Origin of the sequence: Spiractinospora alimapuensis (assembly GCF_018437505.1) — a bacterium.
GTDB classification, from domain to species: Bacteria; Actinomycetota; Actinomycetes; order Streptosporangiales; family Streptosporangiaceae; genus Spiractinospora; species Spiractinospora alimapuensis.
The window spans coordinates 4,274,016-4,504,701 of the sequence record NZ_CP072467.1; the positions used below are offsets into that span (position 1 = coordinate 4,274,016).

At 69.0% G+C, this 230,686-nt stretch carries 202 protein-coding genes, 3 rRNA genes, 7 pseudogenes and 1 riboswitch (2 of these 213 only partly in view); of the genes and pseudogenes, 108 read left to right on the top strand and 104 right to left on the bottom strand.

The genetic code is table 11. The annotated features are described in order from the left end of the window. Positions 1-888 carry the 5' portion of a class I SAM-dependent methyltransferase gene (locus J4H86_RS20005; protein ID WP_236539430.1) on the bottom strand. Its footprint begins 456 nt before the window's first position, so the window shows 888 of its 1,344 coding nt (coding positions 1-888); the start codon lies at positions 886-888; its stop codon lies beyond the left edge, outside the window. Between the two features lie 226 nt (positions 889-1,114). On the opposite strand from J4H86_RS20005, the gene groES reads away from it, so the two are divergent. The 13 genes from groES (at position 1,115) to J4H86_RS20070 (ending at position 18,248) form a co-directional block, all read left to right on the top strand. Next, positions 1,115-1,429: a co-chaperone GroES gene (gene groES, locus J4H86_RS20010; RefSeq protein ID WP_236539431.1), complete on the top strand. Its 315-nt coding sequence runs from the start codon at positions 1,115-1,117 to the stop codon at positions 1,427-1,429. Positions 1,430-1,594: 165 nt separating this feature from the next. Beyond that, complete coding sequence (gene groL / locus J4H86_RS20015; RefSeq protein ID WP_236539433.1) at positions 1,595-3,214, top strand: chaperonin GroEL; 1,620 nt, start codon at positions 1,595-1,597, stop codon at positions 3,212-3,214. A 227-nt stretch (positions 3,215-3,441) separates the two neighbouring features. Continuing rightward, positions 3,442-4,179 (top strand): RNA polymerase sigma factor ShbA, encoded by a 738-nt coding sequence (shbA, locus tag J4H86_RS20020; RefSeq protein ID WP_330932436.1) that lies wholly within the window; start codon positions 3,442-3,444, stop codon positions 4,177-4,179. 145 nt (positions 4,180-4,324) lie between these two features. Next, positions 4,325-5,815, top strand: a complete 1,491-nt coding sequence (guaB, locus tag J4H86_RS20025) for an IMP dehydrogenase (RefSeq protein ID WP_236539434.1) — start codon at positions 4,325-4,327, stop codon at positions 5,813-5,815. Positions 5,816-5,894: 79 nt separating this feature from the next. Then, complete coding sequence (locus J4H86_RS20030) at positions 5,895-6,995, top strand: GuaB3 family IMP dehydrogenase-related protein (protein ID WP_236544105.1); 1,101 nt, start codon at positions 5,895-5,897, stop codon at positions 6,993-6,995. Positions 6,996-7,186: 191 nt separating this feature from the next. Beyond that, on the top strand, positions 7,187-8,098 hold the full coding sequence (locus tag J4H86_RS20035; RefSeq protein ID WP_236539436.1) for a lytic transglycosylase domain-containing protein: 912 nt from the start codon (positions 7,187-7,189) through the stop codon (positions 8,096-8,098). Positions 8,099-8,221: 123 nt separating this feature from the next. Next, positions 8,222-9,892: a glycerol-3-phosphate dehydrogenase/oxidase gene (locus tag J4H86_RS20040; protein WP_236544106.1), complete on the top strand. Its 1,671-nt coding sequence runs from the start codon at positions 8,222-8,224 to the stop codon at positions 9,890-9,892. A 396-nt stretch (positions 9,893-10,288) separates the two neighbouring features. Beyond that, the gene (gene galE, locus J4H86_RS20045) at positions 10,289-11,305 is read left to right on the top strand and encodes a UDP-glucose 4-epimerase GalE (RefSeq protein ID WP_236539437.1); all 1,017 of its coding nucleotides are present in this window, start codon (positions 10,289-10,291) and stop codon (positions 11,303-11,305) included. Positions 11,306-11,502: 197 nt separating this feature from the next. Beyond that, the gene (gene guaA / locus J4H86_RS20050; protein ID WP_236544107.1) at positions 11,503-13,077 is read left to right on the top strand and encodes a glutamine-hydrolyzing GMP synthase; all 1,575 of its coding nucleotides are present in this window, start codon (positions 11,503-11,505) and stop codon (positions 13,075-13,077) included. A gap of 508 nt (positions 13,078-13,585) precedes the next feature. Beyond that, positions 13,586-14,824: a hypothetical protein gene (locus J4H86_RS20055; RefSeq protein WP_236539439.1), complete on the top strand. Its 1,239-nt coding sequence runs from the start codon at positions 13,586-13,588 to the stop codon at positions 14,822-14,824. 12 nt (positions 14,825-14,836) lie between these two features. Next, complete coding sequence (locus J4H86_RS20060) at positions 14,837-15,718, top strand: phosphotransferase family protein (RefSeq protein WP_236539440.1); 882 nt, start codon at positions 14,837-14,839, stop codon at positions 15,716-15,718. A gap of 180 nt (positions 15,719-15,898) precedes the next feature. Next, entirely contained in the window at positions 15,899-16,618 is a 720-nt protein-coding gene (locus J4H86_RS20065) for a hypothetical protein (RefSeq protein WP_236539442.1), read from the top strand. 112 nt (positions 16,619-16,730) lie between these two features. After that, positions 16,731-18,248 (top strand): methionine--tRNA ligase, encoded by a 1,518-nt coding sequence (locus J4H86_RS20070; RefSeq protein ID WP_236539444.1) that lies wholly within the window; start codon positions 16,731-16,733, stop codon positions 18,246-18,248. 134 nt (positions 18,249-18,382) lie between these two features. Here J4H86_RS20070 and J4H86_RS20075 read toward each other — a convergent pair whose 3' ends face one another. The 7 genes and pseudogenes from J4H86_RS20075 to J4H86_RS20110 form a co-directional block, all read right to left on the bottom strand. Further along, positions 18,383-19,267, bottom strand: coding sequence for a 1-aminocyclopropane-1-carboxylate deaminase/D-cysteine desulfhydrase (locus J4H86_RS20075; protein ID WP_236539446.1), 885 nt, complete (start codon positions 19,265-19,267; stop codon positions 18,383-18,385). Positions 19,268-19,319: 52 nt separating this feature from the next. Next, complete coding sequence (locus J4H86_RS20080) at positions 19,320-20,045, bottom strand: SRPBCC family protein (protein ID WP_236539447.1); 726 nt, start codon at positions 20,043-20,045, stop codon at positions 19,320-19,322. Between the two features lie 115 nt (positions 20,046-20,160). After that, positions 20,161-21,015 carry an FAD binding domain-containing protein gene (locus J4H86_RS20085; protein WP_236539449.1) on the bottom strand — a complete coding sequence of 285 codons (855 nt, stop codon included), beginning with the start codon at positions 21,013-21,015 and terminating at the stop codon, positions 20,161-20,163. After that, positions 21,012-23,367, bottom strand: a pseudogene (locus J4H86_RS20095) (xanthine dehydrogenase family protein molybdopterin-binding subunit). Before J4H86_RS20095 ends, J4H86_RS20085 begins: the two are co-directional and overlap by 4 nt. Then, positions 23,364-23,918, bottom strand: a complete 555-nt coding sequence (locus J4H86_RS20100; protein ID WP_236539451.1) for a (2Fe-2S)-binding protein — start codon at positions 23,916-23,918, stop codon at positions 23,364-23,366. Before J4H86_RS20100 ends, J4H86_RS20095 begins: the two are co-directional and overlap by 4 nt. 192 nt (positions 23,919-24,110) lie before the next feature. After that, the gene (locus tag J4H86_RS20105) at positions 24,111-24,308 is read right to left on the bottom strand and encodes a hypothetical protein (RefSeq protein ID WP_236539453.1); all 198 of its coding nucleotides are present in this window, start codon (positions 24,306-24,308) and stop codon (positions 24,111-24,113) included. Next, entirely contained in the window at positions 24,301-25,617 is a 1,317-nt protein-coding gene (locus J4H86_RS20110; protein ID WP_236539455.1) for a PspC domain-containing protein, read from the bottom strand. The genes J4H86_RS20105 and J4H86_RS20110 overlap by 8 nt, the downstream gene beginning before the upstream one ends. Positions 25,618-25,774: 157 nt before the next feature. Here J4H86_RS20110 and J4H86_RS20115 point away from each other — a divergent pair, with 157 nt between their 5' ends. Both J4H86_RS20115 and J4H86_RS20120 read left to right on the top strand, forming a co-directional pair. Beyond that, complete coding sequence (locus J4H86_RS20115) at positions 25,775-27,013, top strand: ATP-binding protein (RefSeq protein WP_236539458.1); 1,239 nt, start codon at positions 25,775-25,777, stop codon at positions 27,011-27,013. 531 nt (positions 27,014-27,544) lie between these two features. Beyond that, entirely contained in the window at positions 27,545-28,207 is a 663-nt protein-coding gene (locus J4H86_RS20120; RefSeq protein ID WP_269134487.1) for a response regulator, read from the top strand. Between the two features lie 4 nt (positions 28,208-28,211). Here J4H86_RS20120 and J4H86_RS20125 read toward each other — a convergent pair whose 3' ends face one another. The 3 genes from J4H86_RS20125 to J4H86_RS20135 form a co-directional block, all read right to left on the bottom strand. Further along, on the bottom strand, positions 28,212-28,730 hold the full coding sequence (locus J4H86_RS20125) for a MaoC family dehydratase (protein ID WP_236539459.1): 519 nt from the start codon (positions 28,728-28,730) through the stop codon (positions 28,212-28,214). Between the two features lie 111 nt (positions 28,731-28,841). After that, positions 28,842-29,786, bottom strand: coding sequence for a nucleoside hydrolase (locus J4H86_RS20130; RefSeq protein ID WP_236539461.1), 945 nt, complete (start codon positions 29,784-29,786; stop codon positions 28,842-28,844). A 181-nt stretch (positions 29,787-29,967) separates the two neighbouring features. Further along, the gene (locus J4H86_RS20135) at positions 29,968-31,254 is read right to left on the bottom strand and encodes a DUF418 domain-containing protein (protein ID WP_236539463.1); all 1,287 of its coding nucleotides are present in this window, start codon (positions 31,252-31,254) and stop codon (positions 29,968-29,970) included. Positions 31,255-31,513: 259 nt separating this feature from the next. Between J4H86_RS20135 and J4H86_RS20140 the strand changes: the two genes are divergently transcribed. From J4H86_RS20140 to rrf, 4 genes are all read left to right on the top strand, one after another. Continuing rightward, positions 31,514-33,847, top strand: a complete 2,334-nt coding sequence (locus J4H86_RS20140; protein ID WP_236539464.1) for a UvrD-helicase domain-containing protein — start codon at positions 31,514-31,516, stop codon at positions 33,845-33,847. A 666-nt stretch (positions 33,848-34,513) separates the two neighbouring features. Beyond that, positions 34,514-36,052, top strand: a 16S ribosomal RNA gene (locus J4H86_RS20145). A 327-nt stretch (positions 36,053-36,379) separates the two neighbouring features. Then, positions 36,380-39,471: ribosomal RNA gene (locus J4H86_RS20150) — 23S ribosomal RNA — on the top strand. Positions 39,472-39,583: 112 nt separating this feature from the next. Further along, a 5S ribosomal RNA gene (gene rrf / locus J4H86_RS20155) occupies positions 39,584-39,700 on the top strand. The 16S, 23S and 5S rRNA genes sit together here, the layout of an rRNA operon. A gap of 114 nt (positions 39,701-39,814) precedes the next feature. Here rrf and J4H86_RS20160 read toward each other — a convergent pair. Together J4H86_RS20160 and J4H86_RS20165 are read right to left on the bottom strand one after the other, a co-directional pair. Next, complete coding sequence (locus tag J4H86_RS20160) at positions 39,815-39,949, bottom strand: methionine/alanine import family NSS transporter small subunit (protein ID WP_236539465.1); 135 nt, start codon at positions 39,947-39,949, stop codon at positions 39,815-39,817. A 47-nt stretch (positions 39,950-39,996) separates the two neighbouring features. Then, complete coding sequence (locus J4H86_RS20165; RefSeq protein WP_236539467.1) at positions 39,997-41,514, bottom strand: sodium-dependent transporter; 1,518 nt, start codon at positions 41,512-41,514, stop codon at positions 39,997-39,999. Between the two features lie 156 nt (positions 41,515-41,670). Here J4H86_RS20165 and J4H86_RS20170 point away from each other — a divergent pair, with 156 nt between their 5' ends. Then, entirely contained in the window at positions 41,671-42,621 is a 951-nt protein-coding gene (locus tag J4H86_RS20170) for an ornithine cyclodeaminase family protein (protein WP_236539468.1), read from the top strand. Between the two features lie 32 nt (positions 42,622-42,653). Here J4H86_RS20170 and J4H86_RS20175 read toward each other — a convergent pair whose 3' ends face one another. Beyond that, entirely contained in the window at positions 42,654-43,271 is a 618-nt protein-coding gene (locus J4H86_RS20175; RefSeq protein WP_236539469.1) for a cysteine hydrolase family protein, read from the bottom strand. 138 nt (positions 43,272-43,409) lie between these two features. Here J4H86_RS20175 and J4H86_RS20180 point away from each other — a divergent pair, with 138 nt between their 5' ends. Then, positions 43,410-44,933 (top strand): serine/threonine-protein kinase, encoded by a 1,524-nt coding sequence (locus J4H86_RS20180; protein ID WP_236539470.1) that lies wholly within the window; start codon positions 43,410-43,412, stop codon positions 44,931-44,933. 15 nt (positions 44,934-44,948) lie between these two features. On the opposite strand, the gene J4H86_RS20185 is transcribed toward J4H86_RS20180, so the two are convergent. The 3 genes from J4H86_RS20185 to J4H86_RS20195 all read right to left on the bottom strand — a co-directional run bounded on the left by J4H86_RS20185 (position 44,949) and on the right by J4H86_RS20195 (position 47,381). Further along, on the bottom strand, positions 44,949-45,524 hold the full coding sequence (locus J4H86_RS20185) for a methylated-DNA--[protein]-cysteine S-methyltransferase (RefSeq protein ID WP_330932437.1): 576 nt from the start codon (positions 45,522-45,524) through the stop codon (positions 44,949-44,951). Between the two features lie 10 nt (positions 45,525-45,534). Further along, positions 45,535-46,971 (bottom strand): DNA-3-methyladenine glycosylase 2, encoded by a 1,437-nt coding sequence (locus tag J4H86_RS20190; RefSeq protein ID WP_236539471.1) that lies wholly within the window; start codon positions 46,969-46,971, stop codon positions 45,535-45,537. A 125-nt stretch (positions 46,972-47,096) separates the two neighbouring features. Beyond that, on the bottom strand, positions 47,097-47,381 hold the full coding sequence (locus J4H86_RS20195) for a hypothetical protein (RefSeq protein ID WP_236539472.1): 285 nt from the start codon (positions 47,379-47,381) through the stop codon (positions 47,097-47,099). 50 nt (positions 47,382-47,431) lie between these two features. Between J4H86_RS20195 and J4H86_RS20200 the strand changes: the two genes are divergently transcribed. The 4 genes from J4H86_RS20200 (at position 47,432) to J4H86_RS27495 (ending at position 52,380) form a co-directional block, all read left to right on the top strand. Further along, a complete protein-coding gene (locus J4H86_RS20200) occupies positions 47,432-47,851 on the top strand; it encodes a cobalamin B12-binding domain-containing protein (RefSeq protein ID WP_236539473.1) in 420 nt (139 codons plus the stop codon). 337 nt (positions 47,852-48,188) lie between these two features. Next, positions 48,189-49,370, top strand: coding sequence for an ADP-forming succinate--CoA ligase subunit beta (gene sucC / locus J4H86_RS20205; protein WP_236539474.1), 1,182 nt, complete (start codon positions 48,189-48,191; stop codon positions 49,368-49,370). Between the two features lie 18 nt (positions 49,371-49,388). Then, positions 49,389-50,267 carry a succinate--CoA ligase subunit alpha gene (gene sucD, locus J4H86_RS20210; RefSeq protein ID WP_236539475.1) on the top strand — a complete coding sequence of 293 codons (879 nt, stop codon included), beginning with the start codon at positions 49,389-49,391 and terminating at the stop codon, positions 50,265-50,267. A 259-nt stretch (positions 50,268-50,526) separates the two neighbouring features. Continuing rightward, entirely contained in the window at positions 50,527-52,380 is a 1,854-nt protein-coding gene (locus J4H86_RS27495) for a cell division protein PerM (protein ID WP_330932438.1), read from the top strand. 100 nt (positions 52,381-52,480) lie between these two features. Here J4H86_RS27495 and J4H86_RS20220 read toward each other — a convergent pair whose 3' ends face one another. Next, entirely contained in the window at positions 52,481-52,900 is a 420-nt protein-coding gene (locus tag J4H86_RS20220; protein WP_236539476.1) for a DUF4190 domain-containing protein, read from the bottom strand. Between the two features lie 314 nt (positions 52,901-53,214). Between J4H86_RS20220 and purN the strand changes: the two genes are divergently transcribed. From purN to J4H86_RS20235, 3 genes are all read left to right on the top strand, one after another. Continuing rightward, on the top strand, positions 53,215-53,829 hold the full coding sequence (gene purN / locus J4H86_RS20225) for a phosphoribosylglycinamide formyltransferase (RefSeq protein WP_394356400.1): 615 nt from the start codon (positions 53,215-53,217) through the stop codon (positions 53,827-53,829). A gap of 83 nt (positions 53,830-53,912) precedes the next feature. Next, the gene (purH, locus tag J4H86_RS20230; RefSeq protein WP_236539477.1) at positions 53,913-55,475 is read left to right on the top strand and encodes a bifunctional phosphoribosylaminoimidazolecarboxamide formyltransferase/IMP cyclohydrolase; all 1,563 of its coding nucleotides are present in this window, start codon (positions 53,913-53,915) and stop codon (positions 55,473-55,475) included. A 176-nt stretch (positions 55,476-55,651) separates the two neighbouring features. Then, on the top strand, positions 55,652-56,506 hold the full coding sequence (locus J4H86_RS20235; RefSeq protein WP_236539479.1) for a bifunctional methylenetetrahydrofolate dehydrogenase/methenyltetrahydrofolate cyclohydrolase: 855 nt from the start codon (positions 55,652-55,654) through the stop codon (positions 56,504-56,506). On the opposite strand, the gene J4H86_RS20240 is transcribed toward J4H86_RS20235, so the two are convergent. Beyond that, positions 56,503-57,495, bottom strand: coding sequence for an IS481 family transposase (locus J4H86_RS20240; protein ID WP_236539480.1), 993 nt, complete (start codon positions 57,493-57,495; stop codon positions 56,503-56,505). The two genes, J4H86_RS20235 and J4H86_RS20240, sit on opposite strands and share 4 nt — an antisense overlap. 419 nt (positions 57,496-57,914) lie before the next feature. On the opposite strand from J4H86_RS20240, the gene J4H86_RS20245 reads away from it, so the two are divergent. Together J4H86_RS20245 and J4H86_RS20250 are read left to right on the top strand one after the other, a co-directional pair. Then, positions 57,915-58,241, top strand: a complete 327-nt coding sequence (locus J4H86_RS20245) for an ArsR/SmtB family transcription factor (RefSeq protein ID WP_236539481.1) — start codon at positions 57,915-57,917, stop codon at positions 58,239-58,241. Beyond that, positions 58,238-58,723, top strand: coding sequence for an SRPBCC family protein (locus tag J4H86_RS20250; RefSeq protein ID WP_236539482.1), 486 nt, complete (start codon positions 58,238-58,240; stop codon positions 58,721-58,723). Before J4H86_RS20245 ends, J4H86_RS20250 begins: the two co-directional genes overlap by 4 nt. Positions 58,724-58,761: 38 nt before the next feature. Here the strand turns inward: J4H86_RS20250 and J4H86_RS20255 are convergent, their stop codons facing one another. Beyond that, complete coding sequence (locus J4H86_RS20255; protein WP_236539483.1) at positions 58,762-59,367, bottom strand: FHA domain-containing protein; 606 nt, start codon at positions 59,365-59,367, stop codon at positions 58,762-58,764. Positions 59,368-59,751: 384 nt separating this feature from the next. Between J4H86_RS20255 and J4H86_RS20260 the strand changes: the two genes are divergently transcribed. The 3 genes from J4H86_RS20260 to mdh all read left to right on the top strand — a co-directional run bounded on the left by J4H86_RS20260 (position 59,752) and on the right by mdh (position 62,832). Further along, positions 59,752-60,108 carry a DUF3017 domain-containing protein gene (locus J4H86_RS20260; protein ID WP_236539484.1) on the top strand — a complete coding sequence of 119 codons (357 nt, stop codon included), beginning with the start codon at positions 59,752-59,754 and terminating at the stop codon, positions 60,106-60,108. Between the two features lie 186 nt (positions 60,109-60,294). Further along, positions 60,295-61,512: an NADP-dependent isocitrate dehydrogenase gene (locus J4H86_RS20265; protein WP_236539485.1), complete on the top strand. Its 1,218-nt coding sequence runs from the start codon at positions 60,295-60,297 to the stop codon at positions 61,510-61,512. Positions 61,513-61,875: 363 nt separating this feature from the next. Continuing rightward, positions 61,876-62,832, top strand: coding sequence for a malate dehydrogenase (mdh, locus tag J4H86_RS20270; RefSeq protein ID WP_236539486.1), 957 nt, complete (start codon positions 61,876-61,878; stop codon positions 62,830-62,832). Between the two features lie 266 nt (positions 62,833-63,098). Here the strand turns inward: mdh and J4H86_RS20275 are convergent, their stop codons facing one another. Continuing rightward, entirely contained in the window at positions 63,099-63,515 is a 417-nt protein-coding gene (locus J4H86_RS20275) for an ATP-binding protein (RefSeq protein ID WP_236539488.1), read from the bottom strand. A 359-nt stretch (positions 63,516-63,874) separates the two neighbouring features. On the opposite strand from J4H86_RS20275, the gene J4H86_RS20280 reads away from it, so the two are divergent. From J4H86_RS20280 to J4H86_RS20295, 4 genes are all read left to right on the top strand, one after another. After that, complete coding sequence (locus J4H86_RS20280) at positions 63,875-64,699, top strand: helix-turn-helix domain-containing protein (RefSeq protein ID WP_236539490.1); 825 nt, start codon at positions 63,875-63,877, stop codon at positions 64,697-64,699. Continuing rightward, positions 64,674-64,856 carry a DUF397 domain-containing protein gene (locus J4H86_RS20285; RefSeq protein ID WP_236539492.1) on the top strand — a complete coding sequence of 61 codons (183 nt, stop codon included), beginning with the start codon at positions 64,674-64,676 and terminating at the stop codon, positions 64,854-64,856. The genes J4H86_RS20280 and J4H86_RS20285 overlap by 26 nt, the downstream gene beginning before the upstream one ends. Positions 64,857-65,074: 218 nt before the next feature. Further along, the gene (locus J4H86_RS20290) at positions 65,075-65,254 is read left to right on the top strand and encodes a DUF397 domain-containing protein (protein ID WP_236539493.1); all 180 of its coding nucleotides are present in this window, start codon (positions 65,075-65,077) and stop codon (positions 65,252-65,254) included. Between the two features lie 658 nt (positions 65,255-65,912). Beyond that, positions 65,913-68,357: a M14 family metallopeptidase gene (locus tag J4H86_RS20295; protein ID WP_236539494.1), complete on the top strand. Its 2,445-nt coding sequence runs from the start codon at positions 65,913-65,915 to the stop codon at positions 68,355-68,357. A 146-nt stretch (positions 68,358-68,503) separates the two neighbouring features. Here J4H86_RS20295 and J4H86_RS20300 read toward each other — a convergent pair whose 3' ends face one another. Then, on the bottom strand, positions 68,504-69,679 hold the full coding sequence (locus J4H86_RS20300) for an LCP family protein (protein WP_236539495.1): 1,176 nt from the start codon (positions 69,677-69,679) through the stop codon (positions 68,504-68,506). Positions 69,680-69,969: 290 nt separating this feature from the next. On the opposite strand from J4H86_RS20300, the gene J4H86_RS20305 reads away from it, so the two are divergent. The 5 genes and pseudogenes from J4H86_RS20305 (at position 69,970) to J4H86_RS20325 (ending at position 76,162) form a co-directional block, all read left to right on the top strand. After that, positions 69,970-71,016, top strand: coding sequence for a YihY/virulence factor BrkB family protein (locus J4H86_RS20305; RefSeq protein ID WP_236539496.1), 1,047 nt, complete (start codon positions 69,970-69,972; stop codon positions 71,014-71,016). Positions 71,017-71,311: 295 nt separating this feature from the next. After that, positions 71,312-72,567, top strand: a pseudogene (locus J4H86_RS20310) (glutamate--cysteine ligase). Further along, positions 72,554-73,795, top strand: a complete 1,242-nt coding sequence (locus J4H86_RS20315) for a M20 family metallopeptidase (RefSeq protein ID WP_236539497.1) — start codon at positions 72,554-72,556, stop codon at positions 73,793-73,795. The pseudogene J4H86_RS20310 and the gene J4H86_RS20315 overlap by 14 nt, the downstream one beginning before the upstream one ends. A 697-nt stretch (positions 73,796-74,492) precedes the next feature. Next, positions 74,493-75,590: an adenosine deaminase gene (locus tag J4H86_RS20320; RefSeq protein ID WP_236539498.1), complete on the top strand. Its 1,098-nt coding sequence runs from the start codon at positions 74,493-74,495 to the stop codon at positions 75,588-75,590. A 14-nt stretch (positions 75,591-75,604) separates the two neighbouring features. Then, positions 75,605-76,162, top strand: coding sequence for a PH domain-containing protein (locus J4H86_RS20325; protein ID WP_236539499.1), 558 nt, complete (start codon positions 75,605-75,607; stop codon positions 76,160-76,162). A 914-nt stretch (positions 76,163-77,076) separates the two neighbouring features. Here the strand turns inward: J4H86_RS20325 and J4H86_RS20330 are convergent. After that, positions 77,077-77,904, bottom strand: a complete 828-nt coding sequence (locus J4H86_RS20330) for a purine-nucleoside phosphorylase (protein ID WP_236539500.1) — start codon at positions 77,902-77,904, stop codon at positions 77,077-77,079. A gap of 128 nt (positions 77,905-78,032) precedes the next feature. On the opposite strand from J4H86_RS20330, the gene J4H86_RS20335 reads away from it, so the two are divergent. Next, entirely contained in the window at positions 78,033-79,424 is a 1,392-nt protein-coding gene (locus J4H86_RS20335; RefSeq protein ID WP_236539501.1) for an NAD(P)H-quinone dehydrogenase, read from the top strand. Between the two features lie 187 nt (positions 79,425-79,611). On the opposite strand, the gene J4H86_RS20340 is transcribed toward J4H86_RS20335, so the two are convergent. The 4 genes and pseudogenes from J4H86_RS20340 to J4H86_RS20355 all read right to left on the bottom strand — a co-directional run bounded on the left by J4H86_RS20340 (position 79,612) and on the right by J4H86_RS20355 (position 84,742). Then, positions 79,612-80,883: a chemotaxis protein CheA gene (locus J4H86_RS20340; protein ID WP_236539503.1), complete on the bottom strand. Its 1,272-nt coding sequence runs from the start codon at positions 80,881-80,883 to the stop codon at positions 79,612-79,614. 181 nt (positions 80,884-81,064) lie between these two features. Further along, positions 81,065-82,823, bottom strand: a pseudogene (locus J4H86_RS20345) (acetyl/propionyl/methylcrotonyl-CoA carboxylase subunit alpha). An 84-nt stretch (positions 82,824-82,907) separates the two neighbouring features. Further along, entirely contained in the window at positions 82,908-83,144 is a 237-nt protein-coding gene (locus tag J4H86_RS20350) for an acyl-CoA carboxylase subunit epsilon (protein ID WP_236539505.1), read from the bottom strand. After that, positions 83,141-84,742, bottom strand: coding sequence for an acyl-CoA carboxylase subunit beta (locus J4H86_RS20355; protein WP_236539507.1), 1,602 nt, complete (start codon positions 84,740-84,742; stop codon positions 83,141-83,143). Before J4H86_RS20355 ends, J4H86_RS20350 begins: the two co-directional genes overlap by 4 nt. Before the next feature lie 814 nt (positions 84,743-85,556). Between J4H86_RS20355 and J4H86_RS20360 the strand changes: the two genes are divergently transcribed. The 5 genes from J4H86_RS20360 (at position 85,557) to J4H86_RS20380 (ending at position 92,583) form a co-directional block, all read left to right on the top strand. Further along, entirely contained in the window at positions 85,557-88,151 is a 2,595-nt protein-coding gene (locus J4H86_RS20360; RefSeq protein WP_269134593.1) for a phosphoenolpyruvate carboxylase, read from the top strand. Between the two features lie 107 nt (positions 88,152-88,258). Then, positions 88,259-89,125, top strand: coding sequence for a biotin--[acetyl-CoA-carboxylase] ligase (locus tag J4H86_RS20365; protein ID WP_236539509.1), 867 nt, complete (start codon positions 88,259-88,261; stop codon positions 89,123-89,125). Positions 89,126-90,139: 1,014 nt separating this feature from the next. Further along, positions 90,140-90,655, top strand: coding sequence for a PH domain-containing protein (locus J4H86_RS20370; protein WP_236539510.1), 516 nt, complete (start codon positions 90,140-90,142; stop codon positions 90,653-90,655). A 137-nt stretch (positions 90,656-90,792) separates the two neighbouring features. Next, positions 90,793-91,791, top strand: coding sequence for an adenylate/guanylate cyclase domain-containing protein (locus J4H86_RS20375; protein WP_236539512.1), 999 nt, complete (start codon positions 90,793-90,795; stop codon positions 91,789-91,791). A 156-nt stretch (positions 91,792-91,947) separates the two neighbouring features. Next, positions 91,948-92,583, top strand: a complete 636-nt coding sequence (locus tag J4H86_RS20380; protein ID WP_236539514.1) for an MBL fold metallo-hydrolase — start codon at positions 91,948-91,950, stop codon at positions 92,581-92,583. A 553-nt stretch (positions 92,584-93,136) separates the two neighbouring features. Here J4H86_RS20380 and J4H86_RS20385 read toward each other — a convergent pair. From J4H86_RS20385 to J4H86_RS20400, 4 genes and pseudogenes are all read right to left on the bottom strand, one after another. Next, positions 93,137-94,129, bottom strand: a complete 993-nt coding sequence (locus tag J4H86_RS20385) for an IS481 family transposase (RefSeq protein WP_236539480.1) — start codon at positions 94,127-94,129, stop codon at positions 93,137-93,139. 108 nt (positions 94,130-94,237) lie between these two features. Continuing rightward, the gene (locus J4H86_RS20390; RefSeq protein WP_236544113.1) at positions 94,238-95,521 is read right to left on the bottom strand and encodes a sensor histidine kinase; all 1,284 of its coding nucleotides are present in this window, start codon (positions 95,519-95,521) and stop codon (positions 94,238-94,240) included. A 33-nt stretch (positions 95,522-95,554) separates the two neighbouring features. Then, positions 95,555-96,223, bottom strand: coding sequence for a response regulator transcription factor (locus tag J4H86_RS20395; protein WP_236539515.1), 669 nt, complete (start codon positions 96,221-96,223; stop codon positions 95,555-95,557). Between the two features lie 279 nt (positions 96,224-96,502). Then, positions 96,503-96,970: pseudogene (locus tag J4H86_RS20400) on the bottom strand (GtrA family protein); the annotation flags it as partial. Between the two features lie 290 nt (positions 96,971-97,260). Between J4H86_RS20400 and J4H86_RS20405 the strand changes: the two are divergent. Further along, complete coding sequence (locus tag J4H86_RS20405) at positions 97,261-98,418, top strand: 5-(carboxyamino)imidazole ribonucleotide synthase (RefSeq protein WP_269134594.1); 1,158 nt, start codon at positions 97,261-97,263, stop codon at positions 98,416-98,418. Positions 98,419-98,487: 69 nt separating this feature from the next. Next, positions 98,488-99,021: a 5-(carboxyamino)imidazole ribonucleotide mutase gene (purE, locus tag J4H86_RS20410; RefSeq protein WP_236539516.1), complete on the top strand. Its 534-nt coding sequence runs from the start codon at positions 98,488-98,490 to the stop codon at positions 99,019-99,021. Here the strand turns inward: purE and J4H86_RS27675 are convergent. Further along, complete coding sequence (locus tag J4H86_RS27675) at positions 98,939-99,193, bottom strand: MerR family transcriptional regulator (RefSeq protein ID WP_394356401.1); 255 nt, start codon at positions 99,191-99,193, stop codon at positions 98,939-98,941. The genes purE and J4H86_RS27675 overlap by 83 nt on opposite strands. Positions 99,194-99,210: 17 nt before the next feature. On the opposite strand from J4H86_RS27675, the gene J4H86_RS20415 reads away from it, so the two are divergent. Continuing rightward, positions 99,211-99,363 carry a hypothetical protein gene (locus tag J4H86_RS20415; protein WP_236539517.1) on the top strand — a complete coding sequence of 51 codons (153 nt, stop codon included), beginning with the start codon at positions 99,211-99,213 and terminating at the stop codon, positions 99,361-99,363. A 296-nt stretch (positions 99,364-99,659) separates the two neighbouring features. Here the strand turns inward: J4H86_RS20415 and J4H86_RS20420 are convergent, their stop codons facing one another. The 3 genes from J4H86_RS20420 to J4H86_RS20430 form a co-directional block, all read right to left on the bottom strand. Next, positions 99,660-100,991: a UDP-glucose dehydrogenase family protein gene (locus tag J4H86_RS20420; RefSeq protein WP_236539518.1), complete on the bottom strand. Its 1,332-nt coding sequence runs from the start codon at positions 100,989-100,991 to the stop codon at positions 99,660-99,662. 174 nt (positions 100,992-101,165) lie between these two features. Then, positions 101,166-101,720, bottom strand: a complete 555-nt coding sequence (locus J4H86_RS20425; RefSeq protein WP_236539519.1) for a hypothetical protein — start codon at positions 101,718-101,720, stop codon at positions 101,166-101,168. A gap of 129 nt (positions 101,721-101,849) precedes the next feature. Then, positions 101,850-103,250, bottom strand: coding sequence for an LCP family protein (locus tag J4H86_RS20430; protein ID WP_236539520.1), 1,401 nt, complete (start codon positions 103,248-103,250; stop codon positions 101,850-101,852). 435 nt (positions 103,251-103,685) lie between these two features. Between J4H86_RS20430 and J4H86_RS20435 the strand changes: the two genes are divergently transcribed. Both J4H86_RS20435 and J4H86_RS20440 read left to right on the top strand, forming a co-directional pair. Then, a complete protein-coding gene (locus tag J4H86_RS20435) occupies positions 103,686-104,705 on the top strand; it encodes a glycosyltransferase (RefSeq protein WP_269134488.1) in 1,020 nt (339 codons plus the stop codon). Between the two features lie 118 nt (positions 104,706-104,823). Continuing rightward, positions 104,824-106,449 (top strand): peptide chain release factor 3, encoded by a 1,626-nt coding sequence (locus J4H86_RS20440; RefSeq protein ID WP_236539521.1) that lies wholly within the window; start codon positions 104,824-104,826, stop codon positions 106,447-106,449. A gap of 337 nt (positions 106,450-106,786) precedes the next feature. Here the strand turns inward: J4H86_RS20440 and rpmG are convergent, their stop codons facing one another. From rpmG to J4H86_RS20485, 9 genes are all read right to left on the bottom strand, one after another. After that, positions 106,787-106,951, bottom strand: coding sequence for a 50S ribosomal protein L33 (gene rpmG / locus J4H86_RS20445; protein WP_236539522.1), 165 nt, complete (start codon positions 106,949-106,951; stop codon positions 106,787-106,789). An 81-nt stretch (positions 106,952-107,032) separates the two neighbouring features. Then, positions 107,033-107,890 (bottom strand): ABC transporter ATP-binding protein, encoded by an 858-nt coding sequence (locus tag J4H86_RS20450; RefSeq protein ID WP_236539523.1) that lies wholly within the window; start codon positions 107,888-107,890, stop codon positions 107,033-107,035. Then, positions 107,887-108,942 (bottom strand): FecCD family ABC transporter permease, encoded by a 1,056-nt coding sequence (locus tag J4H86_RS20455; protein WP_236539524.1) that lies wholly within the window; start codon positions 108,940-108,942, stop codon positions 107,887-107,889. The genes J4H86_RS20450 and J4H86_RS20455 overlap by 4 nt, the downstream gene beginning before the upstream one ends. Then, complete coding sequence (locus J4H86_RS20460) at positions 108,939-110,030, bottom strand: FecCD family ABC transporter permease (protein ID WP_236539525.1); 1,092 nt, start codon at positions 110,028-110,030, stop codon at positions 108,939-108,941. Before J4H86_RS20460 ends, J4H86_RS20455 begins: the two co-directional genes overlap by 4 nt. A gap of 11 nt (positions 110,031-110,041) precedes the next feature. Beyond that, a complete protein-coding gene (locus J4H86_RS20465; RefSeq protein WP_236539526.1) occupies positions 110,042-111,100 on the bottom strand; it encodes an ABC transporter substrate-binding protein in 1,059 nt (352 codons plus the stop codon). Positions 111,101-111,110: 10 nt separating this feature from the next. Then, a riboswitch (cobalamin riboswitch) is annotated at positions 111,111-111,284 on the bottom strand. Between the two features lie 641 nt (positions 111,285-111,925). Further along, positions 111,926-113,068, bottom strand: coding sequence for a MalY/PatB family protein (locus tag J4H86_RS20470; RefSeq protein ID WP_236539527.1), 1,143 nt, complete (start codon positions 113,066-113,068; stop codon positions 111,926-111,928). Positions 113,069-113,096: 28 nt separating this feature from the next. Beyond that, positions 113,097-115,766 carry an ABC transporter permease gene (locus J4H86_RS20475; RefSeq protein ID WP_236539528.1) on the bottom strand — a complete coding sequence of 890 codons (2,670 nt, stop codon included), beginning with the start codon at positions 115,764-115,766 and terminating at the stop codon, positions 113,097-113,099. A gap of 1 nt (position 115,767) precedes the next feature. Next, positions 115,768-116,592, bottom strand: a complete 825-nt coding sequence (locus J4H86_RS20480; protein WP_236539529.1) for an ABC transporter ATP-binding protein — start codon at positions 116,590-116,592, stop codon at positions 115,768-115,770. Next, positions 116,589-116,789: a hypothetical protein gene (locus J4H86_RS20485; RefSeq protein WP_236539530.1), complete on the bottom strand. Its 201-nt coding sequence runs from the start codon at positions 116,787-116,789 to the stop codon at positions 116,589-116,591. Before J4H86_RS20485 ends, J4H86_RS20480 begins: the two co-directional genes overlap by 4 nt. A 183-nt stretch (positions 116,790-116,972) precedes the next feature. On the opposite strand from J4H86_RS20485, the gene J4H86_RS20490 reads away from it, so the two are divergent. Together J4H86_RS20490 and J4H86_RS20495 are read left to right on the top strand one after the other, a co-directional pair. Further along, positions 116,973-118,235, top strand: coding sequence for a sensor histidine kinase (locus tag J4H86_RS20490; protein WP_236539531.1), 1,263 nt, complete (start codon positions 116,973-116,975; stop codon positions 118,233-118,235). Next, positions 118,223-118,861, top strand: a complete 639-nt coding sequence (locus tag J4H86_RS20495) for a response regulator (protein WP_236539532.1) — start codon at positions 118,223-118,225, stop codon at positions 118,859-118,861. Before J4H86_RS20490 ends, J4H86_RS20495 begins: the two co-directional genes overlap by 13 nt. Positions 118,862-119,021: 160 nt before the next feature. Here the strand turns inward: J4H86_RS20495 and J4H86_RS20500 are convergent, their stop codons facing one another. The 4 genes and pseudogenes from J4H86_RS20500 to J4H86_RS27500 form a co-directional block, all read right to left on the bottom strand. After that, on the bottom strand, positions 119,022-120,053 hold the full coding sequence (locus J4H86_RS20500; protein WP_236539533.1) for a hypothetical protein: 1,032 nt from the start codon (positions 120,051-120,053) through the stop codon (positions 119,022-119,024). After that, complete coding sequence (locus tag J4H86_RS20505) at positions 120,050-120,313, bottom strand: hypothetical protein (RefSeq protein ID WP_236539534.1); 264 nt, start codon at positions 120,311-120,313, stop codon at positions 120,050-120,052. Before J4H86_RS20505 ends, J4H86_RS20500 begins: the two co-directional genes overlap by 4 nt. A gap of 232 nt (positions 120,314-120,545) precedes the next feature. Further along, on the bottom strand, positions 120,546-121,088 hold the full coding sequence (locus tag J4H86_RS20510; RefSeq protein WP_330932539.1) for an aldo/keto reductase: 543 nt from the start codon (positions 121,086-121,088) through the stop codon (positions 120,546-120,548). Between the two features lie 70 nt (positions 121,089-121,158). Continuing rightward, positions 121,159-121,386 (bottom strand): annotated as a pseudogene (locus J4H86_RS27500) (aldo/keto reductase); the annotation flags it as partial. 368 nt (positions 121,387-121,754) lie between these two features. Between J4H86_RS27500 and J4H86_RS20520 the strand changes: the two are divergent. The 5 genes from J4H86_RS20520 (at position 121,755) to fahA (ending at position 128,953) form a co-directional block, all read left to right on the top strand. Further along, positions 121,755-123,212 (top strand): catalase, encoded by a 1,458-nt coding sequence (locus J4H86_RS20520; RefSeq protein ID WP_236539535.1) that lies wholly within the window; start codon positions 121,755-121,757, stop codon positions 123,210-123,212. Between the two features lie 159 nt (positions 123,213-123,371). Next, complete coding sequence (locus tag J4H86_RS20525; protein ID WP_236544117.1) at positions 123,372-124,334, top strand: MBL fold metallo-hydrolase; 963 nt, start codon at positions 123,372-123,374, stop codon at positions 124,332-124,334. Between the two features lie 405 nt (positions 124,335-124,739). After that, entirely contained in the window at positions 124,740-126,407 is a 1,668-nt protein-coding gene (locus tag J4H86_RS20530) for an FAD-dependent monooxygenase (RefSeq protein WP_236539536.1), read from the top strand. Continuing rightward, positions 126,382-127,575, top strand: coding sequence for a homogentisate 1,2-dioxygenase (locus J4H86_RS20535; RefSeq protein ID WP_236539537.1), 1,194 nt, complete (start codon positions 126,382-126,384; stop codon positions 127,573-127,575). The genes J4H86_RS20530 and J4H86_RS20535 overlap by 26 nt, the downstream gene beginning before the upstream one ends. A gap of 184 nt (positions 127,576-127,759) precedes the next feature. Further along, positions 127,760-128,953: a fumarylacetoacetase gene (fahA, locus tag J4H86_RS20540; RefSeq protein WP_236539538.1), complete on the top strand. Its 1,194-nt coding sequence runs from the start codon at positions 127,760-127,762 to the stop codon at positions 128,951-128,953. Positions 128,954-129,370: 417 nt separating this feature from the next. Here the strand turns inward: fahA and dacB are convergent, their stop codons facing one another. Continuing rightward, positions 129,371-130,942 (bottom strand): D-alanyl-D-alanine carboxypeptidase/D-alanyl-D-alanine endopeptidase, encoded by a 1,572-nt coding sequence (gene dacB / locus J4H86_RS20545; protein WP_236539539.1) that lies wholly within the window; start codon positions 130,940-130,942, stop codon positions 129,371-129,373. A 355-nt stretch (positions 130,943-131,297) separates the two neighbouring features. On the opposite strand from dacB, the gene J4H86_RS20550 reads away from it, so the two are divergent. Both J4H86_RS20550 and J4H86_RS20555 read left to right on the top strand, forming a co-directional pair. Beyond that, positions 131,298-131,675, top strand: coding sequence for a cupin domain-containing protein (locus J4H86_RS20550; protein ID WP_236539541.1), 378 nt, complete (start codon positions 131,298-131,300; stop codon positions 131,673-131,675). 51 nt (positions 131,676-131,726) lie between these two features. After that, a complete protein-coding gene (locus J4H86_RS20555) occupies positions 131,727-132,029 on the top strand; it encodes a putative quinol monooxygenase (RefSeq protein WP_236539543.1) in 303 nt (100 codons plus the stop codon). A gap of 73 nt (positions 132,030-132,102) precedes the next feature. On the opposite strand, the gene J4H86_RS20560 is transcribed toward J4H86_RS20555, so the two are convergent. From J4H86_RS20560 to J4H86_RS20575, 4 genes are all read right to left on the bottom strand, one after another. After that, positions 132,103-132,804, bottom strand: a complete 702-nt coding sequence (locus tag J4H86_RS20560; protein WP_236539544.1) for a PadR family transcriptional regulator — start codon at positions 132,802-132,804, stop codon at positions 132,103-132,105. A gap of 350 nt (positions 132,805-133,154) precedes the next feature. Next, on the bottom strand, positions 133,155-134,024 hold the full coding sequence (locus J4H86_RS20565) for an NAD(P)-dependent oxidoreductase (RefSeq protein ID WP_269134489.1): 870 nt from the start codon (positions 134,022-134,024) through the stop codon (positions 133,155-133,157). Between the two features lie 671 nt (positions 134,025-134,695). Continuing rightward, positions 134,696-134,923: a ferredoxin gene (locus J4H86_RS20570; protein WP_236539547.1), complete on the bottom strand. Its 228-nt coding sequence runs from the start codon at positions 134,921-134,923 to the stop codon at positions 134,696-134,698. Beyond that, a complete protein-coding gene (locus J4H86_RS20575; RefSeq protein ID WP_236539549.1) occupies positions 134,920-136,170 on the bottom strand; it encodes a cytochrome P450 in 1,251 nt (416 codons plus the stop codon). Before J4H86_RS20575 ends, J4H86_RS20570 begins: the two co-directional genes overlap by 4 nt. 80 nt (positions 136,171-136,250) lie before the next feature. Here J4H86_RS20575 and J4H86_RS20580 point away from each other — a divergent pair, with 80 nt between their 5' ends. Next, on the top strand, positions 136,251-136,910 hold the full coding sequence (locus J4H86_RS20580; protein WP_236539550.1) for a TetR/AcrR family transcriptional regulator: 660 nt from the start codon (positions 136,251-136,253) through the stop codon (positions 136,908-136,910). 30 nt (positions 136,911-136,940) lie between these two features. Here the strand turns inward: J4H86_RS20580 and J4H86_RS20585 are convergent, their stop codons facing one another. After that, the gene (locus J4H86_RS20585; RefSeq protein ID WP_330932439.1) at positions 136,941-137,201 is read right to left on the bottom strand and encodes a winged helix-turn-helix transcriptional regulator; all 261 of its coding nucleotides are present in this window, start codon (positions 137,199-137,201) and stop codon (positions 136,941-136,943) included. A 379-nt stretch (positions 137,202-137,580) separates the two neighbouring features. Between J4H86_RS20585 and J4H86_RS20590 the strand changes: the two genes are divergently transcribed. The 4 genes from J4H86_RS20590 to J4H86_RS20605 all read left to right on the top strand — a co-directional run bounded on the left by J4H86_RS20590 (position 137,581) and on the right by J4H86_RS20605 (position 141,959). Continuing rightward, positions 137,581-138,879, top strand: a complete 1,299-nt coding sequence (locus tag J4H86_RS20590) for an RCC1 domain-containing protein (RefSeq protein ID WP_236539551.1) — start codon at positions 137,581-137,583, stop codon at positions 138,877-138,879. 562 nt (positions 138,880-139,441) lie between these two features. Continuing rightward, complete coding sequence (locus J4H86_RS20595; RefSeq protein ID WP_236539552.1) at positions 139,442-139,990, top strand: dihydrofolate reductase family protein; 549 nt, start codon at positions 139,442-139,444, stop codon at positions 139,988-139,990. A gap of 240 nt (positions 139,991-140,230) precedes the next feature. Next, positions 140,231-141,448, top strand: coding sequence for a winged helix DNA-binding domain-containing protein (locus J4H86_RS20600; RefSeq protein ID WP_236539553.1), 1,218 nt, complete (start codon positions 140,231-140,233; stop codon positions 141,446-141,448). Positions 141,449-141,458: 10 nt separating this feature from the next. After that, a complete protein-coding gene (locus J4H86_RS20605) occupies positions 141,459-141,959 on the top strand; it encodes a GNAT family N-acetyltransferase (RefSeq protein ID WP_236539554.1) in 501 nt (166 codons plus the stop codon). On the opposite strand, the gene J4H86_RS20610 is transcribed toward J4H86_RS20605, so the two are convergent. From J4H86_RS20610 to J4H86_RS20625, 4 genes are all read right to left on the bottom strand, one after another. Further along, positions 141,933-142,343 carry an arsenate reductase ArsC gene (locus J4H86_RS20610; RefSeq protein WP_236539555.1) on the bottom strand — a complete coding sequence of 137 codons (411 nt, stop codon included), beginning with the start codon at positions 142,341-142,343 and terminating at the stop codon, positions 141,933-141,935. The genes J4H86_RS20605 and J4H86_RS20610 overlap by 27 nt on opposite strands. Before the next feature lie 67 nt (positions 142,344-142,410). After that, positions 142,411-142,938 carry a GNAT family N-acetyltransferase gene (locus J4H86_RS20615; protein ID WP_236539556.1) on the bottom strand — a complete coding sequence of 176 codons (528 nt, stop codon included), beginning with the start codon at positions 142,936-142,938 and terminating at the stop codon, positions 142,411-142,413. A 93-nt stretch (positions 142,939-143,031) separates the two neighbouring features. Next, complete coding sequence (locus J4H86_RS20620) at positions 143,032-143,577, bottom strand: dihydrofolate reductase family protein (RefSeq protein WP_236539557.1); 546 nt, start codon at positions 143,575-143,577, stop codon at positions 143,032-143,034. Beyond that, the gene (locus J4H86_RS20625) at positions 143,567-144,184 is read right to left on the bottom strand and encodes a TetR/AcrR family transcriptional regulator (protein WP_236539558.1); all 618 of its coding nucleotides are present in this window, start codon (positions 144,182-144,184) and stop codon (positions 143,567-143,569) included. The genes J4H86_RS20620 and J4H86_RS20625 overlap by 11 nt, the downstream gene beginning before the upstream one ends. 151 nt (positions 144,185-144,335) lie before the next feature. On the opposite strand from J4H86_RS20625, the gene J4H86_RS20630 reads away from it, so the two are divergent. Further along, complete coding sequence (locus J4H86_RS20630) at positions 144,336-144,866, top strand: hypothetical protein (protein ID WP_236539559.1); 531 nt, start codon at positions 144,336-144,338, stop codon at positions 144,864-144,866. Between the two features lie 31 nt (positions 144,867-144,897). On the opposite strand, the gene J4H86_RS20635 is transcribed toward J4H86_RS20630, so the two are convergent. Beyond that, complete coding sequence (locus J4H86_RS20635) at positions 144,898-145,425, bottom strand: peroxiredoxin-like family protein (protein ID WP_236539560.1); 528 nt, start codon at positions 145,423-145,425, stop codon at positions 144,898-144,900. Positions 145,426-145,494: 69 nt separating this feature from the next. On the opposite strand from J4H86_RS20635, the gene J4H86_RS20640 reads away from it, so the two are divergent. Then, complete coding sequence (locus J4H86_RS20640; protein ID WP_236539561.1) at positions 145,495-146,103, top strand: TetR/AcrR family transcriptional regulator; 609 nt, start codon at positions 145,495-145,497, stop codon at positions 146,101-146,103. Positions 146,104-146,263: 160 nt separating this feature from the next. On the opposite strand, the gene J4H86_RS20645 is transcribed toward J4H86_RS20640, so the two are convergent. Continuing rightward, the gene (locus tag J4H86_RS20645; protein WP_236539562.1) at positions 146,264-147,541 is read right to left on the bottom strand and encodes an NAD(P)/FAD-dependent oxidoreductase; all 1,278 of its coding nucleotides are present in this window, start codon (positions 147,539-147,541) and stop codon (positions 146,264-146,266) included. Positions 147,542-148,795: 1,254 nt separating this feature from the next. On the opposite strand from J4H86_RS20645, the gene J4H86_RS20650 reads away from it, so the two are divergent. Together J4H86_RS20650 and J4H86_RS20655 are read left to right on the top strand one after the other, a co-directional pair. Beyond that, entirely contained in the window at positions 148,796-149,053 is a 258-nt protein-coding gene (locus J4H86_RS20650; protein ID WP_236539563.1) for a hypothetical protein, read from the top strand. Positions 149,054-149,463: 410 nt separating this feature from the next. Continuing rightward, positions 149,464-149,718: a hypothetical protein gene (locus J4H86_RS20655; RefSeq protein ID WP_236539564.1), complete on the top strand. Its 255-nt coding sequence runs from the start codon at positions 149,464-149,466 to the stop codon at positions 149,716-149,718. 231 nt (positions 149,719-149,949) lie between these two features. On the opposite strand, the gene J4H86_RS20660 is transcribed toward J4H86_RS20655, so the two are convergent. Further along, positions 149,950-150,510, bottom strand: a complete 561-nt coding sequence (locus J4H86_RS20660) for a DJ-1/PfpI/YhbO family deglycase/protease (protein ID WP_236539565.1) — start codon at positions 150,508-150,510, stop codon at positions 149,950-149,952. A 133-nt stretch (positions 150,511-150,643) separates the two neighbouring features. Here J4H86_RS20660 and J4H86_RS20665 point away from each other — a divergent pair, with 133 nt between their 5' ends. Together J4H86_RS20665 and J4H86_RS20670 are read left to right on the top strand one after the other, a co-directional pair. After that, positions 150,644-151,201, top strand: coding sequence for a DinB family protein (locus J4H86_RS20665; RefSeq protein WP_236539566.1), 558 nt, complete (start codon positions 150,644-150,646; stop codon positions 151,199-151,201). A gap of 209 nt (positions 151,202-151,410) precedes the next feature. Beyond that, a pseudogene (locus J4H86_RS20670) lies at positions 151,411-151,503 on the top strand (VOC family protein); the annotation flags it as partial. Between the two features lie 145 nt (positions 151,504-151,648). Here the strand turns inward: J4H86_RS20670 and J4H86_RS20675 are convergent. Continuing rightward, positions 151,649-152,143 carry an IclR family transcriptional regulator domain-containing protein gene (locus J4H86_RS20675; protein ID WP_236539568.1) on the bottom strand — a complete coding sequence of 165 codons (495 nt, stop codon included), beginning with the start codon at positions 152,141-152,143 and terminating at the stop codon, positions 151,649-151,651. Between the two features lies 1 nt (position 152,144). Here J4H86_RS20675 and J4H86_RS20680 point away from each other — a divergent pair, with 1 nt between their 5' ends. Further along, on the top strand, positions 152,145-152,525 hold the full coding sequence (locus tag J4H86_RS20680) for a TRAP transporter large permease subunit (protein WP_236539570.1): 381 nt from the start codon (positions 152,145-152,147) through the stop codon (positions 152,523-152,525). 73 nt (positions 152,526-152,598) lie between these two features. On the opposite strand, the gene J4H86_RS20685 is transcribed toward J4H86_RS20680, so the two are convergent. After that, positions 152,599-153,276: a hypothetical protein gene (locus tag J4H86_RS20685; RefSeq protein ID WP_236539572.1), complete on the bottom strand. Its 678-nt coding sequence runs from the start codon at positions 153,274-153,276 to the stop codon at positions 152,599-152,601. A gap of 151 nt (positions 153,277-153,427) precedes the next feature. On the opposite strand from J4H86_RS20685, the gene J4H86_RS20690 reads away from it, so the two are divergent. Then, entirely contained in the window at positions 153,428-154,300 is an 873-nt protein-coding gene (locus tag J4H86_RS20690; protein WP_236539574.1) for a hypothetical protein, read from the top strand. Between the two features lie 11 nt (positions 154,301-154,311). Here the strand turns inward: J4H86_RS20690 and sigJ are convergent, their stop codons facing one another. The 3 genes from sigJ to J4H86_RS20705 form a co-directional block, all read right to left on the bottom strand. Further along, the gene (gene sigJ / locus J4H86_RS20695) at positions 154,312-155,187 is read right to left on the bottom strand and encodes an RNA polymerase sigma factor SigJ (RefSeq protein ID WP_236539575.1); all 876 of its coding nucleotides are present in this window, start codon (positions 155,185-155,187) and stop codon (positions 154,312-154,314) included. Further along, positions 155,184-156,347, bottom strand: coding sequence for an NAD(P)-binding protein (locus J4H86_RS20700; RefSeq protein ID WP_236539576.1), 1,164 nt, complete (start codon positions 156,345-156,347; stop codon positions 155,184-155,186). Before J4H86_RS20700 ends, sigJ begins: the two co-directional genes overlap by 4 nt. 149 nt (positions 156,348-156,496) lie before the next feature. After that, the gene (locus J4H86_RS20705) at positions 156,497-158,065 is read right to left on the bottom strand and encodes a Na+/H+ antiporter NhaC family protein (RefSeq protein WP_236539578.1); all 1,569 of its coding nucleotides are present in this window, start codon (positions 158,063-158,065) and stop codon (positions 156,497-156,499) included. Positions 158,066-158,306: 241 nt separating this feature from the next. On the opposite strand from J4H86_RS20705, the gene chrA reads away from it, so the two are divergent. Further along, complete coding sequence (chrA, locus tag J4H86_RS20710; protein WP_236539580.1) at positions 158,307-159,530, top strand: chromate efflux transporter; 1,224 nt, start codon at positions 158,307-158,309, stop codon at positions 159,528-159,530. A gap of 376 nt (positions 159,531-159,906) precedes the next feature. On the opposite strand, the gene J4H86_RS20715 is transcribed toward chrA, so the two are convergent. Further along, complete coding sequence (locus tag J4H86_RS20715) at positions 159,907-160,767, bottom strand: cytochrome P450 (protein WP_236539582.1); 861 nt, start codon at positions 160,765-160,767, stop codon at positions 159,907-159,909. A gap of 65 nt (positions 160,768-160,832) precedes the next feature. On the opposite strand from J4H86_RS20715, the gene J4H86_RS20720 reads away from it, so the two are divergent. Further along, entirely contained in the window at positions 160,833-161,666 is an 834-nt protein-coding gene (locus J4H86_RS20720) for an ArsR/SmtB family transcription factor (RefSeq protein WP_236539584.1), read from the top strand. Here the strand turns inward: J4H86_RS20720 and J4H86_RS20725 are convergent. The 4 genes from J4H86_RS20725 to J4H86_RS20740 all read right to left on the bottom strand — a co-directional run bounded on the left by J4H86_RS20725 (position 161,610) and on the right by J4H86_RS20740 (position 164,970). Then, positions 161,610-162,416 (bottom strand): ABC transporter ATP-binding protein, encoded by an 807-nt coding sequence (locus tag J4H86_RS20725; protein WP_236539586.1) that lies wholly within the window; start codon positions 162,414-162,416, stop codon positions 161,610-161,612. The genes J4H86_RS20720 and J4H86_RS20725 overlap by 57 nt on opposite strands. A 1-nt stretch (position 162,417) precedes the next feature. Next, a complete protein-coding gene (locus J4H86_RS20730; RefSeq protein ID WP_236539587.1) occupies positions 162,418-163,125 on the bottom strand; it encodes an ABC transporter permease in 708 nt (235 codons plus the stop codon). A gap of 77 nt (positions 163,126-163,202) precedes the next feature. Further along, a complete protein-coding gene (locus J4H86_RS20735; RefSeq protein ID WP_236539589.1) occupies positions 163,203-164,030 on the bottom strand; it encodes an ABC transporter permease in 828 nt (275 codons plus the stop codon). Then, the gene (locus tag J4H86_RS20740) at positions 164,023-164,970 is read right to left on the bottom strand and encodes an ABC transporter substrate-binding protein (protein ID WP_236539590.1); all 948 of its coding nucleotides are present in this window, start codon (positions 164,968-164,970) and stop codon (positions 164,023-164,025) included. The genes J4H86_RS20735 and J4H86_RS20740 overlap by 8 nt, the downstream gene beginning before the upstream one ends. 386 nt (positions 164,971-165,356) lie before the next feature. Between J4H86_RS20740 and J4H86_RS20745 the strand changes: the two genes are divergently transcribed. Further along, entirely contained in the window at positions 165,357-166,247 is an 891-nt protein-coding gene (locus J4H86_RS20745; protein ID WP_236539591.1) for an MBL fold metallo-hydrolase, read from the top strand. On the opposite strand, the gene J4H86_RS20750 is transcribed toward J4H86_RS20745, so the two are convergent. Further along, positions 166,228-167,034, bottom strand: coding sequence for an IclR family transcriptional regulator (locus J4H86_RS20750; RefSeq protein WP_236539592.1), 807 nt, complete (start codon positions 167,032-167,034; stop codon positions 166,228-166,230). The genes J4H86_RS20745 and J4H86_RS20750 overlap by 20 nt on opposite strands. A 138-nt stretch (positions 167,035-167,172) precedes the next feature. Here J4H86_RS20750 and J4H86_RS20755 point away from each other — a divergent pair, with 138 nt between their 5' ends. Together J4H86_RS20755 and J4H86_RS20760 are read left to right on the top strand one after the other, a co-directional pair. Beyond that, positions 167,173-168,072 (top strand): hypothetical protein, encoded by a 900-nt coding sequence (locus J4H86_RS20755; RefSeq protein WP_236539593.1) that lies wholly within the window; start codon positions 167,173-167,175, stop codon positions 168,070-168,072. 233 nt (positions 168,073-168,305) lie between these two features. Then, the gene (locus J4H86_RS20760; RefSeq protein WP_236539594.1) at positions 168,306-169,610 is read left to right on the top strand and encodes an outer membrane protein assembly factor BamB family protein; all 1,305 of its coding nucleotides are present in this window, start codon (positions 168,306-168,308) and stop codon (positions 169,608-169,610) included. 5 nt (positions 169,611-169,615) lie between these two features. Here the strand turns inward: J4H86_RS20760 and J4H86_RS20765 are convergent, their stop codons facing one another. Further along, positions 169,616-171,970, bottom strand: coding sequence for a hypothetical protein (locus J4H86_RS20765; RefSeq protein WP_236539595.1), 2,355 nt, complete (start codon positions 171,968-171,970; stop codon positions 169,616-169,618). Between the two features lie 200 nt (positions 171,971-172,170). Beyond that, positions 172,171-172,836, bottom strand: a complete 666-nt coding sequence (locus J4H86_RS20770) for a TetR/AcrR family transcriptional regulator (RefSeq protein ID WP_236539596.1) — start codon at positions 172,834-172,836, stop codon at positions 172,171-172,173. A gap of 100 nt (positions 172,837-172,936) precedes the next feature. On the opposite strand from J4H86_RS20770, the gene J4H86_RS20775 reads away from it, so the two are divergent. The 3 genes from J4H86_RS20775 (at position 172,937) to J4H86_RS20785 (ending at position 175,399) form a co-directional block, all read left to right on the top strand. Further along, positions 172,937-173,302 carry a VOC family protein gene (locus J4H86_RS20775; RefSeq protein ID WP_236539597.1) on the top strand — a complete coding sequence of 122 codons (366 nt, stop codon included), beginning with the start codon at positions 172,937-172,939 and terminating at the stop codon, positions 173,300-173,302. Between the two features lie 45 nt (positions 173,303-173,347). Continuing rightward, a complete protein-coding gene (locus J4H86_RS20780) occupies positions 173,348-174,253 on the top strand; it encodes an alpha/beta fold hydrolase (RefSeq protein ID WP_236539598.1) in 906 nt (301 codons plus the stop codon). A 201-nt stretch (positions 174,254-174,454) separates the two neighbouring features. Further along, positions 174,455-175,399, top strand: a complete 945-nt coding sequence (locus J4H86_RS20785; protein WP_236539599.1) for a class I SAM-dependent methyltransferase — start codon at positions 174,455-174,457, stop codon at positions 175,397-175,399. A gap of 115 nt (positions 175,400-175,514) precedes the next feature. On the opposite strand, the gene J4H86_RS20790 is transcribed toward J4H86_RS20785, so the two are convergent. Further along, positions 175,515-175,703, bottom strand: a complete 189-nt coding sequence (locus J4H86_RS20790; RefSeq protein WP_236539601.1) for a hypothetical protein — start codon at positions 175,701-175,703, stop codon at positions 175,515-175,517. A 283-nt stretch (positions 175,704-175,986) separates the two neighbouring features. Between J4H86_RS20790 and manA the strand changes: the two genes are divergently transcribed. The 3 genes from manA to J4H86_RS20805 all read left to right on the top strand — a co-directional run bounded on the left by manA (position 175,987) and on the right by J4H86_RS20805 (position 180,078). Next, positions 175,987-177,237, top strand: coding sequence for a mannose-6-phosphate isomerase, class I (gene manA, locus J4H86_RS20795; protein ID WP_236539603.1), 1,251 nt, complete (start codon positions 175,987-175,989; stop codon positions 177,235-177,237). Between the two features lie 396 nt (positions 177,238-177,633). Beyond that, positions 177,634-178,701: a hypothetical protein gene (locus J4H86_RS20800; RefSeq protein ID WP_236539605.1), complete on the top strand. Its 1,068-nt coding sequence runs from the start codon at positions 177,634-177,636 to the stop codon at positions 178,699-178,701. A 120-nt stretch (positions 178,702-178,821) separates the two neighbouring features. Continuing rightward, positions 178,822-180,078, top strand: coding sequence for a DUF6716 putative glycosyltransferase (locus tag J4H86_RS20805; RefSeq protein ID WP_236539606.1), 1,257 nt, complete (start codon positions 178,822-178,824; stop codon positions 180,076-180,078). A 170-nt stretch (positions 180,079-180,248) separates the two neighbouring features. On the opposite strand, the gene J4H86_RS20810 is transcribed toward J4H86_RS20805, so the two are convergent. The 5 genes from J4H86_RS20810 to J4H86_RS20830 form a co-directional block, all read right to left on the bottom strand. Continuing rightward, entirely contained in the window at positions 180,249-180,728 is a 480-nt protein-coding gene (locus J4H86_RS20810) for a hypothetical protein (protein WP_236539607.1), read from the bottom strand. Positions 180,729-180,967: 239 nt separating this feature from the next. Beyond that, entirely contained in the window at positions 180,968-181,177 is a 210-nt protein-coding gene (locus tag J4H86_RS20815) for a DUF397 domain-containing protein (RefSeq protein WP_236539608.1), read from the bottom strand. 96 nt (positions 181,178-181,273) lie between these two features. Next, positions 181,274-181,465, bottom strand: coding sequence for a DUF397 domain-containing protein (locus tag J4H86_RS20820; RefSeq protein WP_236539609.1), 192 nt, complete (start codon positions 181,463-181,465; stop codon positions 181,274-181,276). A gap of 118 nt (positions 181,466-181,583) precedes the next feature. Then, positions 181,584-181,763 carry a DUF397 domain-containing protein gene (locus tag J4H86_RS20825; RefSeq protein WP_236539610.1) on the bottom strand — a complete coding sequence of 60 codons (180 nt, stop codon included), beginning with the start codon at positions 181,761-181,763 and terminating at the stop codon, positions 181,584-181,586. A gap of 5 nt (positions 181,764-181,768) precedes the next feature. Further along, complete coding sequence (locus J4H86_RS20830) at positions 181,769-182,563, bottom strand: helix-turn-helix domain-containing protein (protein WP_236539611.1); 795 nt, start codon at positions 182,561-182,563, stop codon at positions 181,769-181,771. A 186-nt stretch (positions 182,564-182,749) separates the two neighbouring features. Between J4H86_RS20830 and J4H86_RS20835 the strand changes: the two genes are divergently transcribed. The 4 genes and pseudogenes from J4H86_RS20835 to J4H86_RS20850 all read left to right on the top strand — a co-directional run bounded on the left by J4H86_RS20835 (position 182,750) and on the right by J4H86_RS20850 (position 183,852). Beyond that, the gene (locus J4H86_RS20835; protein WP_236539612.1) at positions 182,750-183,028 is read left to right on the top strand and encodes a hypothetical protein; all 279 of its coding nucleotides are present in this window, start codon (positions 182,750-182,752) and stop codon (positions 183,026-183,028) included. A gap of 62 nt (positions 183,029-183,090) precedes the next feature. Next, positions 183,091-183,438: pseudogene (locus tag J4H86_RS20840) on the top strand (ATP-binding protein); the annotation flags it as partial. Beyond that, positions 183,435-183,677 carry a hypothetical protein gene (locus J4H86_RS20845; protein WP_236539613.1) on the top strand — a complete coding sequence of 81 codons (243 nt, stop codon included), beginning with the start codon at positions 183,435-183,437 and terminating at the stop codon, positions 183,675-183,677. The pseudogene J4H86_RS20840 and the gene J4H86_RS20845, both read left to right, overlap by 4 nt. Beyond that, positions 183,661-183,852: a BldC family transcriptional regulator gene (locus J4H86_RS20850; protein ID WP_236539614.1), complete on the top strand. Its 192-nt coding sequence runs from the start codon at positions 183,661-183,663 to the stop codon at positions 183,850-183,852. The genes J4H86_RS20845 and J4H86_RS20850 overlap by 17 nt, the downstream gene beginning before the upstream one ends. 165 nt (positions 183,853-184,017) lie before the next feature. On the opposite strand, the gene J4H86_RS20855 is transcribed toward J4H86_RS20850, so the two are convergent. The 7 genes from J4H86_RS20855 to J4H86_RS20885 form a co-directional block, all read right to left on the bottom strand. Continuing rightward, positions 184,018-186,108: an acyltransferase family protein gene (locus tag J4H86_RS20855; RefSeq protein WP_236539616.1), complete on the bottom strand. Its 2,091-nt coding sequence runs from the start codon at positions 186,106-186,108 to the stop codon at positions 184,018-184,020. Positions 186,109-186,306: 198 nt separating this feature from the next. Beyond that, on the bottom strand, positions 186,307-187,644 hold the full coding sequence (locus J4H86_RS20860; protein WP_236539617.1) for an alpha-2,8-polysialyltransferase family protein: 1,338 nt from the start codon (positions 187,642-187,644) through the stop codon (positions 186,307-186,309). Further along, on the bottom strand, positions 187,641-188,612 hold the full coding sequence (locus J4H86_RS20865) for a glycosyltransferase family 2 protein (protein ID WP_236539618.1): 972 nt from the start codon (positions 188,610-188,612) through the stop codon (positions 187,641-187,643). Before J4H86_RS20865 ends, J4H86_RS20860 begins: the two co-directional genes overlap by 4 nt. Positions 188,613-188,687: 75 nt before the next feature. Next, positions 188,688-189,593 carry an N-acetylneuraminate synthase family protein gene (locus J4H86_RS20870; protein ID WP_236539619.1) on the bottom strand — a complete coding sequence of 302 codons (906 nt, stop codon included), beginning with the start codon at positions 189,591-189,593 and terminating at the stop codon, positions 188,688-188,690. 6 nt (positions 189,594-189,599) lie between these two features. After that, complete coding sequence (locus J4H86_RS20875; RefSeq protein WP_236539620.1) at positions 189,600-190,751, bottom strand: acylneuraminate cytidylyltransferase; 1,152 nt, start codon at positions 190,749-190,751, stop codon at positions 189,600-189,602. A 276-nt stretch (positions 190,752-191,027) separates the two neighbouring features. Beyond that, positions 191,028-191,567 (bottom strand): hypothetical protein, encoded by a 540-nt coding sequence (locus tag J4H86_RS20880; RefSeq protein ID WP_236539621.1) that lies wholly within the window; start codon positions 191,565-191,567, stop codon positions 191,028-191,030. A gap of 95 nt (positions 191,568-191,662) precedes the next feature. Then, complete coding sequence (locus tag J4H86_RS20885; RefSeq protein WP_236539622.1) at positions 191,663-192,718, bottom strand: DUF559 domain-containing protein; 1,056 nt, start codon at positions 192,716-192,718, stop codon at positions 191,663-191,665. A gap of 243 nt (positions 192,719-192,961) precedes the next feature. Here J4H86_RS20885 and J4H86_RS20890 point away from each other — a divergent pair, with 243 nt between their 5' ends. Together J4H86_RS20890 and J4H86_RS20895 are read left to right on the top strand one after the other, a co-directional pair. Then, a complete protein-coding gene (locus J4H86_RS20890; protein WP_236539623.1) occupies positions 192,962-193,417 on the top strand; it encodes an Rrf2 family transcriptional regulator in 456 nt (151 codons plus the stop codon). A 96-nt stretch (positions 193,418-193,513) separates the two neighbouring features. Then, positions 193,514-194,965: an MFS transporter gene (locus tag J4H86_RS20895; protein ID WP_236539624.1), complete on the top strand. Its 1,452-nt coding sequence runs from the start codon at positions 193,514-193,516 to the stop codon at positions 194,963-194,965. A gap of 20 nt (positions 194,966-194,985) precedes the next feature. On the opposite strand, the gene J4H86_RS20900 is transcribed toward J4H86_RS20895, so the two are convergent. Then, the gene (locus tag J4H86_RS20900) at positions 194,986-195,204 is read right to left on the bottom strand and encodes a hypothetical protein (protein ID WP_236539625.1); all 219 of its coding nucleotides are present in this window, start codon (positions 195,202-195,204) and stop codon (positions 194,986-194,988) included. A 138-nt stretch (positions 195,205-195,342) separates the two neighbouring features. Continuing rightward, complete coding sequence (locus J4H86_RS20905; protein ID WP_236539626.1) at positions 195,343-196,284, bottom strand: CPBP family intramembrane glutamic endopeptidase; 942 nt, start codon at positions 196,282-196,284, stop codon at positions 195,343-195,345. 248 nt (positions 196,285-196,532) lie between these two features. Between J4H86_RS20905 and J4H86_RS20910 the strand changes: the two genes are divergently transcribed. The 4 genes from J4H86_RS20910 (at position 196,533) to J4H86_RS20925 (ending at position 202,966) form a co-directional block, all read left to right on the top strand. Next, positions 196,533-199,853: an AfsR/SARP family transcriptional regulator gene (locus J4H86_RS20910; protein WP_236539627.1), complete on the top strand. Its 3,321-nt coding sequence runs from the start codon at positions 196,533-196,535 to the stop codon at positions 199,851-199,853. Positions 199,854-199,972: 119 nt separating this feature from the next. Next, positions 199,973-201,100 carry a flavin-containing monooxygenase gene (locus tag J4H86_RS20915; RefSeq protein WP_236539628.1) on the top strand — a complete coding sequence of 376 codons (1,128 nt, stop codon included), beginning with the start codon at positions 199,973-199,975 and terminating at the stop codon, positions 201,098-201,100. A gap of 25 nt (positions 201,101-201,125) precedes the next feature. After that, a complete protein-coding gene (locus J4H86_RS20920; RefSeq protein WP_394356402.1) occupies positions 201,126-202,142 on the top strand; it encodes an ATP-binding cassette domain-containing protein in 1,017 nt (338 codons plus the stop codon). Further along, positions 202,139-202,966, top strand: coding sequence for an ABC transporter permease (locus tag J4H86_RS20925; RefSeq protein WP_236539630.1), 828 nt, complete (start codon positions 202,139-202,141; stop codon positions 202,964-202,966). The genes J4H86_RS20920 and J4H86_RS20925 overlap by 4 nt, the downstream gene beginning before the upstream one ends. 42 nt (positions 202,967-203,008) lie before the next feature. Here J4H86_RS20925 and J4H86_RS20930 read toward each other — a convergent pair whose 3' ends face one another. Further along, the gene (locus tag J4H86_RS20930; protein WP_236539632.1) at positions 203,009-203,836 is read right to left on the bottom strand and encodes a siderophore-interacting protein; all 828 of its coding nucleotides are present in this window, start codon (positions 203,834-203,836) and stop codon (positions 203,009-203,011) included. Positions 203,837-204,407: 571 nt separating this feature from the next. On the opposite strand from J4H86_RS20930, the gene J4H86_RS20935 reads away from it, so the two are divergent. The 6 genes from J4H86_RS20935 to J4H86_RS27505 all read left to right on the top strand — a co-directional run bounded on the left by J4H86_RS20935 (position 204,408) and on the right by J4H86_RS27505 (position 210,716). Then, positions 204,408-205,433: an iron-siderophore ABC transporter substrate-binding protein gene (locus J4H86_RS20935; protein WP_236539633.1), complete on the top strand. Its 1,026-nt coding sequence runs from the start codon at positions 204,408-204,410 to the stop codon at positions 205,431-205,433. Beyond that, positions 205,430-206,488 (top strand): FecCD family ABC transporter permease, encoded by a 1,059-nt coding sequence (locus J4H86_RS20940; protein WP_236539634.1) that lies wholly within the window; start codon positions 205,430-205,432, stop codon positions 206,486-206,488. Before J4H86_RS20935 ends, J4H86_RS20940 begins: the two co-directional genes overlap by 4 nt. Next, entirely contained in the window at positions 206,485-207,519 is a 1,035-nt protein-coding gene (locus J4H86_RS20945) for a FecCD family ABC transporter permease (protein WP_236539635.1), read from the top strand. The genes J4H86_RS20940 and J4H86_RS20945 overlap by 4 nt, the downstream gene beginning before the upstream one ends. Further along, complete coding sequence (locus J4H86_RS20950) at positions 207,516-208,337, top strand: ABC transporter ATP-binding protein (protein WP_236539636.1); 822 nt, start codon at positions 207,516-207,518, stop codon at positions 208,335-208,337. The genes J4H86_RS20945 and J4H86_RS20950 overlap by 4 nt, the downstream gene beginning before the upstream one ends. Positions 208,338-208,801: 464 nt before the next feature. Then, the gene (locus tag J4H86_RS20955) at positions 208,802-210,004 is read left to right on the top strand and encodes an acyltransferase family protein (protein ID WP_236539637.1); all 1,203 of its coding nucleotides are present in this window, start codon (positions 208,802-208,804) and stop codon (positions 210,002-210,004) included. A gap of 40 nt (positions 210,005-210,044) precedes the next feature. After that, the gene (locus tag J4H86_RS27505) at positions 210,045-210,716 is read left to right on the top strand and encodes a TetR/AcrR family transcriptional regulator (RefSeq protein ID WP_330932440.1); all 672 of its coding nucleotides are present in this window, start codon (positions 210,045-210,047) and stop codon (positions 210,714-210,716) included. A 24-nt stretch (positions 210,717-210,740) separates the two neighbouring features. On the opposite strand, the gene J4H86_RS20965 is transcribed toward J4H86_RS27505, so the two are convergent. Then, positions 210,741-211,259: a DUF418 domain-containing protein gene (locus tag J4H86_RS20965; RefSeq protein ID WP_236539638.1), complete on the bottom strand. Its 519-nt coding sequence runs from the start codon at positions 211,257-211,259 to the stop codon at positions 210,741-210,743. Next, positions 211,160-211,921 (bottom strand): DUF418 domain-containing protein, encoded by a 762-nt coding sequence (locus tag J4H86_RS20970; protein ID WP_236539639.1) that lies wholly within the window; start codon positions 211,919-211,921, stop codon positions 211,160-211,162. Before J4H86_RS20970 ends, J4H86_RS20965 begins: the two co-directional genes overlap by 100 nt. A gap of 314 nt (positions 211,922-212,235) precedes the next feature. On the opposite strand from J4H86_RS20970, the gene J4H86_RS20975 reads away from it, so the two are divergent. Beyond that, positions 212,236-213,504, top strand: coding sequence for a sensor histidine kinase (locus tag J4H86_RS20975; protein ID WP_236539640.1), 1,269 nt, complete (start codon positions 212,236-212,238; stop codon positions 213,502-213,504). Beyond that, positions 213,501-214,151: a response regulator gene (locus tag J4H86_RS20980; protein WP_236539641.1), complete on the top strand. Its 651-nt coding sequence runs from the start codon at positions 213,501-213,503 to the stop codon at positions 214,149-214,151. The genes J4H86_RS20975 and J4H86_RS20980 overlap by 4 nt, the downstream gene beginning before the upstream one ends. 276 nt (positions 214,152-214,427) lie before the next feature. Here J4H86_RS20980 and J4H86_RS20985 read toward each other — a convergent pair whose 3' ends face one another. The 6 genes from J4H86_RS20985 to J4H86_RS21010 form a co-directional block, all read right to left on the bottom strand. Next, positions 214,428-215,108 (bottom strand): class II aldolase/adducin family protein, encoded by a 681-nt coding sequence (locus J4H86_RS20985; RefSeq protein ID WP_236539642.1) that lies wholly within the window; start codon positions 215,106-215,108, stop codon positions 214,428-214,430. Then, positions 215,090-216,316 carry a 3-oxo-tetronate kinase gene (otnK, locus tag J4H86_RS20990; protein WP_236539644.1) on the bottom strand — a complete coding sequence of 409 codons (1,227 nt, stop codon included), beginning with the start codon at positions 216,314-216,316 and terminating at the stop codon, positions 215,090-215,092. Before otnK ends, J4H86_RS20985 begins: the two co-directional genes overlap by 19 nt. A gap of 35 nt (positions 216,317-216,351) precedes the next feature. Further along, entirely contained in the window at positions 216,352-217,344 is a 993-nt protein-coding gene (locus J4H86_RS20995; RefSeq protein ID WP_236539646.1) for a TRAP transporter substrate-binding protein, read from the bottom strand. A 68-nt stretch (positions 217,345-217,412) separates the two neighbouring features. After that, positions 217,413-218,672 carry a TRAP transporter large permease gene (locus J4H86_RS21000; RefSeq protein ID WP_236539648.1) on the bottom strand — a complete coding sequence of 420 codons (1,260 nt, stop codon included), beginning with the start codon at positions 218,670-218,672 and terminating at the stop codon, positions 217,413-217,415. Continuing rightward, a complete protein-coding gene (locus J4H86_RS21005; RefSeq protein WP_236539649.1) occupies positions 218,672-219,208 on the bottom strand; it encodes a TRAP transporter small permease in 537 nt (178 codons plus the stop codon). Before J4H86_RS21005 ends, J4H86_RS21000 begins: the two co-directional genes overlap by 1 nt. After that, positions 219,205-220,215, bottom strand: coding sequence for a zinc-dependent alcohol dehydrogenase (locus tag J4H86_RS21010; RefSeq protein WP_236539650.1), 1,011 nt, complete (start codon positions 220,213-220,215; stop codon positions 219,205-219,207). The genes J4H86_RS21005 and J4H86_RS21010 overlap by 4 nt, the downstream gene beginning before the upstream one ends. Before the next feature lie 346 nt (positions 220,216-220,561). Here J4H86_RS21010 and J4H86_RS21015 point away from each other — a divergent pair, with 346 nt between their 5' ends. Then, positions 220,562-221,335, top strand: a complete 774-nt coding sequence (locus tag J4H86_RS21015) for a DeoR/GlpR family DNA-binding transcription regulator (RefSeq protein ID WP_236539653.1) — start codon at positions 220,562-220,564, stop codon at positions 221,333-221,335. Between the two features lie 9 nt (positions 221,336-221,344). On the opposite strand, the gene J4H86_RS21020 is transcribed toward J4H86_RS21015, so the two are convergent. Beyond that, positions 221,345-222,223, bottom strand: a complete 879-nt coding sequence (locus J4H86_RS21020) for an SDR family NAD(P)-dependent oxidoreductase (RefSeq protein WP_236539654.1) — start codon at positions 222,221-222,223, stop codon at positions 221,345-221,347. 107 nt (positions 222,224-222,330) lie between these two features. Here J4H86_RS21020 and J4H86_RS21025 point away from each other — a divergent pair, with 107 nt between their 5' ends. From J4H86_RS21025 to J4H86_RS21035, 3 genes are all read left to right on the top strand, one after another. Continuing rightward, the gene (locus J4H86_RS21025) at positions 222,331-222,717 is read left to right on the top strand and encodes a winged helix-turn-helix transcriptional regulator (protein WP_236544119.1); all 387 of its coding nucleotides are present in this window, start codon (positions 222,331-222,333) and stop codon (positions 222,715-222,717) included. Between the two features lie 37 nt (positions 222,718-222,754). Continuing rightward, the gene (locus J4H86_RS21030) at positions 222,755-223,375 is read left to right on the top strand and encodes a DUF4291 domain-containing protein (RefSeq protein WP_236539655.1); all 621 of its coding nucleotides are present in this window, start codon (positions 222,755-222,757) and stop codon (positions 223,373-223,375) included. Between the two features lie 168 nt (positions 223,376-223,543). Continuing rightward, positions 223,544-224,584: an acyl-CoA dehydrogenase family protein gene (locus J4H86_RS21035; protein WP_236539656.1), complete on the top strand. Its 1,041-nt coding sequence runs from the start codon at positions 223,544-223,546 to the stop codon at positions 224,582-224,584. A gap of 63 nt (positions 224,585-224,647) precedes the next feature. Here J4H86_RS21035 and J4H86_RS21040 read toward each other — a convergent pair whose 3' ends face one another. The 5 genes in view from J4H86_RS21040 to J4H86_RS21060 are tightly spaced (at most 12 nt apart) and all read right to left on the bottom strand, a layout consistent with a single transcriptional unit that may run on beyond the window. After that, a complete protein-coding gene (locus J4H86_RS21040) occupies positions 224,648-224,983 on the bottom strand; it encodes a hypothetical protein (RefSeq protein WP_236539657.1) in 336 nt (111 codons plus the stop codon). Positions 224,984-224,994: 11 nt separating this feature from the next. Continuing rightward, complete coding sequence (locus tag J4H86_RS21045; RefSeq protein WP_236539658.1) at positions 224,995-226,992, bottom strand: TOMM precursor leader peptide-binding protein; 1,998 nt, start codon at positions 226,990-226,992, stop codon at positions 224,995-224,997. Then, on the bottom strand, positions 226,985-229,051 hold the full coding sequence (locus J4H86_RS21050) for a YcaO-like family protein (RefSeq protein WP_236539659.1): 2,067 nt from the start codon (positions 229,049-229,051) through the stop codon (positions 226,985-226,987). Before J4H86_RS21050 ends, J4H86_RS21045 begins: the two co-directional genes overlap by 8 nt. A gap of 12 nt (positions 229,052-229,063) precedes the next feature. Beyond that, positions 229,064-230,479 carry a SagB family peptide dehydrogenase gene (locus J4H86_RS21055; protein ID WP_236539660.1) on the bottom strand — a complete coding sequence of 472 codons (1,416 nt, stop codon included), beginning with the start codon at positions 230,477-230,479 and terminating at the stop codon, positions 229,064-229,066. Beyond that, positions 230,476-230,686, bottom strand: the 3' end of a protein-coding gene (locus J4H86_RS21060) for a thiopeptide maturation pyridine synthase (protein WP_236539661.1). Its footprint extends 899 nt past the window's final position; the window shows 211 of its 1,110 coding nt (coding positions 900-1,110); its start codon lies off the right edge, out of view; its stop codon occupies positions 230,476-230,478. The genes J4H86_RS21055 and J4H86_RS21060 overlap by 4 nt, the downstream gene beginning before the upstream one ends.

Consider the following 230,686-nt stretch of genomic DNA (forward strand, 5'->3'; position numbering starts at 1 on the left):
GAGGGGGGCGGAGAGATCGAGGGCGTCCGCCGATCCCCTCTCGGAGAGGAGGGTCGCCCTTCGCGTGCCGTCGCTGAGCGAGCCGAACCACAACGCCGCCTCCTTGAGGTCGCCGTCGACCGAAATCCATTCGGCCCCAGTACCGGGTGGAACCAGGTCGTGCGCGATCCCGGGGGCGACCTTCACACAGGCGCCGGGTGCCGCGTGGGCGAGCGTGAGCACCGTGTCCCACGGTGGGGAGTAGGAACGGGGGTCGAAGACGCGTCCTCGAGCCGCGCGTCGGGCGGGGTCACAGAACACGGCCGCGTAGCGCTCGGCCAGTTCCTCGGGGCGTCGCGCCAACGCCGTCACGTCCCCGAGCTCCACCGCGCCCCGGGCGTCGAGCTCCAGCGCGTCCACGTTGGCCCGGGCGACCTCCACCGTCAGCGCGTCACGGTCCACGCCCCGCACGGTCACGCCGGCCGAGGCGAGCGCGAGCAGGTCGGCGCCGATCCCACAGGCGAGATCCGCCACCGGGCGGGAGGGGTCGCCGAGCAGCGCCGCGACGCGTCGGGCCCGGTAGCGCGCCACCGACCCCCGGGTGGCCTGCTCCAGACCGTTCGGGGTGAAGTACAGGCGGCGGGCCAGCGGTCCCCACTTGCGTTCCCCGCGGCGCCGGAGCTCGTCCTGGGTCAGCGCCGCACCCACGAGGTCGGTGACGGGGACGGGCAGGGGCGTGGCCCACGTCTCGACGGCGCGACGCGCCCGCGCCGCACGACGCAACGGATCGTCGGAGTCCCGACCGTGCTGGTCGTCGAGCCAGGTGAGGAGCTCCTGCCCAACCGGTGTACGCAGTGCGCGGAACGCGTCGATGGCCTCGCGCTCCGCCTCATCAGTTCCCGCTTCCACCTGCGTGTTTCCTTCTCTGCTCGTTCGTCTTGGCCGTTTGACTGAGGCTTTGGGCCCGGCTACTGTTCCGTATTGGCACTCTCGGGTGTTGAGTGCTAATAGCGACGAGGCTGGTCTGGCACCCGCGACGACAGGCCGCCGTGGTCGCCCCTTTTGTGCATGCCTTTCGTGAATGTGCATCGTGAGAACAGCAACGTGTGATTAGCAACTGAAGGGGGAGGTCACCGTGTCGACCGCCACCGCTAACAAGACCGTACTGAGGCCACTGGACGACCGCGTCGTCGTCAAGACCCTGGAGGCCGAGCAGAAGACCGCTTCCGGCCTGGTCATCCCGGACACCGCCAAGGAGAAGCCGCAGGAGGGCGAGGTCCTGGCCGTGGGCCCGGGTCGCCTGGACGACAGCGGCAAGCGCGCCGAGATGGACGTCAAGGTCGGCGACGTCGTCCTGTACAGCAAGTACGGCGGCACCGAGGTCAAGTACAACAACGAGGACTACCTCGTGCTCTCTGCCCGTGACCTGCTCGCGGTTGTCGAGAAGTAGTAACAGGGACCCACGGTTCTTGTAGGGCGTCCGTCCCGGCCGGCAGCGTGCCGGGCGGGACGGACGTGTTTGTGACCGCTTTCTGACCGCCTCCCGGCGCACGGTCCGCACAGGGCCGGACCGCGCCGAGGCGCCCCGAGCCGCATTGAGAACACGAGGACGACAATGCCGAAGATCCTGGAATTCGACGAGGGAGCCCGCCGGTCGTTGGAGCGAGGGGTGGACCGCCTCGCCGACACCGTGAAGGTCACGCTCGGCCCGCGCGGCCGCAACGTGGTGATCGACAAGAAGTTCGGCGCGCCCACGATCACCAACGACGGTGTGACCGTGGCGCGGGAGGTCGAACTCGACGACCCCTACGAGAACCTGGGCGCCCAGCTCGTCAAGGAGGTCGCGACCAAGACCAACGACGCGGCCGGCGACGGGACCACCACCGCCACGGTGCTGGCCCAGGCCCTGGTCCGCGAGGGCCTGCGCAGTGTCGCGGCCGGCGCGTCGCCGATGTCGCTGAAGGCGGGGATCGACGCCGCGAGCGCCGCGGTCTCCGAGCACCTGCTGAACCAGGCGCGCGAGGTCGGCGAGCGGGCGGACATCGCCTACGTGGCGACGAACTCCGCCCAGGACCCGCAGATCGGTGACCTCATCGCCGAGGCGTTCGACAAGGTGGGCAAGGACGGTGTCATCACCGTCGAGGAGTCCCCCACCTTCGGTCTCGAGCTGGACTTCACCGAGGGCCTGCAGTTCGACAAGGGCTACATCTCGCCCTACTTCGTGACCGACTCCGAGCGCCAGGAAGCGGTGCTGGAGGACGCGCTGGTGCTGCTGGTGCAGAGCAAGATCTCCAACCTGCAGGACCTGCTTCCCCTCCTGGAGAAGGTCGTCCAGAGCAAGAAGCCGCTGCTGATCGTCGCCGAGGACGTCGAGGGTGAAGCCCTGGGTGCCCTGGCGCTGAACAAGATCCGCGGCGCGCTCAACGTCGCCGCGGTGAAGGCGCCCGGGTTCGGCGAGCGTCGCAAGGCGATGCTGCAGGACATGGCGGTCCTCACCGGCGGCCAGGTCATCGCCGAGGAGGTTGGCCTCACCCTGGAGAACGCCGACCTCACCACACTGGGCCAGGCCCGGCGCATCACCATCACCAAGGACACCACCACCATCGTCGACGGTGGCGGTTCGGAGTCCGAGGTGGAGGACCGCGTCCGCCAGATCCGCAAGGAGATCGAGGCGACCGACTCCGACTGGGACCGTGAGAAGCTCCAGGAGCGGCTCGCGAAGCTGTCCGGCGGCGTGAGCGTCCTGCGGGTCGGCGCGGCCACCGAGGTGGAGCTCAAGGAGAAGAAGCACCGCCTGGAGGACGCGATCTCCGCCACCCGCGCGGCGATCGAGGAGGGCATCATCGCCGGCGGTGGCAGCGCGCTGGTGCACGCGGCCAAGACCCTGGATGGGCTCGCCGTCGACGGTGACGACGCCGCCACCGGTGTGCGGATCGTGCGTCGGGCGCTGTCGGAGCCGGCGCGGTGGATCGCCGCGAACGCCGGCGCCGAGGGCTACGTCGTCGTCTCCAAGATCGCCGAGAGTGACGGTCAGGGGTACAACGCGGCCACCGGCCAGTACGTGGACATGCTGAGCCAGGGCATCACCGACCCGGTCAAGGTGACCCGCTCCGCCGTCCAGAACGCCGCGTCCATCGCGGGCATGCTGCTCACGACCGAGGCGCTCGTCGTCGACAAGCCCGAGGACGAGGACGACGCCGCTGGTCACGGCCACGGGCACGGCCACGGCCACTGACAGTCGTCCGGGGAATCCGCGTGTCGTGCAACGCGGGATGCGGGGTTCCCGGGTATGACAGGAAGAGCCGCGTTTCTCCCCGGAAACGGGGAGAGGCGCGGCTTTTGTGTGATCTGGTCCTGGAATGTGATCATTCTGTTGTCCGAATTCGTGCCAGTCCGGTCCGTTCGGCAGGGCACACTGCGTGATGTGACGGATCGTCGAGGCGCTGCATCCGTGGCCTGGGATTGAGCCTGCGAACGGCGCCTACCGGACCGAACACCGCCGAGGCGGAGACCGCGGCGGCGTTCCCGCATGGCCATCGTGGCCAGGGCGGGGACCCCGGTCCACCCCGGCACCGTGGCCGAGACCGCTCCCGTGGCCCCGCCGAACCGGCGGACGGCGCCGCGACGTCGACCGGCCCGTTCGGCGACGAACTCACCCACCTCTCCACCCGGGCCCTCCAAGGGGACCTGAGCGCGGTGGAGCCCCTGATCCGTCTCGTGCGGCCGATGGTGTTGCGCTACTGCCAGGCGCGGCTCTCCCGAGCCGCGGGCGCCCCCCACATCTCCGACGACGTCGCCCAGGAAGTCTGTGTGGCCCTGGTCTCCGCGTTGCCCCGCTACCGCGACATGGGGCGGCCGTTCGCGTCGTTCGTGTTCGGCATCGCCGCGCACAAGGTGGCCGACGCCCTGCGTCGCCGGGACCGGGCTGACTGTCGGGGGCTGGCCGACTCGTTGCCCGAGATGGCCGACGTCGGGCCCAGCCCCGAGGAGGCGGCCGTACGCGGCGACGAGGGGGAGCGAGTCCTCAGCCTGTTGCGGGCCCTGCCCGACGTGCAGCGCCGCCTGGTCGTGCTGCGCGTCATGGTGGGATTGTCCGCCGACGAGACCGGTAGCGCCCTGGGAATGTCGGCCGGCGCGGTGCGGGTCGCGCAGCACCGTGCGCTGGGCCGGTTGCGTGAGATGGCCCGCACTGCGGTCTAGAGGGCCCCAGGTCCGTACTTTTCACCACGTCAGGCCCGCGCGTCCCCCTAGACTGAAACACACAGCGCCCGTTCGTGGCCCATCCGCGGTTGGAAGGAGGAACGGCGCCAGGACCGCCCTCTCGTGGGTCGGCGCCGAGGACCCAATGACCCAGCACATCGACAGCGACGCGAAGTTGCTTCCGCCCGGTCTCACCTATGACGATGTCCTGCTGGTCCCCGGGTACTCCGATCTCGCCCCCGGTGAGGCGGACACCACCACGCACCTGACGCGCAACATCACCCTGCGGATGCCGCTGGTGTCGGCGGCGATGGACACGGTCACCGAGGCCCGCATGGCGGTCGCCATGGCGCGCCACGGCGGCGCCGGTGTGCTGCACCGCAACATGGACATCGAGGAGCAGGCCGCCCAGGTGGACCTGGTCAAGCGCTCCGAGGCCGGGATGATCACCAACCCGGTCACGTGTTCGCCGGACGACACCCTCGCCGACGTCGAGCGGATCAGCGCGCACTACCGGATCTCCGGCGCGCCGGTCACCGACGCCGAGGGCATCCTCGTCGGCATCGTCACCAACCGCGACATCCGCTTCGAGGACGACACCACGCGCTCCGTCCGCGAGGTGATGACGCCGATGCCGCTGGTCACCGCGCCGGTGGACGTCGACCGGGACGAGGCATACCGGCTGCTGCGCGCCAACAAGGTCGAGAAGCTGCCGTTGGTGGACGCGGCCGGACGGCTGCGCGGGCTCATCACCGTCAAGGACTTCACCAAGAGCGAGAAGTACCCGGACTCCACAAAGGACGCCGACGGCCGCCTGGTCGCCGGGGCCGCCGTGGGGGTCGGGACCGAGTCCGAGCGCCGCGCCCACACCCTCGCCGAGGCCGGGGTGGACTTCATCGTGGTCGACACCGCGCACGGCCACTCCCGCGTCGTGCTGGACATGGTCGCCAAACTCAAGGCGAACACGCGGGTGGACATCGTCGCCGGCAACGTCGCCACCGAGGCGGGCGCGAAGGCCCTGATCGACGCCGGCGCGGACGCGGTGAAGGTCGGGGTGGGGCCCGGCTCGATCTGCACCACCCGGGTCGTGGCCGGAGTCGGCGCCCCCCAGGTGACCGCGATCATGCGCGCCGCCGAGGCCTGTCGCGCCGCGGGCGTCCCCCTCATCGGCGACGGCGGGCTGCGCTACTCCGGCGACATCGCCAAGGCGATCGTCTCGGGCGCGAACTGCGTCATGTTGGGCGGGTTGCTGGCCGGAGTGGAGGAGAGCCCCGGCGAGCTCATCTTCATCAACGGCAAGCAGTACAAGGCCTACCGCGGGATGGGATCGCTCGGCGCGATGCGTGGCCGCTCCTACTCCAAGGACCGCTACTTCCAGGCGGACGTCGCCACCGAGGAGAAACTGGTGCCCGAGGGCATCGAGGGGCAGGTTCCCTACCGGGGCCAGTTGGGCGCGGTGGCGCACCAGTTGATCGGTGGCCTGCGCCAGTCCATGTGGTACGCGGGTACCCGCACCGTTCCCGAGCTCTTCGAGCGGGGACAGCTCATGCGGATCACCACCGCGGGCCTGCGCGAGAGCCACCCACACGACATCCAGATCACGACTGAGGCCCCGAACTACGACGGGCGTCGCTGACCGGGGGTTTCCCCCGCGCCGTTAGACTCGCTCCGGCAATGTGAGCGGCCTTGAAGAGGAGAGTAGTGCGTTGAGCCAGGTGGATATCGGACTCGGCAAGCTCGGACGGCGGGCCTACCGCCTCGATGAGATCGGCATCGTCCCGGCCCGACGCACCCGCGACCCCGAGGAGGTGTCGATCACCTGGCAGATCGACGCCTACCGCTTCGACACCCCCATGGTGACCAGCCCGATGGACAGCGTGGTCTCCCCGGCCACCGCGGTCGCCATCGGTGAACTGGGTGGCCTGGGTGTCCTCGACCTCGAGGGCCTGTGGACCCGGTACCAGGACCCGGAGCCGCTGCTGGCGGAGATCGCCGAGCTGGACGACGAGGCCGCGACCCGTCGCTTGCAGGAGATCTACGCCGCCCCCATCCGTGAGGAGCTGATCGGCCAGCGGATCGAGGAGATCCGTTCCGCCGGGGTGGTGACCGCCGCGCGGCTCTCGCCCCAGCGGACCGCCGAGTTCCACAAGGCCGTCATCGAGGCCGGTGTCGACCTGTTCGTCATTCGTGGCACCACGGTGTCGGCCGAGCACGTCTCCGGCCGGGCCGAACCGTTGAACCTCAAGGCGTTCATCTACGACCTCGACGTCCCCGTCATCGTGGGCGGCTGCGCCACCTACACCGCGGCGCTGCACCTGATGCGGACCGGCGCCGCGGGCGTGCTGGTGGGCTTCGGCGGGGGCGCGGGCCACACCACGGACCGGGTGCTCGGCGTCGCCGTGCCGATGGCCAGCGCGATCGGGGACGTCGCCGCCGCGCGGCGCGACTACCTGGACGAGTCGGGTGGCCGCTACGTTCACGTCATCGCCGACGGCGGTATGGGCAACAGCGGCGACATCGCCAAGGCGTTGTCGTGTGGTGCGGACGCCGTGATGGTGGGCTCGCCGATCGCCCGCTCGGCGGAGTCGCCGGGCCGTGGATACCACTGGGGCAGTGAGGCGCACCACGACGAGCTGCCGCGTGGCCAGCGCGTGCACGTGGGAACGGTCGGTTCGCTGCGGCAGGTCATGAACGGGCCCGCCTCCACCAGCGACGGCACCATGAACCTGATGGGTGCGCTGCGGCGCACCATGGCGACCGCCGGCTACAGCGACCTCAAGGAATTCCAGCGCGTGGAGGTCGTGGTCGGCCCTTAACCGGCGGCCGCGAACTCGCGCGAATCATCCCCGATCCACCCACCGGAACCGCCTGCCTGGGGTTCCGGTGGTGCCATAACCCAAACGTTCTCCACTGCGTCCACTGACAGGGGCGTGGCCCTCGTCGTGCCCTGGGAGCTTGGAGTACTTTGGTTCTGTTCGTCTCCCCCCGACCCTGAGGCTGAGCCGTGGTGACGAAGCGCGCTGATGTGACCCCCGAGTCCGACACCCCCACCGCCGCTCCCGTGTCCTGGAAGACCGCGGTGGGCGCCGTCGCCGTCACCGTCGCGGTGGCCGGCGGAGTCGTCGCTCTCGTCGCCGGCACGATGGACTCGGCGGTCACACCCCCCACGCCGCCCGGCGCGCTGGAGGCCGCCGGATCGGTCTCCACGATGCCGGACGAGGACCAGTCCAGCGCGGCGGTCGCCGAACCCACGGCCGACGACGAGCCCACCGAAGATAGCGAACCCGAGCCCGAGGAGACCGACGAGGAACCCGAGGTCGAGGACGAGGGGGACGACGCCGAACCGCCGCCGATGGAGGCGGACCCCGTGTGGCTGGACGACGTGGCCGACCGGACCGACATCCCGCGCCGCGCGCTGGAGGGCTACGCCAACGCCCAGCTTCTGCTCGCCGAGGAGAACCCGAGCTGCCAGGTCTCCTGGCCCACCCTCGCCGGGATCGGCTGGGTGGAGTCCCGGCACGGGACGTACGCGGGCGGGGAGATCGGGCCGGACGGAAACACCACGGTCGACGTCATCGGCGTCCCGCTGAACGGCGGCCCCGGGGTCGCGCGGATCCCCGACTCCAACGACGGGGAGATGGACGGCGACACCGAGTGGGACCGCGCGGTCGGCCCGATGCAATTTATCCCCACGACCTGGGAACAATGGGGAACATCAGCCGACGCAAAGGGCCAACCCGATCCGCACAACATCGATGACGCAGCGTTCAGTGCCGCACGGTACCTGTGTGCTCAGGGACGCGACCTCACCGACGATGACGACTGGTGGGAAGCGATCATCTCCTACAACCGTTCCGAGTCCTACGCGAGGGACGTGCTCGACACAGCGAACGAGTACGTGACCGCAGCGGAGGACTGACCGGCGGTTCTGGTTAGCCTGGTGCGGACCGCTACAGCGGCCACGACGAATGACGGCCGGGAAAGTTGGGAAGCCGTGGCAAACTACTTGGGACCCGAACAGCGATCCGCCGCGCTTGGCGCGATGTCCGAGCAGGAACTGGATGTCCTGGTCGTAGGCGGAGGAATTGTTGGAGCGGGGGTCGCCCTTGACGCTGTGTCACGCGGTCTCTCCGTCGGACTGATCGAGGCACGGGACTTCGCGTCCGGTACCTCCAGCAGGTCCAGCAAGCTGATCCACGGTGGTCTGCGCTACCTCGAGCAGCGCGACATCGAGCTCGTGCGCGAGGCGTTGAGCGAACGCGCGTTGCTCGTCCAGCGCCTGGCGCCTCACCTCGTACGGCCGATCCCCTTCCTGTACCCGCTGGAGCATCACGTGTGGGAGCGGGCCTACGTGGGGACGGGCGTCACGCTGTACGACACACTCAGCCTGACCACCGGTACCTCGCGCGGACTGCCCGCGCACCGTCACCTCACCCGCAGCGGCGCGTTGCGGATCTTCCCCGCGTTGAAGCGGGACGCGCTGGTCGGCGCGGTGCAGTACTGGGACGCGCAGGTCGACGACGCGCGTTACGTGGTGACCGTGCTGCGCACGGCCGCGAACTACGGCGCCCACATCGCCTCACGGGCCAAGGCCGTGGGCTTCCTCCGCGAGGGGGAGCACGTCACCGGCGCGCTGGTGCGCGACCTGGAGAACGACCGCGAGATCCCGATCCGCGCGAAGCAGGTCGTGAACGCGACCGGTGTGTGGACCGACGAGATCCAGGAGATGGTCGGTGGCCGTGGCCAGATCCACGTCCGTGCCTCCAAGGGGATCCACCTGGTGGTGCCGCGCGACCGGATCCAGTCCGCGAGCGGGCTCATCCTGCGCACCGAGAAGAGCGTGCTTTTCGTCATCCCGTGGGGCCGGCACTGGATCATCGGCACCACCGACACCGAGTGGGACCTGGACAAGGCCCACCCCGCGGCCAGCCGCGCCGACATCGACTACCTGCTGGACTGGGTGAACAGCGTGCTGCGGGTTCCGCTGACGCGCGACGACGTGGAGGGGGTGTACGCGGGCCTGCGTCCGCTGCTCTCGGGCGAGTCCGACGAGACCTCCAAACTGTCGCGCGAGCACACGGTGGCACACCCCGTGCCGGGGCTCGTGCTGATCGCGGGCGGAAAGTACACGACCTACCGCGTCATGGCGAAGGACGCGGTGGACGCGGTCGCCCACGGCCTGGGCGGCGGCGTCCCGTCGTCGGTCACCGACCGGGTCCCGCTGGTCGGCGCGGAGGGCTACGCCGCCCTGTGGAACCGACGTCACGCCATCGCGCGCGAGTCCGGCCTGCACGTGTCGCGGATCCAGCACCTGCTGCGACGCTACGGGTCGCTGATCGACGAAGTCCTCGAGCTGGTCCGCGAGCAGCCCGACCTCGGTGTGCCCTTGGACGGTTCCGACGACTACCTGCGGGCGGAGGTCGTCTACGCCGTCCAGGCTGAGGGCGCCCGGCACCTGGAGGACGTCCTCTCGCGGCGCACCCACGTCTCCATCGAGACCTGGGACCGCGGCCTCGCGTGCGCCCGCGAGGCCGCCGAGCTGATGGCGCCCGCCCTGGGCTGGACGAAGGAACGCGTCGACCGCGAGGTGGAGTACTACACCAAGCGCATCGAGGCCGAACGCGCCGCCCAGGAACAGGAGTCGGACCAGGAAGCCGACGCCGTGCAACACGGCGCGCCCGACATCGTCCCCGAGTCGGTCGGCTCCGCCTGACCCCGGTAGGCCGCGCGTGGTCCCCGTCGGTTGGGGCCGCGCGCGGCGGCATTTTTGGTGGTGTGGTGGGGTCGGCTCCGCGTGGCTCTCTTCTCATGGCGGCTTCGGTTGCTCCGCGCCTTGGGTTGATGGCCGGGTGTCGTGCTGAGGGGCTCGCCGGTCCCCTCGCACCCATGTCCACGGCACCGAGTGGTCGGTTGAGGCCGCGCCGCGCCCTGTGGACGGCCCTGAGCGGATCGGGTTCGCGAAAAGTACGCTGTGCTGAAGGGGGACCCCACGCCGCGAGGGGACTTCTTCGCTCATCAGTGTCCCTGGGGCGACCGGTCACCGGCCGCCGGGAGTGCGCGTGCCCGCGTCGGTCCGGGGATTCGTGGCGCGCCCCGGTAGGCTGATGGCGTGAAGATACTGCTCACTGGCGGGGCCGGCTACATCGGCACGCACACCGCGGTCCAGTTCGTCGCGGCCGGGCATTCGGTCGTGCTGCTGGACAGCCTCGTCAACAGCAGGCCCGAGGTGGTGGCCCGGGTCGAGCGGATCGTCGGGCACTCGCTCGCCTACTACACGGGTGACTGCGCGGACCCCAAACTCCTCGACCAGATCTTCACCGACCACGACATCGACGTCGTGGTGCACTTCGCCGGGCTGAAGGCCGTCGGTGAGTCGGTGGAACAGCCCCTGCGCTACTACCGCAACAACCTCGACTGTGCCCTCACCCTGTGCGAGGTGATGGAGGCGCGCGGCGTGCGGCGGTTGGTGTTCTCCTCGTCCGCCAGTGTGTACGGAACCCCGGAGCAGGTCCCGATCCCAGAGACGGCCTCCCTGCACGCGGCCAACCCCTACGGCGCGACCAAGCTGTTCGTCGAACGGATCCTCGCCGACCTCGCCGTGGCGAACCCCGCGTGGCACATCGTCGCGCTGCGCTACTTCAACCCCATCGGTGCCCACCCCAGCGGACTGATCGGGGAGGACCCCCAGGGCATCCCCAACAACCTGTTCCCCTACATCGCGCAGGTCGCCGCCGGACGGCGGGACAAGCTGCGGGTCTTCGGCGACGACTACCCGACGCCGGACGGCACCGGAGTGCGGGACTACCTGCACGTCATGGACCTGGCCGATGGGCACGTCGCCGCCGTGGAGCACATCGCGGACCAGGCGGGTTGGCGCGGCTACAACCTCGGGACCGGGCAGGGCGTGTCCGTGCTGGAGTCGGTGCGCACCTTCGAGCAGGCCACCGGAAGCCACGTGCCCTACGAGGTGGTACCGCGGCGCCCCGGTGACATCGCCGAGTGCTACGCCGACCCCACACGTGCCCGTGAGGAACTCGGCTGGGTGGCGCGGCGCACCATCGCCGAGGCCTGCGCGGACGCGTGGCGCTGGCAGCGGGAGAACCCGAACGGTTACGCCGCCGACTAGGCACGCGAAGCCGCACGGGGCAGCAGTCGCCGCCACGGTGGGCGGGGGAGGGGCCGAGGCGGAGCGCGAACCGGCGATCATGGCACGGTGCCCTCGCTAGACTGGGGACGTCCTCGATTTCACCTGCGGAAAGGTCGTCCGTGTCCGACGCCGGCACCCCACCACCCGAGCCCGACACCGCTGCATCCGGTACGGCCATCGCCGAAACGTCCGCGTTCGACACGGTTCTGGTCGTGGACTTCGGAGCGCAGTACGCACAACTCATCGCGCGGCGGGTGCGGGAGTGCAACGTCCACTCCGAGATCGTCCCCAGCACGATGCCCGTGACGGAGATGCTCGCCAAGAACCCCAAGGCGATCATCCTCTCCGGCGGCCCGGCCTCGGTGTACTCCGAGGGAGCCCCGCAGGCTCCCGCCGGGCTCTTCGAGACCGGCGTGCCCACGCTGGGCATCTGCTACGGGTTCCAGTGCATGGTGCAGGACCTCGGCGGGTCGGTCGAGCACACCGGACAGTCGGAGTTCGGGCGCACCGAGCTCGCGATCAGTGACCTCGGCGTCCTGTTCGCGGACCAGCCCTCCACACAGACGGTGTGGATGTCGCACGGGGACTCCGCCACCGACGCCCCCGCCGGCTTCACGGTCACCGCGAGCACCGAGCGCACCCCCGTCGCCGCGATGGAGGACACCGCCCGGGGCCTCTACGGTGTCCAGTTCCACCCCGAGGTGCTGCACTCAGAGCACGGCCGCGCGGTGCTGCGCCGGTTCCTGCTGGAAGCGGCCGGCGTTCGCCCCACGTGGACCATGGTCAACATCGTCGACGACCAGGTCGCGCGGATCCGCGCCCAGGTGGGGGACCGCCGCGCCATCTGTGCCCTGTCGGGCGGTGTGGACTCCGCGGTCGCCGCCGCCCTGGTGCAGCGGGCGATCGGGGACCAACTCACGTGTGTGTTCGTCGACCACGGCCTGCTGCGCAAGGGCGAGGTCGAGCAGGTGGAGAAGGACTTCGTCGCCGCCACCGGCGCCGCGCTGAAGGTGTTGGACGCCAAGGAGCAGTTCCTCTCGGCCCTCGCCGGGGTGTCCGACCCGGAACAGAAGCGCAAGATCATCGGCCGGGAGTTCATCCGCTCCTTCGAGAGCGTGGCCCGCGAGGTCGTGGCCGAGTCCAGCGAACCCGGCGCGGAGGTGGAGTTCCTCGTCCAGGGAACCCTCTACCCCGACGTGGTGGAGTCCGGCGGGGGCACCGGCACCGCGAACATCAAGTCCCACCACAACGTGGGTGGCCTCCCCGACGACCTCAAGTTCTCCCTCGTGGAGCCGCTGCGTGACCTCTTCAAGGACGAGGTGCGCCACGTCGGCGAGGAACTCGGCCTTCCCCCGGAGATGGTGTGGCGCCAGCCCTTCCCCGGCCCGGGCCTGGGCATCCGCATCGTCGGCGAGGTGACGGGCGAACGCCTGGAGATCCTCCGCGAAGCGGACGCGATCGCCCGCGAGGAACTCACCCGCGCCGGCCTGGACCACGAGATCTGGCAGTGCCCCGTCGTCCTCCTCGCCGACGTCCGCTCCGTCGGAGTCCAGGGCGACGAACGCAGCTACGGCCACCCCGTCGTGCTGCGCCCCGTCAGCAGCGAGGACGCCATGACAGCCGACTGGTCCCGCCTGCCCTACGACCTCCTGGCGACCATCTCCAACCGCATCACCAACGAGGTCCGCGAGATCAACCGCGTCACCCTCGACGTCACCAGCAAGCCCCCCGGCACCATCGAGTGGGAGTAGACACCGCGACCAGGTGAATCCCTGCACCACCAGCTGAGTCGCGCGGCTTAACCGCGCCCCCGTCGGGGCGATGGCTGGTGACGGGCTTCGACGTAGCAGCCAGTGGGCCACACGTGGCGCGGCCCACTGGCTCGTGGCAGCGTTGGTTGCGCTGCTCCCTTCTACCTGGTCTAGGTCGGGGTATAGCAATACTGCTCCGAAAGGTCGCGCTCCGCGCGGCTCACCCCTGTGGCAACTTCGGCCGATCACTGTGCCCCCTTCCCGGCCTGGTGCGGGGGAGCCTCGAACTCCTGGAAAAGGCTTCCTTCAGGGGCAATACTCGGTATGGTCTGGCCTTGCGGTTCTGTGTTGTCATGGAACCGAACCGCTGTCTGGATGCCTCATGCGTGGTGGGGGTGTCGGACGTGAATCGATGCGAATTCTGACTTGGGTCGTGGTCATGAAACCCAACAGCCGGCTCCGTCTGGCGCGGGAAGCGTGTCCTTCGCCGGCTGATCCCAGTGAGCCCATGAGCCGAGCTGAGTTGGCCGAAGCCGTTAGCGAGTATCTGTGGCGCACCACGGGGACGCACTCCGCGTTGGACGCCCACGCCATCGCTCGCTACGAACGTGGCAGAGTGACCTGGCCCAGTGCCCGGTATCGGGCCGGTCTGCGCGCCGTGCTCGGAGTCCCCACAGATGCTGGTCTGGGCTTTCACGCGGTGCGGCGCCGGCGCGGCCCGACATCGAAGGCCGAGACCTTCTCCCCGAACGGTGCTGTCCGAGCCGAGGGCTCCGGAATGGACTCGGAAGACCTCCTGGTCCTCGACGCGGTTGAGACCTCTGTTCCACGGTGGGTGGGAGCGGTCGAAGTGGAGTACGTGCGGGCAACTACCCGCGCAGTCGCGATGTCGGAGAACGCATTCGGCGGTGGGCTTTCCTACGGGGCGGGGCTCTCGCAGCTTCGTTGGTCAAAACAGCTGCTGGGTGCGAGGGCCAGCGACACCGTTCGTCGGGAGTTGTTTGAGTCCGTGGGCAACCTCGGTGGGGTCGTGGCGTACTCCGCCTTCGACGCCGGGATGTTCGAAGTGGCCGACCGAAGCTTCCGGTTCGCTCTTAGGTGCGCTGAGCGTGCCGACTCCTGGGAGCTACGGGCGAACATCCTTGCCGAGATGTCCCGCAAGGCGACCTACCTGAACGACCTGGACGGGGCTCTCACCCTGGTTGAGCACGCCCAGGTGCGGGAGGATCGGCTGTCGCGATCAACGCGGGCGATGCTGTGGACGTTGCGTGCCCGCACGCTCGCGTTGCGAGGGACCTTCCACGCGGTTGAGGACAATATCGTGCGCGCGGACGAGTGCTTCGCCCTGCGCGACCCGAAGTACGCTCCACCGTGGCTCTGCTACTACGACGAAGCCGAGCACTATGGAAGCACCGGTAAAGCCCTGATTCCCCTGGCAGTGGACTCTCGTCGACCTGAAGTCGCCGCTTCTCGACTACGTCGTGCTGTCACTATGCACGACTCGCGCTACCGCCGTTCCCGTGTCTTCTCCAGCATTCGTCTCGCGTCGCTCCTGTTGGCTGTCGGAGATCCAGCGGAGGCGGTGAGTGTTGGGCACCAGGCTCTCCCTGACGCCAAGAGGCTGCGCTCCGCCAGGATCGCGACTGAACTGGCCGGACTGGCACGCGTCGCCGGAACACATGACCAGCGCGAGGACATCGCCGAGCTCCGTCACGAGGCGTCGGCGGCGGCTTCAGCGGCGACCTGAGAGTATCGCCGTGTGGCCTCTTCTGTGAACGACGCGCGCAGGATTCTCGACCGCGCCGCGCAGGCGGTCGGGATTGACCCAACTGGTGCGAAGGTGATCCGCGACGGCGCCAACGTCCTCTACGAGTTGCCGGGCCGGATCGTCGCCCGTGTCGGGCGCCCCGGGGAAGGTGATGTGGCGGAGCGGGAGGTGTCTGTCTCTCGATGGTTGGAGGACCGAGGGATTTCCGTGGTCCACGCCCTCCACGGGGTGGATCAAGCCGTCGTCGTCGACCGGCGGCCGGTCACCTGGTGGCGACTGCTGCCACGCCACCGTGCGGCTAGCCCAGCCGAGCTCGGTTCTGTCCTGCGAAAGCTCCATGACCTCGCAGTTCCAGACATCGGGCTCACGAGGTTCGACCCATTTCACGGGATCGACGCAGCGGAGCTTGAGTCCATGATTCTCGCCCCCGGGGACCACGCCTGGTTGGTGCGGCGCGTCGACGAACTTCGCCAGGGTTATCAGGCGGTGGTGGAGACGCAATCGCGGGTGATCCACGGAGACGCGTGGCAGGGCAACGTCGCGGTCGCCGACGACGGGGAGATGTTCATCCTGGACCTGGAGAGTGTCGCTCTGGGGCCGCCAGACATCGACCTCGTCCCCCTCGCGGTGGACTACACCGACTTCGCCCGCCTTGCCCGGGATGACTACGCCTCGTTCGTCGCCGCGTATGGCGGGTACGACGTCACGGAGTCACCCGGATATCGCGTTCTGGCTGACATCCAGGAACTGCGATGGCTGTGGTTCCTCCTCGGCAAGAGCGGCACCAGTCCCGGCGCCCACGCTGAGGCCCAGTATCGCCTCCGGTGCTTGCGCGGCGAGGTACCGCGTCCATGGACTTGGAGCGCGTTCTAGTCCACAGGGCACGTTCACACCCTGCCTTTCGATGCCCCAAAGTATGCCCTCCCCGTCATGCCGACAGCGTGGAATCGTGATGGCCGAAGGTCACCGGAGGCCGAGCGTCCCACGGGTGTGATCGTGCGCAGCCTCCGTTGACCCCTCTGTCGGCAGGACAGGTCGGGAGGAATCCACCCCATGAAACACGACTACAGCATCACCGGGCACGTCAACGGCCGTCACATCCAGGGGCGCGGTACCGGAGCGATCGACCCATCGACGGGCGTGAGTGAAATGGACGTGACATTTGAGCGCATCGCCGATGGGTGGGATCCCCGTTCAATAGTGCTGATGTGCTGTGACCGTGCGTTGATCATGGCCGCGCGGGAAGAGTTGGGTGCAGTCGGCATGTTCCGAGCCTCCGGAGGCGAGCTCACGATCGGTGGGCACCTGCCCGGTAACGGTCGCGAAGGAGTGATGCGCACAGGTCGCGGTGAACTTATGGCACATGTCAATGCCACGTCGCGAACCGATCTACGCGGTGACGCTCCCTTTGACCACTCTCGAGTCGAAGGCGGATTCTCGCATCTGAAGCAAGGCCTCAATGGCATAAAACGAATCCCGCCCTTTGACGGTGTGATGTTCCAGGCCGGTCCGAACCTCGTCGTTGTCACCACGCGCTTCGTAGCCGAGCTGGAAGACGGCTCCACCATCTTCGGTTCCACCAACTACCCGCACTATCTCCCAGATCAGGTGATCGAGATCCCCGGCCACCAGCAGTTGCGGGTCGAGTCCGTCGAGCAGCGACTCGACGGTTCACACCTGTACTCCAAGGTGACCACGTCCGTTATGCCCCTCATCGCCCAGCCGCAGGAGCCGGTCTCCCAGCTGACTGAACCACTGATGGCGAGGGCCTGAAGGCCGCCTGTGCTGAGCGTCGAAAACCAGGCACTACCTTGGCCGCTGGTCGGTAGGATCCCCGCACTATCCGCCGTCATTTCGAAGACGTTCTCTGAGTCGGTGAGGCACGATGACACGCCGCTACATCACGACCGCCATTCCCTACGTCAACTCCACGCCGCACCTGGGGTTCGCGATGGAGATGGTGCAGACGGACGTGATGGCGAGGCACTGGCGGCACCGGGGGCACGAGGTTCGGTTCCTGAGCGGCACGGATGACAACTCGTTGAAGAACGCGATCGCTGCCGAGGCCGAGGGCGTACCCACAGCGCAGCTGGTGGAGCGCAACGCCGCTGCCTTCTACGGCCTGCGGGAACCGCTCCAGCTCAGCTTCGACGACTTCATTCGTACGAGCTCCGACCCCCGCCACGCACGCGGCGTCGACCGGCTGTGGCGGGCCACGGAGAGCGCGGGAGACCTTTACCGCAAGCATTACGAGGGGTTGTACTGCGTCGGCTGCGAGCAGTTCTACACCGAGGCAGAACTCCTCGACGGACTGTGCCCCGAGCACCTCACCGCTCCACAGGAGGTGAGCGAGGAGAACTGGTTCTTCAAGCTGTCGCGGTACGAGCGGCAGCTCCTTGACGTCATCGAGACCGGGCGACTGCGCATCGAACCCGAGAGTCGCCGCAACGAGGTCCTCAGCTTCATCAGAAGCGGACTTCAGGACTTCTCGATCTCGCGGTCCATCGAACGGGCGCGGGGCTGGGGGATCACTGTTCCTGATGACCCCAAGCAGGTCATCTACGTATGGTGGGACGCTCTGGGCAACTACATCACGTCCCTGGACTACGGCACCGACGGTGAGACGTACCACCGTTGGTGGACCGACTCCGACGAACGGACGCACGTCATCGGCAAGGGCATCCTGCGCTTCCACGCGGTCTACTGGCCGGCGATGCTGCTCAGCGCCGGCCAACCCCTTCCCACGACCATCTTCGTCCACGACTACCTGACAGTTGATGGCCGCAAGCTCGGCAAGAGCCTCGGCAACGCCATCGATCCGGTCAAGATCGTGGACGCATACGGCCCCGACGCGCTGCGCTGGTGGCTCGTCCGTGACGTCGCGCGGGTCGGCGACGCCGACTTCACCCTCGAACGCCTCCTGGCCCGCTATCACGAGGACCTCGCCAACGGGCTCGGCAATCTCGTCAACCGCACCGTGAGCATGATCCATAGGTACCGCGACGGCCACGTTCCCCCACTGCCCGACGAACCACCGGTCCTGCCTCTGACACAGGCCATCGACACCGCGCCCGAAGCGGTTGACGCGGCCATGGAACGGTTCGACTTCCGCACCGCCACGGCAGCCGTCTGGAAAATCGTGGAAGAGGCGAACCGCTACGTGGTCGAGGTCTCGCCCTGGAACCTCGCCAAGGCCGAGAAGGAGGGCGACGCCGAGGCCGGCGCGGCCCTCAACGACACACTGGCGCTGCTCACCCATGCCGTCCGTGTCGTCGCTGACGAGCTGAGCCCCTTCCTGCCGTCCGCTTCTGAGCGAGTCTCCGCCCAGCTCCTGCCGACGGAGGGCCGACTCCCCACGCCGCAGCCGCTCTTCCCCCGCATGGAGCCCGTCTCTCCTGAGTAGGAGGTCGTCCCGAGCCACCTGCGCCGCCGGCACCGAGAACGATCGCGGTCGCGCTCCGCGCGGCTCACTGCCTTGTGGCAACTCCGGTTGCTCGCCGTGCCCCCTTCGCGGCCTGGTGCGGGGCGGGGCCACGGCTACCCGGTCACGACCGCCACCACCCGGCTTCCGGCGGGGATCCGGCCGTCGGCGGCGAGGGTGAACAGCCCCGCCATCGTTTTCGCGGTGTACACGAAGTCCAGTCGGAGACCGTGGCGGGTGTGGAAGTCCTGGATGAAGGCCTCGAGTTCGGCGGGCCGCTTGGCGTAGCCGCCGAAGTGGAAGTCGGGTTCTAGGTGCCAGTTGTCGGTCTCCAGGCCCGCTTCGGATTGGAGGCGGCGGACCTCTGTCGCCAGGTGTTCGCCTCCCTTGAGGACGGGGAAACCCAGCGCCCGGACGTCCGGCGGGAGACCGGCGGCGATTCCGGCGAGGGTGGCGCCGGTACCCACCGGGCAGCAGACCACATCAACGGGTTCGGTGATCTCACGGGCGACGTCCGCGCAGCCGTGGACGGCGGCGGCGTTGCTGCCGCCTTCGGGGATCAGGAAGAAGTCGCCGTGTTCCTCGCGCAGCCGCGCCACCACGTCGGGCTGGTGTTTGCGACGGTAGGTGGTGCGGTCCATGTAGGCGAGCCGCATCCCGTGGGCGACGGCGGAGGAGAGGGACGGATTGAGGGGGTGGTGCTCCTCGCCGCGGATGACGCCGATGGTGCCGAAGTCGAAGTGGTGTCCGGCGGCGGCCACTGCGCGGACGTGGTTGGAGTAGGCGCCGCCGAAGGTCAGCAGGGTGTCCTGCCCTGCGGCGCGGGCCGCCGTGAGGTTGGGGTGCAGCTTGCGCCATTTGTTTCCCGGGATCTCCGGGTTGATCAGGTCCTCGCGTTTGAGAAGGAGCCGCACCCCGCGTCGGGTCAGGCGCTCGTCGACGACTTCGTGCAGGGGTGAGGGAACCCGAACCGGGAACTCCGCACCGGTGGCGGTCCGCATGGCACAAGGGTAGGACGCGCCCCACCGGACCGGTGGGGGCGTCTGGCGGCGGTCAGCCGCGCCGGCGGCGGATGAGCCAGCGCAGGAGGACGACGCCGACGACCGCGGCGACGGCTGCGATCGCGACCCGCTTCAGCACGGGCGTTCCCGCCATTTCCACGAGGTCGATCGCCTCGTCCTGTGCTGGGCGGGCGGCGACGTTCTCGTCCACGGAGTAGGCGCGGCTCACGCGTGGCTGGGCCCCCGCGTCGGCACCGGCTCCGGCCCCGGCCGCCGCGCCGGGAGCCGAGGTGGTTCCACCGGTCGGCGCTTCCTGGGTCTCTCCACCAGCGGCCGGCTGGGTGAGTTCGGTGGCCAGGTTGTCGGCGAACCGGTTCACCAGCTTCCCGCTGACGTCACTGAGCATGCCGCGTCCGGTCTGTGCGACCCGGCCGGTGATGTTCAGGTCGGTCGTGACACTGACCCGAGTGCCGTCGTCGCTGGGTTGGACCCGCGCGGTGATGCGTGCGTCGGCGGTTCCCGAGCCGCGGGCCTCCTTCCCCTTGGCCTCGATCTCCGCGACACGGTTGTCGTCGTCCCGCGACACGATCTTGGCCTGTCCGCGGTACGTCACGGTGATCGGACCGACCTTGACCTTCACCCGACCGTTGTACGTCTCGCCCTCGGACGAGTCCAGGGTCGCGCCCGGCATGCAGGGCGCGATCCGCTCCACGTCCAGCAAGGCCTCCCATACCTGGTCAGGAGGTACGGGGACGGTGAAGTCGTTCTCCAGTTGCATGCTCACAGCTCTGAGCCCGGCCTTCCTAGCCACCCAAGTGGCTCTCCTCTACGGCCCGGTGGCGTGCGCCGGCGGACCGTGCCCCGGCGCACACCACCCTCGACGACCGAGTTGATCAGAGTCCCGCCGCCCGCGCCAGAGCCCGTCCGGTCAGGACACGGGACAGGTGCCGGCGGTAGTCCTCCTTGCCGTGGAGATCACTGGGCGGGTTGGTGCCCTCGTCGGCGGTCCGTGCCGCCTCCGCCAGTGCCTCCTCCTGCGCGGGGACGCCGCGAACGGCCGACTCCACCGACGCGGCGCGAACGGGCACGGAGTCCATGTTCGTGAGCCCGATCCGCGCCTCGGCGACGGAACCGTTGCTGCGCCGCACCGCCGCCGCGACCCCGACGATGGCCCACGCCTGCGCCGTCCGGGTGAACTTCTCGTAGTGGAAGTTCCACCCGCCCCACTTCTTGGGGATACGGATGCCCGTCAGCACCTCGTCCTGTTCCAGAGTGGTCTCCAGATAGTCGACGAAGAACTCCGAGGCGGGGATGACCCGTTCGCCGCCCGCCCCCTGGACCACCATCTCGGCCTCGAGCGCCAACGCGACGGCGGGCAGGTCGCTGGCCGGGTCGGCGTGCGCGAAGGCGCCGCCGAGTGTCCCCCGGTGGCGTACCGCCGGGTCGGCGACGGTCTGGGTGGCCGTGGCCAACAGGGAACAGTGCTCCGCGATCAGCGGGTCCCGGACCACGTCGTAGTGCGTGGTCATGGCGCCGATCCACAGGTGGTCGCCCTCGTCGCGCACCCCACGCACGTCCTGGATCCCGCCGAGGTCGATCACGACGTCGGGCTCGGCGAACCGGAGCCGCAGGAGCGGCATCAGGCTCTGGCCGCCCGCGATGACCTTGGGGTCCTCGCTCTCGCCCATGGCCTCGACCGCGGAGGCGATGTCGTTCGGTTTGAGGTACTCGAAACGCGGTGGGATCACTGTGCGCCTCCTTGGCCACGGGCGGCGACCACGGCGCGCCAGACCCGCTCAGGTGTGCAGGGCATTTCGATGTTGGTGACGCCCATCGGGGCGAGGGCGTCCACGATCGCGTTGACGACGGCCGGTGTGGAGGCGATGGTGCCCGCCTCCCCGACGCCCTTGACCCCCAGCGGGTTGGACGTGGCCGGGGTCTCCGTCCGGTCGGTGACGAACTCCGGCAGGTCCGCCGCGGTCGGCAGCAGGTAGTCGGCCATGGTCGCGGTCACGAGGTTGCCGCTGTCGTCGTAGACGGCCTCCTCGAACAGGGCCTGGGCGATGCCCTGCGCGAGTCCGCCGTGCACCTGCCCTTCCACGATCAACGGGTTGACGGTCTTCCCCACGTCGTCCACCGCGACATAGGAGCGCAACCGGACCTGCCCGGTCTCGGTGTCGACCTCCGCGGCGCACAGGTGGGTCCCGTGCGGGAAGGAGAAGTTCTCCGGGTCGAAGGTGAACTCCGCGTCGATGGTGGGCTCCATGCCGTCCGGCAGGTCGTGCGCGGCGAACGTCGTGAGCGCGACGTCCTGGATGGAGGCCTTCGGCTCGGTGGTGCCCCGCACCCGGAACGCGCCGTCGCGGAACTCCAGATCCGACTCGGCGGCCTCGAGCATGTGCGCGGCGAGCGGACGCGCCTTCTCGATCACCCGGTCGCAGGCCCCCACCACGGCGACGCCCCCGACGGTCAGCGAACGCGACCCGTAGGTGTCCATGCCGCGGGGACACCCGGGTGTCACCGTGCAGCACCTGGACGTCGGAGAACGGAACGCCCAGCCGGTCGGCGACGATCTGGCTCCACGCGGTGTCGTGACCCTGCCCGTGCGGGGTCGCCCCGCTCACCACCTCGACCTTCCCGGTGGGCAGCATCCGTACGGACGCCTGCTCCCACCCGCCGGCGGAATAGTTGAGCTGGCCGAGGACGCGGGAGGGAGCCAGACCACACATCTCCGTGTAGGTGGAGATGCCCAGTCCGAGTTGCACCCGGTCGCCCCGTTCGCGGCGCTCCCGCTGCTCACGCCGCAGCCCCTCGTAGTTGAAGAGCTGCTCGGCCCGCTCTGTAGCGGCCTCGTAGTTGCCCGAGTCGTAGGTCAGCCCCGCGACCGAGTCGTAGGGAAACTCCTCGTGCTTGATCCAGTTGCGCCGCCGGAGTTCCAGCGGATCCATCCCCAGTTCCGCGGCGAGTTCGTCCATGATGCGTTCGATGGCGAAGGTCGCCTCCGGGCGACCCGCGCCGCGGTAGGCGTCCGTGGGCATCTTCGTGGTGAAGACGCCGGTCGCCGTGAAGTGGTAGGCGTCCATCTTGTAGATGCCCGGGAACATGAACGCGCCGAGCACCGGGATGCCGGGCGTCACCAGCATCAGATAGGCGCCCATGTCGGCGAGCAGGTCCACCTTGAGGCCACGGAGCCGGCCGTCGGCGTCCGCGGCGATGGAGACGTCCTGGATCTGGTCCCGCCCGTGGTGCGTGGTCTGGAACCCCTCACTGCGGGTCTCGGTCCACTTGACCGGGGTGCCCAGGCGCTTGGCCAACAGCAGCGCCAGCACTTCCTCCCCGGTCACCTGCAGCTTGGATCCGAAGCCGCCGCCCACGTCCGGCGCCACGACCCGGATCTCGTGCTCCGGGATCCCCGTCACCAGCGCGAGCTGGATCTTCAGGATGTGCGGGATCTGGGTGGCCGACCACAGCGTGAAGCCGTCGCTGTCGGGCGCGCACACCACGGCCCGTGGTTCCATCGCGGCGGGGATCAGCCGTTGCTGCCGATAGCGCCGCGTCACCGTGACCGCGGCGTCGCTGAAGGCCTCGTCGACGTCCCCGGTGTCCAACGGCCACACGAAGGACTTGTTGGTCCCCACGTCCGCGTGCACCAGGTCGGCGCCGTCGGCGAGCGCGGCCTCCATGTCCATGACCGGGGGCAGTGGTTCGTAGTCGACGTCGATGGACTCCAGCGCGTCGGCCGCCGCGTAGGCGTCCCGCGCCACGACGCAGGCCACGATCTCGCCGGCGTAGCGGACTTCCTCCACCGCCATCGGCGGGTGGTTGGGGATCACCGTGTCCTCGGTCACCGGCCAGGCGCAGGGCAGGCTTCCCTGCTCGCCGGCGAGGTCCGCACCGGTCAGGACCGTGACCACGCCGGGCTGTCGGCGCGCCTCGGAGGTGTCGATGCGGGTGATGCGGGCGTGCGCCTCCGGGCTCCGCAGGAACGCCACGAACTGCGTTCCGGGGAGTTGGATGCTGCTCGTCCACTGTGTGCGCCCCGTGATGAGTCGGGCATCCTCCTTGCGGGGAAGTGCCTGGCCGAGCGGGGTAGTGGTCATGACGCACCCCCCGACGTCGGCGCGGGTGCGTCCGCCCCCGCCGTCGACGTGGCCTGCTGGGGAACGCTGCCGGGCTCGGCCGCGCTGGCACGCATGACCTCCGCCGCGGAGCGGACGGCGCGCACGATGTTGGCGTAGCCCGTACAGCGACAGAGGTTGCCCTCCAGCCCCTCGCGGATCTCGTCGTCCGTGGGGTCGGGGTTCTCCCGGAGCAGGTCCACGGCCGCGATGATCATCCCGGGCGTGCAGTAGCCGCACTGCAGGGCGTGGGCCTCGTGGAAGGCCTTCTGGACCGGGTGCAGCACCCCGTCCTCGGCGAGCCCCTCGATCGTGGTGATGTCGTGCCCGTCGGCCTGAGCGGCGAGCACCGAGCAGCTCTTTGTGGACAGGCCATCCATGAGTACCGTGCAGGAGCCGCAGTTCGTCGTGTCACACCCCACGGGTGTGCCGACCTTGCCGAGGCGTTCGCGGAGATAATGGATGAGCAGCAGGCGTGCTTCGACCTGATCGTCGTAGCGGACACCGTCAACGGTCGCGCGGATCTGTGGCATTCAGGCTACACCTCCGGGATTTGGCCATGGAGACTGCTCCAGGGGTAGAGCCAACGTAAAACACGCCTTCGCGACTCGCCAGAGGAAGTCAGCTAAAACGGGACCAAGTCTTGGCACGGTTTGTTAAGACACCGCGCGTGGTCGCGCGTTAGGGCGCGTATTCGTTGCGGTCGCCTCATCCCGGCTGGTGGCTCACCCCTGACGCTGCCGCGTACGCCCTACGCCACCGACGATTCCGGCGATGACCAGCCCGGCGATCAGCACGGGCAGGGCCCAAAGTCCGCTGAATTCCAGATGGCCGGTGCCGCGCAGGATGAATGCCGCGCCCAGAGCGACGAACAGAATTCCGGCACTCAGCGAAAACCAGTCAAAAGGTCGCTTTTCAGACATGGTTCACCGTCACGTTCCCCGCATGCGATCGAAGGTTGAGGACCAGCGTGGCGGGAGTCGTCTCCTCGACGTCCTCGGCGTCCGCCATGGTGTCGGCGTTGGGTTCGAGTGTCTCCGTCAGGTCGACGCGGAACCCGGCCCGTGACGATGAATCCAGTATGTTCACCCCTCCAAGGAAGACTTGTCCGCGCACCTCGGTGGCCACGGTGTCCGGAATGAGGACGTCCAGCGTCCCGAACCCCACCGTGGCGTCCACGGTGAGCTGCTGCCCGGGATCGAGCTCGTCGTAGGGTACGGCGGACAGGTCGAGCAGCGCGCTCCCACCGGTCAGTTCGTGCGGTGTCTCCGCCTCGGACACGCTGGCCGGGCGCCAGTTCGGTCCACCCACCTCTGTCTCGGTGAGGTCCGTCATGACGCTGGTGGTCGTCACCAACACCGCGAGGATGCCGAGAATCGCGAGCCCACGCGGGTCGCCGAACCAGGACCCCAGCAGGAAGGCGGTTCCGATGATCACGATGGCGCTCCCCAAGAACACGGTGCCGGCGCCCTCACCGACCAACAGTGCGGCCGAGGGCGCGTCGGCGGCCGCCGCGATCCCCACGGCGACGGCACAGATCAGTCCGACGGCGACCATCGCGAGCGAGGGCCCGCGGTGGCGCGGCGCCGGTGCCTGGTCACGTGCGGCCGGAGAGGACTCTGAGGAGTCCTGCCGGGACTCCTCCTCGCCCGTCGACTCGGCGACGAGCCGCATGTCGACCGGACCACCACCCGCCACCGACCAGGGAACGGCGGGATCGTAGTAGGCGGGCTCGGACGGTGGCGCCGGCTCGGGAGGAGCGGGCGCGTCGGAGCGCAGCAGTGTGGGCAGGTCGCGCGCGGTCTGCGCGAGGTCGACACCCCGGGCGCGCGCCGTCAACAGGCCGAGCAGCAGGGGGACCGAGAGAACGAGCGTCCCCCATCCGGGACCGCCGAAGATGCTGAGCGCCGCACACGCCGCGATCCCCGCCGCCAGCAGCGACAGGACCGCCTCAGGGTGCAGCCGCCGGTTCAGCAACTGCTCGGCCAAGGCCGGCCCCTGCTCCTCGTCACGCATGAGCGCCCAGGCCGCGAAGTACAGCAGTACCCCCACGCCGCCGGCGAGGGCGGTCATGACGAACGCCGATCGCCAGACGACCGGGTCGACGCGTGTGTAGGCCCCCAGGCCCGCACACACCCCGGTCAGTACGCCCTGGGAAGGCGCCCGGTGCAGCGGCCGCCCCTCCTCGGTCGGCACCGCCTTCTCCTCGGTCCCACCCTGCTGCTCCTCCATGGCTCCATCGTGGACCACCGGGCCTCTCACATCCATCAGGGACGACCCTGACCCGGCCCGGAGCGGCTCCCCGGAGAAACGCGGGGGCGTCCCCGATGTGCTCCGGGGTCGTCAGCGTGCATCCTGAGAGAACACGAGGACGCGATCAGGAGAGCACGTGGCCGACACCGCAACGACGACGCCCCGGATGTACCGGAGCGTGGACGACCGGCTGGTCGCCGGCGTCGGCGCCGGCCTGGCCGAACACCTCGGGCTCGAGAAGAACATCGTGCGCCTGGCGCTGCTCGTGCTCGCGATCGGTGGCGTCGGCATCGCCATCTACATCGCACTCGTCGTCTTCGTTCCGCCGGCGCTCCACGCGCCCGCCACGTCGGACGACGCGTCCGCCGAGAGCGACGAGGCCCGAGCGGCGCGCGCCACCTCCACCCGATCCACCGGGCGCCGGATCGCGCAGGTCCTCGCGTTCGCCGCGGTGGCGCTGATCGGGTGGATCCTGCTCGGCGCGCTCGGGGGCATCGTCGACCCCCTGCTGTGGTTCATCGTCTTCGGCATGCTCGGCGTCGCCGTCCTCTGGTACCAGGCCAACCCCGCGCAGCGCGACACCTGGGTCGGCACGCCGGGACTGACCGGCCGACGCAACCTGCTGCGGATCGCCGCCGGCGTCGCCCTGATCGTCATCGGTGTCGTCGGCTTCCTCGCCTTCCGCCAGGAGATCAGCGAGGCGCGCCAAGGCCTCTCCGCCACGTTCGCCGTCCTGTGTGGCATCGCGATGGTCGCCGCACCGTGGATCCTCAGCCTGGTGCGGGAACGCGACCTCGAGCGCAAGGAACGCATCCGCAGCCAGGAACGGGCCGACATCGCCGCCCACATCCACGACTCGGTGCTGCAGACCCTGGCGCTCATCCAGCGCAAGTCCGACGACCCCCGCGAGGTGCAGCGACTGGCCCGAGTCCAGGAACGCGCCCTGCGCTCGTGGCTCTACGGATCCGCCGCCACCGCGGCCACGACCGTCGCCGTCGGCATGGAGCGCATGGCGGCCGACGTCGAACAGGAGCACGGTGTGCCCATCGAGGTCGTGTGCGTGGGGGACGCCGACATCGACGACACCCTGCGCCCCGTCGTCAACGCCGCCCGCGAGGCCGTCGTCAACGCGGCGAAGTACGCCGGCGTCGGCTCCATCTCGGTCTACTGCGAGGTCGAACCCGAGGAGATGCTCGTGTTCGTCCGGGACCGTGGTGCTGGGTTTGACCTGGAGTCGATTCCGGCGGATCGGATGGGCGTACGGGGGTCGATCATCGGCCGGATGGAGCGCCACGGCGGATCCGCCCGCATCCGTACCGCCCCGGGGGAGGGGACTGAGGTCCAGCTCCGGATGCCCCGGACGGCAGCGGGCTGACGCACACCTCCTGGTGGATGGCCGAGGCCGTGGGGTGCGGTGTACGCCGGCGCTCCGCGTGCGCGTGGTGGGGGTCGGGAGCGAGCGGGAGTTTGCTCCGGGCGAACCGTTGGAGCGCCATGGTGCGTCCGGCTGGGGGGCGGCGTTCGCCCGGGCGCGCCGCACGGGCACGGGTACGGGGCAGATCAGGTCGCGGAGGTCCGCCCGCATCCGTACCGCCCCGGGGATGGGGACTGAGGTCCAGCTCCGGATGCCCCGGACGGCAGCGGGCTGACGCACACCTCCCGGTGGATGGCCGAGGCTGTGAGGTGTGGTGTTCGCCGGCGCTCCGCGTGTGGCCCCAGGCTCGGCGAGAACGAGAGGCTAGACAGGGGATCGGGGCCTCGAGGTCCGGCCGGGCCCACCGCGCCCAGGCGGGACGCGGACGCACGATCCCGACGTCGGGGACAGCGGCACGGCGCGGCACCGCGTGGCGTAACGGACGCCCACCAGTTCTTCAGACCGTGAGGCGATCCGAGTAGGCTCGAAGGCGTGACTGACGAGACGCGTTCCGAGGCCCAGCTCCCTCGCGTCGTCCTGGTGGACGACCACCGGATGTTCCGGACCGGTGTCCGGGAGGAGCTCGGCGACCGCGTGACGATCGTGGGTGAGGCGGGCGACGTCGACAACGCCGTCCGGGTCATCCAGGAGCACCAGCCCGACCTCGTCCTGCTCGACGTGCACCTTCCCGGCGGGGGAGGTGTCGAGGTGCTGCGGCGGGTTCTCGCCGCGAACCCCGACATCCGCTTCCTCGCCCTGTCGGTGTCCGACGCCGCCGAGGACGTCATCGGAATCATCCGCGGTGGAGCTCGCGGCTACGTCACCAAGACGATCTCCGGCAAGGAACTCGCTGACGCCATCGTGCGGGTGGCCGACGGCGACGCCGTGTTCTCGCCGCGGCTGGCCGGCTTCGTCCTGGACGCCTTCTCCGCCACCGACGCGCCCCCTATCGACCCCGAGCTGGACCGCCTGACCCAACGCGAGCGGGAGGTCCTGCGTCTCATCGCGCGCGGATACGCCTACAAGGAGGCGGCGAAGGAGCTCTTCATCTCGGTGAAGACCGTGGAGACCCACGTCTCCTCCGTGCTGCGCAAGCTCCAGTTGTCCAACCGCCACGAACTGTCCCGCTGGGCGAGCGCGCGCAAGCTCGTGTGAGCCGTCAGGCCGACGGGCCCGGACTCCCGTCGGTCCCCTCCGGCAGTACGGAACGCGCCGCGAGAAGGTTCATCGCCGTTAGTCTCAGTACGACCTCGTCGCGCTGGTTGAGCAGCTCGATCGCGGTCCGGACGATCCCACGGTCGGGCTTGGTGCGCGAACGGCGGCTCTCGACGACGGTGGCGCGCAGCCGCAGCGCGTCCCCCGGCCGGACCGGGGCCACCCACCGCAGCTCGTCCACGCCGGGACTCGCCAGGCTGGCGACACTGGAGAGGTAGTGGCGAGCGAGCAGGCGCATCATCACCGCCGTCGTGTGCCAACCACTGGCGATCAGTCCGCCGAACTGGCCGTGCACGGCCGAGTCGGGATCGACGTGGAACGACTGCGGATCGAACTCCTCCGCGAAGGCGACGATGTCCTTCTCCCGCACCGTGACCGTGTCGTCGAACTCGTACGTCGTGCCGACGACGTAGTCCTCGAAGTACCGCTGGTCGATCGGTACCGGGAACGATCTCTCCACCATCGGATCTCCTCCCTCTGGTTGGCACTCACTCCGATTGTGGGGAGTGGAGTCGGCGACACGGCCCGGGAACCGCGAACACGCCCACCCCCGTGGCCCTCACTCAAGATTGCGCTAGGGAACGTCCGTGGCCAGCGCACGCAGGAGCCGCTCCAGGAACTCCTCCGTGGCGACCTCGGTGGGCAGGCGCACGGTGGGACGTTCCTCCGGCGCCGGGGTCGGGCGCAGGTCGGCAATGGTCATCCCGCGGGTGTGTGTCCCCGTGAGCTCCACCCGTACCGGGCGTTGCCGCTCGGCGACGACCAGGGACTGGTCCACCAGGATGGCGGCGGCGAGGGGGTCGTGCATGGCGCATGCCGTGTGCCCGAAGACCTCGGTGCTGTAGTGCCCGACATAGAACTCGAGGAACTTCGCGCAGAACTCCGCCCGCGTGCCCTGGACCCGGGACAGCCGGTCCAACCAGGGTTGGGTGGCCAGCGTCCGCATCGTCACGTCCAACGTGACCAGGGTGGTGTCGAAGCCGGCGGCAAGCACGCGTTCGGCCGCCTCGGGGTCCTTGTGGATGTTGGACTCGGCCCACGGAGTGGTGTTGCCCGGCGCGGTGACCGCGCCTCCCATGATGACCACCCGACCCAGCAGCCGCGGCAGCTCCGGTTCGATCGCGAGCGCGAGCGCCACGTTGGTCAACGTCCCCAGCACGAGGACGTCGATCTCCCCGGGGGCGACCCGGGCCAACTGGACCAGAAGCTCAGCGGCGGAGCCCGGTACCGCGCCCTCGCGCGCCGGCGGCGTCTCCACCTCGCCCAGGCCGTTCATCCCGTGAACGTGCTCGGCGAACGCGGCCGGCCCCACCAGGGGCCCCGCGGCCCCGCGGGCGACCGGCACCGTGGGCCGACCGAACAGGTGCATGAGGCGCGACGCGTTGTCCGTGGTGACGTCGACCGGGTTGTTTCCGAAGACCGCCCCGACACCCACGATGTCGACCTCGGGGAGAGCCGTCAGGTAGGCGAGCGCGACCGCGTCGTCGATGCCCGGGTCGGTGTCCACGAATACTCGCATTGCGTCTCCATCTCGACGGTCACGGCCGGTGCCACGGGCCCAGAACCCGGTTTCCGTTCGGCGCGGCCACCGGGGCCACGCGCCGGGTCACCGCGATCGAGCCATCCGCAGCGTAACCGGGGCGGCACCGGCACCGCCGAACCGGGACCCGTCCACGCGTCCGGGTCCCGTGCGTCGGGGATCAGCCTCCGGAGCGCGGGTAGGTCAATCGCCGCAGCAGGACCTCCGCCGGGCCGCGTCGCCCCGCACGGTCCAGAAGCGCGGCGCCCACCAAGGTCACCAACCACACGCCGACCGCGAACGCCGCGATCGTGGCGCTGGACAGGTGCGACCCCCATCCGAGTCCCCACGCGGTCAGGAGCGGCGCGCAGATCAACGACTGCGCCAGGTAGCACGACAGGGACCGGCGACCGACCGCCACCACGGCGGCGCGGATCCGGCCCACGGGACGGCTGCGCAGCCAGTGGGCGATCAACCCGAAGAGGGCGACGTAGCCGATGCCGGCACACAGACCTGTGGGCGTCATGAGCACGGTGAACACGAACGCCGCCTCCTCTGGGAAGGAGACCACGCCCACGTGGACCAGCGCGTGCGGGAGTCCACCGACCCAGCCGATCGCGATCCCCACGCCGGCCACCCACCGCAGCAGGGTTAGGTGCCGCTCCGGTTCCTCCAGGACGCGCCGGCGCGCCGCCCAGAACCCGAGCAGGATGGCGATCGGTACCGCCAGCCCGAACAGCCCCTGGCCCACTACCAACAGCGGCCAGAACGACAGGCGGGCGACGATCGAGGAGAGGTAACTGTCGGTGGCCATGCTGTTCGCGGAGACCGCGAACGTGGAGAAGGTGTCCCCCGTGGCCTCGAGTCCCTGCGTCACCGCGAAGTACGCACCGATCGCGGAGAACACGGCCAGCAGCACGAGGATCCCGACGCCCACGCCGGACCAGGCCAACAGCGTGGTGTCACGGCGACGCAGGAACAACGCGCCGACGACGAGGCCCGCGAGACCGTAGGCGGCGAGAACGTCCCCCATGAACAGCAGCGCGGCGTGGACGAAGCCGAAGACCAACAACCACACGTTGCGCCGGACGAGCAGGCGCCGGGCCCGACCCTCCGACTCACCGAGCCGCACCTGCCGCTGGAGTAGCTGGACCATGCCGTATCCGAACAGACACGCGAACATCGGATAGACGCGACCATCGACCCCGGTGAGGATGACCGCCTGCACGAATCGGTCCACCGTCGATCCGTCGGGCGGGTGGATCGTGGTGTCGACGTAGGCGCGGCCCCAGAGGTACCAGGGCGTGTTCGCGAGGGCGATCAGCAGCAGCATGAACCCCCGCGCGAGGTCGGGCGCGAGCGCCCGCTCCGCGGCACGGGTCGGGCCGGGGGCCGGGGTCTGGGGGCGGGATGCGGCCGTCTGTTCGGCGGTTGCCTGAAGAGGGGTGTGCTCGGGCTCCGATGCCATGACCTCATCGTGTCATCTGACCGTCGCCGAACGCAGTCCTCCCCAGGGGGCATTTCCGATCTTTCCGGGAATTCACGGTGTTCGCCCTGGTAAGTCCCTTCCCCTCGCCTCTCGACCTGGCGATCCCATACCGCGACGGGAGGCCTCGTGGGCCGACGGGACCGTCCGCCGACCGGGCGGCGTGGACGGCGAGAGTGGGGCCAACGGTCCCGCTGAACTAAAGCAACGTGTCCGATTCCGAGCGCCTAGGCTGGAGTGCGTGTCGGTCCATGAATCACTCCTCGAAGGCCTGAACGCCGCACAGCGCGACGCGGTGACGCACCAGGGGTCGCCCCTGCTGATCGTCGCGGGAGCCGGGTCCGGAAAGACCCGTGTTCTCACCCATCGCATCGCCTACCTGCTGCGAGAGCGTGATGTGCGGCCCGGTGAGATCCTCGCGATCACGTTCACCAACAAGGCCGCGGCCGAGATGCGGGAACGGATCGAAGGCCTCCTGGGCGCACGCGTCGCGCGCACGATGTGGATCATGACGTTCCACGCGGCCTGCGTGCGGATTCTCCGCCGGGAGGCAACGCGTCTGGGTTACCCGAGCAACTTCACCATCTACGACTCGGGCGACTCCCAGAGGCTGATGCAGCTCGTCTGCCGTGAGCTCGACCTCGACACCAAGAGGTACCCCCCGCGGTCCTTCTCGGCCGAGGTCTCCAACCTGAAGAACGAGCTCGTCGACTACGACACCTTCGAGGCCCGCGCGGACAACGACCGCGAACGCGTCCTCGCCCAGGCGTACAAGCTGTACCAGCGCCGGCTGCAGGAGGCCGGGGCCATGGACTTCGACGACCTCATCATGTTGACCGTGAACCTCATGGAGCTGTTCCCCGACGTGGCGGAGCACTACCAGCGGCGGTTCCGGCACATCATGGTCGACGAGTACCAGGACACCAACCACGCCCAGTACGAGCTGGTCCGCACCCTCGCCACGCCCCCGCGGCCGACCGACGACGGCGCGCCGGAGATCGAACCGGCGGAGCTCTGCGTCGTCGGCGACGCCGACCAGTCCATCTACGCCTTCCGGGGCGCGACGATCCGCAACATCGTCGAGTTCGAGCGGGACTACCCGAACGCGCGGACCGTGCTGCTGGAACAGAACTACCGGTCCACGAACACGATCCTGCGCGCGGCCAACGCGGTCATCAGCCAAAACACGGACCGAAAACCCAAGAACCTCTGGTCGGAGGTGGGGACGGGCGCCGCGATCGTCGGATACGTCGCCGACAACGAGCACGACGAGGCCTCGTTCGTCGTCAGTGAGATCGACCGACTCACCGACGCCGGGGACTGTCGGCCGGGTGACGTCGCGGTCTTCTATCGCACCAACGCGCAGTCCCGGGTGCTCGAGGAGATCTTCATCCGGCACGGGCTTCCGTACCGGATCGTCGGCGGGGTGCGCTTCTACGAGCGCAAGGAGATCCGCGACGTCCTGGCCTATCTGCGCGTGCTGGCCAACCCGGACGACACCGTGGCGCTGCGCCGCATCCTCAACGTTCCGAAGCGGGGGATCGGTGACCGCGCGGAGGCCACCGTCGAGGTCTTCGCCGCGCGCGAGCGAATCTCGTTCGCGGCGGCCCTACGCCGAGCGAACGAGGCGCCCGGTGTGGCCACCCGCTCGGTGAAGGCCATCGGCCAGTTCGTCGCCCTGCTGGACGAGCTCATGGAGCTCGTCCCCACGAGCTCGCCGGCCGAGATCATCGAGGCCGTGCTGCGACGGACCGGTTATCTGGAAGAACTCACCAACTCCAAGGACCTCCAGGACGAGAGCCGGGTGGAGAACCTGGAGGAGTTCGTGGAGGTCGCCCGGGAGTTCGAGCAGACCTTCACCGGACCCCTCTACCCGGAGGACACCGCGCAGGACGAGACCACCCAGTCCGGCGCCGAGTCTGTGGTGGCCGAGGAAGGCGCCGACGAAGGGGAGGAATCGGCGGACCAACCCGGCCCGCCCACCCTCGTGGACTTCCTGGAACAGGTGGCTCTGGTCGCCGACGCCGACCAGGTGGAAGAGGACGAGGGCGACGGAGTAGTCACGTTGATGACGCTGCACGCCGCCAAGGGACTGGAGTTCCCTGTCGTCTTCCTGACCGGAATGGAGGACGGCGTCTTCCCGCACATGCGAACCCTCGGGGACCGCAACGAGCTGGAAGAGGAACGTCGGCTGGCCTACGTCGGCATCACTCGGGCGAAGCACCGGCTGCACATCAGCAGGGCGGCCGTACGCAGCGCGTGGGGGACACCCAGCTACAACCCACCGTCCCGATTCCTGGCGGAGATTCCCGGCGACCTCATGGACTGGCAGCGCACGGGCGCGGAGTCTCGATCCATGGTCTCGGCAGGCAGACCGGCTCCGCCGCGGGCGCGCAGCGCGCGCAACGTCCCGTCGTTGGCGGCAGGGGACCGCGTCACCCACGACTCGTTCGGGCTGGGAACCGTTCTCGAGGTGGAGGGCAGCGGCGAACGCAGCCGGGTACGCATCGACTTCGGTGGGGACGTCGGCAGCAAGGACCTCCTCCTGGGCTACGCACCGGTCGAGAAGCTGTGAGCTAGACCGCGCGGCGGAACGGGATGAAGGAGTCTTCCCGCTCTGTTAATCTCGAAGAAGTCGAGCGAAACGAACGCGCAACGCGGGCGTGCCGACACTCTCCCTCCCTCTGGAGCACATCGAGTCCCTTCGGGGCATCTCGTCGTGTCGGGAGAGCTTCCCAGATCACACACTCGGTCGTTTGACAGGGTGAACGGGATGGGTAGACTGGGGGGGTTGCCCCGGAGACCGACGCGCTTCAGCGCGGGCCGGACGCCGGGACAAAGTAGAGAGAATCAAATGGTAATCTCTACGAAAGAAGCGAAAGCCCTGAAAAGGAATTCACTCAAAAATCTCGAATTTGCGAGATTGGCGAGCGGGTGCTAAATTGGGGTTAACAAAGTGAAGAGAGCCGCTTCCACGCGAAGACGCTGAGGGTCCTCGAGGTTGAGGGTGTTTGGTTGTTGTGGGTGGTGGGTGGTTGTTTCTTGAGAACTCAACAGCGCGTACGTTTGTTCTTGTGCCTTTATGGTTTGCCCCTGTTTTAGGGGTTCCTTTGATGAACAAGCCGAAACACAGTAACCGTTCTTCGGGATGGTTGGTGTGTTGTGGTTGATTTTGTCGGGAATTAGATTTCTCTAAAGGTTTACACCTACTGGCCGTTGGCTGGTTGGGTGTGTTTGGCCTTTGATGGAGAGTTTGATCCTGGCTCAGGACGAACGCTGGCGGCGTGCTTAACACATGCAAGTCGAACGCACCGCATCCTTTCGGGGGTGTTGGTGAGTGGCGAACGGGTGAGGAACACGTGAGTAACCTGCCCCTGACTTTGGGATAAGCCCGGGAAACTGGGTCTAATACCGAATGTTCACTCTTCTCCGCATGGTGGAGGGTGGAAAGGATTCGTCTGGTCGGGGATGGGCTCGCGGCCTATCAGCTTGTTGGTGGGGTGATGGCCTACCAAGGCGGTGACGGGTAGCCGGCCTGAGAGGGCGACCGGCCACACTGGGACTGAGACACGGCCCAGACTCCTGCGGGAGGCAGCAGTGGGGAATTTTGCGCAATGGGCGAAAGCCTGACGCAGCGACGCCGCGTGGGGGATGACGGCCTTCGGGTTGTAAACCTCTTTTCCTTTTGGCGTAGGCCACGGTTTCTGCCGTGGTTGACGGTAGGAGGGGAATAAGGACCGGCTAACTACGTGCCAGCAGCCGCGGTAATACGTAGGGTCCGAGCGTTGTCCGGAATTATTGGGCGTAAAGAGCTCGTAGGCGGCGTGTCACGTCTGCTGTGAAAGCCCGGAGCTTAACTCCGGGTGTGCAGTGGATACGGGCGTGCTTGAGGAAGGTAGGGGAGACTGGAATTCCTGGTGTAGCGGTGAAATGCGCAGATATCAGGAGGAACACCGGTGGCGAAGGCGGGTCTCTGGGCCTTTCCTGACGCTGAGGAGCGAAAGCGTGGGGAGCGAACAGGATTAGATACCCTGGTAGTCCACGCTGTAAACGTTGGGCGCTAGGTGTGGGACCTTTCCACGGGTTCTGTGCCGCAGCTAACGCATTAAGCGCCCCGCCTGGGGAGTACGGCCGCAAGGCTAAAACTCAAAGGAATTGACGGGGGCCCGCACAAGCGGCGGAGCATGTTGCTTAATTCGACGCAACGCGAAGAACCTTACCAAGGTTTGACATCGCCCTTATATCCACAGAGATGTGGTGCCCTTCGGGGGTGGGTGACAGGTGGTGCATGGCTGTCGTCAGCTCGTGTCGTGAGATGTTGGGTTAAGTCCCGCAACGAGCGCAACCCTTGTTCCATGTTGCCAGCACGTCATGGTGGGGACTCATGGGAGACTGCCGGGGTCAACTCGGAGGAAGGTGGGGATGACGTCAAGTCATCATGCCCCTTATGCCTTGGGCTGCAAACATGCTACAATGGCCGGTACAGCGGGGTGCGAAGCCGTGAGGTGGAGCGAATCCCGAAAAGCCGGTCTCGGTTCGGATCGGGGTCTGCAACTCGACCCTGTGAAGGTGGAGTCGCTAGTAATCGCGGATCAGCATTGCCGCGGTGAATACGTTCCCGGGCCTTGTACACACCGCCCGTCACGTCATGAAAGTTGGTAACACCCGAAGCGTGTGTCCCAACCCGTAAGGGAGGGAGCGCGCGAAGGTGGGACCGGCGATTGGGACGAAGTCGTAACAAGGTAGCCGTACCGGAAGGTGCGGCTGGATCACCTCCTTTCTAAGGAGCCTTAACCAGAAGGTGTGTGTTGACTCGTTTTCACCAAGAAGACGGGAACCACACCCGGTGGCTCGAAAGTGGACACACACCCACGGGTGTGTGGGGTGCGAGAACTTACGGTCCTCCACGATGACTCCCTTTTGCGGGGTTGTGGTGGGGGGCGCGCTGTTGGGCTCTGAAGAAGCCACTATCCGCAGGCCGGTTGGTTTGTGGCGGTTGGTTTCTTGGGCTGCTTCTGCTGGCTTCCTGTGTTGGGGGGGGGTTGGTGGGGGTGGGCTCTGGGGTTTTGGTTTGTGGATAGTGTGCGCGAGTGTCTTGTTGTTGTGGTGGTCAAGTGAGTGTGGCATACGGTGGATGCCTTGGCACCAGGCGCCGATGAAGGACGTGGGAGGCCGCGATAGTCCACGGGGAGTTGTCAACCGGGCGTTGATCCGTGGGTGTCCGAATGGGGAAACCTGGCTCGAGTCATGTCGAGTCGCTGCCGTCTGAATGTATAGGGCGGTTGGTGGTGACGCGGGGAAGTGAAACATCTCAGTACCCGTAGGAAGAGAAAACAATACGTGATTCCCTGAGTAGTGGTGAGCGAAAGGGGATGGTGGCTAAACCATGCGCGTGTGATAGGCGGCGGCCGTTGCGTGTGTGGGGTTGTGGGAGCATGCTGGATCCTTCTGCCGGAGGGTCGCGTTGGTGGTTCTTTTAGTCGAAGTCGTTGGGATGCGACGCCGGAGTGGGTGAGAGTCCCGTAGGCGAAGGAAGAGTCATTGGTGTGGGTGTGTTTCCCGAGTAGCGCGGGGCTCGAGGAATCCCGTGTGAATCTGGCAGGACCATCTGTCAAGCCTGAATACGTCCTGGTGACCGATAGTGGATTGAGTACCGTGAGGGAATGGTGAAAAGTGCCCCGGTGAGGGGTTGTGAAATAGTTCCTGAAACCGTGTGCTGTCAAGCCATCAGAGCCTGATGCTTTTGTGTTGGGTGATGGTGTGCCTTTTGAAGAATGAGCCTGCGAGTCATGCTGTGTGGCGAGGTTAACCCGTGTGGGGGAGCCGTAGCGAAAGCGAGTCTTAAATGGGCGTCTGAGTCGCGTGGTGTGGACCCGAAGCGGAGTGATCTACCCATGTCCAGGGTGAGGCGGCTGTAAGAGGTCGTGGAGGCCCGAACCCACCGGGGTTGAAAACCCGGGGGATGAGGTGTGGGTAGGGGTGAAAGGCCAATCAAACTCCGTGATAGCTGGTTCTCCCCGAAATGCATTTAGGTGCAGCGTTGTGTGGTTCTTGGCGTGTGGTAGAGCGACTGGTTGGTTGATGGGCCCGCGAGGGTTACTGATGTCAGCTAAACTCCGAATGCCGTCAAGTGGAGCATGGCAGTGAGACTGCGGGGGATAAGCTTCGTGGTCGAGAGGGAAACAGCCCAGATCTCCGGTTAAGGCCCCTAAGGGTGTGCTGAGTGGGTAAGGTTGTGGAGTTGCAGAGACAGCCAGGAGGTTGGCTTAGAAGCAGCCATCCTTGAAAGAGTGCGTAATAGCTCACTGGTCGAGTGGTTCTGCGCCGACGATGTAGCGGGGCTAAGCACACCGCCGAAACCGAGAAGCTAGCCTTTGTGGCTGGTTGGTAGGGGAGCGTCCTTCACGCGGTGAAGCATTGGTGTGAACCGGTGTGGAGTGTGGGGGAGTGAGAATGCAGGCATGAGTAGCGAAACCAACGTGAGAAACGTTGGCGCCGATTGACTAAGGGTTCCTGGGGCAGGTTAATCCGCCCAGGGTGAGTCGGGGCCTAAGGCGAGGCCGACAGGCGTAGTCGATGGATGACGGGTTGATATTCCCGTACCCGCATACACGCGCCCGATACTGAAACTCTCGATACTAACCATGGAATCGTGCTTCGCTCCCTTCGGGGGGTGTTGTTGTGGTTCTGTGGGACCTGAGGGGGGAGTAGGTAAGTGATGGGGTGACGCAGAGGGGTAGCTCTACCCGGCGATGGTTGTCCGGGGGTAAGCGTGTAGCCCGAGGCCTAGGTAAATCCGGGTCTCATAGGGGTGAGGCGTGATGCCGAGCCGTTGTGGTGAAGTGAGTGATCCCGTGCTGCCGAGAAAAGCCTCTAGCGAGTGTGTGTGCGGCCCGTACCCGAAACCGACGCAGGTGGTCAGGTTGAGTAGACCGAGGCGTTCGGGTGAACCATGGTTAAGGAACTCGGCAAATTGTCCCCGTAACTTCGGGAGAAGGGGAGCCCCGGCCGGTGATACGCCGTGCGTGTTGAGCTGGTGGGGGTCGCAGAGGCCAGGGAGAAGCGACTGTTTATTAAAAACACAGGTCCGTGCGAAGCCGTAAGGCGCGGTATACGGACTGACGCCTGCCCGGTGCCGGAACGTTAACAGGACTGGTTAACCCTTTGGGGTGAAGCTGGGAATGTAAGCGCCGGTAAACGGCGGTGGTAACTATAACCATCCTAAGGTAGCGAAATTCCTTGTCGGGTAAGTTCCGACCTGCACGAATGGCGTAACGACTTCTCCGCTGTCTCAACCATGGGCCCGGTGAAATTGCACTACGAGTAAAGATGCTCGTTTCGCGCAGCAGGACGGAAAGACCCCGGGACCTTCACTGCAGCTTGGTATTGGTGTTTGGGTGGGTTTGTGCAGGATAGGTGGGAGCCGGTGAAACCTTCACGCTAGTGGGGGTGGAGGCGTTGGTGAGATACCACTCTGATCTTCTTGGGCACCTCAACCTCGGTCCGTGATCCGGATCAGGGACAGTGCTTGGTGGGCAGTTTAACTGGGGCGGTTGCCTCCCAAACGGTAACGGAGGCGCCCAAAGGTTCCCTCGGCCTGGTTGGAAACCAGGTGGTGAGTGTAAGTGCTTAAGGGAGCTTGACTGTGACACTGACGGGTGGAGCAGGTGCGAAAGCAGGGACTAGTGATCCGGCACTCCCGTATGGAAGGGGTGTCGCTCAACGGCTAAAAGGTACCCCGGGGATAACAGGCTGATCTTCCCCAAGAGTCCGTATCGACGGGATGGTTTGGCACCTCGATGTCGGCTCGTCGCATCCTGGGGCTGAAGCGGGTCCCAAGGGTTGGGCTGTTCGCCCATTAAAGCGGCACGCGAGCTGGGTTTAGAACGTCGTGAGACAGTTCGGTCCCTATCCGCTGCGCGCGTTGGAGACTTGACAGGAGCTGTCCCTAGTACGAGAGGACCGGGATGGACGAACCTCTGGTGTGCCAGTTGTCCCGCCAGGGGCATGGCTGGTTGGCTACGTTCGGAACGGATAACCGCTGAAAGCATCTAAGCGGGAAGCCGTCCTGGAGATGAGGTCTCCCACCACCTTTGAGTGGGTAAGGCCCCCTAGAGACCATGGGGTTGACAGGCCAGACGTGGAAGCCCAGCAATGGGTGGAGCTGACTGGTGCTGATAGGCCGAGGGCTTGCCCACCACAACACACTGGACACTCGCGCACACGAATCAAGCACACACCCCCCGCACGCACACACGCGTGCACGGGAGCACCCCACACCAGGGTGTGTGAACCGCGAACCACACGAACGTGCGGTGGTGACAGCGGAAGGGAAACACCCGGACCCATTCCGAACCCGGCAGTTAAGCCTTCCAGCGCCGATGGTACTACCCCCACGCCGGGGCGGGAGAGTAGGACACCGCCGCACAACACCACACGATTTGAGGCCCTGCCGATCCAGAACACCTGGACCGACAGGGCCTCAAACGCATACCCACACAACCCCTCGTCAACCACGCCATCAACGGCTGTCATCTGCCTGCTATTGCTCAGTCGCTCGCATCTCGTCTGATTCCGGGGTCTCCGGGTGTCGCCAGATCCACAGGATGGACGCGAGGAGGCCGCCCCACACGACGGTGAGGGCGATGACCATCATGACGATGGCGGATGCGGACATGAGCTTTCCCTCCGCTGCTGGCGCGAACGCGCCATATCTTCTCGTTATCACTTGCGCACGTCCGGAACCGGGCCGACATCCCGCTTCCACAGAATCGCTGTGAGGAGCACCGCGACCGCGATCGCGCCAACGGCGACCCCACCGCCGCCGAAGACCAGCAGCACCACTGGGTAGCCTTCGTAGGGTTCGGAGAACTCGGTCCACAGGTTGGTCGCGATCAGCAGCGTCAGCACGATCGGCGTGATGACGCCGAGGCAGATCTTCCACCAGAGTGTCAGCCGGATGCTGGAGTACTCCTCGATGTGCCCTTGGAGGTCCGGGAGGCGCCGCAGCGCCCACGCCACGACGACGACCTGCACGAGCGCCGCGGCCACGATTCCGTACTGGTTGATGAACCGGTCGGCGACGTCCAGCAGGGTGAGGCCCTGGTCCGTGGGATACACCGCCAAGGAGATCACTGCGGGGACGCCGCCGCCGATGAGGGTCGCCGTGAGCCTCCGCAGCCCGAAGCGGTCCTGCAGCGCCGCTACGACGACCTGCATGATGCTGATCAGGGAGGTGATGCCGGCGACGGCCAGGGAGAGGAAGAACAGGACCCCGAACAGCCCACCGAGCGGCATGGTGGCGATGACCTGCGGGAAGGCGATGAATGCCAGCCCCACGCCCTGCTCCACGACGCCCTGGACGGGGGCGTCCACCTGGAGGGCCATGAAGCCCAGTGTGGCGAAGATACCGATCCCGGCCAGTAGCTCGAACGAACTGTTGGCGAGTCCCACCACGAACGCGTTCCCGGTGAGGTCGGCCTTGCGGCGCAGGTAGGAGGCGTAGGTGATCATGATCCCGAAGCCGATGGACATCGAGAAGAACACCTGGCCGTAGGCGATCAGCCAGACCTGGCCCTCGGCCATCGCGGACCAGTCCGGTTCGAAGAGTGCGCTGAGTCCGGCACCCGCACCCTCGAGGGTGACGGCCCGGATCACCAGGGCGCCGAACAGCACGATCAGCAGGGGGATGAAGATCCGGTTGGCGCGTTCGATGCCGCGTCGGATCCCGGACAGCAGGATGATCAGCGTGACCACCCAGACCAGGAGCAGGGTCAGTCCGATGTCCGCGGCGTAGCTCTGGACCATCCCGGGTTCCGCCGCGCGAAGGTAGTCCTCGGCGAAGAACGTCTCCGGGTTCTCCCGCCATTGTGCGGTGTTCCGGGGGATGAGGGAGAACGACGCGTACTGCAGGGCCCAGGCGATGATGACGGCGTAGTAGGTCCCGATGACGAAGCAGATCGCCACCTGCCACCATCCGATGCCTTCGGCGGGGCGGCTCAGACGCCGCAGGGCGACGGGCGGTGAGCCGTGGTAGCGGTGCCCAATGGAGTAGCACAGGATCAACAGCGGCAGACCGGCGGTCAACAGCGCGATCAGGTAGGGGACGATGAACGCTCCACCGCCGCCTTCGTAGGCGGCGTAGGGGAACCGCCAGATGTTGCCGAGGCCGATGGCGGACCCCATGGCGGCGAGCAGGAAGCCGGCTCTGGTTCCCCACTGTTCACGGACCTGCCCAGCCATGTCACTCCATGAGGTTCGACGACTACTAAAGGCGACGTTAGCAGTGTGGCCTCCTCGGGGGTAGAAGGCGCGAGGACGTTCCGCGCCGTTGGCGTGGGGACGGGCTGTGTGCGCACACTTGCCTTGTCCGTGGTGATTGAGCGCTGAGGAGTCCCCATGCGGTGTGTTGGGAACGCGGAAGTCCGCCGGTTGGTCACGATGGAGCGGGCCGTCGACGCGTTGCGCAGCACGTTCACCGAGATCGGTCGATCGGCCAGCCCGGTGTTCGACTGTCCGCCGCGGCTCGCGTTGGGTGACGGGGCGACGTTGGTGATGACGGCGCGGCACGTCCCCACGGGTGCCACGGTCACGAAGTCACTGAGTGTGGAGCTTTCCCGGGACCCCGCGATCGTGGGCTCGGTGGCGTGGATGGATCCGCTGCGAACGGAGCCGCTGGTGGTCGAGGCCGCCGCGGTGACCACGCTACGGACGGGTGCGATCGCCGGCCTCGGTACGGATCTGCTGGCGCCGCCGGACGCGGACCGGATGGCGATCGTCGGGTCGGGTGCTCAGGCCCCCGACCAGGTGCGGGCGGTGCACGCGGTGCGCCCGCTGCGCGAGCTTCGTGTCGTGAGTCGCCGACCGGAGAACGCCGAGAGGTTGGCCGCCTCCCTACGTCCCGAGCTCCCGGGTACCGCGATCACGGTCGCGTCCACGGTCCGGGACGCGGTCGCGGACATGCCCATCGTGACGTGTGCGACGTCGGCCGCCGAACCAGTGCTGGACACCGTGGACCTCGCCCCCGACGCGCACGTCAACGGGATCGGCTCGTTCCGGCCGTCCATGCGGGAGCTGCCGGAGGACCTGTTGGCGGGTGCCGAGGTGGTCATGGTGGAACAGCGTGCGGCCGCGCTCGAGGAGTCGGGGGAGATCCGGCACGCCGTCACGACCGGAGGCCTGAGGAAGGACGACGTTCGGGAACTTCCCGACGTGCTCCGGGAGCCGTGGCAGCGGAGCGGGGGGCGGACCGTGTTCAAGTCCGTGGGGGTCGGAATCCACGACTGGGCGGTGACACGTCTCATCGCCGAGACGCTCGACATGCCTGGTGTGGATTCCGCGGACGTCTGACGTAGGGCCGTGGCCGCTGGTCTGGTGGTGGCCTACCTTCCCGCGGGGCGCAACCGTTCGATCGCCTCGGCGGAGCCCAGCGAGCCCGCGGTGCCGAGTTCGAAGTTGGCCATCGCCGCGGCGTGCGCGTTCTCGTCGGCGGCGGTGACACAGTCCGCGATGACGTGCACGAAGAACCCGAGGTCGGTGGCGTGCCGCGCGGTCTGTTCCACGGTGAGGTTGGTCGCCACCCCGGTGAGGAGGAGTGTGGTGATCCCCTGGTGCGTGAGCCATTCCGCGAGGTCGTTCCCGGCGAGACCGGAGAGCTTCTGGTTGTCGACGATCCGGTCCCCGTCGGTGAGTGGTGGCATCTCGGGGATGATCTCACTCCCGGGGGAGTCCGGGCGGAAGTTCTCCGGTGCGTCGGCCACCGCCGAGACGAGCTGTGTGTTGCGCACGAGCTGTCCGCCGTCGGTGGGCACGGTGAAGCGGGTGTAGACGACGGTGACGCCGGCTGAGCGTGCGGCCTGGTGCAGGTGTGCGGCGCGGGGGATCACTCCGCTGCGCGCCACCGGCTCGCTCAGCATGGCGGCGAAGAAGCCTTCCGGCTTGGTCACGTTGACGGTCCAGTGCAGACCGAGGACCGCGGTGCGGTGTGGGTCGAGTCTCATAGCCCATGACGGTGGCACAGCGTGGCGGTCGTGGGAAGGGTAGATCCGCGAAAAGCGAGCCAACGCACGCCCACATAGCCGACGGATTGATGTGATTGGATACGCACCGCCCCCTGTCCCCGTAGCCCGGAGAGCTACATGACTGAGACACGACCCGCCACGCGAACCATCGCTGGACGCTACGAGCTGCTCGAGCGTCTCGGCCGTGGGGGGATGGGAGTGGTGTGGCGCGCCCGCGACACCATCCTCGACCGCGAGGTCGCGGTCAAGGAGATCCTCGTTCCGGAGGAGCTCGAGCCGGAGGAGCGGGAGCAGGCCAAGGCACGGGTGCGCCGCGAAGCCCGGTCGGCGGCCAGACTGTCGGACGCCGAGGGCGTGGTGACGGTGTACGACGTGCTCGATCTGGAGGGCGACCCCTGGGTCGTGATGCAGCTCGTGCGGGGGAAGACGCTCGCCGACCTGATTCGCGAACAAGGGCCGGTGCCGGAGGACCAGGTCCGGGCGATCGGCCGGACACTCGCGGGCGCCCTGAGCAGTGCGCACGCGAACGGGGTCGTCCACCGCGACGTGAAGCCCGCGAACGTGATGTTGGCGGACGACGGCCGCGTTCTGCTGACGGACTTCGGCATCGCGACCGTGGAGGGCGAGACGTCGGTGACCCGGACCGGGTCGATCGTGGGATCGCCGGAGTACATGGCACCCGAGCGCCTCGAGGAGCACGGTGCGTCGACGCCCCCGTCCGACCTCTGGAGCCTGGGCGCCACCCTGTACGCGGCGGTCGAGGGCCAGACCCCGTTCCGTCGGGACACACTCCCGGCGACTCTCGCGGCGGTGGTGTCCGCTCCCGTACCGGTGCCGTCGCGATCCCAGGCGCTGGCCCCCGTCCTGCTGAGCCTGCTGGTTCGGGAACCGAGCCAACGACTCACCGCCGACCAGACGCTCCGGATGCTCGGCGCGCCCCACCAGGGCAGCGGTGGCTGGACGACCGAGGCGATGGCGGACGCGACCCGTCCCGTCGCTACCGATCCGGTGAACACTCCGACCCGCCCCGTGTCTCCGTTCCCGCGGCTCGGAAAGCGCGGCCGGTGGATCTCGGCGGTCGTCGGGGGAGCCCTCGTTCTCGCCCTCGCGGCTGTGCTCGGGTGGCGACTCCTTCTCTGGCCGGCCGACGTGTCGGTTTACGCCGAGCACAGTACGGACAACTACTCGCTGCAGTACCCGGCGGAGTGGACCGTCGAGGACGACGACGGCAACATGACGTTCGCCCCCGACGACGAAACCCCGGAGATCGAACTGCGTTCCGCCTGGTACACCCAGGACTTCGGGGACCGTAACAACGAGTTCTCCGCCCACACCGAGCTGAGGAACGCGACGGGCCCGTGGGCGGAGTACGCGTCCTACACCCAGACCATGGTGGATCCGGAGGAGTACGGGACCTGGGACGTCGATGTCGCGGCCGTGGAGGAGTCCGTCGTCTTCACCGAGGAAGGGATAGCGGAGCACGCCGGGGATGACCCGCGACGGGCGGGCGTGCACCTGCGGTTCGTCGACGGCGACACGGCGCTGCGGGTGAGTGTGGTCGGATCCGAAACCGAGATGGCTCGCTACGATGCCGTGATCTCGGAGATCCTCGGGTCGATCGAGCCGAGCCTCGGGGACTGAGGCCGGGCCCCGGCATCACCCGCGGAACCGTGCTCCCTCCAGGGTCAACAGGTGGCGCTTGCGGGGCAGGCCGCCGCCGTAGCCGGTCAGGGAGCCGTCGGCGCCGATGACGCGGTGGCAGGGCACCACGATCGAGATCGGGTTACGGCCGTTGGCCAGGCCTACGGCGCGGGACGCTCCGGGCTTGCCGAGGCTGGTGGCGAGTTCGCCGTAGCTGGTGGTCTGGCCGTAGGGCAGGCGGGTCAGGGCGCGCCAGACGCCGCGTTGGAACTCGGTGCCCTCGGGGGCGAGTGACAGGGTGAACGTGCGCAGCTCGCCGGCGAAGTACGCGGAGAGCTGCTCCGTCACCTCGCGCAGGGCCCCGGGGGCGTGCCGCCACTCGCCGGCGTCGGCCGGCGGGCTTTCCATGTACAGCCCGGTCAGGGACGTCCCGTCGCCCACCAGGATGATGGTGCCGATGGGGGAGCTCACCTCGTCGTAGATTCGCGGTCCGGCCTCGGGGACCCGGAAGGTCATCGGCTCCCACCACGGTTCGGCCGTGGGCACGTCGACGTCGAGTGGGAGCGTGCTCTGCGTTGTCGTCTCCACCATGGTCGTGCTCCTATCGGTGCTGGTTCCACAGGTGATGGGTGGCGTAGCTTCGGAACGGCGCGCACGGGTCGCCGAGGCGTCGGGCCGCGGCGGTCGAGAGTGTGCCGCGCCCGAGGGCCCGGCGCACACCGAGGTCCTCGGCGAGGAACACGTCGGGGTCACCCATTCCCCGCATTCGAATGTAGGCGGCGGTCCAGGGTCCGATGCCACGCATCGTCCGCAGTTGTGCCTCGCTCCGCTCTCGGTCACATCCGGGACCGAGGTCGAGTTCGCCGCGGGCCACCGCGTCGGTCAGTGAGGAGAGCGCCGTGGCCCGGGTCCGGGGCATCGGGAGTGTCTCCAGCGGCGCCGCCGCGATGGTCTCGGCGCTGGGGAACACGTGGGTGAGGCCGCCGCTGGGGCTGGGCAGGGGGTCTCCGATCCGGGCGACGAGTCGTCCGGCGTGGGTGCGTGCGGCGGCGACCGAGATCTGTTGGCCGAGGACCGCGCGTACCGCGAGCTCCGTGGGGTCCACCTGTCCGGGTGCGCGGAGGCCGGGGCGGCGGGCCGCGAGTGGGGCGAAGATCGGACTGGTGCTGAGGACCTCGTTGACGGCCTGCGGGTCGGCGTCGAGGTCGAGAAGGTGTCGGCAGCGGGCCACGGCCGCGGTGAGGTCGCGGAGATCCTGGAGCCGCAGCCGACAGGTGACCGCCCGGTCGGACTCCGGGGCGAGCTCCACGATCCCGGTCCCGTGGTGAAGGCGCAGGACGCGCCGGTAGACCCCGTGGACCCACTCCTCCACCCCGGGGATCGCTCGGTCGGCGAGGAACCGCAGTGTCGTCCCGGCGTCGAACGGCTGTCGCGTGGGCAGACGCAGACTCACCGTCCCGGGGGCGGGGTCGCCTGGTCGGCGGGCGGCACGGGTGCGCATCTCCGAGGGCGTGGCCGCGAAGACCGCGTGGATGGTGTCGTTGAACTGGCGGACGCTCGCGAAGCCAGCCGCGAAGGCGATCTCCGCCATGGGGACGTCGGTGGTCTCGATGAGGATGCGGGCGGTCTGCGCGCGTTGCGCCCGGGCGAGGGCGAGCGGCCCCGCACCTAGCTCCTCGGTGAGGTGCCGGCGGAGCTGTCGCTCGCTGTAGCCGAGGGAGGAGGCGAGGCCGCTGACGCCACCACGATCGATGGTGCCGTCGGCGATCAGTCGGATGGCGCGCGCGACGACGTCGCCGCGCAGGTTCCACTCCGGGGAGCCGGGGGAGGCGTCGGGCCGGCATCTCTTGCACGCGCGGAATCCGGCGGCCTGCGCGGCGGCCGAGGAGCGGTAGAAACGGAGGTTGGAACGCTTGGGCACGATCGCGGGGCAGCTCGGACGGCAGTAGATGCCCGTGCTGGTGACGCCGGTGTAGAAACGCCCGTCGAAACGGGTGTCCCGGCTGCGCACCGCGCGGTATCTCTGGTCATCGTCCATACTCCTCATCATGCCGTCGCCCGCCACGCTGTGCTAGCGGATTTCGGACATGAAAGTCATAGGAGCAGTCACGTTGCCCGCTCGCTCCCGCGTGCGTCCGGCATCGCGTCGGAACGCGTGGAGCGTCAGGAGTGCTTGGCGAGATAGTCGATGTAGATCGGGCGCAGCGCGTCGAGAAGCGCCGGGTCCTGTTCCTCGCGTACGGAGATGACGTCACCGATGAGGCCGGTCATCTGTGCGACTCCCGCGCGTGCGGCGTCGACGTTGCCGGCGGCCGCCTCCGCCGCGGGCAGCGCGCGGAAGAGCCGCCACAGGAACGCGAGATCCACGTGGTGCCGCGCCCGCTCCATGGCGCGTCGGTGGAGCTCGTGGGAACTGAGCCGCTCCAGGTCGTCCTTGTTCTCGCTCATAGCCGATACCTACCCTCCCTGAGCGATGTCGCGTGGGTTACGCTTGCGCCATGAGCGCGACATCGGTGGTCCGGGTGGTGCTGGCAAAACCGGGGCTTGACGGCCATGACCGGGGAGTGAAGGTCGTCGCACGGGCGCTGCGTGACGCGGGCGTCGAAGTGATCTATGTCGGTCTCCGCCAGACCCCGGAGATGATCGTGGACGCGGCCCTGCAGGAGGACGCGGACGCGATCGGCCTCTCCGTCCTCTCCGGCGCGCACATGACCATGTTCGGCCGCGTGCTCGACCTCCTTCGGGAGCGGGACGCCACCGACATCGTCGTCTTCGGTGGCGGGATCATCCCCGACGAGGACATTCCGGAGCTCGAGTCCCTGGGTGTCGCCAAGGTCTTCACTCCAGGAGCGACCACCGTCGAGATCAACGACTGGGTGGACCGTCGGCTCCGGCGTCGGGAGACCGAAGAGGTGTGATTCCCTGCACTCCCCGCTGGCGACTCCGGTGGGATTGTGGGGATCTGGCGGTGAATGCGGCGGTCGCGGGCTGATTCAGGCCGGCCCCGGTGTGTGTCCGCAGGAGACGATCGAGCTAAGCTTCCGCATGACGCGGATCGATCTGCGGGGTCGCGCGGGGAGTACGTGCGCAACGGTGTAGCCGCTGCACAAACCTCTGTCGTCCCCGTGTGACCTCTTCTTTGCCGCCACCTCCATGACGGCACTGCCCTGAGGCCCCGGTTACCGGGCGCCAGCGTGAGGGGGGCGATCTTCGCGCCGAGACCGCATCCAAGCAAGTTACCAAGGACGGACCCTCGTGGACCTGTTCGAATACCAGGCGAAGCAGCTCTTCGCGGAGTACGGGGTCGCCGTACCCCAGGGAAAGGTCGCGACCACGCCCGATGAGGTGCGTGCGATCGCCACGGAGTTCGCGGCCGCCGGAAAGTCCCGCGTTGTCGTCAAGGCCCAGGTGAAGACCGGTGGTCGCGGCAAGGCGGGCGGCGTGAAGGTCGCCGACGGCGTGGACGACGCCGTCGCCAAGGCCGAGGCAATCCTCGGCATGGACATCAAGGGCCACACGGTCCACCGCGTGTGGGTGGAAGAGGCCAGCGACATCGCCGAGGAGTACTACTTCTCGTTCCTCCTCGACCGTGCCAACCGCACGTTCCTCGCGATCTGCTCCGCCGAAGGCGGCGTGGAGATCGAGGAGGTCGCCGAGACCAACCCCGACGCGGTCGCCAAGGTCGCGATCGACGCGCTGGACGGCATCTCCCCACAGAAGGCGGCCGAGATCGTCGCCCAGGGCAAGCTGCCGGAGAAGGCCGCCGCCCAGGCCGCCGAGGTCATCACCAAGCTGTGGGAGACGTTCGTCAAGACCGACGCCACCCTGGTCGAGGTGAACCCGCTCGTCCTAACGGGCGAGGGCAAGGTCGTCGCGCTCGACGGCAAGGTCACGCTGGACGAGAACGCCGAGTTCCGCCAGGACATGGACCGGTTCGCGGCCGCCGCGGAGGGCGACCCGCTGGAGGTTCGGGCCAAGGAGAAGGGCCTGAACTACGTCAAGCTCGAAGGCCAGGTCGGCATCATCGGCAACGGAGCCGGGCTCGTCATGTCGACACTGGACGTCGTGGCCTACGCCGGCGAGGAGCACGGCGGCGTCCGGCCGGCGAACTTCCTCGACATCGGCGGCGGCGCCTCGGCGGAGGTCATGGCGAACGGGCTGGAGATCATCCTCAGCGACCCCGACGTCAGAAGCGTGTTCGTGAACGTCTTCGGTGGTATCACCGCCTGCGACGCGGTCGCGAACGGCATCGTGCAGGCCCTCGACCTCCTGGCGAAGCGGGGCGAGGACGTCAGCAAGCCGCTCGTCGTGCGGCTGGACGGAAACAACGCCGAGCTGGGCCGCCAGATTCTCACCGACGCGGCGCACCCCAGCGTGCGCCAGGTGGACACCATGGACGGCGCCGCGGCCCAGGCCGCCGAGCTGGCCGCGGCCTAGGGACGAGGAGAACACATCATGGCTATCTTCTTGACCAAGGACAGCAAGGTCCTCGTCCAGGGAATGACGGGCTCCGAGGGGATGAAGCACACCGCGCGTATGCTCGCCTCGGGCACGCGCATCGTCGGTGGCGTCAACCCGCGCAAGGCGGGCCAGAGCGTCGACGTCGGCGACACCTCGGTCCCGGTCTTCGGTTCCGTCGCCGACGGCATGCGGGAGACCGGCGCCGACGTGAGCGTGGTCTTCGTGCCGCCGAAGTTCGCCAAGGACGCCGTCATCGAAGCGGTGGACGCCGGTATCGGCCTCGCAGTGGTGATCACCGAGGGCATCCCGGTGCACGACACGGCCTACTTCTGGTCCTACGCCAGCTCCAAGGGCAACGCCACCCGCATCATCGGCCCCAACTGTCCAGGTCTGATCAGCCCCGGACAGTCCAACGCGGGCATCATCCCGGCCGACATCACCAAGCCCGGCCGGATCGGTCTGGTGTCGAAGTCCGGCACGCTGACCTACCAGATGATGTACGAGCTGCGGGACATCGGCTTCTCCACCAGCGTCGGCATCGGCGGTGACCCGGTCATCGGCACCACCCACATCGACGCCCTGGCGGCGTTCGAGGCGGACCCCGACACCGACGCCATCGTCATGATCGGCGAGATCGGCGGCGACGCCGAGGAGCGTGCGGCGGAGTACATCCAAAAGCACGTCACCAAGCCGGTCGTCGGCTACGTGGCCGGCTTCACCGCTCCGGAAGGCAAGACCATGGGCCACGCCGGCGCCATCGTCTCCGGCTCCTCCGGAACGGCACAGGCCAAGAAGGACGCCCTGGAAGCCGTCGGCGTCCGCGTGGGCAAGACCCCCAGCGAGACCGCCAAGCTCGCCCGCGCCCTGTTCTGACCGACACCCGTTCGGTCGTCCGAGGCCCTCTCCCGTCTCCGACGGGAGAGGGCCTCGTCGTCTCACGGAGGTCCCTTGGGGCCGCTGCGACACGGAGGCGTGTGCGCCTGTGTTCCGGTCGCTCCACCCATGTGACCTGATCGAGCCAGGGTCGGGACACAGCGGCACGGCGGTCCGTACCCGTTCCGGGACGACACACCACCGCGACACGCCCGGGGAAAAGCGGGGGTTTGTGCGGGCGGACTGGGAACATGGCACGGTGAGTGCGCCTGCGGCTTCCGCCGACTCCCCTCGCCCACCCGCGGCCGCGCGATCGTCGGTTCGTCCCCACGATCCGCCGCGGCAGCAGCTCTACGTGGCCGGTGGGCTGTCGGCCGCCATGGCGGCGACCATCGGGTTGGCCACGTTGGCGACGCTTGCGTTGATCGGGTGGGTCGCCGCCCCGCACGGGGGGTTCGGGGAGGACATCCCGGACGTCCTGCGGTTGGCCGTACAGATGTGGCTGGTGGGTCACCATGTCGGCTTCGCCGTTCCCGGTGGCGAGATCTCCCTGCTGCCGATGGGGCTGGTGCTGGTTCCCGGTCTCGTCGTCTACCGAATGGGGCGCCGGCTGGCGCGCAACTGCGACATTCCGCGGGTGCGCGGGGTGTTCCGGGCCGCACTCGCCATCGCGGGCCCCTACTCCGCGATCACCGGCACGATGGCGCTCGTGGCGCAGACGTCGACGATGCAGCCCAGCATGATCCAGGCCCTCGTGTCGGGGTTCCTGCTCGCATACGTGGCCGGCGGCCTGGGCGTGCTGCGGCAGCTGCTCGTGGACAAGCGGATCGCGCGGCGCCGTCTACTCTTCCAACTTCCGCCCCGAGTGCGTTCGCTGGTGGTGGGCACGTTCACCGCGAGCGTGCTGCTGGGGCTCGCCGGACTGGTGTTGTTCCTCGTCGGTCTGGCCGCCAACCTCGGTGAAGCGGTCGAGGTCACTCAGCAGCTTCGTCCGGGGATCGTCGGCGGGGGTCTCCTGGTCTTGCTGCAGGCGCTGTACCTGCCCAACGCCGTGGTCTTCGGCGCCTCCTACGCGGCCGGTCCGGGGTTCATGGTGGGGGCGGACACGATCGTGGCGCCCACCGGCATCAGCCATGGTCCGCTGCCGGCGCTGCCGATGTTGGCGGCGATTCCCGCGAACGGCCCGGCGCCGCTGCTGTCGTTGGCGGCTCTGCTGGCGCCGTTCGTCGCGGGTGGCGTGGCCGGCTGGCAGATGATGCGGGCCCGCCCCACACCCGTGAGCGAGGCGGCCCCGCTGTGGGGCTTCGTGTGTGGAGTCTGCACGGGTGTCGTGTGGGGCGCGCTGGCCGTGGCGGCGGGTGGGCCCCTGGGCGCGGAACGGTTGGCGAGCGTTGGGCCCTCCGGTTGGCAGGTCGGGGCGGTGGTCGCGTTGGAGGTCGGGCTGGCCGCGGCGATCGCCGGCTGGTTCGCCAACTGGCTGCACTTCCGGCGGGCGATCCGGTCCGGCGAGGTGGCGCTCGCCGACGACGACGGTGAGCCGGGGTCGCCGCTGCTCTCCGGGAGCGTGGCCGCCGAGCGAGCGGTGAGTACGGTGGCCGCGGCGAAGCGTCGCCTGCTCGGGGCGACGCCGCGTTCGATCCGCAGGGCCGCGAAGAAGGCGCGCCGATCCACGAAGAAGCGCGAGCCCGATCCGGTCGCGAAGCCTACGGGCACCGCCCTCGGCGAGGAAGCCAACTCCGACTCCACGACCACGACCACCCCCACGCCCGACGCCGCGACCGGTGCGTCAGCGGCGTCGACGGACGGAGTGACCGAGCCGGAGCCCGCCGCCGCACCCCCCGCGGACCGGGGTCGCCGAGGCGTGGTTCCCCTCAAGGAGCGCAAGCGGGGGCGAGGCAAGTTGGAGTCCTCGCGGGACGCCACAGCCGAACGGGCCGCCAGCGAGGCGGATGACGAGTGGGCCGACGACGCGGACGTCCAGTTCGGTGTCGTCTACGAGGAGGGGGCGACCGACGACGCGGACTCCGACCGGGGTGACTCCGCCACTCAGGCGACGGTTACCCCGTTGACCGGGCGGTTGTCCGGTCGGGAGGGCGGAGAGTCGGGCGAGTGAGGAGCTTCCTGCCGGGGGACGGGGGTGGCCCTCGGGGGGAAGCCTGGTCTCTCCGTGGTCCGAGGTCGCCGGCGCGGTCCCGATCGGGAACGGGCTGGGCTCAGTCCCCGACTACGGCGTTGATGATCCACGGTGGGACGTTCTGCGCGTCGAGGTAGCCGCGGAACTCGGCGTCGCACTCCGCCGCCACCGCGTTGGTGTTGGCGGTGGCCAGGCAGTCCTGCCAGTCATTGACCGCGCCCATGGCGAACCAGTACGCGGTGAAGGCGGCGCCCCACAGCAGGATCCCGACCACGCCGAGCACGATGGCGGCCAGGGAGCCGGGCGCCGCCGTGGCCGTCGCCTTCGCCTGCCGGCGGGCGCGGATACCCAAGACGATGCCGGCGAGCGACAGCGGGATCCCGTACCACAGGATGAGCAGCCCGAGAGTGGAGCAGATGAGACCCCAGAGTCCGCCCCGTTGCACTGTGGGCTTCGCGCCGTCGGTCTTCGTGTCGGCAGCGGGCGGCGTTTCTGCCACGTGGGCTCCTTCTCATCGGGTGTGCGGTTGACGGTCCCGCCGGGGTCGGTGCCGTCGTCAGGCCCCGCTCCCGCGGGACGTGACGCTTCGCATCATTCCATTGTCACTCCCCGATACGACGTTGCCGGCGGAGGTCGAAGGCAAGCCATGGCGGAGGTCTGTGGATCATGCCCAAGTCGGGTCCACGTGGGATAGACGCTACCTGGCCATATAGGGTGTTCGAGCGGGTAACCCCTCTCGTGTGGCGCGGCGCGGCGCGCCGGCACGCGGCGAGGCGTCAGGTTTCGAGCGGGTTGAACAGAAGGCACACATCAGTGCGAGTCGTCGTCCTCATCTCCGGCAGCGGCACCAACATGGAGGCTCTGCTGGAGGCCACTGCGGAGTCCGACTACGGTGTCACGATCGCCGCCGTCGGTGCGGACCGTGACGCCTCCGGGCTGGACCGTGCCCGAGCCGCTGGTGTTCCGACGTTCGTATGCCGCCTGGCCGACCACCCCGATCGAGCCGCGTGGGACGAAGCCCTGAGCGAACTCCTCGACACCCACGCCCCCGACCTCGTGGTCTCCGCCGGCTTCATGCGTCTTCTCGGCTCCGCCGTCCTTGGCCGCCACACCGTCCTCAACATCCACCCCGCCCTGCTGCCGGCCTTCCCGGGCGCGCACGCGGTGCGCGACGCCCTGGCCTACGGTGTCCGCTACACGGGAACCACGGCGCACTTCGTGGACGAGGGGGTGGACACCGGCCCCGTCATCGAGCAGGTGCCGGTCGCGGTCCACCCGGACGACGACGAGGCGAGCCTGCACGCACGCATCAAGGTAGAGGAACGGCGCATGCTGGTCGAGGTCGTGCGCCGCCTCGCCGCCGAGGGCTGGCGGCTGGAGGGGCGTCACGCCCACTACGGCGGTTCCGTGCCGCAGCGCGCACGGTAGGGCAGGACCGTGTTCCTGTTCCCGAGGACCGCCGTGCTTGTGAGGACCGCCGTGCTTGTTGGTACAGAAGTGAAGGAGAACCGGTGACCCTACGGCCCATTCGGCGCGCCTTGATCAGCGTCTATGACAAGACCGGCCTGGAGGAGCTGGCCGTCGGACTGGCCGAGGCCGGGGTGGAGATCGTGTCCACCGGCTCCACGGCGGGACGGCTCGCGGACGCCGGCGTCCCGGTCACCCCGGTGGAGGACGTGACCGGATTCCCCGAGTGCCTGGAGGGGCGGGTCAAGACCCTGCACCCCGCCGTCCACGCCGGGCTCCTCGCCGACCAGACCGACACCCAACACCGTGACACCCTGGACGAGTTGGGTATCGCACCCTTCGACCTGTTGGTCGTCAACCTGTACCCGTTCTCGGCCACCGTCGCCTCCGGCGCCACCGAGGCGGAGTGCGTGGAGAAGATCGACATCGGTGGACCGGCGATGATCCGGGGTGCGGCGAAGAACCACGCGAGTGTCGCGGTGGTCGTCGACCCCACGCGCTACGACGACGTGCTGGAGACCGTGCGCTCCGGCGGGTTCACCCTGCCGCAGCGCAAGCGGCTCGCTGCGGCCGCCTACTCCCACACCGCCGCATACGACGCCGCGGTCGCCTCCTGGTTCGCCGAGACCTACGCTCCCGACGAAGTGGCGCGGAGCACCGGATGGCCGGACTTCGCCGCGTCGGTCTACGAGCGGGTCACGCCGCTGCGCTACGGCGAGAACCCGCACCAGAGCGCGGCCCTCTACCGTGGCGCGGACGCGACCGGCCTCGCCGGCGCGACGCAGCTCCACGGCAAGGAGATGTCCTACAACAACTACGTGGACGCCGACGCCGCCCTGCGCGCGGCGCACGACTTCGACGCGCCCTGCGTCGCGATCGTGAAGCACGCCAACCCGTGCGGCATCGCCCTGGGGGGCGACGTCGCCGAGGCACACCGCAAGGCGCACGCCTGTGACCCGGTGTCGGCGTTCGGCGGCGTCATCGCCACCAACAGCACCGTCACCGCCGAGATGGCGCGCCAGGTCGCCGACGTGTTCACCGAGGTGGTGGTAGCTCCGGAGTTCGCCGCGGAGGCGGTGGAGATTCTCACCCAGAAGAAGAACGTGCGTCTGCTGCGCGTGGAGCTGGGCCCCCGCAGGCTACGTCGGGAGACGCGGGCGATCAGTGGCGGCCTGCTGCAGCAGGCGCCCGACCTGATCGACGCCCCCGGTGACGATCCCACCACCTGGGAGCTCAAGGCGGGCCCGGCGGCCGACGAGGCCACCATGGCGGACCTGGTGCTCGCGTGGCGATCGGCTCGGTCGGTGAAGTCCAACGCGATCCTCCTCGCCGCGGACCGCGCCTCGGTCGGTATCGGCATGGGTCAGGTCAACCGGGTGGACTCCGCGCGGTTGGCCATCACCCGCGCCGGCGAACGCGCCCAGGGAGCCGTCGCCGCGAGCGACGCTTTCTTCCCCTTCCCCGACGGGCTGGAGGTGCTGCTCGACGCCGGCGTCCGCGGCGTCGTCCAGCCGGGCGGATCCGTTCGAGATGAGGAAGTGATCGCCGCGGCCCAGCGCGCGAATGTCACCATGTACCTGACGGGTACACGGCACTTCTTTCACTAGCAGAGTTTTCACTAGCAGAGTTTTCGTTAGCAGCGTCTCCACGAGCAGGGCACCGACAGAGCCGGGCTCGAGTGGGCTGGTGGGGGCGCTGCCCTCTCGTCAGCCACCAACACAGCTTCCTCTGACAGAGCTTCCTGGCAGCGGCCCCACCGACGATGGGAATGGAGCGGGTCATCGTGAGCGCGGAGATCCTGGACGGCAAGGCAACAGCGGCGTCGATACGTGCCGAACTCGCGCAGCGCGTCGCGCGCCTGCGCGAGCGCGGAGTCACACCTGGGCTGGGCACGATCCTGGTGGGTGACGATCCCGGTAGCCACTCCTACGTGCGCGGGAAGCACAAGGACTGTGCCGAGATCGGCGTCGAGAGTATCCGCGTGGACCTGCCGGAGACGGCGACCCAGGCCGAGGTCGAGGCGGCGGTGGACCGGTTGAACGCCGACCCCGCCTGTACCGGCTACATCGTGCAGCTTCCGCTGCCGAAGGGGCTAGACGAGATGGCGGTCCTGGAGCGGATGGACCCGGCCAAGGACGCCGACGGACTGCACCCGGTGAGCCTGGGACGGCTCACCCTGATGGAGGACGGGCCGCTGCCGTGCACCCCGCGCGGCATCGTGGAGCTGCTGCGCCGCTACGAGATCGAGCTCAAGGGGGCCGACGTCACGGTCGTCGGCCGCGGCGTCACCGTCGGGCGCCCGCTGGGGCTGCTGTTGACGCGGCGAACCGAGAACGCAACCGTCACCCTGTGCCACACCGGGACCCGTGACCTGGCCGAGCACACCCGTCGTGCCGACATCGTCGTGGCGGCCGCGGGCGTACCCGGTCTGATCACGGCCGACATGGTGCGTCCGGGAGCGGCCGTGTTGGATGTCGGAATCACCCGCACCGAGTCGGGCCTCGCCGGCGACGTCGCGCCGGACGTGCGAGAGGTCGCGGGCCATGTCGCCCCGGTTCCCGGTGGAGTGGGGCCGATGACCCGCGCCATGCTGCTGCGGAACGTGGTCGAGGCGGCGGAACGGAGCGCGGGCGTCTAGGTGTTCTGTCCTGTGAGGTTGGTGACGCGGGTGGTGGGTGGGCCGTTGATGGCGGTGTGGAAGCGGTGGTGATTGTAGTGGTGCAGCCATCCGGTGAATGCGTGGCGGCGTTGGGTCTCTGAGGTGTAGGGGCGGGCGTAGGCCCATTCGTCGGTCAGGGTGCGGTGGAAGCGTTCGACCTTGCCGTTGGTTTGGGGCCGGTAGGGGCGGGTGCGCTTGTGTGCGATCTGGGTCTGGGTCAGCGTTTCGCGCCACAGACCGGATCTGTAGCAGGACCCGTTGTCGGTCAGGACCCGCTCCACGGTGATGCCCACCGAGGCGAAGTAGGCCGCTGCGCGCTGCCAGAAGGCGGTGGCGGTCTCTTTGCGTTCGTCGGCCAGGATTTCGGTGTAGGCCAGGCGGGAGTGGTCGTCCAGGGCGGTGTGCAGGTAGCTGTGGCCGATCACCGGGGACCCGTTGCGTCGGGCGGTGGTGGCTGCCTGCTTGTTGCGTACTCCCGCGTGGCGGCCCACTGCGCGGTGGCCGCCGCCGTCGGGGATGGAGCCGAGTTTTTTGACGTCGACATGGACCAGTTCGCCGGGGCGGGCGCGTTCGTAGCGGCGCACGGTGCGGCCGGTGGCGCGGTCCAGGTGGGCCAGGCGAGCGCAGCCGTGGCGTGTGAGGATGCGGTGGACGGTAGAGGCGGGCATGTGCAGGTGCCCGGCGATACGGGCCGGTCCCCACTGGTTGAGGTGGCGGAGTTTGATGACGCGGCGCTGACGGCGGATGGAGGTGCGCCGGGGCGAGCGGGCGGGACGGCTGGAGGCATCGGTCATGGCGGCTGGGCCGCCGGTGCGGTAGCGCGCGGCCCAGCGCTGGGCGGTGGTGGCCGAGACCTGGAAGCGTTCAGCGGCCCGGCGCAGCGGCCATCCGTCCTCGACAATGCAGCGGGCCAATGCCAGGCGGCCAGCCGGTGCGAGCTTGGCGTTGGGATGGGTAGCGTGAGGCATCGAGGGCCTTCCGGTCCGGTGATGATGTCGCAATCCCCATCGATACCGGAGGCCCTCTTCGTATGCATCACGCGGGGTGGGTGTTACCAACCTCCATGGTCAGTACATCTAGGCCGCGTTTCGCGGGCGCGAGGTTCTACTGTGCGGCTCCCGATTGGCGTCTGGCTGTGTTCTGGTCAGACAACAGAGGGCCGCTGGACTTGCGAGCCACTCAACTGGATGACCGCTCGTTCCAAGAAGGTTGAGCCGTGCGAAGCACGACCCCACGAGGGTGGAGGCGGGCGACGGGCGGGCACAGCACCAACGAGACACAACCAAGGAAACGGTTCCCAGACCTGATGGATCCCCGGGCGGGGGTCCATCTTCTTTGCGTTCGCGTATTCCTTGACAAGAATATACCGGAAGGGGAATATAAGGCTATGGAAGACGCCTTCGCGGTGCTGGCGGACCGGACGCGACGTCGGATACTCGACGAGCTGCGTCGCGGCGACCGGGTCGTGGGGGAGTTGGTCGACCAGCTGGGGGTGGCCCAGCCAACGGTGTCCAAGCATCTCAAGGTGTTGCGTGGCGCGGGCTTGGTCACGGTTCGTGTCGAAGCCCAGCAGCGCCGGTACGCCCTCGCGCCGGACGGTCTGCGACCACTGGACGACTGGTTGGAGCCGTATCGCCGGTTCTGGCTGAACCGATTCGACGATTTGGGCGTTCATCTGGACCGGACGTACCAGGACAAGGGGGAAGCGGGATGACGGAGACCCACGTGCGCAAGATCGAACAGGACGGCAACCCGGCACTGTTGTTCGAGCGTCACTATCCGCACGGTGTGGAGCGGGTGTGGGAGGCGCTGACGGACCCGGCCCAGCTCGGCCGGTGGTTTCCCTGCGAGGTGCGGCTCCACCTGGTGCCAGGCGGCACCATCACCTTCCTCTTCCCGGGGGAGGAGCCCGAGACCGGAACGGTGACCGAGGTAGACGCGCCGACGGTGTTCGCGTTCAGCTGGGCGGGAGAGGAACTGCGCTGGACCCTGTCTCCCGACGACTCGGGTGAGGGCTCCGGGTGCGTGCTCCGACTGGTGAACACGATCGCGGATCCCGCCTGGGCCCCGAATACCGCCGCCGGGTGGGACAGCTGCCTTGGTGCCCTGGATGCGGTCCTGGAGGGGCGCACGCCGCAGGCCCACGCCCAACCGGACGACTCCGTGATCGAGGGGTGGCGCACAGCCCTGCGTTGAATCCTCAGCGCTGACCTACTGTGCGCCGGCTCGGGGGGTCAGCTCGCGCGTCGTGCCCGCTCCAGCGTGGGACGCGGGCGTACCAGCCCGAGCGCGACGACCTCGTTGGCCAGTCGGGTGCGCCGGTTGGCGCCCTCGGGGATGCGGAACTTCTGGTAGAGGCGCAGCAGGTGTTGTTTGACCGCGGCCTCGGTGACGACGAGGTCCTCGGCGATCGCCCGCGCCGTGGCCGGCGACACGAAGGCTTCGTCGGACAGGGCGGGACGACACAGTGAGGCGAGCACGTCATGCTCGCGGCGGGTGAGTTCCGGTGTCGTTCCCCGGCGCATCTCGGCGTCGGGGTTGAGCTCCTCGTGGGGGAGGCCCCCCACCTTGCAGCGGGCGGATCCGAAACTCAGCACATCGCCTTCGTCGAGAACCCGTCGCATGATCGGCCGCCCGTTGACACGGGTGCCGTTGCTGGAGAGTCCGAGGTCGACGATGTAGAGGTAGGGGCCGCGCCGGACGAGTTCGGCGTGGAGCTGAGAAACGCTGGGGTCGTCCAAGCGGATGTCCACTCCTCGGCCGCGTCCGACCGTGGTGACCTCAGCGTGCAAAGGCAGTGCTTCTCCGCTGTCCTCGACCCGCAGATAGGGCCCGTCCACGGTTGTCCCTCCCAGGGGTGTGGTGTCTCGTGGCCGACGGTTGCGGTGGGGCACGCACGGCACCTCGAGACTCGGGTGCCGATCGGGGGTGGGGATGGGGTGTGGGTGGATGGGGGGTCGTTGGGTCGGGGTGGTGGTTCTTACCGCACCGTGGCACTCATCTCAAGAATCGTTACCCGAAGGAGAGAGTTCTACGCCCGTGTCGGGGAAAAGGCTCTCGTTTGGGTCATCCCACAGGTGTCGGAAATGGCGAGCCGGGCTGTCCGCGGGTGTGGTCGCGAACGCGGAGTGCGACGGATCCACCCTGGGGTCGGCTTACAGTTGGTGGCGCGGTGTGCGCGGCAGCGACAACGAGGGCCGTGGTGACGGGAAGTGGTGCCCAGGATGGCGGATGAGAACACCAGTGACGGTGTCTCGGCCGGACAGCCGGCGACGGGCGAGAAGCCAGAGACCTCTGACGACGGGACGGCCACCAAGAGCCCGTGGTGGTTGACGGAGATCCCGTACATGTTGGTGCTGGCGACCGCCAGCGCCGGCATCGTCGTGGTCGCCGCCGCCTACTTCAAACGCGGCCCCGCCCTGATCGCCGGGGCGTTGCTGCTCGGAGCGGTTTTCCGTCTGTTCCTGAGCTCCGAGCGCGTGGGCATGCTGGGCGTGCGTGGGCGGTGGTTCGATGTCTTCACCCTGGTCGGGCTGGCCATGGCGTTGATCGTTCTTGCGTGGGTGGCCCCGCAGTTGTAACACTGGCGACCCATTAAGCTTGATATCGAGATAATTAGTCAGCCACACCGAGAGACCGCTACTGGCACACGTCCGTCTGCTGGTGGCGCGGGCGAGTCCGCGCGGTGTCACGCGATGACCCCGGATTCGTCCGGTCTTTAGGAACCGGCGCAGCCGGTCGCGGACGAAGGGACAGCCACTTCCGCCATGCCAAAGATCAAGGTAGCCAACCCGGTCGTCGAGCTCGACGGCGACGAGATGACCCGCATCATCTGGTCCTTCATCAAGGACCGGCTGATCCTCCCCTACCTCGACGTTGACCTGAAGTACTACGACCTCAGCATCGAGGAGCGGGACCGCACCGACGACCAGATCACGGTCGACTCCGCCAACGCCATCAAGAAGTACGGGGTCGGCGTCAAGTGCGCCACCATCACCCCGGACGAGGCGCGGGTCGAGGAGTTCGGCCTGAAGAAGATGTGGCGCTCGCCCAACGGCACCATCCGCAACATCCTCGGCGGTGTCGTGTTCCGTGAGCCGATCATCTGCCAGAACGTGCCCCGTCTGGTGCCTGGGTGGACCCAGCCGATCATCATCGGCCGCCACGCCCACGCCGACCAGTACAAGGCCAGTGACTTCAAGGTCCCCGGCCCGGGCAGCGTGACCATCACCTACACCCCGGAGGACGGGGGAGAGCCGGTCGAGCTGCACGTCGCCGACTTCCCCGAGGGCGGCGGTGTCGCGCTGGGGATGTACAACTACCGCAAGTCCATCGAGGACTTCGCGCGGGCCAGCCTGAACTACGGGCTCGACCGCGGGTACCCGGTGTACCTCTCGACGAAGAACACCATCCTCAAGGCCTACGACGGCATGTTCAAGGACGTCTTCGCCGAGATCTACGAGGCGGAGTTCAAGGACAAGTTCGAGGCCGCCGGACTCACCTACGAGCACCGCCTCATCGACGACATGGTCGCCGCCGCCCTGAAGTGGGAGGGCGGCTACGTCTGGGCGTGCAAGAACTACGACGGTGACGTCCAGTCCGACACCGTCGCGCAGGGCTTCGGATCCCTGGGCCTGATGACCTCGGTGCTGCGCACGGCCGACGGTCGTACCGTCGAGGCCGAGGCCGCGCACGGGACCGTGACCCGGCACTACCGCCAGCACCAGCAGGGCAAGCCGACCTCCACCAACCCCATCGCGTCCATCTTCGCCTGGACCCGGGGCCTGGAGCACCGCGGCAAGCTCGACAACACGCCCGAGGTCACCGGTTTCGCCACCGCCCTCGAGGACGTCGTCATCAAGACCGTCGAGGGCGGGCAGATGACCAAGGACCTCGCGCTGCTGGTCGGCTCCGACCAGGAGTGGCTCACCACCGAGGCCTTCCTCGCCGCGCTCGACGAGAACCTGCAGAAGCGGCTGGCCTGACGCTGTCGGTCCCGGTCGGGCGCCTGCCCGCCGGGGCCACCAGCCCCACCCGTCCGGTCCCCGGCCCGGCGCCGCGCCACCGGTCGCCCCGCACCTGGGAGCGACCGGTGGCACCGCGCCCAACGGCCAAAACGGTGCCTGATAGCTTGAGGCGTGTCGGGCACCGCCGGACCGGTGGGAACGGAGTCCCCGGACTCACGGCCCGCGCGGACCAGTACCGACCATCAGCGTCGGGACAGGTCGACGACGCGGGAAGCCACGGATGTGCCGTGCCCCACGGCGCAGGCCCACATCTCCGGGCGTCAGTCAGGAGAGCACGTCAATACGGGAATTTAGCCCGCAGGAAACTCGAAGGAGACTCCGATGGCTCGCACGGGCAAGGTCACCGTTGTGGGAGCCGGCTTCTACGGCTCGACCACGGCGCAGCGCCTCGCCGAGTACGACATCTTCGACGAGGTCGTACTCACCGACATCCTCGAGGGACGGCCCGAGGGCCTCGCCCTGGACATGAATCAGTCGCGCCCCATCGAGGGGTACGAGACCAAGGTCACCGGGGCGACGACGACTCCGGAGGGCGAGGGCTACGAAGCCACTGCGGGCTCCGACATCGTGATCATCACGGCGGGTCTGCCCCGGAAGCCCGGCATGAGCCGGATGGACCTGCTCGAGGTCAACGCCAAGATCGTGCGGGGCGTGGCGGAGAACGTCGCCAAGTTCTCGCCGAACGCGGTCATTCTCGTGGTGTCCAACCCATTGGACGAGATGACGGCCGTCGCCCAGATCGCGTCCCAGTTCCCGAAGAACCAGGTGATCGGACAGGCCGGTGTCCTGGACACCGCCCGCTTCACCAACAACGTCGCCGAGGCCGCGAACGTTGAGGTCGCCCGGGTCAAGACCCTGACCCTCGGTTCCCACGGCGACACCATGGTGCCGGTGCCCTCACAGTCCTCGGTCGACGGCAAGCCGCTGACCGAGGTTCTGGACGCCGCCACGGTGGACGAACTGGTGGACCGCACCCGCAACGGCGGTGCCGAGGTCGTCAAGCTGCTCAAGACGGGCTCCGCCTACTACGCCCCGTCCGCCGCCGTGGCCCGCATGGCCCGCGCGGTGCACGAGGACTCCGGCGAGGTCTTCCCCGTGTGCGCCTGGGTCGACGGCGAGTTCGGCATCTCCGGTGTCTACCTCGGTGTCCAGGCCAAGCTCGGCGCCGGCGGCATCAAGGAGATCGTCGAGACGCCGCTGACGGACGAGGAACTCGCCGGCCTCAAGGAGGCCGCCGAGGCCGTCCGCGCCAAGCAGGCCGACGTGCAGAACCTCTGACCGTTCACGCCTCAACCGGCCCGCGTCCCCCGAGGGGCGCGGGCCGTCGTCGTTTCGGTCGTTGCTCCGCTCCGCCCCGCGCGACCGGCGTCGTCAGCGCGGCCGTAGCCCACTGTCGAGCAGGATCCGGGATTTGGTCGCGCTGCGCGCGGCTCAACATTCTTTGGTGGCTTTGGTTGTTCGTGGTGGTGGGGTGTTGGCTTGGTGGGGTGTTCCGGCCCGGGGGTGGGAGGGGGCTGGTGCCCCCGGGCCGGGGTTTGTGGGGGTTAGGTGGTGGTGAGTTTGGCGGTGATGGTGTGGTGGTCGTGGAATTTGAGTGCGCGCCACCAGTCGGCGTGTGCTTCGACGAGCCACAAGCCTTGGCCGTTTTCGGGGAGCCGGTCCTTGCTTTCGCGTGGTCGTTTGTAGGGCGGGTAGGGGGCTCCGTTGTCGGTGACGCTGAGGTAGAGGGTGGGGCCTTGGAATTCGGTGTGGACGGTGTAGGTTCCGCCGGGTTTCCCGCTGCGGGAGTGCTTGATCGCGTTCGTCGCGAACTCCGAAGCGATCAGGACCGCGCAGTCGTGGGTGTGTCCGTCCACGCCGTGCCGGGCGCATTGTTCGCTCACCCACGCCCGGGCCTCGGCGACGGTTTCCGCGACACCGTCCAGGACCTTCTGCGGGGTTGTGGGAGTGATGGGCCTCACCGCGCTCCTCCTCCGATCACCCGCATGGGGCCAGTCGCGAGCACGGACGACACCGTCGACGGGTGCGTCAACGCCACTCCGCACGACCGGCAGCACGCCCAGGCCACCGACTCCATGACGTAGCGGCGGATCCGTGCGGGGCCACGACGCCGGAACCAGTTCCGGCCGTTAGGGTCAGACATGTCCATCTGGGGTCCTTCCAGTTGGGCCACGCCCCCGGAGCTCGTAATGCTCGCGGGGGCCTTGGCTGTTGGTTCAGAGTCCCGCGTTGGGGTGCCGAAGGCCAGGTAATCCACAGATCTGTTCGTCTTTGTGCATTGCGGTGGCAGACGGTCTTGAGATGTGCTGAGTTGGTATTCATGAACGACCGGCACTATCCGCCGTGGGAACGATTCGGCGAAGAGCTGCGCAAGCTGCGTACGGTCGCGGGCATGACGCAGACGCGGTTGGCGCAGCAGATCAACCTGTCGCAGTCGATGGTGGGGTTCATAGAACGAGGGGAGAGACCTCCGCAGCGCCAGCACGTAGAAGCGTTGGAGGAGGTATTCGCGACGGACGGCTCCTTGCTGCGGAAGTGGTCCCATATCAAGGAACGGGAAAACCTGCCTGACTGGTATAGGCAAGTCGTCGCCTCAGAGGAACGAGCGCGTGAGATCCGTATGTGGCATCCGACTCTCGTTCCGGGACTTCTCCAAACACCCGAGTACGCGAGTGTGGTGTTTCAGGCTGGCCGTCCACTGGACACCGATGACGAGATCGCCAAGGACGTTGCGGCTCGCGTGGCGCGCTTCGATCAGTTGACGAAACGGGGCGGCCCGCGCCTGTGGGCAGCCGTTGACGAAACGGTAATTCGGAGGTCCGTAGGTGACAGGAAAGTCACACGATCCCAGCTTCTCCGGCTTATAGAGTTGGCTCGGGCGGGGACCGTGAGAATCCAGGTGGTGCCGACTGAGACACCGCACCATCCAGGGCTTGCGGGGCCGTTTCGGCTCGTCACCTTCGATGATCGTGAGGCCATGGTCTACGTCGAACATGCGGCCGGCGGGGAGCTGATAAGCGATGGCGTCGAAGTCCGCCGTCTTTCTGCCCTGTTCGGCGAGCTGCAAGCGTGGGCACTGACGCCCCGGGAATCTATTGGACTCATCGAGGAGGTCGCGAGTGCGATCCCAGTGGCACAAGAGTAGTTATAGCGGGCCGAAAGGCGACTGCGTCGAGTGCCGTGGTGACACCCATCAGGTGCTAGTCCGCGACACTCAGCACCGCCACCTCGGCCACCTCACCCTCCCGGCCACCGAGTGGCAGGCGTTCCTCCACGCCATTCGCAACAACGAGTTCGGCTAGTACCAAAGGCGCGCGGGTGCCCCCCGCGCGCCCTTGACTCGTCGAGTTGAATAGTTCCCCTGGGACGCCGGGTCCCCCCTTCAGCACAGCGTACTTTTCGCGAACCCAATCCGCTCAGGGCCGTCCACAGGCCGTCTCGCCCCTCTGATGCCGGGTTTCCTGCCCCTCACCGCTGGGCATGCACGGGCCAGCCCACACCCCTTCCACGGGAGACCCCCATGCACCAGTGGCACAAGTCCAGCTACAGCCAGGGAAGCGCCAACTGCGTCGAATGCCGTACCGAGACCGGCCAGGTCCTCATCCGGGACACCCAGCATCGCGACCTCCGCCACCTCACCCTCCCCGCCATCGAGTGGCAGGCCTTCCTCCACTCGGTGCGCGAGGACGAGCTCGACTAGCAGCCCGGGCGGGTCAAAGACTCAACCGCCACGCTCCGCGTGCCTCATTTCCTCGTGGCGACTTCGGTGGCGCGCCGTATCCACTTCAGGGCGTGGTGCCTGGCGTGGCGCAGGATCAGACGTGGGCGGTGCCGGTGAGTGTTCCGGGGAGGTCGTTGGGGCGGGATACACCTGTGCGTCGATGGTGGTGTAGCCGCGATGGCGAGCCCTCGACCGTGGATCCGACGCAGCTCGCCGGCGACCGTGGTCTTTCCCGAGCCGGAGTTCCCCCGCAGCGTGATCAGCCGGGTTCCGGTGGTTCCCGTCCGTGGCATGCCGCGTAGCCTAGCCCGGCGCTCCCCGGACCGCGCGGGGTTGGGAACAAGGCAACCGCGTCTGGAGGGGGTCTTGACGAAGAACGTCTGTTCTATGCAGTCTCAGACGGACAGTCTGATTCGGGCGAGTGGTGGAGCCGCCGTCTCGTCCACGCAGGCGCCCCGCACCGTCCCCCGTCCCCCAGCCGCTTCATCCCCAGTCTCCAAGCACCCTGGGTGCCCGTGTGTCGACGCGGCTGTCCGCCGCTCGTGTCCTCGGTCGATTACCGCACTTCGTCGACCACAATGGACCGCTGGCGAGGCCCCTCGTGACCTGACCGGCGATGAGCAGAAGGAACGCGTGTATGGGAACCCGAATACGCCGACCGCGACCGGGGCGGACCGCCCAGACCGGTGTCGCGGCGGTCGGAGCACTGATCCTTGTCCTTCCCGCCGCCCCCGCGACCGCCGACCCCGTCGGCGAGCCACTCGACCTCGATGAGCCCGCCGTCGTGGAGATCCCCCTCGACGACCGGGACGACCTGGACCGTCTGGTCGACCTCGGCGCCGACATCGCGCACGTCGAGGCCGACGGTGACGGCTACGTCGCCTCCACCGTCGTCTCCCCCTTCATCGAGGACACCCTCCTGGACGAAGGGTTCGAGTTCGGCGACGTGGTGTTCACCGAAGCCGATTCCGAGGCCCGGATCGCCGAACGCGAGGCGACCATCGCCGGGCACCGCCGGGAGAACCAGTCGTTCGGCGGCGAGGTCACCAGGCAGGGCGGCGAGGACGTCCTCCAGGTTCTGCGGGTCGACTACTTCGAGAGCGCCGACGGCAACTTCCTGTCCGTGGAGGCCAAGTCCAGCGCCGGACCCGATGAGGACTTCGAGCTGACGGTCCGTCGGGACGCGGGCCCGGGGACCGAGATCGGGGACGGGGGAGAGCAGTCCCTGTCCCGGTTCGTGGACGCCGGGGTCTATATGTACCACCGCGGCATGACCGAGGTGGAGGAACGCCCCGAGCGGGTCGAGATCGTCAGCCCGAACGGCGGCACCGTCGAGGGCGAGGTCACCGAGTGGCTGCCGGACCCCGACGACCCCGGCGAGCCGCTGCCCTACACCGACTTCGTCACCTCCTACATGACCCCCGCCGACATCGTCGAGCGGATCACCCAGTTGGCCGAGGAGTATCCGGACCTCGCCGAGGTCGTCGAACTGCCGAACCAGACCAACGGCTACCGACGCCACGCCCAGGCGGCACTCGGCGTGGAGCTCGTGGACGGCACCCCCGAGAACGCGGAACGGGGAATCGTGGTCGACTCTCAGGACTGGGGGCACGAAGGCGGCAACGACATCAGTGTGGAGCTCCTCGATCCCGGCGCCCCCGACGGTGAGCTCGCGGTGGACGTCGACGGCGACACCATCACCGTCGACCTCGCGACCGACGGCGACGGGGAACTCACCAGCACCGCTGCCGAGGTCGTGACCGCACTCAACGACACCGCCGGTGAGCTGGTCGAGGCGTACACGTTCCGCGGGAACGACGGCGAGGGCATCGCGAGGGCCGAGAGCGCGACCCTGAGCGACAACCTCAACGCCCCCGAGGACGAGGTCTCCCGCGACCCTCAGGACGTCCTGATGCTGCGCATCGGCAAGGAACGCGACGGGTCGAACATGGGGGTGCTGGCCTACTCCCAGGAGCACGCGCGGGAGTGGCAGACGCCCCTGGTGACGCTCGAGACCGCCGAGCGGCTCCTTCGCAACTACGGGGCACATCGCCGCACCACCGAGCTGGTGGACAACCTCGACATCTTCCTGGTACCGATGGTGAACCCCGACGGCGCCAACTACTCCTTCAACGACGCGAACATGCAGCGAAAGAACCTGGTCAACTTCTGCCCGGCCGATGGGCCGCGCGACCCCGTGGCGACCGAACAGGGCGTGTCGTGGGGTGTGGACATCAACCGCAACTACGGCGCCTACACCATGTGGGACGGCTACGCCGGGGGCTCCAGTGACTGCACCTCCGAGACGTTCTCCGGACCCGACGACGAGGGGCCGCTGTCCCAGCCGGAGAGCCGCAACATCGACTGGATCGCGGAGGAGCACGACAACATCCAGTACTCGATGAACATCCACTCCTGGGGCGACTACTTCATGTGGTCCCCCGGCGCCTACCAGCCCGAGGACCGGGAGCCCACACCGCGCCCGAGCCTGGCGGAGGAGTCCTACTTCTGGTCGGCGTCGGAGAGCATCCTCACCGCCATCAAGCAGCACCGTGGCACGGTGGTCACCCCGGCGCGCACCGGCCCGATCATCGACGTCCTGTACTCGGCGGCCGGGAACTCCGGCGACCACCTGTGGTACCTGCACGACATCTACGCCTGGAACTTCGAGCTCGGCAGCGCCGGATTCCAACCGGAGTGGGAGGAGGCCCACGCCCAGGCGATGGAGTACTCCTACGGCCTGTACGACATGCTGGAGGTGGCGCGGGCCTACGACACCGACACCACCTGGCCGCGGTCCAACGTCGAGCCCGGCGGCGGCCGCTACGACGAACCGGTGGAGATCACGTTCGAGACCTCCGAGCCGGCGGCCGTGTACTACACGCTCGACGGGAGCCGTCCCACCTTCGAGTCCGACCGACTGGAGCTCTCCGGGACGCGTGAGGGGCCGGAGTCGATCCTGATCGAGGAGACCACGACGGTCCACTGGTTCTCCGTCGACCTCGCGGGCAACATCGAACGCAACTACGACCCCGACGGCAACGGTCGTAACTACCGTAAGGAGACCTTCACCATCCGCTGACGTCGTGCCGGTCCGCTCATCGCGTGCCGAGCGTCCGGCGCCCGGCACGGTGGCACGACCGGGGGGCACGGGGGCGGACACAGCGAAGGGGGCGGGGATCCGACTCCCCGCCCCCTTCGACGAATGCCTGACCTCCCGGACGGGAGTCAGTCCTGCAGTACGTCCTCCGGGACTTCCTCGCCGTTGCGCATCGCCTGGAACATGACCTCGGAGTCGCTCTCGATCCACTCCAGAGCCCCGGAGCCGGGAACGTCCACCACGGGGACGGAGCTCGTGGTGACACCGCTCCGCATGGACAGTCCCATGCTGATGAGGTGGCGCAGTCGGTCGTTGTCGTCGACCTCGAAGTTGCCGGTTCCCTCCATCGCCAACGGCAGGGCGCGGAACGGGTTGAACATGACCGACGGCGAGGTCGCGCGGTCCATCAGGGCGCCGAAGAACTCCCGTTGCCGCTCCACCCGGTCCAGGTCGGCGCGGGGGGTGGCGCGGGTCCGGACGTAGCCCAGGGCTTCGCCACCGCTGACGGTCTGACAGCCGGCCTCCATGTCCAGTCCGGCCTTCGGATCGACCATGGGTTCGTCGGGGCAGAGTTCGACGCCACCGACCGCGTCCACGATGTCCACGAAGCCGGAGAACCCGACCTCCACGTAGTGGTCCACCCGCACACCGCTGTTGAGCTCGAACGTCTGGGTGAGGAGTTCGGGTCCACCGTAGGAGTAGGCGGCGTTCACGCGTTCGCGGCCGTGGTCGGGAATGTCCACCAGCGAGTCGCGCGGGATGCTCACCAGGGCCGGGTTGTCTCCGCTCCGCGGGACGTACAACAGCATCACGGTGTCGGCGAGCCGCGCGCCCTCACCGGCGCCCGTCGCCAGTTCCGCCATGTCCTCGTCGCTGAGGCCCTCCCGGCTGTCGGAGCCGACGATCATGTACGTGGTGCCCGGCTGGTCGTCGGGGCGGCCCTCGTAGTCGGCGAGAGCGGGCACGCGCTCCAGGCGCGAGTCCAGCCAGAAGTAGAGCAGGCCTGGAATGACCAGCAGGAGGATCAGGACCGTGAAGAAGATGGTCCGGCGACGGCGTCGACGCGCCTCGCGCCGGCGACGGGTCGCGCCCGACCCCTCGTAGGTGCGGGATCGTCCCTGGGGGCGCGATCGGGGGGAATCGTCCACGGGGGGCAGCTTACGGGTACCGCCACCGGGTTCGGCATGGGAGCGGGAGCCACGGTAGAGCTGTTCGAACTCGTCTGGCTGCTCCCCCGATCCGCCGCGACGGAACACGCCGGAGACGTTCCCTTCGTCGTCGGGGTGATTCGGCCTGTCAACCATGATCGGGTGTACCCATCTGTCGCGTCTGTCGCGTCCACTCTCGCGTGCGCATCACGCCTCGCGAGTCAGACGCTCATCATCGTATTGCGGTTCAATCACATCCTTCGTTTCGTGCGGCTCGCGGACGCTCGGTGTGGGGGCGGCGCGCTGGTTTCGTCGGGGGCGACGCCTCGGGTTAGGCTCGTCCCACGGTGACGGCGAAACGTGATCAGACCGACGCGGACGGAGATCGAGCGTCGGCGGGAAGCCTCGGGGCGCGAATACGGGACCGCGTGCGCCATTACAAACATGTGGCGGAGCACACGTTTTTGGCGGCTCGACGCGCCAGCCCCGCCTTCGACCACTCGGTGCGCGCGGTCGAACGGTACTCCGACCGGAACGCCACCCAGCTCGCCGCCTCCGTGACCTACTTCGGGTTCCTGTCGTTCTTCCCGCTGATCGCGCTCGCCTTCTCCGTGCTCGGCTACGTGTCCTTCATGCACGACGAGGTGCGCGAGGCGCTGCGGGCGGCGATCCACGACGTCCTGCCCGGACTCGGCGATCAGCTCCCCATCGAGGCCATCGAGCGGGCCCGCGTCGGTGCGGGCGTGATCGGTCTGGTGGGCCTGCTCTACTCGGGTCTGGGCGCGGTGTCGGCGCTGCGGGAGGCCCTGCACGCGATCTGGCTGAAGAGTCTCAAGGACGGACCCAACTTCGTCGTCGCCAAGCTGTTCGACACCCTCACAATGGTGGTCGTCGGCATCGCCCTGTTGGCCTCGGTCACGCTGACCAGCACCGCGCAGGCGGGAACCCACTGGCTGCTCGACCAGGTGGGCTTCGACCAGTCCATCGTGGTCGCCGGCGTCACCCGCGCCCTCGGCCTGTTCATCGCCATCGCGGCCGACACCGTCATCTTCCTCGTCCTGTTCCGCAGGCTCAGCGGCACCCGTCGGCCGTGGTGGATGCTCTGGCGTGGGGCGCTGTTGGCGGCGGTCGGGTTCGAGCTGATGAAGCTGTTGGCGACGTTCCTGCTGCGCAGCACGTTGGACAACCCGGTCTACGCGTCCTTCGCCGTGCTCGTCGGGCTGCTGGTGTGGATCAACCTGGTGACGCGGTTCCTGCTGTTCACCGCCGCGTGGACCGCGACCCAGCCACCATCCGATGACCACTACTCGGCGCCCGTACGGAAGCCCGCGCGGTCCAGTGACGCGGAGACGTCGACGCCCGACCCGGCGGTACGCGGGTCCCGCCCCCCTCGACGTCACCCGGCGCTGTGGGGCGTGGGCGCGGTCAGCGCCGCCGGCGTCGCCTATGCGGTGTGGCGGCGCCGGTCGGGGAATCGTCCCAGGTCACGGTGATTCGGATTGGCCCCGCAGGGCGCCTCAGGGGACTGGTTCCTTAGAGGGGGTCATGCGTGGTCATTTCGGATCATGATTCGCCAACACTCTGTTGTCGGCCCCCGATCTTTGACAATCTTTCCGCACGCTGAGCGTCTTCTCGGTCACCTCAGACCGTTCACCTCGATTTTCTCCACCGCGCTGGAAGGTACCTATGTCCGACAGTTCCTGGGACGCCGCCGTTCGGGGGTGTTTGGCCTATCGTTCGTCCCAGAGTGCCGTTGTGCGGCGGCATCCGACTGCTCGGAGGTGCAAGGTGGGTATCCAATTCAACTCCTCGAATCGGGCGACTCTCGGTGTGGAGTGGGAGGTCCTGATCGTGGACTCCCAATCCCGGCATCTGCGTCAGGAGGCGGAACGGCTGCTGACGGAACTGAAGGACCTGAGCCAGGCGCCCGTGCACCCGCCGCTGCGGCACGAACTCATGCAGTGCACCATCGAGGTGGTGACCGGGATCTGCGAGACGGTCTCGGAGGTCAAGTCGGATCTGGCGTCGACCATCGGCCGGTTGCGTGAGGTCACCGAGAGCAACGCCGCGACCCTGCTCTGCGCAGGAACGCATCCCATGGACGACTGGCGGGACCAGACGCTCGCCCCCGTCCAGCGTTACGGCGAGCTCATCGACGAGCTCCAGTGGCTCGCCCGGCGCGCTTTCACCTTCGGGGTGCACGTCCACGTGGGAGTGCGGTCCGCGGAGAAGGCCATTCCCATCGTGACGCGCTCGCCAACTACATGCCGCACATGTTGGCGCTGACCGCCTCCAGCCCCTACTGGAACGGCCACGACACCGGGCTCGCGTCGTCGCGGTCGATCGTCTTCGGCGCGCTTCCCACGGCGGGGCCGCCACCGCGGTTGGCGAACTGGGCCGAATTCGAGAGCTACATGGAGACGTTGCTGCGTGCGGGCGCGATCAACAGCATCAAGGAGGTGTGGTGGGACATTCGGCCACATCCCGATTTCGGAACGATCGAGGTCCGGGTGTTCGACGGAATTCCGACGTTGCGTGAGGTCGGAATGGCGACCGCACTGACCCAGTGCCTGGTGCAGCTCTTCGACCAACAGCTCGACCGCGGTTACTCTTTGCCCAGCCCGGCGCCGTGGGTCGTGAAGGACAACAAATGGCGGGCCACGCGTTACGGGCTGGACGCGCGCATCATCACCGACGACCACGGAAGCACCGTTCCCCTTCGCGACGATCTCTATGAGCTCCTCCGGGAGCTGGAGCCCGTCGCGCGCCGCCTCGGCTGCGCGGATGACCTGAACGTGGTCTCCCAGCTCCTGGCGCAGGGTGCTTCGTACGAACGTCAACGGGCCGTCGTGGACCAGGGCGGAACGCTGAACGACGTCGTGGACGTCCTGGCCGAGGAGATGCGCGCGGACGCGTTCTGGCCGGACTTCGCGGAGGGCAACCGCGAACCCATGACCGGTGTGCCATCCCTTGGGGCCCATCCCGGGGACAGCGCACCGAACGACTCACCCATCGACAAGGGAGCCTCGCATGCAGGCACGTGACCTCCCCGTGCAACTCGGCGCGTTCCTGGAACGCCATGAGAACGGGCTGATCGGTTTTCGGCGCGATCTTCACCAACACCCCGAGATCGCGTTCGCGGAACACCGCACCACCCAACGGATCGCGGACCGTCTGGCGGAGATCGATCTGGAACCGCGGATCCTCTCATGTGGCACGGGTTTGGTCTGTGACATCGGGCCGGCGGAGGGGCCGACCGTCGCGCTGCGCGCCGACATCGACGCCCTTCCGTTCCCCGATGAGAAGGACGTGGAGTACCGCTCTACGGTGCCGGGAGTCGCCCACTCGTGTGGACACGACGTGCACACCTCGGTGGTGCTCGGCACGGGGATGTTCCTGGCGCAGCAGGCCCGTGCGGGCCTGCTGCCCGGGAGGGTCCGCCTCGTGTTCCAGCCCGCGGAGGAGCTGCCCGGTGGTGCCCGTGAGGTCATCACCGACGGCGGTCTGGACGAGGTGGACCGGGTGTTCGCGCTGCACTGTGACCCCCGCCTCCCGGTGGGTCAGGTGGGCCTACGCATCGGGCCGATCACCGCGGCGTGCGACCGTGTGCTGGTCCGCTTCGAGGGCCCGGGCGGCCACACCGCCCGCCCCCACCTCACCAGTGACCTGGTGTTCGCGATGGGCAAGGTCGTCACGGAACTGCCGGCGGTGCTGTCCCGGCGGGTGGACCCCCGCTCCAGCCTCAGCCTGGTGTGGGGGCGGATGAACGCCGGGTCCGCGGCGAACGCCATCCCCAACGACGGGGTCCTCGAGGGGACGGTGCGGTGCTTCGACCGGGACGCCTGGAGGGACGCGCCGGACATCATCCGGGAGACCATCAACTCGGTCGTCTACCCCTACGCGGCGAACGCGGAACTGACCTACCAGCGCGGGGTTCCTCCGACCGTCAACGAGCTGGACAGCGTCCACATGTTCCAGGACGCCGCCGGTCAGGTCCTCGGCGAGGACTCCGTGGTCGCCGCCCCCCAGAGCCTCGGGGGTGAGGACTTCGCGTGGTACCTCGAGGAACGCCCCGGCGCCTACGCCCGGCTCGGTACCCACTGGCCCACCGGCGACCGCCCCATGCTGGACCTCCACCGCGGTTCGTTCGACGTCGACGAACGCGCCATCGGCGTCGGGGTCCGCCTGATGGCCGCCACCGCCCTCACCGCCCTCTGGGAAGGCGTCCGCCCCAGCGCCGCCGAACGGGTCAAGGGCAGCGCCCTGCCGTAGCCGGCGGGCCGAGACTCGCCGGCCAATCCGTTCTCCGTCGAGGGGGCCACACGCGACGTGTGGCCCCCTCGACATGGCAGGGGCGCCCGATCCGCCAACGTCGGACGTGGTTTCGGCGGTCGACCGCGCACCTCCCCAGCGGTTCCCTCCCGAGGCGATCGCGACGGGAGGAGTGTTCTCCCTGTCCAGCGCCCTGGAGTCCGCCTGTCGGAACCGCGGGGCCCCGGGGGTGCCGGCCTGACCGCGAGAGGCGCTCCGGGCCCACCGTGGGGCCACCACGACGCATTGGCGGGTCGCCAGGAGGTAGTCGCGCAGACGTGGGGTCTGGTCGAACTTGGTGTGGTTGCTATGGACCGCGACCTAGAACCGACGTCTGGTCCCGCGCGCGCGGGGGTCACCGGTTGTCGTATCCGGTGGACGGAACCGCCGCTCGCGGGTCGCGGGGTCCGGAGGGCTGGCGGTGTGAGTCGGGCCTGGTGGGCTGCGACGGTTCTCTGTTCTCGGAGGTCCGAACGCGGGTCTTCGCCGCGGCCGGGGCTCCCTTCAGTGCCAGGTGGTCGCCACTCGACCTTCGCGTGGCGTCACGTCGCCTCCGGTCACCCGGTCCGTGCGTGTGCGCGGTCCCCACCTGCCACTGCCGCGAGGGGGTCTCGATTCCGTCTGTGGTCCACGGGGTGCGACCTGGCATGCTGGGTCCATGAACGAGCCGCTCACTGTGGAGTCGATCCGAAGCGCTCCGAAGGTGCTCCTGCACGATCACCTCGACGGAGGGGTACGCCCTCGGACCGTGGTGGAGCTCGCGGAGGCCGCGGGGTACACCGAACTGCCCGAGACCGATCCGGACAAACTGGGGGAGTGGTTCGCCAACGCCTCCAACTCCGGGTCGTTGGAGCGATACCTCGAGACGTTCCGCCACACGGTGGCGGTCATGCAGGACGCGGAAGCGTTGACGCGTGTGGCCGCCGAGTGTGCCGAGGACCTCGCCGCCGACGGGGTGGTCTACGCCGAGGTGCGCTACGCCCCGGAACTGCACGTCGAAGGGGGGCTCTCTCTCGCCGAAGTGGTGGAGGCCGTCCTCGAGGGTTTCCGGGTGGGCCAGGAACGCGCGGCCCGGCGGGGACACACGATTCGCGTCGGCAGCCTGCTGACCGCCATGCGCCACGCCGCACGCTCCCGCGAGATCGCCGAACTCATGGTGCGGTATCGCGACGTGGGGGCCGTCGGCTTCGACATCGCCGGAGCGGAAGCGGGGTATCCGCCGACCCGACACCTGGACGCGTTCGAATACCTACAGCGGGAGAACGCCCGCTTCACGATCCACGCGGGCGAGGCGTTCGGTCTCCCGTCCATCTGGCAGGCGCTGCAATGGTGTGGCGCGCACCGATTGGGCCACGGGGTGCGCATCGTCGACGACATCACCGTCGACGCCGACGGTGACGCCACCCTCGGGCGCCTCGCCGGGTACGTGCGGGACACCCGAGTCCCGCTGGAGATGTGCCCGAGCTCCAACGTGCAGACCGGGGCGGCGGCCTCCGTCGCGGAGCACCCGATCGGACTGCTGCGCCGCCTGCGGTTCCGGGTCACCGTCAACACCGACAACAGGTTGCAGAGCCAGACCACGCTGTCGGAGGAGTTCGCGAAGCTCAGCGAGGCGTTCGGCTACGACTGGGACGACCTCCAGTGGTTCACGGTCAACGCCATGAAGTCGTCCTTCCTGTCGTTCGACGAACGGCTGGCCCTCATCAACGGAGTGATCAAGCCGGGGTTCGCGTCCTTGAAGTGGGCGAGCACGTGAAGCCGTGGAAACCGATGCGTTCCACCCTCGCCTGGGGTCTCGGCCTGGCGTGGATGGTGTTCGCCGCGGGCAACCTCGTCGACGTCGCGGTGCGGGGCAGCGGACCCTCCGCGCACCTGGCGACGGCGGCACTCGTCGCGAGCTGCGGAGTGGTGTACGTCCTGGTGCTCAGGCCACGCGTGACCCACACCGAGGACACCCTGCGCATCGTCAACCCCCTACGTGACGTGTGGATCCCGTGGAAGTCCGTGACCCAGGTCGATGTCACCGACGTGCTGCGCGTGCACGTCGGCGAGGAGGTGCACCGGGCGTGGGCGCTGCGACAGAAGAGCCGCCGGCCCAAGTTCAGCGTCTTCGGAGGCAACAACAGCACCAACTCCGGAACCACCGAGACGAAGGAGGCTCCCCGGGACGTGGACATGATGGCCGACACGCTGCGCGACTACGCGGAGCGTCGAGCCGTCCTGGATCAGGGGGAGCCCGGCCCGGTGCGGCTCGTGTGGTCCCCCTTCGCCCTCGTCGCACTGGTGGTGCCGCTCGCCGCGCTTCTGGTCGTGATCGTCCTGCCGTGACGAGCGCCTCCGACGGGCCACCGTGTTCGTGCGGTGCCCACTTGACCACTCCACGACCCACCAGTTAGGTTAGGCACGCCTAAGGTTGAGGCGGAGCGCGGACCGCCTCAACACGAAGGCGCTGGCCTGTCCTTACGACCCCGCCGCTTGCCGTGGTTTCGCCACTCTCGGCAAACAGCGGGAAAGACACGCCAGCGGGACGGCACGCGTTCCGTGGCTGGACCGTGCCGATACACAGGAGCGTTATGGCGGGGTCTTGGGAGGAGGCCATCCCTGATCCGCCCATTGCCACCCGGGTGGGTTGGTAACCGGGCCCCGTCATGGCGTGTGGGTGTGCATTGTGGTTGGGCTGTGCCGATACACAGACTCTGCTGGCTAAAGACGGGTATGGCGGGGTCTTGGGAGGAGGCCATCCCTGATCCGCCCATTGCCACCCGGGTGGGTTGGTAACCGGGCCCCGTCATGGCGTGTGGGTGTGCATTGTGGTTGGGCTGTGCCGATACACAGGCTCTGCTGGCTAAAGACGGGTATGGCGGGGTCTCGGGAGGAGGCCATCCCTGATCCGCCCATTGCCACCCGGGTGGGTTGGTAACCGGGCCCCGTCATGGCGTGTGGGTGTGCATTGTGGTTGGGCTGTGCCGATACACAGGCTCTGCTGGCTAAAGACGGGTATGGCGGGGTCTCGGGAGGAGACCTTCCCTGATCCGCCCATCGCCACCCGGGTGGGTAGGTAACCGGGCCCCGTCATGGCGTGTCGATGCGCATTGCCGTGCCGATACACAGGCTCTGCTGGCTAAAGACGGGCGCCGGGTGGATCTCCCCGGCTTGTCCAGTCGCCGATCAGGTGCATCGGCCGGTGTTCCCAGTCGCGACCTCGCGGCGCGGGTGGACGTCGCGCGAAAGGTCCGGACTTCCTAGAGGCGCAGCACGATCTGGTGCAGCATGGACGCGAGCTCGTCCGTGCGTTGGGCGCCCACCTGTCGGACGGCTTCGCCGCTGACCGTGGGTCCGGCCTCTCCGGAGGCAACGTGGGTGACGAGCGAGACGCCGAGGACGTCGGTGCCCATGTCGACCGCGGCGATCGTCTCCAGGACCGTCGACATCCCCACGAGGTCGGCTCCGGAGGTGCGCAGCATCCGCACTTCCGCGGGGGTGGCGAGGTTGGGGCCGCGCAGGCCCGCGTACACGCCTTCGGCGATCGAGGGCGCCACCTCTCGCGCGATGTCGCGCAGGCGGGGCGAGTACGCCTCCTCCATGTCGAGGAAGTCGCCGGACTCCAGTGGTGAGGCAGCGGTGAGATTGATGTGGTCCCGGATGAGGACGGGCTGACCAATCGCGAAGTCGGCGCGCAGAGTCGCGGCCGCGTTGGTGAGGATCACGGACCGGGCGCCGCAGTGAATGGCCGTCCGAACCCCGTGGACGACCGACGCCGCGCCAATGCCTTGGTACAGGTGGTTGCGGCCCATGAAGACGAGAACCCGCTTCGCGCCGATCCACATGCTGCGCAGAGTGGGGGAGTGCTCGGCCGCGACCGGCGACACGAAGCCCGGGAGCTCGGTCGCCACCACCTCGTTCTCCGACTCGCCCAGCGGGGACGCGGTGCCTCCCCAGCCCGTCCCCAGGACGACAGCGGCGTCGATGCTGTCGACATTCATCCGCCGACGCAGTTCCTCCGCTGCCTCCTCGGCGAGTGCCTGGGCGTCATCGGTTGTCGTCGCCGCATCTTGTGTCGATTGGCTCACATCTCCGAAGTGTACGTTCTGTAGTGGGTTCTGTACACACCGCCACGCCAGGGGGCTCTTGGTGCGGGAACTCCCTCGATCACCGACAATGGACGGGGAGCCGCGAACGTGAGAGAGGTGGATGTGGCGTGCCAAGAGTCGTGATCCTGGGTGGTGGCCCCGGAGGATACGAGGCCGCTCTCGTGGCGGCGCAGCTTGGCGCCACGGTGACGGTTGTCGACCGGGACGGCATCGGTGGGGCGTGTGTGCTCACCGACTGCGTTCCCTCCAAGACCATGATCGCGACGTCGGTGCGTACGAGCTACGTTCGTGACGCCGGGCAGCTCGGGATCGACATCGGGTGCACGCCCGAGGAGGCGGAGACCGGGCCGCGGGTGCGGATCAACGCCCGCGAGGTCAACGAGCGCGTGAAACGGCTGGCGACCGCCCAGTCCGTGGACATCGCCGACCGTCTCGCCGCCCAGGGCGTGGAGATCATCCGTGGCGAGGGCCGACTGGTCGAGCCACACGTGGTCGAGGTCGACGGCCGCCGGATCCACGGTGACACCGTCCTGATCGCCACCGGCGCCCACCCCCGGGAACTCCCCAGTGCGAAGCCGGACGGCGAACGCATCCTGACCTGGCGGCAGCTCTACGACCTGGAGAGCCTGCCGGAGAAGCTGATCGTGGTCGGATCGGGTGTCACCGGCGCGGAGTTCGCCAACGCCTACCAGGCCCTGGGGTCGGAGGTCACACTCGTCTCGTCCCGGGACCGGGTGCTGCCCACCCAGGACGCCGACGCCGCCGCCGTCCTCGAGGACGTCTTCCGTCGGCGCGGCATGAAGGTCCTCGGCAACTCCCGGGCGGAGGCGGTCGAGCGGGCCGGCGACGGGGTCGTCGTGCGGCTCGCGGACGGCTCCTCCATCGAGGGCAGCCACTGCCTCATGACCGTCGGCATGATCCCCAACACGGCCGACATGGGCCTGGAGGACGCGGGCGTGACCGTCGACTCGGGCGGCTTCATCGAGGTGGACCGGGTTTCCCGCACCTCGGCGCCCGGTGTGTACGCGGCCGGCGACGTCACTGGGGTGAACATGCTGGCCTCCGTCGCCGGGATGCAGGGCCGTATCGCCATGTGGCACGCCCTGGGCGAGGCAGTGACGCCCCTGAAGCTGTCCACCGTCGCGGCGACCGTGTTCACCAACCCCGAGCTCGCCAGCGTCGGCGTCACCGAGGCCGACGTGACCTCCGGCAAGGTGGACGCCCGCATCGCCCACCTGCCCCTGGAGACCAACTCCCGCGCCAAGATGCACGGCACCCGCGACGGCTTCGTGAAGCTGTTCTGCCGTCAGCACACGGGCATCGTCCTCGGCGGAGTGGTCGTGGGCCCACGGGCCAGCGAGCTCATCACCGCGGTGTCCGTCGCCGTACAGCAACGCCTCACCGTCGACGACCTCGCCCACACCTTCGTCGTCTACCCGTCCCTCTCCGGCAGCGTCACCGAGGCGGCGCGCCGGTTGATGAAGGCCACCGACGACTGACGAAACCCCGTCGCGCCGCGCGGCGCTGACTGGGGGTCGCTCGCCGGATCGGGCTGACCCTGCGTGGGCCTTTCCGCCGCGACGACCTCGACGGGTTCGCCTCACCCACGTTTCGGCCCGGTTCCGGGCGATACGAAAGCGGCGCCTCCCCGGTGGGAAGGCGCCGCTCGCAGGTGCGTGGGGTGGGTCAGAAGTCGAATCCGCCGAAGTCTCCGAAGTCGCCGAACCCGCCGCCGTCCATGTCACCACCCATGTCGCCGCCCATGTCACCGCCGCCGTCCATGCCGGCGCCCATCATGCCGGCACCCATCATGGACCCCATCATCGAGCCCATCATCATGCCGGAGAACATGCCCATCATCATGCTCATGCCGAAGTAGCCACCCGCGTAGGGGGAGAAGGCCGGGCCGGCGTCGTAGTACGGCCGGCGCTCGCCGTTGACCTCGACCATGCGCACGTCGGGGTCACCGCCGGACATGACCGCTCGGGAGCAGTTCTCGCAGGCCGGGACCATTCGGGCGGTGCCTCCCGGCGGGGCCCAGTTCACGTCCTGGCTGGAGGGGCCGTGCTGGGGGTTGAAGAAGCAGGGGGAGCGGCGCTCGGGCACCGTTTCCCCGTTCATCCGGGCCCGGGTCGCCGTCATGTAGTAGCGGCCGTCCTCGAGCGCGTTGGTGATCTCCCGAACGTCGTCGGGCTTCTTGATCGTGTCCAGCGCGGACTTGGCCCGGTCGTAGGAGTCCATCGCCTTGGAGTAGTCCTCACGGGTCGGGTCGTCGACCTTGCTGAGGTCCACGTCCAGCCGTGCGACGTCCTCACCCAGGCGCGTCACGTCCTCCGACGCCATGCGCTTGATGTCCTCGAGCTCCTTGGCCTCGCGGGCCAGGCGCTTCCGGTTGGAGCTGTACATGTAGTAGCCGCCCCCGGCCACCGCGACACCCAGCAGGCCCAGCAGCGCCAGGCCCGGACCGGAGATCGGCCCCGACGTCGCCTGCGCGTCCGCGACGTCCGCGAACTCCACCAGCGCGTCGATCTGGTTCCCACTGGTCTGCTGGTACGCACGCTCGGTGGCCTGCTCAGCCTGGCCCAGGTCCCGCTCACCCAACTCGGTGGAGTAGGCGGCGAATCCCTGCGAGCCGGCGAACATGGCGTAGTTACCGTCGCCCACATCATCGGCGACCTCGGACAGGAACGCGTTCGCGCTCGACTGCGAGCTGAAGGTCTCCGATGGGAGGAAGACGAAGTACGTATCGGTTTCCGCCTCGTCGGCGGCAGAGCGCAGTGCGTCCAGCTCGGCTTCGGGGAAGACGTCGGTGATGCTGTCCTCGACGTAGACCGCGTCGCTGTTCAGGGACTGCGCGACATCACTCGCGGCCGGCGCGTCGGCGGCGGCGGGGGATGCGGCCGCGAACACGGCCAGCACTGCCGTGGGCAGTGCGAGGAAAACAAGTCGGCGCCTCATGGTTCGTTCCTCTCGCCTCGCTCTCTGTGTGCCTGACGAACGAGTGCCGGCGAAAGTTCCCGAGAGTGCCATCCGACACAGGAATCACGGCCTGTGGCGGCGTCGGAACCCTCGAGGAGACGCCCGAGACCGAGGGTCGTGCGGTGGGCGGGCACGGATGAACGCCGTGCCCGCCCACCCGTCACACGTCCTTGATCTCGCAGACCACGGCGCCGCTGGCGACCGAGTCCCCGGCGGCCAGCGAGAGGCCCGACACCACGCCGCCCCGGTGGGCGCTCAGTGGTTGCTCCATCTTCATCGCCTCGATGACAACGACCGGGTCACCCTCGGCGACCTGCGCACCGTCCTCGGCCACGACCTTCACGACCGTTCCCTGCATCGGGCTCACCAGGGCGTCGCCACTGGCCGCCGCGGTCGTCGCCGCCGAACGCTTGCGTCGGCGCGGGGCCCCGGCGGGCTCCGCCCCGCTCGCGCCGGCCAGGGACGCCGGCAGCACGACCTCGACCCGCTTGCCGCCGACCTCGACCGTCACGTGCTGGCGCGGAGCCTCCTCCTCGGGCGGTTCCTGGGTTCCCCCGTACGGTGGGATCTCGTTGTGGAACTCCGACTCGATCCACCGGGTGTGGACGGAGAACGGCGCGTCGGGGTCCGAGGGAAGGAACGCGGGGTCGGTCACCACGGCCCGGTGGAAGGGCAGGACGGTGGGCATTCCCCCGACCTCGAACTCGGCGAGCGCGCGGCGGGCCCGCTGGAGGGCCTCTCCACGCGTGGCCCCGGTGACGACCAACTTGGCGATCATGGAGTCGAAGGCCTGGGGCACCGTGAAGCCCGGCTCACAGCCCGTGTCCACCCGGACGCCGGGGCCGCCGGGCAGCCGGAGTTCGGTGATGGTGCCCGGAGCGGGCAGGAAGTTGCGGCCCGGATCCTCGGCGTTGACGCGGAACTCCACCGAGTGGCCCCGCGCCGGCGGGTCGTCGTAGCCCAGCGGCTCGCCGTCAGCCACCCGGAACATCTCCCGCACCACGTCCACCCCGGTGACCTCTTCGGTGACGGGGTGCTCCACCTGGAGCCGGGTGTTGACCTCAAGGAACGAGACGGTGCCGTCCTCGCCGACGAGGAATTCGCACGTACCCGCGCCCACGTAGCCGGCCTCCCGCAGGATGGCCTTGGAGGCGTCGTAGAGGAGAGTGACCTGAGCGTCGGTCAGGAACGGGGCGGGGGCCTCCTCCACCAGCTTCTGGTGTCGGCGCTGCAGCGAACAGTCACGGGTGGACAGCACCACGACGTTGCCGTGGGCGTCGGCGAGGCACTGCGTCTCCACGTGCCGTGGCCGATCCAGGTACCGCTCCACGAAGCACTCGCCGCGTCCGAAGGCGGCGACCGCCTCCCGGACCGCCGACTCGTACAGGTCCGGCACCTCCTCCCGGGTGCGCGCGACCTTCAGCCCCCGGCCACCGCCACCGTAGGCGGCCTTGATGGCGATCGGCAGGCCGTGGGTGTCCACGAAGTCCACGACCTCGTCCACACCGGACACCGGCTCCGGGGTACCCGCCACCAGCGGTGCGCCCACCCGCTGCGCGATGTGCCGGGCCCGTACCTTGTCCCCGAGGTCGCGGATCGCCTGCGGAGGCGGTCCGATCCAGGTCAGGCCGTGGTCCAGCACCGCCTGGGCGAAGTCGGCGTTCTCCGCGAGGAAGCCGTAGCCGGGATGCACCGCGTCCGCCCCCGAGGAGGACGCGATCCCGAGGATCTTCTCGACGTCGAGGTAGGTCTCCGCGGCGGTCTCCCCACCCAACGCGTAGGCCTCGTCGGCGAGCTTCGCGTGCAGGGCGTCCCGGTCGGGGTCGGCGTAGACCGCGATGCTGCCCAGTCCGGCGTCGGCACACGCGTGCGACCCGCACCGCGATCTCGCCGCGATTGGCGATCAGGACCTTACGCACCGGTGGTTCCGCCTTCCTGATGCGACGCGGCCACACGGCCGCGCTGTGGACACAGTCTCGAGAGTTGGGAGGATCCGGAGCGGGTCATCGTGACCGTCCGCTCGCCCGCCACGCGCCGGGCCCCGGACGTAGCGGCTCCCGCACCCGCGCGGCCGGACGTCCCCAGGCCGACCGGGGTGACGGGGAACCTGTCGGCGTGGACGAGGCGCGGGCGGAGAGTACGGCCACCAGGGCCGCGATCTCCTCGGGTGTCGGGGCGCCGCGCACCACCCGCAGCAGCGGTGGGGTGGGAGCGTGGGCGCTCTGGTCGTCGCCGCTCACAGGGGGATGTTCCCGTGCTTCTTGGGCGGAAGCGTCTCCCGCTTGTTGGCGAGGCTGCGCAGCGCGCTGGCCACCGACGCCCGGGTCTCCGACGGCATGATGACCGCGTCGACGTATCCCCGCTCGGCGGCGCTGTAGGGGTTGAGCAGCGTCTCCTCGTACTCCTGGACGAGTCGCGCCCGTTCGGCCTCCACGTCCTGGGCCTCGGCCAGGGTGCGCCGGTGCAGGATGTTGACCGCGCCCTGCGCCCCCATGACCGCGATCTGCGCCGTCGGCCAGGCGAGGTTGATGTCGGCCCCCAGGTGCTTGGAGCCCATGACGTCATAGGCGCCCCCGTAGGCCTTGCGCGTGATCACCGTCACCAGCGGCACCGTGGCCTCGGCGTACGCGTAGAGCAGCTTGGCGCCCCGCCGGATGATCCCGTTCCACTCCTGGTCCGTACCGGGCAGGAATCCCGGCACGTCCACCAGGGTGAGCACCGGCACGTTGAACGCGTCGCAGGTGCGCACGAATCGCGCGGCCTTCTCCGAGGCATCGATGTCCAGGGTGCCGGCCAGGCTCATCGGCTGGTTGGCCACCACCCCGACCGGATTGCCCTCCACCCGGCCGAATCCCACCACGATGTTCGGCGCGTAGGCGGCGTGGACCTCCAGGAAGTCCTCCTCATCGAGGATGTGCTCGATGATCGTCCGCATCTCGTAGGGCTGGTTGGCGGAGTCCGGGATGAAGGTGTCGAGGTCGGTGTCGGCCTCGTCGGAGGCGACCCCCACGGCGGGGAACGCGGGCGGGTCCTCGAGGTTGTTGGACGGCAGGAAGCTCAGCAGGCCCTTGACGTACTCGAGGGCGTCGGCCTCGTCGGTGGCGTTGTAGTGCGCCACCCCGGACGTCGCCGCGTGCGTGGCGCCGCCGCCCAGCTCCTCGAACTCCACGTCCTCACCCGTCACCGTCTTGATGACGTCCGGTCCGGTGATGAACATGTGCGAGGTCTGGTCGGCCATGACGATGAAGTCGGTGATGGCGGGCGAGTAGACGGCGCCGCCGGCGCACGGCCCCAGCACGAGTGAGATCTGCGGGATGACGCCGGAGGCGTGCACGTTGCGCCGGAAGATCTCGGCGTAGAGCCCGAGGGAGACGACCCCTTCCTGGATCCGCGCGCCGCCGGAGTCGTTGATCCCGATGACGGGGCACCCGGTCTTCAGCGCGTGGTCCATCACCTTGCAGATCTTCTCGCCGAAGACCTCCCCCAGCGAGCCACCGAACACGGTGAAGTCCTGACTGAACACCGCCACCGGACGTCCGTCGACCGTGCCGTACCCGGTGACGACCCCGTCCCCGTAGGGCCGCTGGTTCTCCTGGCCGAAGTTGGTGGACCGGTGCCGCGCGAAGGCGTCGAACTCGACGAAGGAGCCAGGGTCGACCAACGCGTCGATCCGCTCCCGCGCCGTCATCTTCCCCTTGGCGTGCTGCTTCCCGATCGCGTTCTCGGATCCCGCGTGGACTGCTTCATAGCGGCGCCGCCGAAGGTTAGCGAGTTTTCCCGCAGTGGTGTGCGGATCGATCTCGCCCGCGGCAGGCGGCTCAGGAGCTTGCGTTGCCATGGCAACTCAGCCTAGCCCCGGCCCCAGAATCCGTGGTGAGCCGGGAGCGCTTAACAGCGGCGTGTTGAGGCCGCGCAACCCGTTGCCTCACGAGCCCCCACGCGGTAGTCATATGACGGAACGCCGCCCGCAGGCCGAACGAGAGACCAGCGGTCCGATATGTCTGATTTTCGAGAAGTAAGGAAATCCGGCACTTACCAGTGGTAAATGCGCTGGTCAGTAAGTGTCTGCTCCCCGCGCGCGGGGATGGTCCCACGGCGCGGACGCTGGCCCGTTGGGCCCGCGAGTCTGCTCCCCGCACGCGGGGATGGTCCGCCACGACCAATCGATTCCGCGTCAATTTCCAGTCTGTTCCCCGCACGCGGGGATGGTCCCTCCTCAGATCACGAAGCAAGGAGGCGCAATCCGTCCGTTCCCCGCACGCGGGGATGGTCCCGCGGTCGACCACGCGCACGGTAAGTACTTGGTGTCCGTTCTCCGCACGCGGGGCTGGTCCCCGGGCCACCCGGAGTACCACCGGCGCCAGCGCGTCCGTTCCCCGCACGCGGGGATGATCCCGGAACCCCGATCAGCCGCAGCAGCAGCATCCAATCCGCTCCCCGCGCGCAGGGGTGTAACGACGGCCAGGGGGCGGTGTACATGGTGTAAGTCCGACCCAGGGGGATGTCCCGCGCGCACCGGTTCCGCCGTGGGTGCGCGAGCGCCGTTGAGGCGCCGCACCGTGTACCCCGGGGCGCGACGGGGGGAGGGGGCAGGATCTAGGCTTGGGGCTATGACAGCCTGGAGTGTTGAACGCGACACCGCACGTCAGGAGATGCCGGAGGAACTGCGCGGGGACGTGCGGTTGCTTGGGGAGATGCTGGGTACGGTGATCGCGGAGTCCGGTGGCGCCGACCTGTTGGAAGACGTCGAACGGCTTCGGCGCGCCGTGATCGGGGTGCGGGCGGGGACCGTCGAGGACTCCGAGGTCACGGAACTGGTGTCGTCGTGGCCGCTGGAGCGGGCGGATGCGGTGGCGCAGGCGTTCACCGTGTACTTCCACCTGGCGAACCTCGCGGAGGAACACCAGCGCATCCGGTCGCTGCGGGAACGTGACGACGCCGAGCGGCCCGCTCGCGAGTCGCTCGCCGCCGCGGTGCGCGACATCCGGGCCGAGCACGGCGAGGAGCGCCTCACCCGGCTGGTGCGGGGGATGGAGTTCCACCCCGTACTCACGGCGCACCCCACCGAGGCGCGCCGTCGTGCCGTCTCGACGGGGATCCAGCGGGTCAGCGCCCACCTCGACGCGCTGCGGGACGCTCACCCGGGCAGCTCCGCCCAGGCCGAGGCCAGCCGGCGGTTGCTTGAGGAGATCGACCTGCTGTGGCGGACCACCCAGTTGCGCTACACCCGGCTGGATCCGCTGGACGAGGTCCGCACCGCGATGGCCGCGTTCGACAACACCATCTTCTCCGTTGTCCCCGAGATCTACCGCACGTTGGACACGGCCCTTGACCCGGCGAACGTGGGGCGGCGCCCCGCGCGCACCGGGCCGTTCGTCCGCTACGGGACCTGGATCGGTGGCGACCGGGACGGTAACCCCAACGTGACCCACCAGGTCACCCGCGAGGCCATCGGTATCCAGGCCGAGCACGTGCTGCGCGCGCTGGAACGCGCCTGTGGTCGGATCGGGCGCACCCAGACGGCGGGGACGGCGTTCACCCCCGCCAACGAAGGACTGCGCGCCGCGCTTGCGGCCGCCGAGGCCGCTGACCCCCGGCTGTTCGCGGAGGTCCAGAAGCGGTCCCCGCAGGAACTGCACCGGCAACTGCTGCTCTTCGCCACCGAACGGCTGCGGGCCACCCGCGAACGTGACGCCGACCTCGCCTACCCCGGGCCGGAGGAGTTCCTCGCCGACCTGCGTACCGTGCAGGCGTCCCTGGCGGAGGCGGGTGCGCCGCGCCAGGCCTACGGAGAACTCCAGCACCTGATCTGGCAGGCCGAGACGTTCGGCTTCCACCTGGCCGAGATGGAGATCCGCCAGCACAGCGCCGTGCACGCTCGTGCCCTGGCCCAACTCCGCAACGGTGAGGAGCCGAATGAGGAAACCCAGGAGGTTCTCGCCACCATCCGCGTGATCTCCTGGATCCAGGAGCGCTTCGGTGTGGACGCCTGCCGGCGCTACATCGTGAGCTTCACCCAGAGCGCGGAGGACCTGGCGGCCGTCTACGAGCTCGCCGACCACGCGCTTCCGGGCGGCCGGCCACCCGTTCTGGACGTGATCCCGCTGTTCGAGACGGGAGCCGACCTCGAGGCCGCGACCGACGTCCTCGACGGGATGACGCGCCTGCCCCGCGTACGGGAGCGGCTGCACCAGACCGGCCGCCGGCTGGAGGTCATGCTCGGCTACAGCGACTCGGCCAAGGACGTCGGCCCCGTGAGCGCCACCCTCCTGCTGTACGACGCGCAGGAACGCCTCACCCGATGGGCGCGGGACAACGACATCACCCTCACCCTGTTCCACGGTCGTGGTGGCGCCCTCGGTCGGGGTGGCGGGCCGGCGAACCGGGCCGTGCTGGCCCAGGCGCCCGGCTCGGTCGACGGCCGGTTCAAGGTGACCGAGCAGGGGGAGGTCATCTTCGCCCGCTACGGCCACCGGGCGATCGCGCACCGCCACGTGGAACAGGTGGGGCACGCGGTGCTCATGGCCTCCACCGGCAGCGTGGAGCAGCGCGCCGAACGGGCGGCCGAACGGTTCCGTGCCACAGCCGACCAGGTGGCGCGGGCGTCCCGCGACGCCTACCGCGCACTGGTCGACACCGAGGGATTCGCCGAGTGGTTCTCCCGGGTGAGCCCCCTGGAGGAACTGGGCGACCTCCGACTCGGCTCACGCCCCGCCCGCCGCTCCGCCGCACGGGGACTGGACGACCTGCGCGCCATCCCCTGGGTGTTCGCCTGGAGCCAGACCCGGGTCAACCTGCCCGGTTGGTACGGACTGGGCAGCGGCCTGGCCGCGGTCGACGACCGCGACGCCCTGCGCGACGCCTACCGGGAGTGGCCGCTGTTCGCCTCCCTGCTGGACAACGCGGAGATGAGCCTCGCCAAGACCGACCGTACGATCGCCCGCCACTACCTCGAACTCGGCGAGCGTCCCGACCTCACCAGCCGGGTCCTGGAGGAGTACGACCGCACCCGCGACCTGGTGCTGGACGTGGCCGGACACCAGCGACTCCTGGAGAACCGCCAGGTCCTCTCCCGCGCGGTGGACCTCCGCAACCCCTATGTCGACGCCCTGAGTCACCTGCAACTGCGGGCGTTGAAGGCCCTGCGCGCCAAGGACGGTGACGACGGCGAAACCCCCGAGGAACTGGAACGTCTGCTCCTGCTGTCCGTCAACGGTGTCGCCGCCGGCTTGCAGAACACCGGGTAGCCGACGCGGCGGCGCCCCGATCCGAAGGCGGGGCGCCACACCTGACCGCGAGGAGGACCGCCCGGTCGACGACGACCGACGGGCGGGAGAAGGGGAGCGACGTGCGAATGACCGGGCTGACGCCCCTGGACGGGGAGGCGTTGCGTTCGGCGACGGTGTACCCGGGCGGACTGTGGCGGGACCTGACCGTGGTGGACGCCACCGGGTCCACCAACACCGACCTGGTGGAGCGGGCCCGCGAGGGTGCGCCCGAGGGGACCGTGCTCGTCACGGAACACCAGCAGGCGGGCCGTGGTCGCCTGGACCGTACGTTCGTCACTCCGCCGCGCGTTGCCCTCACCTTCTCGGTCCTGTTGCGTCCCGAGGTGCCGCCGACCCGGCTCGGCTGGCTGCCCCTGCTCATGGGGCTGGCGGTGGTACGAGGAATCGCCGAGGTCAGCGGCCTGCCCACCTGGTCCCAGCGGGGGAAGGGCGGCACAGGTCACGGCGCGGCATTGGGTCTCAAGTGGCCCAACGACGTGCTGGCCGGGCCACCCGACGACGAACGCAAGCTTGTCGGCATCCTCGCCGAAACGGCGACCGTCGGCGACACCCCGCCCGCGATCGTGGTGGGCGCCGGAACCAACGTGCACCAGAGCGCCGAGGAGCTCCCCACCCCCCGAGCGACGTCGCTGTGGGAGCAGACCGGCGAGCACGTCGACCGTGGCCGTCTGCTGCGCGCCATCCTGGCCGCGCTGGCTGAGGAGTACACAGCCTGGGTCGACGCCGCCGGCGACCCCGAACGCTCCGGGCTCGGGGACCGCTACCGCGCCGAGTGCTCCACGCTCGGCCGTCCGGTCCGGATCCACCTGCCGGCCGGTGGGAACGTCGAGGCCACGGCGCGCGACGTCGACGCAGGGGGACGCCTCGTGGTCAGCCGTGACGACGGCGGCAGCGAGACCTTCAGCGCCGGGGACATCGTCCACCTGCGCTGAGGGAGCGCGACCCCTGGGCGGGGGTGCCGGCCGCGTCGTCGACGCCGAGCCCGGCGCGGACAGGGAGCCCGCAGCACGGGGCACTCCTGGTGGCGGCGTGCGCGGGGGTGTGCGGGCAAGGCACACACGCGGGTGGTCAGGAGCCGCGGGAGACGAGCCCGCCGAGGTTTCCGTCGATCAACGAGGGCCGCTCGGGGGCCCGCTCGCCACGATTCCAGTTCGCGGGGTGCGCGGCGTGTGGGGGCGCACGAGCAGTGTCCCCGCGCGGGGAGCGGACCTACAGCGGGCCGGTGGGGAAGGTGGGGCCGGAGGCCCAGTTGGGAACATCCCCGCGCGCGGGGAGCAGACAGCGTCGCAGGGCACCTGTTCCCTGTCGCCTTGGACCATCCCCGCGCGGGGAACAGACCTGGATCGCCTTCGGGATCGAGGCTGGTACGTGGGACCACCCCCACGCGTGCGGGGCAAGGATCCCCCTGGGTGCCCCACGGTGCTTCTCCAGCGGAACCCCGCGGACCGATGGGGTATCTGAGCGATGGTGACCACCGACGTCCCAGCCGGCCCCAGGCACCCGAACCCGTGGGGGTGTCGGCGCTCGTCCTGGCTGGAGTGGTGGGTTTTTCTGGGCTTGGCCGCGCGGGGCGTACTCGTGACCGTTGGCGGTCGGGTCACCGCGTTCGGTCCGCCACCGCGCCACGTGTACTAGAGGCCGTGCGCCCATGGGCCCCAGGCCAGGATGACGCCGCATGCGTGCCCTCCCGTTACTCCTCCCGACCCCAACGTGTACCTGGCGGGGGCGGAGCCCACCCAGCCTCCACGGAGGCCCGAGACGCGGGCTCTTCCGGGCCGGGAAGCCCCGCCGCATCCCCCTGTGCGGGTCCCGGCCGCTCGCCGGAGCGGTGCCTCCCACGCCACCCACCACAACAAGTGCCCACAAACACCGCCGAGGCCAGCTCACGCGGGAAAACTCTCCGATAGTGGAGGTTCTGGAGCGTGACCATGGTTTAGATTGGAGTGGTGGGTTCTGCGAAGCGCTACCTTGCCGACGACGAGCGGTTGGTGCATGCGACCCGTCAGCACTGGTGTCTGCTCATCGGCGAGTTCCTGGCGCTGCTCATCATCGTGGCCGTGGTCGCGGTGGGCGTGTGGCTTCTCCCGGCCGGTGAGGACTGGGCGTCCATCGCCACCTACGTGCTGATCGGCATCGGCGTACTGGCCGTTGTGATCTTCTGGTTCGTCCCGCTGTTGAAGTGGCGCAGCACGCTGTTCATCCTGAGTGACCGGCGCCTGCTCAAACGGTTCGGGATCATCGCCAAACACGGTCGGGACATCCCGCTGGCGCGGATCAACGACGTCTCGTTCTCGGTCCCGTTGCTCGGCCGCCTGCTGCGCTACGGCACGCTGCACGTGCAGTCAGCCTCCGAGCAGGGCGTTATGCGGTTCAAGTACGTGCCGCACGCTCGTTGGTTCCAGAGCACGATCTACAGCCAGGTGGCCGCGGCCCACTCCGAGTCCCCGCGGCATTCGCCGTGAGTCGGTTCGTCATGAGGATGGCGCTTGACTGCGACGTCCGTGCCAGATAAACCGTCAGTGGCGAACACGTGTTCCCGGTGATTCGCCTGTCTCCGCTGCCCAACCAAACCTTCCACGCCTCGAACACGAGAGAACGAATGTCGCCGCGTTCCGACAAATCAGAGATCGATTCCGCCCTGTTGGGTGGTCCGGCGCGGTACACCCGGGACGAGGCGGTCGCGCGGTCCGGAGTCAGTCCCGACCTCGCGTTGCGGTTATGGCGGGCGTTGGGCTTCGCCGCGAAGAACGACGGCCAGGCACGCTTCACCGACGCGGACGTGGAGGCGCTGCGGACGGTCTCCACTCTGTTGGACGCCGGGGTCGTCGATGAGGAAGCCGCGGTGCGCCTGGCCCGCGCCATGGGCCAGTCCCTGGCGCGGATGGCCGAGTGGCAGGTGAGTGTGCTCGCCACCCTGCCGGACAGCGAGGGCGGGGGGAGTGGGGCCGAGGAGATCGGCCCGCTGCCGGCGCGGGCGAAGGAGCTCCTGCCGGCGATGGAGTCGTTGATGGCGACGGTGTGGCGCCGGCAGATGGCGGCGGCGGCCTCCCGTACCCTCAGCGCGTGGGAGTCGGCGAAGGACGACACCGCGCCCAACTACTACCCGATGGTCGTTGGGTTCGCCGACCTCGTCTCCTACACGACGCTCAGCCGGGACCTCGACGAGATCGGTCTCGCGGCGCTGGTGGAGGAGTTCGAGGGGACGTCCGCCGACCTGGTGTCGGAGTCCGGTGGGCGGCTGGTGAAGACGCTGGGCGACGAGATCCTGTACGCGGCGGGGACCGCGGAGGCGGCGGCCGAGATCGCGCTGCGCCTCGCGGAGGGGATCAAGACGCACGCCGGTGTCCCTGACATTCGGGTGGGCCTCGCCTACGGCCCCGTCCTCGCGGTCCTGGGCGACGTGTTCGGCACCACCGTCAACCGGGCGAGCCGTCTCACCTCGTTCGCCCAGCCGGGCACGATCCTGGCCGATCAGGACGTGGCGAACCTGTTGAAAGGGGATGCCCGATACGAGCTGGTGGGGGTGCGCGAACGCCACGCCCACGGCTTGGGGCGGATCCGTCCCTACGTGCTTCGTCGCGGCGCGGACGGCCGCTGACCACACCTCCGCGGAGGCGCGGTGGCGGCGGGCCACGCCCGGGATCCTGTTCCCGGCGGCGAACCCGGTCCGCAGCGGGATCGGCGCGCCCGGTGACGAACCGGTAGAGCACCTGCGAGGATTGGGAGACCTGCCGTTTGACACGGAGGACGTGAAATGGTCGAGACACCGAGTACCGCAGTCGACCGCGTCGTCACGTCGGGCGTGGTCCGGCGGGACGGCGTGGTCCAGGACGTAGAGACCAATGTGTGGATCGTGGGCGAGCACCGCCGCGTGATCCTGATCGACCCGGCCCTCGACCACTTCGAGATCGTGCGGGCCCTGGGCGACCGGGAGGTCATGGCGATCCTCTGCACCCACGGCCACAGTGACCACATCGACGCCGCCGCCGAGATCGCCGCGCTGACCGACGCGCCGGTCCTGCTCCACCCCGGCGACGAGCCCCTGTGGAACGCGATGTACCCCGACCGCCCCACGGACGCGCCGCTGTTGGACGGCGAGATCCTGCGGGTGGGAGCGATCGAGTTGCGCGTGGTGCAGGTACCCGGGCACACCCCCGGATCGGTCTGTGTGCACGCCCCGGAGCTCGGAGTGGTGTTCACCGGCGACAGTCTCCCCACCCCGGCCGCTCCCGGCGAGGAGAACCCGTGTGGGATGACGATCCCCGCCCAATCCGGACAGGCGCGCCTGCGGGGCCTGTCCGGGGACACCATCGTCTGCCCCGGACACCGTGCACCCACCACCCTCGCCGAGGTGACCCAACGGATCGCCGGCGACGTGGAGACCGGCTGACCCGGCCGCGGCCCCTCCCGCTTGTCGTCGGGCGCCCTCGGCAGCGCTGAAAGGGACCCAGATTCCCGCCTCGGGCACTCGCCGAGGGTGGGCGCCGCGTGCGTCCTGTCCTCCGGCCGCACTCGCGTCGGATATGCACATCCTGTGGACGAACGGGGCCCGCGCGGCGCTTGGGCGGATCCACCGCTCGCCCGCCTCGCGGTGGGGCGAGGACCGTGACCACCAAGGCCGGCGCCCTAGCACCGGCACAGTGGGACGTCGCCCACGTGGCGGGTACGGCGCCGACCTGGATCACTCCCCGCTAGGTCGTGTTTTTGCACCGCTGCGCCCTCTTTTTGTGGGGCACTGTTGGGGGGCGCTGTTGGAGGTGCTGGAGGCTCGCGCCCGCCAGGACGACGTTCGCCTGAGTCGATCCTTTCGAACAGCCAATCAAGGATGCCCCTCACGGATCGTCCTACGAGCCGAAGCCCGGGCCCCGCCGGGGCACCATCCGCGCAGCGGCCCCAGTAGGGGCGACGGCCACCCCCTCACCCGAAAGCCCGCAAAAAACGACCTAGGTGTTCTGTCCTGTGAGGTTGGTGACGCGGGTGGTGGGTGGGCCGTTGATGGCGGTGTGGAAGCGGTGGTGATTGTAGTGGTGCAGCCATCCGGTGAATGCGTGGCGGCGTTGGGTCTCTGAGGTGTAGGGGCGGGCGTAGGCCCATTCGTCGGTCAGGGTGCGGTGGAAGCGTTCGACCTTGCCGTTGGTTTGGGGCCGGTAGGGGCGGGTGCGCTTGTGTGCGATCTGGGTCTGGGTCAGCGTTTCGCGCCACAGACCGGATCTGTAGCAGGACCCGTTGTCGGTCAGGACCCGCTCCACGGTGATGCCCACCGAGGCGAAGTAGGCCGCTGCGCGCTGCCAGAAGGCGGTGGCGGTCTCTTTGCGTTCGTCGGCCAGGATTTCGGTGTAGGCCAGGCGGGAGTGGTCGTCCAGGGCGGTGTGCAGGTAGCTGTGGCCGATCACCGGGGACCCGTTGCGTCGGGCGGTGGTGGCTGCCTGCTTGTTGCGTACTCCCGCGTGGCGGCCCACTGCGCGGTGGCCGCCGCCGTCGGGGATGGAGCCGAGTTTTTTGACGTCGACATGGACCAGTTCGCCGGGGCGGGCGCGTTCGTAGCGGCGCACGGTGCGGCCGGTGGCGCGGTCCAGGTGGGCCAGGCGAGCGCAGCCGTGGCGTGTGAGGATGCGGTGGACGGTAGAGGCGGGCATGTGCAGGTGCCCGGCGATACGGGCCGGTCCCCACTGGTTGAGGTGGCGGAGTTTGATGACGCGGCGCTGACGGCGGATGGAGGTGCGCCGGGGCGAGCGGGCGGGACGGCTGGAGGCATCGGTCATGGCGGCTGGGCCGCCGGTGCGGTAGCGCGCGGCCCAGCGCTGGGCGGTGGTGGCCGAGACCTGGAAGCGTTCAGCGGCCCGGCGCAGCGGCCATCCGTCCTCGACAATGCAGCGGGCCAATGCCAGGCGGCCAGCCGGTGCGAGCTTGGCGTTGGGATGGGTAGCGTGAGGCATCGAGGGCCTTCCGGTCCGGTGATGATGTCGCAATCCCCATCGATACCGGAGGCCCTCTTCGTATGCATCACGCGGGGTGGGTGTTACCAACCTCCATGGTCAGTACACCTAGGCGGGCCCCGGGGGTTCGCTCGGTGGCGGGCCGAAGGGGAGGAACAGGGCGAAGGTCGGGGTCCGGGAGTCGACGAGTTCCACCCGCGCCCCCTCGGACTCCGCGATGTGCCGCGCCAGCGCCAGCCCGAGCCCCGTCCCCTCGGAACCCGAGGTCTCCCGTTCGAAGATCCGTGGGGCGATGTCGTCCGGGACTCCGGGGCCCTCGTCACTGACCTCGATCCGCACTGATTCGCCGGAGGAGGTCCGGTGCACGGTGATGGTGCCAGCCCCGTGTTGGCTGGAGTTCTCCACCAGCGCTGTCAGGATCTGGTGGAGGTCGGCGCGGATCGTCATCGCGGTCAGACCCTCCTCGCCCGTGATGCGTAGCTCACGGCCGGAGCTCGCCAGGATCGGTCGCCACTCGTCGGCCAGGGAGTTCAGCACGCTGTCGAGGGGGAGCGGAACGAGGTCGGGTTGGCGGGTTTTGCGCGCGCGGGCGAGCAGACCTGTCACGATCTCCGTGAGCCGTTCCGCCTGTTCCAGTGCGCCTTGGCCCTCCTCGCGCACGATCTCGGGATCGTCGGCGTTGTTGAGGAGTTCCTCCAGGCGCATGGTGAGCGCGGTGAGGGGGGTTCGTAGTTGGTGGGAGGCGTCGGTCGCGAAGTGGCGCTCGCTGGCGATGAGGCTGGAGACGCGCTCGGCGCTGCGGTCGAGGACCTCGGCGACCCGGTCCAGTTCCTCGATGCCGTAGCGGTGTCGGCGCGGCGCCGTGATGCCGGCGCCCAGGCCCTCGGCGGTGTTGGCCAGGTCGACCAGGGGGTAGCTGAGCTGTCGTGCCTGCACCACCGCGAGTCCGACCGCGACCCCGATGGCCAGCAGGGACAGGGAGGCGATGCCGAGCCAGGCGCTCATCGACGTCGCCTGGATGTCGGAGGTGTCCTCCCACAGTTCGACGTGCGCGTCGCTGGCGGACTCGGTCGTGGCCCCGGTGGAGGTCGGCGCGTCGCGTAGCTCGGGATCGCCGATGGCCACGTCCTCTCGGTCCCCGGGCAGGTCGATCGAGATGTAGGCCTTGGGATACTCCTCGCCGAGCCGGTCCGCCTCCACGGGATGGTCGAGGTCGCCTCGATAGCGGAGGTCGACGTCCACCTGGTTGGCGATGCGCTCGACATCGCGCTGCAGGATGGCCTCGCGGTCCTGTTGCAGTTTCTGGTGGGTGAGAGCCCCCAGCGGTACACCGAGCAGGAGGACCGCGACGACGGCCACCATCAACGTCGAGAACAGCATGCGCCGACGCAGCATGCTCTCGCCTCCTGTCCTCGGCGGCCGTCGTCAGTCGCGTTCGAACCGGAACCCGACGCCGCGCACGGTGGTGATGTAGGCGGGGTCGTTCGCGTCGTCGCCGAGCTTGCGGCGCAGCCACGAGATGTGCATGTCCAGGGTCTTTGTGGACCCCCACCAGTTGGTGTCCCAGACCTCCCGCATGATCTGCTCGCGCGTGACGACCTTCCCCGCGTCACGGACCAGGATCCGCAGCAGGTCGAACTCCTTGGTCGTGAGGTGGAGTTCCTCGTCGCCGAGCCAGGCGCGCCGTGAGTCGTTGTCGATCCGCAGCCCGTGCACGACCGGGACGTCGGTGCCGCCGCGCCGGAGCAGGGCGCGCACGCGAGCCAGGAGTTCGGCGAGGCGGAACGGTTTGGTGACGTAGTCGTCGGCTCCGGCATCGAGCCCGACGACGGTGTCGACCTCGTCGGCGCGCGCGGTGAGGATCAGCACCGGTGTGCCGTGCCCCTCCGCGCGAATGCGCCGGCAGATCTCTAACCCATCCATTTCGGGTAGCCCAATATCCAGAACAATGAGATCAGCATCGCCTGTCTGCGCATGCTCGAGCGTCGTGGTTCCGTCAATGGTTACGTCGACCGCGTACCCTTCTCGACGCAGGGCACGCGAGAGCGGCTCGGAGATCGAGGTGTCGTCTTCGGCCAACAAAACGCAGGTCATGACCCTGATCGTAGGTCGTGATATCAGGTTTCCCTATTATGCACGCCGCTTGCCGGCCACTCGATCAGAAACCGTCAACCCGTTCCACCGGTGAGTTGTCGTGAATTATCGGGATTTGTCGGAATGGCCGGGGCGAGTGAAGTGCGGGGGAGGGGTATCCACCGTTGTCTCGTGCGGCACGGCGGTCCCGGTTTCGGACGCGCGGCTTGCGTCGTGGCTGTCGTCCGCGCTATTGGCCCTGTCCGAACCATCTCCGGCCGGCCCGGGCGCGCTCGTCTCCGCCGCGCGGGCGTCGCTGTCGGGCGTGTCCTCGTCCGGGGTGCGGAACACCCACTTCCTGTAGGACCAGAACCGAAAGAGGGTGCCGAGGCCGACGCCGATCACGTTCCCGGAGATGTTCTGCGCCAACGGGCCGTCGAGGCCCAGGACGTGCAGCGAGAACGCCTGGCACCCCACCTGGATCGCGAGTCCCACTCCGTTGAAGAAGAAGAAAAGCACGTACTCACGGAGAAGCCCACTGCGGGCCCGGTGCCGGTACGTCCAGAACCTGTTGCCGAGGAACGCGACGACCGTCGCGCACAGCACACCGAGTGCTTGGCCCGTCAGCGGCTGCAGGCCGAAGATCCACCAGAAGGCGTTGGTGGTCGCAAACTGCACGACGTAGGCGACACCGCCCACGGTCCCGAACTTGGCCAGCTCGTGGATGAGGGAGTCGAAGCGCCTGTACAGCGCCGACACAACGCGCATTGCGAGGGTTCCGATCCGGATAGACACAGACCGTACGAAACGGGCGGCCACCGAATCCTAGCCGAGCACACCCGCCGGATGCCCGGCGTCCGTCGACGCCCGCCGCGGACCGCACACCGCGTGAACCCGGATAGCGTGCATAGCGGACGTGTCACGCCGGCCGAACCTGGTCACCATCGGTTGGACGGCGGTGGTGCGCAGGCGGGGCCGTCGCCGGCACGAACCGGTGGGAGACCGGCCCCGGAGGCTCGAGCGAAGGAGACGGCGTGAGCGACGCGCGGGCGACAACCGTGGGGCGGCCCCACGCATCGATGCCACGGGTGGGAATGGTGGGCGGAGGGCAGCTCTCCCGCATGACCCACCAGGCCGCGGTCGCGCTCGGCGTGGACTTCGCCGTGCTCGCCCGGTCCCGGGACGACAGCGCCGCCCGCGTCTGCGCGAACACGCGGATCGGGGTGGAGACGTCCCTCGACGACGTGGCCGGGTTCGCCAAGGAGTGCGACGTGGTCACCTTCGACCACGAACACGTGCCCGACGCCGTACTGCGCGGCCTGGAGGCCGACGGCCACGTGCTCCGGCCCGGCCGCGGCGCCCTTCGTTACGCCCAGGACAAGCTTCGGCTCCGCACCAGCGCGGAGGAGCTCTCGATCCCGTGCCCCCGGTGGCGGGTCGTCAGCGACGTCCGACACGTCGCCGAGTTCGGCGAGGAGGTGGGGTGGCCGGTTGTTTTGAAGGCGACCCGGGGCGGCTACGACGGCAAGGGCGTGTGGGTCGTGTCCGACGCGGCGGAGGCCGCCGACGTCGTCACCGAGGCGACGACCCGAGGCGTGTCGCTCATCGTCGAGGAGCGGGTCGACTTCCTCCGGGAACTGAGTGTGCAGGTCGCCCGGTCTCCCTACGGGCAGGTGGCGGTGTACCCCGTGGTGGAGACCGTCCAAGTGGACGGCGTGTGCCGGGAGGTGATCGCCCCCGCGCCCGGCCTCGACGAGGAACGCGCCACGGAGGCCCAGCGGATGGCGATCGACCTCGCCCACGCCCTGGACGTCACCGGGATGCTCGCCGTGGAGATGTTCGAGACCCCGGCCGGGATTCTCGTCAACGAACTGGCGATGCGCCCACACAACTCCGGGCACTGGACCCAGGACGGCGCGACCACCTCCCAGTTCGAACAGCACCTCCGTGCCGTCCTGGACCTCCCCCTCGGCTCGCCCGGTCTGGTGGCGCCGTACGCGGTGATGGCCAACGTGCTGGGCGGCTCGGACCCCGATCTCTACACCCGCTACTTCCATGTGATGGCCAGGGACCCGGGTCTGCGTGTCCACACCTACGGAAAGGACGTCCGCCCCGGCCGTAAGATCGGCCACGTGAACGTCGTGGGCGACGATCCCGAGGAACTCCGTGAACGCGTCCGTGACGCCGCGATGTACCTGCGGGGCGAGCGCGGGTAGTTTGGATCGCCGTGGGCGGTGTCGGCCCGATGGCGACACCAGGTGTGGCAGCGGGAACGAGGAGACAGCATGGGGACAGCGTTCGAGCAGGTCGGGATCGTCATGGGCAGCGACTCCGACTGGTCGGTCATGGAGGACGCCGCCGAGGTCCTGGAGGAGTTCCAGGTCGGCTACGAGGTCGACGTCGTCTCCGCCCACCGCATGCCACACGAGATGATCGCCTACGGCTCGGAGGCGGCCGACCGCGGCCTCCGCGTCATCATCGCCGGCGCCGGCGGCGCGGCCCACCTCCCCGGCATGCTCGCCTCCGTCACGCCACTGCCGGTCATCGGAGTGCCGGTGCCGTTGAAGAACCTGGACGGCTTGGACTCGCTGCTGTCCATCGCCCAGATGCCCGCCGGCGTTCCAGTGGCCACGGTCGCCATCGGCGGGGCCCGCAACGCCGGGCTCCTCGCGGTCCGCACCCTCGCCGCCCACGACGAGTCCCTGCGCGAGCGCATGGTGACCTTCCAGCAGAACCTCAAGTCCGAAGCCAAGGCCAAGGGTGACCGCCTCCGCAAGCACGGCGGAGACACCCCCAGCATCGGCTTCGGCCGCCGCTAGACACCCGAGCCTCCCCCGATTCCGGCGCACCCGCGTCGTGCCGCTGGTAGTACCGCCGGCGCCCGGCCTGGCCTCGGTCGGGAGGGAGGACACCCACGTCCGCCCAATGCCACAGCACGTGGGCAGCGATCCCATAGCGCCGCGAGACCTCCCCGAAGCCCCATCGAACCAACGACCAGGCCGCGCTACGTGGTGGAGTACCTGGGCCACTACCGCTTCCCAGAGCATGACACGGTGACGATCCCGATGATCGCGGTCATCGAGTACGACGGGGACCGCGTCCACCACATCCGTGAGTACTGGGACACCCACCAATTGGCCACCGCGTCAGCACCGGAGTAGCCCGGCACCAAGTTCCGCTCGGCTCCGTCAGCGCCAACACGCAGGACAGGTGCCCTCGCCCCAGATCCCGTACGGACCATCCCCGCACGCGGGGAAACGACTGCCGCTCGCGCTGGAGGCGGCGGACCAGGTCGGGACCATCCCCGCGCGCGGGGAAACGACCCGTTCCCTCGAACGCGGTTCGACCTGGCCGGGGGACCATCCCCGCGCGCGGGGAGCAGACACTCCCCGACCAACACGTTTACCACTGGAAAGCGTCGGATTTCCTTTGTCGGGCACGTTGGTCCGGCTCCGGCCTACGGGCGGCCGAGGGCTCGGTAGGTCCAGCCGTGGGCGCGCCACTCTTCGGGGTCTAGGGCGTTGCGACCGTCGACGATGTTGCGGTGGAGGACGACCTTGGCGAGGGCGCCGGGGTCGGCTTCGCGGAACTCGGACCACTCGGTGAGGAGGAGGACGGCGTCGGCGTCGTGGGCGGCGTCGAACATGCTCGTCGCGTACTCGAGCTGCGGGTGGGCGGCGCGGGCGTTGTCCAGGGCCTCGGGATCGTAGACGAGCACGCGGGCGCCCTGGGCGCGGATCGTGGCGGCGACGTCCAGGGCGGGGGAGTCGCGGATGTCGTCGGAGTTGGGCTTGAACGCGGCGCCCAGCACGCCCACGGTGCGGCCCTCGAAGCTGCCGCCGAGGAGCTCTCGGGCCAGGTCCACCATGCGGGCCCGGCGGCGCTGGTTGATGGCGTCGACCTCGCGGAGGAAGGACAGCGCCGGCTCCACCCCGAGTTCGTCGGCCCGGGCCATGAACGCGCGGATGTCCTTCGGGAGACACCCTCCACCGAAGCCGAGCCCAGGCCCGAGGAACTTGCCGCCGATCCGGTCGTCGTAGGAGAGTGCCTCGGCGAGTTTGTGGACGTCGGCGTGTGTCGTCTCACACACCTCCGCCATCGCGTTGATGAACGAGATCTTGGTGGCGAGGAACGCGTTGGCCGAGACCTTCACCAGCTCCGCGGTGGGCAGGTCGGTCACCAGGAACGGGATGCCTTCGGCGATCTGCGAGGCGAAGACCTCACGCATCACGGCCTCGGCGTGCGCGGACTCGGTTCCGACGACGATCCGGTTCGGCGAGATCGTGTCCCCGACCGCGAACCCCTCGCGCAGGAACTCGGGGTTCCACACCAGCTCGGCGTCGGCTCCCACCGGGGCGAGTGCGTGGAGTCGCTCGACCAGTCCGGCCGCGGTTCCGACCGGCACGGTCGACTTCCCCGCGATGACACACGGGCGGTTGAGGTGCGGCGCCAGGCTGTCCAGCGCGCCGTTCACCTGGGTGAGGTCCGCCGCGTTGGAGCCCTCCTGCTGCGGTGTTCCGACACAGAGGAAGTGGACGTCCGCGAACGCGCCGACCTCGGCGAAGTCGGTCGTGAACCGGAGACGGCCACTGTCCACGCCGCGTTTCAGGATGTCGTTGAGGCCCGGCTCGAAGATCGGGGACGTGCCTTTCGACAACTGCGCGATCTTCGCCGGATCCACGTCCAACGCAAGAACTTCGAAGCCCAGTTCCGCCATGCACGCGGCGTGCGTCGCACCCAGGTATCCGGTCCCGATCACCGACAGCCGGAGCCGTTGCTGCTCGACCAAGCGTCCGCTCCTCAATCTTGGTAGGCCACAGGGCATGTTACCGGCGCGTCCGCGTCGTTCTGCTGGGGGTCCATCGACCCGGCACTCCAGGATGCCGGTCGCGCCGCCCAGTGGCGGGTTGGCGTCGCCGAACCGCCCGCCGTGCTTCGGTGTCCGCCCGATGCCCGCCCGGTGTCAGCCCCGCTGGAACGGAGTGGTGGTTCGTTCGGGGTCGTCGCTCGTCAGCCCGCCGATCGGGCGGGGCGCCACCGCCGGTTCGACTCGTTCCGTGAGCGGGGGCCGCGACACCGATCCACCGCCCATCTCCATCTCGGGTTCCTCCGGCCAACGCCGCCACCGGGAGGGCGCGAGAGCCGAGACGAAGAGCAGTGGCCCCAGGACGAGACTCATCGACAGCACCGGCCCCACCGGATCGAGCGTCGTGTCGGTCTGCAGCCAGGACGGCAGCACCGACTCCATGGACGCGTAGTTGATCAGCGGCCACAGTCCGGCCGTCAGGAGCCCGGCCCCCGGCAGCAACGCGGCCAAGGGCGAGATGCGGGTGCCGCACAGGAGGGCACACACCAGCCCCACCGCCAGGATGACGGCCACGGCGTTCAGGAGGGAGGGGTCGCCCAGGGAGTCGGCCGAGAACTGTTCCTCGAACTCGGCGGCGGCCCAGGCGATGCCGGCGTACAGGGCGGGGAAGGCCAGGAGACCGGCGACGAGTCCCAGGGAGTGGCGGAGCACCGCGTCCTCCTCGGTTGTTCGGGGTGTCTCCGGTACCTACCCACCTCGGGCGCATCCGTCACACCCGACCGGTGGCGAATCGCCGCGTCCGCCGGCGTTCCCGTCACGCCGCCCCCCGGGACGACCCACTCATGAACACATGTGGTCCTGCGCCGTGTTGGTGTTGAGGTCGTTCCGGTTGGTGTTCCCGTCCTCGGCCGGTTCCTCTTCCTCCTGGTCGGCCGCCGCCTCGGGTGCCTCGACCGTCTCGAAGTTGAAGCCGAGCACGACCGTGATGGTCTGGTCGAGCTGACTGTCCTCCACGAGCTCCGCCCCCGGGATGCGTTCGGCGACGCTCTCGGCGACGTCCTCCTGGCCCGGCGAGTGGCGGACCTGTGTCTTCTGCACGTCGGTGTTGGACCAGTTGTCCGCGGCCTCCGGCACCTCGTAGCCGGCTCGTCGGAGCGCCTCGCGTGCCTGGGCTCCGAGTCCCGGGATTCCGGCGCCGTTGTAGATCTCCACGGTGACCTCGCTCGGCGCGGGGCCTTCGGGTTGGGCTGTGTCCGTTTCGGGCGCGTCGGTGAGGGGCTGGTCTCCCTCGAGCCGCTGGAACAGCGCGTCGGCCTCGTCGGAGTTCCAGGTCACCGCGGACTCACCGCTCGGAGTGCGGAAGTCGACCTGGTCGATCGGCACCTGGGTGAAGCTGACGTCCTCCAGCCCGAGCCCGCTCATCTGGTCCGCCAACTGGCGGATGGTGCCGGTGTCCAGGCTCTCGTCCACGGTGACGGAGCCGAGCGCCGCGTCGAGGAACCCGGTGAGACGGGTCGGGTCGCTGAGGGTGTTGCTGCTCAGGGCCCGGTCGAACATCGCCGAGAGCACCTGGTGCTGGCGGTCGATCCGGTCGAGGTCACCATCGGCGGTCTTGCGGGTTCGGGCGAAGCCGAGCGCCTCCGTGCCGTTGATCTCGTGGGTGCCGGCCTCCAGAGCGAGGTGCGCCTTCTCGTCGTAGATGGGTTCGGGCAGGCACACTTCGATGCCGCCCAACGCGTCCACGATCTCGACGAAGCCGCCGAAGTTGACCTCCACGTAGTGGTCGATCCGGATCCCGGTGTTGGACTCCACGGTCTGGATCGCCAGCGCGGGGCCGCCCAACGAGTACGCCGCGTTGATCTTGCTGGGTTCGTAGCCCGGGATCGGGACCCAGGAGTCGCGGGGCACCCCGACGACACTGACGTGTTCGCGGTCGGCGTGCAGCCGGATGAGCATCATCGTGTCCGAGCGGTCATCAGGCCGGGGTTCGTCCGCGGCCGGGGTCTCGCCACCGTGCCGCTGGTCGCTACCCAGGACGAGGATGGTCCGTGCACCGGTGGGGCCCGCCTCGGGGCGGTCCTCGTCGGCCAGGCCGCCGAAGACGTCCGACCGGTTCATCTGGCCCGACACCCATCCCGACACCGCCCAAGCCGTGCCGGACGCCAGCAGGATCACGATGGACATCACGCTGCAGGTGATCAACGCCCATCGCTGCCGCTGCAGGCTGCTGCCCGGCAGCAACGGGGGCCGGTTCGACCCTCCAGACCCTCCGGACCCGCCAGCGGCGTCAGATCCACCCGAGGAACCCGACCCCCCGGAACCACTCGAACCCCCGGAACCGCCCCCCGAGCTCGTGGAACCCGACGCGCGCTCTGGATTGGGTGGCAAAGGACTCGACTGGATGCGCTGGAACCGGGCGCTCTCCGGCTTCCGTCCGCGTCCAGGCCCCGTACCGTCCCCGCCAACCATCGACCATCCCCCCAGAAGGTCGTAATGCGTACGCCACCAGAGTGGCAAAAAAGTGCCGCGTGTACCCGGAAGGCGGGACTACGGCGTGTTCGGCGTTTCTTCCCCGGTTCGTCCGATCCGCACGTCGCGATTCACCCACGTGATCCGACGTAGAGTAACGTTGCGATGCCAAGATGGACCGTTGTTTGGCGCGAATAGGGATGCCCTGTGGATACGCACGTCACTTGGCCGGCTGTCTCGGTCATCATGCCCGTCCTCAACGAGGAGCGGCACCTCGCGGCGAGCGTTAAACACGTACTTGAGCAGGACTATCCGGGAGAACTCGAGGTCGTCCTCGGAGTTGGGCCGTCCGCGGACCGGACCGAGGAGGTCGCCCGGTCGCTCGCGGAGAACGATCCCCGGGTGAAGGTCGTGGCGAACCCGACCGGCCGCACCCCGTCGGGGCTCAACGCCGCGATCGGCGCCTCCAGCCACGAGATCGTCGCCCGGATCGACGGCCACGCGATGATGCCGGCGGACTACCTGCGGGTCGCGGTGGAGACGCTGCGCGAGACCAATGCCGACAACGTCGGCGGCATCATGGCCGCCGAGGGTGAGTCCGCCTGGGAACGCGCCGTCGCCGTCGCCATGACATCCAAGATCGGGGTGGGCAACGCCCGGTTCCACACCGGCGGCCAGGCGGGCCCCGCGGACACCGTCTACCTGGGTGTGTTCCGCCGGTCGGCGCTGGAGCGGGTGCAGGGCTACGACGAGGCCTTCCTGCGCGCCCAGGACTGGGAGATGAACCACCGCATCCGGGCCACCGGCGGCACGGTGTGGTTCCAGCCCCGCATGCGGGTGTCCTACCGTCCACGCCCCAACATTCGGGCTCTCGGCCGGCAGTACTTCCACTACGGACGTTGGCGTCGCGTGGTGGCGCGCCAGCACCGGGGAACCATCAACCTGCGCTACCTCGCCCCACCGGCGGCCCTCGTCGCCATAGTCGCGGGGGCGGTCGGCGGCTTCCTGTTCCCGCCCGCGTGGCTGGTGCCCGGGGCGTACCTCGCGGGAATCCTCGCGGCGTCGGTTCCGTTGGGTCGGGGGGAAGGATTGCGCGCCCGCCTGTTCATCCCGGTGACCCTGGCGACCATGCACCTCACCTGGGGCGCCGGGTTCCTCACCAGTCCACCGAGTCTGGGGCGGGACTCGCGCACCGCGGCCGCCTCGCGGCCCGCGACCACCTCCTGACCGAGTGTGACACTTCGATCGGCCCACGGCCCGTGCTCGGGTAACGTCCGTGGGGGGTAACAAACGCGTCTTGGGCGCGGTAGGCATGCGGTGAACGCGGACAGTGTTGGGCGGCAGCGTGACAGCGACGGCAGTGGACAAGAACGAGGGCACCGGCGGCGTCGTCACCGAGGCCGCGCGGCGGCGCACCTTCGCCGTCATCTCCCACCCCGACGCCGGTAAGTCGACGCTGACCGAGGCGCTGGCCCTGCACGCCGCGGCCATCACCTCCGCCGGAGCCGTCCACGGCAAGGGCGAACGCCGGGGCGTCACCTCGGACTGGATGGAGATGGAGCAGGCCCGCGGGATCTCCATCACCTCCGCCGCACTGCGCATCGAGTACGACGACTGCGTACTGAACCTGTTGGACACCCCCGGCCACGCCGACTTCTCCGAGGACACCTACCGGGTGCTCGCCGCGGTCGACTGCGCCATCATGCTGCTGGACTCGGCGAAGGGTCTCGAGGCCCAGACACTGAAACTGTTCGACGTCTGCCGTAACCGCCGCACCCCGGTCATCACCTTCGTCAACAAGTGGGACCGCCCGGGCCGCGAGCCCCTGGAGCTGCTGGACGAGATCGAGCAGCGGATCGGCCTGCGCCCCACCCCGCTGAACTGGCCGGTGGGGATCGCGGGCGACTTCCGTGGTCTGGTCGACCGGGCCACCGGCGGCTACACCAAGTTCCACCGCACTCCGGGCGGGGCCACGCGGGCGCAGGAGGAGCACCTGACCCGTGAGCAGGCCGCGGAGGTCGAGCAGCAGGCATGGGCCGACACGGTGGACGAGCTGGACCTCATCGAGGAGATCGGCGCCAACTACGACGAGGCGTCCTTCCGCTCCGGACACTCCACGCCGGTGCTCTTCGGCGCGGCGCTGCCCAACTTCGGGGTTGGCGCTCTCCTGGACACCCTGGTCCGACTGGCTCCCGCGCCCGCCGACCAGCCGGACGCCAAGGGAGGAACGCGGGAGATCGGCTCCCCCTTCTCCGGCCAGGTGTTCAAGATGCAGGCCAACATGGACAAGGCGCACCGCGACCGGATGGCGTTCGTGCGCGTCTGCTCCGGTCAGTTCGAACGCGGCATGGTTCTCACCCACGCCGCCACGGGGCGTCCGTTCGCCACCAAGTACTCCCAGGCGGTCTTCGGCTCGGAGCGTTCCACCATCGACACCGCCTACCCCGGCGACGTGATCGCGCTGGTCAACGCCCAGGCGCTGCGCGTGGGGGACACCCTCTACGAGGGGCCGAAGGTCGAGTTCCCGCCGATCCCCAGCTTCGCGCCGGAGAACTTCATGGTTGCCCGGGCCAAGGACTCGGGACGCTACAAGCAGTTCCGGCGCGGTATCGAACAGCTCGACAGTGAGGGCGTCGTGCAGGTGTTGGTCTCCGACGTCCGCGGCGAACAGGCCCCGGTGCTGGCCGCGGTGGGTCCGCTGCAGTTCGACGTGGTGAAGCACCGCATGGAGCAGGAGTTCAACGCCCCCATCGAGCTCTCGACGCTCGACTACAACGTCGCTCGCCGCACCACCCCGGAGTCCGCCCCCAAGATCCACGGGCTGTCCGGCGCCGAGGTGCTCACTCGCCGCCAGGACTCCGAACTCCTCGCGCTCATCCACAACAAGTGGCGTCTTCGCGTCATCGAGCGCGACCATCCCGACCTGGTCCTCGAGGCCCTCCTCGCCGGAGGCGTCGAAGAGGAGTCCTGAGGCCCTCGCCATCCTGGCCCGCCCCGAGAGCGACGGACGTCGCCCGACCGGGTCACGCGAGAGCGGCGTCTGGGGTGAAGCACGCCGAGGCGGGACAGCCCCGCGTCGGCCGGCTCACCGGTCGCGTGGTCTCGCCCCACCCGCTCCGACGGAGAGGTGGCCGCACCGACCACCGTGGATGCGTGCGGGTGCCGCTGGCGTTGGACAGGTCTCCGTCATCGAGGCACGTGTCCAGGCGCGTTCGTCGGTGTTTCGCCCGCCGAGGTGGCGGCGCCCCGGCCGAGCGGGCTCGATGCCGGCTTTCCGGCATCCGTTCGCCCGGCTCGGGTTACGGCCGTTATCGGGCCTCGCGGAACTCCACGTGCTGACGTGCCACGGGGTCGAACTTGCGCAGCGTCAGACGGTCGGGTGTGTTCCGGCGGCTCTTGCGGGTGACGTAGGTGTAGCCCGTGCCCGCGGTGGAACGCAGGCGGATGATGGGGCGTGCGTCGGACGTGGCCATGGTGGATCCTCCCTGCCGGGGGACGGTTACCGCCCAGCACGGGTGATAACGGTTTTCAGTGCCGAAGTATTCTCCTGTGGCTCACCCGATCGGCGCACGGGGGAGGACCAGCGGTGTCCCGGTCAGAGGATCGGGGATCACCTCGCAGCGCAGGTCGAACACGGCGCGCACCGTTTCCGGGGTGATCACCTCCGTGGGTGGGCCACTTCCCGCCACGGCGCCGTCGCGCATGACCACCAGGTGGTCGGCGTAGCGGCAGGCGAGGTTCAGGTCGTGCAGTACGAGGATCACCGTCCGCCCCCGGTCGCGGTTGAGCCGCCGGAGGAGGTCGAGGACCTCCACCTGGTGGGCGAGGTCGAGGAAGGTGGTCGGCTCGTCCAGCAGCATCACATCCGTGTCCTGCGCCAGGGCCAGCGCGATCCAGACGCGTTGGCGCTGCCCTCCGGAGAGTTCGTCCACGGGCCGGTGGGCGAGGTCGGAGACGCCGGTGGCGGCGAGTGCGTCCGCCACGGCCTCCTCGTCCGTCCGTGACCACTGGCGGAACCACTTCTGGTGCGGGTGGCGCCCCCGACCGACCAGGTCGACCACCGTCACTCCGTCCGGGGTGAGGGGCTGCTGGGGGAGCAGACCCACCCGTTGGGCCAGGGTGCGCGGCGGGAGTCGCGCGATCCGCGCTCCGTCGAGGATCACCTGACCGCTTCGCGGGGTCAGCAGCCGACCGAGACCACGCAGCAGGGTGGACTTCCCGCAGCCGTTCGGTCCGACGATCGCACTGACGCGTCCGGTGGGAAGGGTCTCCGAGAGTTCCTCCACCACCAGGCTGGCCCCGTAGCCCAGGCTCAGCCCGTCCGCGGTGAGGCCGGCGTGGGCCGGGTCGACGGTGTCCTCGTCGGTGGTCGCGAGGGTCAGGTCGACGGTGGGTCGGCCTCGGTTCGTCATGCGCCTTGTCCCATCCGGTTGCCGCGGGCGAGGAGGTAGAGGAGATAGGGGGCGCCGAGGATCCCCGTGATCACGCCGACGGGCAGTTCGATCCCGCCGAAGAGAGTTCGTCCGATCAGGTCGGCGGAGGTCACGAGCAACGCGCCGCAAGCGATCGAGGCCGCCAGCCCGCCGGGGCGGTTCCCCAACAGGCGCCGTACGATCTGCGGGGCGACCAGCGCCACGAACCCGACCGGCCCCGCCACCGACGTGGCGCCGGCCGCCAGCGCGGCGGAGACGAACAGCAGCCCGGCCCGCACCCACTGCACCCGCCCGCCGAGCGTTGTCGCGGCCTCGTCGCCCAACTGCAACAGGCGCAACTGGCGGGCCAACAACACCGCCATCGGCACCAGGAGCAGCAACGCCACCGCGATCACGGTCACGTGCGGCCACTCCCGGTTGCCGAGGCTCCCCGCCAGCCACACCATGGCACGCCGCGCCTGGTTGATGTCGGTGCGGGTGAGCAGGTAAGAGGTGGCCGAACTCAGCATCGCGCTCACCGCGATCCCGACCAGCACCAGGCGGTAACCGGTCACGCCGCGTCGGTAGGCCAGGCCGTACAGGGCGAGCCCGACGGTGAGGGCACCGAACAGCGCTCCGCTCGCGGTCAGGAGCGTGGATCCGCCGATCACGACGATCGTGAGCACGGCGGCCGCGGACGCCCCCGCGTTGATCCCAATGACGTCGGGACTGACGAGGGGGTTGCGGGCGAGCTGTTGGAGGAGGAGCCCCGACACCGCCAACGCGGCTCCGACACCCAGGGCGGTCAGCGCGCGGGGGAGACGCATGTCCACCACGACGTGGGTCAGAATCGGCGATCCCCGCCCAACCAGGGCCGAAGCGGCGTCGACCACCGTCATGTCGAAGTCGCCGAGGGTGAGCGACACGAGCGTCACCGCGACCGCGAGCAGGCCGAGAACCGTGGCCAGGGCGGCGGCAGGGCCGTGGACGAGGAACGCGACCCCGGACCCGCGCACGACACGGGTTCCCGGGGGGAGGAGGCGTGAGTTCACAGGCCCGCCACCCGCCGGTTGCGCACCAGGTAGATGAAGAAGGGGGCGCCGAGCAGCGCCGTCACGATGCCGACCTCCAGCTCACCCGGACGGGCCACGATCCGTCCGATGATGTCGGCCCCCAGCAGCAACAGGGGGGCGAGGACGACCGTCCACGCCAGCACCCACCGGTAGTCCGGCCCGGCGATCGCCCGCGCGATGTGCGGAACCGCCACGCCGACGAACCCGATCGGCCCCGCCACGGCCGTCGCGGTCCCAGCGAGAAGCACCACGGCCACACCGCCCGCGGCCCGGGTCACCCACACCCTGCTGCCCAGCGAGCGGGCGAGATCGTCGCCGAGCGCCAGCGCGTTGAGCGAACGAAGCAGCGAGACCGACACCACGATGCCCACCACCAGCAGTGGAATGGCCTGCCACAGTGCGGTCATGTCGGCACCGGCCAGCGACCCGACCATCCAGAACCGGTAACTGTCCAGGCTGCTGCGGTCGGTGAGCGTGATGGCCGAGACCACCGAGCCCAGAAGAGCGGAGACCGCCGCTCCGGCCAGCGCCAACTTCACCGGTGAGGCGCCGCCCAGGCCCAGCGAGCCCACCATGTAGACGATGACCGTGGCGAGCGCCGCGCCCAGGAACGCGAACCACACGTAGCCGACCAGCGCGCTCGTGCCCAGCACGCCGATCGCCAGCACGGCCCCCAGGGAGGCGCCCGCGTTGACCCCGAGGATCCCCGGCCCGCCCAGCGGGTTGCGGGTGACGCCCTGGATCACGACGCCCGCCGCCCCGAGGGCCGCCCCCACGGCGAGGCCGGCCAAGGTCCGCGGAACCCGGAGGTGCCGCACCACCAGGTCGGTGTCGGAGCCGGAGTAGGCGAAGTAGGCGGCGTGGACGTCGGCGATGGAGAGACCCTGGTAGCCCACCAGGACGGACGCGAGCGCCATGGCCGCGAGACCGACAACGGCGACCCCCAGCCCAGTACCGCGCGACGTGGGGCGGGACAGCAGACCGGAGGCGCCGGCGCCGGCCGCCGCACCGGAGCGCAGCGCGGAGAGCGGACGGTCCGCCGTCCGCCCCGCGACGTTGGTCACCATGACCGCCGTCCTCAGTCGAACAGGTCCGGGTGGATCAGCTCGGCGACCTGTGCGACCGCGGTCGCGCTGCGGACGCCCGCGGCGCGGTCGGCGAAGGTGAACTCGTGGACCTGTTCCTCCTTGACCGCGGTGACGTTGGCGAGCGCGGGATCGTCCAACACACTGGCCACGTCGTCCGCCGCGTCCGCCGCGGTCATCTCCGCGTCGCAGCAGACGTCAATGAGGATCACGTCGGGGTCCCGTTCGATCACGTCCTCGGTGGAGATCGTGACGTTTCGTCGTTCGTCGAGGTCCCCGGCCGCGTTCACGCCGCCCGCGAGGTCGATGATCTCGGTGCCGAAGTCCTGCCCGGACGCGACCTGGAATCCTTCGTCGCTGGGCCGGGCGATGAGGACCTCGGGTTCGTCCTCCGCGTCCGCGACCACCATGGTCACCTCCTCGACGGTGGCCTCCATCTCGGCGATCACGTCCTCGGCCCGGTCGGTCTCACCGAAGAGGGCACCGAGGTCGCGTAGGTCGGCGTAGACGTTCTCCATCGTCACGTCGGCGGGGTCGATGGTCGCGTCGCTGAGGCCGTCCTCGCTCGGGCATAGGGGGGAGAAGATCCACGAACTGATCCCCAACTCCGACAGCGACCCGCGGGTGCCGAACGTGTCGTCGGTGAACGTGTCGTTGTAACCGGTGAGGACGAAGTCCGGCTCGAGGTTCAGTAGCTCCTCCCGGCTGGGCAGGGAGGCGTAGTACTCCTGTTCCTCCTGCGCCTCGGCGTACTCCTCGATGACCACGGCGTCCAGGAACGCGGTCCCGACGAGCCGGTCGCTGATGCCCAGGGCGTGCGCCATCTCGATCGCCGGCTGGTAGGCGGCGAACACGCGTTCCGGTACGGGGTCGGTGGGGACGTCGATGCCGCAGTTGTCGATGGCGCCGGCGCTGTCGCCGTCCGACTGGACCGACTCCGCCTGACCGTCCCCGCAACCGGTCAGGAGCAGGGTGAGCCCGAGTGCTCCGGTGAGCAGCGGGAGGAACGGGCGGCCGGGCACGGCAGGGTGACGAGGCGTCAACGCAACCATCCTTCGTGGTCGAGCGATGCACGCCGCAGCCGGTCTCCTGGCTCGCGGAGCTGGGGAACCCCCGCGCGTCCCGCCTTCCCGAGCACGGTGCTCAGTGGCGTCCGGGACACGCTCTCCGCTCACAGTGGCGAGGACCGCGCCGGAGTCTCACCGGCTTCCCGTCACTGCGACGTCAACGATATGGAGTGTTTGTTCTGGGTAACCGTATCAAGCCCGAATTGGGGGAATCTGACCTGGTGTTCCCCCACCGTGGAGCCCCGACCACCGACGATCGGCTCACGGGTGACCGCCCAGCGACGATCCCAGGTCCGATCGCGATCGGGCCTTCTGTGGCCGCCGCTCCCGCGAGACAATGGACGCGGCCTCGATCCACCAGAACAGACAAGTGACCGATATGTCCGTTTTTCGAGAAGTAAAGAAATTCGGTGCTTGCCAGTGGTAAGTCGCCTGGTCGCGGAGTGTCCGTTCCCCGCGCGCGGGGATGGTCCCACGCGCTGGCCCGTGCGGTACTGCAGCAGATCGTCCGCTCCCCGCGCGGGGATGGCCCGGACACCAGGGAGACGGCGGCGGCGATGACGACGTTCACTCCCCGCGCGCGGGGATGGTCCCACCATGATCGTCGCGGTGTCCTGCTCCATGATGTCCGCTCCCCGCATACGGGGATGGCCCCACGGACGTCGACTGGTTCTACCTCAGCCCATCGATCGAGTTCGGCGGGGTGATCGACGATCAGCGCCGCGGACTACGAGCTGGCGTTCATGGACGAGGTCGACTCACCCAGCACCATCGGCCACAGTTCACCGTGGGGCACTGATCGCCGAGAGTTTATGGGGTGGTGGGCCGGGTGGCGACGGCGATGCGGCGCGCCGCCTCCGCCACCCGTGCGGGTGAGGTCGCCAGGTTGAGGCGCGCGAACCCGTCGCCGGGCTGTCCGAACGTGGGGCCGTTGGCGAGCGCGACCCGACCGCGTGCCAGGAACGTCGCCGCCGGGTCCTCGCCGAGGTCCAACGCGCGGCAGTCCAACCAGGCCAGGTACGTCGCCTGCGGCGGTTGGTAGCCGACGTCGGGCAGCAGCCGGTGGAGCTCGGTGGCGAGGAGGTGACGGTTGTGGTCCAGTTCGTGGAGCAGCTGCGTGAGCCACTCCTCGCCCTTGTCGAACGCGGCCTCGGAGGCGAGGATCCCGAGGAGGGATGCCTTCATGCTGTCCTCGGGGGGTATCGCGACGTCGTGGGTGGCCTCGGGGCCGGGTACCACGAGGGCGGTCTTGAGGCCGGCGAGGTTCCAGGCCTTGGACGCGGAGACCATCGTCACGGAGCGCGCGGCGGCGGGGGAGTCGAGGGTCGCGAACGGCGTGTGCGTGGCCTCGGGGTAGGTCAGCGGTGCGTGGATCTCGTCGACGATGACCCGCACCCCGAAGGTGTCGGCGAGGGCCGCCACGGTCGAGAGCTCCTCGCGGGTGTGCACCACCCCGGTCGGGTTGTGCGGACTGCACAGCAGATACACCTCAACCCCGGCCGCGAAGTCACGCTCCAACCGGTCGAGGTCGATCCGGAACCCGGCACCCAGAGGGCTCTGGATGATCTGTCGGTCGATGCGGTTCAACCACTCGAAGAACGGCGGATAGGCCGGGGTGTTGACCAGGACCCGCGCACCGGGTTCGGTCAGGGCCCGCACCGTGGACACGACCCCACTCATCACGTCCGCGACCAGGTGCATCGGCGCCGGGGCCGGCTGCCACCCCCATCGGCGGGCCGCGAACCCCGCGAACGCCTCGGGCAGGTTCCCGGCGTGGGCGTACCCGGTGTCGCCACGGTCGACCGCCTCGCGCAGCACGGCGGCGATCGGTTCGGCGAGCGGCGTGTCCATCTCCGCGACCCACACCGGCAGCACGTCCGACGGGTAGGTCTGCCACTTCACGCTCCGTCGCCGCCGCAACTGCGCGGCAGTGATCGCGTCCAGAATTCCCATTCCGTCCCCCTTAGAGCTCCGATGGACCCTATACCCCGATTCTCGCTCCATCTCCCGCCCGGGTGAGGCGCGCAGCGGAGTACTCGAAGCTCAACCAGGACACCACCGCGACAGTGCCCATCGCGGCAGGGAGTAACCAGAGCGGGCCGCCGGGCCAAGGCCGCCCGAGGAAGGTGAGCCCAAGGACTGCCAGGGGCACCACGGAGGCCAGAACTCCGAGGGTTGTCGCCATGACAGTGATCATCAAAGACTCGCGTCGGAGTACGGATCGAACCTGCTTCGCCGTCATCCCCAGGGATCGCAGGGTCGCGACCTCGGTACCGCGCTGCAGTGTCTCCGCGATCAGGCGGTTCGTCACCGACAGCAGTACGTAGGCGAGCAGACTGAGTAGGACGACAAAGTTGATCATTACGGTGGCGGGGAGCTGGGGTCCGTCACTTCCCCGTGACGCGCCTCCGTCGGTGAGGGAGGTGACGCCCGCACCCGGATAGCCCGCGACAAGCCGGTCCAGGGTCTCGTCGGTGGTCGTCCCCTCTCCGGGCTCCGAGCGGACCAGCAGGTGTTCGGGAAGGTCAGCCGTGACGTGACCCGCCGTGAGCTCCGGCGAGAGGGTGACCGGAGGAAAACCGATACCTCGGTCGTACAGGGCGACCACCTCGACGGTGACCTCCTCGCCGTCCCCGAGAGTGAAGGTCGTCTCGTCCCCGAGCTCCGCTCCCAGGATCCGAGCGAACGCGGACCCAAGCGCTACGGCGGAACCGTCCAGGTCGGAGAGCCGCCCCTCCCGCACATCGAGGTCGAGCACCTCCTCCGCGCCCGCGTCCACCACGTGCGCCGGCTGTTCGAGGAGCTCCCCGTCGACCTCGCCAAGGAGGTCAAGCGGCCACACCGTCTGTGTGGCGGACACCTCCACCGCCGCGGCGACCGACGGCGCCTCCCGAATCGCGGCGGCGAGGTCGGGGGGAACCCCGCCAAGGCCCTCGGCGGTGACCATGTGCTCGGCCAGTGTCCCCCCGGCGCTCTCCTCTGTCCCGGCCGCGAGCACGGTGAATTGCGCGTAGCCCTGACCGAGGACGAACGTCACCACCATCGCGAGCGCTGCCACGGCGCCACCGACGCTGGTCGCGTTACCGTGCAGGTTCCGTACGGCGAGCCAGGTCAGGGGAGACGCGGATGGGCGCAGGCGACGCATCACCATGTCGGTGATCCGACTGACCAGGGTCGGCCCGGCCAGTACGAGGCCGACGGCCGCGACGAGGCTCGCAAGGCCGGTAGCCGCGGCGGTGACTTCGTGGGCCAGGACGACGGGAGGGAGGGCCATCAGGACGGAGAGAGCGAGCAGGCCGCCTCCGACCCGGGTGCGCCAGGGCCGAGGGGACCGCGGTTCCATCGCCGTCTCCGCGAGTGCCTCGACCGGGGCGGCCCGCGACACCCTTCGTGACGCGACGGCTGACGCCAGCCACACCGTGAGGAGGAGAAGGACGCAGGTCAGCAGCGCGGGAAGTGGGCTTACGGCCATCGGAAGCTGGCCGGGGACGAGCCCGTGCTCCGAGAGCGTCGAGAACAGCGGTGATGACGCTGTGTAACCGGCGGCGATTCCGAAGGGAAGCGCGAGGACCGAAACGGCCAGGCTGGGCAGTGTGACGAGACGGCGAACCTGTTGCGGTGTGGCCGCGATCGTCCGCAGTAACGCCAGTTCGCGGCGTTGGGCGGCCACGGATACGGAGAGCGCGCCCCCGATCGAGAAGCCGACGACGATCAGCACGACACCGCTGAGCGATCCGGCGAGGCCGAGCAGCAGGGGGCCCGCCGCGGCGGCCCGTGGTGACTCGGCGTCGCCCCTGTCCGACCCGGTGCGCACCACCAACGCCTCGTCCCGCTCACTCCCGACTTCCGTGCGAATCGCCTCGGCGAGCGCGTCGTCGGAGACGTCCGGGGCGGCCCGGACCCCGATCGTGTCCACGGTGTCCGCGCGCGGTCCCTCGTCCCGTCGTGCGTGGTCCGTGGCTGAAGCGTCGTCGAACAGGATCGACGTGACCTGAGTGTCGACGACTCCGGCCAGTCGATATCCGCGGGTGTCGCCGTTGACCACGAGGGTGAGGTCGTCGCCGATCTCGGTGTGGGCGGCGTCCGCCGTCGTGGCGTCCAGCACGACCTCGTCGCTCCCTCGGGGCGGGGCCCCCTTCAGTTCCGGGGAGTCGAGGAGGGCGACGGATGACCAGTTCCGTCCGGTGGAGAGGGGATCCGCCGCCGAGATCGTGCCGTCGGTGGTGACCACCGTCGCGGGGAAGGCGACGTCGCCCACAGCGGTCTCCACCTCGGGTAGCGCGGCCACGTCCGCGACGAGCGCGGCGGGAAGCCCACGGCGCTCGGGAAGCATCACGTCGAGTCCGTCCTGCCGGGGCAGGACCTGTTCCGCCGCGATGACGGCGTCGGCGTGCGGCATGCGTTCGATCGGCATGTGCGACCGAAGGGCCGTGTCGGCGAGAACGCCCCCCACGGTGGTGAACAGGGCGCCGCCCGCGACCGCCAGCGCCACGGCGACCAGCCCGCCCGCGAGTCCCCGGGAGAGTCGCGACCACAGGGGCGGCCGCCGCCCGAATCGGGGTTTCCGATCCGTCCGCGACGCCTTGGGGGGGCTCGCCTCCGGGCCGTGAGCGTTGGGGGGCACGATGACCGAGGCGATGTCGGAGGACATGTCAGTTCCGTTCCAGGGAGGCGAGCCGCCGGTTCAACGCGTCGGCGTCGGAGCCGTGGAGGACGTCGGCGATGCGGCCGTCGGACATGACGGCGGTGGAGTGAGCGTTGACGGCGGCTTTGACGTCGTGGGTCACCATCACGACGGTCTGGCCGAGTTCGTCCACGATGCCGCGAAGGAGCGCCAGGATCCCTCGCGCCCTCGCGGAGTCGAGCGCCCCGGTGGGCTCGTCGGCGAACACGATGTCGGGCCGCGCGGCCAGAGCGCGGACGATCGCGACTCGCTGCTGCTGGCCCCCGGAGAGTTCTCCCGGCCGGCGGTGCAGCCGGTCACCGACACCGACGAGTCGGACGAGTTCCTCCAGCCACTCGCGGTCCGGAGGTCGGCCGGCGAGGCGGAGGGGCAGGGTGATGTTGTCCTCTGCCGTCAGGGTCGGGAGCAGGTTGTAGGACTGGAAGACGAATCCGACCCGGTCGCGACGGAAGTGGGTGAGCTCGGGTTCCTTGAGGGAGCTCACGGTGGTGTCACCGATCGTGACCGTTCCCGAGGTAGTCCGGTCCAGGCCGGAGGCACAGTGCAGGAGCGTCGTCTTGCCTGATCCGGAAGGGCCCATCACCGCGAGGAACGAGCCCTGGTCGACCCGCAAGGACACGCCGGACAGCGCGGCGACGACCTCCTCTCCGTCCACGTACTCGCGGTGGACCGAACGCAGTGTCAGCGCGGGCCGTGTCCCCGAGACCTGTGCCGCGGCCGGTCGACTGTCCGGAGTGGCGTGCCGCGTGGGCCCAAGGTCGAGGGCCGTGGCGGAGAGGTCCGCGTCCGTCATCGCGCCGCCCGGACCTTGCGCACGACGAGGACGACCGCGCACGCCAGGGCCCCGGCCCCGACAGGGGCGCTGAGCCAGACCGGGGCACCCGTGAGCGACAGGGCGCCGTTGGCGACGAGTCCGACGCCCAGACCGGTCCACAGCAAGCGCTGCGACGCGGCCGTGTGGCCCGGCACCGTGCGCACGTGATTCGTCATCGGTTCCTCCCGAGGTTTCTCGTGCCCCGCCGTTCCGCGGGGTCGACAACGTGATGGTGCGACACTACGAGCGGTGACGGTCCCGTCTCGATCCCGCGCGTGGGAGGAAGTAATGTCCAGCAGGCTGCACATCCCCTGCGCTTGGGATGCGGGATCATGGTCGGAGTCAAACCATCGCTTGAAGTGAGTACCGTGCAAATCACACGATTTCGGCGCGCGTGGCTCGGCGTGCGCTACCTGCTGGGTGTACTCCTCAGTGGGGTCACCGCGCTCCTGGCGCTGCACCTGGTGCTGGTCGGGGTGGCGCTGATCCCCGCCGGTGGCCTGGGGCTCGTGGTGCTCCCCCGCGTGATGGAGTTCCTGACGAGAGCCACGGAGGCGGAGCGGCGGCGCGGGAGCCGCTATCTCGGCGAGGAGTTCGTTTCCCGGCCGGACGAGCGACCTCCGCACACCGTTCTGGCGCGGTGGAACCACGTGATGCGGTCCGCGTCGACCTGGCGTACCGCGCGTTTCCTCCTCGTGTGGGTCCCACTCGGTGTCGCATACGGGCTCCTCGGCGTCATCGCGTTGCTGGGAACGCCCTCCGCGCTGATCAAGGCGTCGCTGTGGTGGCTTCTCCCCGGAGGGGAGACGACGTTCTTCGGGGTGGGGGTGACGAACTGGCCCTTCGCCATCGTGGGAGGTCTCGGTGAGGGCGTCGCCTTCGCGGCGCTGTTCTGGTGGGGGGCACCGTTCCTCGCTCGTGGCTACGCGCGGCTGGTCGTGCGACTGACCTCACCGTCGGAGATCGAACTGCGGGCGGAACGACTCAGCGAACGCGTTGAGGAGCTGTCCCACACGCGGGCCGAGGCGCTGCGGGCCCACGGCTCCGAGCTGCGCCGCATCGAACGCGATCTCCACGACGGGACCCAAGCCCGGCTCGTCGCGCTCGCGATGCGGGTGGGAATCGCCGAACGGATGGTGAGCGACGACCCGGAGAAGGCGGTTCACCTGCTGCGGGAGGCGCGAAGTGGCGCCGAGGACGCGATGGCGGAGCTGCGGGACGTGATTCGCACGATGTACCCACCGATCCTCACCGACCGTGGTCTGGACGGTGCGGTCTCCGCGGTCGCCGGACGGTGCGCCGTGCCCACCTCGGTACGTATGGGCGAGCTCGGCTCGTTGCCGGCGGCGGTGGAGGCGGCGGCGTATTTCGTCATCGCCGAGACTCTGACCAACGTCGCCAAGCACTCCCAGGCACGGTCCGCCCAGGTCGATCTCTCCCGGGACGGCGCGGAGCTCACGATCCGGGTCGTGGACGACGGGGTCGGCGGGGCGCTCGAGCACGGCGGGACGGGACTGGCCGGACTGCGACGTCGGGTGGCCGCGCTCGACGGGACGACGACCGTGACCAGCCCAGCCGGTGGTCCAACGACGGTGGAGGCGGTGCTGCCGTGCGCGTCCTGATAGTGGAGGACAACGCGATCCTCGCCGAGGGACTGAAGCTGCTCCTCACCACGGCCGGCGAGACGGTCGTGGCGTCACTCGGTGACGCCGACGGGCTCATCGAGGAGATCGAGCGGCATGGACCCGACCTCGTGATCGCCGATGTTCGCCTCCCCCCGACCTTCCGCGACGAGGGTCTGCGCGCCGTGATCGAGGCGCGTCGGGTGCGACCGGAGCTCGCCGTCCTGGTGTTCTCCCAGTACGTCGAGGAGGTCTACGCCCAGGAACTGTTCGCCGCGGGTGGCAGCGGCGTCGGATACCTCCTCAAGGACCGTGTCGCCAAGGTCGAGGAGTTCCTCGACGCCCTGCACCGCGTCGCGGCCGGCGGCACCGTCATGGACCCGGACGTGGTGCGTCAACTGCTCACCCGAAAACAGCACCCGATCTCGAGGCTCACCGCCCGCGAGACCGAGGTCCTCGCGCTCATGGCGGAGGGCCGAAACAACCGGGACATCGCCGAGAGAATGGTGGTCACCGAGGGCGCGGTGCACAAACACGTCGGGCGCATCTTCGCCAAGCTGGACCTCCCGGAGGGAGACGCCGGGCACCGTCGGGTCCTCGCCGTGCTGGCCTACCTCGGTTCGTGACCCAACGGCCCAGGGGACCGGGTCAGGTGCGTGTCGACACGCGCGCGACACACCTCGTCCGCGGCCACGGGCGACCGCGGCGTGGGCTCCAGCCCGACCCGTGATGGGTGAGAGTGGCGTGGATTCCTACGACGGCACCGGAGCGATCCGGGTGGTCGAGTCAGCGTGCGGTGCCGAAGGCCGCGCGGGCGTCCGAGAGGAGCCTGCGTGCCCGTCCGGCACCGTCGGCGTGTTCGTGAAGTTCGAACACGGGGACCGCTTCAAGCAAGTCCCTGATCGACTCAGCCGCACGGCCGCGAGAACGAAGGACGCGGGCCCGAGCGATGCGCGCGTGGCCCGAGGCGACGGAGTCGGGGGCTGTGTCGATCGCTGCCGTGAGGTGTGTCAGCGCGCCGTCCTCGTCGCCACCGACGCGGGCGACCGCTGCTCGGAGAGAGAGCGCTTCGGCCTCCGCCGAACGCACCCCGATGCTTCGGTACTCCGCCGCGGCGCCGTCGGCGTGGGCGGCGGCGCTCCGCGTCAGGCCGGGGTGTGTGGACCTGCCGGAGTCGTGCTCCAACCGGGCCAGCAGCACGTTCCCCTGCACCAGTTGGCTCCAACCGCGAAGCGCCGCCGCGCGTTCTGGATCGTCGCCGGGCTCGCTGTCGAGCTCCTGTTTGCAGCCGGCGAGTGTCTCGATTCGACGCTCGAGGGGGATACCGTCAGGGTTCGCGACGAGGCTCCAAAGGTCGACGGTGATTCGTTGATAGCGGCCGCACTCCTGCGCCGCGGACCGCTGTGCTCTGGCGAGGAGCGCGGCACCCTTCGTGGAACCGGTGGCGAGGAACATACGAGCGCCGCGCCAGGCGTCGCAGAGGACGGCGTCACCCTCGAACGAGGGGCCGCGGAAACGCTGGAGTGAGGCGGCGCGGAAGTGGGTGCTCGCTTCGTCGAGGTTCTTCGTGACTTCCTTCAAGGTCGTGGCGCCACCGGCCATCGCCTGGAACTGGCGGGCGCCGGTCCATGCCAGCTCGAGTGCCTTCTGTCGACTGGATTTTCCTGAGGGCGAAGTCCAGTCGCCCGAAGGGCGGGCCCACATCCGGTCGACCAGCTCCCTGACGTGCCTCGGCTCCGAGTGGAGCTGTTGGGCGCGGATCGCCCGGTTCAGAAGCTCCGGTGCTCGCGGCTCGGTCGGTCCAGTGGTGGGGTTCACCGCTCACCTCCGTCGGATCCGCTGTTCCCGTCAGCGTCGTCGAAGAGGTGGGGATTTTGGGTGTACTTGCGCAGGACGAGAACGAAGGCGGTGTGGACGTCCGGGGCGGCCTGCCGCCCCGGAGCGGTCTCGAACAGCGAAACGGCCAGGGCGGGTCGACAGAACGCGAGGGTGGCGCGATGGTCGACGTCCGTCGCGTCGACCTCCAAGCGTCGCGTGATCTCACGAAGCTCGGTCACCTGGGCCGCGCTCGAATCCATATCCAGAACATCGTCGATGCGTGTCGCCAGTTCGTCGCGTATCACTGATCCTCCGTCGGCTGTCCGGGGCGCGGTTGCCGGATCCGACGGACGTCCGCTGGGTGCGGTTCCTTGATTGGTGCTGGACATTCCGAGTGACCACCCGGACGCCCAGCACGCTTCGTGACCGGGTCCGTGGCTTCCCACGACCGCGGTTGCGCGTGCCTCCGCCTATGACCTCGCCGGGCTCCGCTCATGACTCCTCGTGGAACCTCGGGTCCTGGTTCTTGTTGCGCCCGTCGAGGCGGCCCAGCGCGGTGATCTCCTGGACCTCGGTCTCGGTGAGCGCGAAGTCGAAGAGGGCGAGATTCTCCCGTTGGCGCTCCGGTGAGGTGGCCTTCGGGATGGGAATCGCTCCGAGCTGGTAGTGCCACCGGAGGATCACCTGGGCCACGGTGCGTTCGTGGGCGGTGGCTATGCGCTGGAGCACGGGGTGGGTCAACAGCGCGTTCGCCCGGCCGATGGGACTCCAGGACTCGGTGCGGATTCCCCGGCTCTCGTCATCGGCACGCTGCTCGGCCTGTGGGAAGAAGGGGTGCATCTCGATCTGGTTCACGCTGGGCACCACGCCCGACTCCGCCTGGAGCCGCTCCAGGTGTTCGGGCATGAAGTTGCTGACGCCGATGGACCGGATCAGTCCCTCGCGGCGCAGGTCCACCAGGGCCTGCCAGGCCTGCGGGTACTCGTCCTGACTGGGGTTGGGCCAGTGGATGAGGTACAGGTCGTAGTAGTCCAGGCGCCCGGTACAGCGACTCGTGGACGGCGGTCACGGCCGCGTCGTAGGCGTGGTACCGGCCCGGCAGCTTGGAGGCGATGATCAGTTCTTCCCGGGGCACCGGACTCCGCCGCACCACCTCACCGACGGCGCCCTCGTTCTCGTAGTTGTACGCCGTGTCGAACAGGCGATAGCCGACCTCGATCGCGTTCACCATGGCCCGTACACCCGCCGGACCGTTCAGCCGGTAGGTCCCGAAGCCCACGGCGGGCAGCGTCGTTCCGTCGTTGAGCGTGTATCGCGGAATATCCGCACTCATGGTGTCCCCACTCCTGCTCGACTGCCGTCACGGGTTGTCGGCGGCGTCCGTCCGGCCCGCCCACCGCGCCCCCGGGGGCCACGGTACTGCCCGCGAGGGCGGGGCTTCACTCCAGTCTTGACCAGCGCAAGGGAATCATTGGGTCAGCATCGGGACGGTTCCTTGACGACGTGGAGCAGGCGTATTGGAGTGGAGAGAGGCCTCATGGGGCGGCCGAGCGCGTGCCGTTGAGAGCGTTCGCCCGGCCGGCGGGGCGGAGCAGCGCCCACGCATCGCCGTTGAGGCGTGACAACCGATGATCCGCGGATGACCGCGCGCCAGGGCGTGGGGTCATCCGTTGACCGCCTCACCACTTGGAGGAACGGCCGATGACAGGCACCGAGCCCACGCCGACCACCACCGACGCCGGGATCCCCGTCGCGAGCGACGAGTACTCGCTCACGGTCGGCCCGAACGGCCCGATCCTGCTCCAGGACAACTACCTGATCGAGCAGATGGCGCAGTTCAACCGGGAGCGCATTCCGGAGCGACAGCCGCACGCGAAGGGCGGTGGCGCCTTCGGGAAGTTCGTGGTCACCCACGACGTGCGCGCCTACACCAAGGCGGCGCCGTTCCAGCCCGGGGCCGAGACCGACGTGCTGATTCGTTTCTCCACCGTCGCCGGAGAGCGTGGGAGTCCGGACACGTGGCGGGACCCGCGCGGCTTCGCGGTGAAGTTCTACACGCCTGAGGGCAACTACGACATGGTCGGCAACAACACGCCGGTCTTCTTCGTCCGCGACCCGATGAAGTTCCAGCACTTCATCCGATCCCAGAAACGACGCGCGGACGTGAACCTGCGCGACAACGACATGCAGTGGGACTTCTGGACGCTCTCCCCTGAGTCCGCGCACCAGGTGACGTGGCTGATGGGGGACCGGGGGATCCCCCGGACGTGGCGGCACATGAACGGCTACTCCAGCCACACCTACATGTGGGTGAACGCCCAGGGGGAGAAGTTCTGGGTCCGCTACCACTTCAAGACCGACCAGGGGATCGAGTTCCTCACCCAGGAGGAGGCGGACCGGCTCGCCGGCGAGGACTCCGACTTCCACACCCGCGACCTGTACGACGCGATCAACCGGGGCGAGCACCCCAGTTGGACCCTGCACATGCAGATCATGCCGTTCGCGGACGCGGACAACTACCGGTTCAACCCCTTCGACCTCACCAAGGTGTGGTCGCATCGGGACTACCCGCTGCATCCGGTGGGCCGGCTCACGCTGGACCGCAACCCCACCGACTACCACACCGAGATCGAGCAGGCCGCGTTCGAGCCGAACAACCTGGTGCCGGGCGTGGGGCCGAGCCCGGACAAGATGCTGCTGGCGCGGCTGTTCTCCTACGCCGACGCCCACCGGGCGCGGCTGGGCGTCAACTACAAACAGATCCCGGTGAACGCCCCGGTGGCGCCGGTGCACAGCTACAGCAAGGACGGAGTGATGCGGGTCGCCAACGTGTCCGACCCGGTGTACGCCCCGAACTCCAAGGGAGGGCCGAGGGCGGACACCGCGCGCTACGGCGAGGCCGCCGGATGGCACACGGCGGGCGACATGGTGCACTCGGCCTACGTCCCGCACCGCGACGACAACGACTTCGTGCAGCCCGGGATCCTCGTCCGCGAGGTCATGGACGACGCGGCCCGCGACCGCCTGGTCTCCAACGTCGTGGGTCACCTGCGAAAGGGCGTGAAGGAGCCGGTGCTGAGCCGCGTCTTCGAGTACTGGCGCAACATCGACGTCGACACCGGAAACCGCATCGAGCGCAGCTACAAGAACGGCGCCTGATCGGCGTTCCGCCTGGCACGATCCTCGGGCTGTCCCGCCGCGCACCGGCGGCGGGCGCCTCGGGCCGAGTGGCTCCGTGAAGGGGCCCTTCCCAAGGGATGTGGTCTTCGTTACGCTCAACCCGACTCGATAATCAAAGGTTTGATGATTGGGGGACGGATGGGGCAGAAGGCCTTCGCCTCCTCGGGAGACCTGGCGGAGAAGGAACAGACGTTGGAGGTCCTCGCCGACGGCGTCTACGCCCTGACCGCTGAAGGCGACCCCAACATCGGCGCCGTCGAGGGCGAGGACTTCCTCGTGTGCTTCGAGGCACTCGCGACCCCGGTGGCCGCCCGCGACTGGCTCGCCCGGCTGCGCGAACACACCGACAAACCAGTGCGTTACCTGGTCCTCTCCCACTACCACGCCGTCCGGGTCCTGGGCGCGTCCGCCTTCGACGCCGACGTCATCGTGGCGCACGAGAACACCCGCGCGCTCGTCGCGGAACGGGGCGCGGAGGACTGGGCCAGCGAGTTCGCGCGCATGCCCCGCCTGGCCAAGGGAGCGGACTCCGTCCCCGGCCTCACCTGGCCCACCCTGACCTTCTCCGACCGGCTGACCATCGACCTCGGCGGGGACCGCGGCGAACTCGACCTCCGGTACTGCGGACGCGGCCACACCGAGGGGGACATCGTGGCGTGGCTCCCTCAGCACCGGATCCTCTTCGCCGGCGACTTGGTGGAGGCCGAGGCCGCCCTCTACACCGGCGACGCCTTCCACCGGGACTGGGCCGCCGGAACCCTGGACCGCCTCGCCGCGCTCGAGGCGGAAACCCTGGTCGGAGGGCGCGGAGGTGTCAGCCGGGGCCGTGAGGCCGTCACCGCGGCGATCGAACAGACCCGCGGCTTCCTGCGCGTCATGATCGACGAGGTCGACGCGGTCCGTGCCCGCGGCGGCACGCTGAAGGACGCCTTCGCCGCGGTCCACTCCGCGCTGGCGCCGACCTACGGGCACTGGCCGATCTTCGAACACTGCCTACCCTTCGACGTGTCGCGTCTGTGGGACGAGCTCTCCGGAGTCGAACGCCCAGTGATCTGGACCGCGGAGCGCGACCGCGAGGTCTGGGCCCAACTCCAGAGCTAGGTCGTGTTTTTTGAACCGCTGTGCCTCCTTTGGGGGCGCTGTTGGGGATGCTGGGGGTCGCGACCGCCAGGACGACGTTCGCTGCGTCGATTCCTTCGGACAGCCAACCAGGATGCCCATCACGGATCGCCGTGCGAGCCCAAGCCCGGGCCCCCGCTGGGCCACCATCGCGAAGCGACCCCAATAGGGGCGACGGCCCGCTCTCTTTATCCGAAAGCCTTCACAAAACACTCCCTAGCCGTGCGGCCGACTCCGTCATCGAGCATTTGGGTGAGCGGGCGCCACTCTGTGGCGGAACGGAACGCTCCACCCTCTCGGAACGGAACCCGCCGGACCGGTGCACGGCGGGAGACAGCCACCCGAACTGACCCATGCCACCACCGAGGTCCCACGAGGAGCACGACGATGACGGTGCACGCGCGAGTTCCCTCCACGCCGGTCCTGGTGCTGGGCAACGGCCCGGTGGGGCAGACCACCGCGCTCCTGCTGGCGCGGTGGGGCGTGCCCACCATCGTCGTGGACGAACGGCCCGGACGTGACCTCGTGGGCTCGAAGGCCATCTGTCAGCAACGCGACGTGCTGGACATCTGGGAGTCGGTCGGCGCCGGGGGACGCATCGCCGCCGAGGGGACCACCTGGTCGACCGCGCGAACCTTCTTCCGGGACCGGGAGCTCTTCTCCGTCACCGTCCCCGACGGTGGGCAGTCCTCCTTCCCGCCGTTCGTGAACCTGTCGCAGTCGCGCTCCGAGGAGATCCTCGACGAGTGCGTCGCCGCCGAGCCGCGGATCGACGTTCGCTGGTCGCACCGGGCCACGGCGATCGAGCAGGACGACGAGGGGGTCACCGTCACCTGTGCCACCCCCACCGGGGAGGTGCGGCTGCGTGCGACCCACGTCGTGGCCTGCTGCGGTGCGCACACCGAAGTACGGCGCATGCTCGGGGTGGGCTTCGAGGGTCACTCCTTCACCGACCAGTTCCTCATCTGCGATATTCGCGCCGACCTGCCGGGCTGGGTGGAGGAACGGCGGTTCTACTTCGATCCCGAGTGGAACCCGGGACGCCAGGTCCTCATCCACCCCTGCCCCGACTCCACCTTCCGCGTCGACTGGCAGGTTCCCCCGGAGTACGACCTCGCCGCGGAGGAGGCCGACGGGCGTCTCGACGCACGCATCCGCAAGATCATCGGGGATCGGCCCTACGAGGTCGTGTGGAAGTCGGTGTACCGGTTCCACTCCCGGGTGGCCGAGCGCATGCGAGTGGGGCGGGTGCTGCTCGCGGGGGACTGCGCCCACCTGTACGCGCCGTTCGGCGCCCGTGGTCTGAACTCCGGGGTGGGGGACGCGGAGAACGCGGCCTGGAAACTGGCCTACGTGCGTCGGGGCTGGGCCCACGAATCCCTGCTGGACAGCTACCACCACGAGCGGTACGCGGCGGCCAGGGAGAACCTCGAGATCACCACCGCCACCATGGATTTCCTGGTGCCGCACAGCGAGGAGCAGCGTCGACACCGGCGGGAGGTCCTCGAACGCGCGGTACACGACAGCTCCGCGCACCCCCTGGTGGATTCCGGCCGCCTCGCCGAGGCGTTCTGGTATGTCGCGTCCCCGCTCACCACGGAGGACCGCACCCGCCCGTTCCCCGGACGTCCCGCCCGAGGCACGCTTCCCACCCCCGGACCGGGGATCCTCACCCCCGACCTGCCCGTCACCCATGTCGACGGTTCTCCCGGACGTCTGCGGGCGATGGCTCGGGAGGGCTTCCTGATCCTGACGGCGGGCCCCGACGCACATCGTGGGGCCCAAGTCGCCGTGGAACGTGCGTTATCCGGTCCGGTCCGGGTACTCAAGGCGGCGGAGCTCGACCCGTCGGGGCGGCTCGCCGAGGCACTCGGTATGCGGGACGGAGAACTGTGGGTCGTCCGCCCGGACGCCTACGTCGCCGCCGTCGTCGACTCGCCCGAGCGCCTGGAGGTGGCGGCGCACCGGGCGGTGGGCCGGCGACCACCGCGTGGGTCGTCGGTGATTCCGCGGCAGAAGGAGGTTGGCGATGGCGTACTACCGGCGCGTCGGTGAGGTTCCGGCCAAACGGCACACCCAGTTCCGCACGCCCGAGGGTGGCCTGTACTACGAGGAGCTGATGGGGGAGGAGGGCTTCTCCAGCGACTCCTCGCTCCTGTACCACCACCACATTCCTTCGGCCATCGCCGCGTCGGAGGTGTGGGACCTGCCCGACCTGGAGACCGAGGCGAACCACCCGCTGAAGCCCCGGCACCTGAAGCTGCACGACCTCTTCGGCCCCGACGAATGGCGCGACGTCGACATGGTGACCGGGCGGCGGCTCGTCCTCGGCAACGCCGACGTCCGCATCTCCTACGCGGTGAGCGGCACCCCAACCCCGCTATACCGCAACGCCATCGGCGACGAGTGCGTGTACGTCGAGTCGGGACACGCGAGAGTGGAAACGGTCTTCGGGGCCCTCAACGCGCGCCCCGGCGACTACGTGTTGCTGCCCCGCGCCACCACGCACCGGTGGATCCCCGATGGCCCCGAGCCATTGCGCACCTACTGCGTGGAGGGAAACTCCCACATCGCCCCGGCCCAGCGGTACCTTTCCCGCTTCGGTCAGCTACTGGAACACGCCCCGTTCTGTGAGCGGGACCTGTTCGGGCCCACCGAGCCGCTCGTCGTCGAGGGACGGGACGTCGAGGTGCTGGTGAAGCATCGTGGCCGCGGGGGAATCGTCGGGACCCGACTCGTCTACCCCGAGCATCCCTTCGACGTGGTCGGGTGGGACGGGTGTCTCTACCCCTACACGTTCAACGTCGAGGACTTCATGCCGATCACCGGCAAGGTGCACCAGCCACCGCCCGCGCACCAGGTCTTCGAGGGCGCCAACTTCGTCGTCTGCAACTTCGTGCCCCGCAAGTGCGACTACCACCCGTTGTCGATCCCCGTGCCCTACTACCACTCCAACGTCGACTCCGACGAGGTCATGTTCTACTGCGGCGGGGACTACAGCGCACGTAAGGGCTCCGGTATCGGACAGGGCTCGATCTCCCTCCACCCCGGTGGCCACGCCCACGGTCCCCAACCCGGTGCCTACGAACGCAGCATCGGTGTGGAGTACCTGGACGAACTCGCGGTCATGGTCGACACCTTCCACCCCTTGGAGCTGGGTGAGGCGGCCCGAGCCGCCGAGGACCCCCGCTACCCCTGGACCTGGGCCGGGAAGACCCAGTGACCGGAACCGACGGCCGTCGGACTGACGCCGAGGTCACGGTACCCGTCCGCTCGCACGAGAGGACCGACGCGTGGTGCCTCCTCGGAACTCGTCGATGACGGCCGGGTAGAGCTCGCGATGTTCACCCCCACCACCCCCCCGGGGGTCGATCGGCATGTCCACTGACGGAGAGGACACAACGACCATGAACGAGCCATGGGTGCCCGTTCCGCCCAACTCCGGCTTCGGAATCGCACACCTTCCCTACGGCGTCTTCGCGACACGGGGTACACCGTCGCGGGTCGGGGTTCGCATCGGCGACCTGGTCCTGGACCTGGCGGCGGTGCTGGACGATCCGGTGTTCTCCGAGCCCTCACTGAACGGTTTCATGGCCCAGGGCCGGGAGAGCTGGCGCGCGACCCGCGCTCGGGTCGTCGAACTTCTCAGCGACGAGAGGCACCGCCCATGGGTGGAGGAGGCGCTGTACCCGGTGAGCGGTGTCGCGCTGCGCATGCCGTTCGTCGTCGCCGACTACGTTGACTTCTACGCCAGCGAACACCACGCCACCAACCTGGGCCGGATACTGCGACCCGACACCGAACCGCTCCCGCCCAACTGGAAGCACTTCCCGGTGGGCTACCACGGGCGCGCGGGAACCGTCGTGGTGTCCGGGACCCCGATCCTCCGCCCCCAGGGACAGCGCCGCGCACCCAACGACGCCCTGCCTACCTTCGGATCCTCCACGCGGTTGGACCTCGAGGCGGAGGTGGGGTTCGTCGTCGGGTGCGGCAGCCCGATCGGGGAGCGAGTCTCACCGGAGCGGGCCGAGGAGCACCTGTTCGGCGCGTTCCTCCTCAACGACTGGTCGGCGCGTGACATCCAGGCGTGGGAGTACGTTCCCCTGGGCCCGTTCCTCGGTAAGTCCTTCGCCACCACCGTCTCCGCGTGGGTGACCCCGATGGAGGCCCTGACCTCGGCGCGGATCCCCGGCCCCGAACAGGACCCCGCCCCAGTGGACTATCTGACCGGAGCCCAGAACGGGGGGCTGGACCTCCGCCTGAGCGTCACCCTGAACGGCGAGGAGATCGCGCGCCCGCCCTACCGTCAGATGTACTGGTCACCGGCGCAGATGCTCGCCCACATGACGATCAACGGCGCGAGTCTGCGTCCAGGTGACCTGTTCGCCTCCGGCACGGTGTCCGGCCCGGAACGGGGCGAGTGGGGGAGCCTGATGGAGCTCGCGTGGAACGGGACCCGACCCCTGACACTGCGCGACGGCTCCACCCGGTCCTTCCTCGACGACGGTGACGTCGTCACCCTCACGGCGACCGCCCCCGGGCCGAACGGATCGCACATCGCCCTCGGCGAGGCCACCGGCCAGATCATCCCGGCCTCCTGACCGGTGCTCGACCGAGGTGGCCCTCGGGTACGGCGGTGTTCGCGCCTCGTCTCCCTGGTGTTGTCGGCGGGTGGCCGGGCGGCGTGGAGGGCGCGGGCGGGCGCCTCCGAGCGGCCACGGCGGCGGCACTGCGCTCTCGGCCGTTGTGCCGTGACGAGCCGTGTTCGTGTGGGGTGTGGGTGGCTGGGCGGGGTATGGCCGTCACGTGTCGGGTGCCCGCGGTGCTCCTCCCAGGCGGGGGCCACGCAACGCGCGGCGACCACCTGCGATGCCGCACCCTCCGCAGGTGGAGGCTCGTGGGTTCGGCGCGCGTTCGTACCGACGCCCATACGCGGTGTCCGTGGCACAAGGCGCGTCTGGACGTGACGGGGGCGCGGCCGATCCGGCCGCGCCCCCGTCTCGTCACTGGTCAGTCGTTCAGCAGACGCCGTCCCAGCTACATTCACCGCTGCTGGGCTGGTCGGTCGGGACCGGGGCCATCAGCGGCTCGGCACGGGCCGCGGGCTGGGTTCGGTCGAACTCCGCGAGCCGGACCGCGATCGCGTCCTGGACGTGGGTCGGGGCCGCGCCCGCGTGGCCGTTGTTGACGACCGAGAACACCAGCTCCTCGCCACCCGAACCGGTGACGTAGCCCGACAGGGCGCTGACACCGGTCAGGGTGCCCGTCTTGGCGACGACGTTGTCGGCGGCGGCGGTGTCACCCATACGGCTCGCGAGCGTGCCGCCGACGAGCGGATCGGGGTCGCCGGCCACCGGAAGCGAGGCGTTCCAGGTGTCGTACCACTCCGCGGACTGTGCGCTCGTGAGCAGGTCGATCAGGAAGTCGGCCGTCAGGGTGTTGCTGTGGCCGAGCCCGGACCCGTCGGTGAGGGCGAGGTCGGTGGTGTCGACGCCGAGACCGTCCAGGGCCGTGTTCATCTCCGCCAGTCCGGCGTCCCAGCTACCCTCGCCGGCCTGTACCGCGCCGATCGTCTTCACGAGGATCTCGGCGTGCGGGTTGTTGCTCAGCTTCATGAACGGAACCAGGATGTCCGCCAGCGGCTCGGAGTCGCGGGTCGCCAGGTCCCGGCTGCCCTCCGGCGTCTCGCCGCGGCCGAGGTCCCCACGTAGCTCGATCCCCTGCTCCTCGAACGCGTCGGCGAGAACGTGGGTCGCGTAGTCGGTGGGCTCGTCCACGGTGCGTAGCTGCGTGGAGGGGTCCGCGTCGGCCGGCACGCTGCCGCTGACGGCGATGGTGTTGCTGTCCTGTGGCCGGTCGATCCACAGGGTCGGATCGCTGCCCGGTTCCCCGGTGGTGGCCTGGTTGTCGACCTCGACGTAGCCGTCCGCTGGACCGACGTCGACCTGCGGGGCGTCACCGACCGACTCACCCGGCGAGACCGTGACCTCCGTCGCGCCGGTGTCGTAGCGCTCGTCGTCCACGGCCACGGTGAGCGCGGAGATCTGCGCCGCGTAGGCGTACGGCTCGTCGGTCGGGTCCCAGTCCGGTCCGACCCGGACGTCGTCGAACCAGGTGTCGTCGGCGAGCAGGTCCCCACTGATGGCCGTGACCCCGCGGTCCGCCAGGTCCGCGGCGAGGTCCGCGTAGGCCTCGGGTGTGGTGGTGGGGTCGCCGGTGCCGCGGAGGTACAGGTCGCCGTTCAGCACGCCGCCCGAGCTCATCAGGGCAGGGGAGGTCAGGGTGGTCTCGAACTGGTAGTCCGTACCGAGGACCTCCAGCGCGGCGGCGCTCGTGGGCAGTTTCGCGTTGGAGGCGGGGATCAGGGTCGTATCGCCTTCGGTCGAGTAGAGCTCCTCGCCGTCCTCGAGGCTGTGTACGACGACGCCGGAGGTGGCTCCCTCCAAGGCGGGGTCCTGGAGGATCTCGTCGATGTCGTTGGCGAGATCCGCCGCACCGACGTCGGCGGACGCGGGCGCAGCCGGAAGGAGGGCCAGCCCGAGCCCCGCCCCGGCGGCCGCGAGCCCCCGGGTGATCAGCGTGTGTTTCATGGTGGGTTTCCGTCCCGTTCCGGGGATGTCGCCCGAGGAAGTCTGGCACGGATGGATCCGCTGCGTCGGAGGAAAATCGCGCCGCGTGACCGAATGCGGACAGTGATCATGGGAGTTGTTTTCCGCTCGCCCCGTGTGTCGGAGCCCAGCGGGGGGCCGGTGGCCGCTGACGTGAGGAAACGGCGAGAGGCGGCGGGTGCCCCGTCGGGGGCGGGATGGACACCATCCTGACGTGTCGTTCGTCACGCTTGACGTCGACCGTGGTTGAGGTTTCAGGCTGGACGGTGTCCGTGTCGCGGGGGCGGGCGCCAGCGGGTCACCGGGGGGCCCGGCCGAGGTCAGAGCGGAGTGTGGGATGGAGCGGTACCGGTTCGGTGAGATCGACGTGGTCGTGCGGCTTGAGCTCCCGCGTCTCTCCGTCGTAGACCTCGAGGTGAGCCCCGGCGTGGTGGCGCCCGCGCACCGTCACGCGGGGGCCGACGAGGTCTTCCTCGGCGTCGAGGGGGTGCTCCGCGTCACGGTCGACGGGCGCGAGGTCGTCCTCGAGCCGGGGAGTGCCGTCACCGCGACAGGTGGTCAGGCGCACGGGTTCTCCACCGAGGACGGGGCGGCGCGGGCCACCGTGATCTACGCGCCCGGGGAGTTCCTCGGCTACTTCCGCGACGCGGCGCTCGCGACGACGCCCGAGGAGTTCGACGAGGTCCTGCGGCGGTGGGACGTCCACGCGGCGTGACCGGTCGTGGCGCACGAACGCCCAACGTCTGAGTGGTTCCAGGAGACCGTGATGGTGATCGAGTACATCCGATACGAGCTTCCCGAGGACGAGGTCGATCCGTTCGTCGCCGCGTACGCGCGAGCGTCGCGAGCCCTGGACGACTCACCGCACTGTCTGGGTTATGAGCTCGCCCGCGGTGTGGAGGAGCCGGGGAACGTGATCATTCGGATCGAGTGGGACTCGATCGAGGGACACGAGCGCCACTTCACCGACGGTCCGGACTTCCAGGGCTTCATCGGAGAGATCAAGCCCTGGCTGGGGCACATCGTGGAGATGCGCCACTACGACGTCACGGATGTCACCAGCGGGTGAGCTGCGTCGGTGAGCGCTGGGGCCCCGAACCACACGATTCTGGGCCCCAGCGGGAGTGACGCGGTCTCCGTGATCAGTCGTCGCCGGCGTCCTGTTCGGGATCGTCCTCGGCGAGGACCCGGTACAGCGACCGGCGAGCGTCGGTGAGGATGCGCTTCGCCTCCGCGGCCTGGGTCGTGGAGCCGGCGTGGACCACCTGCACCGCGGCCATGGCGACCTCGCCAAGGAGCTCGTGGACCTCCATCGCCTCGGAGTCGGTGTCCTCGGACGCGACCTCCCACGGCGCGGTGTACTGCTCGGGCTGGCTCTCGACGTGGGCCCGACCCTCGTCGGTCAGCGCGAACTCGCGCCGGCCGCCTGACTCGGTCGCCCGGACGAGACCTTCGTCCTCGAGCTGTTGCAGGGCGGGGTACACCGAACCCGCGCTGGGACGCCAGATCCCGTTGCTGCGATGCTCGATGTTCTTGATGATCTGGTAGCCGTTCAGCGGCTCCTCCGCGAGCAGCGCCAGGATCGACGCCCGGACGTCGCCGCGCCGCGCGCGCCGCTGTGGCCCGAACGGCCCACCGAAGCCTCCGCGTCGGGGGCCACCCCAACCCCCCCATGGGGGTCCGGGTGGGGGTCCCCACCCACGGAAACGTCCGCGGCCACCGCCGCGTGGCCCGCCGGGTCCGCCACCTCGTTCACCAGCCATCATCCACCGCATCGGGTTCCAGTCGCCGGGTCCGCCACACGCCCCGACGTGCGGGTGCGCGGACTCATGTTGAGCGGTCATCGTATCTCACAACCCTTCGTTGATGTTCTTCGTTAGTTCAACGATATATCGAGAACATTCGTATGCCAAGTGTCGTGCGTCACGGTGCGTGGCATGCCCAGCCACGCGGCACGGGATGGGGAAGTGGAGACGCGACGAGTCCCGCCAGGCGGGAGCGAGGTGGTGGCCGATTTTCCGGCGAGTGAGCCGAAAGCACGGCGTCGGACGCGTACTGCACGGCCGGGCGGCCTGAGCGTCGGCACGGTGGTGCGAGTCGGAGGGCCTCGCCCCCCTCATCCCACGCGACGCGTCGCGGCTCCCACCTGGCGGGCGTCACCGCCAGGGTGAGCGTCCGTGGACCGCCCCCGTGGTTACGGCGTCTGTGGTGTGTCCGGGAGCAGGGCGTCGTAGACGGCCGCGATGTCGTCCTCGGAGTGGCCGGCGTCGGCGGTGGTGCGGAACGTGTGGTGCAGGGCAGCGACGATCTCGGCGGACACGCCGTTCTCGTGGGCCTGGGTGAGGATCAGTGACAGGTCCTTCACGGCGCCGGCGACCTCGAACGAGGGGGCGTAGTCGCCGCGCATCATCGCGGACCCCTTCGCGTGGGCGTAGGCGAGGTCGAGCGTGCCGCCGGCGATGGCCTCCAGGAACAGGCGGGCGTCCAGGCCGGAACTCTCACAGAGGGCGAGGGCCTGGGCGACTCCGGCGGTCACCATGAGGACCCAGGAATTGCACGCCAACTTCAGGGAGGACGCGGCTCCGGGGGAGTCCGCGACCCAGATGGTCTTCTCGGCGTAGGTGTCGAAGACCCGCGTCGCGCGTTCGCGTTCGGACATCGTGCCGGCCGCCAGCACGGTCAGGGTGCCCTCCTGCGCGGGTCGCCTGGTGCCGAGCACGGGGGCGTCGATCATGGTGACGCCGAACTCACGCGCGGCGGCGGACAGCTCGGCGATGCCCTCGATCCCGACGGTCCCGGCCTGGATCCACAGGTCGTCGTTGATGGCCTCGAGGCACTGGTCCATCACGTGGATCGTGACGGCCGCGTCGAACAACATGGTGATGACGACGTCCGCGTCGGTGACGGCCTCGCGCGGTGTCGCGGCCCGCGTGGCCCCGGCGGCGACCACCGGCGCGGCGTGCTCAGCGGTGCGGTTCCACACGCGTACGTCGAACCCGCCGTCGACGAGGTTGAGGGCGATCCCCGAACCCATGATCCCAGTTCCCAGTACCGCCACCCGCATCCGCGGCCCCCCTCTCGTCACTTCTGGGAACCAGCACACCACGGAGAGCGCGCGGCGCCGGGCGCGGCACGCCGCGTACGACCGTGCTCGATCGGACGGCCCCCGAGCGCCAGGGCTCGTCTCGCCGAGCCACACCACGACCGCGATGTCGCGGCACCGAGGACTCTCGTCACCCACCACGATCCGGGGTCGTCGCCGATCGGTGAGGGCGATCGTCATCCTGACGAGCGGGGTGGGTGCGGCCGACGCCTCCTCCGCGCGTCGTTCCGTGATTCGGATTGGCGATGGCGGTGCGGTGGCCCCGTGCGGGTCACGGGAGGTGCGCGTCTCGACGGGACCGGCGCGTTGTCCCTCACCGCCGGTGGGGGCGTGGAGTGTTCCGGGGGACGGACGCCCGTCCCCATCGAGGGTGTGATGGACGTCAGGTGGGCGAGTGCTCCGTGCTGGGTTCCGTGGTCCGGATCGTGTGGGTGGGGGCCAGGCCGGCAGACCCGTCGTTCGGGGCGTTGACGCGTCCGTGGGGACTCTCGTGGATCGGTGAGCCGCTCCGTGATCCGGCCTGGCCAAGGCGGTGCGTTGCCCGGTCTCGACGCGACGCGCCGCGCTCCCGTCGGCAGGGGCGTGGAGCGATCCAGAGCGCGGACACCTCCCCCCATCGGGCGTGGTGGACGTCAGGGGGGCGAGCCCTCCTCCGCGTCGGAGTCCGTGGTCAGGATCGCGCGTGAGGGGCACAGGCGGGCCGCCTCGGCCGCCGAGGCGACCTGGTCGGAGGACAACGTTCCGTCGGCCACCAACACCAGGACGAGGCCCTCGTCCTCGTCCTGGGTGAACAGGTCGGGTGCGGTCAGGGCACACATGCCCGCGCCGACGCACGTGTCCCGGTCGGCCTGGACCCTCATGACGTCGTGTCCCTCTCCCATGTCACGGGCAGTTCGCGCAGGCCAAGGACGAGAGCGTCGTCCCGGACCGGAACGTCGTCCGCGGCGACCGCGAGACGCAGGGTGGGGAAGCGGTCCAGCAAGGCGCGGAACGCGATGCGCAACTCGATCCGGGCGAGCTGCTGTCCCAGGCACTGGTGGATCCCATGACCCAGAGCCAGGTGCTGGCGAGGGCGCTCCCGGTCGAATCGCAGGCTGTGCGGGTCGGGGAAGACGGACGGGTCGCGGTTCACCGCCGGGACCGACACGGTGACCCCCTGGCCGGCGCGGATGAGTGTTCCCGCGACCTCGACGTCTTCCAAGGCGACCCGGTTGGGGGCGCCCAGGTGCACGATGCTGTGGAACCGCAGCAGTTCCTCGACGGCCGTTTCCGTCAGGTCGGGATCCGATCGCAGCGCCGCGAGGTGGTCGGGGTGTTGGAGCAGCGAGAACACCCCCAACGCGATCTGGTTCGCGGTGGTTTCGTGCCCGGCGACGAGCAGGGTCAGGGCGATGTGGGTGAGTTCCTCCTCGGTGACCTCACCGCTGGCCGCCAGGCCACCGAGGATGTTGTCACCCGGGTCGGCGAGTTGCCTGCGCGCCTGGCCGCGCAGGTAGCGGCCGAGTTCCACGCCGGCCGCTGCGACGTCCTCGGTGGCCCCGATCAGGGAGAGCAACCGGGTCGTGAGGTCCTGGAACAGGTCGTGGTCCGTGTAGGGCACGCCCAACAGTTCGCAGATGACCAGGGACGGGATCGGGAGAGCGAAGGTCGACACCAGGTCGGCGGGTGGGCCGGCCTCCTCCATCGCGTCCAGACGGCTCGCGGTGATCTCCTCGATGCGCGGCTCCAGCGTGCGCATACGCCGCACCGTGAACTGGCCGGTGAGTAGTCGGCGCAACCGCGTGTGTTCCGGCGGGTCCATCTGACCGAAGGACCCGGGGCGCACCTCGCCCCGCTCCGCGTCGTTGCCCACGCCCGGAGGGCGGACCGCGTCGTGCTTGAGGTTGGGGTTGGTGCTGAACCGGGGGTCGGCGAGCACCGCGCGGGCCTCCTCGAGCCCCGTCACCAGCCACCCGACGTGCCCGTCCAGGTAGGCCAGGGGACTCAGCGGTCCCCGCGCGTGACGTTCCTCCAACTCGGCGGGTGGGCGGAACGGGCAGCCACCGGTGCGCTGCCGGGGTACGGGAGACGCATTCGTCTCGTCCTGGTTCGTGGGCTCAGTTCGCATGCTGACTCCAACTTTGAGAGATGACTCCGATGTTAAGAGGCAACTATCAAGATCGCAATGGCGATGAGGTGGTCCGGATTATGCTGGGGGCGCCATCGGACGGTGTGATGGCGCGGACGAAGGAGATGAGCCCACTGGCCACGAGCGCGGGAACCGGAGCGTGGGAGCGCAAGCGGGCACGGGCGCGGGTGTCGATCCAGCGCGCCGCCTTTCGCCTGTTCCGAGAACAGGGGTTCGCCGCGACGACGGTGGAACAGGTCGCCGAGCAGGCCGACGTCGCGCCCAGCACCGTCTTCCGGTATTTTCCGACCAAGCAGGACCTGTTGGTCTTCGACCCCGCCTACTCGCTGCTGCGTCCCCTGTCCGAGGCCTTCGAGGCCATGCCGCCGGAGCTGACGCCGCTCCAAGCACTGCGCGGCGCGGTACGCGAGGCGCTCGCCCAGCTCTCCCCCGAGGCGCGCGAGATCCGCTACGAACGCGACCTGTTGATGCTCACCGTTCCGGAACTCTGGTCGGCGAACTTCGGGTTGTTGGGCGAGGGGATCGACGCGATCGCGGAGCTTGTCGCTCGCCGCGTGGGACGCCCGAACGACGACCCGCGGGTGCGGGCCTTCGCCCGCGCGGCCTCGGGCGCGGGCATCGGTGTCCTGATCGCGTGGTCACGCGCACCGGGGGATGAGGACCCGATCGAGGCCATCGACGCCGCCTTCGCCGCGCTGGAGGACGGCCTCACCCTGTGAGTCCCACCTCGGCCACCCTGGCCAGGTCCGCTACGTGGGGCGGTTCGCGGTGTCGTACCGCTCCCGGTTGGCCAGCACCTCGTCCATGTGTGCCTCCGCCCACCCCTTGATCCCGCGCATGACCTCGTGCAGCGACAACCCCAGCGGGGTCAGCTCGTAGGTCACGGTGACCGGGACCGTCGCGGTCACCGTGCGGGTGAGCAGACCGTCGCGCTCCAACGAGCGCAGGGTCTGGGTGAGCATCTTCTGGCTGACCCCAGCCAGGCGGCGGGACAGCTCGGAGTAGCGCATGGCGCGCGGTTCCCCTCACTGGTCGGCCCTCCAGAGGGACGCCGTCCCCCGGAACGCGACGGCGGGCGGTTTGTCGGAGTACGGCCGGTGCCGCTCCCGAGGAGCGGTGGTGGCACTGTGTGGGAGGCCACCCGCCGCGCGGGCCCCCGACCGGCGTGTCACGACAAGCCGATTGGCTCTGACCTGCGGGAATCCGTGGTTCTTTCGTGTTACGAATGGTCGCATAAGCGACACATAAAGAACTGGTGGTTGCCGACGGTGGTTCGGTGTGGGAGTCCCACACCGAACCACCGGTCCCGGTGCTCCAGTGCTGTCACCGGTGTGCGGGTGGGCTGTCGTCAGTGCCGGCCCGAGCGGGGTCGAACGTCACGGGGGAACGATGCTGGGGAACGTCGCGGGAGTCGTGTTGCCACGCCAGGGTCTCCGCGCACGGGGGCGGTCCGGCGCGCGGGGGAGCGTGTTCCGTCGGTGCGCCACCGTCGGCGCCCTGGTCGGCGCCCTGGTCGGCGCCATGGCGCAGCCGCCGGTGGCGTACGCCGAGGGGAACTCGGCCGACCCCACCCTCTCCTGGGGCCGCAACAGCTTCGGCCAGCTCGGCGACGGTGAGACCGCCAACGCTTCCACTCCCGTCAACGTGGACCTGCCGGCGGGCGAGAGTCTGGTGCAGGTGGTCGGCGGCCAGTACCACTCGCTCGCCGTGACCTCCCGCGGACGCCTGTTGAGTTGGGGACGGAACAACTACGGGCAGCTGGGGGACGGAACGTCCACGAACCGCGAGGCCCCCGCGGAGGTGGAGCTTCCCGGCGAAGCCACCGTCACCCACGTCGCCGCCGGCTCCGCCCACAGCCTCGCCGTCACCTCGGACGGCACGGTGCTGGCATGGGGCCTGAACAACTTCGGTCAACTGGGCGACGGGACCACCACCAACCGCGGTACGCCCCGGGAGGTGGAGCTCCCCGACGGGACTGCGGTACGACAGGTGGCCGCCGGCGCGGCGTTCGGACTCGCCCTGACGACGGACGACCGACTCCTGGCCTGGGGCGAGAACAGCTACGGCCAGTTGGGCGACGGCACCACCAACCACCGGGGAACCCCCGTGGAAGTGGACCTGCCCGACGGTGCCGGCGTCAGTCAAGTAGCCACGGGAAGCCTCTACCACGCGCTCGCCCTGACCACCGACGGAACACTGCTCTCCTGGGGACGCAACCGGTACGGCCAACTCGGTGACGGCACCGACGACAACCGGGCCACACCCGGCGCCGTGGACCTGCCCGACGGCGTGACCGTCACCCAGGCGGCGGTCGGCGGCTGGCACAGCCTCGCCGTCACCGACGACGGTGACGTGCTGGCGTGGGGTCAGAACCTCTACGGCCAACTCGGCGACGACACCAACACCGACCGTGACACCCCCATCCAGGTGCCCCTGCCCGAGGACACCGCCATCACCGAGGTCGCGACGGGAAGCCAGTACCACAGCCTGGCCAGGTCGTCCGACGGTGAGGTGTTCGCCTGGGGGGCCAACGGCTCCGGGGAGCTCGGCGACGGAACCACGACACGCAGGCACACCCCGGTGAAGACACGACTGGCGGACGGCTCCGAGATCACCGCCCTCGCCGCCGGCTACCGTCACAGCTTCGCCCTGACCACCACCGCGCGTGGGCTGCTCAGCGAACTCTGACCGTCCGAACCCGTCCCGCGACATCCGTTCCCCGCGGACGCGGGGCCGGCCGAGGCGCCGACCCACGGTGAGCCGCCGCGGCATTGGACGTGGGGCTCACCATCGGTACGGTCGCCGGCGGCGACCGTCGAGGTCGCACCAACCCATGGGCTGGCCGCCGACGGGCGTACGCTTCCCGTGGCTGGCCAAGACTCCCACCTCCCATTGGGCGGGGCGCTGGGGCGCCGGGCGCACGCTTCGGGCTCTTCACTGGTGTGCGCCGATTCGAAGTCTCCGAGCCGGTCCCGCGGGTCCGCCGCCCGCGATGGATCGGTCCGTTGTCGTGGCTCACGGTGCTGACGTCGATCACGGGGAGCCGGCCCCGTCCTCATGTGGTCGTCGCCCTCGCGTCGCGGAGTTGGCACGCCCCAGAGAGACCCACCGTCCGGACGACGACATCCCTCACCGCGTCGAGACCGACGCACCCGGCGTCGGCGCGTGGTTGGCCGTCCGAACACGACCGTTGGCCACCCCTGTCGAGGGCAACCCGCTCGGCGCGACCTGTCGGGGGTACGCTTCGTGGATGGGACCTCTTCGGTACTCCATCAACATCACGTTGGACGGGTGCTGCGACCATCGCGCGGTCACGGCGGACGAAGAGCTGCATCGTCATCACATCGCGAACCTCGAGCGGGCCGACGCTCTGCTCTTCGGCCGGGTGACCTACGAGATGATGGAGGCGGCGTGGCGGCCGCGGGCCGCGGCGGAGCCGCGACCCGACTGGACGGATCCCTTCGCCCGGACGATCGACGCGGCGAGGAAGTACGTCGTGTCGAGCACCCTGGAGCGGGTCGACTGGAACGCGGAGCTTGTGCGCGGGGATCTGGGCGAGGCGGTGCGACAGCTCAAACACGACTCCGAGCGGGGAGTGTTCGTCGGTGGCGTGACGCTCCCACGGGCACTGGCCGAGCTGGGACTGATCGACGAGTACGAGTTCGTCGTGCATCCCCGGCTCGTCGGCCACGGGCCGACACTGTTCGCGGGAATGACGAAGCCCGTCGACCTGAAGCCCGTGGACAGGCTGGAGCTCGCCTCGGGCGCGGTGGCGATGCGGTACGAGCCACGCAGGTAGCCCGGGGTGAGCCCCCACGACCAGGCGGGCAGGGCGAGAGCGGAGTGCGGACGGCGGGACGCTCTGACGCCCGCACTCGCACACCGGCCGAACCCCCGCACCACGGCGTCGAGCCGCCACCGCGGGATGTGCGCACCCGGGGCACCGACGAGGGGGCCGACCGCCTCCTGTTCCGGCCTGACCGCCGGCACCCTGCTCGCCGCACGCGTGCCCCGCGCTCGACTGGGGAGAACCCCGAGCATGACCATGACAGTCGACGTGGCGCGGGTGCGTGCGTTTCGCGCGGCCCGTCACCATCTCACTGAGCGCCGACCGATCGACGATGTTCTCGCGGTGGTCGGGGCATGCGGGATCCAGAACACGCCGCCCTGGGCGGCCGGGGTGGCCTTGGGCGCCCGGCTGGACGGATTCACCCTGGACGCGTTCGACCGCGCCGTGAGCGTGGACCGGACCCTCACCCAGTCCTGGTGCATGCGTGGTGCCCCGTTCCTCTTTCCCACCAACGACATCGACGTGTTCACCACAGGGCTCCTACCGGACACCGAACGGGACATCCGTGCCTTCGTCGTCGGTGTCAAACCCGCGCTGGACGCCCTGGAGATGAGCGCGATCGAGGCCGTCGACCGGACCGAGGCGACGCTGCCCCGGATCCTCTCCGGCAGACAGCTCCCCATCGATCCGCTCGGCAAGGAGATCGCGGACACGATCGCGGAGTACCTCCCCCTGGCGCGTCGGCGGACCTGGGACGAGCCGGGGCCCTACTCTCCGGGACAGCCGTTGGGGGAGGGGGTCGTCCACTTCGTGCTGCGGATCAGCACCCTGAAGCAGACGATCTGCTTCGCTCCCCGCAGTGGGAACAAGGCCCCGTTCGTTCTCACCAGCGAGTGGCTGGGGGACGACAGGCGTCACACCGAGCAGGACGAGGCCCGGCGAGAGCTGCTCCGGCGCTATCTCCGCCGTTACGGCCCTTCGAACTCCGCGGGTTTCGCGGCCTGGGCGGGGATCTCCCCACAGCAGGCCTCCGACACCTGGGATCTGCTGGCGGAGGAGCTGACGAGTGTTCGCGGCCACAAGGGCGGGACCACCTGGGTCCTGGGCGACGACGTCGGCGCGTTGGAGAGCGCATCGGTGCCCGACAGTGTGCGCCTGCTCCCGCCCAGCGACCCCTACCTCCGGCAACAGGACCGCGACACCATCCTCGACGACACCACGCGACACCCGGTCCTGTGGCGGACCGTCGGCGCGCCGGGGGCGGTGCTCCGAGCCGGTCGGGTCGTTGGCGTCTGGAACGCCAGGAAGCGGGGTAGGCGCCTCGATCTCACGGTGCGGCCGTTCGAGCCTCTCCCGGAGGGCGTGCGTTCCGCGGTGGCGGCCGAGGCCGACGTTCTCGCTCCCCTGCGTGGTGCGGAGCGAGTGGCCCTGTCGTTCACGGAGGAGCGGACCTCCGCCACTGGATAGGCTGCCCCCCGTGCAGATCCGTGCCTACCGGCCGAGCGACGCCCGCCCCACCCTGGACGTGTTCCGGCGCGCGGTCCACCAGACGGCGCGCCGCGACTACACCGAGGAGCAGGTCGACGCCTGGGCTCCGGAGTTGATCGACGTGGACGTGTGGGCGGCGCGGAGGGCCCAGGCCGAGACCCTCGTCGCCGTGGCGGACGACCACGTCCTCGGGTTCTGTGACCTCGACCCGCAGGGACACATCGACATGCTGTTCGTCGACCCGGCGTGGGGACGACGTGGTGTCGCGTCCCAGATGCTGGACCGCGTCATGGCTCGGGCGCGTGCGCGGGGCCTGAAAACCCTGACGACGTACGCGAGCCTGACCGCACGTCCCTTCTTCGAGCGCCACGGGTTCACGGTCACCGAGGAACGGTGGCCGGAGGTGCGGGGGGTGCGCATGCGGAACTTCGCCATGGTCCGTCGTGTGGCCGGGGACCGCGGGTCACCGTCCGGGCAGAAGCTCCCGTAGCAGCGTCTCCACCCGCGCCCTGATCTCGTCCCTGATCGTTCGCACGGCCTCGAGGTCCGCACCCGCGGGATCGGACAGCGTCCAATCCAGGTAGCGCTTCCCCGGGAAGACGGGACAGGCGTCGCCGCACCCCATGGTGACGCACACGTCCGACTCCCGCACGGCGGTGGACGTCAACACGGTGGGCGTGTTGGCGGAGATGTCGATCCCGACCTCCAACATCGCCTCGACGACAGCGGGGTGGACCGCCGCGGCGGGTTCGGACCCAGCGGAGCGGACCTCTACCCGGTCGCCCGCGAGATGGGTCAGCCACCCGGCGGCCATCTGGGAGCGGCCGGCGTTGTGCACACAGACGAACAGCACCGAGGGCGTGGAGATGGACATCCTCCTGTTGTACCAGCGACAGGTGAACCGGTGCTCGTACGGACACCGTCCTGGGTGAGCTCCAGTGTCAGCGGTCACCGTCGGTCGCGAGGACCTGGAACAGCAGGTGGTCCTCCCACTTACCGGCGATCTTCAGGTACTGGGGTGCTCGACCGTACTGTTGGAAGCCGTTGCGTTGGAGCACCCGCTGGGAGGCGTGGTTCTCCGGCATCGTCTCGGCCTGCAGGCGGTGGAGCGCCAACCGGGTGAACGCCAACTCCTTGACCTCCGCCACGGCGGTGGAGGCGAGACCCCGGCCGTTGTACTCCATCCCCACCCAGTAACCGATCACGCCGGACTGGAACGCCCCCCGGACGATCCCCCGCACGCTGATGACGCCCACGACCTCCCCACTGGGGGCGAGGATGCCCAGGATGACCGCCTGGCCGGCCTCGTACTCCGCGAGCCCCGTGCGGATGATCCCGCGCTGGCCCTCCGACTGGTAGTGCGAGTCGTCGCGGACGGCGTCCCAGGGAGCGAAGAACTCACGGTTGCGCCGCATCAGCTCCGCGATACGCGGTGCGTCCTCCTCGGTAAGGAGCCGGGTGACCTGCATGCGCTACCTCTCTTCGGTTCGTGGGGCCGCGGAGAGGTTATCGTGCGGGGCTCGACCCGTCGGACTCCGTGCCCGGGGCCGAGGCCTTCGCGGTCACTCCTGGTCCACCACGTAGGTGGTCTGGATGACGCCCGCGCCCAGGCGGACGGTGGACCGCAGGGTGAGGGGTATGTCCCCGCCGACCGGCCCGAACAGGGGCACCCCCTCGCCGATCAGGACGGGAACCGTGGTGATCGTCAGCTCCTGGACCATGCCTGCCCGCAGGAGTGCGCGGATCGTCTTCCCGCCATCCACGTAGACGTCCGTGCTGCCCCATGAGGCGAGGCCGGCGGCGAGGGAGGCCTCGTCACGGAAGACGGTGACCCGGGTGTCCGCGTCATCGGGGAGGGTGGTGCTGAGCACCGCGACCCGTAGGTCGGTGTAGGGCCAGTTGTCTTCACCGAAGCCGAGGGCGGTCTCGAACGTGCCCCGTCCGACCACCATCGTGTCGATCCCGGCGATGAAGTCGTGATAGCCGGTGTCGCCCGCGGCCTCGCCCCGTGGGACCAGCCAGTCCAGCGATCCGTCTGGGCGCGCGATGAACCCGTCGACGCTGATGCCGATGAACACCTTCCCGGTGAAGGTTCGCTCAGGAGCCATGATCTCCGTTCTCTCTGGGTGCGGGTGTCAGGTAGGGGTGGAGAACCGTGTCGACGTCGCGTTCGAGGTCCGTGACGAGCGGTCCGGTCCCGGTCAGTGCCCAGGTGATGAGGCTCCCGTTGTAGGCGACCTGAACCGACCGGGCCAGGACCTCCACCGGGGCGTCGCTCGCCAACTCCCCCTGGGTCCGCGCCGCGTCGAGCAGTGTGGTGAGTTCCTGACGGACCCGGGTCGCGTGCTGACTCGCCAACGCGCGCAGTTCGGGATCCGCGAGGTCCATGTGCAGCAGCCCAAGGTGGTTGGCGAGCCTCTCGGGGCTTCGGACCCCGGACACCTGGTCGGCCAACGCCGCGCGCAGCGCCGCGAGCGGGGAGGGGTACGTCTCCCGCGCGCGTTGGAACGGGGCCTCGGCGACGGCCACGCCGTGCTGGGCGAACGCCAGCAGCAGGCCATGCCGGGAGCCGAAGCGCTGCACGATGGTGGCCGGGGCGAGCCCGGCCTCGGCGGCGACCCGGGCCAGTGTCACCGCGTGCGGACCTTCTCGGCCGATGACCTCGCCCAGCGCGCGCAGGATGGACTCGTCGCTCGCCGATCTCGGTCGTGGCACGACGTCTCCGTCCGGGTGTGGGACACGAGTTCGTCAACTTACCGGAGAACATGTTAGTAAACAAACGGATGTTTATTAATGATGACAACGTCCAACCAACACGCTTGGTAGGCTCCCAGCGCACCGCGCCCCCAACCGGAGAGGCCCACGCATGGACCTCACGCGACACCCCGTCCCGCGGAAGTTGGCACGTGCCGCTGAGATGGAGGCCTTCGGTCGCTACGCCGGCGCGGCCCGCTGCGCGGTGTCGGTGCCGTGGGGGTGGCTCGTCCTGCCAGTGCTGCTGCTGGTGACCGGCCCCCTGGGAATGGCGGGCCTCATCGAGATGGACACCTCCCGTCAGGGAGAGGTCGACACCGGTACGTTCCTCTTCGGGACGGTCCTCGGAGCGGTGTTCCTGGTCGTCGCCGTCCTGCGCTACCTCGGCCAGGACCGGACCGGGATCTACTTCTTCGACGAGGGGTTCATCGTCGACCAGGGAAAGACCGGCGCGACCATGCTGCGGTGGTCATCACTCCTCGGTCACGAGTACCAGGACGAGAAGGGCCGCTCGGTGTACCTGGTCCGCACGGAACAACAGCGGCACTGGACCCGGGTCCCTCCCGTCCGCGGCCTCGACGAGATCGGGCCGTCCCTCATGCGGAGATCGGGGAGTGCCGGGTCGACGCCCCCCACCGTCTAGGGAGCGTTCCGCCGGGCGTGGTCGGCGCGCGTCACGGGTTCTCCGTCTCGGCGTGCGCGAGTAGTTCGTCGACCGACCACTGGTCGTAGGCGTGTTCGCCGTGCTTGCTGGCGACGATCCGGCCGTCGGTCGCGATGAGGAAGTCCGCCGGCATTCCCTGACGGCCCCCTGGTTGATGGAGGGCCGGCGGGCGTCGGGAGCCGGACAGGATCATGCCGGAGCCGCGCAGTATGGCCAGCCATGTCCTGGGGTGGAGTAGTGCGCGCCGGCTCGACTCGACACCGAACGCTCGGTAGTGACGCTTCTCTGGGTCGGGGATGACCGCGAAGGGGAGGTCGTAGTCACGCAGCGCCTCGGCGGGGGAATGGAAGAGGACCACCTCGCGGATGCCCGCCGCCTCGATCTCGTCGTGGCGCTGGATGACGGTGCGTAGGTGCAGGTTGCAGATGGGGCAGCCGGCGAATCGTCGGAACTGCAGGTGGGTCAGGCGTTCGCGGTCCGGGACCTCGACTCGTTCGCCCGTCACGGTCGTGAGTTCGAGTGCGGAGACCTTGTTCATGCGACCCCCTCGTAGGCGTTTGCTGTACGCCTACGACGTTATGCGCGTATGCTGTACGCTGTCAAAGCGATGCCACGCCCGAAGTCCTTGACCCACTGTCAGATCGCCGCCGCGGCGTTGAACGTCGTCGAGCGCGAAGGGGTCGACGCCCTGTCGATGCGCGCGGTCGCCCAGGAGCTCGGCATGGGGACCATGTCGCTCTACCGCTACGTCTCCGACCGCGCTCAGGTCGAGGAGCTTGTGGTGGACCAGGTGCTGCGGGCCGTGGAGCTGCGAGTCCCGACGGGAACACCCGGTGAGCGCCTCTACGTCCTCGCCGAGCGTGTACGCTCCGCGGTCCTGGACCACGCGCCCGTCGTGCCTCTCCTCCTGCTCCACCGGCACCGCGCGCCGAGCAGCGTCCGATGGGGCGAGGCGGTGCTCACCGTCCTCACCGAGGCGGGCATCCACGGCCAGGACCGCGTGATCGCCTTCCGTGCGGTGCTTGGGTACCTCTGCGGTGCGCTCCAGGTCGAGTACTTCGGCTCTCTCTCCGGCGCCGGGACGGCCGCACTGGCCGCCGTGCCCACCGACGAGTTCCCCCTGCTGGCCGAGACCGCGGCCGAGGCCAAGGACATCCCGCCGGATGAGGAGTTCCGACGCGGATTCGCCATCGTGTTGCGCGGGCTCGGCTGGTGACCCGTAGCCCCTTCCCCAGGAGTGGGCGTTCCGGGAGGAGCTCCGGTTCCACGTGGCTCGCGCAGCCGGGGGCACCTGCGTCTGACGCGTGCGCCGGCGTCACCCGAGACCTGGGCGCCGACCGCGACACGCCGCCCCGGCCCGCCCCGCGCGAATCCCGTCACAGGATCGCGTCGGGAACGGTGAATCGCCCCTTCGCGAAGCGGTCGAGTTGGAACGGGGCGGTAGTGAACGCGGGCGTGGACCGCGTGACCAGGTCGGCGACGATGTCGGCCACGGTGGGTGCGAGGCCGAATCCGTGACCACTGAACCCGGCGGCGATGACCAACCCCTCTGGAACGTGGATGCGGTCGATGACGGGCAGCGCGTCCGGCGTGGAGTCGATCAGGCCGGCCCAGGCCCTCTCGACCCGCAGCGCCCGGGCGTGCGTGGGAAGCGCGGCGCGGAGCCGGCGCATGCTGGCGTGTACCCGCGAGACCGTCGGGCGTGGGTGCGCGGGACGGTGCGCGACGCCGCGTAGGCGGTCCCGGAGGTCGGTGACCATCACCCGGCCCACGCGCGGTTGGACACGGCGGATGTTCTTACGCAGCGCCGGCAGGTACAGGTGGGCCTGGCGCAGGGTCTCCACGGTGACGTCCACCTCGCCACCTCCGCCCGTGGAGAACACGAGGCGGCCGTCCCTTCGTTGCCGGAACGCCAGTCCCGTCGCCCACACCGTCGCCTCGGTGACGGGTGGAACGGGGGACGACAGTGCGACGGTCGAGCGAACCACACTCTGCGGCAGGTCCACCCCAACCGGCTGGAGAAGGGTGCGGGACGCCGAGCCCGCCGCGCATACCACGGTGCCCGCCGAGAGCTCCGCCGACTCCGTCACGACGCCGGTGACTCTGTCCCCGGACCGGCGGATGGCGCGAACCGTGTGACCGGTAAGGACACGTGTCCCGTACCGACGAGCGGCCTCGGCATAGGCCCTGGTGGTGGCCTCGGGGTCGGCGTGGCCGTCACTGGCGGCGTAGATCGCGGCACTGAAGTCCAGCTCGAGGCAAGGAACGATGCGCCGAACCTCCTCCACGTCGACCAGCCGGGAGTCCACGCCGTGTCGCCGGCCCACCGGCACCCAGGAGAGATACTGGCGCGCCAACGCGGCCGTGTCCGCCAGGGCGAGGTTTCCGCCGCGGGTCCAGCCGATCGGCGCGTCCAGCTCCTCGGCCAGTCGGGTCCACCGCTGATTCGCGGCGCGCATGAGCGGGAGTTCCGCCTCATCGCGCCCCTGCTGTCGGACGAAGCCCCAGTTCTGTCCGGACTGGTGGGCGCCCACTCGGTCCCGCTCGATCAGGGTGACGTCCACACCGCGTCGGCTCAGCTCGTAGGCGGCGCCGGCCCCCACGATTCCTCCGCCGATGATGATGACGTCCGTGGTTCCGCGCGTGTCGCTCATTCCTCGCCGCACTCCCGTCTCAGACTCGTGGCCCGCCACGATCCTCGCCCGCCGACGTCTCCGCGGACAATGGGTCGACTCTGGCCTCCGGCCATGTGCCACGGCCCACGGCGCCGGTGGCCGCGGACCGTCGACCCACGCGGCGCGACTTCCGGACAGCGCGTTCAGGTGTGTGGGCGGGTGAGGAAATCCCACGCGACTCACCACGCCCGGTGTGTCGGGGCTGAGGTTGGCCTCGCGTGGCGTGGGGCCCGTGAACTGGGCGGGTATCGGCCTGGCCAGTACACCACCAGGTGATCGCCCTATCCCGTGGACAGCCATGGTGTGCGCTTCGAGAGGCATGACGGGCCGGTATTACGCGACGAAATAGTGGCGTCCAGTGGATTTGATCATCGGGTGGCATTTGTTTGATATTCGAAATTACGTCGCTGGTTCGGATTTATCTTTCTCGACAAAAAGCCAATTGTCAGAAGGGGGTTGAATATCCGCTTTGTCGTCGTATGGAGGTGTTGTCGCCCGGATTCTGGACAGATTCACGGCCTGGGTCGTGGTCCCGAAAACAGCTTCATTTGAGCAAGTCGTCAAATGTGCTGGAGATGCCAAGCGGGTTCGCGTTAGTGTCAGGGCACGAGATGGACGCGGGTCCGTTCGGGTTCATTTCGAGTTTCGTGATAATCGGGTCGGTGGGACCCGAACAACGAAAGGGGTTTTCCTTGCTCTCCAAGAAGACCGTGCGTCGCGTCGTTGCCACCGGAATCATGGGCGGCGCGATGGCCCTTGCCTTCCCTGCGGCTGCCATGGCTGACGCTGGCTATGCTACCGGCGGCAGTGCCGCTGGACCTCACGGTGCGTACGACTGGTCGGTGGCCTCCTACGGGGGACACGGCCACTCGTTCTACGTGGGCGAATGGTCGGCAGCAGGCAAGGGTGGCGCGGCCTCCGGTTATGTCGTGAGTGGCGCGAAGTAATAACCGCGTAGCAAGACCTCGATGAACACTAACCCCCGGTCCGGCGTTGCTCCGGCCGGGGGTTAGTGCTGTCACCTGGTCGCCTCGGAGTGCGTTGATCTTCGGAACCGACGTGCTTCGTGATGATCATTTCTCGTTCTTTGTGGGTCCGCGGGTGATCCCCTGGCGCTCGGTGCCGCTGAGTGTGGGACGAACGCGGATCCGCGCACGGGCCGCTCCGAACCCCCGGTCGCGGCGCACAGCGAGGGCGGACGACCAGGTCCGCCCCATCAAGGAAGAGGGAAGAATGGTGTCTCGAAAGATCGTTCGTCGTGGCGTGCTGACACTGATCGCGGGAGCGTCGATCGCGCTGTTCGCGCCGGGTGTCGCCTCCGCGGACGCGTACTACGGGGAGGGTGAGCTCTACGCGGGCGACGGGGGCGCCGGTGGCTACAGCGTGACCAGCGTGGTCACCGTGGACGGAAGCACCTACTACGAGACCACGTATTTCCACGCCGGACCCGACGGTGCCTACTCCACGACGGTGAGGTCCGCGGCCAACTGACGCGTTCGGCGTCACCGCGGCCAGGAGTGACGCGAGGGGGTCTTCCGTGATTCGGGAGGCCCCCTCGTCATGTTCCCCGTCGCGCGTGGCTGCTCGGGCAATAGTCGAGATTAATCATTGTTGAGATTGTCTGCCGTGCGATTATGTTCTTTCATTCGGGTGGGCTGATTTGCCCGCGATAGACGGCCTCGCGTGAATTGGGATTGGCGGCGCGTCTCAATTGGATAAGCTGGCTACCAGGTTTCCCATTGGCCAGGTAAAACGGTTGTGATGTGCTGGAGCTCTCAGGTGCGGGAAGGTTATGTTCGCACTGCCCGGTGGGAGTGAGTGTCGGCGGTAATTGCTGTCGAGTTCCACCGTGGTTTCGTGGCTGCTCGGGTCTGCGGACCCGACGATGAGAGGGGTTTATCTTGAGCAAGATCGTTCGCCGTGCTGTTGCCACGGGCCTTCTTGGTGGAGCCCTTGCCCTCGCCTTCCCGACGGCCGCGATGGCCGAGTCGGAGTATGAGGCGGGTGGCAGTGCGGCCAGTGGTTGGGGTGCGTTCTCGTGGTCGGTGGAGGCGCACGCCGACAAGCACCACGCCCACTACAAGAAGCACTGGGACGCGGCCGGCTACGACGGCGCCGCCAGCGGCTACGTGCACAGCGGCTCCAGCTCCAAGTAGAGCGGCGCGGCCTGAGGGCTTTCGTTCCGGGGTATCCCCGGGGCGAAAGCCCCTTTTCACGTGTCCGGTGTGCTCACTCCGAATTCATGCCCCGTCCAGTGCCGGTGGGACCACCACGGTCCTGGCGACCGTGGCGCGGAATAGGTCGTGGTTCGCCAATTCCATCCTTCGGGCGCGGCACGGACTGCGCCCGTTTCTTCCCGCCGGCCTTTCCGCTGGATAACCCCCGACCTACCCTTCGAGGGCGCGGTCGATCTCCGCGACGAAATCGTTCAAATCCCGGGGGTCGCGAGACGTGATGAGTGTCCACCCACCCGTGTCGTCCACGACCACCGACTCGTCCACCCACTGGCCGCCGGCGTTCCGGATGTCCGTCTTGAGAGACGCGTAAGAGGTGAGGCGCTTGGTGCGCACGGTGTCGCCCTCGACCAGCAGCCACGGTCCGTGGCAGATCGCGGCCACCGGACGGCCCGCGCTGGTGAACGCGTCCAGGATGCGAAGAGCGTCCTCGTCGAGCCGCAGAGAGTCGGCGTTCAACGTTCCACCCGGGACGATCAGTAGGTCGTATGCGGTGGGGTCCACCTTGGCGAGCGTGACGTCGGGCTGAACCGACCGTCCCGGATCCTTGTCATGGACCAGCGTCTCGACGGGATCCGACGCCACCGCTGCGACGTCCACGCCCGCGTTCTGGCGCCGCAGACGATCCACCGGGACGACCAGCTCGTCCTGTTCAACCCCGTAGTTCGTGGTGATCGCGAGGACCCGCCTACCCGTCAGGTCGATGTCAGCCATGAGTTCCCCCTCTGTTGGTGCTCTCTAGGTCCCCTACCTCGTGTTTCGGGTGACAACACGCGGACTGGACAACCGATGGGGAGAGCGCGGGAAAAGCGTTGTGTCCCCGGCGAACCGATGGGAGCCTCATCCAATGAGCACTTCCCGTATCGATGTCCTGTCGCGGCAGCTCGACATAGCCTGGGCGCTGTTCGAGCACCACCTGGGACAGCTGCACGACGATGCGTTCCTCTGGGAACCGTCACCGACAAGTTGGTCGGTTCGGCGCGATCCCGAAGGCATTTGGGTGGCGGACTGGCGGGTGCCAGAGCCGGATCCCGTTCCGACCCCAACGATCGCCTGGCTCACCTGGCACATGGGCTACTGGTGGGAGACCACACTCGGTCACTGCTTTCGCCGTGACGCGGTGCCTGAGCGGCAGGAGATCACATGGCCCGGGAGCGCCGCTGCCGCGACAGAATGGTTGCGCGGTCTATATCGCGAGTGGCGAGAGAATCTCGACGCGCTGTCGGACGACGAGCTCGACGCGCGGGACGGAACTGCTGACCTGCCCTGGGGACGAGACGAGACGTTGGTCAACGTCCTGGCTTGGCTCAACGTCGAGCTGACGAAGAACGTCGCGGAGATCGGCATGATTCACCTCCTCTACCTGGCTCGGACACACGACGCCACCGGAACGTCATCCACCTGACGGTCTTACGTGACGGGCGACACGCATGGCGTGGTGATCAGCTCAGATTCTGCCCCGGCATCGGATGTAGTCGCACTTCGGTTACCGAGGCAACCGGAGTGCCCCCTCCACCGCCCCCTGACCGGACGGGCCCGGAAAATTCCTCGCGGGCGAAGGGAACGTCCCCTACAGTCCCGTGGCTGTTTCCCGCCAGAACGAGGAGGTCGTCGATGGCATGTCGTCTCGGTGAGCTGGTGCTCAAGCGCCGTGAACTGGAGGTGCTGACGCGATTCTGGTGCGATGTCCTGGACTTCGTCGTTCTCGGCCTCGTGCGAGTATGTCGCAACCGTTCTGAGAGCTGCGCGGGAGAACTTCGGCTCCGGAGTGGAAACGTCCTCTCCGGAGCTGTTAACTGGCCGGCTGGCTGTGGGTGAGCCGCATCGATCGGTCGTACTGGATCAGGCGGGTCTATACCGCGTGACCGATCTCCTCCAACCGGTGGGCGAGCCGTTCTCGTGGCCCCGCGACGCTGATCGACCCCACTAGCTCGTCGGCGCGTCGAACCCCTACCGCGACCGCACTGACGTCGCCGACCGTTTCCCCGCGGTTGAACCCCATGCCCGTACGGGCGACCTCCTCGAGCTCCCGAAGCCGAGCGGCGACGGTGCCTTCCTCCAGCGGTTCGGACTCCAACGCCCGCAGTGTGGACTCGGGGTCCTGTTCCTGGCTGGGGAACACCTTGCCCGCGCTGGTGGGCCACAGCGGTCGGCGAACCCGCAGTGGGGCGGAGTAACAGATGACGTTGGTGGACTGTACCGGGTCGGTGTAAACGATCGAGTCACCGACCCGGATCGCGAGCGTGACCGTCTCGTTGAGGTCGTCGCGCAGTTCCCGCATGACCGGTAGGGCGTACTGGCCCAACGACGCCGTCTGCCCGACGAGCAGCTCCGTTTCCTGCGTCACCGTGGCCATTAGCGACGGGATCGCCGAGCTCGACGCCGCACCCCTTGTGATCGTCGGGGCCATCTGTCTGCTGTACCTGGTCCTCGGGTTCTTCATGGATCAGATGGCGATCCTGGCCCTCACCGTTCCGCTGACACGGCCGGTGGTGGAGAGCCTTGGCTACGACCCGATCTGGTTTGGGATCGTGGTCATCCTCCTCGCGGAGATCGGCCTGATCACCCCGCCGTTCGGGCTCAACGCCTTCGTCGTCGCGGAGAGCGCCAAGATTCCGATGGAACAGGTCTTCCGCGGCAGCGTTCCCTACGTGCTGGCGTTGGCCGTCGTCGGCGCGTTGTTGGTGCTCTTCCCCGACATCGTCTTGTTCCTCCCGAACTCCATGTGATCGGGAACGTGTCAGTGGGGCCGTCCGGACGGACGGCCCCACTGGTCGGGTCGTGACGAGCGGTGTGGTGTGGCTATCCGGCCGCGCCCTCGACCACGGTGCCCAGTTCCGCGTAGATGTCCTCGGCGGACGGGAGGCCGTACAGCTCGGTGGGGAATGTCTCGTACTGCAGGAAAGTGGGGCAGTCAGTGGTGAGGCCCGAGCCGAAGTGGTGGCCGTTCGTCGCGGTGAAGTCGCTCTCGTGCAGCGCCTCGCCCGTGGCGAGCTCGTAGACGGTGAACGAGATCACCTGGCTGCGCAGCGGGAGAGCGCTGTCCTCCGCACCGCCGGAGCCCTGGTACTCACAGGTGTGGAGTTCCTCTCCGACGTCCTTGGTCTCGGCGCAGACGAGCAGGGAGGTCTCCTCGACGGAGTCGGGGTGCCAGCCCACGATCGGGGTCGCGTCCTCCGCCACGTCCTCTCCCGGGGCGACGAGGGATGGCTCGGTGAGGGGGTCGGTGTCGGCGCGGGAGGCCGCGGAGAAGATCGCGGTCGGGTTGGGCCCGCCCTCGGTGTACTCGGCTGCCTCCGGGTAGCCCTCACCAGGGCTTTCGCACAGCGCGCCCAGGTCCTCCACAGTTTGGACGTTCTGCGGGTCCGCACCATCGGCCGACTCTTGGCTGTCATCGGAACCGTCCCCGGAGCAGCCGGCGGCGGCGAGAAGCAGAATCGTCAGTGGGAGGGACAGGCGGCGAGTCGCGGACGGGATCACGAAGTTACTCCTACAGGGGTCGTTGGTCCTCCGTGATCTTAGGACAGGCCCCCAGCGTCCACGCCACGCGGTCGAGGCCTGAAACCGGGGCTGTGACGGGCTTTCGGCGTCGGACTGGTACCCTCCGCCGAGTCGTGGTTCAATGCCCCGCATGCCCGAACGCGTTCCCGAACCGAACCGGCCGCACCGATGGGACCTCGTGCGGGGGGACCAGTTGGGCTCCCTCGTTGAGGGAATCGACGAGTACGAGCTGGGATTCGTCGACGAGATCACCGACTGCGCCGCTCGTGTCCTGGCGCTCAGCGGAGGCGGCGACCTGTACTTCGTCGGGCGGTCCGCCGACAGCGTCTTCGACCTGTTGAGCGGGGTGCTCAGCGGCACCTCCGCGCAGGACCGGCTCCACCACCTCCCGCTGTCGCTCTACGGGCTGCTGGGCGAGAACCTGCGGCCGGCGGAGACACGGCAACTGCGGGCCAACCTCACCGCGGCTGGACTGGCTCCCCAGGACCTGATGCGTCGTAAGCACCCGATCGTTCTGGTCGACCTGGTGCACCGCGGCTCCACCTTCACCAACCTTTACCGCGAGCTCCGCGCCTGGATCGACGACGAGCGCGCGGGCTGGGACGTCATCCGGCGCAAACTCCGCTTCGTCGGCATCACGTGGCGGACCCACACCAGTCCGAACACCTGGCGTTGGCAGCAGCACGCCGAGTGGACGCGCGACCTCCCCGCCCACGCCGTGCGCAACGTGTCACTTCGGGACCATGTCTGGTCCTACCTCGGAAACAGGCAGCCGAAGACGACCAAGTCGTTCCGCCGGGAGCGCTGGAGTGACCACGAGGCCACGGTCCCGCGACACGACGACATCGGGCGCCGGGCGCTCATCGAGGCGGTGCTCATCGTGGAGCACGGCCGTAGCCCCGAGGGACGCGCGGCGTTCCTCCGGTGCGTCCCCCGGGACCTCACCAACCGCGAACCGTGGAGCCGCTCCCTGATCCGGGAGGTGCGCGACGCGGCGCGGTGACGCCCCTCCCGCTACGTGGGGGAGTCGAAGGCGGTCAGTTTCGCCGGGTTGACGATCAGCCGGATCGCGGTGATCCGGTCGTCGGTCAGCTCCAGTTGGAACAGCCCGAAGGGGTGCCCACCCGAGGTGACGAACAGGGCGGGAGCCCCGTTCGCCTCGACGATCCGGTACCCCGTGTCGGACGGCGGCTCGTGCCCGATCGCGACCAGGAAACGTCCGACCTTGTCGGCCCCCGTCATCTCGCGCAGGGGCGCGCGGGTCTTACCGTCGCTGTCACTGGTCAGGACGACGTCGGGTGCGAGGAGCGCCATCAGGCCCTCCAAGTCGCCGCCGATACAGACCGAGAGGAAGCGTTCCGTCACCTCGCGGTGCCGCTCCCGGTCGGTGTCGAACCGGGGACGGCGGGCCTGCACGTGGCTGCGGGCGCGATGGCCGAGTTGACGTGTCGAGGCCTCGGTTCGCCCCAGCATCTCCGCGATCTCCGCGTAGGAGTAGGAGAACGCCTCCCGTAGCACGAACACCGCGCGCTCCAGTGGCGACAGGGTCTCCAACACCACCAGCAGGCCCAGCGACACCGTGTCGCCCTGTTCCACCGTTTCGGCGACGTCCGGGCTGGTCAGGATCGGCTCGGGCAGCCACGGCCCCACGTAGGACTCCCGCCGTGCCCGCGCCGAGCGCAACCGGTCCATCGCCAGGTTCGTGGTCGTGCGTACGAGGAACCCGGTGGGATTGTCGACCCGGGGCAGGTCGACGTCGCGCCAGCGCAACCAGGCGTCCTGCACGACGTCCTCGGCCTCGGTGGCGTCCCCCAGGATCCGGTAGGCGACCCCGAACAGGAGCTCCCGGTTCTCGGTGAACCGGGCCGTGTGGTCCCCGGCGTCAGTCACGGCGCCATCGTCTCACGGGTGACCTGCCCTTTCACGGCGAGCGTGGCCGCTTGGCGGGCACTCGCCAGGGTCACCTCACTCAACAGGCCCGGGGCCGCGACCTGGTCGCCGACCAAGTAGACCCCGTCCCCTCGGTTGACGGCCGGCCGGTCGCGCCAGGTCGCACCGGGCAGGTCCAGGGCACCGCTGCGCCCCTCGGCGACCGACGCGCGGCGCCAGGTCTCCCGGTCCTCCCAACTGGGTAGCGCCGCGTCCAAGAACGGACGCATCCGCTCCAGCCCCCGCGTCTTGGACTCCCCGTCCCGCAGCGGCAGTTGCGCCTGCACCAGTGACTCCCCCGCGGGGGCGAGCGTCGGGTCGACGCAGGTGTAGCGCTCGAGGAACCCCGCCTCGTCGTGGTCGAAGGACAGGAAAGCGTCACCGGAACGGCCGCGCAGACCGAGGTCCAGCATGACGGTGCGCCCGCCCTCGGTGGCGAGCGAGTCGTCGCCCAGGAGTTTTCGCGCGGCGGCGAGCGAGGTGGCCACGATCACCGGTGACTCCGGTAGCTCGTGGGCCCGGGTTCCCGTGTGCACCTCCACGCCGAGGGCGCGGACGCGCGCGGCAAGGTTGTCCACCATCGTCTGCCACCCGCCCCGGACGTAGCGCACCGCCGGAGGGCCGGGCCGGGTCACGCGCTGGAACCGTGACCACACGAAGTCCGCGGCGAGTCGCCCGGGGTCGGCGTCGAAGGTGACGACGCCCATCATCTGGGCGACCTGGCGCGTCGTCCTCGCGCCGAGGGTTCGGGTGCCCCACTCGGTGAAGCTGTGGTCACTCGGGGCCCGGAGCGCGCGCCGCGCGGCGGCGCGCAGGACGCCCGCCGGGGGAAGCCGGTGTAGCCGTCCACTGTGGCGGAATCGCACGCCCCGGGCGGCGGTCAGACTGAGCGTGTTGGCGGGGACCAGGCCGCGTGAGGCCAGCCAGTTCCAGTGCGGGCCGTCGCTGTAGAAGACGTGTGGCCCCTCGTTGGCGACGTAGGGGGCCGACGTGGAACGGGCGCGTCCCCCGAGGTGCGTGTGGGCCTCCAACAGGGTGACCCGGGCGCCGGCCTCGGCGGCGGTGATCGCGGCGACGAGACCACCGAGTCCGCCACCGACCACTGTGATGTGCTGGTTCATGATTGGTACCTCCCTTGCCTTCACGACGAGGCGGAGGCGGGAGACGTGACATCGCCGGTCTGGTGCGTGGGTGAAAGGCCCGGACCTCGAACAACGGGTGGGCCCCCGCCATCCCGCGAGGGTCCACCCGTTGCCAGGGACCGGAGGCGCTACCGCGACTCTTCGGTGTCCTGCTTCTCCCGCGCGAGCACGGTGCTCAGGTCCGGGACGGCCTGCCCCCAGACCCGGTAGAGGACGAGCATGAGCACGATGAGGACGACGGCTCCGGCGGCCAGGCCGAGCGCCGCGGAACCGGTCGCACCCGCCACGAGGAACCCGCACACGGCGGCCACGGCGGCCGTCACCGCGTAGGGGATCTGTGTGTTCACGTGGTCGATGTGGTCACAGGCCGCACCGGTGGAGGAGAGAACCGTGGTGTCGGAGATCGGGGAGCAGTGGTCACCGAAGATCCCCCCACTGAACACGGCCGCGATCATGATCGCCATGGGGATGTCCAGGGCGACACCGAGCGGCATCGCTATCGGGATCAGGATCGCGAAGGTGCCGTAGGAGGTTCCGGTGGTGAAGGCGACCACGCAGCCGGCGATGAAGATCAGCACGGGCACGATGGTGACCGGAACCCCGGACTCGGCGAGCTGGATCACGTAGTCGGCGGTGCCCATCTCCTCGGTGACGGAGCCGATGGACCACGCCAGCGCGAGGATGACGTAGACCATCGTCATCCCCTTCACGCCGCTGATCACCATCTCCATCGCCTCCTTGAAGGAGTACTGCCGCTGGACGAGTCCCATGCTGAGAGCGACCACGCCCGCGGTGAAGGAGGCGATCAGGATCGACAGCGCCCCCTCGGACTCACCGATCGCGGTGACGAGATCGTTCTGCGGGAAGCCACCGGTCCAGAGGAACAGCACCGGGATCAGACCGAGCAGCACCCCGAGGGGGACCAGCATGTTGCGGATCCTGGGCTTGCGCCCCTCCACCGGATCGATGTTCGTGATCTCCTGCCCGGTGGGCGGCTGGGCGCCGTCCCGCATCACCTTGCCGGTCGTTCGGGCCCGGTACTCGGCGGCGGCCATCGGCCCGTACTCGATCCGCGTGAACGCGATCACGACCACCATGGCGAGCGCGAAGATGGCGTAGAAGTTGAACGGGATCGTGGTCAGGTAGGTGACGTAGGAGGAGCCCTCCAGGCCGAGGGTCTCCGACTGGGTGCCGATCAGCCCCATGACGAACACCACCCACGTGGACACGGGGGCCAGCAGGCAGATCGGCGCCGACGTGGAGTCCACGATGTAGGCGAGCTTCTCGCGGGCGACCCGCATCCGGTCGGACACCGACCGCATCACCGACCCCACGGTGAGGGCGTTGAAGTAGTCCTCGAAGAAGATGATCAAACCGAAGAACCAGGTCGAGCCCTGCGCCCCGGCCGGGGTCCGCACCTTGTTCGCGATCGCCGCCGCGAGCGCGTGGGCGCCACCGGTGCGTTGGAGGAAGGCGATCAGGACCCCGAAAAGCCCACAGTAGATGAGGACCGTCGCACTCCAGGGATCTCCCACGTTGGGGATGACGAAGTCCCTGAAGGTCGCCCACAGGCCGAGCAGGGGATTCCAGCCGTTCAACATCGTCGCACCGAGCCAGATCCCCGCGAACAGCGCGGGAACCACGTTCCGGGTGAGGACGGCGAGGACGATCGCGACGAGCGGGGGGACGAGCGACAACGCGCCGAAATCCATAGGCGGGCCTTTCATCGGAAGGGGTCGGTTCGCGATAGGCATCGCCGGGAGGATCCTGGCGTGGGGGCCGACAACGCGAACAGCGGCGAACAACGAGACGATCAGGGCAACACTCGGGCGGCTCGCCCGAAGAGTCAAGCCCTGAGACACCGCCGGTTCGATTCGTGTCCTCCGGGGCGCCGTCGTGTATTGGTCGAATAGCTCGGATCGATGCCTGAGGAGGGTGATGGACGGCGACGGGAAAGGACCCGAACCCGGGGCCGGCCGAGGATCGGCTCTCGAGGTGTTCCGTGTGTTCCTACTGTTGGGCCTCACCTCCTTCGGCGGGCCGGTCGCGCACCTCGGCTACTTTCACGACGCGTTCGTGGTCCGGCGCGGCTGGCTCACCGACCGCACCTACGCCGACCTGGTCGCGTTGTGTCAGTTCCTCCCCGGACCCGCCTCCAGCCAGGTGGGAATGGCGATCGGACTACACCGCGCCGGGTACCTCGGGATGGCCGCGGCCTGGGTGGGGTTCACCCTGCCCTCCGCGGTGCTGATGATCGGCTTCGCCTACGGGGTGGGAGCCCTGGGCGCGGGAGTCGGCGCCGGTTGGCTGCTCGGACTGAAGGCGGCGGCCGTCGCCGTCGTGGCACACGCGGTGCTCGGGATGGCGACCAGCCTCGCGACAGGGAGGCGCCGCGCCACCATCGCGGTGGCCGCGATGGTGGTCGTGCTCCTGCTGCCCACGGCCGGCAGCCAGGTGGTGGCGATCGTCCTGGGTGGCCTGGTCGGGCTGTTCCTCCTCGCCCGCGTCGACGATTCGGACGACACGGCGGAGACCTCGTCCCTGCGTGTCCCCGGACGACGGGTCGCCGTCGCCAGCCTCGCCGTCTTCGCCGTTCTCCTGTTCGGCCTCCCGACCGCGACCGCGCTCGTCTCCTCGCCGACACTGACCCTGGTGGACGTCTTCTACCGGGCCGGCGCGCTCGTCTTCGGCGGGGGGCACGTGGTGCTCCCGCTGCTGCAGGCCGACCTCGTGGGTGCGGGCCTCGTCGACCAGGAGACCTTCCTCGCGGGCTACGGCGCGGCCCAGGCCGTCCCCGGCCCCCTGTTCACCTTCGCCGCCTACCTCGGGGCGGTCATGCCCACGGCCCCGACCGGAGCCCTCGGCGGGACCGTCGCCCTGCTCGCCGTGTTCACGCCCTCGGCCCTGCTCCTGGTCGGTGTGCTCCCCTTCTGGGAGCGACTGCGCGCCATCCCCAGAGCCCAGGGAGCCGTCGCGGGCGCCAGCGCGGTCGTGGTCGGCCTTCTCGCCGCGGCCCTGTACGATCCGGTGTTCCTCTCCGGGGTCACCTCACCCGCCGCCATGGCCCTGGCGGCCGTCGCCTTCCTCGCCCTCGCCGTATGGCGCCTGCCCGCGTGGCTGGTCGTCATCGCAGCGAGCGCCGTCGGATTCCTCGTTCTTTAGGGTGGTTGTTGGGGTTTTTCTCAAGGTGATCCAGTCGAGTGGTTCGCATGGCCGAGGGTCGTTTCCCTGGACGTGCCATCTCCCCGGCTGCGGCAATGGAGCTTGTCCTCGCGAAGCGAACCAGTGCCAGCTGGCCGCCGCGCACAGCCCGCACCTTCGTTTCCAGTCCTCCGCCTGTCTGTCTGCGGGTGGTGGGTGTCAGGTTCTAAAAGTTCTGCGTGCGTTGGGCGGCAAGCTGGCTCGCTCGTAGACGAGCTGCGCCCCATTGCCGCAACCTGGTGAGTGGCGAGCCTCGGGCGCAGAAGCACAGGTCGGCTCACCCCCACGAACGTCCCCTAGCTAACTAGGAGATGGTTGTCCCTCTCCTCGGTGCCGCTCACCGGGGCTTGCGGTTGGCGATTCCCTGCAGTGCGCCGACCGTGAGGGCCCGTGCCTGTGCCTCGCCCGGGCACTGGTGCGGGCCCGCGCCGAAGCTGAGATGCCGGTCGGCGTCGGGACGTTCGGGCCAGAAAAACTCGGGATGGTTGAACACGTCTGGGTCCCGATTGGCGCTGCCGAGGTCGAGCTCCACGACGTCTGGGAGTCCGGGATCCTCGGTGCGGCCGCTCTTGGCGGTAACGCGCCTGCGGGTGAGTCGAACCGGGGGGTCGTGGCGCAGGACTTCGGTGAGGAACGCTTCCGGTGCGTCCGTCGCGCGCCACGCCTCCCACCGGTCGGCCACATTCTCGATGAGGGCCGCGGTCGCGTCGCAGGCCTGGATCATCAACCCGATCCGCGCGGCCGTGTCCTCGTCGGCGCCACCTCCTCCAGCGCGTACGAGCCGGGCGACCGCGGCGTCCGCCGCCGTGTCGGGCACCGTGTGTGGATGGTAGACGCGGGCCACCGCCCGCACGTCCTCGGTGACGTCTCCTGTGAATCCCAGCTCCTCGGCGAGCACTCGGACCGGGACCGTCCGGGCGACGTGGCGGATCCCGTCGGCCCAACCGATGTCTTGGGTGAGAGCCGCCTCGGCGTACGTGGCCGCACGCTCCCGCAATCGGGTCGTGGACGGGTTCGTGAGCATCGTGGTGACGGCCGCGCGCCGACGTGAGTGTTGTTGGCCGTCGCAGAATCGGACCACGTGTGTGCGAAGCCAGTGCACGTGCGGGGCGTGGGAGCCGTCGTGATCCCGTGGCACCTCGAACTCGGATGGACAGGTGAGGGCGTCGCGGACCTGGGCATGGGTGGTGATCGCCATGCCGGAACCCTAGGTCCGGTTCGGTTCGGTGGTGGGCGAACCGTCCCGGCGGCACACTGGAGGTCATGAGCGCGGAGAGCGTAGTACTCGCGGACCTCGCCTCACTCGTCGCCGACCGTACGCGGGCGTCGGTGTGTACAGCGCTGTTGGACGGGCGGGCCTGGACGTCCGGGGAGTTGGCCCGGTACGCGGGGGTCGCCCCGTCCACGATGAGTGAACACGTGACCCGGCTGATCGCGGGTGGTCTCCTGGTCGAGGAACGCCAGGGACGGCACCGATACGTCCGTTTGGCAGGCCACGAGACCGCGGAGTTGCTGGAGCGGTTGGGGTGCGTGGCCGGCCCGGCACCCGAGCCGGTCGGTGGGTTGCGGCGGGTGCGGGCGAACGAGGCCCTGCGGAGGGGACGAACCTGTTATGACCATCTGGCCGGACGGCTGGGTGTCACCCTCACCGACGCACTGAACCGCACGGGGCTGCTGGACCAGGGCACGGGCTTCGCGTTGACGAACGCCGGCCTGGACTGGTTCGTCGACGGCATCGGTATGCCTCCCCCAAGCGCGCGGACGCGTCGCCCCCTGGCGCGCGCGTGCCTGGACTGGACCGAACGCCGCCCCCACCTGGCGGGAGCGGCCGGTGCGTGGATGTGCGACTACCTGCTCGACGCCGACGTACTCACCCGTTCACCGGCCTCCCGCGCCGTACGCCCCACACGTACCGGCGCGGACACCCTGCGCGACCTCTTCGATCTCACCGACGAAGAGATCGGCGATATCGCCGGTGACGCCCCACGACGGCGCGTCGACGTTCACGACCGCCTGCCACCGGGATCGGGCGGGCCGGCGTCACGGGGCGGTCGCGGTATCGGACTTCGCGGACTGGATCAGTGTGAACACGTGTGACCGCAGCTCGGCGTAGCGGGGCAGGCTCTTGGTCGTCACTTGGTCTCGTGGCTGGGGCAGGTCCACCGCCAGGTTCTCCCGGACCGTCGTTGGTGCCCCGGAGAGCACGATGACCCGGTCGGCGAGGTAGACGGCCTCGTCGATGTCGTGGGTGACGAAGACGATCGTCGTGCTGTACTGGTCGCGAATCCGCAGGACGAGGTCCTCGAGCTCGATGCGGGTCTGGGCGTCGACGGCGGCGAACGGCTCGTCCATCAGGAGAACATCGGGCTGGTAGGCGAGTCCCCGGGCGATGGCGGCACGCTGTTGCATGCCACCGGACATCTGCCACGGATAGAGCGACGACTTGCCCTCCAGACCGACGGACGCCAGCGCGCGTTCCCGGCGTTGCGAGCGTTCCGCCTTCGCGTACTTGTTGCGCATGGGAAGGTCCACGTTGCGGCCGACGGTCATCCAGGGCAGCAGCGACCGGCTGTAGTCCTGGAACACGACCGCCATCCGTTCCGGTGGCGCCACCACGGCCTCGCCCTCGAACTCGACGTCGCCGGCGGACCTCCCCAGCAGTCCGGCGAGGCATCGAAGCAGAGTCGTCTTCCCCGAACCCGACGGTCCGACGACGCACACGAACTCGCCCGCCGTGACCTCGAAGGAGACGTCGGAGAGAACCAGGTGGGCATCGCGTCCGGCGCCGTACTCCTTGCGTAGCCGCGAGACGCGCAGCAGCGCGTTGGCGGTGGTTGACTCGGACATGTCATTCCTTCCCGGTCGCGGCGTGCATTCCGTGCTGCCAGGCGAGCGCCCGCCGTTCCACCCGAAGGAAAAGCAGCGAGGCGAGGTAGCCCAACGCTCCGAGCAGCAGGGTTCCGGCCCAGGTGTCGGCCACCTCGAACGTCTGTTGGGACAGCAGGATGTAGTAGCCGATCCCGTTGGTCGAGCCCACCATCTCCGCGACCACGATGAGGATGATGGACAGTTGCAGGCTGGTTCTGAGCCCCGCGAAGATCTGCGGGCTGGCGCTGGGGAGTACGACGAACACGAGTTGCTGGAAGAACGTCAACCGGTAGGACCTAGTGACGTCCTCGAGTTGGGAGTCCAGGCCGCGCACGCCGTCGGTGGTGCTCAGCAGCGTCGGCCACACGGCTCCCAGCACGATGATGAAGATGTTCATCGGCGCCCCGATACCGATGAACAGGATCCCGAACGGAACGAGTACCGGACCGGGCACCGAACGCAGGAACAGCACGAGCGGAGCGAGGAGTGCCCTGGCCGTGCGGTTCATCCCGAGGACGATCCCGCCACCGACGCCCAGGATGGACGCGATGGCGAACCCGGCCAGGAACTTGCCGACGCTGGGAAGGAGGTCGGAGACGAACCGGTCGATGATCCACTCGTTGACCAGGGATTCGGTGATGACCTGGAGTGGTGGGAGGTAGACGGGCGTGCTCCCGCTGGAGGCCACCCACCACACGGTGACGACTCCGACGGGGAGCCACGATCGCAGGAGGAGAGTCCGCGGACGTGATCGACGGCGGGTCGTCATGTCGCCTCACTTCGCTGGGACGGGTGCCAGAAGAGCAGGGAACGCTCGGCGGCGCGGAAGATCAGGTTGATCGCCATTCCCAGGACGCCGGCCGTCAGGATGTAGGCGTACATGACCGGCAAGAGTCCGTTCGCCTGGGCGACGGTGATGGTCTGCCCGAGGCCGGCCGCCCCACCCACCAGTTCGACGACAACGGCGACGATGACCGCGAGCGAGGCGGAGATCCGCGCACCCGTCAGGGCGAAGGGAGTCAGGCTGGGCAGGTGAACGCACTTCAGGGTCAGATACCACCCGAGTCGGTAGGAGCGTGCCATCTCCAGGGCGACACCGTTCGTCTGCCGCAGGCCGTAGAGCATCTGGGTCAGAAACGGCCAGAGGGCCCCGAACGCGACGAGTGAGATCTTCATGGTCGGAGCGGGTCCCCACAGCAGGAGACCGAGCGGGATCAGGGCGATGGGTGGGATCGGCTTCAGGAACTCGATCACGAAGAAGGTCGACTCCTCGACCGACCTGATCAGCCCGATGAGGAACGAGGCGACGGATCCGATCGCGACCGCGATCGCGAGGCCGGCCAGGGCGCCGGACAGGGTCGCCCACAGGTCCGTCCAGTAGTTGGCCCCGGAGACGGCCTCGCCCCACGCACCAAGCACCGCCCCGGCGCTGGGAATGACGTTGGGATCCACCACGCCGACCCGAGTGAGCGACTCCCACAGCGCGATCACCGCGACGACGGCGCTCACTCCGAGAGTCCACCGGGTGACGGCGCTGTGTTCCGCGCGTCCCGGAACGCGGCGAGAACGGGACGCGGTTGGTGTCTCAGTCATCGTGGATCACCGTCGCGATATCGATCTGCTGCTCAAGGAACCCGTTCGCGGCCATCACGTCCGCGACCGACCTCAGACTGTCGGTGCTGAGCTCGCTGCCGTAGGACGGCAGTCGCATCCCCGCCGCGTCCTGTGGATCCATTCCGCCGTGTGTGACGAGGACCTCCGCCACCAGCTCCGGATCCTCGCGCGCGTGTTCGCCCGCCTGGTGGATCGCTAGGGTGAAGTCGTCCACGAGCTCGGGATTCACGTCGATGAAGGGCTGCGCGGTGAAGTACAGGGTGGTGGTGGTCTCCGGCGAGAACGCTTGTGAGTAGAGGCCGGTGAGACGCTCGTGCTCGGTGCCCTCACCCTGGGAAAGGAAGGGCTCGGTCATCGCGGCCGCGTCCACCCGTCCACTCGACAGGGCGCTCACCATGTCCGGGAACGCCATGGACACGAAGGTCACGGCATCGGGGTCACCGCCGTCGTCCCGGATGACCTGCCCGGCCGCGACGTGGGGCAGCGCGGCCAGCGCGTTGACCGCCACGGTCCGCCCCTCAAGGTCCGCCGGGCGCTCCACGTCACTGCCGGTGGGGATGACCAGAGCCGTCTCATCGTCCTCCTCCACGGAGTTCAGGGACGAGCTGGCCAGCGCCCGCACCGGGATGCCCTTCTCCACCGCCGCGAAGAAGGGGGACGTCGCGGCCGTCCCGATCTGGAGCTGACCGTTGAGGACGGACGGAGCCACCGCCGCGGCGTTCTGCATGATGTCCAACTCGACGTCGATACCGCGTTCCTCGAAGTAGCCCTCCTCCATCGCGATATAGAGGGGAGCGAAGGAGGCGGTGGGGACGACCCCGATCCGGATCGAATCCTCCTCACCGATCTCGATCGCGCTTCCTTGCCCTACCCCACAACCGGTGAGCGCGAGGGAGCCCACCATGGCCACGGAGAACACTCGCCGGCCCCACCCTTCGCCACGCGGGTGGCCGGCCGTCGCGGGGGGCGTGTCTCGCCGCACGGACCTCATCGCGCCCCCTCTCGGCGGGTTGTGGCGCGCGAAGGCGGACCGGAGCACGTGACACGAACGTCTCGCCCGCCCCCGCGGAGTCGCCGGAACATGTGCACCTCACAGACCTTGGGTCGAGGCCAGGTCGCTCGGCATCGGCTGAGCACGGCCTTCGCCGGACATCGTGAACCGCGTCACCCTACGAAGATCGAAAGTCTTCCATTGAATGGAAGACTTTCGATGCGGCGGCTCCACACCTTCGACCCTGTTCGGGGCGCGCACACTCCGTGCGCGGAGCACGGGTGAGTCATGGAACAGAGGGAGTGGATACCTGTATGGAGGTCGTGACGTTGGGGGTCGCGGCGGGCCCCGCCATTCGCACCCCCGAGGCGGGGATCGCCACCGCGGTCGTCGTGAACGGTCAGAGCTACCTGGTCGACTTCGGCATCGGGTGTACCCGGGCGGCGCGCACCGCCGGACTGACGGGCCGGGACTTCCGCGCGGGCTTCGTCACCCACCTGCACTCCGATCACGTCGCGGAACTGCCGGCGTTCCTGCTGTGGAACTGGGGGCGACCCGTCGACGGGTTCACCACGCCCTTCACCGTCCACGGACCCGCCCCGGACCCGCGCGAGGGCCGGCCCCGCGGTGGCACCAAGGCGATGGTGCGATCGGTGCTGGACGCCTTCTCCTATGACATCGCCGTCCGTACCGAAGACGAGGGGCGTCCCCCACTGGACAGCCTGGTGCGAGTCCACGAGATCACGCCGACCGACACTTCGGGGCCCATCCCCGTCTACACCGACGAGCACGTGACCGTAACCGCGGTGCTGGTCGAGCATCCACCGGTGTTCCCCGCGTTCGCCTTCCGGTTCGACACGGCGGACGCGTCCGTGACGCTGTCCGGAGACACGGCGGAGTGCGAGGCCCTCGTCGAGCTCGCCGGGGGAACCGACGTCCTGATCCATGAGGCGGTCGCTCTCGACTATTACCGGGACCGAGGGTTCGACTCGGCGTTCCTGCGGCACCAGGAGCGATCGCACACAACGCCACAGGGAGCGGGGCGGATCGCACGGCGCGCGGGAGCGCGTCGGCTCGTACTGTCGCACCTCGCGGGGATCGCCCCGCCGGAGTACTGGCGGAGGAGCGCCGAGGAGACGTTCGACGGTCCCGTCTCCGTGGCGAGCAGCGGGGATCGATTCGTCGTCAGCCCACCGTCGGACTGATCCCCCCGCCCGGGAGATCCCGGGGGACGTCCACCGAATGCCGCAACTGCCTGGTGATTCCCCGGGCCGCGACCTGCAGGACAGGGACGATGGCCCCGGGGTTCACCGCGTGACCCATGACGACCACCCCCAAGGCGGCGACCACACGCCGGTCCGCCCCCGTGACGGGGATCGCCACCCCCGATGTCCCCACCGCGGCCTCGCCGGAGGTGGTCGCGTAGCCGCGTCGGCGCACTGTGGCCAGTTCACGGCGTAGCCGCGCGGGTTCCACCTCCGTCTGCGGCGTGTATCGACGTGGCTGGTCCAGGGCCCGGGAGACGATCTCCTCGTCTTCGGCGTAGGCCAGCAGGACCTTGCCGCCCGCGCAGGCGTGCGCGCTCATCCGCTCGCCGACCCGCAACACCGCCTGACCGACGTCCGTCCCGCCCAGACGCTCCAGGAGAAGGGCCGAGCCACCGTCCAGGGTGAAGAGGTTGACGACGTTCTTCGTGACCTGCAGAACATCCTGCATGTAGGGCCGGGCGACCTCGTTGAGTCCACGATGGACGGGAGCGAGGAGTCCGAGACTCCAGATGCGGTGACCGATCTGGTAGACCCCATCCGTGCGGACGAGCGCTCCCCACGTCACCAGCTCGGCCACGAGGCGGTGGGTGGTGGCCAGGGGCAGCCCCGAGCGTCTGGAGATCTCGCTGAGGGTGAGGGCGACGTGGCCGACGTCGAACGTGCCGAGCACGCTGAGGGCCCGACCGGTGACGGATCGGGGGGACTGGTTGACTGCGCCGCACATGCTGGTCCTCCTAGCGCGAGGGTAGTGACCCGCGCTCCCGGAATGGACGACGACGCAGGTGAAACGGCCGCTATCGGTCAGTAGGAACCGCTGGTGCGGGGGCATGGCCTGCACGGACATGGGCTAACGTGACCCGTTATGGGCATGCTTGGCGACTATCCGAACGAACCTCCGCCGCAGTACCCGGTGGGCGGGCCACAACGCGGGAACCGCGCGATCGGTATCACTGTCGCCGTTCTGGGCGGACTGACCCTGGTGCTCACCGTCATCGTGGTCATCGTTCTGGTTCTGCGCCTTCAGTCGTCGGACGAGGGCACCACCGCTGACGACATCCCCATTCCCCCGGTCGAGTCGGAGGAGAGCGCCTCGGAGGAGGGGCCCGAGGACGCGGACGACGACGAGGAGGACGAGCCCGAGTCGGACGAGAACGCGCGGGTCTCCGCCACGATCGAGGGGTGGCAGGGGGTCGCGGCGCAGCGTCGCCCGTTGGAGTACGACGTCCCCTCCGATTGGATCATCGAGAGCCCGGGCATGCTGCACGGATTCGAGGAGGAGGACCCCGACGCCCCCTTCGGCTACAGTCCGCGCGTCACGATGTCCGGCGTGTCCTACTTCCCGTCGCGCGAGGACGGGTGTGAGGAGACGGGGCCCGGTTCGGGCAAGGTCGGAAGCTCCGGCATGGGGGAGATGGTCGACACGGCGAGCGGTGCCGAGGCGATGGCGACGGAGTGGGCCGAGGCCGCCTACGAGCACGACGACGGCGCCCCCCAACTGTCGGCCGCGGAGGTGAGCCCCTTCGAGGCCAACGGCCTGGAGGGCCACATCGCCACCGTCGACGTCGTCCCCAGCGCCGCCGACTGCTATCCCGAGTCGGCACAGGTGAACGTGGCCAGCGTGGAGTTCCCCGACGAGAACGACGTCTACAACTTCATCCTCTACGCCGACACCAGCGGCTCCGTGGCCCCCGAAGCCGACGACGTCGAGACGATCCTCACCACCCTCCGCCCACAGGACGGCTGGGTCGACCCGGACGACTGATAGGGGCCCGTGCGCCAGACGACGAAGCTGTCCGCTAGCGGACAGCTTTCGACGCTGGGCTGGGCTCGGCGGCGGGGAAATGTAATCACCCAGCGTTACCCAGTCCTGGTCCCGCGCCTCGGGGACGGTGGCTAGCGGTAGGCATTGCTGTCTTGGACTAGAAAGCGCGTGTGGGTTTCCTCGGTAGCATCCCGGGGATGCGTAGTGGCTGGGTTGCTTGCACTGTCGGGGTTGTGGGTGTTCTCGCGTTGTCGGGGTGTGGGGTTGTCGGGGGTGAGGGGGAGTTGGATATCTATGCGTTGGAGCCCAACGAGATCAGCCCGGACGAGCTCGTGACGTGTGAGGGCGAAGAGTGCGAGGAACCGGGAGCGCTGCGCTGGTCCCTCCCGTTGGACGGCGAGTACGTGGTGCCGTTCGAGTACGACGAATACACCGCGATGCTGCCGATCGAGACCTTGGAATTCACATCGGGGCCGATAATGACGCACAGAGATGGTGTTGTGTTCTTGGGGGAACGGGACATCTTGATGGCGGTGGACGCTAACACCGGAGAACGACTCTGGCGGGAGAGTATGGAGTCGGAGCATCTTCGGAGCATCGAGCGGCTTCACGTGACTGACGCCGGGGTGCTCGTGAGTGGGAACCGGCCTCAGGGGGAGGGGAGAGGCATGGTGCTAATCGACGTCGAAAGCGGCACCGGCCTGAACACCTTCGATGACGAATGGCGGAGCGCCTGGGTCCAGCGCGTCGACGGGAACCGCGTTTTGCTGAGCGCCGGCGCTGATCTCTACATGATGGGGGACGCGGAGTCCGGAGAGATCCTCTGGAGTGCGGAAGTCGATGAAGACGAGAGGATCATCAGCGGACCTCTCGACGGGGTTCTGTATGCGGCGGACAATCCCGGCAGATCGGGCACCACTATTCTTTCGTCCCTATCCCGGATCGACGGCGAGACCGGACAGGGGTTGGGGAGAGTCGACCTCTCAGATGAGGCAAGAGCCCCTCGTCCAGCGCGGTCGTTTACGGGTACGCAGGAGGTCATCCTCTCCCGACTGGAGTGCGACGTGGAGAAGTGTGAACCGGGCGGAATGTCGGTGGTGGACGGCGAGACCGGTGAGCTCTTGTGGGATTCCAGGCCATTCGCCTTCGACGTGGCAGAGGAAGATGGCCGTTGGCTGGTGAATCTCCGAGAAGGTGACGACGTCCGCATGGTGGATGCCCGAACGGGGGAGGCGGTGCGCGAGGACACCCCGGATGCAATGGAGAACGTAGGTAGGTTGCGAACGGAACTCGAATATCCCGATGGGTATGGTGATCCACGTCGTCAGGTGGCGCTTCGGTTTCCCGGACAGGACGCGACGGCGTGGGACGGGGACGTCATCGGTCCCGAACTCCTAAGCCCCGGGATCGACAGTGAGAACGGACCGATCGCCATGGTGTACGGGTGCGCACCGGACGGCTTGGAACCCGAACCGTCGGACACATCGCGGCCGGGCAGTCTCTGTGTGAAACCACGCCTGTTCGCGATTGGTAGCTGACCCGATCATGCCCCGCATCGAGCGTCTAAGCACACACTGAGTGTTGTTTCGGTTGGGTTGTGGGAATCACTATCCGTGTTTCCTCCCCAGACGATATGAGGTCGATCGTGCTCGTCCATTGCCATCTCCATCATCTGCGGGTCTACCGACAGGGGAATGAGCGGGACCTCGGTCGTATTGCGGCACCCTGAATCGGCGCAAGACACGAACATCAGTCGCTCATGCTCCGTGTCAAAGGTCGCGACTTGCGGCAGACCCTCGGAGTCCAGTTCCAGAGCGGGCGCGGGGCGCCTCCAGCCCGGGCCGGTGATTCTTTCGCTCGAGAAGTCGTCGCACGACAGATCCGTACAGGCAACGAAGTGGATCGCACCGTCCACGGCAGCTCGGTAGGCGAGCATCGGCGATCCATCAGGCGTTACTTCGACGGAGGCGCCAACACGACTCCAGGGAGTGTCATCTATCTCCACGGGGAGTGGTTCCGCGACCTGGGTCACCACGGGGTCCTCACATCGAAGATCCGAGCAGGTGATGAGATTGACCTCTCCGGTTGTGCCGTCAACTCCCGAAAGGGCGAACTCGTCGTCAGGTCCTACGGCTACATCAAACGAATTGCTTCGGCTTGCTGCGTAGCCGATCGGCACTGTGGGTAGCTGTATAGTATCCAGATCCGCGCAGTCGGAATCTAGGCAGTGAAGGGCTTGGAGTTCGTGGTTATCTTCGTCGTAGTTTTTCGTCAGTGAAACGACGAGAAATCCATCGTTCGTCGTTGTCAATACTGTTTGATGTTCACTCACGTAGCCATCATCGGGGATCAGTGTTGTGTGTGTGTCGACCCACCCTTCCGGCGTCTCAGGGCAGAAGTCTTCGCACGCCCAGAGTTGGAGTCCGGGGTTCGCGTCTTCAGCCGGTCCGTACTCAGTCCACTGTGCGAAGTAGGCGTTTTCCTGAACGAACACCGCGCTTCTTCCGTCAAGCGAATGCGGTTCGTCGGCTTGAACGGAGTCGCATTCAGGGTCGCAGGAGATGACCCTACGCTCATCTGGGGTTGAGACGGCGAGTTGCGTTTTGTCGTCCTGTGGAAGAACCGCAATAGCGCTGTCGCGAGGTGGAACCCCGTCGACCGGCTGGTGGGTAACCAACGCCGCTCCTGCCGGGTTAAGCAAGGCCGTTGTGGGCAGAAGCGCGAGAAGCGCGATCGCAGCGGCAAGAACCGACAGGGGTGCGGGTCGCCATCGTGGGGGAGTGGCCGATTTTGGGAGTTGCCGCTGAGTTTGGGAAACGTCGAATCGTCGACGGTCGGGGAGTCCCTCTCGCGGTCGCTCGAGGTCGAGGAACACCGGCGCGGTCAGTAGTAGCACGATGAGCGGCCACAACAGGGCTGTCGCCACCGAGGCCACGATTAGGGGCGCCGTGCCCGCCCACGAATACGGCAAACCCAACTGGGGCAAGCCCCAGGCTGGTCCCGTGGTGGCGCCGTATCCCAGACCGAACGCGGCGAATACGAAGGTGGCGTGTGCGATGCGTTGGTCGAGTCCCATGTTCCAGGCTGCGCCGAGTGATCGGAACAGTCCCTTGTTTTCCAGTAGGGCGACCGGAAGCGCCACCACGACCCACGCGAAGTAGAGGAGTGGCAGCAGGCCGACGAGGAGCCCCCAGACCGGGCTCTCGACCTCAAGGTCCAACAGCGCGACGATCCACCCGCCGAGTATGAATGCCGCGACCACCACGACTACGACCAGCAGCCACCAGATGAGGATGGCGGGCACGCGCCGCACCGCGCGGCGCAGAGCCGCCGCAGGGGTGACCTCCTGTCCGAGCAGGCCCGCGCCGCCAATGATGATGCCCGCTCCAAGGGAAACCGCCGCGACGAGCGCGGCCACCACCCCCAGGGTCGCTCTAGCCACAACGACGGGAGTGGCCGATGGGTCCCAGGGGATCGGGACACCGTCGATCACCGCGCCATCCCGGCTGAGCAGCAATAGGAACGTCCAGACTGCCACCGTGACTGGGACGGCGGGCAGCACCGAGACGGTCAGCAGCGTGCGGAAGTGATGCCGATAGGTGCGTCCGACGAGACGGAACAATGGGCGTCGGAGCGTGAACAGCGCTTCGGGAGACGCCTCGTGTGAGTCGTTGCTCGTGTCGGTGGGTTTGGCTTCGTCACCGACCTCGTTCGAGACCTGCGCAGGCGGGGAGTCTCGCTCGGGGGCGGCGGAACCGGCCGGATTGTGGGCGGAGGCGCCTTCCTCGCCTGGCCTCGCCGCAGGATCGCCGTTTGCGGCCACAGCCTCGTGTTTGGTTTCGTCCGCATGGGCATCCTGGTGCTCGCCCGTCCCGTCGTCCCCAGATGTCTGCGCCACCCACGCTCCTCGCCCTGGATCATTCGTTCCGCCGTGCGGGACCTTACCGAGCGTCCGGCGTGGCTGGGGTTGGGCCCTTATGGGGAGGATCGATCAGCGAATCGCTGGTTCCCCCAGGTCATGTGGCTGTTCAGGGTGGTGGTGTGCTCGGGGGAGGGGTTTAGTGGCCGGATGGCGCACAACTCGGCCCGTTCCGGACATCACTCGATCGTGCGAGGTCCGTAGGCGGCCATGAAGACGCGGACGGCGTCGTGGGCTTGGGCGCGGAGTTCGGTGTCGGTGGGGATGGCGGAGTCGCCGAGGAGCATGGCGCGGTTGACGGGTTCTCCCATGACCAGCCAGTTGAAGTGGGTGGCCGCGGTCGTGGGGTTGTCGACGCGCAGGAGGCCGCGGGCGGCGATTCGGGTGAAGGACTCGGCGAGGGCGTCGACCGCGCGCTGGGGGCCGTGCTCGTAGAGGACACGTGCCAGGTCGGGGAAGCGGCTGACCTCGCCGACCACCAGTCGGCGCAGGCTCATCAGCTCAGGCGTGAGGACGACGCTGAGCTGACGGTAGGCGTAGGAGGAGAGGTAGGGGACGACGTCCTCGGCGAGCTCCGGTTCGGGCAGTTCGAAGTGCACGTGGTCGCCGGCTTCCCGCGTTCTGCGGGTCACGATCTCGACGAACAGGGCTTCTTTGTTGCCGAAGTGCTTGTAGATGGTCTGCTTGGACACACCCGAGCGGGACGCGACCTCGTCCATGTTGGTGGCGAGGTACCCGCTGACAAGGAAGATCGCCTCCGCCGCGCTGAGGATCGCCGCACGTTTTCGGTCTGACCTGCTGGGGGAGTGGGGCGCGTCGTCGGGCCGATGCGATGGTTTCGTCATCCTGAGGATCTCTGGGTTCGTTGTTCGCGGAGGTTGCGTTCAGTACTGTACCGTCCAGTACCGGTATAGTACTGAACGGTCTAGTTTGATTGGAGTCGTGATGCATCTTCAGTTCGCCGAGCTTCCGGTGTTCGACCAGGACCGCGCCAAGGCCTTCTACGCGGACAACCTCGGCTGTCAGGTCGTCGCCGACGTGCCCATGGGGGATGACGGCTGGCGGTGGATCGAGCTGGGGTTCCCCGGGGCGAGGACCACGCTGCACTTCCACGTGCGCCCGGACGAGGAACCGTCCGCCGGACCGGTGCTGGTGCTCATGGACGACGACGTGCCGGCGCGTGTGGAGGAGCTTCGTGGTCGGGGTGTGGAGATCGTGACGGAACCGCACGAGACTCCCTTCTCCCAGGGCGGGCTCGCGGCCGAGTTCCGCGACAGCGAGGGAAACCGCATCATGCTCAGCGCCCTCTAGACAACGCTTTCCGACCACCAACTCTCGAACGCCGAGGAAGAAGCCATGGCCATCGACAGCTCCGGCGCGGACCGCTCCACCACGATCGAGGTGCCCGGCGCCCACCTGTACTACGAGGCGCGGGGCGCCGGCCCACTCCTGTTGCTGATCCCCGGAGGCCCCCAGGACGCGGGAGTCTTCACCGACCTCGCCGGGGAGCTGGCACACTCCTACACCGTCGTCTCCTACGACCCGCGAGGGAACTCGCGCAGCCCGCTCACGGGGGAGTGGACGGACCAGGACGTGGACCTCCACGCCGATGACGCCGCGCGTCTGATCACCGCGGTGGGGATGGGACCGGCCCACGTCCTCGGAACCAGCGGCGGGGGCCAGATCGGGCTCAGTCTCGCCGCGCGCCACCCGGAGTCGGTGCGCTCCCTCCTGGCGCACGAGCCGGCCTGCGCGCTGATGCTCGATGACCCTTCCGAGGCGCTCGCCGCGGACCACGCGGTGTACGACACCTACCTCCGCCACGGGGTGGACGCGGCGATGGCGAAGTTCTTCCGCGACAATGCGCTGGACGACCCGGATTCCGGCGAGACGGCGACGGCGACGGCGACGGAGGGGGAGGAGGAGGGGGAGCAGGAACCGGACGCGCTCTCCGCGGAGGACGTCGCCACCTTCGAGCGGATCGCCGGGAACTTCGAGTACTTCCTCGCCCACGGCCTCCTACCTCTCTCGACCTACCAGCCCGACGTCGCTCGGCTCAGGAACGGACCGGTCCCGGTCGTCGTGGGGTTGGGGGAGGACTCCCAGGGGCAGCTCATCGACGAGATCGGTCGCGCGCTCGCCGCCGCGCTCGACGTCACTCCCGTGATCTTCCCCGGCGACCACGTCGGATACGGGCCGCACGCCGCGGAGTTCGCACGGGTCGTGGAGCGAGTCCTCGCGGAAAGCACGCATCCGGCATAAAGGAGGAATCCCGCGAGGACCACAGGGCGAAATTCCCATCCTGTTCCCCCTACACCCGCCTTTCTCCGGGAAACGGCGGGGCGAACTCCGAGAATGGGCATCGTCCCTCGTGGGAGCGGCATTCGAACAGGAGGTGAAGTCTCCGAAAAATGGCCGCGGCGCGGGCAGAAATCGCACTCTCCGGTGTGGTCCGATGGCGCCATGTCATCAATGAGAACCACCACGTCACTCCGCCGCCTCGTCTCCGCCACGCTGCGTCGTATTGACGACAGGTCGCCCGCCACACGGCGAGGCCCGCGCCGGAAGCGACGCGGACCGGACGACGAGGACCTGGGTACGGAGATCGCGGAGCTCCGCGAGCAACTCGACGCGCTGCGCGCCCAGATGCACTACATGGAGCTCCTGTTCGGCCCGACCGGAGGGCGAGGGGACCGTCGTCCCTCGCGCAAGGCCATCGCCACGCTGGAAGGCCAGATCTCGGCGGTCACGGGTACGGAGGACCCACACATCGCGGTCGTCCAGGCGTACGGCTCGCTGGTCGAGGCAGAGATGCGGGGCGTCGGCCGGATCGCCGGCGGATCGATGAACGTGCTCGGCAAGCTGGTCACCACGCCGATGCTCGAACCACCGAACGGGGAGGTGCTGGAGATCGGGTCGCTGTACGGCCTGTTCTCCTGCTGCTTCGCCCGCGAACTGGTGCGCTACGGAGTCGACTACCACCTGACCCTGGTCGACCCCCTGGCCAGTGTGCAGATCCAGCCAGGTCGCAGGAACGGCGTCGACCGGTCGGGATCGCCGGTCTCCGAGGAGGTCCTGCGCGCGAACCTGTCCCTGGCTGGAGTGCCGGCGGAACGGGCCCGATTGCACAAGGGATACTCCACCGACCCGGAGGTCCGCTCCGCCGTGGGCGACCGGGAGTACGGGGTGGTGATCATCGACGGCGACCACAGCGCCGAGGGGGTGCGGGAGGACCTGCACTGGGTGATGGACCTGGTCACCGAAGGCACCGTCGTCGTTCTCGACGACTACGGCGACAAGAAGTGGCCCGGAGTCCAGGAAGCCACCGACGAGTTCCTGCGGACCTCCGACCGGTTCGACTTCCTGGGAGCCGTCGCCACCAGCGCCTTCCTACGCGCCCGAGCGTGAGCCGGGCCGGTCACCGGCTACTCGCGGGGGAGGCCCCCGCACACGGTGTCCGACACCCTCCCGAACGGTTGCGCCCTGACCCGAGCGTGTTCGGGCCACGCCCGCGGAGTTCGCGTCATAGCGGGAAGACGTCCAGCGCGAACCCGTCGTGCTCACTGGAGGCGACCGGTCCGTTGTCGTCACCACGGAATACGGCTTTGTCCCCACTGATGCGTTGACTGGCCGGTGGCGCGTCGGGAGCCGCCACCACCTCGTCCCCGATCGCGGCCGGGCCGGAGATCTCGACGCGTTCGCGCTCACTCACACGACCATGATCATCCTGGCCCCGCTCCCCACCGACGCGCCAGGGGGTGGCCACGTGCGGTCCCCCGAGCTGTGGCGACTTTCGCCTCTCGGGAAACGCTGTGGAGCCCCTTTCACCGCTCTGTGGTGCGCAAACAGTCGGGGCGAGTTCGGTGAATTGTTGGCGAAGTGCGGTGTGAAACCCTCGATTATCCCGGAATCAGTCACTTACCGTGGCGGCGTTCGGGGTCTCCGCGTTGGGGTCCTCGAGTCGGTGTCCTTGTCGCTCAGTGAAGGGCCAGGCAATGTGGCGGCTGAACAATCCGGTGCGGCGGTACGCCTGGGGTTCGACCACGGCGATCCCCAAATGGTTGGGCGTTGAGCCCGACGGGCATCCTCAGGCGGAGCTGTGGATGGGCGCCCACACGTCCGCCCCGAGCGAGATTCTGACCGAGACCGAGGACACCACCCTCGAGGCCGCCATCGCCGCGGACCCCAAGCAGTTGCTGGGGGAGGACGTCATCCTCCGGTTCGGTGAACGTCTGCCCTTCCTGCTCAAACTGCTGGCGGTGCGGGAGCCGCTGTCCTTGCAGGTCCACCCGTGCGCGGACCGGGCCCAGGCCGGATACACCGCCGAGAACACCACTGACGTTCCCATCGGCGCGTCCCACCGCAACTACCCCGACCCCTTCGCCAAACCCGAGCTGGTCGTCGCACTCGAGCCGTTCGACGCGCTGTGCGGCTTCCGTTCGCCCCACGCCGCCGCGGCCGAGGTGCGCGGACTCGTCTCACCGTTGGCCCGGGAACTCCACACGGACCTGACCCAGCGCGACACCGCAAGCGCCCTGCGCGCCGCCATGCGTCGGCTCCTCACCCTGGACGAGTCCCGGCGCGAGACCGACGTCGTGGATCTCGTCGCCGAACTCGGTGAGCGGATGGACAACGCGTCCGACGGTCCCGCCCAGAGCAACATCCTCGTCACGCTGGAGCTCGCCGAACGTTACCCCGGCGACCCCGGTGCCATCGCCGCACTGCTCCTCAACCACGTCACGCTGACCCCCGGCGAGGCCATGTTCCTTCCCGCCGGGAACGTGCACGCCTACCTGCGGGGTACCGCGGTGGAGATCATGGGCTGCTCGGACAACGTGCTGCGCGGTGGACTCACCCCGAAGCACATCGACGCCGAGGAGTTCCTCGCCGTCGTCGACTTCAGCTGCCTGGACTCCACGGTCACTCGGCCCGAGGCCCACGGTCCCCGACACGACTACACGCCGGGCGTCCCGGAGTTCGCCCTGTCCGTGATCGACGTCGACTGGGAGACCAACGCCGACGCCGAGACACACGACGCCGTGCTGCGGGGCCCGGCCATCGTCTTCAGCCTCTCCGGCGAAACCCGCCTCACCAGCGTCGCCCCCACCGACCAGGTCCCCCAGCCCGCCGGCGCGTCCACCCTGGCTCTCACACGTGGCGAGTCCGCGTTCGTCCCGGCGTCCCGCGGCCCCGTGGCGCTGAAGGGGCGGGGGAAGGTCGCGGTCGCCACCGTCGGCCCGGCATGACGGTGGCGGGGACCCCGCCCGCGAACGCCTCCGGGGCGGCGTAGCACCCACCGGCCCGTCTCCCGTGCCACGGTCGCCGCACGAGCCTGGCCGCGAGGACGTGGACGTGCCGAGGCCAGGGGCGTCGCGGCATCGGCGGCGGATTGACCTGCGCGGATGTGGTCATTAGGGCCGTCTCCGGGGCGGAGATGGTGTGTTGTTCATCGCCTGTTCAGCCGCAGACAACGAGTGCGCCGACCGGCCTCGTTACCGTTGCGGGTGTGTTGGCCGTCGCGCCGCCTCATCGCTTCCGGGCATCCGCGGACCACACACATCGGGCATCGGCCGCCGGCGGTGTCCACGATCGTCCGCGAACCCGACGGAGGCGACGAGGCACGCCATGCCGAGGAGGGCCCCGTGCACCAAGAGCTCGTTCTGCCCGCTCCCGCGATGGGGGAGTCGGGAATGACCACCGCGACCGCGTGGGTGGAGAGCCCGCTGCAGTTCCTGTCCGTGCTTGAGGCCCACCACACGGGGCACTTCGCGGACCACTGCCGGGTCGTGCCCCGGTCCGGCGCCATCGCCCTGGACGCCACCGTCGCCGAGATCGAGCGCTGGGGCCCGCCGCACCGGTTGACGGTCGCGGCGCAGCAGGACCAGCCGGCCGGCCCGGGAACGGCGTCGGGGCCGTGGTTCGTCGGCGACGCGTTCTCCGGGCAGGTACAGCAGGCGTTGCTGCGCGGCTCGAAGCAGCGCATCGTCATCGTGGATGACGGGCTGGCCACCCTGCACCTGCTGCGACTCCTGGTGCGCCGCACCCCCACACCGTTAGTGCGGGCGCGTGCCGCGGCGTCACCCGCGCGCAGGGCGCTTGGGCTCGCCACGGCGTTGCGCCTCCGGTCGGCCGCCCGCGCCGGGCGCCTCACCGTCTTCACGGTGTTGCCGCTGCCCGACGAGCTCGCGCTGCGGGCGTGGAACCGGGGCATCGACGTGGTACGCCACCGCTTCTCCTGGCTCAGCGCCCAGCCCGACAACCACGCTCCGCGGGAGCGGCGCGTCGTCCTGGGGGCGGCGCTGGCCCGCGACGGCCTCGTGCACACCGAGCCCTACCTTGAGTGGGTCGCCGCCCAGGCGAAAGAGGAACCGGTGGCCTACTTCCCGCACCGGCGGGAGGACGAGCGGACCCTGCGGCCGTTGGCGCGGACCCCGGGCGTGCGGGTCGTCCACGACGGGCTTCCGGTCGAGGTGGGTCTGCGTTCCCTGGGTGTGGACCACCGTGTGGTGAGTCTCCCGTCAACGGCCGTCACCTCGCTGCGGACCCTGCTCGGACCCCGGGGCGTGACCATCGACGCCACGCATGTCCCCGACACGTGGTGGACCGCCCAGGCCTCACCCGAGCTGCGGGCGCACCTGGGTGCGGTCGTCTCCTCCGGCCTTCCGGGAGCGGGCCCGGGCACGGAGGCCTCCGCGTCCGACCCCAGGTGACCCGCACTCCCTCCTCTGCCCCCACACCCACGTCGCTGAGGCCGGAGCCACGCCGGCACCACGCAGAATGGGAGCCCCGACTCGCGCGCGGTGAGCGGGGACCCAACGAAAGGCAGGTTCGTGACCGATCGAGGTGACGTCCACGTCCTGGCGATCGCCGACTCCGACTCCTACCTCAAGTGGTCCGCGGGGCTGCTGGAGGGGCTCCCCGCCGGGTGGAGCGCCGAACTGGTGGTGGTGCGTACTCCCATCGCTCCGTCGGCGACCCAGATGCGGGGAGCGGTGGCCGGAGCGAGAGTCCAGGACGGCCTGCCGCGGCTGTTGTCGGTGCGGGAACTGCGCCGAGTTCTGCGTCGGAGCAGGCCCGACGTCGTTCTGCTGGCGTGCACCGGACCGGTGGTGGACGTGCTCGCCGCCGACATCCGTGCCGTGTCGCGGCCGCGCCCCGTCCTGATGACCGGCCTGCCGGGCATCTCGGTCCCCGCGACCGAGAAGGCATGGACCTACCGGGGCCCGGTCGACCTCTTCGTCGTGCACAGCTCCCGGGAACTCGCTGACTTCCGCGACATCGGAGCGCAGGTGGGCGTGACCGGGTCCGTGGCACTCGCGACCCTGCCGTTCCTGCCCACCCCGGCCACTTGCACCCAGCCCAACCAGCGGGACACCGACCCCGCCACGGAGGAGTCCACGGCCCGGCGCCGCGTAGTGTTCGCGACCCAGGCGAAAGTGCCCGTGGAGCGATCCGAGCGTGAGGAGGTGCTGCGCGCGCTGGCCGATCTCGCCGTCCAGCGGCCCGACCTCGACGTCGTCGTCAAACTCCGGGCACGTGCGCACGAACAACAGACCCACCGCGAACGTCATCACTACGAAACCCTCTGGGATGACCTGGCCGCCGCCGGGGACGTGCCCGCGGACGCGGTGCGGTTCGTCGACGGATCCATGCGGGAACACCTCGCGAACGCCGCCGGGTTCGTCACCGTCAGCTCCACGGCGGCACTGGAGGCGATCGCTCAGGACATCCCTGTCATCGTTCTGTCGGACTTCGGCGTGAACGCGGAGATGATCAACGTCGTGTTCGAGGACAGCGGAGCGCTCGGAACACTGGAGGACTTGCGCGACGCCGCGTTCCGAACCCCGGACCCCCAGTGGAGCGCCGCGAACTACTTCCATCCCCACACCGAGAACGACTGGGCGGACTCCCTGCGCAAACTGGTCGCCCACGCCCGCTCCGGCCCCCTCCCGGACCGTCCCGCCCCGCTGGACGCCCCCACCCACCGGCCCGCCCGCCGCCGCGCCCGCCTACGGTTGACCGTCCCCCCAACTGCCCTACGCACCATCGGCCGCCTCCGCAGACGCGTCCGGAAGCTGCGGGGCTGACCCTCTGCCCAACCCCATCTCACCCCCAGCTCCCCTCACCCCCACCATGATTTCCCCACCCCCATCACGGTGGAGCCACATCGAGCAGGTGGATGTGCACATTCACCTGCTATAGCGGTGCCATCACCACCCGGTCATCCGCTGGATCTCGACATGACGGGACGCGCCGCCTAATCGCGGGTTGCTCCTGTAGGCCAGATGGTGGTGATGGGGAGTCCGTGGCTCTGGGCGGCGGCGATGACGTCGGCGGTGCCGCCGAATCCGCGTGCGGGTTGGCCGTCCCAGACGGCGAGGAGTGTGTCCGCGAGTTGGAGCATGGTTTCGCTGGCGGCCATGTGGGACTGTGCGGTCGACTCCTCGAACTCGAGCCGCAACACCTCGCTGGCATGGGCGAGCAAGTCGTCGTAGACCGGGTGGTGCGCGGCTGGAAGACCGTCTCGATACCCCTGCGCGGGCACGACGACCACCAGGTCCCCGCCGGCGTCGAGAACCGCGCGAGCGAACAACGAATCAGCGCCGTCAGCGAGACAGCTAATCCCGACGAGGTCCGCCACGTCGTAGCGTTCGAGTTCGGCCCTCAGCGCTTGGTCGACGAGCACCTCGGTTGCCAGAGGCAGCAGACGATGGCCGGTCACTGCGATGCGCGTCACGACAAATCCCCTTGGTCGATGTCGGACAAGACGGTGTCGAGTTCCTGGCTAGCTCAGGCTAGCGACAGCGTGGCTTCTGCGTGTGCCGTCAATCAAAGTCCCTCAAGGGGTCACGCTGCGCGTGGCTCTTCATTTGTGGCGGCTTCGGCGCTATGGGGAGTTGGTTGATGGCCTGGTGCCTGGTACTGGCCTCACTTCGGTGGCCCCGGCGGAGCCGGGGCCACCGAAGACCCGCTTCGCTACAGTTCCCCGGTGCGGGCCGAGCGCAGGAACGCGGTCCACTCGCCGGCGCCGAATGCTAGGTGACCGTTTTCGGGGTGCTGGGAGTCGCGCACCGCGGCCCCCGTGGGGAGATCGGCGACCTCCACGCAGTTGTTGTTATTGATCTGGCTGTAGGTCGATTTACGGAAGGGAAGGGTCGAGGACTCGAGAACCGAACGTTCGGTCATGGCTTCACCTCTCGTCGTCGTTCCAGTCTCCCAGGAGTCGCAACACAGCGTGGAGCAGATCTTCAACGGCGAGCGGGGCCACCGAACACCGGGGGCCTAAAGCTCGCCGGTGCGGGCCGAGCGCAGGAACGCGGTCCACTCGCCGGCGCCGAATGCTAGGTGACCGTTTTCGGGGTGCTGGGAGTCGCGCACCGCGGCCCCTGTCGGGAGGTCGGCGACCTCCACGCAGTTAGCCGAGTTGGCGCTGTAGCTGCTCTTGTGCCACGTGTGGCGGAGGCTAGTGGGCATGGTTCCTCCCGGCGGATGAGGGTTGGCCGTGAGGCCACCGTAGCGGGGCGGGATTCTTCTATGGTGGGAACGACGAAGACCCCGGCGCGGAGTGCCGGGGTCTCGGAACGTTTGGTGCCTAGAGTTCGCCTTCGCGGGTGGCGTGGAGGAAGGCTGACCACTCACGTGTGGTGAAGGTCAGGTGGCCCGCGTCGCGATTCATGGTGTCGCGAACCAGAACATCATGCGTGCCCTCGGCGACCTCGACGCAGTTGCCGCCGTGATTCTGGCTGTAGCTGGATGTGTGCCACTTGTTCATGGTGATCACCTTATGGCTTTGAGGAAGTCGATGGTTGCACTGGGCGGCATCGCTTCGGCTTGGAGCTGACCGAAGAGCGTCATCATTGCGTCCACCTGTTCGGGGGCATCGTATTTCTCCCCCTCAACAGCGTTTTCGCAGTAGATGACCGACTGTGCCGTATCGAGCGTACAGATCCGGAACTGGGAGCACAGCCCGGCTGTCGTCGGGGTGTGTGGCAGGATCTGAACCTGTGCCGCTCCCTCATCAACGAGGTTACATATCGCCTTGCGTTGGGCCTCCATCACCTCCGGGTTGCCAACGATCTGATCAAAAACTGTTGCCTTGACGACGAACAGCAACAGTGCTCGTTGTTCTCGGACTACCGAGAGACGGTGCGAGCGTGCCTCCACTAATTCATCGATTGACTCATCAGTCTTGGTGGCATGACGCGCCTTGATCATGGTGCGGGCATAGTCGGGAGTCTGTAGGAGCCCCGGAATCACGGATGGTTCATACTCGCGGATGACCCGGGAACGTTGTTCTAGTAGGACGATGTCTTGGAACCACTCCGGAACCTTGTACTGATCCATGGTGCGTTTCCAGAGTCGAGTCAAGGTGCCATCTGTAGACAGGGCAGCATCAAGGGCTTCCGCTTGATGCTGTTTTGGGGTTCTTGTCCCCCTTTCGATGGCGCTCATCGTGGCCTTCGCCATCAGTGCGCTACGACCTATGTCTGTCTGTGTTCGGCCAGCGACTTCACGGAGTTTTCGGATCTCGGCTCCGAAACGAGCCCACACAGGGTCTGGTGTCTCGCTCATGACTACAGAATTCCATCAAAGTCTCGCGGTGTCTCAAGACTCCATAAATTGCTACGTGCCTGTGGAAAGAATGGCGTCCCAACATCGCCCTTTGCGACTGTAGACCCCGAAACCCAAGGACCCCCGCGACGGATTAGGGCTCCGTCCGGGGGTTGTGGCCACCACTCAATGCAGGAGTGATGACAGTTGTCGATCCTATCTACCCACGATCCGACGGCGGGCTTCGGGCGTCTCGGCGTGACGCGGCGTTCCCGAGGCAGTGCGAACCGGGTGCGGCCGTTCGTCGCGCGGCTGGTCTCCCAACGCGCGTTGGAGGAGGCCCGGTTCCTCGATTGGGCGGCTGCCCGGCACGAGCACCCGCCCAGCGGGCGGCGGTGGCGCCTGCGCCCCCAAGTGGTGTGGGCCCCACTCCGCACCGACGCCGCACCCACCGTTCCGTTCCGAGCTCTGGGGGGTGTGCGATGACGTTCATGCGGTTCGCCGGCGTCCCGGGAAGCGTCGGCCTGGCATGAGCGTGGGCCGAGTCGGAGCTCCGCAAGCAGGGCGCGACCACGGACGCGATCACCGAAGCGACGCAGATCGTGAGCGAGTTCGCGACCAACGCCATCCGATACTCCCGCAGTGGCCAGCGTGGCGGAACCTTCGTGGTGGACCTCCGCTTCCAGGCGACCCTGGTCCGAATTCGGGTCGTCGACCAGGGAACCGGCTACGCCATGGCTCCGGACTGGGGTGTGATGCCCGACGTCCTCGCTGAGAGCGGGCGGGGACTGGCCTTGGTCGCGGGCCTCGCGGAGAACTACGGCACCGTGACGGAAGCGGACCGGTGCACAGTGACTGCCGATCTCCCGCTCCTCGACCCCGGAGGTCGGCCGTGAACATCCATCCGCCCAACCGGCTTTTGGCACTGCTCACCCCGCACGGCGATGTCTTCTTTCACACTCGAAAACTCCCCAACGGCCAATACGTCCGCTGCTTCAGCATGCGCCAGGGCCCCACGGCCGAATGGCACGGAACCCACTGGAGGATCGACGACCACATCTACGGACCCCACACCGTCGCGACCATCGCCCGCATCCTCACCACCCAATGGACCCCCGATGACGACCGAACCTGAGAACCTCATGACCCCCGCCGAAGTCGCCGCCCGATTCCGCGTCGACCCCAAGACCGTCACCCGCTGGGCGAACCAGGGCAGACTCACCTCCATTCGCACCCTCGGCGGACATCGGCGTTACCGCGAGACCGAGATCAACGCCCTTCTCACCGCGACACCCCCACACGGCCGCTGACCACACGTCGCCCCACATCTCCTCCCTACAGGGCGACACACCGGGGGGTTCCGGTTGAGAACCGGAACCCCCACGACGCGGTCGCGCTCCGCGCGCCTCACCTCGTGAATGGCCACTTCGGTGCTGCGCGCGAATGGTTGATGGCCTGTCACGTGGTCACGGGCACTACCACCCAGTCACCCGCTGGATCTCGGCGGACACGATGGGGGCGAGGGTCGCCGAGTAGGTCGCGGTGATGTGGGAGTCGTCGTAGTACACCAGGACGTTTCCGATGACGGACGGGCACCGGCCGTCGGGGCAGAAGTAGTCGGTGAGGTCCACGAACTCCATCGACTCCGGGACGGCGGGTTCCTCAGCGTACGGGGGCACCTCGGCCAGGGAGCGGGTGATGTCGGTTTCGCACTCGGGGGAGGTGGCGCCGTTGTCCGCGACGCAGTCGGGGGGCGACATGCCCATGCGTGGGGTGTCACGGATGCCGATCACGTCGACGCCCATGGCGTCCAGTTCCCGCCAGCGGTCGACGTAGCCGTCCAGGACCTGTTCACCGTTGCCCGGGCTGGAGCGGGTGGCCGTGGTGACCAGGACGTCGGGCGGGAGGTCGGTGAGCTGACGCATCACGTCGGTGTTCCACTCCCCGCACTCCACGTACTCGTCCTCGCCGCGCCACGAAGGCTCGGTGCTGAACTGGCAGGCGCCCTTCGTCATGGTGACCAGCCGCCACCCCTGCGCCTCGGCGGCGTCCCGCAGCGCGGTGTACCAGTGGGCGGCGTGCGACTGCCCCACCAGGGCGATGGTGTGCTCCGCGTCGGCGGGGCCGTCGTCACAGACCGACGCCCGGGTTCCCTCGAACGACTCGTGGCAGCCGCCGGGCCGTTCGTTCTCGCCCAGGTCCCCGCGCGCGTCCGCGGGACGGGGCAGCACCGGAGCCTCCGGCGCGGTCCCGTCGCGCCAGTCGACCACGGTCGCCCCCGGGTAGAGGTCCCGGTCCTCGGCGAGGCGCTGGCGTTCCGCCTCCGCCCGGTCGAGGTGCGTGGCCCACCCGCCCGCGACGGTCATCGCGGGTAGCAGGAACGCCAGGCCCGCGGCCGCGGTGGCGTAGACGGCCCACCGGCGAGTGAGGTGTCGCACCCCGTCCTCGACCAGCCACTTGGTCGCCACGGACAGCAGCACCGACACCGCGATGACCACCAGCCCGCCGTGGAGTGAGGCCACGGCGCGGTTGGCGACCTCCAGGTACACCACCAGGACCGGCCAGTGCCACAGGTACAACGAGTACGACAGCGAGCCGACGTAGGCCAGGGGGCGGGCGACGAGGATCCGGTCGGCGCCGAGCCGATGCCCCGTCACCCCCGCGACGATCACGAGTGCCGCCGCGCCGGTCGGCCACAGGGCGATCCAGCCGGGGAACAGCGTCGACACCTGCAGCACCAAGCCGCAGCTCACCAGGCCCGCCAGGCCGAGCCATCCCAGCACCACCCGCGGCCGCACCGGCAGTGAGAGGAGCGGCAGTGCCAGGCTGAGCAGCCCCCCGAGCGCCAGCTCCCACAGGCGCGCCCCGGTGTCGAAGTACGCCCAGGTCTGGTCGACCGCGGTGGACCACACGGAGTAGGTCAGGGACACGAGCAGGACGACGGACAACGCGGCCCCGATTGCCGTGCGCGGCGACCAGCCCCGCCAGCGGGCGAGCACTACCACCAGGGTCACCAGCAGCGGCCACAGCAGATAGAACTGTCCCTGGATCGACAGGGACCAGAAGTGCTGGAGCGGGCTGACCGCGTCGTCCCGCGCGAGGTAGTCGACGGCGTTCGTGGCCAGGTGCCAGTTCTCCACGTACAGGGCGGCGGCGACGGTGTCGGCGATGACGTCCCGCCACCGGGACTCCGGCAGCCACAGCGCGGTCGCCACCAACACGCCCAGGAGCACCACCCCCACCGGTGGGGTGAGGCGGGCCAGCAGGCGTCCCCAGAACGCGGAGAACCGGATCCAGCCGTCCCGCTCCACGGTCCGGACCAGGGAACCCGTGATCAGGAACCCGGTGAGCAGCAAGAAGACGTCCACGCCGCCGGACACCCGGCCGAGCCACACGTGGTAGGCGACGATCAGGATCACGGCGACGGCGCGCAGCCCCTCGATCTCCGGGCGGTGCTGGGCGCGCGGGCGGGCCGCCGCCGGATCGGGCCCGTGGGGCGCGCGCGACGCCGGTGAAGGCGTGCCGTGGTTCTGCAGTGGCTTGGAGGTGGATGAGGGGGCCGTCACTGTTCTTCCCTGTCGCCGGGGTCAATCGTCCTTCCCGAAGCGGGCCCAGTCGTGGCTCGATGCTGTGTCGCCACGGCGGCCATCGCCCGAGGGCCCCTCGCCTGAGGCCACGCCCCCTCGCCCCCCGCCGGCCCGGTTGGCCGCCGCGTTCGCGGCTATCGGTGCACGGGCCAGGCCACACGACGCGGGCCGGGCGACCTAGCCTCGGCCGCGCCCGCGGATCCTGCGGGCACCCGCGACGAGCCACTCGGGGTATCGGCGTTGCACCGCGCCCGGCAGGCGGAGCGCCGTGAGCCGCCGCCGCTTGAAGTAGCGCGTGGTCACGTCGCTGGGCTGGCCGTTCAGGTAGGCGACCGTCTCGTCCCGCAGGTGCGGATAGGTCGAGTTCTGCATGCAGTAGGACACGGCGGTGAGTAGCGGTGTGAGCTCCTCGCCGACCCGCTCCTCCGGGATCCGTGGGGGGAGCACCTCCCCGGTGTCCTCGAGCTGGGGGAGCAGCGCGTCCGCCAGAGTGATGGGGATCCGGTTGCTGTTCTGGTAGGGAGCGACCCGCTTGAGCAGGAGCTCCGCGCCCACCGTCACCACCGGCACCCCGTAGAACGAGGCGGCGGTCGTCAACCCGGTCGAGAAGCAGCCCACGACCAGCGACGGGCTCAGCGTCTCGTACCAGACCTCGACGGGGAGCGGCGTGTCCAGCACGACCAGGTCGACGTCGCACCCGTCGGCACATCGACGCAGCGCGCGAAACGTCCGTCGCGTACTGGAGGGGTGCGGTTTGAACAGGACGGTGCGATGCCCCTGACCCGCGAGCCCGTGCAGCATGCGGGCGTGGAGCTCGTCCTCCTCCTGGGGGCTGAGGAACTCCAGGTCCGCCAGATACTGGCCGATGATCAGTGGTGCCCCGGAGAGGTCGTCGCGGGGTGGGGAGGCGTCGTCGCCGGCCAGGGCGGCGACCTCCTTCACCACGCCCCGGAACGCGTCGGCGGGGATGGCGATCCGCTCCACGTCCGGGTACTCGGTGAGTTGCAGCGGCTCCAGGCCACGAACCAGGTCCAGGTACAGCAGCCGGTCGATGCGGGTCGCCATCTCACGAGGCGGGGACTCGCGGCTCGGCCCGTAGCTCATGAGCCCGTCGGAGTAGACGGTGACACGGGCGTCGTCGAAGATGGCGGCCAACGCCCGAGCCGGCGGTACCTGGATCGACTCCACGACCAGGTGGAGCGGTTCCCCGTCCTCGAGGTTCCAGTACCGCCGCAGGAGGCGGGCGACCAGCGGGCGGTCCTGGTTGCGTGGGCTCCACGTCGAGGGATGGGTGGGCCACAGCAGCTCGTTCCACGACACGACCTCGTCGACGTGGCCACGCAGTGCCTCGAACCCGGGCGCCTCGGTCAGCGGCGGCACGACCTCGGGCGCGCTCGCGTTGTTGGACACCAGCAGGATCCGACGTTGGTCCCTCGGCCCCAACAGGCTGGCGTCCATCGCGGCGGCCAGGGACATGGCGCCGAAGACGGTGCTGGCGACGAGTATCTGGGTCATGCCTCCGCCACCGCCTCTTTACCAAGGAGTTCGTCCAGCAGGTGTTCCCGCTCCGCGTTCAGCGCCGGGAGGGTACGGGCGAGCAGGTCTCCGGGGAACGCGCGCAGCGTGTCGGCGGCCCGGGTGCGCAACGTGCGTCGCAGTCGCGGCGTGAACCGTTCCGACCGGGTGAGGTGGAAGGCGATCAGCGCGCAGTAGGTGCGCACGAGCTTGGGGAGGTAGCGCTCGCCCTCGGGGATCGCCGCCAGCTCGGCCCGGATGCGGTCGTGCGCGTCGAAGAACTGCAACTGGCGTTCGTCCCCGACCTGGGTGAGAGATTCCGCCACCTCACGCCGATAGAAGGCCCCGACCAGCGGGACGGCAGCGAAGGAGTCGGCGTGCAGGTGCAACCTCCACGTCCATAGGCGGTCCTCCGCCGTGTGCAGGTCCTCGTCGAAGGTGAGCAGGCCCCGGTCGAGCAGGGAACGGTCATAGACGCCGGACCACACGTTGGGGTAGTCGACCATCGTGGTCGCGTTCTCCGGCGGGATGCCCGAGCGTGGCGGAAGAGAGACGTTGCGCCGCCCCTCGGGAACCTGGACCAGCGTCCGGTTGCGGCCGACGGCCTGCACGTGGTCGGTCTTGATGAAGTCCACGCCCAACTCGGTGATCGCCGCCAACGCCTCGGGCAGGTACCCCGGCGCCAACCAGTCGTCGCCGTCGAGGAACGTGACGTAGCGTCCGGTCGCCGCGGCCAGTCCCTGGTTGCGCGCCGCGGACGGGCCCGCGGGGTCCGGGTTGCGCAGCAGGGTGAGCCCCGGAAGCCTGCCCGCGTGCTCCTCGACGATGTCGGCCGTGGCGTCGACCGACCCGTCGTCCACGACGAGGAACTCGAAGTCGTCCCGGGCGTTGCGGGCCAGACTCGTCAGGGTGTCGACGACGTACGCCTCCACGTCACGCATCGGGACGATGACCGAGAGCGATGTCAAGCGAGACTCCTGATCCAAGGGACGACGGGATGGGTGGTGGGGGAGGGCACCGGGTTGCCCTCCCCCCGCGGCGGGTCAGGTGGTGACGCGCCGCAGCCGTTTGCGCGGCTCCTCCTCGCCGGGGAACACCCGCTTCACCCCGTCACCGATGGCTTCCTCGATGACACGGATGTCGCGGACGAGGTGTTCCAGTCCCGTCGGCTCCAAGGAGGCCGCGTGGTCCGATCCCCACATCGCGCGGTCCAGCGTGATGTGCCGCTCCACCGCCACGGCGCCCAGCGTCACGGCGGCCAGGGAGACCTGGAGCCCGCGCTCGTGCCCGGAGTAGCCGACCGGCACGCCGTACCGGTCACGCAGTGTCTCGATGGTGCGGAGGTTGGCTTCGCCCTCCGGCATCGGGTAGGTGGACGTCGAGTGGAGAATGACGAGCTGGTCCTTGCCCAGGATCTCCACCGCCGCGTCGATCTCCTCGAGGGTCGACATCCCCGTCGACAGGATGATCGGCTTGCCCGTGGCGGCGAGGGCCCGCAGGAGTTCGTGGTCGGTGACGGACGCCGACGCCACCTTGTGCGTGACGACGTCGAACGACTCCAGGAAGTCCACCGAGGGCACGTCCCACGGCGACGCGAACCACTGCAGTCCCGCGTCCTGGGTGTACTTGGCGATCTCCCGGTACTCGTCCTGGCCGAACTCGACCCGCTTCTTGTAGTCGAGGTACGTCATCTCGCCCCACGGCGTCTGACGGATCTTGGACTGCTGTTCCACCGGAACACAGATCTCCGGGGTGCGCTTCTGGAACTTCACGGCCTGACACCCGGCCGCGGCCGCGACGTCGATCAACTGCCGGGCGATGTCCACATCGCCGTTGTGGTTGATGCCGATCTCGCCGATGACGTAGGTGGGCTGGTCGGGACCGACCATCCGGGCACCGATCGCCACGGGTCGCACCGCGATGTCACTCGGCGTGGTGCTCTGGGTCATGAATACCTATCCCTTTCGTGCCGCGAGAACGCGTTCGCACACTTCGCGCACTGCCCCAGCGCCTCCGGGGCGTGTCAGAACCAGCCGCGCCGCGGCCAACACCCGTGGGTGGGCGTTGGCGACCGCGACCGGCCAACCGACCACCGACATTCCGCCGAGGTCGTTCACGTCGTTTCCGACGTAGGCGACGCGGGCCGGATCGAGGCCCTCGTCGTCCATCCAGGTGAGAAGCGCGGCCCGCTTGTCACGCACGCCGTGGGTGACAGGGACTCGCAGCTTCGTGGCACGGGCGTTCACCACCGGATTGGTCTCGGTGGAGAGGATGCGGAACTGGACGTCGGCCTCGAGGAGGAGACGCACGCCCATGCCGTCGGATCGGCTCACGGTGACCGACTCCCGACCGTTCTGGTCGACGGTCGCTCCGTCATCGGTGTGGACGCCGTCGAAGTCGGTGACCACGGCGTCGACGTCCAGCGGGGAGGGCTGGTCGACCAGGGGCGCCAGCGCGCGTACGACCTCCAGGTCCTCCGGCGAGTCGACCTCCATGGCGTGCGCCTCCGGCACCTCCTGGATGCCGATCCGGCCGAAGAAGCGGTGCTGGCTGTCGCGGAAGCCCGCGGTCCGGAAGGCGTAGAAGGCCCCGGTCTCGCGGAAGTGCGCCTCCCGGTCCTGCCGGCGCGGGCGGTGACCGTGGTCGTGGTTGATGCCGCGTGCCCCTTCGGGCCCGCTCCGCCAGAGGAACTCGTGCGTGCGCACGGCCGAGAACACGCTGTCGGCCTCGTCGGCCACGATGCTGCTGACCGCCGAGTCAATGGTGGCCGGGTCGATGAACGGGCTGGTGCACTGGACGAAGACGGTCACGTCTGGGGTGTCGCCGTCGGCCGCGATGACGTCCAGCGCGTGCAGCAGCGCCGACTCGGAGCTCGCCGTGTCTCCTGACAGAGAGGCGGGGCGCCGCACGATCCGCGCTCCGGCGCGCTGGGCGGCGTCGGCGATGGCGTCGCTGTCAGTGGAGACCACCACCGAGTGCACACTGGCCGCGTCCAGGCAGGACTCGACCGCCCGCACGATGAGCGGGCGCTGCCCGACAGCGGAGATGTTCTTCAGAGGAACACCTTTGGATCCACCACGGGCCGGGATGACTGCGATGACACGCACCGGACGAACCCCCGAACCTTGTTTTTCGCAGACACTGCGGGGACACGTCGGACCGAGCGCGTCCGCCCCCGATCAGACGACGACCAGACACTTCTGACCTTGGACAACGGGGTCGACCGGCAGGTGAATGAGACCAAGAACCCGGGTTAACTCTGCGTGTGCTCTCCATGCCGCACCCGAGTGGTGCGGTGAGGGAGAAGGCACGCGTCCCCGGCCCTGGTCGGGGTGTTCCCGGTGCGAGGAGGAACGGCGGCGGTGCTCGCTGGTGGGCGTCGTTCAGCGGACGCGCGGGCGGGGGCGCCGGTGAGGCGGGGCGTGCAGCGTGGCGAGGGGGCGCCGCGGAGGTGGGACCGCGGGAATGGGGGTCCGTCTCTCGTCGCGTGGCGTCGTGGCGGGTTCCCGGCACGTCGGCGGCGCGGCGTGTGGGGTCGCGGCCAGCCTTGTCGCGGGGAATCGGTGCGTCGCGTGTGGGAGGCGTACGTGCGTCGACGCGCGCCGGTCCGCTGGCAGGCGCCAGGGTGTCAGCGGACCGGCGCCGCCTGGTGTCCTCCGAGGGAGGAGGCCGTCGATCCACAGGGAGTTGACGATCCGGGCGGCGAAGTACACACCCCGCCCCGCCCCCAACACCACCAACCAGGCCTCCCCCGAGGGCAGTGCCGCGATGATCATCGGCCAGGGGGACGGACGTCCCGTCGCCGCGCCAAGGAGCCGGGGCAGGACGACCATCACCGGTACCGCGAACCCCGCCGGCACCATCCCCAGCGCGGCAACGGCCACGAACCGCCGGCGCCCGAGCCTGGTCGTGAGTGTGTGCATACCGACGACCCTAGAAACGGGCACCGTCGGCGGACACTCCCTTCGGACCGAACCCGACCTATATCGGATGGCCTAACGTTGCGGGTCTCTGGCTTCTAGCTGTCGCGCGAGGAGGCGGGAACGAGGGGTGGTCGCGGGCGCCACCCGTAGTAAGGGGAGTCCGGGTTGGTGTGAACGAGAACGCGTTCCCGCTTACAGAGGCGTTTGAACACCTTTTCGCTCGTGGCGACGGGGTTACGTTGGACTTCCTGGTTGGTGACCCGGTACGTGGCAATCCCGCGCTGGTGGAACCAGTCGTCCCGGTACTCGTCCCGTTCCCGGTTGGGCGATCGACGGTGCTCCGGACCATCCACCTCCACCGCGAGCCGGCTGATGGGACAGTAGAAGTCCAGGAGCCAGTTATCCCCGAACGGAAACTGCGGATAGAAGACGTACGGCAGCGGAATCTGCGCGATGTAGTGGAAGAGTGTTCGCTCCAACTTCGTCATCGCCCGCTGCCCCGGCCGACGTCCCCCCTCGTACGCCTGGAGGAGCGCGACGGCGTGCCGGGTATCGACATTCCAGCGACGAGAGTTGAGCGCGTCGACGATCCACTCGTCACGCAAGCGCGCCTCGATCGACTCACCGCGACTCCGCTTTCGATCCTCCAGTCGTCGTTGCCATAGTTCGTCGTGGGTGAGATCACGCGCGGCCCAGAAGTGGTGGCGATCCGCGCGACCAACCACGTGAGGAGGGCCGCTTGGTGGTTCGTCGCGCGGTCCCGGGGCAGGCTGAGTGAACCACGCACGGACCCAGGTGCCCCACGACCCAGCACGGAGTTCGCCGAGCCCCAGAACCACGCGACCGGCCCAATGCTCCCACCGCACGATCGGATGCCATAGACGTGCGTACTCTCGCTTCAGGTATCCGATGTGGTGTCCGGCCGCGATCACGGCCACAGCGTTGGCGTCGTGCGGATTGTCGGGCTCCGGGTAAAGCGCCAGGGTCACCGGAGCGTCTCCCACGTGCCGATGCAGATAGCCCAATGCTTCCTGGTAGTAGGAGGTGCCCGCGACAGGACACCCGACGTAGGGGCCGTGTCGGGCCGTCCACCTGGCTGGTGGGAGGAGATCGGGTCCAACGATTCGCTCGCCGCGTTCGCGCCACCACATAAGACACCCGAGTCGTGAGAGCTTCCGTGCCGACCTGAAGGTCAGTCAAACAGGAGCCCTCGATCCGTCTCAAGACCGGGGTACGGCGGGATCCGAGGTGGCCGGGACCCGTGACATCCGGGGAATGACCGACGGGGTCGAGCGGGGGGCCGAGCTGGGCTAGGTGGCGCACCCAGTGCACGTGGTGTTGACGTCGGCGCTTAATTGTAACTATAATAGTTACGGTTTTGATGGAGGGTCGGAGTGTCGATCAGTAGCCAGTGTGCGGTCGCGATTCACGCGCTCACCTATATCGCGCGGTGGGAAGGCGATCGCCTGTCGTCGTCCGCGGAGATCGCCGAAAGTCTGGAGAGCAACCCCGTGCTCGTCCGCCGCGTGCTGGGGCGGCTGCGGGGCGCGTCGTTGGTGCGCTCGACCGAGGGGCGCGGAGGCGGGTGGCGTCTTTCGCGGGCGGCCGACCGCATCACGCTGGACGACGTCTACGCGGCGGTGGAACTCGGGCCGCTGCTCGCGTTGCACGCGCATCCCCCGAACTCCCAGTGCGTGATCGGTCGCCACATCCAGTCCATCCTGGAGGAAGAGTTCACCGAAGCGGAAGCGGCGATGCGCGCGCGGCTGCGGGAGACCACCATCGCCGACATGCTTGGGTACGTGGTGAGCCGCGAGGCGGGACTCAGTGGGCGGGGGCATCACTCCTAGCTCCCGGCTCGGGTGGAGGTGCGCCTCCGTCTTCTTTTTTGTAATTAACTGCAACCAAACCAGTTGCGGTTAGTCCGCGGTGAGAGAGGCGTTCGAATGACGGAATCACCCCCGGCGACGGAACCTGGTCACACAGGGTCCGAGCCAACGCTGGCCAGCCTGCTGGCCGTCCTCCTCCCGGCAATGCTGCTCGTGGTGGTCGCCAGCGATATGGTCACGCTGGTGCTACCGGTGATGGGAGAGGACTTTGGCGCGTCCGAGGCACAGCTCGCCTGGGTCGTGACCGGGTTCCTTCTCGTGTTCTCCATCGGTATCCCCCTCTACGGCCGGATCTCCGACCGGGTCGGGCTGCGCCGCTTGTTCCTCGTGGCGCTCATCCTCTACGCCGTCGGGAGTCTGATCTGTGCCCTGGCCCCCAGCCTCACCATGCTGGTCGGGGGACGGATCGTGATGGGCGCGGGCGCGGCGGCGATCCCCGTGCTGTCCATCATCGCGGTCACGCGGCTCATGCCCCCGGAGAAGCGGGGCATCGGGATCGGATTCATCTCCGCCGCCGCGGGGTCGGGGATGGCGGCGGGCCCGCCCTTCGGAGGGGCGATCGGCCAAGCGCTGGGATGGCCCGCACTTTTCTGGCTGACCACGGCCTGCGCGGTCGCGCTGCTTCCCGGTGTCATCCGGAAACTTCCCAACGAGGCGAGCGACAGCGACCATCGCTTCGACCTCGCGGGTGGGGTCTTCCTGGGGCTCGCCGCTGGGCTGGCCCTGTTTAGCGTGACCCAGGCCCAGGACGCCGGGGTCGGGGAGCCCGTCACCTGGGGCACCGCGCTGGGCGCGGTCGTCGCCATCGCGGTCTTCGTCTGGCGTACCCGACGTGCGGAGAACCCGTTCGTGCCGCCGGCGCTCTTCGCCAACCGGGTCTACGTGGCCGGCATCATCACCGTCTTCCTCGCCCAGGGCACCAATCTCGCTGCCCTCGTGTTCGTTCCGGTCCTGGTGGTCGGAGGCACCGGACTGAGTCCCGGCGTCGGCAGTCTGGTCATGGTTCCGGGTGGCATCGCCGTGGCCGTGTTGTCGCCATTGGCGGTACGGTTCGCCACATACCTCCGCGCCCGGACGCTCATCCTCGTCGGACTGGCGACCGTCGGCGCGTCGACCCTGTTCCTATCCATGTTCGCGGGGGCTTCACCGGTCTTCGCGGCTGGCGGGATCCTCGGGATCGGTATGGGCATGGCGTTGGTGCTCACCTTGGTGACCGACACCGTGGCGGGGTCCCTGCCGCCCCGCCAGGTGGGTGTGGGAATGGGCGTCTTCCAGGGGGCCCAGTTCCTTGGCGCGGGGACCGGACCCGCCCTGGCTGGGGCCTTGCTCGCGGCACGTTCCGGGGCCGAGCAGGCCATCAACCCGTTCTACTCCCTCGGCCCGTCCGCCTACTCGGACGTATTCCTGGTGATGGCACTCGTCGCGGCGGCCGCGCTCGTCGTCGCCCTGCGACTGGGGGCAACGCGCTCGAACGTCGCCTCGTCGGACGACGTTCGAGACCCTGCCTGAAGGCTGGCTGGTCCTGTGCCCTAGTTGTCGTTACCGAGCTGGTCCTGGGCGAAGTCGGTGACGGCCGCCTCGGGGTCCTCGACGGCGCCGGTGACGGTCTCGGCGGTGTCCTGGACGTCCTGCATGGTCTCACCGGCGCCGCCGACGGCCTCTTCGGCGCTGTCGGTGACTCCCTGCGCCATCTCGTCGGCGGCGTCCCCGAAGAGACCCCTCACCCATTCCATCACCGCGTCGAACATCGTTCCCCCTCCGTCAAGCGGTCGTTACCCCTGACAGTTTCCCGCGGGGCGTAAGCTCCCTGTAAGGGAAAACTGCGGACAGTGATCAAATCGAGGTCGGTGGGGTGGGACGCGCCTGGTGCCCCGGGTGGGGGTGGGTCACGCGGACAGGAGCGCGGGGATGAGGGCGAGGGAGTTGATCCCTGTGTGCAGGATGATGATGACCCACAGGTTGCGGTAGCGGGACCACAGGTAGCCGTAGAGCAGTCCGGACACGCCCTGGACCGCGAGGACCTGGGCCAGGATGAGCGCCGGGGTTCCAAGCGCCTGGTGGCTGGCGACGTGCATGACGCCGAACGCCAGCGAACTGAGCACGATGCCCGCCCAGCGACCGACCAGGAACTCCAGCCGGGTCTGGAGCCACACGCGGAAGAAGACCTCCTCCAGCACGCTCGCGGTGAGGAACGTCCCGACCATGGTGACGAGGAGGACGGCCATCGGTGGGAGGGACTCCGCCGTCGGGGCCGGGGACGCGAGCGGGGAGACCTGCGACAGGTAGAGGCTGACGACGACCGCCACCATTCCTCCCCAGCGCCACCACTCCCGGGTGGACGTGGCGATGTCCCACAGGTCCGGCGTCTCGGCGGTGGGTGTGGGGCGCATCAGGCGCAGCACGAGCCACGGCACCGCGAGGAACAGCAGCACCTTGCTCGCCGGGTAGAGCAGACCGGCCGGGTCCTCGGGGTCACCTGAGGGGCCAAGCGCCAGGTTGGCCAGGATGAACGCGGCGAGGCAGGCGAGCAGCAGCGCCGACTCAACTCCCAGCCGGTGTCCCCGCAGCGCGGCGCGGATGCCGCGTTCGGGCTCGTCGGAGACGTGGGGCGGGACGAGCCGCGTCAGGACCAGCCCGACGAGGACCGGAACGGTGAGCGCCCAGAGGGGAGTCGTGCCGTATCCGTCGGCGGACGACTCCACCGCGGTGTTGCCGGTGGCCCAGAGCACGGCGAACGCGCCCACGAAGAGCGCGAGACCCGCGACGAGCCACGGCAGCCCGCGGCGACTCGACTGGGTCGCGTCCGATGCCGGCGTGTGTTGCCGCACGTGATGTACCTCCCTGATCAGCCGCCTCGGGAGCGACCCAACGCTGGTGACTCGGGGACCGCGAACGCGGAACCGCACCCTGACGCATGCCACGGTAGGAGCGGTCCGACGCCCAACGACGCAAAACTCCGACGCGCGTTCGTTATTGTTATCTTTTCGAGATTTCTTTTGGTGGGCGGTCGATCCCACACCGATGCCCGAGGCACGGTGGTGCCGCGCGGCGAGCTCCGCCTGAGATGCTGGACAGTGTGTGGATAGGCATCCTGGGATGGCCCGAGGCGCGGGACCATGACGGCCAACCGATCGACGTCGGCGGGGCCCGGGTGCGCGCGCTCCTCGCCCGCCTCGCGCTTGACGCTGGGCGCACCGTTCCCGCCGATGCCCTGATCGACGACCTGTGGGGCTCCGCCGCACCATCGGCCGCGTTGAACGCGCTGCAGTCGCTGGCCGCACGCCTACGACGCGCCCTCGCCAAGGGCAACGTGAACCGCGTGCTGCTGTCCGAGCGCGGTGGATACCACCTCGCCGTCCCCGAGGCCGACGTCGACGCCCACCGATTCGAACACCTCACCACACAGGGCCGCCGCGCGCTCGCCGCCGAGCGGTACGAGACGGCCGCGCGTCTGTTGTGGGACGCCGAACGCCTGTGGCGCGGGCCCGCTCTGTCCGGCCTGGGAGAGCCCCCCTTCGCGGCCGCCCCCACCGCCCGACTGGTGGAGCTGCGGCTCCAGGCCACCGAGGCACGGATCGACGCCGAGCTCGCCCGAGGACGCCACGGCGCCGTCGTGGCCGAGGCCGAACGGCTCGCGGCCGAGTATCCGCTGCGCGAGCGCCTCCAAGGTCAGTTGATGCGGGTCCTCTACGCCGGTGGGCGACAGTCGGAGGCCCTCGCGGTCTACGAGCGGGTGCGCGAAGCGCTCGCCGATGAGCTCGGGGCGGACCCCTCCCAGGAGCTCACCCGGATCCACCTCGCCGTGCTCCGCCACGCCCCCGAACTCACTCCGGCGGACGCCACCCCCGAAACCGAAACCAGCGCTCCCGCGGACACGCCACCCACGACGAACATCGACGACACCGTCCTGGAACCGAACCTCCCGAAACCCCCGACCGCGCCTCTGACCACCTTCGTCGGTCGGGAGAAGGAGCTGTGTGACCTGCGGTCCGTGCTGGAGGAAGCGCGGCTGGTGACCATCGTCGGACCCGGGGGCGCCGGGAAGAGCCGCCTGGCGACGGAACTCCTGATCCAGACCGAACGGACCCACGACGCCGCGTGGTTCGTGGAACTGGCGTCGTTGACGAGCCCCGCCGACCTCCTCCAGGGCGTGATGGTGCGACTCGGCATCCGAGAACACGCCCTGCTCGACCGCCACAACGCGGCGACGTCCCGGATGATGGGTGACGCGTTCACCCGCCTGGCGGAGACCGTCCGCGACAAGGATGTCCTGCTCGTACTCGACAACTGTGAACACGTCGTCGACGCCGCGGCCTCGCTCACCCACCGACTCCTGGCCGCCTGCCCCAAACTGCGGATCCTGACGACCAGCCGCGAACCCCTCGGACTCACCGGCGAGAGGCAGCTCCCGATCGCCCCGTTGGCCGTCCCCGCCGAAGGGACCGTGGCGATCGACGCGACGTTCAGCCCGGCCATACGCCTGTTCCACGAACGCGCCGTGAACGTCCGCCCGTCGTTCACCGTCGCCGACGACAACGTGGCCGCCGTCATCGAGATCTGCCGCCGCCTGGACGGCATGCCCCTGGCCATCGAGCTCGCGGCCGCCAAGGTGAAGATCCTGAGCCCGGCACAGATCGCGAGCCGTCTCGACGACCGGTTCCGGCTCCTCACCCAGGGCAGCCGCCTGGCGCTGCCCCGCCACCAAACCCTGCACGCCGTCGTGGAATGGAGCTGGGATCTGCTGGACGAACCGGAACGCCTCCTCGCCCGCCGACTCTCGGTGTTCCCCGACGGCGCGACCCTGAGCGCGATCGAGGACGTGTGCTCCGGCGCGGACCTCCCCCGGGCGCGCGTGCTCGACGTTCTCGGGTCGCTCGCGGAGAAGTCCCTGGTGGAGTCGATCGACGCGGGGGAGGACGCCGCCCCGGAGATGCGCTATCGGATGCTGGAGACCGTGCGCGCGTTCTGCGCGGACCGTTTGTCCGAGGCGGGGGAGACCCAGGCCCTGCGGCGGGCCTCCGCCCGGTACTTCCTGGAGCTCGCCGAGACACTGGAGCCCCAGATGCGCACGGGGGAACAGCTCCGCTGTCTGGCGACACTCCGCGCCGAGAACACGAACCTCAACGCCGTCGTGCGGTGGGCGATCGACACCGAGGAAACGGAGATCGCGACGCGCCTCGCGGCCGCCCTGGTCTGGTACTGGCTACTCCGCGGCGGATACGAGTTGCACTGCCTCGTCAGGGAGGTCATGGCGCTTCCCAGCGACGACCTGCCCCTCGAACGAGCGGCCGTCATCTTCGCCCACGTCAACGCGGTACCGGATCACGTCGAGTCGGAGTCCGAACAGCGGGCCATCGCCGACATCCGGGCGCGGCTGCGCGACACCGACCTCTCGGACCACCCCTACCTGGCGTTGCTGGAACCGAGGGCCGCCCTCGTCATCGAGAACGATCCCGCGCTGGCCCTGCGCGCGTTGGAACAGGTCGAGGCGTCACCCGACTCATGGGTCCACGCCGCGAAACTGATGATGCGGGGATTCCTGAAGGACAACGACGGCGACACCACCACCGCGTGGCGGGACCTGAGCGCGGCGCGCAACCTCTTCGCGCGCGTCGGCGACGGGTGGGGGCTGTCGATGAGCGGGCAGGGGGTCGGCGCGCTGCACTCCCTCACGGGTGACTTCGGCCAAGCGATCAGCATCTTCCGCGATGCCCTCTCCCACCTGGAGGCCTTCGGGTCGGTCGAGGACCAGCCGACGTTGCGCGCGCAGATCGGACACGAACTGGTGCAGGCGGGTGATCTCGACGGCGCACGCGGGGAGTTGACCCACGCGCTGGACCTCGCCGACCGGTTCGGGGTGCCTGAGGCCGCGGTGTGGGCGCTGCGGGGGCTCGGGAACCTCGCCCGGAGCACGGGCGACCTGGACACCGCGCACCATCACTACCGTGACGCGTTGGCGATCGCGCGGGAACGCGCGGACGCCCACTACTGGCGAGCCTCGGTTCTGTCGGGGCTCGCGAGTGTGTGCGGCATGCGTGGCGACCTCTCCGACGCGAGGGACTACGTCCAGGAGGCCGTCACGCTCACCATCCACGCGCGGGAGATGGTGATGTTCTCGGGCGTGGCGCACAGCCTGGCCGTTCTGACGCACGTCGAGGGAGACCCCGAGCGCGCGACTCTCCTCACCGCCATGGCGGACCGCGTCCGTGGTGCACGGGACCGGGGAAACCCCGACACCGCGTGGGTCGAGACCCACGCCCGGGAGCGGCTCGGCGACGCCGCCTACGACGGGGTGTACCGGCGGGGATCGGCGCTTTCGCGGGAGGAGGCGGTCGCGCGGGTGCGCGCCGCTGCCGGGGTCACCGACGACGGAGAACCCCAGCGGCCTTCCCTCTGACCGCACCGCGCGTCCGACCAACGCGGCGCACCTGCCCGGGGATGTCAGCGATCTGTGCGTGACCTATCAGCGGTGTTTCCGATCGTGGTCCTGTTGCATCGACCACGGGAGGAGACGCGATGGCGTCTATCGTGCGCGGCACGGGGGATCGACGAGAACGGAGGAGCTTCTCCGCCGTCATCGTGGGCGGCGGGCAGTCCGGACTCGCGATGGCTCACACCCTGCGACAGGCCGGCGGGCGTCCGGTCGTGTTGGAGGCCGGTTCCCGCCCGGTGGGCTCCTGGCCCACCTACTACGACGGCCTGACCCTCTTCACGCCCAACGCGGTCAACGGCCTGCCCGGTATGGCCTTTCCGGGGCGGCCCGACGCCCTCCCCGGGCGGGACGACGTGGTGCGGTACCTGGACCACTACGCCGCGGCGATGGACATCGACGTACGTACCGACCACCGGGTCACGCGTGTGCGTCGGGACCCGGAGGGGTTTCGGGTGCGTACCGACGACGGGGTGGAGCTGTACGGACGGTCCGTCATCGCCGCCACCGGCGGCAGCGGGAGCCTCCCGCATCGCCCGGAGATCCCCGCGCTGCGGAACTTCACCGGCACCGTGCTGCACTCCGTGGAGTACCGTTCGCCCGCCGCGTTCGGGGGTCAGCGGGTCGTCGTGGTTGGTTCGGGGAACTCCGCGATCCAGATCGCGCAGGAACTCCTCGACCACGCCGACGTCACCATGGCGTCCCGCAGGCCGGTCAAGATCTGGCCGGGCTCCGAGAGCGGCCTTGGCACCGGGTTCTGGCGCGTCTTCCAGGCGATGTCCCGGGTTCCGCTCGGGCACTTCGCCCGCCACACTCCCAAGACCGCGGGGATCCCCAACGTCGGCGGCCTCCGAGAGGACGTCGAGAGCGGGAGGCTGGAGCGGCGGCCCATGTTCACCCAGGCCGAGGGACACGAGATCCAGTGGTCGGACGGCACCCGGGAGCACGTGGACACCGTCATCCTCGCCACCGGTTTCCGCCCGAACCTGGGCTACCTCGACGGCATCGGCGCGCTGAGGCCCGACGGCTGGCCGCTGCAGCGCAACGGTCTGTCCTCGGCGCTCCCCGGACTCGCCTACGTGGGCCTGGAGGAGCAGCGGGGATGGCCCACCGCCCTCTTCACGGCCGCGTACGACGCCCGGCACCTCGCCGTCCGTCTTCCGCGCGTCCTGCGCGACGCCGGGCGTCCCCTGTCGCCGGCCACGCGGGACTGACCCGGTCTCGTCACCGAAAGGAACAATGTCAGTGGAACACATCAGATCCGGCCACGCGATCGAAGTCGAGGGGCTGGTCAAGCGCTACGGCGACACACTCGCGCTCACCGGGATCGACCTGGTGGTTCCCGCGGGCACGGTGCTGGGAGTGCTGGGACCCAACGGCGCCGGCAAGACGACCGCGGTCCGTATCCTCGCCACGCTGCTCCGCCCCGACGAGGGCACGGCCCGTGTCGGCGGCTTCGACGTTCGAACGCACGCGCACCAGGTCCGTCAGCTCATCGGAGTCACCGGCCAGTACGCCTCGGTGGACGAGGAACTGACCGGTCACCACAACCTCACGATGGTGGGCCGGCTCCTCGGCCTCTCCCGGGTGGAGGCCAAACGGCGCGCGCGGGAACTGCTCACCGACTTCGACCTGATCGACGCCGGAACGCGTCCGGTCAAGACCTACTCCGGTGGGATGCGTCGCCGCCTCGACTTGGCCGCGAGCCTGGTCAACCGGCCGGACATCATCTTCCTGGACGAGCCCACCACCGGCCTCGACCCGGCCAAGCGCAGCGAGATGTGGACCAGTATCCGAGACCTCGTCAACGACGGGTCGACGGTGCTGCTCACCACCCAGTACCTCGAGGAGGCCGACATGCTCGCCGACGAGATCGTCGTCTTCGACCGGGGCACCGTGGTCGCGGGCGGAACGCCGTCGGAACTGAAGCGACGTTCGGGCAGCCAGACACTGGAGATTCGGCTCACCGACCCGGCCCGGATGCCCGAGGTCGCCACCTTGGTGGCGGGAGTCGTCGGCAGCGAGCCCGTCCATGACCCGGGATCCGCTCTGCTCAGCGCACCCGTCGTCGACGGCGCGGCGATGCCCGCGGTCGTGCGGCGACTGGACGACGCGGGGATCGAGGTCGCCGAGCTGGCGCTGCGGCTCCCCAGCCTGGACGACGTCTTCCTCGCCCTCACCGGACACACGGCGGAACCCAGCCAGGACGCGAACTCGAGTGCCGCGCCGGCCACCCACGAAGGGAGTCGACAATGACGGCGGTCGCCGAGAGGTCACGCACCCAGCCAGTGTCGAGGGGGCGGGTGACGCGGCGGGTGAGCCCACTACTGGGTGTCACGCAGTGTCTCACGCTGACCTGGCGCGGAATCGTCAAGATCAGGCGCAATCCCGAGGTCCTGTTCGACGTGACCCTCACGCCGATCATCTTCCTGGGCCTGTTCGTCTACGTCTTCGGTGGTGCGATCGAGGGGAGCTCCCAGGAGTACCTCCAGTTCGTCCTGCCGGGGATCCTGGGCATGCTCACGGTCTTCGCCACCATGGGGGTCGGCGTCGCGCTCAACCAGGACCTGGACAAAGGCGTGTTCGACCGGTTCCGGAGTCTGCCCACCTGGCGCGTGGCGCCGCTCGTGGGCGCCATCGGCGGGGACATCATCCGCCAGGTCATCGCCATCGCGGTCCTGCTCGGGTTCGGGGCCGCCCTCGGCTTCCGGTTCGTGACGGGGTTCTGGTCCGTTCTCGCGGCGTGCGCGCTCGCGCTCGCCTTCGCCATGGCGCTGTCCTGGTTGTGGGTCCTGCTCGGCCTGGTGATGCGGAAGCCGCAGAGTGTGCAGGGGCTCGGGACGTTGATCCTCTTCCCGTTGGCGTTCGGGAGCAACATCTTCGTTGACCCGGCGACCATGCCGTCCTGGATGCAGCGGTTCGTCGAGGTGAACCCGACCCGCCACCTGATGGACGCCCTACGCGGGCTCATGCTGGGTGGACCCGTGGCCACGCCGGTGTTCTACACGGTCCTGTGGATGGCCGGATTCGTGGTCGTCTTCGCGCCGCTGGCGCTGTGGGTCTACCGTCGCCGGGCCTGACACGTTGGTGACGGGGGCGCGGGTCGCGGGCCCCCGTCACCGTCACTGCCGGTCGGCGCGGCGGCCGGTGCGCCAGTAGGAACAGAACTGGACGCGGTCCTTCGGCACACCGGCCGCGGTGACGATCGCACGTGCGCCGAGGACGAAGGACGCCTCGCCGACGATGTAGACACTGGCGGCGGGGTCGATGGTGGTGGCGCGAAGGTGGTCCAGCGTGCGCTGGCCGACGCGTTCGGTGTGGTCGCGCACCATCCACACGGGGCGGGCGTCGATGTGGTGGCGGCGGTCGGCGGAGTCCGGCACCTCGAGCACGTAGTCGCCCGGTTCGCCCGACCGGGAGCGGGCGATGCCCTCCACCCCGGGCAGACCGCTCTCGTCGGCCACCACCAGGACCGGGCCCGAGTGGTCGTCCATGTTGAAGATACGACCCTGGTCGAGCAGACCCACGGTGTCGCCCGGCTGGGTCTCCAGCGCCCAGCGGGCGGCGACCCCCGTGACCTGCCCGGTCTGGTCTCGGTGGATCACGAGGTCGACGTCCAGCTCCCAGGCGTCGCCCACCCAGCGGGCCGCCCGGATGGTGTAGTTGCGCACCACCGGACGCCGGTGCTCCTCGATGGCCAACAGGCGCGAGTACCATCCCTGCGACGGTCCGAAGGGCAGGTCCAGGGATCCGTCCGGGGCGGGCAGGAACAGCCGGAACCAGTGGTCGTAGCCGAGGTGTTCGAACTCGTCCTCGAATCCGTCCCCGGTGCTGCGCAGGGTGACCCGGGCGAACCCCGGCGAGGGGTGGCTCACGGCGGCCACCGTGAAGGTGCGGACGGAGCTCCGTGTGGGGGTGACGGGGCGGGTGGCGGAGAGCGGTTCCGACATCGTTCCTCAATCAGGCCTGGGCGTCGGCGACGGGTGGGACGCGGCGCGAGGATGCCTCGAGCGTGGGGCGGCGAGCGCTCGCACCGCTGAGCGGCGGGGCGAATGGCCTCGCGTCAGAAAGGTTAGACTAACCTAAGCCCCGCAAGGGTGGCCACCCCCGCCGTCGGATCGGTTTGTCCTACTTCATGGTGGTCGCGACCCCGGCCCGCCCGCGTCGGTGGGGCGCTGGGCTTCCCCGGGGCGGCTCGTCCCGTGTCGCCGAGCCGCCGGAACTCGGCGACGGTTCGCCATAAAAAGTGTGATCTGGGCAATTGCGCCGACGGCCACCGTCCGTCTAACTTTGGTTAGGCAATCCTTAGTATGACGTGGTTGGCCGGTTTCGTGTGCCTTGGGGAAGCTCCCACGGGTCGTTCCCGGGGCAGAGTAGTCCTCCCCCCAGGGGCCGGTCAGCGACGTGGCAGAACCCGAACGGCGCGAGACGGCATAAGGCCCGACCTTCGCGCGCGACAGACCAGCAGGAGCTCGACCCACCCACCAGCCGCCCCCCACTGATCAACCTCAGAAGGACACCATGCCCCGCACCTCCCGACTGACCCTGGTTCCCTCCGCGGTCCTCCTCACCGTCGGCCTCGCGGCCTGCTCCTCCGGAACCTCCGGAGACGACGCCGAAGCCTCCGCCGACTGGACCCCCGTCACTGTGGAACACGCCTTCGGGACCACCACCATCGACGCCGAGCCCGAACGGGTCGCCACCGTGAACTGGGCGAACCACGAGGTCCCGCTCGCCCTGGGCGTCGTTCCGGTGGGGATGGCCGCCGCCAACTTCGGTGACGACGACGGCGACGGCGTCCTGCCCTGGGTCGACGAACGTCTGGAAGAGTTGGACGCGGAGACGCCCGTGCTGTTCGACGAGACGGACGGCATCGACTTCGAGGCCGTCTCCGACACCGCGCCGGACGTGATCCTCGCCGCCTACTCCGGGCTCACCCAGGAGGACTACGACACCCTGAGCGAGATCGCCCCCGTCGTCGCCTATCCGGAGACCGCGTGGGGAACCCCGTGGCGCGAGATGATCGAGCTGAACAGTGCCGCTCTCGGCATGGAGGACGAGGGGGCGGACCTCATCGCCGATCTGGAGCAGCGGATCGACGCCGCCGCCGCGGAACACCCGGCGATCCAGGACGCCGCCACCATGTTCCTGACCCACGTCGACACCGCCGACCTCAGCGAGGTCAGTTTCTACACGGCGCACGACACCCGCACCATGTTCTTCGAGGACCTCGGGATGGCGACGCCGGAGAGTATCGCCGAGGCCTCGGCTGAGACCGACGAGTTCTCCCTCACCCAGAGCGCGGAGCAGGCGGACGCCTTCGACGACGTCGAGATCATCGTCACCTACGGCGGCGACGAGCTCGTCGACGCACTGGAGGGCGACCCGCTGCTGTCCCAGATGCCGGCGGTCGAGAACGGGGCCGTCGTCAGTCTCCCCGGCGACAGCCCCCTGGGCACCGCCGCGAACCCCACACCGTTGTCGATCGAATGGATCCTCGACGACTACCTGGAGCTTCTCGACGAGGCGGCTGACGCGGCGCAGTGACGTCCACCCCCGCACCGCCCCCCGCCGGAACCCACGTCGCGGACGCCGCACCCGTGCGGCGTCCGCCGCGCGGCCGGGCACTCTGGTTCCTCGTCGGGCTGGGTGTCCTGGCGGCGCTCATGGTCGCCTCGGTGACCTTCGGCGCCCGGGACGTCCAGCCGGCCGACATCGTGGCCGCCTTCGGCGGATCCACCGACGGGTTCAGCGAGGCGGCGGTCGCCAAACGCATCCCACGTACCCTGCTCGCGGTGATCGCGGGGGCCGCCCTGGGAGTGTCCGGCGCGGTCATGCAGGGGGTCACCCGCAACCCGCTCGCCGACCCCGGGATTCTCGGCGTCAACATGGGGGCGTCGCTGGCGGTCGTCCTCGGGATGGCTTCCTTCGGGCTCGCCACCGCGTCCGGCTTCATCTGGGTCGCGATCGTGGGCGCGGGCGTCACCGCCGTGTTCGTCTACGCGATCGGTTCGATGGGCCGTGGCGGGGCGACCCCACTGAAGCTCGCTCTCGCCGGGGCGGCGACCTCGGCGGCCCTCGCGTCGTTGATCACCGCCGTGGTGTTGCCCCGTGGCGACATCGCGGACGGAGCCCGGTCCTGGCAGATCGGCGGCGTCGGCGGCGGCACCTTCGACAGCATCTCCCACGTCCTGCCCTTCCTCGCGGTCGGGTTCGTCGTCAGCCTGCTCTCCGCCCGGGGGCTCAACCTGCTCGCCCTCGGTGACGATCTCGCCTCGGGCCTGGGGCAACGTGTGGCCCTCGCCCGGGGCGCCGGCGTCCTCGGCGCGGTGGTCCTGTGCGGAGCGACCACGGCCGTCACCGGCCCCATCGCCTTCGTCGGCCTCGTGGTGCCGCACGTCTGCCGTCTCCTCGCCGGAGTGGACCACCGGTGGCTGGTCCCCTTCTCCGCCCTGGGCGGAGCCGCCCTCCTCACCGCGGCGGACGTCGTGGGCCGCGTCGTGGCACGCCCCGAGCAGATCGACGTGGGCATCGTGACGGCGCTGGTGGGTGCCCCGTTCTTCATCTACTTCGTCCGTCGACAGAAGGTGCGGTCGCTGTGAGCACCACGACCCTCCAGGCGGTCACCCAGGGCCGGGTGCGGCGGGCGCGGCGGCGCCGCTTCGTCATCGTCCTGTTGTCGGTCCTGATCGTGATCGCGTTCGCCGTCACGTTGATGGTCGGCCAGACGTTCTACCCGCCCGGCGACGTCGTGCGGGTAGTTCTGGGCCAGGACGTGGCGGGCGCGTCGTTCACCGTGGGTCGGCTGCGGCTTCCGCGCGCCGTGCTGGCGGTCGTCGCGGGGCTGTGTTTCGGGCTCGCCGGTGTCACCTTCCAGACGATGCTCCGCAACCCCCTGGCCAGCCCCGACATAATCGGCATCAGCTCCGGTGCGAGCGCCGCGGCGACGTTCGCGATCGTCACGCTCTCGCTCGACCGCGTCGGCGTCTCCGCTTTCGCGATCACCGCCGGGCTGGTGGTGGCCATCCTCGTGTACACCCTGTCCTACAAGGGTGGGGTGGCCGGGACCCGGCTGATCCTGGTCGGGATCGGTATCGCCGCGATGCTGGACAGCGTCACCAACTACCTGTTGGACCGGGCGGCACAGTGGGACCTGCAGGAGGCCATGCGCTGGCTGACCGGGAGCCTCAACGGGTCCTCCTGGCAGGAGGTCATCCCCGTCGTCGTCGCCTTGGTGGTGATCGGCCCCGTGCTCCTAGCCCAGACCGGCAACGTCGCCACGTTCCAACTCGGCGACGACACGGCTTCCGCCCTGGGGGTTCGGGTGAACCGGACCCGGCTGCTGGCCGTGGTCGGGGCGGTCGGCCTGATCTCGTTCGCCACCGCGGCGACCGGGCCGATCGCGTTCGTGGCGTTCCTGGCCGGCCCCATCGCGGCGCGTGTCGTGGGCCCGAACGGATCGCTCGTCATCCCCGCCGCCCTGGTCGGGGCGCTCCTGGTGTTGGTCGCCGACTTCTGCGGCCAGTTCGTCTTCGGGACCCGGTTCCCCGTCGGCGTTGTCACGGGCGTGCTCGGCGCGCCCTACCTCATCTACCTGATCGTGCGCAGCAACCGTGTGGGAGGCTCCCTGTGACCCTGGATCACTCGCTCCTCGTCGAGGGATTGACGCTCGGGTACAAGGACCGCGTCGTCATCGAGTCCCTGGACCTCGCCATCCCACCAGGAAAGATCACCGCGGTGGTGGGGGCCAACGCGTGCGGCAAGTCCACCCTGCTGCGCTCGATGTCCCGTCTCCTCACACCGCGCGGTGGGCAGGTCCTGCTGGACGGCAAGCAGGTGCACCGCCTGCCGTCCAAGGAGGTCGCGCGGACGTTGGGGCTGCTGCCCCAGTCCCCGATCGCGCCCGAGGGGATCACGGTGAGCGATCTCGTCGGGCGGGGCAGGCACCCGTACCAGCGTCTGCTGTCCCGCTGGAGCAAGGAGGACGACGAAGCCGTCGCCGCCGCCCTGGACGCCACGGGATCCGCCGACCTCGCCGACCGACCGGTCGACGAGCTCTCCGGTGGGCAGCGCCAACGCGTGTGGATCGCGATGGCCCTCGCCCAGCGCACCGACCTCCTGCTGCTGGACGAACCCACCACGTTCCTCGACGTGAGCCACCAGGTCGAGGTACTCGACCTCCTCACCGACCTCAATCAGACGCTCGGAACGACCATCGTCCTGGTTCTGCACGACCTGAACCTCGCGGCCCGCTATGCCGACCACCTGATCGCGCTCGCTTCCGGCCACCTCCACGCGGCGGGCCCACCCGAGGAGGTCCTGACCCCCGACACCGTTCTCGCGGTGTTCGGTCTCCACAGCCAGATCATCACCGACCCCACCTGTGGCAAGCCGTTGATGCTTCCGATCGGCAGACATCACAGCGCGGTGCCTTCGGTGGACACCGCCTGACCGAGACCGACCACGGTTCGTGTGGCTCCACACGGCCCCTTCGGACGTCGCGTGTCCGGCGCCGGTGGCGTACCCCTACCCGTGGGGGCACGCACCACCGGTGGCCAGGACGGCGAGCGCCGTCGTCTCAGACGGAACCGCGCGTCACAGGTGGGGGAGAACAGAACCCTTCGCTCGCGCCACCGAACCAACGAGGTGAGCCCCCGCGCTCGGCCCCCGCCGTGGAGCGCGACGGTTCCTCGGGTGGCGATCCCGGCATCAGGTGTGGATCCCAGAGCTGGAGGAGTGCGACGCGCGGAACCCGTGCCCCCAGCGTGGACGGGGCGGGACGAGGTCCGGGTTCCCCTGGTTCGACCCTGAGTCGCCCCGGAGAAACCCGGCGAAGTGTGCGCTCCGTGAAGGAGTTGTCACTACACTCGCTGTCCATGCGGAAAGTTAACTATCCAACCGGACAGTCACCTGATGTGGGTGCACCCAAGCCGTCCGACGATCGTCCGCGGCGCCTCCACTACCTGGACAGTCTCAAGCTGCTGTTGATCCTCCTGGTGGTCGTTCACCACGCCATCCAGGCCTACGGTCCGGCGGACTGGTGGTACGTCGAGGGGACGGACAGAGTCGAGGCCCTCTCGGTGGTGTCCGTGGTCAACGGATCCTTCTCGATGAGCCTCTTCTTCCTCATCGCGGCGTATCTCCTGCCACCGTCCTACGACCGGAAGGGTGGGGGACGCTACCTGCTGGACCGGTTCCGCCAGTTCGGTCCGCCGATCCTGGTCGGGTTCCTCGTGATCATCCCGGTGCTCACCTTCTTCTACTACGTGAACTTCCGCGACTACCCGCCGATCGGCTTCGGTACGTACTACCTCGACATCTATCTCGGCCTCGGCGAGGAGCCGGCGAACTGGAGCGGGCCGACGTGGCCCGACCGCCAGTTCGGGCACCTGTGGTTCATCCAGCACCTGCTCGTCTACGCGCTGTTCTACGCGGCCTGGCGTGGGATCGCTGGGCTGGTGGCCTCGCGCCGCGACACGTCGGCGCCGCCGGCCCGGAGAAGCGTCGGCGCCCCCGGTACCGTCGCCGTCCTGGTCTTCGTCCTGGTCGTCGCCGTGGCGACGTTCGTTCTGCGTGGGTGGTACCCGGTCGACCAGTGGATTCCAGTCGCTGAGTTCATCCAGGCCGAGCCCGCCGACCTCGCCCAGTACGCGGCGTTCTTCGTCGTCGGGCTCCTGGTGTACAGGTACGACTGGCTGTCCACGTTCTCCAGGCGCGCCGGACTCATCTGGTTGGGCGTCGCGGTCGGCCTGACCGCCGTTCACTTCCTCATGGGCCCCGAGCTCGACCGGCTCTACGCGATGGGCGGTTGGAACACGGGATCCCTGCTCTGGTCGGTCGTCGAGACACTGATGGGCACGGCCTGGATCATCGGGCTCCTCGTGGCCTTCCGCGAGTGGGTGAACCGACCCAGTCGTCTGGTCGCGGCCCTGGCGCCCGTCACGTTCACCGTGTACGTGCTGCACGTACCCGTCGTGGTAGCGCTCCAGTACGGCATGGCGGCCATCGACGTTCCGCCGCTGACCGCCTTCGCGCTGGTGGCCGTCATCGGCACCGCTGTCAGCTTCGCGGTGGCATGGGGCGTGCGCAGAACCCCCTTCCTGCGGGAGCTCGTCTGAGGAAACCTACCGGCGGGGCGTCGCCGGTAGGTTTCTGGATATGAGTGAGCCGACGGCATCCGACCTGACGGCACGCGCCCGACTGCGGCTCGCGGCGCTGCGGCTGTTCGCCGAGCGGGGGTTCGCGGGCACGACGACCCGCGCCATCGCGACCGAGGCCGGCGTCTCCCACGCCCTGCTGCGCCACCACTTCGGTTCCAAGGAGGGGCTGCGCCGCGCCGTGGACGACGACGTCCTCGACGCCTTCGACACCGTCGTGTCGCGGTTCGACGCGCCGAACACCGAGGACGATGCGCTGGCCGTGTTCGCACAGGCCAGCGCACAACTGTTCGGGGCGGACGAGCTGCGCCGCAACTACCTTCGTCGGTCGCTGATCGAGGGGAGCCCCGCCAGTGGCGAGCTGTTCCTCCGGCTGCTCGAGGGGACGCGACGAAGTCTCGCGCTCATCCGGTCGGACGGCGGACAGCGGGTCGAGACGGGCCTGGAAGGCGACCCGGATCGCTACTGGGCCCCCTTCCAGGTGCTGTTCCTGATCCTCGGACCCATGCTGCTGGAACCCGTGCTGGGCGAGGCACTGCCGCGACCCGTGTTCGACTCCGACGTGCTGCGCACCCGGAGTTCCGCCAACCAACGACTTCTCCTGCGTGGGCTTCCCGCCATGCCCGGACAGGCGGGACGGACCCCGACCAAGGACCACCCCACCTCCAGTTGATCGCGCTGTCCCACGGCGCCACGTTCAGCGGGGGCGAGAGAGTCGGCGGAGCAATACCTCGGCGGGGCCGGCGCGGTCAACGGCGTCGGCGAGGCGTGCCAGGGCCACGGTGGCGCCCCAGACCGCGACCGCGGCCGCGGCCATGCCCGCACTCCCGATCTCCGAGCCAAGACCACCCCCGTACGGGGCGAAGAGAACGACCAGGATCACGGACTGGGCGAGATAGCAGGACAGGGATCGACGTCCCGTCGCCGTCAGCGCGCGGGTGATCGGGCCGTGTCCGTCGCCGAGCCGCGCGGCCACCAGGGCGAAGGTGGCGCCGGCGCCCAGCGCGCCGGCGAACCCCGTGAGTACGTGCACCACTGAGGCCAACGCCATCACGGCGAATCCAGCGCTCCACAATTCGGCGCTGATGAGACCCATGGGCAGTCCACCGACGACGCCTAGGAAGATTCCGACCACTGCCGTTCGGCGCAACAGGTTTCGGTGTCTGGACGGTTCCTCCAGCAGACGGCGTCTGGCAGCCCAGACGCCGAGGAGCATCGGGGCGAGGCCGACAACGCGAGGACGAGGAAGTCCACCGGCCACATGGTCACGCGAAGCACCAGCGCTTCCCACGGGTCGGCGACCAGGAGCGATGGGACGCTCATCCGGACACTCGACCCCAGCGGCGGCCACCCGACCGCTGAGCCCAGAAGAGCCCCGAGCGCCGCCGCGACGGCCGCCAAGACGAGCAGCACCCGATCGCTCGCCCGCATCAGGAACAACAGCGAGAGGCCCAGGATCCCGTAGATCGCGAGGATGTCGCCACCGAACAACAGGATCACGTGAGCCGCGCCGAAGACGGCCACCCAGGTGTACCGCCGGCGCTGCGCCCGCCGGACCTCCGCCGGCTCGCGCCCCGTGGACGCCAGCCGCCGCGCCAACTGCACGGCCCCGTAGCCGAACAGGGCGGCGAACAGGGGGAGCCACCGGGCGTCGACCAAGGTGACGAGCAGTAGGTCGACCGTGCGGTCCAGCGGCGTTCCGTCGAGTGGTCGGGATCGCGCGCCGTACGCCTCGGCGCCGATGTAGAGGACCGAGTTCGCCAGCGCGATGCCCAGCAGGGCCACGCCGCGGGCGAGGTCCGGGGCGAGCGCCCGGCCCTGCGTGATCGTGAGTGGTGGGGCGGAGGTGTGGAGCCCGCCCGAGGAGTTCGCATCCATACCGGCAGCCTCGGGCCGCTCACCCGGCGGCGGTATCGTCCCGCCAGATGAATCGCGATTCAACCTGTTGAATCGCGGGGCCGACTGAAAAGGGGAGTACCCGGGGCCTTCACGGCGGGGTGGGGGCGCCGTGAAGGACCCGGACACCGTGCTGCCCAGGAGGTTCGTGTGAACCCGGGGCCGTGACGTTCGGCGACCAGCACGGGGCCGGTGTCATCCGATCGGTTGAACGAGCATCTGTCGTGCCGTCGGGGCAGCGGGACGTCGACGGACATACTGGTACCGACCGCGAACACGCTCCGACAGGGGGAGGCATGGCGGAACACGTCGCGAGGGGTTGGGTCGCCGTGTGGGACCGACTGTGGCGCCTCGCCGTCTTCGCCGGACTGACGCTGTCCACGGTGATCGCCTTCGTCCGCCCGGGGGAGACCGTCGCCGACAGGTTGACCGTCCTGGGGCTCGCCTCCCTGCTCGCCGGATGGCACTGGTGGATGGTCATCCAGCACCCACAGTGGGCGGAGCGCAGGCCGATCCCGATGATCGTGTACTTCGTCGTCCTGCTGGGCGTGGGCGGCGTGCTGCAGGAGTTGGATCCCGTCTACGTCGTCCTCATGTTCAGTGCCCTGCCGACCGCCTTCGTAACGCTGCCCGGCGGCTGGGCCTACCTGGGGGTCATCGCGGCGGTCGTGGTCGCCAGCGACGTGCGTGCGCTGGTCGCGGACTGGCCGGCGTCGATCGACGCCCTCCCCTTCCTCCTCGTCAGCACCGGTCTGATCTGCGCGGTGGGGGCGGCGATCCGGGCGATGGAGTCGGAGTCCACCCAACGCCGGCGGGCCTTCGAGGAACTCTCCGAGACACACGCGCGACTCGCCGAACTCGCCGACCACAACGCGGGTCTCCAGGACCAGCTCCTGGGTCGGGCGCGGGAAGCGGGGAAACTGGCCGAACGGGCGCGGATGGCGCGGGAGCTGCACGACACCCTGGCCCAGGGGCTCGCCGGAGTCGTCGCCCAACTGGAGGCGGCCGGGGGGATCCTCCAACCGGGACACGACGCCCGTCGCCACGTCGACCTCGCCCGGGAGACGGCGCGAGAGGCCCTCGCGGAGTCCCGGCGGGCGGTACAGGCACTGCGGCCCGCCCCGTTGGATGAGGGGACCCTGCCGGACGCGGTGGAGGAAGCGGTCGAACGCTGGCGTACGGGGAGGGACATCCCGGCCACCGTCACCATCAGTGGGGATCCCGTGCGGCTGCTGCCGGAAGCGGAGGAGACGATGTTGCGTGCGGTCCAGGAAACCCTCGCGAACGTCGCCCGGCACGCGTCGGCGACCCGCGTGGGGGTGACCCTGACCTTCATGGACGACGTCGTGGTGCTCGACGTCCGCGACGACGGAGTGGGCTTCGACCCCGACGCCGATCGTGGGACCTCGTCCGACGGCAGCGGCTTCGGGCTGACCGCCATGCGTCACCGGATCGCCCGGTTCGCCGGAACGGTGGAGATCGAGTCCACCCCGGGCAAGGGGACCGCGGTCAGCGTCGCCCTGCCCGCCGCGGCCAGCCCGACAGCCGAGGGAGCGAGAGGATGACGGAGCCCAGCGTCGAGAGCACGATCCGGGTGGTCATAGTGGACGACCATCCCGTCGTCCGCGACGGACTGCGCGGCATGCTCGGAGGAGAACCCGACTTCGACGTCGTGGGCGAGGCGGCCGACGGGACCGAGGCCTTGGCCACGGTCGCACACGCTTCTCCCGACGTGGTGCTGAGCGACCTCCGCATGCCGGGCATGGACGGCGTGCGGCTCATCCGTCGCCTCGCCACGCAGGCGCCCCGGGTTCGGGTCGTGGTGCTCACCACCTACGACGGCGACCGCGACGTCGTCGCCGCGATCAACGCGGGAGCGACGGGCTACCTCCTGAAGGACGCTCCGCGCGACGAGGTCCTCCGTGGCCTGCGCGCCGCCGCACGCGGGGAGAGCGTCCTGGCCCCCACTGTCTCGGCGCGGCTGATAAACCACGTCCGCGCGCCGGGCGGACGGGAGTTGGGCGCGCTCAGCGACCGCGAGGTCGAGGTCCTGCGCCACGTGGCCCGCGGCGCGAACAACCGTGAGGTGGCGGAGGAACTGTTCGTCAGCGAGGCCACGGTCAAGACACACCTCGTCCGGATCTACGCGAAACTCGGCGTCTCCGACCGAACCGCCGCATCGGTCGTGGCGCACGAGCGAGGGTTGCTGTGAATCACGGTGGGACGACCGCGCTGCGCGGAGTTCGCGTGGCACCCGCTCGGTGAGCCCGTCACGGACGAACCGGGGGGAGACGCGGCGCGAACCGCCGCGCGCGGTCGGTAGCCGCCGGACCATTGACCGAGGTCCTGCCTGGGCCATCGTCCAAGACGGGACCACACGGACCGCCTCGCCTGTCAGTGCCGCCGGGAGTGGGCACGGACCGCGTTCGGTGGGGTTGGGGCGGGGGGTGACCGCCCCCCCGGCGGTCACCCCCCATGCTGGATCGGGTCACACGTCCCAGGTGGTGCCGTACTTGGTGGTGAGGGTGCGTACGTCGGCCGTGCTGAGGGAGGCGGCCGGGAGTCCGTGCAGCAGGACGTGGACGCGGGCGGCCTCCTCGACCTCCACACCGGCGTCGAGGGCCGCGGCAAGAGTGGGGCCGGACATGATGGAGCCGTGGTTGGCCAGCAGGGCCGCGCTGAACTCCTGCGGGACCGACTCCAGGTTGGTCGCCAGCTCGTCCGAACCAGGAGCCGCGTAGGGCACGAGCGGCACCTGCCCGACCTTCATCACCAGGTAGGGCGTCAGCGGCGGGAGGGCGGACGGGCCCGGTGGGGGCGTGAGGCACGACGCCGCCACCGCGTACGGCGAGTGGACGTGGACCACCGCCTGCGCCTCGGGGCGGGCCGCGTACATCACCACGTGCAGCGGAAACTCCTTCGACGGCGGCAGACCGTCGAGGTGTCGACCCTCCATGTCGAGTAGGGACAGGGAGTCCGTGTCGATCTCCCCGAGGGAGATTCCCGTGGGCGACATCAGAATGTGCCCGCCCACGCGCACCGACACGTTCCCGGAGGTGCCGGGACTCAGCCCCCGGGCGACGAGCGAACGTCCGGTCTCGACCAGTGCCGCCGCCGCTGCGTTGCGTTCGGTGTTCTCCGTGGCCGCCGTCAAGAGAACGTCTCCCACGCGCGGGAGAACAGGTCGGGGCCACCGAAGTTGCCCGACTTCAGCAGCAGCATCACGTCCTCTCCCTGGGAACGCACCGCGCGTGTCCACGCCACACCCGGATCCACCACCGGGCCGATCAGGAAGTGCGAGACGCCCAGCGCGGCCACCACGGCGCCCGACGTCTCCCCTCCGGCGACGACGAGCGCGCGGACCCCTTCCTCGTCCACGAGCCGGCGCGCGACGGAGCCGAGCGCCTCCTCCAACACCTCGGAGTCCCCGGTGTCCTGGACGTCGGTGGGTTCCTTGGTGGCGTAGACGACGAACGGCCGCGCGTCCGCGGACCGCATCGCGTCCACTGTCGCGCGTACGGCGCCGTCGAGGTCGCGTCGGAGGTCCGCGGGATCCAGGCGCAGCCCCACACCCGACTCCACCCCGTGGCGCACCTGCGCCTGGGTCGCCTGGGACGCGCTGCCGGACAGCACCATCCCCTGTGGCCCACCGGTCGAGACGTCGGTGAATGCACTCGTCCTGGGCCCCTCGAAACCGAAAGCCAACGCGCTGCCGCCGGTCACCAGCGGTAGATGTGAGGTGCCCTCGGCGATCGCCGTGATGTCGTCGTCCGTCACCGCGTCGACCACGACGTTGCGCTCACCGGCGGCGAACCGCGTGTCCACCGCGGCCCGCACGGCCTCGGCGCCCTGGCGCACCACCTCCAGGGGAACCAGGCCGACGGACCCCGAGGTCTGGGCGTCGAGCCACCGCACGATGCTGGAGTCGGTCATGGGGTTGAGCGGGTGGTGGCGCATGGGGCTCTCGTCGAGCCGGTCGTCCCCGACGAACAGATGTCCGCGGTACACGGTCCGCCGGTTCGCCGGGAACGCGGGGCAGTAGATCGTGCCCGGGCCACCGACACTGTCCAGCAGCGCCTCGGCCACGGGCCCGATGTTGCCCTCTGGGGTGGAGTCGAACGTGGAGCAGTACTTGAAGTAGTACCGGTCACAGCCCAGCCGGCGCAGAGCGTCGAGGGCCCGCAGGGAGTCCGCGACCGCCTGGTCCACCGGCTCGCTGCGGCTCTTCAGGGCGATGACGACGGCGTCCGCGTCGGCGACGTCGGGCACGTCGTCGGCTCCCGCGACCACGGCGGTTCGATATCCGGCCGTGGTCAGGGAGATCGCGAGGTCCGTTGCCCCGGTGAGGTCGTCGGCGATAGCGCCCAGGCGAGCCACGTCGTTCTCCTTCTCCTGGTGGTGTGTCGGTGCGGTCAGTGCTCGGCGATCCGCTCGGCCCACTCCTGGACCTGCGGATCGGCCTCGTCGATCAGCTCGGAGGTGAGGGACCGCCATTCCTCCTGGTCGATCTCGTAGAAGGTCACGTCCTCCTCCTCGAGGAACTCCACGTTCTCCGACTGTTCGTCGAGTGAGACCTCCCGGGCCCACGCCGACACCTCGTCGATGGCCTGGTCGATCGCCGCGCGGTGCTCCTCGTCCCAGGACTCGTAGGTGTCGCCCCAGGTCTGGAAATGGAAGTTGCCGTACAGGTGGTTGGTGTTGGTCACGTATGGCGCGACCTCGAAGTAGGAGTTGAAGCGGACCACGTCGATCGGGTTCTCCTGGGCCTCGATCGCGCCCTGCTCGATGGCGCCGAACACCTCGTTGAGGGCCAGCGGGGTCGGGCTGGCGCCCAGGGCCTGCCAGGTGTCGATGTAGGTCTGCTGGGTGGGGACCCGCAGCTTCAGTCCGGCGAGGTCACCTGGCGACTCGATGGGACGCGCGGAGTTCAGCACCCGCGGTCCCCGGTACAGGTCGCCGAGAAGCAGGAACCCCGTCTCCTCGTGCAGGGTGTCGATGATGTCCGCCCCGACCTCGCCGTCCCACACCGAGAAGAACTGTTCGTCGCTCTCGTACAGGAAGGGAATGCCCTCGATCGCGGCCAGGTCGGTGTAGCGCTCCAGGGAACCGACCGACTCGATCACCATGTCGACGCCGCCGAGTTCGAGGCCTTCCTGCATCTCCTCCCAGCTCCCCAACTGGGAGGAGGGATAGACCTCGATGGTGACGGCGCCGTCGGTCTCCTCCTCCACGGTCTCGGCGAGGCGCTGCGCGGCCCGGTTGGGCAGGCTGTCCACGCCGTAGGTGTGGCCGAGGCGAAGTGTGAGCTCAGCGTCCTGCTCCGCCGCGCCCACGTCGGAGCAGGCGGCCAGGGAGACCGTGAGCGCGACCGCTGAGAGCGTCGCGAGGATGGCAGAGGAACGCATGCGGGTTCTCCTCGGTTGGGCTCCGGACGTGGGCGGAACGGTTGGGATACTGCCGGTGCCGCGCATCGTCAGTACATCCCCACGAGCAGCGGCCCGTAGGTCACGACCATCAGCGAGGCGATCGCGACGCTCAGCCAGGGAACCAGGTCCCGCAGCGTGTGCTCGAGTTGGATTCCGGCGATCTTGCTGGTGATGAGGATGCAGATCCCCGCCGGCGGCGTGACCAGTCCAATCGCCAGGTTGACCACCACGATCAGACCGAAGTGCACCGGGTCGACCCCGACGGCCGTCACGATCGGCAGCAGGATCGGCGTGAAGATGATGATCGCGGCGTTGCCCTCGACCACCGTGCCGACCAGGAGCAGCAGGATGTTGACCAGCAGCAGGATCAGCAGGGTGTTGGTGGTGACCCCAAGAACCGAGGACGCGATCTGGTCCGCGACCCCGCCCATCACCAGGGCGAGCGAGTAGATCTTCGCCGTGGCGATGATCAACATGATGGTGGCGACGAGGATGGCGGACTCGCGCAGCGCCTTGATGATGCGCTTCACGGTGAGTTCGCGGTAGACGACCCCACCGAGGATGAGAGCCACGGCCACGGCCACGGCGCCACCCTCGGTCGCGGTGAACGCGCCGATCCGGATACCGCCGAGCACGATGACGGGCAGGGTGAGTGCGAGCAGCGCGTCCCGGAAGGACCGGAACATCACGCCGGTGCTCACCCGCTCTTCGGCCGGCAGCTTCTTCACCCGGGCGATGACGTAGCCGGTGATGATGTAGACGAGACCGAAGCCGAGGCCGAAGAAGATGCCCTGGAAGAACAGGTCGGCGATCGACGCCTGGGCCGTCACACCGTAGATGATCAGGGTGATGCTGGGCGGCAGGATCAACGCGACCGTGGACCCGATCGCGGTCACGGAGGCGGAGAACCCGGGCGTGTACTTGCGCCGCAGCATCTGCGGGATCATCAGCCGGCCCACGGAGGACGCGTCCGCCACGGCCGAACCGGAGACACCACCGAAGATCATGTTCGTCACGATGTTCACGGCGGCCAGACCACCGCGCATCTGGCCCACCAGCGCGGTGGCGAAGTCGATGAGCCTGCGGGTGATACCGCCGGCGTTCATGATGCTGCCGGCCAGGACGAACAGCGGGATCGCCAGCAGCGGGAACGAACGCATGCCGGAGATCATCTGCTGTGCGGCCATGGTCAGCGGCACGTCGGTGAAGAAGTACAGACCGGCCATCGAGCAGAGCGCGATCGCGACACCGATCGGGAGACCGATAACGAGAAGGGCGGCGAGCCCTCCTCCGAGGATGGCGGGCATCAGGCGGAACCTCCCGACACGGACGGCTCGGCCGTGAGCTCGTTCTCGTTCTTCCAGCGCCCGGTGATCAGGTTCTCCACGCAGAAGAGCACCGCGCAGGCGCAACCGATGGGCGCCGCCACGTACATGGCGGTCAACGAGACGTCGAATCCGACCGCGAGACTCAGCCCCGTCATCTCCTGGCGCGAGGCGATCGGGAGAAGCACGAGCGACAGGGAACCGATGATGGCGAACGTCGCCAGCACCAGCAGTGTGACGACCCGGTTCATGATGGCGCGGACGGCGGCCGGTAGACGCAGGAGCAGGAACTCCAACGCGATGTGCTCGTGCCGGCGCAGTGCCACCGGGATGGAGGTCATGACCAGCCACACGAAGCAGAGGGTGGCGAGCTCCTCCGACCACACGCTCGGGTGGTTGAAGAAGTAGCGAAGGATGACCTGGATGATCAGGGACGCGCTGATGGTGGCCAGCGCGATGATGGCCATCGCTGTGAACACGCGCTCGATGGCGCCACACACGCGGTCGAGGGTCTTCATCGCGGTTCCATCAAGAGCTTGATGATGTCGCCGGGACCATTGGCGACCATGTCGGTGATGATCTCGGCGCCCTCCTCCAGGTCGACGCGCCGCGACACGATCCGCTGCGGGGTGTCGGCGTCAGCGGCCAGCAGCTCCAGCGCCTGCTCGAAGTCCACGCGCGAGTACATGGCGGTGCCGTTGAACGCGATCTCCCGGACCTGCAGCTCACCCGCGGGAATCGGAACGTCGACGTTGAACACGGCGACCTGGATGATCGATCCGCCGGACTCGACGTGCCGGAACGCTTCCTTGGCCAGTGCGGGAACACCCGCGGCGATGAACACCGTGTCGAACCGGCCGGCCTCCTCGACCAGCCCGTCCAGGGACGATCGGACGTCGGTGGCGCCCATGGCACGGAGCATGTCGTGGTTGGACTCGCGGGGTTCGCTGACCACCAGCGCCGCGGGGTCGGCCTGCGCCAGCACGTGCGCGATCAGACCGCCGATGGCGCCGCCGCCCAGAACCAGGTGCCGCCCGCCGCGGATGTCGCCGCGGACCTGACGCACGGCGTGACAGGCCACGGCGAGCGGCTCGGCCAACGCGAGCGCGTGGTCCGGGATCTCCGACGGGGCGTGCAGGAGCGTGTGTTCGGGCACCGCGACGTAGTCCGCGAACGAACCGTCCCATTCGGCGATTCCGAGCATCTGCTTCTTCGCGCACAGGTGGTAGCGGCCGTCCGTGCACAGCGCGCACTCCCAGCATGGCCGCTGCGGCTCGACGACGACCCTGTCCCCGACGGCCACCTTGGTCACGCCCGGGCCGATCGCGTCCACGACGCCGCCGGCCTCGTGGCCGGAGATGAGCGGCGGAATCCGGAAGGGGTGGGTGCCACGCAGCGCGGCCAGGTCGGATCCGCAAACGCTCGTCGACGTCACCCGGATCACCACGTCGCCCTCGGAGGGCAGGGGATGCGGAATGTCCACGACGTGGGCGGAGCCATTGGGCTCGAATCTCACTGCTCGCATCAACGCTCCGTTGCTTGATGGACCTGGGGCGGACGTCGTCACCGACACCGGCTGGGGCCCGTCTCCCCTCGGTGCGGGCGAACGCCCGGCGAACGGGGAGCGACACGGCGCAGCGGTCGAGCTGACGGTCGGTTCGCCCGTGCGTCGAGAACCAACGCACGGGCTGACGCTACATTTACTTAACTTGTGCGTCAATAGTTGTCACACGTGAGAACGTCTGGTTAACACAAGGTCCCCTGGCCTGCGGAAATCACGATCCGTGGGGCACGTGGGTGTGAATTTTCTATACAGTGGGTCGGTACGGTGTTCGACGAGCGCGCCCGACCCGCGGAGGGAACAACACCCGATGATTCCGGACCAACGACGAGAACGGCTGGTCAAGGAGCTGCGCAGCGCAGGAGTCCTGAGTGTGCGCGAGCTGTGTGACGTCCTGTCCGTCTCGCACATGACCGTGCGCCGGGACATCTCCGTGCTGGAGCGCGACGGCCGGGTGTACTCGGTGCCCGGCGGGGTGAAACTCGCCCGTCAGATCGAGACAGAGCCATCCTACCTGGACAAATCCGTCACGGACGTCGCGGAGAAGCAGGCCATGGCCAAGGCGGCCGCGGCTCTCGTGCAGAGCGGGCAGATGATCTACCTGGACGCGGGCACAACAATCGGTCACATGGTGCCGCACATCTGGGACATCCGGGATCTGACCGTCGTTACCAACGACCTCACTACGGCGGCCCGTCTCATCGACCACCCCAGTATCGACCTGTTCCACATCGGTGGCCGAGTGGACCGCAAGAACCGGTCGGTGGTCGGCGACATCGCCGCGCGAACGATGGGCGAGTTCAACCTGGACCTGGCGTTCGTCTCCACCAGCTCCTGGGACCTCAAGCGTGGGTCCACCACTCCGTCCGAACCGAAGGTCGTCCTCAAGCGCGCCGCGATGCGGGCCGCCGTCACCTCGGTCCTGGTCGCCGGAGCGGCGAAGTATGGATCGTTCGGCACCCTGAAGGTCGCCTCACTCGACCAGTTCGACCACATCATCACCGACGCGGGGTTCTCCCCCCACACCGCCGGCGAGATCCGCGCCAGCGGTGTGTACGTGGAACTGGCCGAACCAGGCGAGTGACCGTGTTGTTCAGCTCAGAGGAGTCCGCCGCAGCAGTGCCTCGGTGACCTCGGCGAGGCGCTCCGCGTTCGCCGGGTCCAGGGTTTTGAGATCGAGGGGAAGTGACTTCCCGCGATCGATCGCGGACAGGGGCTCCGAGGGCGGGCGCTCGATGAAGTCGTGGATGGGCGCCACAGACGCCTTCACGGGCCGTGCCGCCAGCCGAGCCGCCACCCGTAGCAGCAGCCGCACCGGAGCCGGGAGCGGGCTGAGGTCACCGCTGCGTGTGAAGCCCGGGTGGTAAAGCACGTAGCGGGCGGGGTTCTCCGCCTGGGCGGCGTAGGCCACCCCCAGGAGGTCGTTGGCCCTGCCGGCCTGGAGCTGGGCGGTGATCGTGCTGTAGCGGCGTTCCAACTGAAGGTCGTCCCAGTGGATCTCGCCCGCGGTCGCTCCGGTTCCCGCCACATTGATGATCACCGGGGTCTCGCTCTGGCGCAGCGCCGCGGCGAGTCCGTGACCCAGCAGGTACCGGCTGAGGTAGTACAGGGCGAAGGTCCGCTCCAGGCCCTCCTCGGTCACAATGCGCTTCGGCGCCTGCCTGTTGGCGAACAGGCCAAGCGCGTCCACGGTCGGGTGGCGTTCGGTGACTTGGTCGATCGCGGCACGCGTGGCGCTCACGCTGGAGAGGTCCACGGCGATGAACTCCATCCGGTCACCCGCGCCCGCCGCCGCGGCGTCCGCGAGTAGCCGCCGTCCCTTTTCGGCGTTGCTGCCGAGGACCACGGCCCGGTCGCCACGTGCCAGGCGTTCCATGGCCAGTTCGCGCCCCATACCGTCGGTGCCGCCGCTGATCACCACCACACGTTGGCGGTCCGGACGCTGGCGGTTGGGTTGGGTGGGGTCGGACATGCTTCTCCTCGGTGGTTACCGTCAGTGCGCACTACGATCATGGGTGACAGCGCTGTTCAGCGGAAGGAGGCAGTTTCTTGTCCGATACGCACACTCATGTGCCCTCGATGGTCAGCGCGTCGCTGCCGAGTCCGATACCCAGCGACGAGTTCGAGCGGTGCCCCGTCACCGACATCCTGCGTCGGGTAGGGGACAAGTGGTCCATCCTGGTCGTCGTACTCCTGGGGCGACGCACCTACCGCTACAACGAGCTCCAACGCGAGATCGAGACCATCAGCCAACGCATGCTGACGCGCACCCTCCGGGCCTTGGAGTCCGACGGACTCGTCCACCGCGAGGTGTTCCCCACCGTTCCACCGAGCGTCGAGTACAGCCTGACCCCGCTCGGCCGCTCCCTCCTCGAGCCACTGTCCGCCCTCGCGGACTGGGCCGTTCTGCACCAGCCCGACATCGCCGCCGCACGGGCGACGAACCGACCCCAGCGCGGAAATTGACTGGCCTCGTGCGGGGAGAAGGTGCACAGTCGCCTCTATGCCACCCTCTTACCGCCAGATCCGCGCCGCGTACACCGATGACACGGTGACGGTGTACCAGGCCTACGCGCCAACGATCGGTGTCCCCGCCGCCCGGGACGGCCGGTTCCCGCCGGAATGGAAGCGGGACCGGATGACCTGGATCAAGCCCTCGTTCCTGTGGATGATGTACCGCTGCGGGTGGGGTCGGAAGCACGACCAAGAGACCGTCCTGGCGGTCGAGATCACCCGCGCCGGCTTTGAGTGGGCACTACGCGACGCGTGCCTGTCCCACTACACCCCGGCCGTGCACACCGACAACGACGACTGGAAACGTCAGCTCCGCGAGTCCTCCGCCCGTGTCCAGTGGGACCCGGAGCGCGACCTGCGTCTCCAGCCGCTCGACCACCGATCCCTCCAGGTGGGGCTGTCCGGCGTGGCCACCCGACGCTACGCCGACGAGTGGATCGTCACGATCACCAACATCACACCCCTCGCACACGAGATCCACACCCACGTCCGCGCGGGAAACCTGGACACGGCCGGTGACCTGTTGCCCGAGGAACACCCCTACCCCACGCCTCCGGAGGTTATCGACCACCTCCGCCCCACCGAGGACGAAGCCGAGTCCCCGGAGTGACGGTGGGGCGTGTACGGCACGCCCGGTCGACGACCCGGCACTCGCCCCGCCCGCTCCGGGATGTCCGCCGCCGAGCCGGGAATGAAGACTCTCGGTGGGACGCCCCGGACGGGGAGCCCGACGTCGGCGGCGACCGGCGGTGTGAGTCAGCGAGTCAAGGAGGTGTTCGTGGCCGAAACCGATGGTCCGGCCGGGGGTTCACGGTCGCTGGACGCGGCCGCGGCAGTGGCCGAGCAGGTGCTCTTTCCGGCGGCATTGGAGGTCGACACCGCCGAACGGGTCCCGGAGGGACACTTCCAGCGGATCGCGGAGATCGGGTTCTACGGATTCGCCGCACCGGACGGCCTGAACACCCTGGACCTCCCGGACTTCGCGTCCGTCTGTCGCGCCGTGGAGACGCTCGCCGGGGGATGTCTGACGACCACTTTCGTCTGGCTGCAGCACCACGGGGCCGTCACGGCCGCCGCGAACACCCAGAACCACGCCCTGCGCGACACCTACCTCGAATCCCTGCTCACGGGAGAGCGTCGCGCGGGCGTCGCGGTCACCGCCGCGGTCCGACCCGGTCTACCCCAGTTGCGGGCTGAGCCAGCGAGTGGGGGATGGTACCTCGACGGCGTCGCCCCCTGGGTGACCGGTTGGGGAATGATCGACACCCTCTACGTCGCCGCACGCGACGCCAACGACGCCCTCGTCATGGCGCTTGTCGACGCCGAGGAGAGCGAGTGCCTCCAGGCGGGACCACCCGCGCGGCTCGTGGCCACGAACGCCGGCCGCACGGTCACGTTGCGCTTCTCCCGGTACTTCCTGCCGCGGGAGCGGGTCGCGTCGATCACCCCGCGAGAGACCTACCTACGAGGCGACGCGGAGACGGTGCGGTTCAACGGGAACCTCGCCCTCGGTGTCGCCGGTCGGGCGATCACCCTCATGGGAGAGGACGGACAGGCGCTCTCCGCCCAACTCTCTCGGACCCGGGACCGGCTGCTCTCCACGACCCCCGAACACGTCCCGACGGCGCGCGCGGCCACCTCTGAGCTCGCGATGCGCACCGCCGCCGCGCTCACGACCTACGTTGGTGGCCGTTCCCTGCTCACCGACGCGCACGCCCAGCGGTTGGTCCGGGAGGCGACGTTCCTCCTCGCCTTCGGAACACGCCCGACGATCCGGTCCGCCCTCCTGCGAACGCTCAGCACGCGCGAGTCGACCTGACCGAGAGACCGTGAGGACACGCCTCCCCGGGTGCGATGGCGCTCCACCACACCCGGGGAGACGTCACCCGTTCAGCGCGAGGCCGAGACCAGAAAGGGTCTCGTTGACACTCTTCCCCTCGGTGACCGCCTCGAGATCGAACATGTAAACCGACGTCGGCGGGTAGCCGATCCTCTCGATCGAACGGCTCACACTGAAGCATCCGTCGACGTACTCCGGTCCGTCCCAGAGATACACCGCGCCCCACATCTGACGCTCCGCGTCGGAGAACCACGCCTTGAGACGCAGGCCCTCCAGCTCCGAGAACGCCGCGATCGCGTGCTCCCGGAGGTACTCTCGGAGACTCTCCGGGGACTCCGCGGAATGACTGAGGTCCCACGCGACGATCATCACCTGCATGGTTGCGCTCCTTAGGGAAATGGATGCGGGTGGTGGCTGATGTCCTCGGGCCGCAGTGGGCGGTCCTTGTACCCCAGGGCGTGCGGCACGTCGTGCAGCCGAGGAAGGCCGTCAACCCGCCGGAACTCGTGACCGAACGTCATGGGCAGCGTGCCGGGAATGATGACCTTGACGCAGACGAAGCCGCCCGCGCGGTGCTCCGGGGTGCTCTGGTCCACGACGATGACATCGAGGCCGCGTTCGTGGAGTCGACGCAGGAGCTCGGCGAGGTCGTCGCGCAGGTCGTCGCTGGCGGGGATGCGTGGCATGTCGGAGATCGGGCGTGCCGTCGCGGCCGTGCCCAGGAAGTCGAAGCGGGAGAACGCGTCCGGATGGCCGTAGAGCTGGGTGTGGTGCGCCATCCGGGTCACGAGCGAGGGGTCACGCACCATCTCCCGGGCCTGCTCCTGCAGGGCGGGATCCTGCGACGCGAAGTTGGCCGTCATGGGGCCGAGCTCGTTCAGGGACCGCTCGATCGCTCGCTCCGGATCGAGGTGTGACCCGCCCGAACAGGCGACCTTCGCTGTCGCGGGGTCATCGGTGGGGTTCACGGCCATGGTCCACACGCACGGGATTCCGTACTCGAGGGTCGTGTCGAAGGTGTGCACCGAGTAGCCGGTCTCCTGCTCGATCGTTTCGACGAGGAGCGGTAGAGCGGGGTTCCGCGCCGTGGAGACGTCGACCCGGTTGACCGACATCCTCGCGTACCACGTCATGAGGAACGAGTCCCGCTCGGCCACTTCGAGGATTCCGTAGAAGATGGCCTCCTCGATGCTGCTGCCGAGCGCGCACCCGTTGGAGCACTCGTAGACGAACGGCGGGTTCTCCGGGCCGGCCCGCCGCATCAACCGGTAGTACACGTAGTTCTCGGGCACCAGGATTGGGGCCGACCGCGAGAAGGAGTAGCCCCACACCCACGAACAGGGGACGTCCTCGGTGAACCTCCGGAACCCGAAGCCGGGAACGTGCCGTTCGGGCGGATAGAGCCCGAGGGTGCGCGGGTCGAGCGCCTGCTCGGCCACTTCGGTGAAGGGTGCGTGGACGACCGTTCGCTTCCCGGCGGCGTGCGTGCCCCCGTATCTCTCCAACGCCTCCAACAGAGCGACCACGCGACTCGAGTGATAGCTGCGGGTCCACCCGAATCCGTACTCGACCGAGTCCGCGTGCGCGCCCAGCTCCGCGGACGCCGTGACGACCCCGGCGCCGCTGCCCTTCGTCATCGTGTGGACGAGACCGCACTCGGAGTCGACGTACAGGCGCTCCAGTGCGTCCCAGTGTCTCTCGACGTCGCGTACACGGAACGTCTCGGGGGACACCTTCGGGCGAGGGAGCAGGTCGATACGAGCGAGGGACGCGGAGTCGTCCGGACGGCTGTCGCAGCGGACGCACCGGGGGTCGGTGAGGAAGCGGTGGGTCGTCACCTCGAGGGAGTCCAAAGCGACGACCACCAAAGCGTTGCGCGTGCGTGCCGTCCCCGGATCCGAGGCGACCCGGTGGACCTCGTCGACGACGATCCCGGCCACCAGGTCCGCCGCCAGCGGGGTGAGCCACGCCGACGGTCGGTTCGCCATGGTCTCACCGTGCAGTCGTCGTACCTCCGCGTGACCCTGAGGGCTGGATCGGGCCGAGCGCCTGCGGAACTCCGCACAGTCCACACATCCGGGAACCCCGGGGGACTCCGCCGGCCCCACCACGACCCGGCCGAGTTCGGCCCGCACCGGGACCCAGGTCACGTCCGCGGCGACGGCGGCCGCGCGTACGCGTGGATACGGTTCGTCGTCCCAGCCGTCGCTCGCCACGACCACGACGGAGCCGGTTGGGAACGAGGTGCGCCCCGGTGTGGCCAGCGTGAGCTCGGCTTCCCCCAGGGCGGCGTGCTCCGAGACGATGGCGTCCGCCAGCACGCCCGCCCCGACCAGTGTAAGAGCGGGTTTGTTGGTGACCTCGACTTTGGCGGTCGGACTAGGCATCGACGAGCACCACCCTCACGACGAACGGGACCTTCGAACTCACCTCTGGGTCGTGGTCGAGGGGGACGGCGAGCGGGCGACGGCCCCGCGTCACTAGTCGGGCCGTGAGGTCGGCGATGCCCAGTGGCTCCTGGTGCCCCACGGAGACGCTGGGACCGTCGTGCCGCCTCACAGGCAGGTCGGGAGCGGTCGGCGCGTAGACCCACTGCCGCTGCGCGTCGGCCTGGTAGGCCAACAGAGCCCGCTCCATCGCTTCGCGAAGGGCCTCCTGGAGAGTCGTCCCCGTCGCCACCGTCACGGGATCCCCGGCACGGAAGCAGGCGACTGTGGGGACCCCCAGAGCCGATGTCGCCTCGTGGAAGGTGAACCCCGGACTGATCCGCGCCAGCATCGACCGGTACCGATCGGCGTCGTCGCCGACGGTCACTCCGCGAGGATCGAGGAGCGGCGACAGCGCGGACGACGCGGCGATGTCGTCCGTCGCGATCTGTTGGCAGTGTTCGAGGAGCGCGGACTTGACGGCCTCCTCCCAGCTGTAACCCGCGGCCGTACCCGTGTGGAGAGCGTAGGCGCCGTACCCGGAGGTCGAGTCGGGGTGCGCCCGCCCGCGCCGCAGGGCCGGAAAGACGATGTCGGGGGCCACCAGGGTGGCGGAACCATCCGCCAGGTCGTATGCCCAGCAACGGACGCCGGCATCGCCCTGGCGCACGGCGTTCAGCATCGCCTCAGGGGAGGTGGCCCCCCAATCGGGGGTCTCGCCCCGGGGAGAAGCGAACCGTCGCGGATCGACCATCAGTGAGCCGTACAGAGCGAACGCCCGAAGCACCGCGCGGTGCCGCGCGGTCTCGAAACTGAGGCCCGCGGCGACCGCCGTCGGCACCCCCTCACGGTCGTCGAGGAGCCCGACCGGGTCGGACGACTCCACCCGACAGGTGTGCAGTGGGAACTGGGCCAGCTCACCCTCATCGGGTTCACCGATGGCACCGAGTTGGTCCCCGGTGCACAACACGGCGGCTCGTGAGAACTCCTCCCACTCCTGCCCTGGATGGTCCGCCAACGCGGCGATCCGCTTGAGAAAACCGGCTTCGGTGTCAGGTCTGACGTCCGACTCCGCCAGCGGGTGCGCGAGGACGCGGTGCGTCGTGCCGCCGAGTGTCACCGGATCCAGGCACGTCACCACCCCTTGCTCCCCCGGCGGGATTCCGGTGGTGGCCCGCAGGACGCCCTGGACCGCCCGCACAGCCGCCGCCCGTGCCGCCAAGCGGGGGAGCGGGGCGGCCGGCGTCGTACCCGCGTCCTCGGCCGGCCGTCGCGCGGCTCCACGTCGTCGCACGGACTCCCAGTCCACACCCGAAGGCGAGATCCACACGGCCCGGCGCCAGAGGACGACCCGCGCGAGGGTGATGGCCTCTTCGCGACAGACCGTTCCCAGCGGATCGGGACCACTCACCGACGGCGTCTCCGAGGCGTGGAGAACGAGGTCGACGTCGGCGAGCAGGCGCCGCAACCGTGTCTCCGACGGATGGAGGTCCACGTGCTCGGTCGGTCCGGGAAACGACGAGGCCCCAGGCTGGGTGGACATCGGGTCGAAGCCCGAGTCCGTCTCGCCCGTGACGACCACACGCAGGTCCTCCAACCCAGCGGCGACCGCGGCCGCAGTGGTCGCCGCCAACAGGCGACCCGACCCGAGCACGACCGTCCGCGTCGCTTGGAACCGTGTGAACGCGGCCGCTCCGTCGGCGCGGAAATACCGAAGGAAACTGGCGCCGAGGGGAAGCTCCGGTGACGGAGCGGGAGGGTGCGCGGCGCCGTCCACGTCGCGGAGGGCACCACGGTCACGCAGCGTCGTGACCAGGTCCTCCACCAGCCGTCGCCGCTCTGGCGAGAGGTTCGCGGTGAGATCGCCGAGGCTGTGTCGTCCGTTGAGGTAGGGGGCGAGGCGTTCGATGACCAAATAGATCGAATCGCCGGTCAGGTGCAGTGATCCGTGATGGCTGAGTAGGTAGACACCCTCGGGCGACTTCGCGTAGTAGACGTCGGGACGCAGCAACAGTCCCACTCGGTCCTCCTGTCATTCGTCCGGTCGTCGACTGCCCAGGGAGAATTCGCCAACGGCGCTCTCCGCTGCGTAATCCACCCCTGTCGCGGCGTTGAAGTCCGTGGCGTCGCCACCTCCGAGGCCGCAGGCGGCAAGCCCCATCGCCGTCGCCGCCAGATACATCGACTGGTACAGAACGCCGACGTGCTTGAGGACCAGGGAGTAGGGCATCTGTTCGTAGGTCCAGGCGAGCCGGCCGAATCGGGCGGTGAGCACGAGGAGGACCTGGGGTGGCTCGGCTGCCGGTGCGGCGCGCAGGGCCGCGCGCAGAAGGCGGCGCACCGGAGGCCCACCCGGACTCACCGTGCGGAGCCCGTGGGAGTGCGAGTCGTAGTGGTACATCCCCGAGGGGAGACCCGACACGCGTCGGACCACGGGGTAGATCTCCAGCTCGTAGGCCGATCCGCCGGACGGGTGTGGGCGGTTGGGGTATTCCACGCCGTCCACCTCGCGCGTCGTCCGCACCCGGGCACACCGGTAGAGGAACTCGCCAAGCTGGTCCACGGTGATCGGGTGGTCGTCGTCGTGGTGCCGCACGGATCGGCGGTCCTCGACGACGGCGGCGAGCGGTGGATCGTCCCGACGGATCCGTGTCAGGTCCGCCGCGGGCAACGGGATCTCAGGGCCCGGGTAGGGGGGCCGCCGACCGGGGAGCGGAGTATGGAGCCCGCGGGCCCACTGTGTGCGCCCATACGCCTCCTCCCGGTCGGAGCGGTCGGTCATACGCGACTGGCGGTGGAACCACAGTTCGTGTGGTGTCCACTGGCTCAGCGTGAGGTCGGAATGCTCCCCGCCGTCCGGGGCCTCCATCAGGCCGGCACGTCGCAGGTCCCGCAGCAGGGCGTCGACGGTCACGGCTTCGACCCCCAGGTCGGACAGCCTCGACAGTGTGGCGAGGTCCGACGCGCCGCCGGCGAGTACACCAAGCGCCGCCTGGACCCCCACATCGAGGGTCTCCAGTCGCGCGTTCGCCAGCGGTGACTCCGCGACGAGACCGTCGCGGTCGCGGCGCAGCACCGTGAACCGGGAGAGCCGAAGCCTGGACTCGACGTCTTCCCGCGTTGGACCCAGTTCGGGCCCAACGGGACGGAGGGTGTAGAGCGCTCGTTCCCCGAGGTGGGGCGTCACGGACAGCCAGCCGCCGCGCCGCAGTCGTTCGAGCAGCGCGTCGACCTCGTCCGCTGTCGCCCCAGACGCTGACGTGAGGCGCGACCGAAGGCAGCCGTGGGCGAGCTGGCCGAGGACCGACGTGAGCCATGGAAGGTTTGGCCCCACCTCCTCGTTGCGCCGGCCCGTCGCCAACCAGACGCCGTCGTGGCCTCGGGCGCACGACACCCCGCCCACCAACCGGAGTTCCACCTCGTGGCCGCCCCACTCCAGGTTCCTCACACGGGCTCCTCACGAATGTCCGATGTCGGGGCCGGCGGCTCCTCCTCGATCTGACGCATGGCCGAGACTCCGAACACGTCCTCGACGGCACGTGCGGCCAGGTGGCACAGCAGGAAGCGTTCCTGTGGCGTGACGCCGAGCTGGGTCAGGAACAGGTAGGTGTGGTTGAGCATCGTTCGGTAGAGAACGAACCAGTGTGCGGTCATC

What these genes read in the sequence shown, in the direction of transcription:
- J4H86_RS20065 (WP_236539442.1), top strand. Translation starts at nt 15,899, where the DNA reads ATGAAACACGACTACAGCATCACCGGGCACGTCAACGGCCGTCACATC.
- J4H86_RS20735 (WP_236539589.1), bottom strand. Translation starts at nt 164,030, where the DNA reads ATGACTGAGACACCAACCGCGTCCCGTTCTCGCCGCGTTCCGGGACGC.
- J4H86_RS21030 (WP_236539655.1), top strand. Translation starts at nt 222,755, where the DNA reads ATGCCACCCTCTTACCGCCAGATCCGCGCCGCGTACACCGATGACACG.
- J4H86_RS20380 (WP_236539514.1), top strand. Translation starts at nt 91,948, where the DNA reads ATGGTCGAGACACCGAGTACCGCAGTCGACCGCGTCGTCACGTCGGGC.
- J4H86_RS20745 (WP_236539591.1), top strand. Translation starts at nt 165,357, where the DNA reads ATGGAGGTCGTGACGTTGGGGGTCGCGGCGGGCCCCGCCATTCGCACC.
- J4H86_RS20830 (WP_236539611.1), bottom strand. Translation starts at nt 182,563, where the DNA reads ATGAGCGAGACACCAGACCCTGTGTGGGCTCGTTTCGGAGCCGAGATC.
- J4H86_RS20175 (WP_236539469.1), bottom strand. Translation starts at nt 43,271, where the DNA reads ATGAGACTCGACCCACACCGCACCGCGGTCCTCGGTCTGCACTGGACC.
- J4H86_RS21005 (WP_236539649.1), bottom strand. Translation starts at nt 219,208, where the DNA reads ATGAAGACCCTCGACCGCGTGTGTGGCGCCATCGAGCGCGTGTTCACA.
- J4H86_RS20480 (WP_236539529.1), bottom strand. Translation starts at nt 116,592, where the DNA reads ATGACGGACGCGGACCTCTCCGCCACGGCCCTCGACCTTGGGCCCACG.
- J4H86_RS20715 (WP_236539582.1), bottom strand. Translation starts at nt 160,767, where the DNA reads ATGGCGATCACCACCCATGCCCAGGTCCGCGACGCCCTCACCTGTCCA.
- J4H86_RS20895 (WP_236539624.1), top strand. Translation starts at nt 193,514, where the DNA reads ATGACGGAATCACCCCCGGCGACGGAACCTGGTCACACAGGGTCCGAG.
- manA (WP_236539603.1), top strand. Translation starts at nt 175,987, where the DNA reads ATGTGGCGGCTGAACAATCCGGTGCGGCGGTACGCCTGGGGTTCGACC.
- rpmG (WP_236539522.1), bottom strand. Translation starts at nt 106,951, where the DNA reads ATGGCCACGTCCGACGCACGCCCCATCATCCGCCTGCGTTCCACCGCG.
- J4H86_RS20190 (WP_236539471.1), bottom strand. Translation starts at nt 46,971, where the DNA reads ATGGACGATGACCAGAGATACCGCGCGGTGCGCAGCCGGGACACCCGT.
- J4H86_RS20475 (WP_236539528.1), bottom strand. Translation starts at nt 115,766, where the DNA reads ATGTCCTCCGACATCGCCTCGGTCATCGTGCCCCCCAACGCTCACGGC.
- J4H86_RS20665 (WP_236539566.1), top strand. Translation starts at nt 150,644, where the DNA reads ATGAGCACTTCCCGTATCGATGTCCTGTCGCGGCAGCTCGACATAGCC.
- J4H86_RS20100 (WP_236539451.1), bottom strand. Translation starts at nt 23,918, where the DNA reads ATGCCACAGATCCGCGCGACCGTTGACGGTGTCCGCTACGACGATCAG.
- J4H86_RS20315 (WP_236539497.1), top strand. Translation starts at nt 72,554, where the DNA reads ATGCAGGCACGTGACCTCCCCGTGCAACTCGGCGCGTTCCTGGAACGC.
- J4H86_RS20125 (WP_236539459.1), bottom strand. Translation starts at nt 28,730, where the DNA reads ATGGTGGAGAGATCGTTCCCGGTACCGATCGACCAGCGGTACTTCGAG.
- mdh (WP_236539486.1), top strand. Translation starts at nt 61,876, where the DNA reads ATGGCTCGCACGGGCAAGGTCACCGTTGTGGGAGCCGGCTTCTACGGC.
- J4H86_RS20590 (WP_236539551.1), top strand. Translation starts at nt 137,581, where the DNA reads ATGCTGGGGAACGTCGCGGGAGTCGTGTTGCCACGCCAGGGTCTCCGC.
- J4H86_RS20775 (WP_236539597.1), top strand. Translation starts at nt 172,937, where the DNA reads ATGCATCTTCAGTTCGCCGAGCTTCCGGTGTTCGACCAGGACCGCGCC.
- J4H86_RS21000 (WP_236539648.1), bottom strand. Translation starts at nt 218,672, where the DNA reads ATGCCCGCCATCCTCGGAGGAGGGCTCGCCGCCCTTCTCGTTATCGGT.
- J4H86_RS20240 (WP_236539480.1), bottom strand. Translation starts at nt 57,495, where the DNA reads ATGCCTCACGCTACCCATCCCAACGCCAAGCTCGCACCGGCTGGCCGC.
- J4H86_RS20885 (WP_236539622.1), bottom strand. Translation starts at nt 192,718, where the DNA reads ATGTGGTGGCGCGAACGCGGCGAGCGAATCGTTGGACCCGATCTCCTC.
- J4H86_RS20375 (WP_236539512.1), top strand. Translation starts at nt 90,793, where the DNA reads ATGTCGCCGCGTTCCGACAAATCAGAGATCGATTCCGCCCTGTTGGGT.
- J4H86_RS20080 (WP_236539447.1), bottom strand. Translation starts at nt 20,045, where the DNA reads ATGCAACTGGAGAACGACTTCACCGTCCCCGTACCTCCTGACCAGGTA.
- J4H86_RS20930 (WP_236539632.1), bottom strand. Translation starts at nt 203,836, where the DNA reads ATGTCGGAACCGCTCTCCGCCACCCGCCCCGTCACCCCCACACGGAGC.
- J4H86_RS20300 (WP_236539495.1), bottom strand. Translation starts at nt 69,679, where the DNA reads ATGGTTGACAGGCCGAATCACCCCGACGACGAAGGGAACGTCTCCGGC.
- J4H86_RS20360 (WP_269134593.1), top strand. Translation starts at nt 85,557, where the DNA reads ATGCCGGAGGAACTGCGCGGGGACGTGCGGTTGCTTGGGGAGATGCTG.
- fahA (WP_236539538.1), top strand. Translation starts at nt 127,760, where the DNA reads ATGAACGAGCCATGGGTGCCCGTTCCGCCCAACTCCGGCTTCGGAATC.
- J4H86_RS20780 (WP_236539598.1), top strand. Translation starts at nt 173,348, where the DNA reads ATGGCCATCGACAGCTCCGGCGCGGACCGCTCCACCACGATCGAGGTG.
- J4H86_RS20450 (WP_236539523.1), bottom strand. Translation starts at nt 107,890, where the DNA reads ATGACGAACCGAGGCCGACCCACCGTCGACCTGACCCTCGCGACCACC.
- J4H86_RS20340 (WP_236539503.1), bottom strand. Translation starts at nt 80,883, where the DNA reads ATGAGGCGCCGACTTGTTTTCCTCGCACTGCCCACGGCAGTGCTGGCC.
- J4H86_RS20755 (WP_236539593.1), top strand. Translation starts at nt 167,173, where the DNA reads ATGGGCATGCTTGGCGACTATCCGAACGAACCTCCGCCGCAGTACCCG.
- J4H86_RS20585 (WP_330932439.1), bottom strand. Translation starts at nt 137,201, where the DNA reads ATGCGCTACTCCGAGCTGTCCCGCCGCCTGGCTGGGGTCAGCCAGAAG.
- J4H86_RS20630 (WP_236539559.1), top strand. Translation starts at nt 144,336, where the DNA reads ATGGACCTCACGCGACACCCCGTCCCGCGGAAGTTGGCACGTGCCGCT.
- J4H86_RS20200 (WP_236539473.1), top strand. Translation starts at nt 47,432, where the DNA reads ATGAGCGCGACATCGGTGGTCCGGGTGGTGCTGGCAAAACCGGGGCTT.
- J4H86_RS20880 (WP_236539621.1), bottom strand. Translation starts at nt 191,567, where the DNA reads ATGCACACACTCACGACCAGGCTCGGGCGCCGGCGGTTCGTGGCCGTT.
- chrA (WP_236539580.1), top strand. Translation starts at nt 158,307, where the DNA reads ATGGACGGCGACGGGAAAGGACCCGAACCCGGGGCCGGCCGAGGATCG.
- J4H86_RS20600 (WP_236539553.1), top strand. Translation starts at nt 140,231, where the DNA reads ATGACCATGACAGTCGACGTGGCGCGGGTGCGTGCGTTTCGCGCGGCC.
- J4H86_RS27505 (WP_330932440.1), top strand. Translation starts at nt 210,045, where the DNA reads ATGAGTGAGCCGACGGCATCCGACCTGACGGCACGCGCCCGACTGCGG.
- J4H86_RS20925 (WP_236539630.1), top strand. Translation starts at nt 202,139, where the DNA reads ATGACGGCGGTCGCCGAGAGGTCACGCACCCAGCCAGTGTCGAGGGGG.
- J4H86_RS20530 (WP_236539536.1), top strand. Translation starts at nt 124,740, where the DNA reads ATGACGGTGCACGCGCGAGTTCCCTCCACGCCGGTCCTGGTGCTGGGC.
- J4H86_RS20280 (WP_236539490.1), top strand. Translation starts at nt 63,875, where the DNA reads ATGAACGACCGGCACTATCCGCCGTGGGAACGATTCGGCGAAGAGCTG.
- J4H86_RS20165 (WP_236539467.1), bottom strand. Translation starts at nt 41,514, where the DNA reads ATGGCTGGGCAGGTCCGTGAACAGTGGGGAACCAGAGCCGGCTTCCTG.
- J4H86_RS20505 (WP_236539534.1), bottom strand. Translation starts at nt 120,313, where the DNA reads ATGGATTCGAGCGCGGCCCAGGTGACCGAGCTTCGTGAGATCACGCGA.
- J4H86_RS20265 (WP_236539485.1), top strand. Translation starts at nt 60,295, where the DNA reads ATGCCAAAGATCAAGGTAGCCAACCCGGTCGTCGAGCTCGACGGCGAC.
- J4H86_RS20260 (WP_236539484.1), top strand. Translation starts at nt 59,752, where the DNA reads ATGGCGGATGAGAACACCAGTGACGGTGTCTCGGCCGGACAGCCGGCG.
- J4H86_RS20325 (WP_236539499.1), top strand. Translation starts at nt 75,605, where the DNA reads ATGCGTTCCACCCTCGCCTGGGGTCTCGGCCTGGCGTGGATGGTGTTC.
- J4H86_RS20725 (WP_236539586.1), bottom strand. Translation starts at nt 162,416, where the DNA reads ATGTCCGAGTCAACCACCGCCAACGCGCTGCTGCGCGTCTCGCGGCTA.
- J4H86_RS21040 (WP_236539657.1), bottom strand. Translation starts at nt 224,983, where the DNA reads ATGCAGGTGATGATCGTCGCGTGGGACCTCAGTCATTCCGCGGAGTCC.
- J4H86_RS20365 (WP_236539509.1), top strand. Translation starts at nt 88,259, where the DNA reads ATGACCGGGCTGACGCCCCTGGACGGGGAGGCGTTGCGTTCGGCGACG.
- J4H86_RS20570 (WP_236539547.1), bottom strand. Translation starts at nt 134,923, where the DNA reads ATGAGGGTCCAGGCCGACCGGGACACGTGCGTCGGCGCGGGCATGTGT.
- J4H86_RS20850 (WP_236539614.1), top strand. Translation starts at nt 183,661, where the DNA reads ATGACGACCGAACCTGAGAACCTCATGACCCCCGCCGAAGTCGCCGCC.
- J4H86_RS20635 (WP_236539560.1), bottom strand. Translation starts at nt 145,425, where the DNA reads ATGAACAAGGTCTCCGCACTCGAACTCACGACCGTGACGGGCGAACGA.
- J4H86_RS20180 (WP_236539470.1), top strand. Translation starts at nt 43,410, where the DNA reads ATGACTGAGACACGACCCGCCACGCGAACCATCGCTGGACGCTACGAG.
- J4H86_RS20825 (WP_236539610.1), bottom strand. Translation starts at nt 181,763, where the DNA reads ATGAACAAGTGGCACACATCCAGCTACAGCCAGAATCACGGCGGCAAC.
- J4H86_RS20660 (WP_236539565.1), bottom strand. Translation starts at nt 150,510, where the DNA reads ATGGCTGACATCGACCTGACGGGTAGGCGGGTCCTCGCGATCACCACG.
- J4H86_RS20250 (WP_236539482.1), top strand. Translation starts at nt 58,238, where the DNA reads ATGACGGAGACCCACGTGCGCAAGATCGAACAGGACGGCAACCCGGCA.
- J4H86_RS20185 (WP_330932437.1), bottom strand. Translation starts at nt 45,524, where the DNA reads ATGGTGGAGACGACAACGCAGAGCACGCTCCCACTCGACGTCGACGTG.
- J4H86_RS20900 (WP_236539625.1), bottom strand. Translation starts at nt 195,204, where the DNA reads ATGTTCGACGCGGTGATGGAATGGGTGAGGGGTCTCTTCGGGGACGCC.
- J4H86_RS20320 (WP_236539498.1), top strand. Translation starts at nt 74,493, where the DNA reads ATGAACGAGCCGCTCACTGTGGAGTCGATCCGAAGCGCTCCGAAGGTG.
- J4H86_RS20160 (WP_236539465.1), bottom strand. Translation starts at nt 39,949, where the DNA reads ATGTCCGCATCCGCCATCGTCATGATGGTCATCGCCCTCACCGTCGTG.
- J4H86_RS20110 (WP_236539455.1), bottom strand. Translation starts at nt 25,617, where the DNA reads ATGGAGGAGCAGCAGGGTGGGACCGAGGAGAAGGCGGTGCCGACCGAG.
- J4H86_RS20770 (WP_236539596.1), bottom strand. Translation starts at nt 172,836, where the DNA reads ATGACGAAACCATCGCATCGGCCCGACGACGCGCCCCACTCCCCCAGC.
- J4H86_RS20465 (WP_236539526.1), bottom strand. Translation starts at nt 111,100, where the DNA reads ATGGTTGCGTTGACGCCTCGTCACCCTGCCGTGCCCGGCCGCCCGTTC.
- guaB (WP_236539434.1), top strand. Translation starts at nt 4,325, where the DNA reads ATGACCCAGCACATCGACAGCGACGCGAAGTTGCTTCCGCCCGGTCTC.
- J4H86_RS20460 (WP_236539525.1), bottom strand. Translation starts at nt 110,030, where the DNA reads ATGGTGACCAACGTCGCGGGGCGGACGGCGGACCGTCCGCTCTCCGCG.
- J4H86_RS20555 (WP_236539543.1), top strand. Translation starts at nt 131,727, where the DNA reads ATGGTGATCGAGTACATCCGATACGAGCTTCCCGAGGACGAGGTCGAT.
- J4H86_RS20720 (WP_236539584.1), top strand. Translation starts at nt 160,833, where the DNA reads ATGAGCGCGGAGAGCGTAGTACTCGCGGACCTCGCCTCACTCGTCGCC.
- J4H86_RS20560 (WP_236539544.1), bottom strand. Translation starts at nt 132,804, where the DNA reads ATGACCGCTCAACATGAGTCCGCGCACCCGCACGTCGGGGCGTGTGGC.
- J4H86_RS20290 (WP_236539493.1), top strand. Translation starts at nt 65,075, where the DNA reads ATGCACCAGTGGCACAAGTCCAGCTACAGCCAGGGAAGCGCCAACTGC.
- J4H86_RS20295 (WP_236539494.1), top strand. Translation starts at nt 65,913, where the DNA reads ATGGGAACCCGAATACGCCGACCGCGACCGGGGCGGACCGCCCAGACC.
- J4H86_RS20485 (WP_236539530.1), bottom strand. Translation starts at nt 116,789, where the DNA reads ATGACGAATCACGTGCGCACGGTGCCGGGCCACACGGCCGCGTCGCAG.
- J4H86_RS21025 (WP_236544119.1), top strand. Translation starts at nt 222,331, where the DNA reads ATGGTCAGCGCGTCGCTGCCGAGTCCGATACCCAGCGACGAGTTCGAG.
- J4H86_RS20935 (WP_236539633.1), top strand. Translation starts at nt 204,408, where the DNA reads ATGCCCCGCACCTCCCGACTGACCCTGGTTCCCTCCGCGGTCCTCCTC.
- J4H86_RS20075 (WP_236539446.1), bottom strand. Translation starts at nt 19,267, where the DNA reads ATGCGGACCGCCACCGGTGCGGAGTTCCCGGTTCGGGTTCCCTCACCC.
- J4H86_RS20245 (WP_236539481.1), top strand. Translation starts at nt 57,915, where the DNA reads ATGGAAGACGCCTTCGCGGTGCTGGCGGACCGGACGCGACGTCGGATA.
- J4H86_RS20700 (WP_236539576.1), bottom strand. Translation starts at nt 156,347, where the DNA reads ATGAACCAGCACATCACAGTGGTCGGTGGCGGACTCGGTGGTCTCGTC.
- J4H86_RS20535 (WP_236539537.1), top strand. Translation starts at nt 126,382, where the DNA reads ATGGCGTACTACCGGCGCGTCGGTGAGGTTCCGGCCAAACGGCACACC.
- J4H86_RS20385 (WP_236539480.1), bottom strand. Translation starts at nt 94,129, where the DNA reads ATGCCTCACGCTACCCATCCCAACGCCAAGCTCGCACCGGCTGGCCGC.
- J4H86_RS21045 (WP_236539658.1), bottom strand. Translation starts at nt 226,992, where the DNA reads ATGCCTAGTCCGACCGCCAAAGTCGAGGTCACCAACAAACCCGCTCTT.
- J4H86_RS20970 (WP_236539639.1), bottom strand. Translation starts at nt 211,921, where the DNA reads ATGGATGCGAACTCCTCGGGCGGGCTCCACACCTCCGCCCCACCACTC.
- J4H86_RS20595 (WP_236539552.1), top strand. Translation starts at nt 139,442, where the DNA reads ATGGGACCTCTTCGGTACTCCATCAACATCACGTTGGACGGGTGCTGC.
- purE (WP_236539516.1), top strand. Translation starts at nt 98,488, where the DNA reads ATGGGGACAGCGTTCGAGCAGGTCGGGATCGTCATGGGCAGCGACTCC.
- J4H86_RS20550 (WP_236539541.1), top strand. Translation starts at nt 131,298, where the DNA reads ATGGAGCGGTACCGGTTCGGTGAGATCGACGTGGTCGTGCGGCTTGAG.
- J4H86_RS21020 (WP_236539654.1), bottom strand. Translation starts at nt 222,223, where the DNA reads ATGTCCGACCCCACCCAACCCAACCGCCAGCGTCCGGACCGCCAACGT.
- J4H86_RS20105 (WP_236539453.1), bottom strand. Translation starts at nt 24,308, where the DNA reads ATGTCTGAAAAGCGACCTTTTGACTGGTTTTCGCTGAGTGCCGGAATT.
- J4H86_RS20920 (WP_394356402.1), top strand. Translation starts at nt 201,126, where the DNA reads ATGTCAGTGGAACACATCAGATCCGGCCACGCGATCGAAGTCGAGGGG.
- J4H86_RS20575 (WP_236539549.1), bottom strand. Translation starts at nt 136,170, where the DNA reads ATGCGAACTGAGCCCACGAACCAGGACGAGACGAATGCGTCTCCCGTA.
- J4H86_RS20620 (WP_236539557.1), bottom strand. Translation starts at nt 143,577, where the DNA reads ATGGCTCCTGAGCGAACCTTCACCGGGAAGGTGTTCATCGGCATCAGC.
- J4H86_RS20040 (WP_236544106.1), top strand. Translation starts at nt 8,222, where the DNA reads ATGTCCGAGCAGGAACTGGATGTCCTGGTCGTAGGCGGAGGAATTGTT.
- J4H86_RS20815 (WP_236539608.1), bottom strand. Translation starts at nt 181,177, where the DNA reads ATGACCGAACGTTCGGTTCTCGAGTCCTCGACCCTTCCCTTCCGTAAA.
- J4H86_RS20055 (WP_236539439.1), top strand. Translation starts at nt 13,586, where the DNA reads ATGAGCCGAGCTGAGTTGGCCGAAGCCGTTAGCGAGTATCTGTGGCGC.
- J4H86_RS20395 (WP_236539515.1), bottom strand. Translation starts at nt 96,223, where the DNA reads ATGACCTGCGTTTTGTTGGCCGAAGACGACACCTCGATCTCCGAGCCG.
- J4H86_RS20820 (WP_236539609.1), bottom strand. Translation starts at nt 181,465, where the DNA reads ATGCCCACTAGCCTCCGCCACACGTGGCACAAGAGCAGCTACAGCGCC.
- J4H86_RS20640 (WP_236539561.1), top strand. Translation starts at nt 145,495, where the DNA reads ATGCCACGCCCGAAGTCCTTGACCCACTGTCAGATCGCCGCCGCGGCG.
- J4H86_RS20785 (WP_236539599.1), top strand. Translation starts at nt 174,455, where the DNA reads ATGTCATCAATGAGAACCACCACGTCACTCCGCCGCCTCGTCTCCGCC.
- J4H86_RS20615 (WP_236539556.1), bottom strand. Translation starts at nt 142,938, where the DNA reads ATGCAGGTCACCCGGCTCCTTACCGAGGAGGACGCACCGCGTATCGCG.
- J4H86_RS20355 (WP_236539507.1), bottom strand. Translation starts at nt 84,742, where the DNA reads ATGGCAACGCAAGCTCCTGAGCCGCCTGCCGCGGGCGAGATCGATCCG.
- J4H86_RS20645 (WP_236539562.1), bottom strand. Translation starts at nt 147,541, where the DNA reads ATGAGCGACACGCGCGGAACCACGGACGTCATCATCATCGGCGGAGGA.
- J4H86_RS20995 (WP_236539646.1), bottom strand. Translation starts at nt 217,344, where the DNA reads ATGCGTTCCTCTGCCATCCTCGCGACGCTCTCAGCGGTCGCGCTCACG.
- J4H86_RS20525 (WP_236544117.1), top strand. Translation starts at nt 123,372, where the DNA reads ATGGGGCAGAAGGCCTTCGCCTCCTCGGGAGACCTGGCGGAGAAGGAA.
- J4H86_RS20130 (WP_236539461.1), bottom strand. Translation starts at nt 29,786, where the DNA reads ATGCGAGTATTCGTGGACACCGACCCGGGCATCGACGACGCGGTCGCG.
- J4H86_RS20870 (WP_236539619.1), bottom strand. Translation starts at nt 189,593, where the DNA reads ATGACCCAGAGCACCACGCCGAGTGACATCGCGGTGCGACCCGTGGCG.
- J4H86_RS20750 (WP_236539592.1), bottom strand. Translation starts at nt 167,034, where the DNA reads ATGTGCGGCGCAGTCAACCAGTCCCCCCGATCCGTCACCGGTCGGGCC.
- J4H86_RS20610 (WP_236539555.1), bottom strand. Translation starts at nt 142,343, where the DNA reads ATGTCCATCTCCACGCCCTCGGTGCTGTTCGTCTGTGTGCACAACGCC.
- J4H86_RS20965 (WP_236539638.1), bottom strand. Translation starts at nt 211,259, where the DNA reads ATGCTCCTCGGCGTCTGGGCTGCCAGACGCCGTCTGCTGGAGGAACCG.
- groL (WP_236539433.1), top strand. Translation starts at nt 1,595, where the DNA reads ATGCCGAAGATCCTGGAATTCGACGAGGGAGCCCGCCGGTCGTTGGAG.
- J4H86_RS20580 (WP_236539550.1), top strand. Translation starts at nt 136,251, where the DNA reads ATGCTGGGGGCGCCATCGGACGGTGTGATGGCGCGGACGAAGGAGATG.
- J4H86_RS20980 (WP_236539641.1), top strand. Translation starts at nt 213,501, where the DNA reads ATGACGGAGCCCAGCGTCGAGAGCACGATCCGGGTGGTCATAGTGGAC.
- J4H86_RS20915 (WP_236539628.1), top strand. Translation starts at nt 199,973, where the DNA reads ATGGCGTCTATCGTGCGCGGCACGGGGGATCGACGAGAACGGAGGAGC.
- J4H86_RS20470 (WP_236539527.1), bottom strand. Translation starts at nt 113,068, where the DNA reads ATGGGAATTCTGGACGCGATCACTGCCGCGCAGTTGCGGCGGCGACGG.
- J4H86_RS20650 (WP_236539563.1), top strand. Translation starts at nt 148,796, where the DNA reads ATGGTGTCTCGAAAGATCGTTCGTCGTGGCGTGCTGACACTGATCGCG.
- sucD (WP_236539475.1), top strand. Translation starts at nt 49,389, where the DNA reads ATGGCTATCTTCTTGACCAAGGACAGCAAGGTCCTCGTCCAGGGAATG.
- J4H86_RS20170 (WP_236539468.1), top strand. Translation starts at nt 41,671, where the DNA reads ATGCGGTGTGTTGGGAACGCGGAAGTCCGCCGGTTGGTCACGATGGAG.
- J4H86_RS20975 (WP_236539640.1), top strand. Translation starts at nt 212,236, where the DNA reads ATGGCGGAACACGTCGCGAGGGGTTGGGTCGCCGTGTGGGACCGACTG.
- J4H86_RS20070 (WP_236539444.1), top strand. Translation starts at nt 16,731, where the DNA reads ATGACACGCCGCTACATCACGACCGCCATTCCCTACGTCAACTCCACG.
- dacB (WP_236539539.1), bottom strand. Translation starts at nt 130,942, where the DNA reads ATGAAACACACGCTGATCACCCGGGGGCTCGCGGCCGCCGGGGCGGGG.
- J4H86_RS20135 (WP_236539463.1), bottom strand. Translation starts at nt 31,254, where the DNA reads ATGGCATCGGAGCCCGAGCACACCCCTCTTCAGGCAACCGCCGAACAG.
- J4H86_RS21010 (WP_236539650.1), bottom strand. Translation starts at nt 220,215, where the DNA reads ATGCGAGCAGTGAGATTCGAGCCCAATGGCTCCGCCCACGTCGTGGAC.
- J4H86_RS20860 (WP_236539617.1), bottom strand. Translation starts at nt 187,644, where the DNA reads ATGACCCAGATACTCGTCGCCAGCACCGTCTTCGGCGCCATGTCCCTG.
- J4H86_RS20690 (WP_236539574.1), top strand. Translation starts at nt 153,428, where the DNA reads ATGCCCGAACGCGTTCCCGAACCGAACCGGCCGCACCGATGGGACCTC.
- J4H86_RS20565 (WP_269134489.1), bottom strand. Translation starts at nt 134,024, where the DNA reads ATGCGGGTGGCGGTACTGGGAACTGGGATCATGGGTTCGGGGATCGCC.
- J4H86_RS20195 (WP_236539472.1), bottom strand. Translation starts at nt 47,381, where the DNA reads ATGAGCGAGAACAAGGACGACCTGGAGCGGCTCAGTTCCCACGAGCTC.
- J4H86_RS21015 (WP_236539653.1), top strand. Translation starts at nt 220,562, where the DNA reads ATGATTCCGGACCAACGACGAGAACGGCTGGTCAAGGAGCTGCGCAGC.
- J4H86_RS20520 (WP_236539535.1), top strand. Translation starts at nt 121,755, where the DNA reads ATGACAGGCACCGAGCCCACGCCGACCACCACCGACGCCGGGATCCCC.